Origin of the sequence: Streptacidiphilus jeojiensis (genome assembly GCF_042510965.1) — a bacterium.
Classification (GTDB): Bacteria; Actinomycetota; Actinomycetes; order Streptomycetales; family Streptomycetaceae; genus Streptacidiphilus; species Streptacidiphilus jeojiensis.
This window is the reverse complement of record NZ_JBEUKS010000001.1, coordinates 794296-1019346: the sequence shown is the minus strand read 5'-3', so window position 1 is coordinate 1019346 and position 225051 is coordinate 794296. Positions and strand designations below refer to the sequence as shown.

Here is a 225051-nt window from a genome sequence, read left to right as displayed (position 1 = left end):
GCCAGGCCGGTCCACTGCCCCACCCAGGCCGCGACCTCGGGCTCCTCCCCGAGCCAGCGTCCGAACTCGTCGATGAGCGGGTCCAGCGTGCGCAGCGGCCGCCCCTGGGCGAAGACGGCGAGGAAGGGCCCGATGACCGCCCGTGCCAGCAGCAGGGTCTCGGCCGGCGCGGTGAAGCCGGGCACCGGAGTGCCCTGGATCAGCAGGTACAGATGCGGCTGGGCCACCGCCCACTCGCGGAAGGCCGCCGCCAGCGCGTGCAGCGCCGCCCGTCCGCCCGCCGAGGTTTCGACGGCGTGGATCGCGTCGGCGGCCTCCTGGTAGGCGTCGACGACCAGCTCCGACAGCAGCTCGTCCCGGCCGGCGAAGTAGCGGTACAGGGCCGGACCCGACATACCGATGTCCTTGGCGATCCGCAGCAGTGCAACACTGCCCACGCCGCCCTCGGCGAGCTGGCGCACCGCGATCGCCTTGATCTCGGCCCGGGTCTGCTCGCGGTAGCGCTCGCGCGGGCTGCGGGTCTGGGCCGCCATGGGTGTACTCCTCCGCTGCGGGCGCCGGGGCGCCAGGGCATAGCAACAGCTTCACTCTATCGCGATTGCGATACCTGCTGTCGCCCCGTCGCCCGCCGGAGTCACCGCGGGCGGTAGCGGATCTCCAACATCACGCAGCCGGTGGTGGTGCGGTAGGGGCCGTGCGGCATGCCGGGAGGGCGGCAGGCGTAGTGGCCGGCGGTGAACACGGCGCCGAGCGTGAGGTCCTCCAACTCACCTTCCAGGATCAGGACTTCCTCGCAGTACTGGTGCCGGATCACCCCCGCGGGGGAGGTGTCGAGCCCGGGGGCCCAACGGGCCAGCCGGGTCAGTTCGTCGCCGTCGCCGGAGGGCGCCGCACTCAGCACGCGCTCCGACACTCCGGGGGAGCCCGGCGCGTCACTCCAGGGCAGGCTGTCGACGGCGAGGAACTCCAGGGCGCGCTTCAGGTCGAGGCCGTCGTTCACCGGCCCGCCTCCTTCCGGTGGTCAGCGGAATGCCGGGAGGCCGGTGAGGGCGTTGCCGATGACCAGGGAGTGGACCTCGCTGGTGCCCTCGTAGGTGAGGACCGACTCCAGGTTGTTGGCGTGGCGGATCACCGGGTACTCCAGGGTGATGCCGTTGGCGCCCAGCACGGTGCGGCACTGCCGGGCGATCTCCAAGGCCTCGCGGACGTTGTTGAGCTTGCCCAGGCTGATCCGCTCGGGGGTGGCCTGTCCGGCGTCCTTGAGGCGTCCCAGGTGCAGCGCGAGCAGCATGCCCTTGCCTAGTTCCAGGGCCATGTCGGCCAGCTTCTGCTGGGTGATCTGGAAACCGGCCAGCGGGCGGTCGAAGACCCTGCGGTCGGCGGCGTAGGCGATGGCGGTCTCCAGGCAGTCGCGTGCGGCGCCCAGCGCGCCGAAGACGATGCCGAAGCGGGCCTCGTTGAGGCAGCCGAGCGGCCCGGACAGGCCGCGGGCGCCAGGGAGCATCGCGTCGGCGGGCAGCCGGACGTCCTCCAGGACCAGCTCGCTGGTCACCGAGGCGCGCAGGGAGACCTTGCGCTTGATGTCGGAGGCGCTGAAGCCCGGCGTCCCGGCGGGGACCAGGAAGCCGCGGACGCCGTCCTCGGCGCGGGCCCAGACCACGGCGACGTCCGCGACCGAGCCGTTGGTGATCCACATCTTGGTGCCGTTGAGCACCCAGTCCGTGCCGTCCCGCTTGGCGTGGGTGCGCATGGCGCCCGGGTCGGAGCCGGCGTCCGGCTCGGTCAGGCCGAAGCAGCCGATGAACCGTCCGGCCGCCATGCCGGGCAGCCACTGCTGCTTCTGCTCCTCGGAGCCGTACTTCCAGATCGCGTACATCGCCAGCGAGCCCTGGACCGAGACCAGGCTGCGCAGGCCGGAGTCGACGGCCTCCAGTTCCAGGCAGGCCAGGCCGTAGGAGACGGCGCTGGTGCCGGCGCAGCCGTAGCCCTGCAGGTGCATCCCGAGGACGCCCAACTCGCCGAGCTTCAGCGCGAGTTCGCGGGCCGGCACCACCCCCTGGTCGAACCAGTCGGCGACCTGGGGCCGCAGTTCGCGGTCGCCCATGGCGCGGACGGTGTCGCGGATGTCGCGCTCCTCGTCGCTGAGCAGGGTGTCGATCCCGAACAGGTCGAAGGGGTGGACGGGCTGGGCTGCCATCGAGGTCTCCCGACTGCTGACAAGGGCGCGCGGCCGACGCTAGAGTGGATATCGGATGTTGGATCCAATGTGGATCGTAGCCCGATGCCCGGTACTTGCCAAGGTATGAGCCACGGTACGAGCCAAGGTACGAGAGGAAGCCCGTATGTCGCCTCGCAGCGCGCAGCCCGAAGGGGCCCTGGCCGGGATCGTGGTGGCCGACTTCGGCCGGGTGCTCGCCGCCCCGTACCTGACCATGCTGCTCGCCGACCTCGGCGCCGAGGTCGTCAAGATCGAGCGCCCCGGCAGCGGCGACGAAACCCGGGCCTGGGGCCCGCCGTTCGCGGACGGGGAGGCGACCTACTACCTCGGCGTCAACCGGAACAAGCGCTCCGTCGCCCTGGACCTGGCCGAGGAGCAGGACCGTCGGGCCGCCAGGGCGATCGCCGCCCGCGCGGACGTGCTGGTGGAGAACTTCCGCCCTGGCACCATGGAGCGCCTGGGTCTCGGCTACGAGGAGCTGCGGGCGCTCAACCCGGGGTTGGTGTACTGCTCGGTGACCGGGTTCGGGACCGCGGGCGGCGCCGCGCTGCCCGGCTACGACCTGCTGGTGCAGGCGATGGGCGGGCTGATGAGCGTGACCGGGGAGCCGCAGGGCCCGGGAACCAAGGCCGGCGTCGCCCTGGTGGACGTGATCACCGGTCTGCACGCGGGGATGGGCGTCCTCGCCGCCCTGCGCCATCGCGAGCGCACCGGGGAGGGGCAGCGGGTGGAGGTCTCGCTGCTCGCCTCACTGCTGTCGGCGCTGACCAACCAGGCGTCCGCCTATCTGGCCGGCGGTGTGGTGCCGCGGGCCATGGGCAATCGCCACCCCTCGATCGCACCGTACGAGGTCGTCGACGCCAAGGACCGCCCGCTGGCGCTCGCGGTCGGGAATGACCGTCAGTTCGCAGCGCTGGCAACCGAGTTGGGGCTGCCAGAGCTCGCTCGGGACCCCCGGTTCGCCGGCAACGCGGCGCGGGTGGCCCACCGCGAGGAACTGCTCGCGGCGCTCGACGGCCCGCTGCGTACCCGCTCGGCGGACGCCTGGTTCGAGGCCCTCACCGCCGTGGGCGTGCCCTGCGGCCCGATCAACGACCTGGAGGCGGCGTTCGCCCTGGCCGAGCGGCTGGGCCTGGAGGCCAGGGTCGCCATCGACGACCCGGGCCGTGACACACCGGTCGAGCAGGTCGCCAACCCGATCCGCCTCGGCGCCACCCCGGCCGCCTACCGCAGCGCACCGCCCCGGCTGGGCGAGCACACCCGCCAGGTACTGGCCGAGCTGGACCTGCCGTGTCCGTAGGACGTCGAGCGGCAACCCCTAGGATGAACGCGCCCGGCAAGATCCACCCCGGCACCGATGGAGAGGGAAGAGACCCGCGATGACCAGCCCCGTGCAGCGGCGGCGCCCGCCGACCGCTCAGCAGTTCGTGCTGGGGGAGCTGCGCCGGGCGATCACCAGCGGACAGCTGAAGCCGGGGGCGCCGATCCGTCAGGAGGCGCTGGCCGAGGAACTCGGCGTCAGCCGGGTCCCGCTGCGCGAGGCGCTGAAGACCCTGGAGGCCGAGGCCCTGGTGGTGCACGAGGTGCACCGCGGCTACTTCGTCGCCGAGCTGTCGCTGGCCGACCTGCGCGAGGTCTACCGGATCCGCGAGCTCCTGGAGGCGGAGGCCGTACGGCAGGCGGCGGGGAAGATGGACGAGCAGGCCCTCGCGGCGCTGGAAGCGGCCCAGGCCCAGGTGGAGGAGGCGGCCGGGGCGGCGGACGTGTCCGCGATGACGGCCGCCAACCGCCGCTTCCACTTCGCCCTGTACGAGGCGGCCGGGATGCCGCGGCTGGCCCGGCTCATCGCCACGCTGTGGGACGCCACCGACGCCTACCGCTCGCTGTACTACGTCGAGGCCGCCAACCGGGACCACGTGGTGCAGGAGCACCGTGCGGTCCTGGCCGCGCTGCGCGGCGGGGCGGCGGACGAGGCGGTGCGCCTGCTCGACCGGCACCGGGCACAGGCGGTCGCGGCGCTGGCGGAGATGCTCGAACAGGGCTGAGCGCTCGGAGCGTCACCAGAAGCGCGGCTGGCCGGGGATGGATTCCAGGTCGGTGAGGACCAGTTCGCGGTCCTCGTCCTCGGCGATGTCCTCGGCGGCGGCCAGGGCCTGTTCGGTCCAGGTCCGGGCCTGCTCCTTGTCGCCGGCCACCGCGTGGGCGCGGGCCAGGGACTCGTAGGCGTAGGCCAGGTCCCAGTCGCCGATGTCGTTGGCGCGGCAGATCTCCAGGCCGCGCGTCGCGTGGTGCAGGGCGGGCTCGGAGCGGCCCAGCACGGCGTAGACGCGTGAGCACTGCCACTCGCCGCGGCTGAGGTTGACCGGGGCTCCGATCTGGCCCCAGTGGTAGCGCGAGGCGTGCGCCATGTGCAGCATCCGGTCGTCCTCCTCGACGCTGCGGTCCTCCTGCTCCAGCAGTCGCCAGACCCCGTTGAAGAGGTCGACGGCGATGCGGCGTTCGTCGCCGGTGGTCTGCGGGGTCTGCTGCTGGGTGTCCTGGTCGGTCATGGGTGTGGTGACTCCGTCCTCGATGAGATGGTCGGTGCGGTGCAGGTCGCCGCGGACCCGGTCCAGGCGGGCCTGGAGCCGGCGCCGGTGCTGCAGCAGCACCTGCTGGACCACGGCCTGGTCGTGCGGTGCCGCCAGGCATGCGCGGACCTGCTCCAGCGGCACGTCGACCGAGCGCAGCAGTCCCACCAGCCGGGCGTCGGCGACCTGGTCGGGTCCGTAGAACCGGTAGCCGGTGTCGGGGTCGACCACGGCCGGCGCCAGCAGCCCCACCCGGTCGTAGTGCCGCAGGGCCTTCGCGGTCAGGCCGACGCGGCGCGCCAGCTGACCGACCGTGATCAGTTCGGGTCCGTCCGCCATGTCCCGAACCTATGACCTTGCCCCGGGGGAACCTCAAACGCAGCGCCGATCGGGTCGGTCGCGCGGAGGAACCCCGGGTCTCGATGCCTTGACTCCGTCGTGAGCATGACACTACGGTGAGTCCGCTCGAACGACTTGAATCGTTTTAACACCCCCACCGCATTCAAGGAGGCGAGTCCCGATGTCCTCACCCCGCGCCGGTGTCGTTGCCGGCTTCTCCCGTCTGCTCAGGTTCCTGTTGGTGGCCGCCGTGGTGGCGGTCGCGCTGGTCCCGGCCGCGGCGCCGGCCAGGGCCGCCACCACGGTGTGCGTGCTGGCCTGCGACACCCAGGACCCCTCGCTGGCCAAGCAGGAGAGCTTTCCGGTACCCGATCTGAACCTGAACGGCCGTCAGGTCGAGCTGCACGTCTCCGACGCCGACGACATGGCCTGGGCCAGCATCGACGGCGGCGTGACCGGTGACGCGGTGTGGATCGACCGGTCCTGGGACGGCGGCGCCAGCTGGGACGGACTGCTGGGCAAGGCCAGCATCCCGAGCACCTGGACCGGCACCAGGACGCTGATGTACAACATCACCGACCCCCGGGACCACAGGCGCGGCCTGGTCCGGGCCTGCGGCGACGCGGCCGCCGTCGGCTGCACCAACTGGGTCTACCCCACCGTCTGCGACACCCTCTGCGACGGCACCGACCCGGCCCAGGCGGCCGGCGACGTGCAACCGGTGGCCTCGACCACCCTGTACGGCCGCACCATCCGGCTGCACGTCGACCAGAAGAACGCCATGGCCTGGGCGAGCATCGACTCCGGCGGCGCCGGCGACGAGATCTGGCTGGACCGCTCCTGGGACGGCGGCGCGAGCTGGCCGGACGGCTCCTCGCTCGGCCGCACCAGCACCCCGTCCGGGGCCACCGGCACCCGCACCGCGATGTACGCCACCCGCGACCCGCGTGGTCTGCTCTACGGCGGCGCGGTACGCGCCTGCGGCCGGGAGGCCAGCCACCAGCAGGGCAGTTGCACCGCCTGGGTCCGCCCGGCACCGACCCCGGCCCGGGGCGCGGCGGACGCGCTGATGTCCGCCTACGATCCCTACAACGGCTGGTGGCCCAGCAGTTGGTGGAACTCGGCCGCCACCCTCACCGCCCTCATCGACTTCGCCAGGACCACCGGCACGCACGACTACGACTGGGTCGTCGCGCGCACCTTCGACCAGAACAAGGGGGTCTTCGCCGCCGGTGTGCGCAGCTCGGACGCGATCGAGGGCGACTTCATCAGCCGGGCCAACGACGACGCCGCCTGGTGGGCCATCGCCTGGCTGGACGCCTACGACTACACCGGCAACTCCCGCTACCTGAACGAGGCGGTCACCATCATGAACTACCTCCAGCAGTACTGGGACACCAGCACCTGCGGCGGCGGCATCTGGTGGGACCGCGAGCGCACCTACAAGAACGCGGTGATCAACGGTCAGTACCTGTGGCTGGCCACGGCGCTGCACCAGCGCATCCCCGGTGACACCGTGTGGCTCCAGCGGGCGACCACCGCCGCGGCCTGGTACCGGTCCAGTGGGATGATCGACTCGGCCGGGCTGGTGAATGACGGATTGACCTCGTCCTGCGCCAACAACGGCTCCACCGTGTGGAGTTACAACCAGGGGCTGGCCATCGGCGGCTTCACCGAGCTGTGGAAGGTGACCGGCGACAGCTCGCTGCTGGCCACCGCGCGCACCCTGGCCGACGCCGCCGTCAGCAGTAGCGCGCTGACCAGTGGCGGAGTGCTCACCGAGTCCTGCGACACCGGCTCGGCTACCTGCGACGACAACCAGGAGCAGTTCAAGGGCATCTTCATGCGGAACTTCGCCGACCTGGCCAGGGCCACAGGATCCAGCAGCTACCTGAACTACGTCCAGCAGCAGTCGACCACCCTGTGGGCGCAGGACCGCACCCCCCTCAACGTCCTCGGCGAACGCTGGGCCGGCACCAGCCCCGACCCGGCGGACTGGCGCACCCAGGCCAGCGCCCTGGGCGCGCTCACCGCGGCGGCGGGGTGACGCTCCGTCAGGGATTGAGGTAGGGGTCCTTCGCCATCCGGGCGTAGGCGGCGAGGGACGACGCGGACGAGTTGATCTGCCAGTGACGTTCCTTGTCGACGTCGAACCAGACCAGGGCCTTGATCAGCGGGAACTTGCTCTTGAGGGTCGGGACGATCGAGTCGATCCACTGGGCCTTGGAGCCGCCGACCTCGTCCGAGGCCATCTCGCCGATGATGATGGGCTTGCCCTTGGCGGCGAGCTTCTTGTAGATGTCGGCGAAGAGGTCGTTGAAGCCCTGCCACTCGAAGTCCGGGTCGGAGGTGCCCCAGTTGTAGCCGTCGACCCCGGTCCAGTCGACGTAGCTGTCGCCGGGGTAGTAGCTCATCGTGGTGGGGGCGTCGGGGCTGTCGGTGACGTTGGGGCACCAGGCCCAGACGACGTTGGTGGCGCCGCGGGCGACGAAGATGTCGTGGATGTGGCGGTAAGCGGCGATGTACTTCGCCGGGTCGTGGCCGCCCCAGCCCTCCTCCTCGTTCATCTCGGCCGCGAAGTCCAGGAAGAACTTCTTGCCCAGCGCCTTGGCGCCGTCGGCGCGGGCCCGGATCGTCGCGTCCAGCTTTCCGCTGACGATGTCGTCGAAGTCGACGTCGAACGGCTCCCAGTTGACCAGCGGGATGCGGCCGTCGGCGAAGTCGGCGCGGGTGGCGGAGGAGCTGGTCCAGTTGTCGGTCCAGCCGTAGTAGGTGAGGTGGACGGCCGGCTTGCGGCCGATGCGGGCGTCGGTCTGGGCGATGCTCCCCGCGCCGTAGTAGTGGCCGAGGAGCGCGCCCTTGGCGGGAACGAGGATGTCCCTCGACCTGCTCACCGTCAGATCGGCGCCCTGGGCATGGTCCAGCACCCGGTGGCCGATGGCCGGCCCGGAACCGGAGCATGCGGTGGTGAGCGCGGTGAGCGCCAGCAGCAGGGCGGATGTGCTGAGGAATGAGGTACCGGAGATCTTCACGGGCCCAGGATGGCGACCGGTTGATGAGGAGACGATGAGGTGCGTCAGGACGGGGTGTGCTCGGGGATCGCGAGGGTGAGCAGCGCTCCGCCTCCGGGGGCCTCGGTCGCGTCGGCCGTTCCGCCGTGGAGCTCGGCGACCCACCGCACGATGGCCAGGCCGATACCGGTGCCGCCGGGCCGCCCGGCGACCCGCTCCCCGAAGATCCGCTCGCGCTCGGCGGCGGCGATGCCCGGACCGTGGTCCCGGACCCGCACCGTGCCCGCCGCAACCTCGACCTGCACCGACGCCGCCCGGTCGGCTGCGGCGCCGTGGCGCAGTGCGTTCTCGATCAGGTTGCGCACCGCCTGCGCGAGCAGGTCGGGATCGCCGCGTACGACGGTCGGCTCGGTGCGCACGGTGACCTCGGCGCCGTCGTCGGGCAGCTCGTCGACCACCTGCTCGACCAGCTGGTCCAGCCGTAGCGGGGTGAGCTCCAGTTCGCGGCTGCCCGCCTCGATTCGGGCCCTGACCAGCAGCCCGGCCACCAGGCGGCCCATGTGGTCGACCAGCCGGACTGCCTCGGGCGTCGCCGGGGCCGAGCGGTCCGGTGCGGCGCTGCCGGCCTCCAGCACCAGGCGCAGGGTGGCCAGCGGGGTACGCAGTTCGTGGGCCGCCTCGGCCAGGAACTGTTCCTGCTGGTCCAGCGCCCGCAGTGCCGGACGCATGCTGCGCCCGGACAGCAGGTGACCGGTTCCGGCCGAGACGAGCACCAGCGCGGCGCAGCCGGCGGCGAGCCAGCGGAGCAGTTCCTGGTGGCTCTGTTCCCGGGGTCCGGGGTCGATCGCGGTGAGGACGACGGCGCCGATGTCGTCGGCGTCCCACACCGGTGCCGCGGCCCAGCGCAGCTTTCTGCCGTCGGCTGCCGCCACTGTGTCCAGGTATGTCGTCTGCGTCCGGACCGTGGCGGCCCACAGTGCGTCGAGCCCCGCCGGGGCGGGCAGCGCGGTGCCGGAGGAGGGGCGGACCCAGCGGACCCTGACCGGGCTGTTGCCGCTGCGCTGGATCACGGCGGTGACGGTGGAGGCACCGGCCAGCTCGTCCTCCGACAGTGGCTCCAGGTGCAGCACGCCCTGGTCCATCCAGACGGCACGGGACAGCGCCTCGGCGTGGCCGGCCACCTCGGAGTCGAGGCTGTGGGCCCGGGAGCGGGTGTCGATAGCGGCGGCTATGAACACCAGCGCGATCAGGCAGGCGGCGCTGCAGGCGGCGTACAGCAGCGTCATCGACCAACGCATCCGGTGCAGCCTGGCGACGGCCGGGCGGTCGGCGGTCACTCGGGGCTCACTCCGGATCGCCGATGCGGTAGCCGCTGCCCCGGACGGCCTCGATCAGGTCGGGCGGCCCCAGTTTGCGGCGCAGCTGGCGGATCACCACGTCGACCACGTTGGACATCGGGTCGCTCAGCTCGTCCCAGCAGCTCTCGATCAGCTCGCTGCGGGTCAGCACCTGCCCGGCCTTGAGCATCAGCGCCTCGAGTACGGCGAACTCCTTGGCGGTGAGGGTGAGCAGCACGCCGGCGCGGCGCACCCGGCGGCGCGGCAGGTCCATGGTCACGTCGCCGACGATGAGCTCGGGAAGGCGCGGCGGCTGGTCCCGGCGGCACAGCGCGCGTACCCGCGCGGTCAGCTCGGCCATTGCGAAGGGTTTGACGAGGTAGTCGTCGGCGCCGTGTTCGAAGCCGGTGACCCGGTCGTCGAGGGAGCCGAAGGCGGTCAGCATCAGCACCGGGAAGGTCCGGCCGGCGCCCCGCCACACCTTGAGCAGGTCCAGGGCGTCGCCGTCGGGCAGGCCGCGGTCGGCGACGACGCAGTCGTAGGCGTTGACCGACACCTTGAGGTCGGCCTCGTCGAGACGTTGCGCGAGGTCGGCCGCGAACCCCGCGGCGCGCAGCCCGGCCGCGATCGCGGGGCCGAGTCCGGGATCGTCTTCCACCACGAGCACGCGCATGACGGCCCACCCTACCTGCGGACCCGTTCGGCGCACGGAACCGACGCGTCCGCGGCCGACCCGTGTTCGAGTCGGCCGCGGACGCTGTCGGACGTCACCCTTGCGTCACTGGACGTAGCAGAGCTTGGCTGTGCCCGGGATCGGGTCGCCGAACTCGCTGTTGCCGCAGGCGGTGCCGCCGGTGAGGGACTGGTAGTAGTACTGTCCGTTGGCCCCGTAGGCGACCTCGTGGGTGCCGCTGAACGAGCAGGTGCCGCTCTCGGCGGCGCAGCTGGTCCAGGTGGTGAAGGAGGGCGGGGCGCCGGTCAGGTAGCAGGACTTGACGCTGCCGGAGGCAGGGTCGCCGAAGGTGGCGTTGGAGCAGGAGGCGCCGCCGGGCAGGGTGGCGTAGTTGTAGGAGCCGTTGGCTCCGTAGGCCACGGTCATCACGCCGGAGAAGGAGCAGGTGGCGTTCTCGGCAGCACACGACGTCCAGGTGTTGGAGGCCGGTGGCGGGGTCTCGGTGTAGCAGGCCTTCGCGGTGCCGGGGTCGGGGTCGCCGAAGACGCCGGTGGTGCAGGCGATGGAGCTGCCCAGGGTGGCGTAGTTGAACCTGCCGGCGGCGCCGAAGGCCACCGTCTTGTGGCCGTCGACCGCGCAGGTGCCGTTCTCGACCGCGCACTGGGTCCAACTGCCCGGCAGGGCCTGGTACTGGGTGGGCGAGATGGTGCCGGTGGCCGGGTAGCTGACGCTGTAGGAGCCCGGTGCGACGCCGCGCAGGTAGATGTAGTCGGCGTCCTGGTCGGCGCTGGTGATGCCGGTGGTGGCGGTGAAGGAGCTGCCGTTCCAGACCGTGGCGCCGTTGACGCTCACCACATGGTCCTGCCCGAACCGGGGGACGGCGATCACGCCGGTCGACCCGCTGTTGCTGGAGCTGTCGACCTGCATGGCGAAGCTGCCGTCGGTCGGGTGGTCGTAGCTGACGTGGATCGACTTTCCGGTCGCGACGGTCAGCGTGCCCTCGACGTGGGTGAGGTCGCCGGGGTGCGGGACCACCTGGTAGCCGACGCCGGCGGCGGCGGTCGGCGCGATGCCGAGCACGTCCGTGGTCAGGGCGCCGGTCGGCCCGGTGGACCAGCCGTGCGCCATGCTGGTGAACGAGCCCGGGTAGGCGGACAGGGTTCCGTCGGCGCCGTAGCCCTCCCAGAAGGTGCTGCCGGTGCCGATGGGCGAGTTGAGCATGTAGCCCCACTCGGAGCGGATCAGGTTCAGCGCGTTGGTGTCGTCGTCGGCGGTGAAGTGCGCGTACACCTCCATGGAGCCGGCGAACGGTGAGATGTTGCCGTTGAACTCCGGGGTCTTCGCGCCGATGCTGCTCCAGTTGCCGCGCAGGTAGCTGGCGATGCTGGTGGCCTGGGTCGCGGAGGGGACCACGCCGTACCAGACGGCCAGTGAGTTGCCGTCCTGCGGGTGCAGGGTGCTGCTGGGGTTGTCCCGGTAGGCCCCGGTGCCCGAGTCCCACAGCCGCGTGTTGATCTGGGTGCGCAGCGCGGCGGCCTGGCTGCTGTAGCTGCTCGCCAGCGAGCTGTTGCCCTCGACCTGCGCCAGCGAGGCGCCGGTGCTCAGCACGTGGTAGAGCATGGCGTTGGCCTCGATGTTCTCACCGCCCTGGTCGCCGCGGGCCCAGTCGTTGGTGCCGGTGACGTCGAGCAGTCCGTTGCCGTCGACCTTGGCGGTGATGAAGGCGACGCCGCGCTGGTACTGCGACCAGATGCTGTCGAGCCAGCCCTTGTCGGCCGTCTCCAGGTAGTAGCTGGACGTGCCGATCAGCGTCCACATGTGGTAGGTGTCGGAGCTGTAGAGGTTGAACCCCGGTCCGCCCCAAGGGAGTTCGCCGGACGACTTCTGGTCCGCGTAGAGCGCGTTCAGCGAGTTGCGGGTGCCGAGGGTGTCGCCGGTGCTGACGTAGGCGGTGGGGGTGGAGATGCCCAGGTCGCCGGACCAGATCGAGCGGTCCCGCTTGGCGCCGTCCACCAGCACCTCGCTGCCCGAGCCGACCGTGCCGTTGTTCTCCCAGCCCGAGGACACCGGCGGGTAGACCCGGCCCTGGGTGGGGTCGATGGTGTTCAGCTGCACGGTGTAGGCGCCCGCGTACCAGATCCGGTTGAGCAGGTCGTCGTTGGAGTAGAAGTAGTCGGGGTAGGCGGCCGGGTCGCTGACGCCCGGCGCCGCGGTGAAGTTGAGCGAGACGCCGTTGAGGTCCACCCAGCCGGACGAGTTGAGGAAGAGCGTCAGGTAGCGGAAGCCGCCGCGGAGCTTGTCGGTGGGCATGGTGTAGCTGCCCGAGCCCGAGACGGTGGCGTAGATGGCGCCGTCGGTGCCGCCCGCGGAGTTGTCGCTGCTGGTGCCGATGTACTGGGGCGACTCGGTGAAGGCCAGCCCGACGCTCTGGCTGCTGTTGCTGGAGCCGGCGAAGTGCAGGGTGACGATGCCGCCGACCTCCTTGCCGAAGTCCAGGGTGACTGCGGAGCCCTGTCCGGTCAGCCGGGTGGACTGGCCGGACAGCAGGTTGGACGGGCTGCTGACGGTCCCGGTGGTGCTGTGTACGGAGGCCGGGGACAGGGTCCGCGAGGTGGGTGAGAGGTTGTAGGCGCTGCCCGGATCGGTCGCCGACGCGGCGGTCGCCCGGTCGGGCGATCCGAGGGTGGGCGCGACGAGCAGGGCAGCGCAGGCGCCGACGGTCAGCGCGAGGCGGTACGCGCGATGCAGGGGGACACGGGACATCGTCCAGCCTTCCTCATGGGGGTGGTGGACGGAGCGGGGCTCCGTCCACCAGAGGGGTTCGACGGCGGCATGTAACGATTCATTGTCGGGGTGTTGCATGCCGCCGTCGGAATTGTGCGTGGGATGTGCTGCAGGGCTACTGCACGTAGCAGCTCTTGACCGTCCCCGGAATGGGGTCGCCGAATACCGAATTGCTGCACCCGGTCGCGTTGGTGACGGCCTGGTAGGAGTACTGGCCGTTGGCTCCGTAGGCGACCTCGTGGGTGCCGCTGAAGGAGCAGCTGCCGTTCTCGGCGGCGCAGCTGGTCCAGGTGGTGAAGGACGGCGGGGGTGCGATCACGTAGCAGGACTTGACGCTGCCCGAGGCGGGGTCGCCGAAGACGGAGTTGGAGCAGGTGGTGCCGCCGGGCAGGGTGGCGTAGTTGTAGGAGCCGTTGGCTCCGTAGGCCACGGTCATGACGCCCGCGAAGGAGCAGTTGCCGTTCTCGGCGGCGCAGGAGGTCCAGGTGTTGGAGGCCGGTGGGGGTGTCTCGGTGTAGCAGGCCTTGACCACGCCCGGGTCGGGGTCGCCGAAGACGCCGGTGGTGCAGGGGGTGGAGTTGCCCAGGGTGCCGTAGTTGAACTTGCCGGCGGCGCCGAAGGCCACCGTCTTGTGCCCGTCGACGGCGCAGGTGCCGTTCTCGGAGGCGCACTGGGTCCAGGTCCCGGCCAGTGCGCTGCCGGAGCCGGAACCGCCGCCGGTGCTGCTGCCCGAGGTGAACGGCTGGAAGGCGCGGGCGAAGTCGCCGGTGCTCTGGCTGATGCCGCTGCAGGTTCCCGAGGCCGTGGTCGTTCCGGGGCAGCCGCCGTTGTCGCGGTTCTCGTCCCAGTACGACAGCAGGGCGATGCCCTTGGACGCGTCGTAGCTCTCGACGCTGGCCGCGTCGGCGAGGGTGAAGATCTCACCGGCGCTGTCGTTCTGACCGATCATCGGGGTGTTGCCGAGCTTGGCGTACGCCGCGGCCGAGGAGATGCCGAAGGCGCTGGCGACCTGGCCGGCCGCGGCGTCCACGGCCGAGTTGGCGGCGTTGCCCATCTCGACGCCGGAGGCTCCGTAGTCCATCGTCATCAGGTTGACGACGTCGGGCGTGAAGCCGTCGGCGTGCGCGTTGTTGAGCAGGCTGACCCCGTCGCCGCTGAGGCCGCCGGAGGTGGCGGGCACGGTGAAGGAGATCGACAGTGAGCGGCCGTTGGAACTGGCCCAGGAGCGGACCTCGGCCAGGGCCTTGTCGCGGCGGTCGATGCCGGTGGAGTTGGTCAGCGAGGTCGCCTCGATGTCGAAGTCGAGGTGGGACAGGTTGAAGGTGGTGACCACCGACTCGATCTGGGCCGCCGCCGCCTCGGGGGAGGAGCAGGAGTCGCCCAGCTCGGTCAGGTTGTTGTCGGTGGTGTAGCCGCCGAAGGAGACCGAGACGTCGCCGCCGATCGCGCGCAGGCTGTCGATCTCGGACTGCACGGTGCTCTGCTCGCCGATCGACCACTGACAGCCGGTACCGTCGACGAAGGCGATGGTGAAGAACTTGGTGCCGTAGGAGTTCGCGGCGTCGGTGAGGGTCACATTGTTCGACCAGGTGTCCACGAACGGGGCGAACACATGGGCGGGCCAGGCGTTGGGGGACGAGGCCGCGACCGCCGGAGCGGCGGTGGTGAATCCGGAGACCGCGATGGCCCCGATCACCCCCAGGGTTGATAATACGGAGACGAACTTTCTGCGTGCGGACATCTTTCCTCTTTCTTCGATGCGGGCGGACGGCATCCGACCTCCGCTCTGAATCGATTCATGAGATGATCGCCATTGGTTTAGACCAAGTGGCGTGTGAGGTATTAGAGAAGCAGCCTGGACGAGTACAGTCAAGATGTCTGGAAAGGCGGGGAGCGCGGCACTGGACCCAAGTGCCCATCGACGCAGGTGAGGTGAGGAACGGTCAGATCGGGGGCCGGGGGTTGGACCTTCCGGCGGCCTCGAAGGTGCTGGTCACGGTCCGGTTCGGGCCGGTGGTGGGGTGTGTGCTGCCCGCGTGGGCGGCCGCGCCGAAACCCTTGACTTGTATTGCAGTGCGACTGCAATAGTGGGGGCCCATCACTCGGGGCACCGCCGTCGGCGGGACTCCCGTCTCTCCTCCGTGAGGCGCACACTCATGACTCCGATCAACCGGCGCGGCTTCGTCACGGCCGCCGCGGGCGCGGCCGCGGCCGCCGTCGCGCTCAACCCGCAGACCGCCCAGGCCCTGGCCCAGGCCGGACCGGGCACCGGCGGCCCCGCCGAGTCCGCCACCGACACCAGCGGCCTGCCCTACGGCGACACCAGCGACTTCGCCGACGCGGACCGGGGCTTCATCGCGGCCGTACCGGCCGGAAAGATCACCGACAGCACCGGCCGGACGGTCTGGGACCCGGGCGCCTACGCCTTCCTCACCGGGGCGGCTCCGGCCGGCGCCGACCCGAGCCTGTGGCGGCAGGCCAAGCTGCTCTCCCGGCAGGGTCTCTACCAGGTCACCGACCGGATCTACCAGGTCCGCGGCCTGGACCTGTCCAATATGACCATCGTCGAGGGCGACACCGGCATCATCGTCATCGACCCGCTGATCTCGGCCGAGACCGCGGCGGCGGCCCTGGCACTATACCGGGCGAACCGCGGCGACCGGCAGGTCACCGCGATGATCTACACCCACCCGCACATCGACCACTTCGGCGGCTGCCGCGGCGTGCTCCCGGACGGCGCGGGCAGCGTGCCGATCCTGGCCCCCGCCGGGTTCATGGACCATGCCGTCACCGAGAACATCTACGTCGGCACCGCCATGTCGCGCCGGGCCGCCTATATGTACGGCGCCCAACTGCCCACCGGCGCCGCCGCGCAGATCGGTTGCGGCCTGGGCCTGACCGTCTCGCTGGGCACGGTGGGACTGATCGCGCCGACCCAGTACATCTCGGCCACCGGGCAGGAGGTGACCCTGGACGGCGTACGGATCCAGTTCCAGATGACCCCGGGGACCGAGTGCCAGGAGGAGATGAACTTCCTCTTCCCCGACCTCAAGGCCGTGTGCATGGCCGAGAACGCCACCCACACCATGCACAACATCATCACCCTGCGCGGCGCCGAGGTCCGCGACGCCCACGCCTGGGCCGGCTACCTCACCGAGGCCATCGGCCTGTACACCGGCAAGGCCGACGTGGCCTTCGCCTCGCACCACTGGCCCACCTGGGGCAACGACAGCATCGTCGGACTGCTGACCCACCAGCGCGACCTGTACGCCTACATGCACGACCAGACGGTGCGGCTGATCAACCAGGGCTGGACCGGCACCGAGATCGCCGAGACGCTGCAACTGCCCCCGGCCCTGGACCGGATCTGGGCCAACCGCGGCTACTACGGCTCGCTGAACCACAACGTCAAGGGCATCTACCAGCGCTACATGGGCTGGTTCGACGGCAATCCGGCGCACCTGTGGGAGCACCCGCCGGTCGAGGACGCCAAGCGCTGGGTCGACTGCCTGGGCGGCAACGCCGCGGTGCGGCGCCGGGCGGCCGAGTACGCCAGGAAGGGAGACCTGCGCTTCGCGGTCACGCTGCTGAACAAGGCGGTCTTCGCCGATCCGAGCGACACTCGGGCCAAGACCCAACTCGCCGAGCTCTACACCCGATTGGGCCAGGCCACCGAGAACGCGGTCTGGCGCAACTTCTACCTGGCCGGCGCGCAGGAGCTGACCGCCGGGATCAGGACCGCCACCGGCTCCACCATCGGCCCCGACATGTACCTCTCGCTCACCGTCGGCCAGTTGGTCGACGGCATCGCGGTCCGGCTGAACGGCCCCAAGGCCTGGGACGTGGCGCTGGAGATCGACTGGCTGGTCGCCGGCGTCTTCTGGCACCTGCGCCTCGCCCACGGCGTGCTCACCTGGACCACCGACACCACCGCGAACCCGGACGCCGGGCTGACCATGACGATGACCAAGGTCCAGCTGCTGGCCCTGCTGGCCGGCAAGGGCAGCACCGGAATCACCATGACCGGCGACTCCACCCTGATCGCCCGGCTCTTCGCACTGCTGGACACCCCGAACCAGAACTTCGCCATCGTCACCCCGGACTGACCGGTCGATATCGACTTGCCCCCGGCGATAGCGGCCCTCGTCGGCCTGGTCGTGCTTCAGGGGTCGCTGCGCTGGTCGTGTGACCCAGGTCACCAAGAAATCGGGGCGGGGCATGTAACCGGGGCGGTGTCGGGCTGCGTAGAGGGCTTGGATCGTGCCTCGGTCCGGCAGGATGTTCGGACCGCGGCCCGGGGGAGCGAGGACGTGGTGGAAGCAGTGCGCAGCCGGTGTGGCTGCGCCCGGTAGTCGGTGTCCCGCGTACGGCGGGAAGGGCCGGATGCCGCCGGAGCAGGGAGCGGGAGCCGCTTGTCGCCTGACGAGTTCGACGAGTTCTACGCCGGCAGCTGGTCGCGGCTGGTCGGTCAGCTGTACGCGATGACCGGGAACCTGGCCGAGGCGCAGGACGTGGTCCAGGAGGCCTTCGTCCGGGCCTGGCGCGGGCGTGAGGAGCTGTCCGGGGCGCAGGCGCCGGAGGCCTGGGTGCGAACGGTGGCCTGGCGGCTGGCGGTGAGCAGATGGCGGCGGGCCCGCAGCTCGCTGCTGGCGGTGTTCCGGCACGGCGCCCTGCCGGACGCCCCGGGCCCGGGACCGGAGTACGCAGCGCTGGTGGCAGCGCTGCGCAAGATATCGGAGGAGCAGCGTCGAGTGGTTGTCCTGCACTACCTGTGCGATCTGCCGGTGGCCGAGGTCGCCCGGGAGACCGGGGCGCCGGAGGGCACCGTGAAGGTCCGGCTGTCACGGGCCAGGGCGGCTCTGGCCAAGCATCTGTCCGATGACCTGATGGAAATGTCAGCGTGATGAGCGAACGCAATGAGCGCCTCCGGGAGTCGCTGCGCGGCCTCGCGGCGACCGCCGCAGGTGAACCGCCGCTGAGTGGGGCCGAGTTGCGCCGCCGGGCGGAGCGGCGCCGGCGGCCCTGGGTGCTGGGCGCGCCGGCCCTGGCGCTGTCGGGGCTGCTGGTCGGCGGCACGGCTTTCGCGATCTCCGGAGCCCTCGGTTCCGGCCCGCAGCGGGTTCCTACGGTGTCCGCCGTGATCCCGACCACGTCGGCACCGGGGACGGCACCCGCCGCGCCGCGGACCACCGGGCCGGCCGAGCCGCGACCGTCGCCGACCCCGAGCAGCGCCCCGGATGTGGCCGCCTCCACCGCCGCCGCCCCGATCACGCCGAGCGGACCCTCGACCGCCGCCACCTCGGCGTCGTCGGACCCCGGCAAGGTGCTGGGCTGCGCGGTGGCCCGGACCGGGGAGACCCTGGAGCGGGTGCAGTCGCTCCAGCTGCCGGCCGGTCTCACCCCGGGCGTGGACGCACTGCTGTACGCGGTTCCGGTCGACTGCGTGCGCGGACAGCTGGTCCCGAGCGGGACGGTTCAGCTGCTCCAGGTGCTCCCGGACGCGGTGGTGACCACCACGGCCCCGCTGAGCACGGGCACCGGTTCGTCGGTGAACACGCTCACGGGCTTGGCGGCCGGTCTGGTGCTCCATCCCGAGCAGCTCTTCGGCGTCGGCCGGGACGCCCAGGGCCGGGTGGACCGGCTCGACCAGATCGCCACCGGGAGCTGACCCGTGATCGGTGCCGGAGCGGGTTACCGGAAATGTGTGAAGATGCCGTCACAATTCCGTGGGGAATAGTGGACGGTATTGCTGTCGGGTCCGGAAATGTTCACGGAATATCCGACAGGCCGACTGGACGAACCATCCTTTGTCATGATTGGATCAATCCATCGGCGGAAGTCGCAAGGACTGGCCCCCGATATTCGGGGTCCAGGCAACCGTTGAAGCGGCCGGCCTGGCGTCCTCCAGATCCGGCCGAAACAATTCGGCAGTACCCACAGCAGTGAAGGGAAACAAAAGCCATGCGTAAGGACTTCACGCCGCAGGTCGAGACCCGCGAGATCTCCGACAGCGACCTGGACAGCGTCTCCGGCGGCGTCGGCATCCTCGGGCTCGACGTCTCCGGCGTCACCTCGCCCGTCCTCGGTGCCACCGAGTCCCTGCTGCCGAGCGGCGTCGGCCAGACGCTCTCGCAGGTCACCAGCCTGGTCCCGGGTCAGGTCACCGGGCTCGCGGGCCTCTGACCGTCGGCAGCCAGTCTCCGACGTCGGGGGTCGCCCCGGACTTCACGGTCCGGAGCACATGAGCGGCGACGGGCCCCGGGATTCCTCGGGCCGGGGCCCGTCGCAGCTCGACAGAAGTGATGGACATCGTGTGGTGCGGTCGGGTGGCCAAATGCCCGACCGCTACCGGTGCATTCTAAGGAATGGTTTGTGCAATTCCGCCAGAAGGCGCTTTCGAAGCTGCAGTCGCCCGAGGAGCTCGACGTACCTGTGCATTTGGCGCGGCCGCAGGGCAGGCTGGTTCTGACGGTCACCGTACTGGTTATGGCGGTGGCCGGGTTCTGGGCCGTCACCGGCTCGGTCTCGTCCAAAATAGCTGCGCCCGGAATTCTGACGTTCGCGCAGGGGAGTTACACCCTGCAGAGCCCGTTCGCGGGACAGGTCACCGCCGTGTTCGCCGCCCAGGGGGACACGCTTGCCGCCGGGGCGCCGTTGCTGAGCCTGCGCACCGACGCGAAGGTCCAGACGGTGCGCACGGTGGCCGCGGGCCGGGTGACGGCCCTGGCGGCGGGCATCGGCGCCGTCGTCGCCGTCGGGGCGGACCTGGCCACCCTGGAGCGGATCAACAGCCCCGAGGACCCACTGGTGGCGGTGCTGTACGCGTCCAGCAGCGGGGCGTCGACGATCCCGGTGGGCGCCGCCGTCGAGCTGACGCTGCAGTCGGTGCCCCCGCAGCGCTACGGCACGCTGCGCGGACGCGTCCTGGCGGTCGGCCGGGTGCCGCAGACCCAGCAGCAGATCACCGCCTTCCTCGGCGACGGCCAACTCGGCGCGCAGTTCTCGGCCCAGGGCCAACCGGTGGCCGTCATGGTCCAGTTGGACCGCTCCACGGGGACGAAGTCCGGGTACGCCTGGTCCTCGGCGCAGGGCCCCCCGTACGCGGTCGAGTCCACCACCCTGGTCGGCGGCTCCATCCAGCTGGCCGCCCAGCATCCGATCGATTGGATCCTTCCGTGACCGCGCACCACGACCCGGCCGCGACGGAGCCGATGCCGCTCCGCGAGCGCGAGCGCGAGCGCGGGAGACACCGACCCGACCAGCACCAGCACCAGAACCGGGGCTCGGGCCGGGGCCGGCGCCAGCCCCGGGGCCGCAGGCCGAGGGCGGTGCGCAGCCCCACGGTCCTGCAGATGGAGGCCGTGGAGTGCGGCGCCGCCGCGCTGGCGATGGTGCTCGGCCACCACGGCCGGCATGTGCCGCTGGAGGAACTGCGGATCGCCTGCGGGGTGTCCCGCGACGGCTCCCGGGCCAGCAGCGTGCTCAAGGCGGCGCGTGGCTACGGCCTGGCGGCCAAGGGCATGCAGATGGAACCGGCCGCGCTGGCGCAGGTGCAGGCCCCGGCGGTGCTGTTCTGGGAGTTCAACCATTTCGTCGTCTACGACGGCACGGTGCGTCGCCTGGGCCGTCGCGGCGTTCGCATCAACGATCCGGCCCGGGGCCGTCGCTTCGTCACGCCGGAGGACTTCGACTCCAGCTTCACGGGTGTGGTGCTGACCTTCGAGCCCGGCGCGGGCTTCCGTCGGGCCGGTCGCCGACCCGGCCTGCTCCGCGCCCTGCCGGCCCGGCTGCGCGGCACCTCGGGCACCATGCTGGCCGCCCTGCTGGCCAGCTTCCTGCTGGTGGTCGTCGGCGCGGTGCTCCCGGCCCTGAGCCGCACCTATATCGACCTGTTCCTGATCGGTGATCAGACCTCGCTGCTGCCGGTGCTCTTCGCCGCGATGGCGGCCATGGTGGCGTTGACCGCCGGGCTGACGGCACTGCAGCAGGCCAACCTGCTGCGCGGGCGCATGATCTCGTCCACGCTGAGCAGCGCACGGTTCCTGCGGCACCTGCTCAGGCTGCCGGTCACCTTCTTCAGCCAGCGCAACCCGGCCGAGCTGGTCCAACGGCTGCAGTCCAACGACACCGTGGCCGAGACCCTGGCCAGGGACCTCGCCGCCACCGGGGTGGACGCGGTGGTCGTGGTCCTCTACGCGCTGCTGCTGTGGACCTACGACCCGCAGCTGACGGTGCTCGGGGTGCTGATCGCGCTGCTCAACGTGGTGGCGCTGCGGGTGGTGGTGCGCATCCGCGGCACCGGTGTGCAGAAGCTGCGCGCGGACGGCGCCCGGCTGACCAACACCTCCTACAGCGGCCTGCAGCTGATCGAGACGATGAAGGCCACCGGCGGCGAGAACGGCTACTTCCGCCGCTGGGCCGGCCAGCACGCGCTCACCCTGGACGGGCAGCAGCGGCTCGGCGTGCCGAGCGCGGCGCTGGCCGTGGTCGCCCCCGCGCTGGCGGCCCTCAACAGCGCGCTGATCCTGCTGATCGGCGGTCAGCGGGCGGCAGACGGCGGCATCTCGATCGGTCTGCTGGTGGCCTTCCAGGCGCTGGTGACCAGTTTCACCGGGCCGGTCACCCGGCTGAACGGCGTGGCCGGCCGGGTCCAGGACTTCGCGGCGGACATGGCCAGGCTCAGGGACGTGGAGAGCTTCCCGGTGGACCCGCTGTTCGCCCGGCCCGAACCTGCCGCGAGCACCCGCAGGCTCAGCGGGCACGTGGAACTGGACCGGGTCACCTTCGGCTACAGCCCGCTCGACAAGCCGCTGCTCACCGACTTCTCACTGTCGGTGGGCCCCGGCCGGCAGGTCGCCCTGGTCGGTGGGTCCGGCAGCGGCAAGTCGACCGTGTCCCGGCTGATCTCCGGCCTCTACCGGCCCTGGGAGGGCGAGATCCGGATCGACGGGCGGCGGTTGGCGGAGATCCCGCGCGGCTCGCTGTCCGCCTCGGTCTCCTTCGTCGACCAGGACGTGTTCCTCTTCGAGGGCACGGTCCGCGACAACGTGGCGCTGTGGGACCCGTCGGTGTCGGACCAGGCGGTCGTCGCCGCGCTCCGGGATGCGGCGGTCCACGACACCGTGTCCAGGCGACCGGGCGGCATCCACGGCCGGGTGGAGCAGGACGGCCGCAACTTCTCCGGCGGCCAGCGGCAGCGGCTGGAGATCGCCCGGGCCCTGGTGCGCGGGCCCAGCGTGCTGGTCCTGGACGAGGTGACCAGCGCCCTGGACGCGGAGACCGAGCGGGTGATCATCGACAACATCCGACGGCGCGGCTGCGCCTGCGTGGTGATCGCGCACCGGCTGAGCACGGTGCGCGACAGCGACGAGATCGTCGTCCTGGACCACGGGACCGTGGTGGAACGCGGGCGCCACGAGGAACTGGTCGCCGCCGCGGGGCGGTACGCCGAACTGGTGCGTGAGCATTGATCCCCGGAGAGCTGACCCTGCCCGGCGACCTGGTGGTCGGCGCCCTGGGCGGGCTCGGCGATCCGGTCGACTGCGCGAACCTGCGCAGCCTGTCGCTGGAGCGGCCCGACGTGCTCTGGCTGGTGGCGGCCGGAGGCATGGACCTGTTCGCCGTCGACGCCGCCCAGCAGGGCCGCTGGCACTTCCTCGGCCGGCTCGACACCGGGGCCCTGCTGCTGGGCCCGGTCGAGGGACCCCGGCACACGCTGGTCGGCAGGCCGCTGCAGGGCTGTGTGCTGCAGCGGATCCAGCTCCGTGAACTGCTGCGCCCGGACCACCACTACTACGTCGAACAGGTACTCAGCCCGCTGGAGGACGCGTTCGCCCGGGGTCTGGGGCGGAGCCTGCGCGCGGTGTTCGAGACGACCGTGGACGGGACGGCACCGGACGGCGCGGTGCCGGCGGGGCCTGACGAGTCCTCCGACGACGGCATCCTGTGGACGCCGGTGGACCCGGGCAGCGTGCAGTACGGCGCGGCCTACAGCGCGGAGATGGCCAGGGACCTGCTGGTCGACGGGGCGCTGTGGCAGCGGCTGGTCGACCAGCAGACCCGGCTGATGTCCGCGGTGGACCGCCGGATCGAACAGCTGGAGCGGGCGCATGAGGACCGGGCGGCGGCCGGGATGAAGGCCGGACGGACGGTCAGGGCGCAGGCCGACCGGGCGCTGCTGGACTCGATCGACACCTCCGACGCCTCGGGACGGGCCGCGGGACGACCGGCCGCAGGATCCGACGAGGCCGCACTCGCCGTCTGTCGCACCGTCGCGGCCGCTGCCGGAATCACGGTCACCCCGCCCCCGGCCCTGGCCCCGACGTCGCCCGGGCCCGGGCAGAGCGGCGCGTCGCCCGACCGGCTCGGTCCGGTCGAACGCATCGCGCTGAGTTCCCGGTTCCGCACCCGCACGGTCAGGCTCACCGGGCGCTGGTGGCGCGAGAACGCCGGTCCCCTGGTCGGCCACCGGGCCAGTACCGGGGCCCCGGTCGCGCTGCTGTGGCGGCGCGGCGGCTACCGGGTGGTGCATCCCGGGACCGGACGGGCGACCAGGGTCGGCGCCGCCAACGCGGCGGAGTTCGAGGACCGCGCGGTCATGTTCTACCGCCCGCTGCCGGAACAGCCGCTGCCCGCCTGGCGGCTGCTCCGCTTCAGCCTGCGCGGAACCCGGACCGACCTGCGGAACCTGGTCCTCGGCGGACTGGTGGCGGTGCTGCTCGGGGCGCTGGTGCCGATCGCGACCGGACAGGTCCTCGGCAGCTACGTCCCGAACGCCGAGAAGAGTCTCATCGTCCAGACCTCGCTGGCGATCGTGGCCACCACCGTGGTCTCCGCCGCCTTCATGCTGCTGGAGAACGTCTCCATCCTGCGGATGGAGGGACGCATCGAGGCCACACTGCAACCGGCCGTCTGGGACCGGCTGCTGCGGCTGCCGACCCGCTTCTTCGCGGAGCGCTCCACCGGGGAGCTGGCCACCGCGGCGATGGGCGTCAGCGCCATCCGCCGGGTGCTGTCGGGCATCAGCTCGGTGGCGGTGCAGGCCGGTACGGTCAGCGCGGTGAACCTGGCCCTGCTGCTGTACTACAGCGTGCCGCTGGCGCTGGCGGCGCTGGCCATGGTGGCCGTCATCGGCACCGTGTTCCTGGTCCTCGGGTTGTGGCAACTGCGGTGGCAGCGGCGGTTGGTGGCGGTCAACAACAAGCTCAACAACCAGGCCTTCCAGACCCTGCGCGGCCTGCCCAAACTGCGCGTTGCCGCAGCCGAGGAGTTCGCCTACGCCGCCTGGGCGGGCCGTTTCGCCCGCAGCCGCGAACTGCAGCGCCGGGTGGGCCGGATCAAGAACCTGATCACCGTCCTCAACGCGCTCTACCTGCCGCTGTGCACGCTGGTGATGTACATGCTGCTCGCGGGCCCGGCCCGGGGGAGCCTCTCGGCGAGCAGCTTCCTCACCTTCAGCACCGCCGTGACCATGGTGCTGACCTCGGTCACCCAGCTCACCGGCGCGCTGCTGTCCGCCGCCTCGGTGCTGCCGCTGTACGAGCAGATCAGGCCGGTGCTGGACGAGGTCCCCGAGGTGGGCGGCGGGAGCATCGCGCCCGGTGTGCTGTCCGGCGCGATCGAGGTCGCCCAGCTGTCGTTCCGCTACTCCGAGGACGGGCCGCTGGTGCTCGACGACATCTCCTTCCAGGTGCGGCCGGGTGAGTTCGTGGCGATCGTGGGGGCCAGCGGCTGCGGCAAGTCGACCCTGCTGCGGCTGCTCATCGGCTTCGACCGGCCGACCTCCGGCAGCGTGCGCTACGACGGCCAGGAACTGGCCGCCCTGGACCGCACCGCGGTGCGCCGTCAGTGCGGGGTGGTGCTGCAGAACGCCCAGCCGTTCACCGGCTCGATCCTGGACTGCATCTGCGGCGCCGAGACCTTCTCACTGGAGGCGGCCTGGGAGGCCGCCGAAATGGCCGGCCTGGCCGAGGACATCAAGCGGATGCCGATGGGCATGCACACCGTGCTCTCCGACGGCGGCGGCACCGTCTCCGGCGGGCAGCGACAGCGGCTGATGATCGCTCAGGCGCTGATCCGCCGCCCGCGCATCCTCTTCTTCGACGAGGCCACCAGCGCCCTGGACAACCGGACCCAGCGGGTGGTGACGGAGAGCACCCGCGCGCTGCGCGCCACCCGGGTGGTGATCGCCCACCGGCTGTCCACGGTGCTGGACGCCGACCGGGTGCTGGTGATGTCGGAGGGCCGGGTGGTCCAGCAGGGACCGCCGGCCGAGCTGCTCGCCGACGCCGGCAGCCCGTTCCACGAACTGGTCCGCCGTCAGATCCGCTGACTCGGGCGTGCTGGGCCTCGGTCCTGCTGGGGCTCAGTCGGGCTGGGACCTCAGTCGTGCTGGGCCTCAGTCCTTCTGGGCGGGCAGGCGCAGGGTGAACACCGAGCCCTTGCCCACGGTGCTGTCCACGGAGACCGTCCCGCCATGGGCCTGGACCAGCTGGCGCACGATCGCCAGCCCCAGGCCGCTGCCGCCGGTCTGCCGGCTGCGGGACTTCTCCGCGCGCCAGAAGCGCTCGAAGACGTGCGGCAGGTTCTCGGGGCTGATGCCGTCACCGGTGTCGCCGACCTCGATCAGCGCCTCCGGTCCGTCCCGCCGGGCGCCGACGGTCACGCTGCCGCCCGCGGGGGTGTGCCGGATGCCGTTGGACACCAGGTTGCCGACCGCCTGGCGCAGCCGCAACGGATCGGCCACCAGCCCGGGGTCGCCGTCGGTACGGGTCTCCAGGGTGACGCCGGCCGCCCGGGCGGCGTCCTGGTGCGCCGCCGCCACCTGTTGCAGCACCTCGCGCAGCCGGACCGGCTCGGGGTGCAGCCGGAAGGTGTCCGCGTCGGCGGCCGCCAGGTCGCGCAGGTCGTCGATGATGTGCTGCAGCAGCAGGGCCTCCTGCAGCAGAGCTGACACCAGCTCAGGATCGGGGACCGCCACGCCGTCCTGGACCGCCTCCAGCCAGCCGCGGATGTTGCTCAGCGGAGTGCGCAGCTCATGGGCCACATCGCTGACCATGGCCTCGCGCTGCTGCTCGATGCGTTCGCGGCGCTGCGAGAGGTCGTTCAGCGCGGCCGCCAGGTAGCCGATCTCGTTCCGGCCCCGGACCGGCACCCGGGCGTGCGGCTCGTTGGGCCGCTGCGCCGCCTCGGCCAGCGCCCGCAGCGGGCGCACCAGCCGGGTGGCCACCAGCACGGTGACCGCCACGGTCACCGCCAGGACCAGCGCGGTCACCTCCACGATCCGGATCGTGTTGGCCCGGGACAGGTCGAACACCGAACCGGGGGTCCGGGCCGGGCTGGTGACGAAGAGCAGCGCGGCCGGGGCGACGTAGGGGGCCAGCTGCTCCCGGCGTCCGGACTCGATGCAGGTCGCGATGGACTGGGCGGCCTTGGTGGAGCTGGCCGGGCGTCCGGTCCAGGAGAAGTTCAGGTCGACCTGGACCGGCGGAATCCCCTGCCGGGCCAGACAGGGGTTGACCAGGGCGTCGAGCTGGTCCAGCGCCGTCTGCTCGCTGCGGGTGGGGAAGAGCAGCGGCTTGGCGTTGCACTTGTCCATCATCATCAGCCCGGCGTAGCCGCTGTTGGTGACAACGCTGGGCCGGCCGGCGGGACTGGTGCTGATCTGGGCGGTCAGCCCCAGGTCCTCCAGGCAGCCGACCGTCTCGTCCGCTGCGTCGCGCAGCTCCGCCTGCTCCTTGCTGCTGAGTTGGAAGGGACCGGTGGCCTGGGGAGCGATCCGGCTGGCGCCGGAGCCGAGGGCCAGGGAGGGGTCCAGATTGAGCGGGTCAACGACCGCCGAGGCCTGGGCCGGGAGCGGGGCGGCAGCCGTGGGGGTGGCTGCCGGCGCGGGGCCGCCCGCGGGTTGGGAGTCGGCTATGGAGGCGCGCGCGGAGGTGGTCAGGGCGATCCGGCGGCCGGTGCTGCGGGCCAGAGCGCTGACGGTCGGCCCGACGCCGTCCCAGTTGTGGTGGGTGGCGGCGAAGTCAAGCAGGGTGCTGTAGATGCTGGCGTCCTGGGACAGGGCCTGGCTCTGCTGCTGCTCGATGGCGCGGGAGGTCGACTTCACCGCCAGCCAGGCGGTCGCCGCGATCGAGCAGACCGCGACCAGCACCGAGGTGGCCAGCAGCCGCACCACCAGACTCCGGCGCAGCGGGACGCTACGGGGCACGGCGCCGACCGCCCGTTCCGTCGGTGAGCTTGTAGCCCACGCCGAACACGGTGACCAGGCGGACCGGACGGCGCGGGTCGGCCTCGATCTTCTTGCGCAGGTTCATCACGTGCATGTCGATGGTGCGCTCGGTGGTGCCGAGGTCCAGGCCGTGGATCTCCTGCAGCAGTTGGGCGCGGCTGAAGACCCGGTCCGGCTGGGCCGCCATGGCGGCCAGGATCTCGAACTCCCCGCGGGTGCACTCCACCGGCGCCGCGCCGATCCACACCCGGCGGCCGCCCGGATCGACGCCGAGGTCGCCCACGTGCAGGGCCCCGTCGCCCCACGGGCTGCCGTCCCGGTTGCGGCGCAGCAGGGTGCGGACCCGGGCCATCAGCTCCCGGGGGCTGTAGGGCTTGGTCATGTAGTCGTCGGCGCCCAGGCCGAGCCCCAGCAGCAGGTCGTCCTCGCTGGTGCGGGCGGTGAGCATCAGCACCGGCACCTCGCTCTCCCGGCGCAGCGTCCGGCACAGCTCCAGGCCGTCCATGCCGGGCATCATCACATCGAGGATGATCAGATCCGGGTGCCTGCGGCGGGCCTGCTCCAGCGCGGCGAGCCCGTCGTGGGCGACGAGGGCGGTCAGGCCCTCGTGCTCCAGATAGCGCCGGACGAGTTCGGCCTGCATCTTGTCGTCCTCGGTCACCAGGACACATGTACCCATGGGCGTGATCCTAGGCAGCCCGATCCTGGAAATCACCGGGCGGGGGAGCCGGAACCGGAATCTGACAACTATCTGACAACCTCTTCATCCCCAGGTCAGGGCGCGCTGTCCGGGACCCCCGGGCTCGCGGCGTACGCCTGGATCGGGGTCATCCCGACGCCGTTGACCTGGACGGTGTACAGATCGCCGACCTGGGCACAGGAGTTGACCTGGTCGCCGGTCTGGGCGTGCGCACCGTCCAGAGCCGCGCCGGCGCCGGTGGGCCGGCTGGCGCGGGACGGGTTCGGCGCGGCTGGCTTGGCTGCCGCGGCCTTGGCCGCTGCTGCCTCGGTGGCCGTCGTGGTGGGGGCTGTCGAGGCCGTGGCACCGGCGGAGGCGGAGGGATCGGCGGAGGCCGAGGGGGTGGGGGTGGGCTTCGCCGCTGCTGCCGTCAGGGAACGGTCGTTGATGATCGCGTCGAACAGCTGCTGCGCCTTGGCGTCGACGACGACCCGGTTGGAGTCCTGCGGGTCGGCGTGGGTCTGCATGGTGGTGAGGGTGATCCGGTCCGCGGGTACCTTGCCCAGGTCCTCGCCCAGACCGATCAGCTTGGCGAGGCTGCCCAGACCGGTGTCGACGGTCAGGGCCTTGGTCGCGGAGTTCGCCAGTCGCCACAGCGCGGCCGGGTCGCTGAGCGTTCCCGCGGTCTTGACCTTGTCGACCATCTGCGTGATGAACACGTGCTGGGCGTAGGTGCGGCCGAGGTCGCTGCCGTCGTCGAAGCCGTGCCGGGTGCGCAGGAACTCCAGCGCCGCCGTCCCCTTCAGAGTGTGGGTGCCCTTGCTGAGCTTGAGGCCCGAGTACGGGTCGTAGACGTTGTTGTCGACGCAGACGTTCACCCCGCCCACGGCGTCGGACATACTCACGACGCCGCTGAAGTCGATCATCACGAAGTGGTCGATGGGTATCCCGGTCAGCTTGTGCACCGCCGCCACCGAGCAGGCCGGGCCGTACTGCAGGGCGCTGTTGATCTGGTCGTAGGAGCCGGAGGTGTGGTCCCCGGTGGTGGGGTCGGTACAGGCCGGCAGGTCCATCATGGTGTCGCGCGGGATACTCATCACCGTGGCGTTGCTGCGGTCCGCCGACAGGTGCACCAGCATCTCCACGTCGGCGTTGGCGCCGGGCCCGCAGTCGCCGCCGATCTGGCAGTCGGCGGCGCTGTCGCGGGTGTCCGAGCCGATGAGCAGGATGTTGAGCGGGGTGTGCCCGAAGGCGTCCGGCTTCTCGACGCCCAGCCCGCTGCTCCGGTGCCCGGCGTCGGCCTGGGTGCCGCCCGGCGTGTCGGTGTAGAGCGAGGCGGTCCTGATGTTCCCGTTCAGGTGCTCGTAGAGGTACCCGGCACCGGCGGCCCCCAGGACCAGGATGCCGGCAGCGGACAACGAAAGGATCTTCAGCGCCTTCCTACGACCGACGCGCCGGCCCCCGCCGCCCGCTTCGACAGACCCTGCGTCATCCATGCCCGCAGCTCCATGACTTGGTTCCAGCATGGTCCGGACGCTAACGAAGAGATGTCAGAAACCGATCAGCACAGCACAGGAGCATGCAGAAGTGCTCCCCCGCTGCCGCTGGAACGAACCCTGCCGTGGCTGTCGTTGGCCGGATTCAGCTGTACTCGTCGAGGACGACGCACACGAGGGTGTCGTTCTGGTCGTAGAGGGCGGTGGCGCGGCCGCACCCGGCGGCGACGCCCGAGTGGAAGGCGATGCACATCGCCCCGTCGCCCGAAGCGGTGGGAACCTCCACCACGTTGGGGAGGCGTCCGGCCTCGGCGCCCTCCGCCAGTTCGGCCCGTACCCGGGTGGCGAACTCGGCGCTCCAGGCGAGCGAGGAGGCGGCACCGTCCCAGATCGCGCCGTCCGGACCGAGCGGCTGGTAGTCCTCGTAGACGTTGCGCATGCGCTCGGCGGCGAGTGCTTCGGCGATGGTGTCCGGGCTCGCGAGGGGGATGACCGCCAGGTTCACCCACGATGCCGGCATGTTGTACACCGCGCCCTTCTCCGGGTCCGGTCGGACCACCTCCAGGTAGATCGGGTGCGGGCCTAGCGGTATGTCCGTATGCGGGGTCAGCTCACCGGGATGCGGCTTGGCGAAGGCGACCTGCCCGGTCACCACCAGGTCGCTGACCCGGTGGAACGCATGACTCCCGCCCAGGTAGGGCCAGTCGCCCGCCTTGTCGTCGGCGAAGGTGCGGGCTATCCGGTCGAGGACCTCTGTGATCTCCATGACTCGGGATGATGGCATGCAGCACCGACATCCACGGCACCGGCACCGGGAGCCGACGCCACCGAGCCAGGAGGTGGGCCGTGCCCTACCAGGTTGCTGTCTGCGGTCCCCAGGACTGCACCGAGCGGGAGGCGGCCGATGCCTTCCGGGTCGGACAACTGCTGGCTGAGCGCGGTGCGGTGGTGCTCTGTGGCGGTGGCACCGGCGTCATGGCCGCTGTGGCTCGGGGAGCCCGCTCCCGTGGCGGCATCGTCATCGGCATCCGACCGGACGACGACCGCGCCGGCGCATCCTCCGACCTGTCGGCCGTCGTCCTCACCAACCTGGGGGAGGCCCGCAACGCGGTACTCGTCTGGTCCGCCGACGCGGTGATCTCCATCGGCGGGTCCTGGGGAACGCTCAGCGAGATCGCACTGGCCAAGCGCCGCGGCGGCATCCCGGTCGTCTGCCTGGGCGGATGGCGGCTGATCGACGCCGAAGGCAATGCCGTCGAGGGAATCGACCACACCTCCACGGCCGAGGAGGCGGTCCGCCGGGCGATGGGTGTCGGCACCGACATGTAGCGTCCGGACATGGTCACTTCGAGCCAACCCACAAGTGGTGGAGGGTTCTTGATGAACAACCAGGAGCGCGGTGAGATCCGTGCGGCCGTCGCCGACGTCTGGCGGCGGATAGACACCTGGCTGGGTGAGCATGCCCCAGCGATGCTTTCCGGGCTCGGTGGCCCGGCGAGCCCTGAGGAGATCGCGGCTGCCGAGCGGGACCTCGGTCTCACCCTGCCGGTGGACTTCGCCGCCTCCTGCGCGATCCACCGCAGGGTGGCGCTCAACGGCGTTCTCTCCAACATCTGGCAGGGCGACGTCAGCGAGTTGGCGAAGTGGCGGGACGACTCGTTGGACGAGGGCCCGGGCAGTTCGAACGATCCGGACGACGAGATCCGTCGGGACCAGGAATGGCGTCGTGGCTGGGTCCTGCTGGACTACGAACCCGACGGCTCCAGCGTCATCCTCGACCTGGACCCGGGGCCGGACGGTGTCGTGGGCCAGATCATCTACATGGACCAGGCCTGCATCGACGAGGTCATCTCACGATGCTGGCTGGACGAACTGCGCGACTTCGCGGACGAGTTGGAGGCGGACCGCTACACCTACGACCCGTCCAAGTCCTCGTTGTGCTACCGGACCGGATCCCGGTCGCATTGATTCGGACGGCGCAGCGACGTGTCCCGCCTACCGCAGTCCGGTCCCAGGTTCGATGCGGAGACGGGCCCGCAGCCACAGGTGGTCGGTGATGGTGGCGACCTCCTCGACGACCTCGATCGACTCGATCGCGTGCGCTGCCTGCGGGCTGGTCAGGATCCGGTCGGGGCGGTTGACCAGTTCATGGCCGGGCCAGTGGCCGGTGGTCGGCTTTCGGCTGTCGAGGAGCTCGGCGACGTCGGAGAAGCCCGCGTCGGCCAGCCGCTGGATCGGGCGCAGGTCCGGGACGGTGCTGCCGGGAAGGGCCAGGCCGGCGCGGAGCCGGGGGGAGATGCCGGACAGGTCGGTGTCCGCGTCGGCGGTGTTGGCGTCCATGCCGAGCAGGACCAGGCCCTTGGCCGGGACGTGCTCGATCAGCTGCTCGGCCTCCAGCAGCCGGTGGGCCGGGCTGCGCGGGCTCAGGTGCGCGGAGACGACGGTCAGTTCGGTCTCCGAACCTCCGGGGCCGGGGAGGGTGAGGTCCACGCGCAGCGCACCGTGGTGCCAGAGCCCGCCACTCAGCGTCCTGCTGGCCGTGACGGCCAGCGGTGCCCTGACGAACACGGCCACGTGCAGCCCGGTGCTGACCCGACCGAGGACCCCGCGCATCCCCAGGGTCCGCTCGGCCCGGTAGAACAGCCGCCGGTCGTCGTCAGCGAACCACATGCACTCCTGGAAGCACACGACGTCGGCCTGCTGGCGCCCGGCCGCATGCATCAGGGCATCGAACCGGCCCTCGGCCCGCGAGCCGCCGAGCCCACCGGTCAGCAGGTTCGCCGAGACCAGCGTGACCACGTTCGCCATTACGCCTCGATCCTCAGGGCTGTCGGTCTGCCGACTGCCAGCTTGCCTCACGAAGGAGAAGACCTCGGTCAAGCAGGCCGACTGCGTGCAGAAGACCACCCCGATGCGCCGCGAGTGCGTTCCGGCTGTCGGGCACGACATGCAGATCGGGCGTCAGAAGATGGCGCGCATCCAACTGTCGACCGTGGCTGTGCCGGCGACCGGCCAGGTGATGGCGATGGCGAGTTGCAGGGCGGCGGCGGTGCCGAGGAGGAGGCAGAGGGTGCGGCTCGGGCGGGCCGGGATGGTGGCGGCGGGGAGGAGGGTGAGCAGCAGGAAGCTGGTCATGCGGGAGTAGCCGAAGCCGAGCCAGTCGCCGAAGAAGAGGATGATGACCGGGATGAAGAAGCCCAGGGTGATGGTCGCCCGGACGAACAGACGGTAGCCGGAGCCGATGGTGCCGGTCAGGATGAGGGCGGCGACCAGCAGGTAGAGCGGGGCGTGCGCGATGGAGGAGGCGGTGTCGCGCAGGGCGATGCCGAAGCTGCTTCGGACGTCCCGGTAGGCGCCGCCCCTGCTGTCGGTCAGCCAGTTGAACGAGTTGCCGGTGAGGCGCCACACCGTGAAGGTCCAGCCCAGTGCCGCCGCCGCGATCGGGAACCCCAGGACGAGCGCGGTGGCCGGGATGGCCGCGGGCTCGGCGCGGTAGCGGCGGACGGCCAGCAGGGGCGCGCCGATGATCAGCCAGAGGGCGTAGGGAAGGGCGATGGCCGCACAGCCGAAGGCCACCGCGAGGAACAGTCCGGCCTGGAAGCCGCCCTCGGTCTCGGCGAAGGCGGCGAAGCGCAGGAAGCCGCCGAGGGCGAGGGTGAGGAAGAGCAGCGAGGTGATGCCCGACAGGTCCTGGGCGCTGAGGTACCACAGCGAGCTGTCGCCGAGCAGGGCCGCGCACAGCAGCACGATCAGCGGCGCCGGGAGCCGGGCCACGACCAGGCGGGCGAGGTACACCGAGAGCAGCGTGCCGGCGGCGAACGCGCCGACGATGCTCTGTGCCGCCGGGCGCCAGCCGGTTGGGAGGAGCGCGAGCGGTCCGGTCAGCAGCGGCGGATAGGCCAGTTGGGCCGCCGAGAGGTCGTGCCATCCGGTGCGGACGGCGGCGGCGTGCTGCTCCAGCAGGGTGCGCGGGCTGCTGCTGTAGCCCAGGTGTGTGACCCAGAAGGCGAGCGCGGCGAACGGCAGCGCGAGCAGCAGTCGCAGGGCCCAGCGGCGACTGGCGGTTGACGGCCAGTCAGCTCCGGTCCAGGCCCACTGCCGGCTGCGGACCGGGGCCCAGGTCCGGGACCTGGCCCGGGTGGCGGACGGTGCTGAGGCCATGGGTGGTCTTCTCCCAGTAGTGCGGTCGGGTGATCAGTTGCCACAGTGCCTTGTACGCCGCGGCGCAGTGCAGCAGCCAGTACAGCGGGGTGAGCACGGCCCAGGGCACCAGCCGGTAGCGCCGGCGGCGGAAGGCACCCATCATCGAGACGTAGATCATCGCGGCGTTGCCGACGACCAGGTCGAACATCGAGACCGCGAGCAGCCAGGCCGGGAGCACCCCGGTGAGTCGGCTGACCGGTCCCAGCAGCGACACCAGGAACAGCAGTAGCAGTGGCGGGGCGGCCAGGAAGCCGGCCGGGGTGCCGCCGATCAGCAGCACGAAGGCCAGGGTCTGCCCCAGGCCGATGGTCCGGGTCAGCCGCACCGGGGCGCGCAGGTGCACCAGCAGCGTCTGCAGGTAGCCCTTGACCCAGCGGGAGCGCTGCCGGATCCAGTTGCCGTAGGCCCGGTTGGCCTCCTCGTAGGTGGTGGAGCCGACCACGCTGACCCGCCAGCCCTCGGCCGCCGCCCGGACGCCCAGGTCGGCGTCCTCGGTGACGTTGAACGGGTCCCAGCCGCCGAGCCGGCGCAGCGCGTCGGTGCGGAAGTGGTTGGAGGTGCCGCCCAGCGGGATGGGCAGCCGCAGGTCGTCCAGGCCGGGGAGCATGTAGTCGAACCAGAAGGAGTACTCCAGGGTGAACATCCTGGTGAGGGCGTTCTCCTCGGCGTTCCAGTAGTTGAGCGCGGCCTGGACGCAGACGGTGTCGCCGTCGGCGCGGGTGAAGGCCAGGTGCGCCTTCTTCAGCTGGTCCGGGTCGGGCTGGTCCTCTGCGTCGTAGATGACCAGGTAGTCGCCGCGGGCGAAGAACAGCCCGACGTTGCACGCCTTGGGCTTGGTCCTGGGCTCGCACTGCGGGACGACAACCAGCTTCATCCAGGCGGGTGGTTGGGCGGCCCGGGCAGCTGCGACCGTCTCGCTGTCGTCCTCCTCCAGCAGCACCAGCACTTCGAGCTTGGCTCGGGGCCAGTCCAACTCCCCTAGATTGTAAAGGAGTTGGCCGACGATTCCAGCCTCGCGGTAGACCGGGACCAGTACAGTGAAGCCCGGCAGCGAGCCCTCGTCCAGGGCGTCCAGGTCGGCGGCGCCGATCGGCTCCTCGCGCTCGCGTTCGGCGCCGCGCATGCAGACCACGAACTTGAACACCACACTGAAGAGGAACGCGACGTTGACCACCGTGAAGACGGCGGTCAGCGCGGACCGCCAGTCGGCCAGGAATCCGAGTGCGATCAGGACCACCAGCACTGCGGCGATCACCTGCTGAGCCCGAGTCAGCACCCGTTGTGCGGACTGGAGCGGAGAGCGAAGGGCCAGGCCGGAGACGGCCAGCTCCACCAACTCCTCGCGGTGGCACCGCAGCAGGGCCTCACGAAAGGCGTCCTGACTGACGACAGCCGGCTCCACCGGGGCGCCCACGGCCTGCGCCACCTGCTGCACACGCTCCCGGTCGGGCCGGCCGACGAAGCCGACCCGTACCGCGCCGCCGTCCGCGGACCGCCACAGCGGGATCCAGCCCTCCCGCCACAGCCGGGCCGCGGGCTGCGCATTCACCTGGACGGGGTCGGCCGCCGACTCCTGCAGAGCGACATACGGCACACCCCAGTGCCCGGCGAGCAGCCGGTCCAGCTGCTCCTGGCCCACCGCCCCCTCCGCCGCCAGCTGCTCCGCCAGCGGCACCCGGAGCCGGACGGCCTCGGCGTGCGCCCGCGCCAGTGCGTCGCTCGGCGGCAGCACGGCCAGGACGTCCTGGTCCGGTGGGGAGTACGGAAGGGTTTCCATGGACGCGATGATCCGGCCCGGCAGGTGCGCCACCGGGTACGCGGAGCGCTGCCGTGCTCAGGAACACCCTGTTGGCCGAACCCGTGCTCCTCGCCCTGACGGGCCGCGGTGTACGGGTCAGCCGCCGGGTCGCCAGCCGAGGGCCGGGCCGAGGCGGGTGGCGATGTCGGTGAGGATCTGGACGTAGTCCTCGTGCTCGAAGGTGAACGGCAGGGCGAAGGCGACCTCGTCGATCTCGCGGAAGGCGGCGTGGGCGTAGAGCTGTTCGGCGATCTGGGCGGAGGTGCCGACCAGATCCGGTGCGAACAGCAGTTGCCCAGGCCCCTGCGGGGTCGTGGTCCGCGGCATCCGCTTGTCGGCGAAGGCCCGGTACTTCGCGCGCTGCTCCGCCGAGGCGGAGTCGACGGGGATGACCACCAGGCCCTGCGAGACCCGGGCCCGCTCGCCGTCCGGGTGGTGCGCCCGGAAGGTGCGGATGAGGGACTGCTGGATCGCGGCGAAGTCCGGAGCCGCCCCCGCCTCCTGCGCCGTCCCCGCCTCCTGGGACTCCGCCTTGACCACGCTGCTGGTCAGGAAGTTCATCCCGTGCTCACCGGCCCACCGGGCGGACCGCGAGCTCGCGCCCCCGTACCACATCCGCCGGCCCAGGCCGGGGGAGTGCGGCTGGACCCGGTCGGAGAACACCTCAAAGCCCTCGACGCCGCTGAAACCGGTGACCGGCTCGCCGCGCACGCAGTCCAGCAGCCGCTGCATCCGGTCGTAGCCGAAGTCCTCGGCGTCGGCGGTGCCGGGGTAGAGCGCGTCCTGCACCTGGTCGAGGCGCCTGGGCGGGCCTACGCTGAGACCCGGGTTGAGGCGGCCTCCTGACAGGATGTCGACCGTCGCCAGGTCCTCGGCCAGCCGCAGCGGGTTCTCCCAGCCCAGCGGGATCACCGCGGTGCCGAGTTCGATGCGGCTGGTGCGCTGGGAGGCCGCCGCCAGCACGGCGACCGGCGAGGAGATGCCGTACTGCAGGTGACGGTGGCGCACCCAGGCGCTGTCGAAGCCCAGTTGCTCGCCCAGCCGGATGATCTCCAGGGTCGACTCGTGCCCGGGACCGGGGTCGTTCCCGTCGAACAGTCCGATGGTGAGGAAGCCCAGCTGGCGCAACGGCTCCGAGGTCAGTGGCACAGTGTTCTCCTGCGTATCAGTGCTGCGGTGGGCGGCCAGACCGTCAGGTTGCCTCCAGTGCCAGGACGAAGTCCACCCGGTCGTGCAGAGTCGCCAGGCTGTGGCCGGTCAGCTCCTCGATGCGCCGGATCCGGTAGCGCAGGCTGTTCACATGGATGTGCAGCTCCTCGGCGCAGCGCAGCCAGGAGCCGGAGGTGTCCAGGAAGACGGTGAGGGTGTGCAGCAGGTCGGTGCGGCGCCTGAGGTCGTAGTCCTCCAGCACACCGATCAGCTGCTCCCGGAACAGCTGCCGGACCTCGTCGGAGACCGAGGCGAGCAGCAGCAGGCGCGAGGACAGGTCCTCCGGGCCGGAGCTGCGGACCGGGCCGGTGCCGAGGCGGGCGATCCGGTGCGCGTGCTCGGCCACCTCGACGGAGCGGCGCAGCGCCGCCATGCCCACGGCCGGGCGACCGGTGCCGATCGCCGCGAAGCCCTGGGCGATCAACGGGTGCAGCCGGACCGCCGCCTCGGTGACCAGCCGGCGCGCGTCCGCGTCGTCCGCGGGCAGCAGCATCAGGTAGGCGCCGTCCTGGTGCAGGGGCGTGGAGCAGCCCGGTAGCCGGCCGGCCGCCTCTTCCAGCACGACGGCGGCCAGTTCCGCCCCGTAGCTGGTGCCGCGGGTGCTGACGACGGCAGCGACCAGCGGGCGGGTCGGGTCGATGCCCAGGCTGCGCAGCCGGCTGTGGGCGGCGTCGGGGTCCCCGGTGCGCAGCAGTTCCAGGGACTCCCGCAGGAAGCGCTCCTCGATCAGCCGACGCTCCTGTCCGGCGACCCGGTCCAGCGCGAGCAGCGCGCAGACCTGCACGGCCGCGTCGGCGACCCCGGGCGCCCAGTCGCGGTAGTCGCCACCGGCGGCCAGATAGGCCACCGGTGGCCGGTGCGCCACCGGTGCCTGGACCGGGAAGAAGCTGACGCTGCCGCCTGCGGGGGCGGGGCGCACGGTGGGGAAGGTCGCGGCGCCCAGCGCCGCCCGGTGCGCGGAGCGGAGCTGATGCGGTGACAGTTCCGGCAGGTGGCCGGCCACCTGCCGGCCGCCCGCCGAGAGCACCGCGCACCACACGCCCGAGGCCCGGGCGAAGACCTCGACCAGCCCGTCCGGTCCCTCGCCCGAGGCCATGCTGGCGACCAGGCCCCGGTGCAGGTCGGCGCCGGGCGCCCGCCGGGCCGGGCCGGCCAGTCCGGCCAGCACCGACTCGGTGACGGTGGCGAAGGACACCTCGTCGCCGACGGTCAGCAGCGCCAGTCCGTGCCGCAGGCACGCCTCGGCGAGCGGCTCGGGGAGGTCGCCGCGTCCCGCCGTCCCGGCGACCAGGGCCGCGCTGCCGGCCCCGGCCAGGGCCCGGACGAAGACCTCGGCGTCCTGCGGGGCGCGGTACCAGGTGGTGCTGGTGAGCACCAGTTCACCGCCGGCGAGGTAGCGCCCGGGATCAGGCAGGTCGGTGGTGTAGACGCCGCGTACCCGGCGCGCTGGTCCCGGCGCCGGGACCAGCGGGACCAGGCCGAGGCGGGGATTGCGGAGCAGGTCGTCCAGCAGCACCGGCTGTCCTCCTTGCCGCCGGACCTGGACACCTGGGGGCGGTGGCCGGGGAGGCGATTGTTACGGGCACGTACACCGGCGTACATGGGGTTCGGAGGATGCTACGAGATCAAGGTGTCGCCGGTGTTTCCAGCTCTGGAGACGCGTGCGATCCGCGACGGCGGCCCCGGCCGGTTCACTGATGCGCATCGCCGTCCGGCTTCCCCGAGGAGACCGCAATGCGCACCGACGCACCCATGCCGCCCAGCGGCGCCAGACCTGTGGACAGCGCCTTCCGGATCGAGGCCACCGGTACCGAACCGGTGCCCGCCGGCCTTCGGCACGGCCGTCCCTGGTCGGTGTTCACCCTGTGGTTCGGGGCCAATGTGCAGTTCGCGACCCTGACCGTGGGCGCGCTCTCCACCGCCGTGTTCGGACTGACCTTCGTCCAGGCCGCCCTCGCGGTGACGCTGGGCACGCTGCTCCCGTCCGTGCTGATCGGCCTGCTCTCCACCCGGGGCCCGGGTACCGGCGTGCTCCAACTGATCCAGGCCCGCGCCCCGTTCGGGCTGCTGGGCAACCTCCCCTCGGCACTGTTCACGGTGGTGAACGGGGTGGGCTGGTGCGCCGTGGACAGCACGCTCGGCGTGTTCATCCTGCGGCACCTGCTGCACCTCGCCTTCGCCCCGGCCCTGCTGGTGGTGATGGCCGCTCAGATCGCCGTGGCACTCCTCGGCTACCGCATGATCCACACCGTGGAGCGGGTGCTGGCCGTGCTGCTGGTGGCGGTCTTCGCGGTGGTGTCGGTGTACGGCTTCGCCCACCTCCACGCCGCCCCCGCGCAGGGGCCCGCCGCCGGGACGGCGGGCGCCTTCGTCCTCACTGTGACGGTCACCGCGGCGCGCTGCCTGGGCTGGGCCTCCTACGCCTCGGACTACAGCCGCTACCTGCCGCAGCACACGTCGCCGCGCCGGGTGTTCCTGGCGGCGGCCGGCGGGACCGCGCTGGCGGGCGTGTGGATCGGGGTGCTCGGAGCCGCCCTGGGCACGGTGGGCTTCATCAGCGACCCGAGCTCCATGGTGAGCGGGCTGCTGCCGGCGGCGCTGGGCACGGTCACCCTGGTCTCGCTGCTGCTGTCCACCCTGTCCTCCACCGTCATCGACCTCTACTCGGGCGCCATGGGCGCCCTGGTGGCCGGCTTCCAGGTGCGCCGATGGGTGTCGGTGCTGGTCGTCGGCGGCCTCGGCTCGGTACTGGCCTGGGTGGCGGGGCAGGGCGACTACGCCACGTCCTTCCAGAACTTCCTACTGTTGACCGGCTACTGGCTGGCGCCGTGGGCCGCGGTGATGGTGACCGCCTTCTGGATCAGCGGGCGCGGCTCCGCGGTGGACACCGCGGTGCTGTACGACCGCCGGCACCGTTTCGGCCGCGGACTGCCCGCCGCCCTGCTGGGCCTGGCGGCCACGGTGCCCTTCATCAGCCAGACCCTCTACACCGGACCCGTCGCCGCCGCCCATCCCGGCCTCGGCGACATCGGCCCCTTCGTCGGCTTCGCGGTGGCCGCCCTGGCCTACACCGCGCTCACGGCTCGACGGCCCGCGCCGGTCCGAACCGATCCGCACGACCCCACCACCTCGCCCTCCACCCCGGGAGTACCGCTGTGACCTCCGCCCCGTCCATCGAGGACCGGCAGTTCCTCACCCTCGCCATCGCCCTGGCCGACCTTTCCCGCAGGGCCGGCAACCACCCCTTCGGCGCCCTGCTGGTCCTCGGCGGCGAGGCCGTGCTCCAGGCCTGCAACAGCGTGGTCACCGAGAACGACGCCACCGGGCACGCCGAGACCAACCTGGTCCGGCTGGCATCGCGGTCCTACGGCCGTGCCGAGTTGGCCAAAGCCACCCTATACACCAGCAGCGAGCCCTGCGCGATGTGCTCCGGCGCCGTCTACTGGAGCGGCATCGGCCGCGTCGTCTACGCGCTGGGCGAGGACGAGCTGCTGGCCCTGACCGGGGCCAGCGAGGAGAACCCCACCATGGCGCTGCCCTGCCGCACGGTGTTCGCGGCGGGCCAGCGGCCGATCGAGGTGGCCGGACCCTACCTGCGCGAGCAGGCCGCCGCCGTGCACCACGGCTTCTGGAGCTGACACCCGCTCACGCCCCCTCACGCTCACACCGTCCCACCCCGACCCGCATCCCCGATCTGCACCGGAGCCGCACCATGCGTACCCCCCGCACCCTGATCCGCAACGGCATCGTCATCCCCTGCGAAGGCGGCAGGACGGTGTACGACCCGGGCTCGGTCCTGATCGAGGACGGCCGGATCATCGCCGTCGGCCCCGTCGAGCAGCTCGACGCCGCCGCTGCGGACGCCGTGGTCGTCGATGCCACCGGACACGCCGTCATCCCCGGCCTGCACAACTGCCATCTGCACTCCGGGCTGCTGCGCGGGACCGCCGAGTCCAAGTCCCTGTGGGACTGGCTGCGCGACTACGTCGACCCTGCCCACAAGGCGCTCACCCCCGAGATCGCCGAAGCCGCCTCGCTGCTGTGCTACACCGAGTCGCTGCGGGCCGGCACCACTTCGGTGATGGACATGTGGCGCTTCATGGAGGGCTCAGCGGAAGCCGCCGACCAGGTCGGCATCCGCGCCACCCTGGTGCCCTACGTCGCAGACCTGCCCGGCTACGACTACTTCGAGTCGATCGAGAGCAATCGCCGCCTGCTGGAGTCCTACCGCAGCCACGCCGGCGGCAGGGTGCGCTCCTGGGTGGGCCTGGAACACCTCTTCTACTGCAGCCCCGAAGCGTTCAAGGCCGCCGCCCACCTCGCCGACGAGTTCGACACCGGCCTGCACACCCACTCCTCGGAGACTATCTGGGAGGTGCAGGAGTCGCTGCGGCGCTTCGGCCGCCGCCCGGTCGAGGAGTTCTTCAACCGCGGCATCCTGGGCCCGCGCACCGTCGTCGCCCACTGCGTCTGGCTGGACGACCGGGAGATCGAACTGCTGGCGCAGACCGGGACGTCGGTGGCCCACTGCCCGTGCTCCAACATGAAGCTCTCCTCCGGCCCCGCCCGCGTCGTCGACATGCGCAGCAAGGGAATCGCCGTCGGGCTGGGCAGCGATGGCGAGAAGGAGAACAACAACCTGGACCTGCTGGAGGAGATGAAGTTCGCCTCCCTGCTCCAGAAGGTCACCACGCTCGATCCGACCACCGGCGACCCCTGGGACGTCCTCGCCATGGCCACCCTGGACGGCGCCCGCGCGCTGGGACTGGACTCGACCACCGGCTCCCTGGAACCGGGCAAGCAGGCCGACGTCGTCACCGTCGACCTGCGCCGACTGCACACCACCCCGCTGCTGCACGGGCCGGACTTCAACGCCACCGCGCACCTGGTGTTCTCCTCCGGAGCAGCCGACGTCGACCAGGTCTGGGTCGACGGCCGACTGCTGGTCGACGGCGGCGAAGTCCTCTCCGTGGACACCGGGCAGGTGCGCGAACGCGCCCAGGCCGCGGCCGAGGACCTCTTCCGGCGCCGGGCCGACCTGGCCGGTTAGGCGGTGAGGCCGGCCATCCAGGCCTCGACCTCCGCGGAGCTGCGGGGGAGCGCGGCCGACAGGTTCTCGCTGCCGGTATCGGTGACCAGGAGGTCGTCCTCGATGCGGACGCCGATGCCGCGGTACTCGGCCGGGACGGTGAGGTCGTCGGGCTGGAAGTACAGGCCGGGTTCGACGGTGAGCACCATCCCGGGCTCCAGCAGGCCGTCGACATAGGTGTCGGTGGCGGCCTGGGCGCAGTCGTGGACGTCCAGGCCGAGCATGTGGCCGGTGCCGGCCATGGTGAAGCGGCGCTGCAGGCCGAGCTGGTAGACACGTTCGGCCGCGCCCTCCAGCAGGCCCCACTCGACCAGCCGCTCGGCGAGCACGCGTTGGGCCGCCTCGTGGAAGTCGCGGTAGCGGGCGCCGGGGCGGACGGCGGCGATGCCGGCCTCCTGGGCCTGGTGGACGGCGTCGTAGATGCGGCGCTGCAGGGGCGTGAAGCTGCCGCTGATGGGGAGGGTGCGGGTGACGTCGGCGGTGTAGAGGGTGTGGGTCTCGACGCCGGCGTCGAGCAGCAGCAGCTCGCCGGGGCGCACCGGGCCGTCGTTGCGCACCCAGTGCATGATCGTGGCGTGCTCGCCGGCGGCGCAGATGGACCCGTAGCCGACCTGGTTGCCCTCCAGACGGGCGCGGCGGAAGAAGGTGCCCTCGATCCACCGCTCCGAGGTGGCCACCGCGGTGTCCAGCTCGCGCACCACGTCGGTGAAGCCGCGGACCGTGGAGTCGACCGCCCGGCGCAGCTCGGCGATCTCGAACGCGTCCTTGACCAGCCGGAGTTCGGCGAGGGCGGCCTTGAACTGACTGTCGCGTTCCTGGTCGGTGACCAGGGCCGCCTCGATGCCGGCGTCGTAGCCGCGGACGACCCGGGTGGGGGCGCTCGGTGCGGCCTTCAGCTCCTCGGCGGCGTTGCGGACGTCGCGGCAGGGCAGGCCGAGGACCTGCTGCGCCTCGGCGAGGCTGCGGCGGCGGCCGACCCACAGCTCGCCCTTGGCTGCGCCCTGCCAGAACTCGCCGGTGGAGCGGTCGGAGCGGGGCAGCAGGTAGGCGGTGGCGTCATGGCCGCCGTCCGGGCGCGGTTCCAGGACCAGGACGGCGTCCTCGGTCTGGTCCCCGGTCAGGTGGACGTACTCACTGGCGGCCCGGAACGGGTAGTGGCTGTCGTTGGCGCGGACCTTGAGGTTGCCGGCCGGGACCACCAGGCGCTCGCCGGGGAAGCGGGCCGACAGCTCGGCGCGGCGCTCGGCGGCGTAGCGGGCCTGCGGGTCGGGTCGGAGGTCGCGCTGCTCGGTGTCGGCCCAGCCGCCGGCCATCAGCGCGGCCAACTCCTTCGAGGGCGGCGGGTAGAGGCCGTTCTTGCGGGCGACGGCAGGGGTGGGGGCCGGGTCCTCGGTCATGGAACTGCCCTTCTCGGTGTGCACGGTGCTTGGCGTCGGTTAAAGTATGTGACATATTACTGATGTGAGCAATCCTCCGACCTTTGATGTCGTGGTCGTCGGCGCCGGAATGGTCGGCGCTGCCTGCGCCTACTACGCCACCCGCGCCGGGCTGCGCACGGTCCTGGTGGACCGGGGGCCGGTCGCCGGCGGCACCACCGGGGCCGGCGAGGGCAACCTGCTGGTCTCGGACAAGGCGCCGGGGCCGGAGCTGGACCTGGCACTGCTCTCGCTACGGCTGTGGCGCGGGCTCATCGCCGAACTGGGCGCCGAACTGGGCGCCGACGGTGCCTGCGAGTACGAGCCCAAGGGCGGCCTGGTGGTCGCCTCCGGAGCCGACGGGATGCGGGCGCTGGAGGGCTTCGCCGAACGGCAGCGCAGCTCCGGGGTGGACGCCGTCCCAGTCCCGGCCGACGCCCTGCACGACCTCGAACCGCAGCTCGCGCCGGGGCTGGCCGGCGGTGTCCACTACCCGCAGGACGCCCAGGTCCAGCCCGCGCTGGCCGCGGCCCGACTGGTGCGCGCGGCCCGGCGCCAGGGTGCGGAGCTGCGGCTCGGGACCGCCGTCACGGGCCTGCTGCGGGGCAGCGGCGGCGAGGTCCGCGGGGTGGTCACCGACCGGGGCGAACTGCACGCCCCCGCCGTGGTCAACGCCGCCGGCACCTGGGGCGGCGAGCTTGCCGCCCTGGCAGGGGTGCGGCTGCCGGTGCTGCCCCGGCGCGGCTTCGTGCTGGTCACCGAGCCGCTGCCGGCCCGGACGGTCCGTCACAAGGTCTACGCCGCCGACTACGTCGCCGACGTCGCCAGCGACTCCGCAGCCCTGCAGACCTCCGCGGTGGTCGAGGCCACGGCGGCGGGCCCGGTGCTGATCGGCGCCAGCCGGGAGCGGGTCGGCTTCGACCGCACCTTCTCACCGGCCGCCGCACGCCGGCTCGCCGCGCAGGCGGTGGCGCTCTTCCCCGGGCTGGCCCGGGTCGCCGTGATGCGCGGCTACCTGGGCTTCCGGCCCTACCTGCCGGACCACCTGCCCGCGATCGGCGCCGACCCGCGCGCCCCCGGTCTGCTGCACGCCTGCGGGCACGAGGGCGCGGGCATCGGCCTCGCTCCGGCGACCGGGTACCTGCTGGCCCAGGCCCTGACCGGGACGGCGACCGAGCTGGACCTGGCGCCCTTCCGGCCCGACCGCTTCCCCGAGGAGGCAGCGCCGTGAACCGCGCGCGCATCCGCATCCGTGACCGGGCCCGTGACCGGGCCGTCGCCCGCGCCCGCACCCCGCTCGGCCTGGTCCGGGCCGAGCCGGACCCCGGCTTCACCGTCGACTTCGACGGACGCGAACTCCCCGCGCTGCCGGGCCGGACCGTGGCGGCCGTGCTCTGGTCGGCGGGCATCGTCTCCTGGCGCCGGACCCGCGACGGCGGCGAGCCGCGCGGGGTCTTCTGCGGCATCGGAGCCTGCTTCGACTGCCTGGTGACCGTCAACGGGCAGCCCAACCAACGCGCCTGCCTGGTCGCCGCGGCGCCGGGCGATGTGATCCACAGTCAGGAGGGGACCGGCCATGGTGACTTCGAGCAGTGACACCCCGCTCGCGGTGATCGGCGCCGGGCCCGCCGGACTGGCCGCCGCGCTGGCCGCCGCCGACGCCGGGATCCGGGTGACCCTGGTGGACGCCGCACCGCAGGCCGGCGGCCAGTTCTACCGGCAGACCGCAGCGGGCCTGGGCGCCCGGCGACCGCAGGCACTGCACCACGCCTGGGGCACCTGGCGGCGACTGCGGGCCCGGCTGGACGCGCACATCGCGGCCGGACGGATCACCCAGCTGTCCGACCGTCAGGTCTGGCTGCTAGAACCCGGATTCACCGTCAACACACTGCACGGGACCGGCTCCCGAGCGGGCGGGACGCTGACCGCGGCGGCGGTGGTACTGGCCACCGGCGGCTACGAGAAGGTGCTGCCGTTCCCCGGCTGGACGCTACCGGGCGTCCTGACGGCCGGCGGCGCGCAGGCGATGCTCAAGGGCGGACTGGTGCTGCCCGGACGCACGGCCGTAGTGGCCGGGACCGGGCCGCTGCTGATGCCGGTCGCCGCCGGGCTGGCCGCCGCCGGGGCACGGGTGGCCGCGCTGGTGGAGTCGGCCGACCCGCGCGCCTTCGTCCGGCACACGGCGACCCTGGCCGCGCACCCCGCCAAGCTGGCCGAGGGCGCCGGCTACGCCGCCCGACTGGCCCGGCACCGGGTACCGGTGCGCTGGCGGCACGAGGTGGTCGCCGCGCACGGCACCGACCGGGTCGAGGCGGTGACCGTCGCCGGACCGGACGGCGCCGAACGGCGGATCGCCTGCGACACACTGGCCGTGGGCAACGGGATGGTGCCGCACACCGACCTGGCCGAGACCCTCGGCGCCCGCGTCGAGCACGACTCGGTGGCGGTGGATGCCGAACAGCGCACCTCGGTGCCCGGGTTGTGGGCGGCCGGTGAGGCGACCGGGATCGGCGGGGCCGAACTGGCTCTCGCCGAGGGCGAGATCGCCGGTCGGTCGGCGGCGGCCCGGCTGAGCGGAACCGAACCCGACCCGGGCACCTGGACGGCGGCCGCCCGGACCCGCAGGCGGCTGCGGGAGTTCTTCGCGGCGATCGACACCGTCTACACGCCCCCGCCCCGATGGCCGGAGCGGGTCAGCGGCGACACCCTGCTCTGCCGCTGCGAGGAGGTGCCGGCCTCGGCAGTCCGCGAGGCCGTCGAGGAGCTCGGCGCCGCCGACCTGCGGACCGTGAAGCTGCTGACCCGGGCCGGAATGGGCTGGTGCCAGGGGCGGATCTGCGCCCCCGGGGTCGCCGGGGTGGCCGGCTGCGCGGTCGGCACCGCACGCCGGCCGTTCGCCCAGCCGGTCCCGCTGGGTGTGCTGGCACAGGGCGACGAACCGCGCCCATGACTGACGAACCACGCCCATGAGCGACAAGCCGCGCCGATGACTGACGAACCAACTGGTAGGAGAGAGACAGCGATGACCGTCCCTGAGCAGAACCGCCCCTGGCACGGCGTCCTGGTCGCCACCGCCCTTCCGCTGCGCGACGACCTGTCCGTGGACTACGAGGCCTTCGCCGCGCACTGCGCCTGGTTGGTCGAGAACGGCTGCGACGGTGTGGTCCCCAACGGTTCCCTGGGCGAGTACCAGGTGCTCACCCCGGAGGAACGGGCCAGGGTCGTCGAGACCGCCGTCGAAGCCGTCGGCGGGCAGCGGGTGATCCCCGGGGTGGCCGCGTACGGCTCCGCCGAGGCGCGGCGCTGGGCCGAGCAGGCGCGCGAGGCGGGCTGCGCGGCCGTGATGCTGCTGCCGCCGAACGCCTACCGCGCCGACGAGCGCTCGGTACGGGCCCACTACGCCGCGGTGGCCGAGGTCGGCCTGCCGGTGGTGGCCTACAACAACCCGCACGACACCAAGGTCGACCTGACGCCGGAACTGCTGGCGCGGCTGCACGCGGACGGACACATCCAGGCGGTCAAGGAGTTCAGCGGCGACGTCCGGCGCGCCTACCGGATCGCCGAACTCGCGCCGGAGCTGGACCTGTTGATCGGCGCGGACGACGTCCTGCTGGAGCTGGCCACCGCCGGCGCCAAGGGCTGGGTGGCGGGCTACCCGAACGCCTTGCCCAGGGCGACGGTGGAGCTCTACCGCGCCGCCGTCGCCGGCGACCTGGCCACCGCCGTCCCGCTCTACCGGCAGCTGCACCCGCTGCTGCGCTGGGACTCCAGGACGGAGTTCGTCCAGGCCATCAAACTGTCCATGGACATCGTCGGCCGGCCCGGCGGCGCCTGCCGTCCCCCGCGCGTGCCGCTGCTGCCGGAGCAGGAGAAGGCGGTCCGCGCCGCCACCGAGCAGGCCGTCGCCGACGGCCTCGGCTGACGCACGCACGAGACCCACGAGAAGGAGGGCACCCGCACATGCGCAGCAGACTCGTCCTGCACGCCGTCGACTCCCACACCGAGGGCATGCCCACCCGGGTGGTCACCGGAGGCGTCGGCACCGTCCCCGGCGCGACCATGAACGAGCGCCGCATCCACCTGCGCGACCACCTCGACCACATCCGACCGTTCCTGATGAACGAGCCGCGCGGCCACTCGGCGATGAGCGGGGCGATCCTCCAGCCGCCGACCCGGCCCGACGCCGACTTCGGGGTGGTCTTCATCGAGGTCTCCGGCTACCTGCCGATGTGCGGGCACGGCACGATCGGCGTGGCGACCGTCCTGGTGGAGACCGGGATGGTGCCCGTGGTCGAGCCGGTGACCACCATCCGGCTGGACACCCCGGCCGGCCTGGTGGTCGCCGAGGTCGCGGTCCGGGACGGCGCGGCGACCGCGGTGACGCTGCGCAACGTGCCCTCCTTCTCGGTCGCCCTGGACCGCAAGGCGACCCTGGCCGACGGCCGTACGGTCACCTACGACCTCGCCTACGGCGGCAACTTCTACGCGATCCTGCCGCTGGAGCAGTTCGGCCTGCCCTTCGAGCGCTCGCGCAAGGACGAGATCCTGGCGGCCGGACTGGCGCTGATGGACGCCATCGAGGCGGCCGGTGCCCCGGTGCACCCGGAGGACCCCACCATCCACGGCTGCAAGCACGTTCAGCTGCTGGCGCCCGGCTCCACAGCCACCCGCTCCCGGCACGCGATGGCCATCCACCCCGGATGGTTCGACCGTTCCCCCTGCGGCACCGGCACCAGCGCCCGGATGGCGCAGCTGCACGCCAGGGGCGAACTGCCGCTGGAGCAGGACTTCGTCAACGAGTCCTTCATCGGGACGAGCTTCACCGGCCGGCTCACCGGTACCGCCGAGGTCGGCGGCCTGCCCGCGGTGCTGCCCACCATCACCGGCCGCGCCTGGATCACCGGCACCGCCCAGTACCTGCTGGACCCGACCGACCCGTTCCCGACCGGCTTCGTCCTCTGACCGGCCCGGCCGCCGCTGACGGCGGCGGCCCCTGACCTGGCATAGCATCGAGCCGCATCAAGGAAGGAGCATCGCATGGCCGACGAACCCGCTCTGCCGACCCTCGGTGGTGCGCGCCCCAGCTACCGCGAGCGCGTGGCCGACGCGCTGCGGGCCGCGCTGGTCGCGGGCGAGCTGCGGCCCGGTCAGGTCCACTCCGCTCCGACCCTGGCCGCCCGCTTCGGCGTCTCGGCCACCCCGGTCCGCGAGGCGCTGCTCGACCTCGTCAAGGAGGGCCTGCTCGAACCGGTGCCCAACAAGGGGTTCCGGGTCACCGAGGTCACCGGGCGCCAGCTGGACGAGTACACCCAGATCCGGGCCCTCATCGAGATCCCGACCACCGTCGGCCTGGCCGCCAGCGCCGACCCGGCGGCCCTGGAAGCACTGCGGCCCGTCGCCCTGGAGATCGTCACGGCCGCGGCCGCCGGAGACCTGATCGGTTACATCGAGGCCGACCGCCGCTTCCACCTCGGCCTGCTCGCCCTGGCCGGCAACCAGTACCTGGTCGAGGTCGTCGGCGACCTGCGCAAACGCTCCCGGCTGTACGGGCTGAACGCCCTGGTGGAACACGGGTTGCTGGACTCCTCGGCGGAGGAGCACCTGGAACTCCTGGACGCGCTGCTGCTGCGTGACGCCCAGTTGGTCCAGAGCATCATGACCCGCCACCTGGTGCATGTGCGCGGCATCTGGGCGGAGTGAGATGATCACGGCCAACGCCAACGAGCAAGCCGTGGAGGGTTTCTGATGTACAGGCAGGACCACGTTGAGGCCGAGCTGGGCGTGGCCGTCGCCGACGCCTGGCGGCGCATCGACGGCTATCTGGGCGAGCACTTCCCTGCTGTGCTCGCCGGGTTGGGCGGCCCGGCGAGTCCGGCGGAGATCGCGACCGCGGAGGCGGCCCTCAGGTTCGCGCTGCCCGCGGACTTCACCGCCTCTCTCGCCGTCCACCGCAGCGTCCAGGTGGACGGGGCGCTGAACTCCTACGTCCGCCACGGCGACATCGATGAACTGGTGAAGTGGCGCGACGAGATGGTGCAGGAGTACGCCAGCGGCTCGGACCATCCGGACGACGAGATCCGACGCGACCAGGAGTGGCGCCGCGGCTGGATCCCACTCGACACCGAGGGCGACGGCTCGACCGTCATCCTCGACCTGGACCCGGGGCCGGACGGTGCGTCGGGCCAGCTCATCTACGCCGACCAGGGCAGCGTGAACCGGGTCCTCCAGCGGAGCTGGCTGAGTGTCCTGCTCGACTTCGCAGAGCAGTTGGAGGCCGACCGCTACAGCTACGACCCGTCCGGGCCCTGGTTGGAGGAACGATCATCCAACTGCTAGTGTGCACTCGACCGTGACACCACCTCAGGAGGTGAGACCCATGAATGCTGTACCGAAGTGGGTGCTCCCCCTGCCGTCACGGCTCGGCGACTGACGTAGGCGTCGCCGGGAGCGCCTCGACCATCAGGCACTCCCGAAGGGCAACACCCCATGTACTCACTGAAGTTCACTTCCGAATCCACGTTCAACGGCATGGTCGAGCGCGACTTCACCGTGGGCGAGGTCCCCGGCGTCCTCTGGTCGCCTGCCTCCGGCGCGGCCGACCGTGCGCCGCTGGTCCTGATGGGACACGGCGGCGGCAACCACAAGAAGCATCCGGCGATGTCGGGCCGGGCACAGCTGCTGGTCAACGGCTGCGGCTTCCACGTCGCCGTCCTCGACGCGCCCGGCCACGGCGACCGGCCGCGTACGGCGCACGACGAGGCCGAGGTCGCCGACCTGTTCCGGGCCAGGGCGGCGGGCGAGCCGGAGGGCCCGATCGTGGTCCGCTACAACGCCCACCTGGCGGAGCTCGCCGTGCCCGAGTACCGAGCGACCCTGGACGCCCTCCAGGAGCTCCCGGAGATTGGCGCGGACGGGCCGGTCGGCTACTTCGGCATCAACATGGGGACGGCGATCGGCATCCCGTTCGTGGCTTCCGAGCCGCGCATCACCGCCGCGGTCTTCGGGCAGCACTGGCCCGACGTCCTGGCCGAGCACGCCGCCAGGATCACCGTCCCGGTCGAGTTCGCCATGCAGTGGGACGACGAGCACATCACCCGCGAGGAGGCGCTGGCGCTCTTCGACGCCTTCGCCTCCAAGGAGAAGTCCCTGCACGCCAACTCCGGCCGCCACAAGGAGCTTCCCCGCTTCGAGGCCGACAGCGCCGCCCGGTTCCTCGCCAGGCACCTGGGCGGCGCCGCGTCCTAGCGCAATGTCCTAGGGCAACGTCCTAGCGGCGCAGGCCGATGCGCCGGGCCACGGTGCGCACGGTGAAACCGAGGGCGACCAGGCCCGCGCCGAGGGGGAGCGCCGGCAGCGACGTGGATCCGGTGTCGGCCAGTGCGGGGCGCACCCGGACGCAGACCTCGGTCAGGTGGGTCCGGCTACTGGTGTCGACGTGGCTGTAGCGGTAGCAGTCGGTGCCGACGAAGCCCTCGTCGGGCTTGTAGACCAGGGTGTTCCCGCCCGTCACGCGCAGCCTGCCGTGGCGCGGCGGGTCCACCACGCGGATGTGGGGGTCCTTGCTGCGGCCGGGGCCGGGCGGGACGACCAGTTCCTCCTTGACGCCCGGTTCAGTGACCTCGATCAGGGGATCCGGGTCCGTGATCACCGGGCTGTCGTGGGCGACGGTCCACAGCTGGTAGATCGGGATGCCGGTCTGCACGCTGAAGACCAGGGTCAGCCTGGTGATCGGGACGGTCGGCTGGAACCAGCCGGACGCTCCGCTGGTGTCCCCGCCGCGGCCGACCAGGGTGGCCCTGCCCGAGTTCCAGACCGGCTTGTCCGTGAACGGGCCGGAGCCCGTGCAGGTGGAGGGCTTGGGCGTGTTGACGCAGTAGTTGAACGCACCCTTCCAGCCCAACTGCCCGGTGGTCAGTGCCTTGCCGTCGGCGCCCCGCGCGGAGACCTTGATGGTGTCGGCGTCCACGTCCCCGAGGACGAAGGCCCACTTGTTCGCCGGGGTGGGGTGATCGAACGTCAGGGTGGTGGTCGACGGCTTCCCGCCGGCGGCTGTGCGCAGGTTGACGTAGGGGTGGCCCTGGGAGCTCCCGTAGCGGGCGCCGACCGGGGTGCTGCTGCCCAGGAAGGCCGAGTTCCCGGACCGCACGGTGGCGGTGGTGCTGGTGGTGCGTGCCGAGCCGCGGGGAAGCCCTCCGCCGCGATGTGCATGGTGCCGGACTGCCCCTGCAGATCCCACGTACCCCAGTCGCCCCCGGACGCGGCCGATGCTGATGAGGCCGTCCAGGGCAGGACACCCACAACGACGGTCGCCACGAGCCCTGCCCGGGCCCGTGAGACATACGACGGCAGCGAACCGCGCACTCCGCTCTCCTGACGTGATCTTGATCCAATGGGGTCTCAGCGTCACCCCCGCATCCATGCCGACCTGCGCATTACTCCGCCGGTGGCGTGTCGCCCGGCGCCCCCAGCCCCCGGAGAGGCCCGGAGAATTGTCGCCGCCCCGTGCAACCTCCCGCTCCGCTGCGGAGTTAGTAGCGGTCGAACTCCAACCCCACGACCAGACAGGAGGCGCGATGACGGGACACGAGCCCGACGGCGACTTCATCGCGTACATCACAGGGCGGATGCTCTGGCTGCGCCGGGTCGCCTTCCTGCTCTGCCAGGACTGGCACCAGGCAGACGACCTCGCCCAGACCGCGATCACCAAGCTGTACGCGCGCTGGCCCAAGGTGCGTAGCACCGAGCGGCTGGACGGCTACCTGCGCACCATCCTGGTGAACACCTACCTGAGCGAGCGCCGGACGCCCTGGTGGCGCCGGGTGACGCTGCACCAGCAGCTGATCGACCACGCGGCGTTCGACACCGACATCGCCGCCAGCGTGGACCTGCGCGAGGCGCTGGCCTCGCTGCCGCCCCGGCAGCGCGCCGCGATCGTGCTGCGCTACTACTGCGACCTCAGCGTCGAGCAGACGGCGCACGAGCTGGACTGCTCACCCGGCACCGTCAAGAGCCAGACCTCGCGCGGCCTGGAATCCCTGCGCCAGGCCCTGGAAACCACGCCCGCCGGCTGACCCCCCAACCCCTCAACCCCTCACGAAGGGAACGAACACCATGTCCTCCCAGATCGACGACCTCACCGCGAAGCTCGACGCGCTGGCCCTGGAAGACCCCCCGGAAAGCCGCATCGACCTCGCCCGTGCCTGCCACGACGGCATCCGCAGCCGCCGCCGGCGGCGCAGCCTCGGCGTACTGGCAGGAGCCGCGGGGGTGGGCACCGCTGCGGCGCTGACCGCCGCGCTGCTGCCGGGGCTGTCCCACCCCGCGGCCCTCACGGATCCCGCGGCAGGCTCGGCCGGAGCCAATCCCGCGGCCTCCGCTGCCGCAGGCGCCCCTGCCACCTTCAGGTCGACCGTGCCCGCCGCCTTCGGCTGGCTGCCGGCCAACGCCAAGCAGGTCAACGCCGGCTACGACGGCAGCGGGGCGAACTACGCCGCGAGCACCAAGAGCGACGGCGGCGCCAGCATCTACCTCACCTTCTACGACGTCACCGCGCCTCCGCAGGCCGGCAAGGCGGTGAACCCGACGAGTGGACCGTCCAGCGACCGGTCCAAGGCGTCGGCCGCTGCCGGAGGAGCGGGCACCCCGACGCTTTACGAGGTCACCGCCCCGGACGTCAACGGGCACCGGGCCTACTGGCTCACCGCGACCAAGGGCGATCCGACCAACGGCGGCGACGCGACCCTGGTCTGGCAGGACGCCGGGGGCAAGTGGCTCAGTGTGGAGGGCTCCGGCCTGGGCGGCGACCCGGTCCAGGCCACCCTCGAACACATCGCCGGCACCGTCAGGGTCGGCACGACCGACCTCGCCCTGCCGGTCCGGATCAAGGGGATGCCCAACGGGACCGTGGTCCAGCAGGCGGCCTTGGGCACCTCCGCGCACGGTGCCGGCGCCCTGGTGAACCTGACTGTGGACCTGAGCGTCGGCACCCAGGGCAGCATCAACGTCTTCGTCGCGCCGCAGGGCACCGCGCTGGGCCCGTGGAGCTGGGGCAGCAGCGCCTGCAAGACCGCCAACGACCTGCGCGTCTGCGTCGTCACCACCGGTCCGATTGGCTCGCTCACCGCCCAGTCGGTGCTGGACGACACCACGTCACTCGGCACCAACCCGTCCGGCTGGAGCCCCGACCTCCTCGCCGGCTGAACAACGCGGAACCCCCCGGGCTCCCGGCCCGGGGGGTTCCGCACATCGTCGTGCCGATGGTCACAGCTGCCGGAGCCGGGCGTTGCTCCACAGGCACTTCGCCCAGGTCCCCAGGCCCACCACCACGGACACGACAGCAGTGGTGACCGGGGCCGTGGCCCCCAGCAGCGCGCACAGCGCCCAGACGACCCCTGCTGCTGCGACGATGCCCAGGGCGACCGCCAGGCTCCAGGGCGTGATCCTGCTGGCCAGCGGCAGGCGCACCCCTGTGGCCTGCGTGCGCATGCGTAGGACCAGGACCAGCACCAGGGTGGAGACGAGCGGGGGCAGCGGCATCCAGCGGGGGTGGGTGAGCGCGGTGCCGAGGACCGCGGTGTCGACCGCCAGCAGGACGGCGACGAGCGGGCCGTACCACACGGGGGTGGGCAGGCGCTGTGGTTCGGCGCTGTTGTCGATGTACGTGGCCATGGGGTGTGCGCAGCCTTCCGGTACCAGCCAGATGATCTCCATGCAGCTTGCCATACGCCCTCCCACCAGGAAAGGGCCGAGAAGGCGCAGCAGCGATGGTTGCAAGAGCGATGGTTGTAAGGTGGACCGTTATCCGGTCAGGCAGCGTGCTGGTGGGCGCCGGTGCCTGGTCCGACGTACGGACCGCATCGCGCACGCCTCCGGGGGAGAGGGGTGTCGGGAGATGCGGCAGGCGGGGGTCCTGGACGTGGGGTGCCACAGCGCCCTGTTGACCGTGGTGCAGCGGCGCAAGAGCGGGGCGATCGAGCCGGTGCTCTCGCACAAGGTGCGGCTGAGGCTGCATCAGGCCCTGGGCCCGGACGGGCGGTTGCGCGGCAGCGCGGTGCGGAGCGTGGAGCAGGCCGTGGGCGAGGCGGTGGACGCGGACCCGCGGGTGCTGCTGCCCGAGGTGTTCGCCTTCGCCACCTCGGTCATCCGTGACGCGCCCAACCGGGACGAGGTCATCGCCCGGGTCGCCCGGACCACCGGGGTACGGCTGCTGGTGCTGCCCGGCGAGGAGGAGGCCCGACTGGCCTATGTGGCCGCCCGGCACTGGGCGGGCCCCGAGGCCGGCCCGCTGCTGGTCCTGGACATCGGCGGCGGCACCGTAGAGCTGGCCTGGGGCGACGCGGACCGGCCCGGCGGCGTGCTGTCGCTGCCGCTGGGCGCGCGCCGGGTCACCCGCGAGCTGCTGCCCGGCAGCACCCCCGCCTCCGAACGGCGGCTGGACCGGGTGCGGCAGCAGCTGCGCCGGGCCCTGGCGGCGGCCCCCGGGCTGCCGCAGGCCGAACCGGGCGTCCGGGTGCTGGCCTCCTCCAAGACCTTCACCCAACTCGCCCGGCTCGCCGCCGTCAGGGGCGTGTCGCAGCGCCGGAAGCCGCGCAGCGCCGACGAGTTGACGCTGCGTGACCTCCGCGCGGTCATCCCGCTGCTGGCCGCCGTGAGCGGGCCGCTCCGCGGCGTACTGCCGGGCATCGCCCCGCACCGGGCCGAGCAGTCGCTGGCCGGAGCCCTGGTCGCCGAGACCCTGATGGAGGCATGCGGAGCCGACACCGTGACCATCTGCCCCTGGTCCACCCGTGAGGGACTGCTGCTGGAACACCTCGGGATGACGGCGGCCGGGGCATGAGTGGTCCGCTGCGAGCGCGGCAGCTCAGGTCCGCCGGCTGAAGTCCTGTTCCTGGTAGGGGATTTCCTCGCACACATGCCCCGCGCGGTCCCGGGCCACCAGGACGGCGGTGACCGGGCCGCGCTCGGGGAGCTGGTCGAGGTCGGCCCCCGCGACCAGGAACGTCCCGCCGGCGATGCGGGCCGCCAGGTCGGGCCTGCCGTCGCGGTGCAGCGTCACCGAGGCGACCTCGGCGTCGTCGACCAGGCCCAGGACGGCGACGGTGCCGCCGGCCCCGTCGACGAAGCCGTAGTACATCCGGGTGAAGGAGATGCTCCTGCCGACCACGGCGAAGTCCCGGACCGGGCCCGGTTGCGGGGTGAAGTCGAAGACGAAGGGATCCTCGGCGTCCTCCTCAGGTCCACCGGTCCGCTGCCAGGCCAGCAGCCTGCCGTAGCGGGCGAGCCGCAGCTGCTCGGTCGGCGTGAGGTCGGCCCGGACGCCGGGCCGCCACTGCTCCGGATCGACGATCGGGGGCGCATCGGCCGCGGCGAGGACCGCGGTCAGATCCGGGACGGAGTCAGCGCCGGCGGCCGGGACGGCCTCAAGGGCCGGTGCGGGCCGGTCCACGACGGCGGCCGAGAGCGGTGGCAGGGCCGTCAGCGGTACGACCTCGCCGCGCGCACTGCCGTTGGTCCGCAGGACCAGACCCGCCGGTCCGACCTGGAAGGCGTTGGGCGCGACGAAGACGCCGCCGGCCACCAGCGCCCAGCCCAGCGGGCGACGGTCCGCGACCGGTTCCACCATCAGACCGGTGACATCCGGTCCGACGACCCCCGCGAGCGTGCCGAAGGCACTGCGGAAGCAGACCGCCACCGCCCTGCCCGACGGTGCGTCAGCAAGCGGCAGGGACAGGGTGATTCGCTTGGGGGTGAGTTCGGTGAACAAGACCCCGGCCGGGGAGTCGAAGGCGATCACCTTGACGCCGTTGTGGTGCACGGTGAGCAGCGGCTGCCACCGCGCCGGTTCGGGGTGCGCCGGGGTCGCGGCCGCGGCGCAGCGGCGCAGGTCCGAGGCGTCGGCCCAGCCGGTCCGCAGCCGGAAGAAGTCCTCCACCGTGCGCATACCGCTGCGGGGCCGGTCGGCGGACGGTTCGGGGTGAGCGGCGAGATGCTCACGCAGACGCGGCCAGCTCGGGAAGCCGTAGAGCCGGGCGATCACCAACTGGGCGGCGTCGAGGGTGAATCCGGCCGGATCCTCGGCCCTTCCGGGCGCATGCCGGGCGACCAGCGCCAGTGCGGTGGGGGACTGGGCCCGAACCGCCCGCTGCAGGTCCTTCGCCCGTTTCTTGAGCTGCTGCGGACTGGGACGCTCGGGCAGGGGCAGGGTTCGCGGTGCCGTCGACACAGGGGGCCTCCTTCGGTGAACCGGTGGTCCGCCACGCCGGCCGAAGGACGGTAGGGCACGCTGGCACGCTCGCGTGAACCAGGTGGGCTCTGCCCTTCCCGCGGACCCGGAGGCGCCCTGAACGCCTGCCCGATCACTGTACGGCATCGAGCCCGGGCCTGTCGGCGACCCGTCGGCGACCCGCCGGCGGCGGGCTGGGGGATATCCCCCAGCCCAGGATGGACGCTGCCCGGCTGCCTGCGGCCAGGGCCCGTCCGTAGCGTTGTCGACGAGGCGGAAGACGCCCTCCGGAGCGGTCGGCAGTGGCCCGACCATCCGTCAAATCGCTTACTCACACGAGGAGTTCGACATGTTCAAGATGCGGGCCATGCCCACGATCATCGCCGCGGTTTCCGGCGGAGCCCTGCTGGTGGGGGGATGCGCGGCAGCGGCCGCGGCCCCGGCGACCCCGGCTGCCAAGGCGACCCCGGCCGCCCAGGCGGCCAGGACGACCCCGGCCCCGGCGGCGTCCCACGGCGGCGCGGTGCACCTGATCGACTACAGCGTCGACAGCGACGGCCCCAAGTCCTCGGTCCTGCTGACCGGGGCGATCGGCGACTACGGGCAGGCGGTGACCGTCCACCCGGACGGCACGGTCGACCCGGACCACACCAGCCAGATGCAACTGGGGCTCCGCCACGGCTCGTTCCGGCTGGACATCGCCCAGCTGGACAAGAAGATCATCAAGGCCTACGACCCCTGGCCGCACAACGCGGCCACCTGCTCGGGCAGCATCAGCTTCACCGTGCCGACCCCGGTGGTCCCGGGCTCCGGCACCGGTGTGTACCGGGGGATCAGTGGGACCTTCGACCTGACCGTCACCATCGACGAGGTCGACACCACCGTGCCGGCCTGCGACGGCACCAGCGGCTTCCTCTCCCAGATCATCCTGCTCACCGGCAACGGGCACGTCGCCCTGCACTGACCGGGGCGGAGCGACCGGGAAAGAGATGGACGAGGAGATCCCGCGCAGCGGGTGCGCCGCGCAGCCGGACCCCTACCCTGGGGAGGTGCTGCTGAGGGGGAACTCATGGGTGCGGCGCCATCCCTGGCGGGCCGACACCGCACTGGCGCTGCTGCTGTTCGCGCTGAGCCTCGACGAGGTGCCGCGCGGACCGGCCGGCACCGCCCTGGCGCTGATCTGCGTCAACGCCCTGATCGCCGCCACCGTGATCCCGCGCCGGCGGTTCCCGGTGGCGGCGTTCGCGACGGCGGCGGCGTTCGGGGCCCTGCAGATCACCCTGGGCCAGCAGCCCGGCAGTATCCCCCCGGTCCCGGCCCTGCAGCCCAGCATGACCGATCTGGCGATCCCGGTCCTGCTCTACACCCTGGCCGCGCACCGGCCGCGACGGATCTCGGTGGCCGGGCTGACGGTCTGTCTGATCGGTGCCGCGGTGGCGGTGTCCCAGTGGGCGCCGGCGCACCGGGCGTACCCGGGGATCCCGCTGCTGGCCGCAGCCGTCGCACTGGGCGGCTCGGCGCTGGTCGCCTGGGTGCTGGGGGACTCGGTGGCCTACCGGCACCGTCGGATCCAGTACGCCTCACTGCAGGAGCGCGCCGCTCGGTTGGAGGCCGAGCGCGACGCCCAGGCCCGGATCGCCGCCGCCGCCGAGCGGGCCCGGGAACTGCAGGAGAAGCGCGCCAGGGTGGTCGACGAGTCGGCGGCCCGGCTGCGCCGGATCGAGCGCGACCTGCACGACGGCGCCCAGGTCCGGCTCACCGCACTGGCCATGTCCCTCGGCGAGATCAAGGAGAACCTGGAGCAGGACCTGGACGGCGAGCACACCCTGGCGCTGCTCGGCGCGGCGCACCGCAACGCCAAGGAGACCCTGGCCGAGCTGCGCGACCTGGCCCGGGGCATCCACCCGGCGGTACTGGACCGGGGCCTGGCCGCGGCACTGTCGCTGCTGGCCGAGACCAGCCCGATCCCGGTCGACCTGACCGTCGGCGCCGGAGTCGGCCTCGGTGTCGGCGCCGGCGAGCGGCCCTCGCCGGCGATCGAGGCCATCGCCTACTTCTGCGCGGCCGAGCTGGTCGCCAACGCGGCCAAGCACAGCGGCGCGGCCCGGATCACCATCGATGTGCACGAGCAGGAGGGCAGGCTGCTGATGACGGTGACTGACGACGGGAACGGAGGCGCCCGGCCGGACCCCGCGCGCGGCAGCGGACTGGCCGGGCTGCGGGAGCGGGTGCAGAGCGTGGACGGCCGCCTCGACGTCACCAGCCCGCCCGGCGGCCCCACCGCCGTCGCCGTCGAACTGCCCAGGCACGCCTGATGGATGGCCGACTGCGGGTGGTGATAGCCGAGGACGCCGCGATCATGCGGGAGGGACTCACCCAGACCCTGACCCGCCGCGGACTGGACGTGGTCGCCGCGGTCGCGGACGCGCAGGCGCTGCGGCTGGCCGTCGAGGAGCACCGGCCCGACGTCGCCATCATCGACGTGCGGATGCCGCCGAGCCACACCGACGAGGGGATGCGGGCCGCCCGGGAGATCCACCGCGACCTGCCCGGGGTCGCGGTGCTGGTCTTCTCCCAGTACATCGAGACCCGTTCGGCCACCGAGCTGTTCGCGGAGCAGGCCGGCGGGGTCGGCTACCTGCTCAAGGACCGGGTCGCCGACGTCGGCGAGTTCGTCGAGGCCGTCTCCAGGGTGGCGCGCGGCGGCACCGTGCTGGACCCCGAGGTGGTCCGCCACCTGCTCGGGGCCGCCCGCCGCGCCGACGCCCTGTCCACCCTCACCCCGCGCGAGCGGGAGGTGCTGGCCCTGATCGCCCAGGGCCACTCCAACGCCGCCATCGCCGAGCTGCTCACCATCACCCCCGGAGTGGTGGAGAAGCACGTCGCCGCCATCTTCGCCAAGCTGGGCCTGGCCCCCTCCACCGGCGTCAACCGCCGGGTCGTCGCCGCCCTCAGATACCTGGGGTCGTGACCGGCTGGGAGTTGCCTGAAAGAACCCTGAGAAGTCTCACCTTCGGGGTGCAACCCGTGCGGGGTGGCCGACGTCCAATACGACGAACAGATGATCGGTACACGTGCCACTCTGGTAGCAGGAGGATTCCCATGAACACTGCCAAGTCGATCTTCATCCGCCGGGCCGGTTCGGCGGCGGTCGTCGCCGCCCTCGCCGCCGGTGGGCTGGCGGTCGGTGCGGGGTCCGCCTCGGCGAAGTCGGCCATCTCCGTCGGCGTCAGTGCCCGCACCGTCGCGGTCGGTCACATCGTCCGGGTCAGCGCCTCCGGCAGCAGCGACGACTTCGGCGCCACGCCGATACAGCTGTGCATCGACGAGAAGGTCGGCTCGGGCGCCTGGAAGCAGCTCGCCTGTACCAACAAGTACAACCTGGCTCTGAACATTCGCGCCCCGCACCGCGGCGAGCTGCAGTTCCGTTCCCAGCTGATCGCCGTCTTCAACGCCCACCACCGGGTGCTGGACCGCACCTCCGGCACGGACGTGGTCCAGGTGCGATGACCGGCCGGCCCGGTCAGGGCTTGCGCTGCCGGGTGCCGTTCCGGAACGGGGCGATGATCTTCCGGACGGCCTCGGCTGCGCCCCAGTGGTCGTCGTCGTGGGCGATGACGCTGAGCAGTTCGCGCAGGTGCAGCAGCGGCATCCGTTCCTCCCAGCCGTCCTGGAGCGGAGCGGCCTCCCGGTAGACGGCGAAGAAGCGCTCGGCGGCGTCCGGGCGCGGCGAGCACCACAGCATGCTGAGGTCGACCTCGGGCCAGGTGTAGGACACGGCGGGATCGATGAGCACGGGGGCGCCCGCGCCGGTGGCGACGATGTTCTCCGACCACAGGTCGCCGTGGGTCAGGCACGGCGGCTGGGCCGGAACCAGCTCGGGCAGGGCCGCGCAGAGCCGCTCCAGGGCTCGGCGCTCCTCGCGGTCGAAGGCGGCCTCGACCAGCGGTTCCGGGAGCCAGCGCAGGATGCGCCGTTCCGCGAAGAAGCTGTGGCCGTCGGTCGCCCAGGTGTTGTCCTGGCGCAGCCGGCCCAGCCAGCCGTCACGGTGCCAGCCGAACCGGTCGGAGACGGTGGCCAGGTGCAGTGCGGCGACCGTCCGGGCCAGTTGCTCCCAGAACTGCCCGTCATCCCGGCGCGGGCGCATCCGCTCCAGGACCAGCAGGCGCGAGGACGCGCACAGCACCTCCGGTGTGGTGGCGCCGCCGAGGTCGCGCAGTTCGGACAGGCCGACGGACTCGACCGGGAACACGTCCCGGTCGGGTCCGAGCAGGGTCTTGGCGAACAGTTCGGTCCCGTCCTGGAGGGTGACCAGGCCCGCGACCGCGACCACTCCGCCGACGGCCTTCTGCACCTCCCTCGGGGCGTAGCCCGCCTCACGAAGCCGGTCGGCAAGAATCTCCTCAGGTGACATTCGAAGATTCCTAACATGCTTTCACATGGCGCACCAGGGAGCGGTGACGGTCAGTCGGTGATGAGGGTGAACTGCTCCCAGAGGCCGATGGCGGTGCGGTTGGCGATCAGCGGGTTGGCGCCGGCGTTCTCGGCCGTCACGTACTCGTTGTCGGCCAGCGAGAGCAGGCTGACGGTGCCGCCGCTGTTGTGGATCAGCTGGAAGGTCTCGGAGGGGCCGACGGTGGTGCTGCTGGCGATCAGCTGCTGGGTCCCGCCGCTGCCGGTGGTGACGAAGCGGCCGTTGGCGTGGGCGCGGAGGGCGATGTGTCCGCTGCCGGCGTCGACCTCGTCGAACTCCTCCCAGGTGCCGATGGCGGTGCGGTTGGCGATCAGCGCGGAGGCCCCGGCGTTCTCGGCGGTCACGTACAGGTTGTTGACCTGCGAGCGGAAGCTGACCACGGCCAGGGTGGCGCCGCCGGTGCTGGTGGCGACGGGGGGTGTGGGGCGGGTGGCGGTGAGGGCGATCTGGCCCTTGAGCATCCGGCCGCCGTCGCCGGTCAGCCGCAGGTAGTAGTCGGCCGAGCAGGCGGTGCCGTCCTCGTCCAGGGAGAGCAGTCCGGAGCCGGTGGGGGTGGTGGCCTGGGTCTCGGCGGTCTTGGCGATCTGGTTGCCTTCGCCGTACTCGTCGAACATGGAGATGTAGATGCCCTGGGCGCCGACCCGGACCATGTTGTAGAACTGCCGCCACATGAAGTCGCCGTGGGCGCGCTGACGCCCCGACAGGTCGCCGGGCAGGACGCAGGGTTGGTAGTCGATGCCGTTGGCGTTGCAGTCGGCCTGGTCGGGGACGTTGATGTTCTGGTAGACCGAGTCGGAGTCGGCGGCGGTGCCGATGGCGCCGACCATCCAGGGCGAGATCATGTTGAAGGCGTGGTAGGTGCCCAGGTAGCCGGCGCGGGAGCCGCCGACCCCGGTGCGCCACTCGCGCGGTACCCCGCCGATGACGTAGCAGCCCTGGCTCTTGAACCAGTTGATGACGTCCAAGCAGGTGGCGGCGTCCCAGGGGTGGTTGCTGTCGTTGAAGCCGAAGCCCCAGATGCACACCACCGGTTTGCCGTTCTGCATGGCGTAGGCGGACGAGGCGGTGTGGGCCTTCATCTTGTTGGTCCAGTCGGCCTTCATCTCCGACTGCATGTTGGTCCAGCCGGTGGCGTCGTACATGATGTAGAACTTGCGGCCGTAGGTCTCCGCCGAGCTGCGCACCTTGGCCGCCATGGCGTCGCGGGTCGGGCCCTCGCTGCTGTTGGGGTTGAACCGCTGGAGTGCGGCGGTGTCGATGTTGTTCTGCTGCATCCACAGGAAGTGGGTGTCCACGGTCTGCTGGTCGTAGGACGAGAACAGCGTCGCCGGCTGCCCGTTACCGAAGTTGCTGTACGCGGTCTGGTAGGTCTTGGTGTACTCGCGCATGTCCGGCCACGCCTTGATGGCGTTGTTGGTCGGCGAGGGTGACTGGCCCCAGTTCTGGCTCCAGTGCCACCAGCCGTTGATCGGGGCGCCGTCCCCGATGCAGGCGAACCAGCCCTGGTAGCCGACGGTGATCTTCCCGACCACGTCCCCGGCCGGGCTGGCCGCTGGGACGACGGCCGCTTCAGCCGTACGGGACCACTGCGTTCCTACTGCGATGACGGCGCTTCCTGCCAGCGCGGACGCCATGAAGGTCCGACGAGAGACTGCCACAACAACTCCTGGTGGTCTGGGCGTCGCCGCAACCGGGAGACCCCGTGGCGACGGCAGTGCGGGGGAACCGAGGACCTGTCCGACCAGATGGTTCTGCGACCGCGGGGTGTGCGGTGTGGGGGCGTATTGCCGGCCGCCATCGTGGACATATACGTGAACCTGAGCCACGTCCGTGCGGGGTGCCAGTCACAGTAGGGCGGCCCCGCAGAGTTGCGCAAGCAGCCTTCTGTCAGAAAATTGCAGGCCGTTTAGGCAACTTAACGGTAACTCAGTCGATGGTTTGCTCTATCGGGGCCCCTGCTCCCACTTCTCATACAACTTCTTTACAAACGCCTCCGGCCTGGCGTTTGTCCTCGCCCTCGCCCCCGGCACCGGCTCCGGATTGGCCTAGGCCATTGACGTGGTCATGCGCTGTGAGCAAGCCTTTGGGCCGAGAACCGGAGTGCAGAGTTCCTTGCTGGAAGGGCACGACTGATGGTGCATCACCGCTCCACGCACACCTACGTCCCTCGGACCCGGCGCGCACAGGTGCTGGTCGGAGGGACGGCCGCGGTCGCCGCCGTCCTCGGACTGGTGCTGTCCGCACCCTCGCACCAGGCCGCAGCGGCCCTCGCCCCCACCGGGCAGGTCCAGGCCGCCGTAGTGAAGGCCGCCGCCTCCGGGGCCACCCTTCCCGGCATGGTCGAGTACGAGGCCGAAGGCGCGCAGGCGAGCACCAACGGCAAGCTGATCGGCCCGGACTACAGCCAGGGCGACCTGGCCACCGAGGCGTCCGGCCGACAGGCGGTCCAACTCACCGGCCAGGGCCAGTACGTGCAGTTCACCCTGACCGCCCCGGCCAACGCACTGGACCTGCACTACGCCGTTCCGCAGGGCGCCTCGGGCAAGCTCTCGGTCTACGTCAACGGGACCAAGCTCAGCACCGAGCTGTCGCTGACCTCCGCGTACAGCTACATCAGCACCGGCAGCATCGCCGGCAGCAAGACCCACAAGCTCTACGACGACGTCCGGCTGCGGCTGCCCGCCGCGGTGGCCGCCGGATCGACGGTGAAGTTCCAGGTGGACGCCGGCGACACCGCCCTGCCCTACACCGTCGACGTCGCCGACTTCTTCAACGTCGCCGCCCCGGCCACCCAGCCGGCCGGCTCCATCTCGGTGGTCAGCGACGGCGCGGACGCCAGCGGCAGCGGCGACTCCACCAACGCCTTCCGCACCGCCATCGCCGCCGCAGCGTCGGCGGGCGTGCCGGTGTGGATACCCCAGGGCACCTTCCGGATCACCTCGGCGCTGCAGGTCAACAAGGCCACCATCGTCGGCGCCGGCAGCTGGTACTCGCAGCTGGCCACCAACGAGTTCATCAACAACAGCTCGGCGGTCTCCGGCCCGGTCAACCTCAGCGGCTTCGCGATCCTCGGCTCCACGGTCGGCCGCCACGACGACAGCACCGCCAACGCCGTCAACGGCTCGCTGGGCACCGGCTCCGACGTCGACGGACTGTGGATCCAGGACACCAACGTGGGCTTCTGGCTCCAGTACGGCAACAGCGGGATCACCGTGCAGAACAGCGTCGTGCTCTCCACCGACGCCGACGGCCTGAACTTCAACGGCAACGCCGCCAACAACACCGTCAAGAACAACTTCCTGCGCAACACCGGCGACGACGGCCTGGCCCTGTGGTCCATGCCGGCCCCCGACACCGGAAACACGCTGAGCAACAACACCATCGTCCAGCCCACACTGGCCAACGGCATCGCGGTCTACGGCGGCTCCGGCAACACCGTCAGCGGCAACACCATCGCCGACACCAACGCGCTGGGCAGCGGCATCGCCATCTCCAACCAGGCGTTCCTGTCCCCGTTCACGCCGCTGTCAGGCACCACCACGATCTCGAACAACACCCTGGTCCGCACCGGCGCGCTCAACCCCAACTGGGGCCACGCGATGGGCGCGATCCGCTTCGACTCCTACAACTCGGCCTTCACCAACGCGACCGTCAACGTCAGCGGCAACGCGATCGACTACAGCCCCTACGAGGCCTTCGAGATGGTCTCCGGCGGCGGCTCCGGCTACGCGGTGACCGGGCTGAACCTCACCGGCAACACCGTCAACTGGACCGGAACCACCGTGTTCCAGGCCGAGACCACCGGCTCCGCCCAGGTCGGCGGGCTGGCCGCGACCAACGTCAAGGTCGCCGGCACCTACGACTACGGCTACCCCAACAACACCGCGGGCACCTTCGCCTTCAACCAGGGCAGCGGGAACTCGGGTTGGAGCACCTCCCCGGTGCTGACCACGATCCCGGCGCCGACCTCGCTGCCGCCGACCGGCCCGCCCCCGGGCACCGGCACCCCGCCCACCTCGGCGCCGCCGACCACCGCGCCGCCGACCACCGCGCCGCCGACCACCGCGCCGCCGTCCGGCACCGACCTGGCCCTGCACGCGGCGGTCTCCGACACCGGCCACACCCAGAACTACACCGCAGCCAACACGGTCGACGGCGACGCCAACACCTACTGGGAGAGCACCGACAACGCCTTCCCGCAGAGCCTGACCGTGGACCTCGGCGCGACCCGCGCGGTGGGCAGGGTGGTGCTCAAGCTGCCCCCGGCCACGGCCTGGTCCACCCGCACCCAGACCCTCTCGGTACTCGGCAGCACGAACAACTCCAGCTACACCACCCTGTCCGCCTCCGCGGGCCGCACCTTCGATCCGGCCACCGGCAATGCGGTGACCATCACCCTCCCGTCCGGCACCAGCACCCGCTACCTGCGGCTGACCGTCACCGCCAACACCGGCTGGCCCGCCGGCCAGCTCTCCGAGGTGGAGGCGTACGCCCCCTGATCCGTTGTCAGGGCTTGAGGACCAGCTTGCCGGTGGTGGCCCCGCTCTCCAGCAGACGGTGCGCCTCGGCGGCCCGGGCCAGCGGGAGCGGGTGCGGGACCGGTACCCGGACCTGCCCCGAGCCGACCCACTCGATCAGCTGCTGCAGCGCCGCGACCGCGGTCGGCAGGCGCAGCTCGAACCACGGGCCGAGATTGAAGCCCACCACGGACTGGTTGGGGGCCGGGTCGTAGAGCCAGGGCAGGACGGCGCTCTCGTCCAGGCGGCCGGGTGCGCCGCTGACCGACCCGAAGACGACCAGGCTGCCGAAGGGCGCGAGCACTCCCAGGGTCTGAGCCAGCCGGTCGCCGCCGGACATCTCCAGCGCCACGTCCACCCCGGTGCCGCCGGTGAGGTCCCTGACCGTCCTGGTCCAGTCGGGGTCGTTGTAGTCGACGGCGTGGTCGGCGCCGAAGCCCAGCGCGATGTTCCGCTTGGCCTCGGTGCTCGCGCCCGCGATGACCGTGCCGGCGCCCAGGAGCTTGGCGATCTGCACGGCGTAGCCGCCCACGCCGCCGGCCGCGGCCGGGACGAACACGCTCTGGCCCTTCTCGACGGCGGCGGTCCGGGTGAGGATCAGGGTCGCGGCGAGCCCCGCCACCACGATGCCGGCCGCGGCGTCGGGATCCAGCCCCGCCGGGACAGGGATCACGTTCGCCGCGAAGGCCAGGGCGAGTTCGGCGTACCCGCCGGAGGCGTCGGCGCCGACCATCGCGAACACCGGTGTACCGACGGCGGGCCCCTCGACGCCCTCGCCCAGCGCCGCGACGGTCCCGGACACCTCCGCGCCGGGGACGAACGGCGACGGCGTGGGCACGGGGTAGTCGTCCCCGCGTCGGCGCATGACATCGGAGAAGTTCACCGACGCGGCCTGCACCCGGATCAGGATCTGCCCCGGGCCGGGCTGCGGGTCGGGCAGGTCCACCAGGCGCAGAACCTCCGGGCCGCCCTGCTCGGTCATCTGGATGGCTTTCATCATGTCCTCCGAATGGCGCGTGTTTACCTGTTCAAGACAGCTAACTGGCCCGTGTCGGCATCCATTCCCGGGCAGGGGTGCAATTTCGCGCATGCTGTCGTGGACAGCTAGCGTGGATCCCTGTCCGGCACAGCTACCATGCGGGGATGACATCGGCACGGGAGGGCACAGGGCGCGTACCGTCGCCCACCGCAGCGGCCGGCGGGCCCGTCAGCAACACCCTGATCCGCGTCACGCGGCTGCACATCATGCGGGCCCGCCAGCTGTTCCGGGAGCTGGGCCTGCACCCCGGCCATGAGCTGCTGATGATGCAGCTGTGGGACGCCGGGCCGCAGCGGCAGTCCGACCTCGCGGCGGCCTTCGACACCGACTCGGCGTCGATGACCCGGACCGTCCAGCGCCTGGAGCGCGCCGGCTTCGTCCGCCGCCGCCCCGACCCGGCCGACGGCCGGGCCACCCTCGTCGAGACCACCCCGGCCGGCCTGGGCCTGCGCCGTCAGGTCGAACAGCTCTGGTCCGAACTGGAAGCGGCGACCACCGGCGACATGACCCCGGCTGAGCGCAGCGCGCTCCTCGCCGGCCTGGAGCGGGTCGAGGCCAACCTGGCACAGGGCAGGTAGTGGCCCCACCGGTCACCTTGCGACGTAACCCCTGATCAGCGCCGTCAGAATGTCGGTGAGCTTGGGGGCGACGTCGACCAGGGCGTGGGCCAGTTCGGGGGAGTCCTGGTAGAAGCGGCGTAGTTCGGTTCCCGGGGCGGCCATCTGCCACAGTGCGCCGGCCATGGAGACGGCGGTGGAGACGACGTTGCCGCCCTGTTCCTCCGTCAGGTCCAGGATGCGGCGCAGGGCTGTGCCGACCTCCCCGACCGCGGCGATGGCGATCAGCTTGAAGGATCGGACGGCGGCGAAGGACACGCCGCGCTCCAGGTTCAGCGGCGTGTGGGCGAGCAGGTCGCAGAAGAGCGGTCGCGCGACGAGTGAGTCGGCGAGGATGCCCGCTACGGCCATCGGCGTCCCGGGATCGGCCGGGTTTCCGCCTTCCAGTGCGCCCAGCCGGTTGCGCACGTCCTGCGACCACTGGACCCACTCGCTTGCCGCCAGTCGCAGGAAGATCTCCTCCCTGGTCTCGAAGTAGCGCAGCATCGCCGACTTGTGCATACCCACGGCCGCGGCGATGTCCGTGAGGGTCACCGTGCGGACGCCGTGCTCGCCGGCGAGGCGTGCGGCGGCCTCCAGGATCGACGTCTCGCGGGCCTGCTTGGCCTCGGCGCTCCGGGCGCGTGCGAACTGCGGTGTAGTCACCCGCACAGGCTACCGCAACCAAGTTGCAGTATTAGCGCAACGGTGTTGTACTAAATCCATGACTACGCGACCCAGCACCTGGTTCATCACCGGCTCCTCCCGCGGCTTTGGCCGTTCCCTGGCCGCCGCCGCCCTCGAAGCCGGCGACAACGTGGTGGCGACCGCCCGCAGGCCGGAACAGCTCGCCGATCTGGCCGACAAGTACGGCGACCGGGTGCTCCCGGTGGCCCTGGACGTCACCGACGCCGCGGCGGCCGAGGCGGCGCTCACCGCCGGAGTGGAGAAGTACGGGCGGATCGACGTGGTGGTCAACAACGCCGGCTACGCCAACCTCTCTGCCGTGGAGACCACCGACGAGGCCGACTTCCGCCGGCAGTTCGACACCAACTTCTGGGGTGTCTACAACGTCTCTCGGGCCGCGCTGCCGCTGCTGAAGAAGCAGGGCGCGGGCATCGTGATCCAGTTCTCCTCGGTGGGCGGACGCGTCGGCCACACCCCCGGGCTCGGCTCCTACCAGGCGGCCAAGTTCGCCGTCGACGGGTTCACCCGCGTCCTGGCCGCCGAGACCGCGCCGTTCGGCATCCGCTACCTCGTGGTCGAGCCGGGCGGATTCGCCACCGACTGGGCCGGCGCCTCCATGCAGATCGACGACGTGCCCCAGGAGTACCGCCAGACCGTCGGCGCCCTGAGCGAACGGCTGCGCGGCGGCGGCACCGCGCCGGGCGACCCGGACCGGGCCGCGGAGATCCTGGTGCGGATCGTGCACGCCGACAAGCTGCCCAGCCATCTGCTGCTGGGCGCCGGTGCGGTGGGCATGGCGCTGGACTACTCCCGCAGCCAGCTCGCCGAAGCCACGGCCTGGCAGGCCGTCTCCGCCTCCGCCGACACCGGCGCCGACTACCCGGTCGACCTGCCCGCCTGAGTCACCGGGCCAGCGGCGGGACGCCGACCAGTTTCACCAGGAAGCGGTCCATCTGCTCCTCCAGCGGGGGCCAGGGCAGTTCGGGCTGGTTGAGGCGCAGGGAGACGGCGCCGTGGACGGCGGTGCGCAGGTCGAGGGCGACGGTCTCGGGGTCGCCGGGGGCTGCCAGGCCGGCGTCCATGCAGCGGCGGATCGCCGCGGCCATGCGCTGGCCCATCTCGTCCCGGAAGGACATGTCCCGGCGCCGGATGAGGGTGCTCTCGTGCAGCACCTTGTACAGGCCGGGGTGCTCGCGGGACCACGCGCCCAGCAGCGTCGTCCGGGCCCGCAGCGCGGCCACCGGGTCGGTGGTGGCCGACTCCGCGTCGTCCACCGCGCGCAGCAGGTCGCTGTAGCAGCGCTCCAGCGCGGCCAGCACCAGCGCGTCGCGGTCGGCGAAGTGGATGTAGACGGAGGTGGCGGCGATGCCCACCTCGCGGGCGACCGCCCGCAGCGACAGGGCCTGGTCGTCGGCGAGTTCGTCCAGCATCCGCAGCGCGGCGTCGATGATCTCGGTGCGCAGCCGTTCGCCCTGGCCGCGCGGGTTGCGGCCGCGTGGCGCGGTGCCGGTGCCCGGCCGGGCCGGAGTGGTCGCATCCATGGAAACCCATTGTAGGGGTGCGGCTGTAGGGCTACAGTCGTAGCCCTACAGCTGTTAACTCAAGGGGAGTCACCATGTCGCTGCCGACCCGAACCACGCTCAAGGAGCTCGACCCGGTGTTCGCGGAGATGGCCGCCGCGAGCTTCGACCTCACCGCGACGGCACCGCAGTTGACGCCGCGTGAGCTCAGCCTGATCGCCCTGGTCGCCGACGTCTGCGGGCAGGTCTTCGGGGTGCCGTTCGAACTGCACGTCCGGGCCGCCCTGGCGAACGGCCTGGACGCCGACGACCTGCGCGAGCTGCTCCGTTTCATCTCCTACGACAGCGGCTACCCGGCCGCGCTGGCCGCCCTGGAACGGCTGACCGAGGTCGAGCAGCGGCACGGCCTGCCCGGGCCGACCGGCCAGGGCCACCAGCTGGACCTGGAGGGCACCGGCAGCCCCATGCCCGCGGCGATGCGAGCCGAGGTGCGGGCGCTGGACCCGGACTTCGCCGTCTACATGGACCTGCAGTCGCGGATGCGCGCCGACATGTCCCGGATCAGCGTCCGCGAGCGGGCGTTCGCCACCATGACCGTCGACGTCCTCTACCAGACCCTCCAGGAGAGCTTCCGCGCCCACGTCGGCCGCGCGCTGGGCGCCGGAGCGACCCCCGACGAGGCCCGCGCCGCCGTCCGCGCCACCGCCCCCTTCGGCATGACCCGGACCTGGCGCGCCCTGCACGTCCTGGAAACCCTGCTGGCCGACCGGGAGGAACCGAAGGAGGAACCGCCGAAAACGCGGCCGACCCGGGACGTCTGAACGTCTGTCACCTGCACCCCGCCTCGGCGTCAGGGCGCTGACGGAGGTTGGGCGCATGGCGACGTGGCGGGGAGGCGGCCCGCGCGGAAGGCGGCCGGCGGCACTCCCATAAGCCTGTGGAAGTCGGCCGTCATGTGGGACTGGTCGTAGTAGCCGGCTTCTGAGGCGACTTCCGCCCAATGTGCGGAGTCCGCCCCGGCCAGCACGGCGCGAACACGCTGGATGCGGGCGAAGTGCTTGGGCGGTAGGCCGACCCGGTCGGTGAACACGTCCCGCAGGTGGCGTTCGCTGACCGACAGCCGCGAGGCGAGCGTGGCGACTCGTTCGCTGGTGGTGGAGAGCGACTCGACGGCTTGGCGGAGCAGCAGGTCGTGTGAGTCCGCTCCGGCGTGCAGGCTTTCGAGCAGCGCGTCCTCGATGCCGTGCAGGATCCGGTCAGGTCCGGTCAGCTCGTTGAGCTGGTGTTCGAGACGGGTGGCGCGATCCCCCCACAGGTCGGTGAGTGGCGCAGCTCGGTCTCGCAGCTCGCTGACCGGGATCCCGAACACCGGCCTGGCCGCACCGGGACGCAGCCGGACCCTGATGCACATCGGCAGTTCCTTGCCGGGATAGTAAGAGGCGCGGCTACGCGGGCCGACCACACGCAGGTCGCCGTTGTGCGCGCCGGTCCTGCGATAGACCAGTGCGGTGGCGGCGTCGGGCAGGTGCACCAGTGGCAGAGCGCTGTCGGGCCGCATCAGCGTCACATTCGCGACCCAGGGCCGGAGAGCGCGCCTCAATGTCATCGAGTCCACGCCGCCACTTTACGAGCCTGCCGGTTTTTCCTATATCCACAGGGCAGTTGGGCAGCAGAGTGCTCGACATGATCCTTGTTACGGGTGCGACGGGCACCATCGGCACTGAAGTGGTCCGACTCCTGGCTGAGCGCGGCGAGCGGGTCAGGGCGATGACGCGGAACCCGCAGGGCGCGAGTCTTCCTGCGGAAGTCGTACGGGGGGACTTCGACGACCGTGACTCCCTCGACAGCGCGGTGACAGGGGTCGACGCCGTCTTCATGCTGGATGCGCCGGGCCCCTGGATCGAGCGGCACGACCTGGCGATGCTCGACGCCGTGCAGTCCCATGGCGTCGCAAGGGCGGTGAAGTTGTCAGCCATCGGCACCGGGGAGGACACCGGGCTGAGGGCCGGTGGATGGCACCTCCCTGGTGAGCGGGCGCTGCGCGCGGGCGATGCGGCCTGGACGATCCTGCGGCCCAGCAGTTTTGCCACCAACACCCTGCACTGGGCCTCCATGATCCAGGCGGGGCAGCCGGTCCCCAACCTGACAGGGAAGGGCGCCCAGGGCGTGATCGATCCACGCGACATCGCCGAGGTCGCAGTCGTAGCGCTGACCACGCCGGATCACGCGGGCAGGACCTACACGCTGACAGGTCCCGAGCTGCTGAGCACACCCGATCAGGTGGAGATCCTGCGGAGGGTACTTGGCCGGTCCATCAAGATCGTCGACGTCCCATTGGGGGTGGCGAGGGCACAGATGATCGCAGCCGGCCGGGATCCGGACTTCGCCGACGGAGCGATGCGCGGCCAGCGGTTCATCGCCGAAGGGGGAAACGCCCGGCTGACCGGTGACGTGGCAAGCGCGCTCGGCCGTACCGCGCGCACCTACGCGACCTGGGCCGACGACCACCGGGCCGCATTCGGGCAACCGAATGCGTAAGTCCTCGGACGGGGCGGGGCACCGGGTCAAGATTTGGTAATGATTTTCATCTCTACTCTATTGGAGCTGGTGGTGAAAATCGTTTCCATCTAGCCTGGTGCCTGTCCCGCTGATCTGTTCTGCCCAAGGAGTTGCGCGCCATGAAGGCCATACCGTCCCGCACCGTCAGCCGCCGAGCCCTGCGGCTCGTGCTCGGTGCCGCAGGCGTCGTGGCGCTCGCGGCCACCAGCGCGTGTTCCACCAGCTCGCCGGTGGCGTCCACGGCTCCCGCCTCCAGCGGCAACAGCGCGGCCGGCGGCGAGGTGATCAAGGTGGTCGCGGCGGAGAACTTCTGGGGCAGCATCGCGGCCCAGCTCGGCGGCAGTCACGTCCAGGTGGACAGCATCATCACCAACCCGGACACCGACCCGCACTCCTACGAGCCCACCGCCGCCGACGCCCGCACCGTGACCACCGCGCAGTTCAGCATCGTCAACGGCATCGGCTACGACGCCTGGGCCGACAAGCTGCTGGCCACCAATCCCGGCAGCGGCCGCACCGAGCTGAAGGTCGGGGACCTGGTCGGGATCAAGCCCGGCGGCAACCCGCACCGCTGGTACTCGCCGGACAACGTGCACCAGGTCATCGAGGCGATCACCGCCGACTACAAGAAGATCGACCCGGCCAACGCCGACTACTTCGACCAGCGGAAGACCGCCTTCGAGACCCAGACCCTGGCCCCGTACAACAAGCTGATCAGCGACATCAAGGCCAAGTACGCCGGCACCCCGATCGGTGCCTCCGAGTCGATCGTCACCCCTCTCGCCGAGGGGCTGGGACTGAAGATGCTCACCCCGGAGAGCTTCCTGGACGCCATGAGCGAGGGCACCGACCCGACCGCCGCCGACAAGGCCACCATCGACCAGCAGATCAGGACCAAGCAGATCAAGGTCTACGTCTACAACAGCCAGAACTCCACCCCGGACGTGGTCGCCCAGGTGAAGCTGGCCAAGTCCGAGGGCATCCCGGTGGCCACCGTCACCGAGACCCTCGCCCCGGCCGGCGACACCTTCCAGCAGTGGCAGGTCACCGAGCTGCAGGGCATCGAAGCCGCCCTCGCCGAAGCCGCCGGGAAGTAGGGAACCATGAACCCGATCACAGGTACCCCCGCCGGGGTCACAGCCACCCGGCCAGAATCGGCACGGCCCGAATCGGCACGCCCCGAGCCGGCCCGCGCTGCGACGACAGCGCAGCCGGTGCTGGAGCTGCGCGGCGCCGCGGCGCGCGTCGGCGGGCGGACCCTGTGGTCGGGGGTCGACCTCACGGTCCGTGCCGGGGAGTTCGTCGCCGTCCTGGGCCCCAACGGGGTCGGCAAGTCCACCATGGTCAAGGTGCTGCTCGGCGTCCTGCCCGCGGCGGCGGGCGAGGTCCGGGTGCTGGGTGGGCAGCCGGGCCAGAGCGCCGGGGCCCGGATCGGCTACCTGCCCCAGCGGCGCAGCTTCGACCCCAGCCTGCGCATCCGCGGCCTGGACGTGGTCCGGCTCGGCCTGGACGGCGACCGCTGGGGCGTGCCGCTGCCGTTCGGCGCCGCCCGCCAGCGCGACCGCGAACGCGTCGCCGAGGCCGTCGACCTGGTCGGCGCCGGCGCCTACGCGCACCGGCCGATCGGCCAGTGCTCGGGCGGGGAGCAGCAGCGGCTGCTGATCGCCCAGGCGCTGGTCCGCCGACCCGAAGTGCTGCTGCTGGACGAGCCGTTGGACAGCCTGGACCTGCCCAACCAGAGCGCCGTGGCGGCGCTCATCGGGCGGATCTGCCACCAGCAGGGGGTGGCCGTGGTGATGGTCGCCCACGATGTCAACCCGATCCTGCACCACCTGGACCGGGTGGTGTACCTGGCCGAGGGCGGCGCCGTGGCCGGCACCCCGGCCGAGGTGATCACCTCGGAGACGCTCACCCGGCTCTACCGCACCCCGGTCGAGGTGCTGCGCACCGCGGACGGGCGGCTGGTCGTGGTCGGCCAGCCCGAGGCCCCCTCCACCCACGGAGGCCACCATGCCGCAGTCTGACGGCCCGACCGCGTTCTCCTGGAACCTGCTGGCGGACTTCCAGCAGATGTGGTCCTACCCCTTCATGGTCAACGCCTTCCGGGCCGGCGCCGTGGTGGCCGTGGTCGCCGGGGCGGTGGGCTGGTTCATGGTGCTGCGCCGGCAGACCTTCGCCGGACACACCCTGTCCATGGTCGCCTTCCCCGGCGCGGCCTTCGCCACCCTGGTCGGGATGAGCCTGAGCCTGGGCTACTTCGGGTTCTGCGTGGCCGCCGCGCTGGCCATCGCCGGGCTGCGGCGCGACGGACAGCCCGGGGGCGCGGGGGAGTCCGCGGCCACCGGCGTGGTCCAGGCGTTCCTGCTGGCCTGCGGCTACCTGTTCATGGCGCTCTACAAAGGGCTGCTGGAGGGCCCGCAGGCGCTGCTGTTCGGCAGCTTCCTCGGGATCACCGGCGACCAGGTGCTGATCCTCGCCGCGGTGGCCGTGGCGGTCCTCGCGGTGCTGGCGGTGATCGGGCGTCAACTGCTGTTTGCTTCGGTGGACCCGCAGGTGGCCACCGGACGCGGGGTCCGGGTGCGGCTGCTGTCCACCCTGTTCCTGGTGCTGCTCGGCGCGGCCACCGCCGAGGCAGCGCAGATCACCGGCGCGCTGCTGGTGTTCGCCCTGATGGTGCTGCCCGCCGCCACCGCCCAGCAGCTCACCGCCCGCCCCGGCCGCAGCCTGCTGCTGAGCGTCGCCATCGGGCTGGCGGTGACCTGGCTGGGTCTGCTGGCCGCCTTCTACTGGCCCTACCCGCTGGGATTCTTCGTCAGCACCTTCGCCTTCGCCGCCTTCCTGGCCGCCCACGCCGCCCGCGCCCTGGCCGGTGTGCGCGCCCGCCAGGGGCGCCCGGCGCTGGTGGGAGGTGCGGCATGACCCAACTCGCCGTCTCGGCCTGGGGCCAGCCCTTCTTCCACAACGCCGTGCTCGCCGGGACGTTCATCGCCCTGGCGGCCGGTCTGGTCGGCTACTTCCTGGTGCTGCGCGCCCAGGTCTTCACCGGTGACGCCCTCAGCCACGTCGCCTTCACCGGCGCCATGGCGGCCCTGGCCGGCGGGTACGACCTGCGCCTGGGCCTGTTCGTCGGCTGCGTCGCCGCCGGGCTGCTGCTGGCCGGCATCGGCCGGTCCGGGCGCGCCGACGACGTGGTCATCGGCAGCGCCTTCGCCTGGATCCTCGGGCTGGGCTCCTTCTTCCTCACCCTCTACACCACCTCCCGCAGCGGCGCGATGGGCGGCGCGGGGACCACCGTCCTGTTCGGCTCGATCTTCGGGCTGAGCACCGGCCAGACCCTGGTCGCGGTGCTGGTCGCGGTCGCGATCAGCGCGGTGGTGCTGCTGATCGCCCGCCCGCTGCTGTTCGCCACGGTGGACGAGTCCGTCGCCGCGGCGCGGGGCGTCCCGGTCCGCGTGCTGGGTTTCGGCTTCCTGGCGCTGGTCGGCGCCTGTGCCGGGGAGGCGACCCAGGCGGTCGGCTCGCTGCTGCTGCTCGGCCTGCTGGCCGCCCCCGCCGGAGCGGCAATCCGGCTGACGGACCGTCCGTTCCGTGCGCTGGCCCTGTCCGGCGGACTGGCCGTCGCCGAGCTGTGGGCGGGCCTGGCCGCGAGCGCGCTGGTCCCCAGCCTCCCGCCGAGCTTCGCCATCATGGCCGCCGCAACGGCCGTCTACGGCGCCACCTTCCTGATCCGCCCGCAGCGAGCGCCCCTGGGGACGGCGAGTCCGGCAGCGGGGTGAGCGGGCTCAGTGGCCGGCGCTCTGGCCGCCGTCCACGTGCAGGATCTCGCCGGTGACGAAGGACGCCTGCTCGAGGTAGGTGATGGCCTGGACGACGTCGTCGACCTCCGCCATCCGCCCCAGCGGATGGCGGGCCTTGAGCTCGGGTGTCGCCTCCGGGTTCATCGGCGTCCGGACGACGCCGAGCGAGACGGTGTTCACGCGGATGCCGTGCCCCGCGAGCTCGATCGCCAACTCCCTGGTGACCGCGTTCAAGCCGCCCTTGGTCAGCGACGCCAGCGCGCACGGGACCTGCGCATCCGGCTGGTCGACCAGGGAGGTGGAGATGTTCACCAGGTGGCCGCCGCCTTCGCCGCGGGCGACCATCGCCCCGACAGCGCTGCGCGAGACGGTGAAGAATCCACGCAGGTTCACGCCGACGATCCGGTCGAAGTCCTCGTCCGTGTAGTCGGTGAACGGCTTGCCGATGTAGACGCCGGCGCAGTTGACCAGGGTGTCGATCCGACCGAACCGGTCCATCGCCGCCGCAACGATCCGTTCGCCCGCACCGGCCTCGGCCAGATCGGCGCTGAGGGCGAGCAGTTGGGGATCCGCGGATCGCGGCACGGCACGACTGGTGGCCACGACGGCGTAGCCGAGGCCGAGATAGGCGGTGACGAGGGCCGAGCCGATGCCTCCGCCGGCACCGGTGATGATCGCGACCTTCCGGACGGTGTCTGAACCCGCCGTCGTCACCTGAGGATCTCCAGCATCCGGTCGCCCAAGACCGCAGCCGAGGCCGGGTTCTGACCGGTGACCAGGTTGCGGTCCTCGACCATGTACGGCTTCCAGACGGGGCCGCGGCTGAAGTTGACCCCGACCTTCTCCTTCAGATCGGTCTCCAGCAGCCAGGGCGCCCTGGAGGCCAGCCCGACGCCTTCCTCCTCCTCGTCGGTGAAGCAGGTGACGTTGAAGCCCTTGAACGGGGACTCGCCGTGGATCCGGGTGGCCAGCATCGAGGCGGGTGCGTGGCAGACGATGAACAGCGGGTTGCCCGAGGCCAGTTGCTGGGTCAGCAGCCGTCCGGCATCGGCGTCCCAGGCCAGGTCGGACATCGGACCGTGACCGCCCGGCAGGTACACCGCGTCGTAGTCCTCGAGGCGGACGTCCGAGAGCTGCAGCGGTCGGCGCATCACCTCAGCGGAGCGGATGACGGCCTCCAACTCCAGGGCGCTGTCGTTTCCGCCGACCATCTCGGGGCGCAGGCTCATCATGTCGACGTTCGGGGTCACGCCGTTCGGCGTCGCGACGACGATCTCATGGCCGGCGTCCGTCAAGATCTTGTAGGGGTTGGCGAACTCCTCGGCCCAGTACCCGGTCGCGTACCTTGTTCCGTCCTTCAACACCCAGTAGGTGGCTCCGCTCACGATGAAAAGCACTTTGGCCATCGGAAGGATCTCCTTCGGGACGTGCGTCAGGTTCGGCGGGATGACCCATGAACCGACACGCCGCCGCGAATATCCCCCTTCGCCCACTCTATGCACCTATGTGACCAGGCGCACCTGGCGCAGGTGTTCGATGCGCGCCGGCTCCCGGATCCGGCTGATCCCGGTCCTCGTCGGGGGTGCGGATGACCACGTGACCGCTGTCCAGGTCGATCGGCCCGCGGTGCGGGGTGCCGTCGCCCTCCTCGTCGCGGGTCCATTCGAGCCTGTTCTTCTCCTCCTCGACGTGCCGTCGACCGGGGGCGAACAGGACTTCGAAGATGCTCATACCGTTCCAACGGGGGAGCGGCGTGGGGCGTTCCGTCCGGCCCCGGGGCGGCTTCCTTAAGGGAGCCTCAGGGCCGCCGCAAGTCCGGTTAGGGCTGCGGTGGGCGGATTGACGGGATCGGTTCAACCCGGCAGGATCGCCGACAAGCCAGTTAGGCAACCTTCCTAACTCGGTTGCGCCGTCCCGATGCTGACATCCCCTCATCGGGCCGCCGACCCGGCAGGTCGTACCCCCGCACGGCCCGCCGGGTCCCCGCGCCATCGCCGTGCCCCGCACCCTCGCTCCAGGAGAACGACCATGACGCAGTCCAACCACCGGCGCTCCGCGCGCCTGGGCCGACGCACCCTGCTCGCCGCCACCGCCCTGACCGCCGCCGGCGCGCTCAGCTTCGCCGGTGTCCAGGCGATGGCCTCGACCACGCCGAAGGCCACGGCTGCGAGCGGGGTGAACCTCACCGACGCGCACAAGAAGGAGATAGCGATGGAGCTCGTCTCCAGCGCCGAGAACTCCTCGCTCGACTGGAAGGCCCAGTACAAGTACATCGAGGACATCGGCGACGGCCGCGGCTACACCGCCGGCATCATCGGGTTCTGCTCGGGCACCGGGGACATGCTCGAACTCGTCCAGGCCTACACCGCCGCCGAGCCGGGCAACCCGCTCGCCAAGTACCTGCCCGCGCTGAAGAAGGTCAACGGCACCGACTCGCACGCCGGTCTGGGCACCGCCTTCGTCAACGCCTGGAAGACCGCCGCCAAGGACACCGTCTTCCAGACCGCCCAGGACAACGAGCGCGACCGGGTCTACTTCAACCCCGCCGTCCAGCAGGCCGAGGCGGACGGGCTGCACGCGCTGGGCCAGTTCATCTACTACGACGCCATCGTCATGCACGGCCCCGGGGACGACCCCACCAGCTTCGGCGGGATCCGCAAGGCCGCCATGAAGAATGCCAAGACCCCCGCCCAGGGCGGCAACGAGACCACCTACCTCAACGCCTTCCTGGACGCCCGCAAGGCCGCCATGCTCACCGAGGCCGCCCATGACGACACCAGTCGGGTCGACACCGAGCAGCGGGTCTTCCTCAAGGCCGGCAACCTGGACCTCAACCCGCCGCTGACCTGGAAGACCTACGGCGACAGTTACACCATCAAGAACTGACCGGGCCGCCCGCTGGTTGCTGTTCCGGCCGGGGCCAGACCCTTCCGCCGAGCCGCTCGATGCCGGCGTTGAAGCGACGCAGCTGGGCGGCGAAGGCGGCGATCTCGGCGTCGGTCCAGTCGGCCATGACCGCGTCCAGGGAGCGGATGTTCTGGACGCGGTCCCGCTCCAGCATCTCCTCCCCGAGCGGGGTGGTGCGGAACTTGCGGGCCATGCCGCCGGCCGGGTCGGCGATGCGTTCCACCAGGCCGGCGCGCATCGCCGCGCCGGTCTGCCGGTTGAGGGTGGAGGCGTCCAGGTCGAAGGCCTCGCTCAACTCGCCGATCGACATCGGCCCCTGCAGCCGGATCCGGCTCAGCAGGATATACGCGCTCTTGTCCAGGACCCGGCCGGCGAACCGCGCGCCGGGGGACTGAAGGCCGTGCCGGCTGAGCAGCATCTGCTCGAACTCGACCTCGTCGGTGGGTGTGGCCATGGCCTTGCCTCTCCGTGCCGGTGTGCCGCCTCGTCCCAGGCGTTCCGACACTGCCCGATCAGTGTGTGCCATGCATGAGGGATGGCTCATGCACTACATATGTATGATACATATTGAGCCAGCACAAGGTCGGCACTGTCGAGGAGTCCTCCCCCATGAGCGCATCACCATCGGCCCGCTCGGGTCCCATCGTCGCGACGCTCGCGTTCGCGGGCACCGTGGCGGCCATCATGCAGACACTGGTGACTCCGCTGATCGCGGACCTGCCGAGCATGCTGCACACCTCCACCGCCAACGCCACCTGGGTGATCACGGCGACCCTGCTGGCGTCGGCGGTCTGCACGCCGATCTCGGGCCGGCTCGGCGACATGTTCGGCAAGCAGCGGATGCTGCTGATCTGCCTGGTCCCGCTGTTCGTCGGCTCGGTGGTCTGCGCGCTGTCCTCCTCGGTGCTGCCGATGATCATCGGTCGCTGCCTCCAGGGCATGGGCATGGGCATGGTGCCGCTGGGCGTGGCGCTGCTGCGCGACGTCGTCCCGGCGGAGAAGCTCTCCTCCTCGATCGCGCTGGTCAGCGCCTCCATGGGCATCGGCGGCGGCCTGGGGCTGCCGATCGCCGCGGCCGTGGCGCAGTACGCCAACTGGCGGGTCCTGTTCTGGGGCTCGGCCGTGCTCGCGCTGGCCATCGGCGCCCTGGTCTGGTCGCTGATCCCGCACACCCCCGGCGGCGGCAAGCAGCAGCGCTTCGACCTGCTGGGCGGCCTGGGCCTCGGCGCGGGTCTGGTCTGCCTGCTGCTCCCGGTCTCCAAGGGCGCCGACTGGGGCTGGACCTCGGCCACCACCATCGGACTGTTCGCCGCAGCGGTGGTGCTGTTCCTCGCCTGGGGCGTCTGGGAACTGCGCAACACCGCGCCGCTGGTGGACCTGCGCACCACCGCCCGCCCCCGGGTCCTGGTCACCAACGCGGCGTCGATGTTCGTCGGCGTCGGCATGTACGCCAGCATGCTGATCATGCCTCAGCTGCTGCAGTTCCCGAAGGCCACCGGCTACGGCCTGGGGCAGTCGATGCTGGACGCCGGCCTGTGGATGGCCCCGGGCGGCATCATGATGATGATCGTCTCCCCGCTCGGCGGGAAGCTCACCAATGCCCGCGGCGCCAAGTTCACCCTGATCAGCGGCGTGCTGGTGATGGCGGCCGGCTACGGTCTGGCCCAGGCGCTGATGAGCCACGCCTGGGGGATCATGCTCGTCGCCATGGTCATCAACAGCGGGGTCGGCCTGGCCTACGGTGCGATGCCGGCACTGATCATGAGCTCGGTCCCGCTCTCCGAGACCGCGGCCGCCAACGCCTTCAACACCCTGATGCGCGCCCTGGGCACCTCGATCGGCGCCGCGGTCGTCGGCGTGGTGCTGGCGCAGATGACGACGACCGTCTCCGGCTACACCTTCACCTCGCAGGACGGCTTCCGGTCCGGCCTGCTGCTCGGCTGCGGCGTCGCCCTGGTGGGCGCCCTGATCGCGGCCTGCATCCCGGCGCTCAAGCGCGTCGGCGGCGACGACGAGCTGACCGTGGACGAGGACAACGCCAACTCCCCGGCCCCGGCCCAGGCCTGACCCGCACCTACGCCGCCGCGGTCCGCCCCTGCCCGGGGGTGGGCCGCGGCGCTGTCGTTTCCGAGGTGCGCGGCACATGGCAAAGGCAAGGAGAAGTCTCTCCTTGCCACTCTCAACTTATAGCGCACCGGGGGGCTTGCGGCAAGGCCCGGGTCCTGCCGCAGAATCGTGGCTCAAGGCCATAACCTGCAGAAACGAGGGCAGAACGTGCGGGTGTCGTTCGGAGGAAGCGCGATGACCGATCAGTACGTGCGGGATCTCCACGAGGTCGACGGGACGCAGCTCGCGATCGTCGGCGGCAAGGGCGCGAACCTGGGCGCGCTGTCGCGGATCGAGGGCATCCGGGTGCCGGCCGGCTTCTGCGTGACGACGGACGCCTTCCGGCGGGTGATGGCCGAGCTGCCGGCCGTCGACGCTCTGCTCGATCGGCTGTCGCGGGTCGACCCGGACGACCGGGAGGCGGTCCGCGCGCTCAGCGCGGAGATCCGCCGGAGCATCGAGGAGGCCGCGCTGCCGGAGGGTCTGGCGGCCGCGGTCACCGACGCGCTGGCCCGGCACGGCGCGCAGGCCGCCTACGCCGTCCGGTCCAGCGCGACCGCGGAGGACCTGCCGACCGCCTCCTTCGCCGGCCAGCAGGACACCTACCTGAACGTCACCGGGTCGGCCGCGGTCCTGCGGTACATCAGCGGGTGCTGGGCCTCGCTGTTCACCGACCGGGCGGTGACCTACCGCCGGCGCAACGGCATCGACCACCGCACGGTGCGGATGGCCGTGGTCGTGCAGCGGATGGTCCTCCCGGACGCGGCCGGCATCCTGTTCACGGCCGACCCGGTCAGCGGCAACCGGAGGACCGCCACCGTGGACGCCGGCTTCGGCCTCGGCGAGGCCCTGGTCTCCGGCCTGGTGAACCCGGACGTCTTCACGGTGCGCGACGGCGAGGTCGTCGCCAGGACGGTCGCCGTCAAGCAGCGTGCCCTGCGGGCGGTGCCGACCGGCGGTACCGAGGAGGTGCGGGTCGACCCGCAGCAGCAGCGGCAACCGGCGCTGACGGATGAGCAGGTGGTGCGCCTGGTGCGGCTCGGCCGGCGGATCGAGGCGCACTTCGGCAGCCCGCAGGACATCGAGTGGTGCCTGGTCGACGACGACTTCCGGATCGTCCAGAGCCGGCCGATCACCACCCTGTTCCCGGTCCCCGGGACCGCGAGCGGCGACGGGGGGAACCATGTCTACCTCTCGGTCGGCCACCAGCAGATGATGACCGACGCCATGAAGCCGCTGGGCCTGTCCATGTGGCAGCTGACTGCGATGGCGCCGATGCTGGAGGCGGGCGGACGGCTGTTCGTCGACGCCACCCGGAACCTGGCCTCGCCCGCGAGCCGCGCCGGCTTCCTGGAGATGGTGGGCAGGTCCGATCCGCTGACCAGGGACGCGCTGGAGACCCTGCTCGACCGCGGCGACTTCGTCCTGCCACTGCCGGAGGGGAGCCCCGGCGGGCGGCCGGCCCGCGGGGCTTCGGCCCGAGATGCGTCGGCGGTCCCGGCCGAGGCCGATCCGGCCATCGTCACCGAACTGGTCGAGCGCAGCGAGGCGTCGCTCGCCGCACTGCGGCGCGACATCCGGTCCAGGACCGGGCCGGCGCTGTTCGACTTCCTGCTGGAGGCCTTCGTCGAGCACAAGCGGGTCCTCGCCGATCCGCCGAACATGCAGGCGATCATGGCGGTGATGGAGGCCACCTGGTGGCTCAACGACCAGCTGCTGGAGTGGCTGGGCGAGAAGAACGCGGCCGACACGCTGACGCTGTCCGCCCCCGGCAACATCACCTCCGAGATGGGGCTGGCGCTGCTCGACGTCGCGGATGTGATCCGTCCGCATCCGGAGGTGGTGGCCTTCCTGCAGGGCGTCCAGGCCCAGGGCGTTCAGGACGGCGGTTTCCTGGACGAGCTGCCGAAGCTCCCAGGCGGTGCCGAAGCCCGGGACGCCATTGAGGCCTATCTGGACCGGTACGGCATGCGCTGCGCCGGCGAGATCGACATCACCAGGCCGCGCTGGAGCGAGCGGCCCGGCACGCTGGTGCCCGCGATCCTGGACAATGTCAGGAACTTCGAGCCGGGCGCCGCCGCGCGGCGCTTCCAGCACGGGCTGCTGGAGGCGCGGCGGAAGCAGGATGACGTGCTGTCACGCCTGCGCGCCCTGCCGGACGGGGAACAGAAGGCCGAGGACACCAGGCGCATGATCGACCAGGTGCGGGCCTTCGCCGGCTACCGGGAGTACCCGAAGTACAACATCGTCAGCCGCTACTTCGTCTACAAGCAGGCGCTGCTGGAGGAGGCCGGGCGGATGGTGCGGGGCGGCCTGCTGGGCGAGGAGGAGGACGTCTTCCACCTCACCTTCCAGGAGCTGCACGACCTGGCGCGCACCGGCCGGGTGGAGCGCGGGCTGGTCCAGCGGCGCAAGGAGGCGTTCCGGGTGAACCAGGCGCTCACGCCGCCGCGGGTGATCACCTCGGACGGGGAGGTGCTCTCCGGGGCCTACCGGCGCGACGACGTGCCGGCCGGCGCCCTGGTCGGGCTGCCGGTCTCGGCCGGGATCGTGGAGGGCAGGGCCCGGGTGGTGCTGGACATGGCGCAGGCGGATCTCGACGCGGGCGACATCCTGGTCACCACCTACACCGACCCCAGCTGGTCGCCGGTGTTCGTGGCGGTCGCGGGGCTGGTGACGGAGGTGGGCGGCCTGATGACCCATGGCGCGGTGATCGCCCGGGAGTACGGGCTGCCGGCGGTGGTGGGCGTGGAGCAGGCCACCCGGCTGATCCGGGACGGGCAGCGGATCCGGGTGCACGGAGCCGGCGGCTACGTCGAGATCCTGTCCTGACCGGTGCCCGGATCAGGAACGGCGGTGTGCGGGCCGGGCGTTGGGCCCGGCCCGCACACCGGAGCGGAGTCAGGGACTACCGGAAGTCCTCCAACTGGCTGCTGAAGAATCCCGGAGCCGGGGTCAGCCCCCGTACCGCGGTGCTCTGCGCGGTGGCAGCCGGACGGGCGCCCTGCTGCAGGCTGCCCGCGCCGCCGACCAGCGGCAGCGACACCGAGGAGTGGGCCAGGTCGACGGTGACGGTCGGGGTGGTGGAGGCCGGGTTGAGCAGCCCGTTGTCGGTTCCGGCCACGATCAGTGCCAGCCGGTGCCCGGCCGGGACCACGTGGTCGGTGCCGGCCAGGTTGAAGGTGATCGAGTAGGACTTGCCGGGGGTGATGGTGGAGGCGGTGTTCAGGCTCGCGTAGTGGCCCAGGTCGGCCCAGCCGCGGCTGAAGATGGTGTAGCCGACCTGCTCGGTGTCGGCCGCGGTGTCCAGGAAGCAGGCGCTGTCGCCGGCGGTGCTGTCACCCCAGCAGGAGCGTGTGGTCAGGGTGGTGATGCCCTCGCCCGCGCCCTCGTAGTTGCGGATGGTGGCCGTGCCCAGGTCGACCAGTACGGCGCTGAGGTGTGCGCTCTTGGTGGACGACTTCACGCTGAGGGTGATCGACCCCTGGCCCGACATCCGCAGGTCGCCGGTCAGCGTCCCGGTGCTGAACACGGTCTTCTCCGAGGTGGTGCTGCCCGCCTCGGCCGCCCAGGTGTCCTCGCCGACGCTGGGCTTGTCGGTGAAGGAGGCGGTGCCGCTGCCGGACGCGGTGGTCAGCGCACCGGGCTTCAGGTTCAGGGTGCTGCTCACGGTGCCCGGGGCGGGCCAGGTCGCGGAGGTGGTCCACTGGTCGGGTGCCCGCTCGATGTCGGCGACCGGGGCGTTCTGGATGCCGTTGTCGACGCCCAGCAGGTAGTGGTCGAACCAGCTGTGCAGGGTGTCCACCCAGGCGCCGCGCCGGTAGTCGAACGGGTCGACGTGGCCGGTCTGGGACAGCCAGATCTTGCGGTCCACGCCGGTCTGCGCCAGCGCGGTCCACCACTGGGAGAAGTTGATGTCGCGGACGTTGAGGTCCTCCATGCCGTGCACCACGAAGACGCTGGCGTGCACGTTGGCGGCCGAGGCGACGTAGTCGCGCTGTTGCCACAGGCTGGACCAGTTGCCGTTGGACGGTGATCCGGCGGCCAACTGCTTCTGCACCGCGCTGCAGTGCGACGCGGCGGTCGAGCTCTCCACGTAGGAGGCGAGGTCGGCCGGTGTGCCGTCGTAGAGCGGCGCTCCGTCGGAGCGGTAGTAGTCGTACCAGGAGCTGATCGAGGAGATCGGTACGATGGTCTTCAGGCCCTGGACGCCGGTGGCCGCGACGCCGTTGGCGATGGTGCCGTCCCAGGACTTGCCGATCATGCCGACGGAGCCGTTGGTCCAGGTCGGGATGACGGCGCTGCCGCCGGTGCGGGCGCTGTAGCCGGTGGCGCGGCCGTTCAGCCAGTCGACCACGGCCTTGGCCGAGGTGACGTCGGAGGGGCCGCCGACGTCGACGCAGCCGTCCGAGCGGTTGGTGCCGGCCAGGTCGACCAGCACCACCGCATAGCCGCGCGGGACGAAGTAGTTGTCGTAGAACAGCGGGAACTGGTTCGGCTTGCCCTGTGCGTCGTAGGTCTTGACCTGGCTCTCGTTGCCGCGCCCGCAGCAGGAGTAGTACGGGCTGGCGTCCATGATGACCGGTATCTTCAGTCCGGCCGCGGCGGGTTCGCTCGGGCGGATGATGTCGGCGGCGACCCGGTCGGTGTGGCCGTCGCCGTCGCCGTCCAGTCCGGTGTCGACCCAGACGGTCTCCCGGATGGCGTTGGCGTAGGAGTAGAGCGGCTGGCTGACACCGCTGCGGACCGTTCCCGGTTGGACGGCGGAGCTGGCCCGGGCGGTGGGGGAGCCGAGCAGCGCCATGGTGAGCGTGACCAGGATCGTGGTGACGACGGCGGTCGCGCGGTAGCTACGTATAGTCACAAGCGTCGAAGTTAGTTCGTGAGGCACCCCATCCAGAAGAGTTTTGACGAGACATCAACAAAAACGTTACAGCCGGCGCCCCACCGCCGACCTGACCGTCTCGTGCAGTTCGTCCGAGCTGAAGCCGAGGCCGCGCAGGATCTCCGCGGCCGGGCTCTGCTCGGTGCGGATCAGGCCCAGCAGGCTGTGCTCGGTGCCGACCCAGTCGTGGCCGAGGTCGGCCGCCGCGCGGACCGCCTGCTCGATGACCTCCTTGCTGTCCGGCCGGAACGGGATGTGGCCGCGCAGCGCCTTCTTGCCGGCCGGTGCCATCGCCTGCTCGACCGCAGCGCGGACCCGCTGCTCCGACTCGGCCTTGGCCACCAGCAACTCGTAGGCCAGGCCGCGGGGTTCGCCGAGCAGGCCGAGCAGGATGTGCTCGGTGCCGATGGCGTCGTGCTTGTGGGTCCGGGCGGCCTCCTGTGCCAGCACCACGCTGTGCCGGTTCAGGTCGGTGAAGCGTTCGAACACGTTGGGCGTGTGCCGCTGCTGGGCGGCCTGCTTGGACACCCCGATGGCGTCGCCGACCTCGCTCCAGGAGGCGCCGGCCTGCCTGGCCCGGCTGACGTAGTGGTCGACGAGCTGGTCGCCGAGGTCGGACAGGGTCTGGGCGCGCAGCCGCGCCTCGCTGATACGGGCCAGTTCGTCGGCGTCGTCGGGCAGCTCCTCGTTGAGGCGGGCGATCAGGTCGGCGAGGTTGATGTCGAGTGGACTCATGCGTCAAGCGTAAGTTGACGATTCCCGATCGTCAAGAAGAAATTGACGATCGGTGCGTCAGGAGCCCGCCTCGGCGGGGAGCCGTGCGGCCAGGCGGCCGCGGTAGTGGTCGACGACCACGGCCACCATGATCACCAGGCCGGTGATCATCTGGCGTTGGAAGTCGGAGACGCCCATCAGCAGCAGGCCGTTGGTGAGCACGCCGAGCAGGCAGGCCCCCAGCAGCGTGCCGATCATGGAGCCCTTGCCGCCCGACAGCGACGCGCCGCCGATGACCACGGCCGCGATCGCGTTGAGCTCGTCGCCGTCGCCGAGGATCGGGCTGGCGATGTTCAGCCTGGCCATGTAGGTGACGGCGGCGATGCCGACGGTCAGACCGCTGATGACGAAGACCGAGACCTTGACGACGGAGGTGCGGTGCCCCGACAGGCGCACCGCCTCCTCGTTGCTGCCGATCGCGAAGACCAGCCGTCCGAAGACGGTGCGGGTGAGCACGAAGTGGCCGGCGGCCACCATGGCCAGGGCGATCCAGAACAGGGTGGGCACGCCCAGCAGGGTTGAGGTGCCGAAGGTGGAGAAGCCCTGCGGGAAGTCGTAGATGGTCTTGGCGTCGGTGTACTGCAGCGCGGCGCCGCGGGCCACGTTCATCATGCCCAGGGTGATGATGAAGGACGGCACCCGCCAGCGCTCCGAGACCAGTCCGTTGATCAGCCCGCAGACCATGCCGACCAGCACCGACACCAGTACCGCCAGCAGCACCGCGACCGGGGTGGGGATGCCGTGGGCGGTGAGCAGCGGCCCGGAGACCACCGCGCACAGCGCCATCACCGAACCGACCGACAGGTCGATCCCGCCGACCAGGATGACGAAGGTCATCCCGACCGCGAGCATGGTGTTGAGGGTGATCTCGGTGGCGATGTTGGTGAGGTTGTCCGAGGTCAGGAACTTGGGCGCGGTGGCGGTGAAGATGGCCACCAGCGCCAGCAGGGCGATGCCGATGCCGCCCTCGCCCATCACCTGGCGGGCCAGGGCGGGGAGGGTGCGGGGCTTGCGCGGGAGCGTGGCTGAGGCTGTCATCGGGGGTGACCGTTCGTCAGGGCGGGGGCCGCGGTGGTGGTGAAGCCGGAGTAGGCCAGGGTGAGGATGCGGGCGCTGTCGAAGTCCGGCCGGGCGACCTCGCCGGCCAGCCGGCCGCGGGAGAACACCAGGATCCGGTCGCAGATGCCCATGAGTTCGGGCAGGTCCGAGGAGACGACCAGCAGGCCCTTGCCCGCCCCGGCGAGGTCCACCAGCTGCTGGTGGATCTCGTAGCGGGCCCCGACGTCGATGCCCCGGGTGGGCTCGTCGACGATCAGCACGTCGGTGTCGGCCAGCAGCCAGCGCCCCAGCACGACCTTCTGCTGGTTGCCGCCGGACAGGGTGCGCACCGCGGTGCGCACGCCCGGGGTGCGCACACCGAGGCTGTCGACGGCGTGCTGGGCCAGCCTGGCCTCCTCGGCGCGGCGCAGCAGCCCGCCCCGGGAGACCTTGCGGGTGGCGGTGAGGGTGATGTTGGCGGCCAGCGGCATGTCCAGGACCAGGCCCTGGCTCTTGCGGTCCTCGGTGAGCAGGCCGATGCCCAGCCGGACCGCGTCACGCGGCGTCCTGATCCGGGCGGTGCGGCCCTTGACCCTGACCCGGCCGCCGGTGGCGCGGTCGGCGCCGAACAGCGCCCGCACCGTCTCGGTGCGCCCCGATCCCACCAGTCCGGCCACGCCGACGACCTCGCCGGCGTGCAGGGTCAGGCTGACCGGGTGTCCGCCGGGCGGCACCAGCTCCTCGGCCCGCAGCAGCTCCGGGCCGGGGTCGCGGTCGACGTGCGGCGGGTACTCCTGCTCCAGGTCGCGGCCCACCATCAGCCGGATCACCTCGGCGGTGTCGGTGCCGGCCAGCTCGCGGGTGGCGACATGGCGGCCGTTGCGGAAGACCGTCATCCGGTCGCTGATCTCGAAGACCTCCTCCAGGTGGTGCGAGATGTACAGGACGGCGGTGCCCCGTTCGGTGATCCGGCGCAGCAGGGCGAGCAGCCGCTCGGTCTCACGGGGCGTCAGGGTGGCCGTGGGCTCGTCCATGACCAGGACGCGGCAGTCCTGCCACAGGGTCCGGGCGATCTCCAGCAGCTGCATCTGGGCGATGCCCAGGCGCTCCACCCTGGTCCGCGGGCTGACGTCGAGGCCGACCTCGGCGAGCAGCTCGGTGGCCCTGCGGTCGGTCTCCTTCCGGTCGACCAGGCCGAAGCGCCGGGGCAGGTTCTGGAACAGCAGGTTCTCGGCGACGGTGAGGTTGGGCAGCAGGTTCAGCTCCTGGTGCACCACCTGGACGCCGGCCCGCATGGCGTCGGCGGCGCCGGTGGGGCGGTAGGGCGTGCCGTCCAGGGTCATGCTGCCCTCGTCGGGCGGCTGGATCCCGGCGAGGATCTTGACCAGGGTGGACTTCCCTGCGCCGTTCTCGCCGAGCAGGGCGTGCACTTCGCCGGGCAGCAGCTGCAGCTGCACGCCGTCCAGGGCGCGCACGCCGGGAAACCTCTTGCTGATGCCGGTGGCTTCCAGCACCGGTGCGGGTGGTGTGGTCACGGTGTTCCGTTCAGCCGAGGTCGGACTTGGTGACGACCTTGATGTCGGTCTTGATCCAGCCGGTCTCGGTCTGGCCGGCGATCTCCTTCATGGCCACGTCGATGCCGTCGCCGGCCTGCTTGGCGGCGAACTGGTCGACGGTGGACACCACGGCGCCGTTGAGCAGGTAGGGGTGCAGCGCGTCGATGTTGTCGAAGGATGCGACCTTGATCTGGCCGGTCTTCTTGGCGGCCGCGATGGCCTTGACCGCGCCCAGCGACATGTCGTCGTTGGAGGAGAGGATGCCGGTGATGTCGGGGTGGGCGGTGATCAGGTTGGTGGTCACGGTGTAGGCCTGGTCGGTCTCCCAGTTCGCGGACTGCGAGGCGATCACGTCCAGCCCGCCGGCCTTGGCCGCGGCGACGAATCCGGCGGTGCGCTGCTCGGCGTTGGCCGCGCCGGAGATGCCCTCCAGGATGACGACCTTGCTGCCCCTGCCGATGGCCTTGGCGAGCACCGCGCCGGACTCCTGGGCGCCCAGGGTGTTGTCGGGGCCGACGAACGGGATGTCCAGGCCCGCGGACTTCAGCGCGGCCGGGTCGAGCTGGACGTCGATGTTGACCAGCTTGATCCCGGCCTTGGCGGCCCGGGCCAGCGGCGCCACCAGGGCGCGGGAGTCCGCCGGGGCGATGACCAGGCCGGCGACCTTGTCGGTGATGCACTTGTTGATGTCGGCGACCTGGCCGTCGATGTCGGTCTCGTTCTGGATGCCGCTGGCCTCCAGGGTGAGGTCGCCGCGCTCTCTTGCGTGGGCCTCGGCGCCCTTCTCCATGGTCTGGAAGTAGTCGTTGCCCAGGGACTTCATCACCAGGCAGATGGTCGGCTTGCCGCCGGCGGAGGCGGCGGCGCCGGTGGACCCGCTGCCGCCCTCCTGGCCGCAGGCGCTGAGCGCGGCGCTGAGGGCGAGGGCGGTGGCGGCGGTGAGGGCGAGCTTGAGCTTCATGGTGGGGACTGCCTTTCGGGTGGTTTGGTCCGGTATGCGGACGGTTTTGGGCAAGGCGGTGCTACGGAAGCGGGTTCGGGGAGGTGGAAGGTCGGGGCGGGGAGGGCCGGGGTGGGGGAGTCGGGGCAGGGAGGGTTAGAAGGGGACGCCCGCGCGCAGGACCGCGTTGGCGTACGGGGTGGCCTCGCCGGTCCTGACGACGATCCGGGCGCTACGGGTCAGCTGTTTGAGCTGCTCGTGCGGGACCTGTTCCACCGTCAGGCCGTGCCGGCGGGCGAGCCCGTCGATGCCCTGGACCAGGTCGGGGGCGGTGGCCTCGGCGGCGACGGTGAGGTGCTCGGTGGTCAGTTCGTCCAGGACGGCTGCCAGCACCGGCAGGAACGGCGGGTCCCCGCGCCGCCAGACCAGGTCCAGGCTCTCCACACCGGGGGGAACCGGCAGGCCCGGGTCGGCGACCACGAGCAGGTCGCCGTGGCCCAGCGCGGTGATCAGCTGGAGCAGCCGCGGGTGCCAGATGCCGTCAGTGCGCATGCTGGGCCTCCGTGCCGATCGGAGCTGCGGCCAGCAGGGCGTCGACCTCGGCCCGGGTGGGCAGGGAGGACTGCGCCCCGACCCGGGTCGCGGCCCGCGCCCCGGCGGCGCAGGCCCGGCGCAGCGCCTGGGGGAGCGCGACGCCGGCGCCCAGGGCGATGGAGAGCTGGGCGCAGAAGGCGTCGCCGGCGCCAACGGTGTCCACCGCGTGCACCGGGAAGCCCGGCTGGTGGTGGCGGTGCAGCGGGCCCGCGGCCAGTGCTCCCAGCGCGCCGAGGGTGATCACCACGGTGGCCGGGCCCAGCGCGCGCAGCTGCTCGGCCCGTTCGGCCCAGGTCTCCAGGCCGGTGTCGGCGCCGGGCCGGTGCTGGATCCCCAGCAGGCCGGTCGCCTCGGTCTCGTTGACCACCAGGACGTCCACCTCCCGCAGCAACTCGGCCAGCAGCGGCCCCGGTTCGGGGCGCGGGGCGGCGTTGAGCACGGTCAGCGCGCCCGCCGCGCGGGCGGTGCGGGCGGCGGCGAGCACCGTGGGCAGCGGTACCTCCAGTTGCAGCAGCACGGTGTCGGTGGGGGCGGCCAGCAGGCCGTCGGTCAGCGTGGCCAGGGTGGCGGTGTCCAGGTGGTGGTTGGCGCCGGGGGAGAGGGTGATGGTGTTCTCGCCGTCGTGCTGGACCACGATCAGGGCCAGTCCTGAGGCCGCGCCGGGCAGCTCGGCGACGGCCCGGTCGTCGACGCCCTCGGTGGCCAGGCAGCTGCGCAGTTCGCTGCCGAACGCGTCGTCACCGAGCAGTCCGACCATGCGCACCCGGGCGCCGAGCCGGGCGGCGGCGACGGCCTGGTTGGCGCCCTTGCCGCCGGCGCCGCGGATCACGTCGGCGCCCGACACCGTCTCCCCTGGTGCGGGGAGCCGGGGGACGGTGACCGACAGGTCCATGTTGAGGCTGCCGACCACGACGAGTCGTTCAGTCATTGGTGTGTGCTCCGTGGTTGTCGTCATCTGGGGCGGATCAGGGGGGTCGGGTCGGGGGCGGGTCGGGGGGCGGGTCAGGCGGGCGGCGGGTGTTCGCCGCCGTCCGGGTCGGGGCAGCCGCAGGATCCCCTGGCCAGCAGGGTCACCGGCAGCACGTCCCGGCTGGGCGGCAGGTCCGGGTCCTTCATCCGCTCCAGCAGCCGCTCGATGGCGGTGCGGCCCAGGTCCTCGACGGGCTGACGCATCGTCGACAGCGCCGGGGTGGTGTAGGCGCCGGCGGCGATCCCGTCGAAGGAGACCAGCGCCAGGTCGTCGGGGACCCGGATGCCCAGTTCGGTCGCCGCCCGCAGGACCCCGGCGGCCTGCTCGTCGGAGGTGACGAACAGGGCGTCCACCGCGCGGTCCTGGGACAGCAGCGCCCGCCCGGAGCGGTAGCCGTCCAGGCGCCCGAAGGAGCCGTGCAGCAGCGGCGCGGCCTGCGGGCAGGCCTCCCAGCCGGTGCGGCCGCCCGAGCCCGAGCCGGCCTTGAGACCGGCCTGCTCCAGCGCCCGCCGCCAGCCGACCACGCGGTCCACGGTGGGGTGGATGCCCAGCGGCCCGGCGATGCAGCCGACCCGGCGGCGGCCGTGGGCGAGCAGGTGCTCGGTGGCCTGCTGGGCGCCGCGGGCGTTGTCGACCAGCACCTGGGAGATGCCGACGCCCTCCAGCTCGCGGTCGAAGACCAGGCTGGGGATCCCGGAGCGGGCCAGCTCGGTCCGCCAGGGCTGGTCGCCCTGGGCCGGGATCAGGACCAGGGCGTCGACCTGACGGTCGATGAAGGTCCTGATGTATCCGGCCTCGCGGCCCGGGTCGTCCACGGTGTTGCCCACCAGCAGGGTGTAGCCGGCCGCCCAGGCGTGGTCCTCCAGGGCGCGGGCCAGTTCCGCGAAGAACGGGTTGGCCGCGTCCGGGACGACCAGTCCCAGGGTCATGGTGTGGCTCAGCCGCAGCGAGCGGGCGACGGCGTTGGGGCGGTAGCCGAGCTGCTGCACCGCCGCGAGCACCCGCTCCCGGGTCGCCGGGGCGACGGTGCGCGGGCCGTTGTTGAGCACGTAGCTGACCACCGAGGGCGAGGTGCCCGCCAGTGTGGCGACGTCCTGTCGTGTTGCCATGGTGTCCCCCGAAGGTCTTCGTTGATCGTCGGTCGGCCGCCCGGCAGGCGGCCGTGGGGCCCGCAACTCGTGGTGGCAATTCGAGTTGGCAATTCGTGTTGGCAACACGAGTTGCGGGCGGGTCACGGGATTATGAGGAGCAACCACCGCAACCGCAAGGGCCTGACCGTAGGTCAGAGGTCGGCCGCGGTGCGGAATCCGATCGTGGCCGAGCGGTCCAGACTCGGAGCCATCAGCAGGTACCGGTTGTGGCGGTCGAGCCGGTAGGCGTTCTCGTCGCTGGGCAGGTACCAGTCGGAGCCCTGCGGCCGGTAGTAGGAGCCGCCGCGGATCACGGCGGCGGCGGTGTGCGCGTCGGTGAACTCATTGGTCCACTGCCAGACGTTGCCCACCAGGTCCAGCACGCCGAACGGGCTGGCGCCGGAGGGATGCGCGGTCACGTCCGCCGGGCCGGGCAGGCCGTCGCGCCCGGACCAGATGGCCGGCACCCGGGCGGCGTCGAAGCTGCTGCCCCACGGGTACAGCCGGCCGTCGGTGCCCTGGGCGGCGTACTGCCACTCCCAGTCGTTGGGCAGCCGCCGGCCGGCCCAGGCGGCGTAGGCGCGGGCGTCCTCGGGCGACACCCAGGTGACCGGCTTGTCGGCCCAGCCCGCGCGGTAGCGCGGCTGCTGCCGGCGCGACCAGTCCCAGTCCTTGAGGAAGTTGTGGCTGTCCGCGGGCCGGTAGCCGGTGGCGTCCAGGAACCGCTGGTACTGCGCGTTGGTGACCGGGGTGCGGTCGATGAGGAACGGCTTGATGGTGACGACATGGCTGTGCTCACGGCCCGGCTGGGTCTCCCACGGGTACTGCACGTCCACGCCGACCATGTCACCGCCCTCGATCTCGGTGCCGCTGACCGTGAACAGGAAGTCGGTCCCGGGGACGGCGACCATGCCTGCGGGCGTGCGGTCCTGACGCGGGGTCGGGTGGATCGGGGTCATCGTCTGGGCCGCGAAGGTGTTGGCGCTGGAGTAGCTGCTCAGCGGTCGGGCCGCCGCGCGGTGCATCTCCCGCTGGAAGTCGGCGAAGCCCCTGGGCAGCGCCGCGGTGGTGCTGGCCAGCACCGCGCCGAAGCCCTTGGCCTCGATCGGGAAGGCGAGGGTGGCGCTGCCGCCGGTCACCCGGGGCTTCAACTCGACGCCGTTCCACAGGTCGTAGTAGTGCAGTCCGGCCTGGTGCGCAACGACGAGCTGGTCCCCGGCCACCGCCGAGGTGCTGCGGTTGACCACGGTCCACAGCGTCTGCGAGCCGCTGCCGGGCCACTTGCTGGCGAAGACCGCACCGTCCTGGACGGTCGGCGTGTGCGGCTCCCAGCCCTGGCTGACCAGCAGCTCGGGGAAGGTGCGCTCGATGGCGGTGACCCGGCGCACCGCCTCGTTGTCCCGGTCGGTCATCTGGTTCCAGATGCCCCAGACGTTCTCCCAGCTCTCCAGGCCGGTGCCGTTGAAGAACGCGGCCTGCAGCATGTCGATCTTGCTGGTGGACCAGCGGGAGTTGACGTGAACGGTGTGCCGCGGCTCCATCCACTTGGTCATGCTGACCGGCGGGACGAACCCGGTGACGTACCAGTAGCCCCAGGTCTGGGTGTTCCACTCGATCGGCGACAGGTCGTCCAGCCGCCGCAGTCCCAGCTCGGGCTCCAGGGCCAGCGCGTCGCCGTCGGCCACCGAGTTGGTGAAGTAGTCCTCGGTGACCGCCAGCATGGTGTCGCCGTTGAGGCCGTCGGCGCCGATCTCGGCCATCAGCTCGGGCAGCACGGCCGACCAGGGCCTGCCGGGGTCGCGGGTGCCGTTGTCCCACGGGTGGATCGGGAACATCACCTTGACCCCGGCGCGGTGGAAGTCGGCGACCATCCGCCGCAGCCCGGCGACGCCACCGGGCATGTCCCGGATCATCTGCTCGGTGTTGCGGTCGTCCACGCCGATGTTGGGGTAGGTGGGCCAGACCAGCACCGAGTCGATGCCGCCGTAGCGGCGCTTCAGGGTGCCCAGGTACTTCTCCACGGTGTACCGGCCGCCGGCCCGGTCGTAGAAGTCCAGGTCATGCACCATCATCTGGGTCTGGATCGGGTTGCGCTGGGTCCAGGCCAGCTCCGGGCGCCGGTAGTTGTGGTCGTCGTAGTCGATCAGGGCGCGCTGCTCGGCCCGCCACTGCAGCATCGCCGCCCGCCAGGCGTCGGTGTCGGCGGGCGTGGTCGGACCGAAGATCAGGACCGGGTCGAACTCCAGCGGGTAGCCCGCAGCGGTGGTGTCCGCCACGGCGACGGCGTCGACCCCGGAGGAGGGGGTCCCCGAGCGGTCGGCGCCGCGACCGGTGATCAACGGCGCCGCGGCGACGGCGGCTGCTCCCCACGCGGCGCGGTGGAGGACGGTTCTGCGGGACGGTGCGGACTGGGGGTGGTCAGTCATGTGCGAATGCCCTTCGCCATTGAGGGGGTTGATCCGATGTCGGCTCGTCGCAGGCAAGAGGAGTTGGCAATACGAGTTGGCAACCCGTGTTGGCAACCCGTGTTGCCTGCGGTGCCGGGATTATGGGAAGCAACCTCCGCAACATCAAGGGGTGTGTCGCAGAAACCTGTCCACGGGTATCCATGCAGGTCAGTGCCGTTCAACCCGGACCGAGCGAAGGTCAAACGGATTGAAAGTATCCGGTTGGTGGCGGCGGTGGCAAGAGCTCAGCCGCCGCTCTTTGACTCCAGTCGAGCGAGGCGTGCCGCGGCCGGGGCCGCCTCGGCGGAGCCGATGCGCCGGTAGAGCGCTGCGGCCAGTCGCAGATCGGCGAGGGCGGCGTCGTGCTCGCCGCGCCGCTCCAGGCAGGCGGCGGAGCCGTCCAGCGCTCGGGCCTCGTCGACGGGGCTGTGGATCACGCGGGCGATCTCCAGGGCCTGCCGGTACCGGGCCAGTGCCTCCTCCGGGCCCGCTGTCTCCGCCGCGAGGGCGCCGGTGCTGGTGAGCACCTCGGCCTCGCCCTGCCGGTCGCCGAGCTCCCGGAACAGGGTGAGGGCCCGTGCCAGCAGGTCGGCGGCGGCTTCCTGATCCCCGGTCAACTGCCTTGTGCGGGCCAGGTCGTGGACGGCGTTGGCCTCGCCCTGCCGGTCGCCCAGGGCCTCGAAGCGGGCCAGGGCGCGCAGCAGTAGACCGGCGGCCGTGCCGGGTTCACCGGTCGCGCAGCGCACCCGGCCCAGCTCGTGCAGGGCGTACGCCTCGCCGAGTCTGCTGCCGAACTCGCGGAACAGTTCCAGGGCGCGGAGCTGCAGGGCGTTCGCGGCCGGGTAGTCCCCGGTCGAGTACTGCACCCGGCCCAGTTCGTAGTAGGAGTTGGCCTCGCCGAACCGGCTGCCGAGTTCCCCGTAGGTGGTCAGCGCCTGCCGCAGTAGCACGGCGGCGGCCGGGTACTCGCCGGTGGCGTTGCGCAGCCGGCCCAACTCCCACTGGACGTAGGCCTCGCCGAACCGGCTGCCGAGGTCCTGATGGATCGTCAGCGCCTGCTCCAGGAGTGCCGCGGCGGCCGGGAAGTCTCCCTCGATCAGCCGCACCCGGCCGAGTTCGTGCAGGGCGTTGGCCTCGCCGAGCGGTTCGCCGAGCTTGCGGTAGAGCGCCAGCGCCTGTTCCTGCAGCGCGGTCGCCGCGGCCGGTGAGTCGCTGGTCAGGTGGCGCAGCCGGCCCAGTTCGTGCAGGGCATTGGCCTCGCCCAGCAGGTCGCCGAGGTCCTGGTAGATCGTCAGGGCGCGTTGCTGGAAGTCGTCCGCGGCCGGGTAGTCGCCGAGCAGGTAGCGGACGCGGCCTTGGTCGGACAGGGCGTTGGCCTCGCCGAGGGCGGCGTGGTGCCGGTGCGCCGCTTCGGCAGCGGCGTGGTGCAACTCGACGGCCTGCTGCCAGGGTCCTTCCTGCTGGAGGAAGGCGGCCAGCGATGCGGTCAGCTCGACCAGGTAGGCGGGCTGGTCGGTGGTGGCGGCATGGGCGGCGCAGGCCAGCAGGTTGGCGCGTTCGGCCCGCATCCAGGCCAGCGCGGCGGTGCGATCGGGCAGGTCCCGGGTGGCGGCCGGGTGGGGTGGGGCGGTGCCGGGGCGGGTGTGCCGGGCCAGGTGCCGGTCGGCGGCTGCGGCGGTCTGCTGATAGTGGTTCAGCAGCCGGGTGAGTGCCGCGTCGCGATCCGCGGCCGGATCGTCCGCGCACCGGGTGCGCGCGAACAGGCGGAGCAGGTCGTGCAGGCGGTAGCGGTCGGCCGAGCGCTGGATCAGCAGGCTGTGGTCCAGCAGGGACTCCAGCAGGCGGGCCGCGGTGTGCCGGTCGGTGTCGGTTAGGGCGGCCGCGGCCCGGGCGTCGAAGTCGGGGCCGGGGACGAGGGCGAGGCGGCGGAACATGTGCTGTTCGGCGGCCGGCAGGGCCGTGTAGGAGAGGTCGAAGACGGCGGAGAGGCTGCGGTCGTCGTCCTGGAGGACGTCCAACCGGGCGTTCTCGTCGCGCAGTTGGCCGACGACGTCCTGGACGTGCAGGGCCCGGTGGTGCCGCAGCCGCGAGGCGGTGATCCGGACGGCCAGCGGCAGGTAGCCGCAGAGCGCGGTCAGTTCGTCGACCGCGGGATGGCCGTCGGCGATGCGGCCGGGGCCGGCTGCCTTGAGCAGCAGGGCGTGCGCGTCGGGTTCGGGCAGGACGTCCAGGGTGAGGGAGTGGGCGTCGTCCAGTCCGGTCAGGTGCCGGCGGCTGGTGACCATGACCAGGCAGCCGGGGGTCCCCGGAACCAGGGGGCGGACCTGGGCGGTGCCGGCGGCGTTGTCGAGGATGATCAGGGTTCTGGTGCCGGCCAGTCGGTCGCGGTAGAAGGCCGCGCGTTCGCCGAGTTCCTGCGGGATCAGCTGCGGGGGGACGCCGAGGGAGCGCAGCAGCCCGTCCAGTGCCTGGCCGGCGTCCAGGGGGGCCAGGCCGTCGGTGTGTCCGTGCAGGTCGATGAAGAGCTGGCCGTCGGGGAAGTGCGGGTGGAGCCGGTGGGCGGCGTGGATGGCCAGGGCGGACTTGCCGATGCCGGCCGCCCCGTCGATCGCGGTGACCACGACGGTCGCGGCGGCGGACTCCGCGAGTGTCAGCAGCCGGTCGAGTTCCCGGGTGCGGCCGGTGAACAGGCGGGTGTCGGCGGGGAGTTGGCGGAGATGGTGGCCGCCGGGGGGCGGGGTGCCGGCGGAGGTGGTGGCGTCGAGGGCGGGACCGGGACCGGGATCGGGGTCGGGGTCGGGGCTGGGGTCGGTGCTGAGGATTCGTCGCTGCAGCTCCTGGAGCGGCGCCGACGGTTCCACGCCGAGTTCGTCGACGAGCGTGCGCCGCAGGGCCTGGAAGACGCCGAGAGCCTCGGCGCGGCGGTCCGCCCGGTACAGGGCGAGCATCAGCTGCCGGTGGAAGGCCTCGTGCAGCGGCTGTTCCACCGTCAGGGCCCGGAGTTCGCCGATGATCTCGTGGTGGCGGCCCTGCTGCAGGTCGGCCTCGACGCGTCCTTCCAGGGCCTGCTGCCGCAGCTCCAGCAGTTGTTGCAGTCGGGGCTGCCAGCGGTCCAGGCCGGGCACGTCGGCCAGGGGGGAGCCGCGCCACAGGTCGAGCGCTGCGGTCAGGGCGGAGGACGACCGCGCCCACTGCCCGTCCGCGGCGAGCCGACGGCCGTCGGCGCACAGCGCGGAGAACACGTCGGTGTCCAGCTCCCCGGGTTCCACCCGGATCAGGTATCCGGGGGTGACGGCTCGGATCCGGTCGCCGAGCTGCGGTTCGAGGATGCGCCGCAGCCGCATCACATGGTTGTAGAGCGATGCCGCCGCGCTGGCCGGAGGCCGTCCCTGCCACATGGCCTCGACCAGGCGGTCGATGGGGACGGTGCTGTTGGCGTCCAGGAGCAGTGCCGCGAGCAGGGCCCGGGACTTGCCGGCGCCGATCGGGACGCCCGCGGCCGTCGGGCCGATCCTCAGCGGCCCCAAGAGCCGGAATTCCATCCGCGCACCCCCCGGATACGACCTACACGTGCATTCTTGCAGGCACAGCAAGTGTTTTTTGCGCGATGTGAGATGGATGTTAGCCGGTGGTGAGCGCCGCCGGACAGGATCGTCCTCGACCGCAGGCCGGTACCGGGCGTGCGGCCTCCGAGGAAGGGAACACCTGTGCGCAACCGCATCATCAGCTCGCTGGCCATGGCGGCCCTGGTCGTCTCGATCGGCGTCGGCACCGCGACCAACGCCTCCGCCGCGAACCAGTGCACCCGGGTCGGCGGCATCGGCAACTACTGCGGCTACTACACCGGCAATGCCGAGACCGAGGAGTGGAGCACCAACACCGCCGCGGTCAAGGAGATCCAGGACCTGATCAACACCGACACCAACTATGTCGAGGCGGGCGGAACCGCGCTGGCCGTGGACGGCAGCTTCGGCCCCGCGACCAAGGCGGCGGTGCGGTGGTTCCAGAACTGGGCCCAGATCCACGTGGACGGCAATGTCGGTCCGCAGACCTGGGGCGCCCTGCGCGGCAACGGCTGAGTCGTCGACCGAACCGGCCCCGGCGGGTCAATGACGCCGGGGCCGAGGGCACAGCGCCGACGCTACGGCGAGGGGACTGTCGCGCTGGGGCTTGCGGTGGTGGGGCTGGGGGTGGCGGAACCGCAGGTGGTGGCGGAGGCGCTGGGCGTCGGGGAGGGTGTGGTGCCGGCGGCGGGGGTGGCCGGTGGCGAGGTGGAGGCGGCGGCCGACGGCGTCGGAGCAGGCGTACCGCCGGTCGGCTGGGTGGTGTCGGAGGGACATGCTGTCGGGGAACCGGACGTGGCCGACGGCGAGGGTGTCGGTGTCGCCGAGGTCGGCGACGACGGGCTGGCGCTGGGGTCCGGGGTCGGCGACGGCTTCCCGCTGCCGGCCGAGGTGCTGGGGCTGGGCGCGGCGGTGGTGGGCGAGGACGAGGCCCGGGCTGTGGTCGGCGCAGTGGTGGGTGCGCCGGTTGTCGCGGACGGCTTGGCTGCTGCGGTCGTCGGCGCGGTCGTCGCGGTGGTGCCGGTGGGGGTGACCGGGGCGGCAGCGGTGACGCCGTTGTGCTGGTAGTAGCTGATCCAGGCCAGCACGGTGGCCAGATAGGTGTCGGAGTGGTTGTAGCTGAGGATGGCCTGGCTGAGGTCGCCCGGCTGGTTCAGGTCGCGCGATCCTGCGCAGAGGTAGTGCCCGGCCGCCAGCGCGGCGTCGAAGATGTTGTTCGGGTCGGCGCGGCCGTCGCCGTTGCCGTCCGTGCCCCAGGCGGCCCAGGTGGAGGGCAGGAACTGCATGGGTCCTTCGGCGCGGACCCAGTTCCCGGCCGCGTCGCGGATCGCGGCGCTGCCGTTGCTGCCGTCCAGGAGCGGTCCGAGGATCGGCTGCAGGGTGGTCCCGTCCGCGCTCACGTCGCCATTGTCGGCCTGTCCGGACTCGACCTGTCCGATGGCGGAGAGGAGGGTCCAACTCAGGTGGCAGCCGGGGGTGGTGACGGCGATGGCCGACTCGGCGCGGCGGTACGCCGTCAGCACCACTGCGGGGATGGCGACCGAACCCGCCTGCGTCGTAGGCAGGGTGGAGGCGGAGGACCCCGGCGCGGTGGTACCGGTGGTCGCGGTGGTGCCGGCCGCGGTGGGCTGTCCGGACTCGGCCAGGGGTGGGGGCGGCGCGAGGTCCAGCGGGGCGCCGTCACCGGTGGCGGTCGACGGCGGTGCCTGCTGCGGGGTCGGCGGGGCGGCGACGGGCACCGCGAACCCGACGGCCTGCGAGCCGCCCAGGAACACCAGGGCCAGCAGCGCGCCGACGCCGATGGGCGTGGTCCGCCTGCGCGGCTTCGGCCTTGTCGCCAGGCGTCGGTGGACGGGGGCTCGACGGGGTGCGGGTGGGGTGGAAGGCGGCTCAGGATGCATGTGAACGATAGGCCTCTGCTGAGTGAAGGGCGGAGTGACGCCGGATCAGTGAACTGCTCCCCGTGCCTCCCTCCTTGATGTCCGTCCCTTGGCCCGGTACAGACACGCACTCTAGTAACCCCGATGACTTCGTGTCCGACCCAGGGACGAAATTCATCCGACTCCTCCCCGAAAGACCCTTTCGCGGGACGGGAGGTCCCCCGTTGGCGGGGGACCTCCCGAGCGCTGGTGCAACCGTCAGCCGGTTCGACGGATCCCTGCGGATCCGAGGGTCACGGGAAGCTGACGACGGTCGACGGTGTGGTGTTGGTCGGGGTCGCGGCTCCCGTCTGGTTGATCACGTGCTGGATCACACCGACATTGCCCAGTGAGACGGTGAGCAGGTCGTGGAGGTTGACCCCCGCCACGGACGGGGCCTCGAAGGCGTGATCTGCCACCACCGCCGGATTGACGTTGAAGTAGCAGTAGCTGCCCAGCCCGTAGGCCTGGTGCGAGGTGACGTTCGGGGACACCACGTAGGCGGCGTATCCGTTGGTCGAGCCGTTCATCCAGGCGGCCTGGTTCGGCGGGTCGTAGGGCATCTCGTTCTGCAGGAAGATGGTCTCGCCGCCCTGGCCGTTCCACACCACCTCGTTCTTCTGGTAGTGCTCGATGAACAGCCCGGTCGCCAGCACGTTGTTGCCGTTGACGATCAGTCCGGTGTCGGCGGTGTTGACGGTCCAGCCGACCGTGCCGGCGTTGCCGTGGTCCGCGCGCCAGGCCCAGATGTCGTTCAGCAGCGTGTTGTTGGAGTTGACCACCAGGCTGTCGGTGGCCTTGCCGGCGATGTCACCGCCGATCCGGAAGAACACGTCCTGGACCGAGGTCGGGTTGGCGGCGTGGTTGGCCGAGGAGCCCTGGGCGCCGACGGTCAGCAGCGCCGAGGAGTTGGTGGTGCCGGCGTCGAACAGCACGCCGCTGATCCGCACCCCGTCGACATCGGCGACCTGCATGGTGTTGACGCCGCCGGTCGGCACGAGGGTCGGGAACCCGGTGCCCAGGACGACGGTGTTGGGGTTGTTGACGTTGAGCGTCTGGTCGATGCTGTAGACGCCGGGGGTGAGGAACAGGCTGCAGCCCTGCGCCAGCGCCGCGTTCATCTGGGCGGCGGTGTTGGACGGGGTCGCCACGAAGAACTGACTGATCGGCAGGGAGGTGCCGGGGGTGGCCCCGTTGGCCCAACTGGCTCCGGACGCGTTCGTGCGCAGCGAGGGCAGGAACACCCGGTAGGCGCCGGAGGAGTCCACGTACAGGTACGGCACGTCACGCGAGGTGGGCGTGGTGGCCAGGGTGGTCATCGGAGGAGTGGGGAAGCTCTGCGCGGGTGCTCCGGTCACGCCGGAGAACACCATGTTCCACACCGAGCCGCTCCAGCTGCCGAAGTTGCTGTCCTGCGAGTACCACTGCTGCTGGGACACGCTGGAGGCCTGCCCGGAGACCTTGGAGTCGGCGATGTAGCCGCCGCTGGCGTAGCCGTAGCTGGCCGGGTAGAGCTGCAGCCCGCCGTGGATGTCCATCCTGCGGAACGGACCGGCCTGGGCGACGGCCCAACGGGTGTTGCCCGCCGAGGGGTTGACGGCCATGTTCTCCGCCGAGCGCCAGAAGTTCTGGGTGGCGTTGCCGGTGCCGTCGAAGGAGTCGACGGTGACGTCGCCGTTGATGGTGACGTCGTCCGGGTTCTGCCCCAGGCCCTGGATCGAGGTGTAGTAGCCGATGTTGGCGGTGTTGCTGTAGGTGCCCGGCTTGAACAGCAGCGAGTACCGGTCGGTGCCGAACTGGTTGAGCTTCTGGGTGTTGAAGACCGAGTCCAGCGTGGACTGGATGGTGGCGCTGGACATGCTGGGGTCGAAGATCTTCATGTTGGGGCCGAAGTCCGGCGAGCTTGGCTGGGTGCAGCCGGCGGCGCCGCTGGTCACGGTCCAGGTGAAGGGGGCTGATCCGGCGGCGTTGGTGGAGTCGGTGGCGGTCACCGTGGCGTTGAAGGTGCCGGCCGTGCTGGGGGTGCCGGAGATCAGGCCGGTCGACGCGTTGATCGACAGTCCGGTCGGCAGTCCGGTGGCGCTGTAGGTCAGCGTCTGGCCGGCTGCGGAGTCGGTGGCGTGGATCTGCAGGCTGGTGGCGGTGCCCACGGTTGCGGACTGGGCGCCGGGAGCGGTGACCGTGACGGTGTTGCCGCCGGTGGAGGTGCCGGTGAAGACCTGGAACTCCCACAGCGAGTAGCCGTAGCCGGTGGCCCGGGCGGTGCCGTACATCCGGATGTACCGGCCGCTGCCCGAGACGTTCAGGGTCTGCACCCCGCCGGTGCCGGTGGTGGTGGTGTAGATCGGCGTCCAGGTGGCGTTGTCGTTGGAGGTCTGGATCTGGAACGCGGTGCCGTAGGCGGTCTCCCAGTTGAGCACGACCTGGCAGATCGACTGGCTGCTGCCCAGGTCGACCTCCAGCCACTGCGGGTCGGAGAAGGCGCTGGACCAGCGGGTGCCGGTGTTGCCGTCGGTGGCGTCGGCGGCCGGGGTGCCGGCGTTCTCGGCGGAGGACGCGGTGGTGGTCTTGCCGAGCGCGGCGTTGGTGGTTCCGCAGCTGCTGCCGGAGCCGATGGTCCCGTAGACCTGGAACTCCCAGAGCGAGTAGCCGTAGGCGGTGTTGCGGGCCGTTCCGTACATGCGCACGTAGCGGCCGGTGCCGGTGACGGCCAGGGTCTCGGTGCCGCCGGGGCCGGTGGTGGTGGTGTAGATCGGCGTCCAGGTGGTTCCGTCGCTGGAGGTCTGGATCTGGTAGGCCTTGCCGGAAGCGGTCTCCCAGTTCAGCACCACCTTGTCGATGGAGGCGGTGGCCCCGAGGTCGACCTCCAGCCACTGCGGGTCGGAGAAGGCGCTGGACCAGCGGGTGCCGGTGTCGCCGTCGGTGGCGTCGGCGGCCGGGGTCCCGGCGTTCTCGGTGGAGGACGCCGTGGTGGGCTTGCCCTGCGAGAGCAGGGTGTCGGCGGCATGGGCGGCGGGTGCGGCGATCGTGCAGATCGCCAGGCTCAGGGCGACGAGGAAGAGCAGTGCGGCGTGCGCCGGGCGGAACAGGGCGCTCCGATGGATCGTGCCACCGGAGGAGTGGGCCTGCATGACAACTCCAGCAAGGTCGGGGGGAAGAGCGGCGAAGCGGCGGTGCGGGTGCGACCTCGGCGCGCTCGTCCTGCGCGGGGGTCGGCACGGGCATCGCGACCACGAACGTCAGCGGTCGGCCGGGCCTGCCGCGGGGGGCCGCGCGTGGCAGGGCATGGTCGTACCATGACATCACCTTTCGACGGGAAGGGCGTGAAATCTCCACTCAGAGAGCGCTCTCCCCCTGAGGTATAGGGGGCCCGTGGCGCTGGTGTCAACGAATCGGCGATCCGGAACCGGACCGGTCCTCGTCACGCCCTGCGGCTGCAGCCACCCGTGGTTGATGCCCCGTCAGGCCGACCACGACGGTGCCGGGGGCATCCGTCGTGGTCGTTGTCGTGGTCGCCGCTGCGATTGCCGGCCCGTCGCCGGCTGACCGTCGACTGGTTCAGTCGCGCGGCAGCAGCAGGCGGGAGAGGACGGCGGTGGCCAGCAGTAGGGCCGCGACGGCGAGCAGGCCGAGGCGCATGCCCGGGAGCGAGAAGCCACCGTCGGTGCCGGAGAGCAGGCCGCCGAAGAGGGCGACCGCCAGCGCTCCGCCGGTCTGGCGGAAGGAGTTGAGCAGCCCCGACGCTGTTCCCACCCGCTCCCCGGGGACGGCGTCCATCAGCAGCGCGGTCACCGCGGGTACCGCCAGCGCCCCGCCGACGCTCAGCGGCAGCAGCAGGACCAGAACCAGCCACACCGGGGTGTGCGCGGCCAGCGGCAGCATGGCCAGCATCGCCACGGTGAAGACCAGTTGCCCGGCGACGATCACCGGTCGCCGCCCGATCCGCTCCGCCAGCCGCGGCGAGACCAGGTTGGTCGCCGTCACCACCGCCGACATCGGCACGAACATCAGCCCGGCCGAGATCCCCGACATTCCGCGCAGTCGCTGGTAGTACAGCCCGAGCAGGAAGATCCCGCCGTAGAAGGCGACGTTGACGGCGAAGCCGACCGCGAGCGGGACGGTAACCCGACGGTCCCTCAGCATCCCCAGTGGGAGCAGGGGTTGGGGGTAGCTGGCCTCCACCGCGAGGAAGGCCGCACCGGCCGCCACCGCGATCGCGGCGGAGACCAGCACCGGGCCGCTGGTCCAGCCCAGGTGGCCGCCCTCGATCGCGGCGAAGGCCAGTCCGGCCAGCGCGAGCACGGCGGTGAGCTGGCCGCCGCCGTCCAGCGCGGCGGGCCGGCGCGGAGAGCGCTCCACCCGGATCAGCAGGCCCAGGACCAGCGCGCCCACCGGGAGGTTGAGCAGGAAGACCGCCCGCCAGCCCACCGTGTCGGTGAGCAGCCCGCCGAGCACCGGTCCCGCGGCCATCGCCACCGAGCCGCCGACGGTCCACAGCGCGATGGCGCGGGCCCGGGCCCGGGCGTCCTCGTAGGACTGGCGGATCAGCGCCAGTGAGGCCGGCATCACCACTGCGGCGGCGGCGCCCTGCGCCACCCGGGTGGCCACCAGCACGCCGATGTCCGGCGCCAGCGCGCAGCCGAGGGAGGCCAGGGTGAACAGGCTGATGCCCCAGGCGTAGGCCCGGCGGGCACCGGCCCGGTCGGACAGGGCCCCGGCGGAGAGCATCAGGGCCGCGAACATCAGGGTGTAGGCGTCCACCACCCACTGCAGTCCGGCCATCCCGCCGCTGAGGGTGTCCCCGATCGCGGGCAGGGCGATGTTCACCGCCGAGACGTCGATGGTGATCACGGTGAACCCGAGCAGCGAGGCGACCAGCGCCGCGCCGGTGCGCCGCCGGGCGCGGTGCGTGCGTTGGGCGTCGGACGCTGCGCCCGGTTCCGCCCGGTCCGAGTGCCGGAGCCGGGGCGTCCGCGTGGTCTGCATGGTGACTTCCTCTCAGGGGCGTTCGGCGGGCGGCCGCGGTGCGCCGGGGCCGCGGTCCGGTGTCGTGCACCCCCTGGGCCCCGGCGGCCGGGCCGCCCGTTCGGGACCAACTCTGGCCGCGCGCCGAACCGCGCGGCAGACCGCGCCCTGCCCGGGGTGCCGCGTTCCAGGCCCTGACACGGCCCCCCACGCACCGGACCGGCCTGCGACAATGGCCGGATGGCAACAGCAACGGATGCGCGGGGCACCGAACTCGGCCGGTACCTGAAGGCCCGCAGGGCGCAGGTGCGCCCCGAGGACGTGGGCCTGCCAGCCGGCGCGGGCCTGCGCCGCACCCCCGGACTGCGCCGGGAGGAGCTGGCGGTACTGGCCGGGGTGAGCGTCGACTACTACATCCGCCTGGAGCGGGGCCGTGAGACCAATCCCTCGCCGGCTGTCGTGGACGCCCTCGGCCGTGCGCTGCGGCTGCGCGGCGACGGCTACGAGCGCCTGCACGAGCTCGCCGAGCTGGCCGCCGGACGGATCTCCGAGCTGCCGGCCTGCTCGGACCACACCGTCCGCGAGTCGGTGCTGCGGATGCTGGAGTCGGTGCGTCCGCTGCCCGCCTACGTGGTGAGCCGCCACAACCGGGTGCTGGCCGCCAACCCGCCCGGCCGGCGGCTGCTGCCCGGGCTCTGGGACTGGCCCGAGGACCGGCGCAATCTGACCCGGTACCTGTTCCTGCACCCGCTCGGCCGCACGCTCTACGACCCCTGGCAGGAGACGGTCGCGCTCTCGGTGGCGCATCTGCGGGCCGTCGCCGGGGTCGACCCGGACGACCCCGAACTGACCGCGCTGGTCGGCGAACTGGTGCTGAAGTCGCCGGAGTTCGCGCGGCTGTGGGAACGCTACGACGTCTGCGAGCGCGGTGGCGGCCAGAAGACCTTCCGGCATCCCAAGGTCGGGTCGATGACCCTGACCTACGAGGTGATGCAGCTGGCCCGGACCGGCGGCCAGCGGATGGTGGTCTACCAGGCGGCCCCGGGTACCGCGGACGAGCAGGCCATGCTCCGCCTGGAGTCCGCGGACGCCGGAGCGGAGCCGACGCCCACCTGCGCCCCGGCCTCCGCCCCGTCCCCGTCCCCGTCCCCGGCCTACGCCTCGGCCTCGGTCGGCTGAGGCCGAGGCGAGCCGGCGGGGGTGGTGGTCGGCGTCAGGTTCCGGCGGCGGCCACCTGGTTGGCCAGTTCGGTGGCCAGCCGGTGCATGACCGTGCGGTTGGCGCGCCGCATCACGGCCCGCACCACGGGGGCCAGCAGGCGGTCGGTGAGCGGGGCGTGCGACCAGGCGTAGCTGAAGGACACCTGGCTCCCGCCGGTCTGCAGCGGCTCGATGGTGTAGGTGCCGTGGGCCAGGCGCCGGCCGGCCGCGCTGACGTTCCGTTCGACGATGCAATGCGGCGGGTCGGCCTCGATGACCTCGATGGCGACTTCGGTCCGGTTGCCGCCCAGCGTTGCGGTGACCGTGGCGCAGGATCCGACACCGGCTTCGGGGCCGCTGAAGTGCCAGTCGGTCAGGTAGTGGTCGGTGAACCGCTGGTGATGCGCGGTGACGTCGAGGAAGTCGTAGACCTGCTCGGGCGACTGCGGGACATCGATCGACACGGTGACAGGCTTCATGTACCACACGGTACACACGGCATGTACCGATTGGTACACTCCTGACGTGGCGAATACCGACCCACCGCAGCCCGAGGACGAGGGCCGGCGCGCCCAACTGGTGCACGCCGCCGTCGACTACGTCGAGGCGCACGGCATCGCAGACCTGAGCCTGCGCGGTCTGGGCGCCGCCATCGGCACCAGTCACCGCATGCTGATCCACTACTTCGGCTCCAAGGAGCAACTGCTGGTCGAGATCGTCCGGGCGTCGGAACAGCGCCAACGCGATCTGCTCACCCAGCTCCGGGTGGAACCCGGCCTCTCACCCGCCGACGCCTCGCGGCTGCTCTGGCAGCAGCTGACGGACCCTCGGCTGGACGGTCAGGAACGGCTCTTCTTCGAGATCTGCGGGAACGCGCTGCGCGGTCGTCCCGAGGCCGTCCCGGTCCTGGAAGGCCTGGTGAACGACTGGCTGGACCTGCTCGCGGCCCCCGAGGCGGCAGCCGGGACCGACCCGGCCGTGGCCCGGAGCCGGGCCAGGCTGGGGCTGGCCACCGTGCGCGGCCTGCTGCTCGACCTGCTCGCCACCGGTGACCGCGCGGGGGTCGACGCGGCGATGGAGGAGTTCCTACGGCTGTACTTCGGCCCGACCTGACGGGCCCCGGCTCACCCCATGTGCGCCGCGGTCCGGTCGAACGTCGTGGCGGCCAGGGCGAGCAGGGCCTCGTCGTGTCCGGGGCCGGCGATCAGGCACAGGCCGCCGGGGCCGTGCGGAACGGTGACCGCGGGGAGGCCGGCCAGGCTGGCCAGGCAGGTGAGGGCGAGTGTGGCGGTTCGGGGCGGTGCGCCGCGCAGTTCCGGCGGTGCGAAGGCGGGTGCGGCGCCGGGGGCGGCGGGGAGGGCGAGTACGGTGCCGTCGGCGAGGAGCCGGTGCAGCCGGTCGCGGTGGGTCGCGAGCGCGGCGTGTGCGTGCGCCTGCGCTTCGGCGGTGATCTGCGCGGCTGCGGCGAGGCGGGCGCCGACCCCGGGTCCGAACGTGGGCCGGTGGGCCCGGATCCACGGGCCGTGGACGGCCCAGGCCTCGGCGCCCTGGACGGTGCTGAACGCCTCGCGTGCGCCCTCGAAGCCTGACAGGTCGTCATGGTCTGTACTGCGGACCAGCGGTGCCAGGTTCTGCCGGATCCCCTCCTCGGCCTGCGTCCACAGGTTGGCCGGGGCCAGTATCCGTCCCAGGGGGCGGGTCGCCGGGGGAGTGTCGGCGAGCAGGGCCCGTGCGCCCCAGGCGAGGGTTTCGGCGTCGCGGGTGAGCAGTCCGGGTACGTCGAAGGAGGGGGCCAGCGGTGCGATTCCGGTGCGGCTCACCCGGGCGTGGGTGGGGCGCAGGCTCCACAGTCCGCAGTAGGCGGCGGGGACGCGGATGGAGCCGGCCGTGTCCGTGCCCAGGCCGAGGTCGGCCCGGCCGGCGGCGACGGCCGCGGCGGATCCGCTGGAGGAGCCGCCGGTCAGCCGGCCCGGCGCGGCCGGGTTGGCGACGGCTCCGTAGTGGGCGTTGGTCCCGCCCAGGCTGTAGGCGAGTTCGTCGGTGTGGGTCTTTCCCACGACGAAGGCGCCCGCCTCACGCAGGAGTTGTACGCACTCGGCGTCGCGGGCGGCGGGTCGGGCGGTGGCCAGCTTGTCCGGGTGGCCGCAGCCAGTGGGCAGCCCGGCGACGTCGATGACGTCCTTGACCGCCAGGCGCGGCACGCCCTGCGGTGCGCTGCGCTGCGGCAGCCAGTCGACGAAGGGGCCGATCACCGGGTCGCCACCGTCAGCAGCAGGGGCGTCAGATCGGCGCGGGGGAGCGTGACATGGACGCCCTTGACCCGGTCGACCACCTGGGAGATGCGCAGGTCCACGGCGGCGCTGAGGTAGGCCAGGGCGACCGCGGCCGGGATGCCGCAGCGCTCGTCCAGGTAGGCCAGGGCGGCCCGGGTGGCCTTGCGGACGGCTTCGTCGAGGTCCTCGTCCAGGCCGGTGACCAGCAGGTGCTCGGCGGTCTCGGCGTAGGGTCCGGCGAGCCGGGCGGCGAGCCTGCGGGCTGCCGGGTCGCTGTGAAGGGTCAGGCGCAGGGTGGCGCGCAGCGGGGCCTCGAAGGCGGTCAGGGCCACTTCGCCGTCCCCCTGTGAGAAGTGCGGATCGCCCGCGTAGAAGAGCGCCTCCGGCACCTGGACCGGCAGGAACAGCCGGGCGCCGGTGCCCAGCATCCGGATGTCGAGGTTGCCGCCGTGCGCGCCCGGCGGGACCGAGTGCACCGGCCGGTCGGTGGCCGGGGCGACGCCCATGATGCCGAGGAAGGGCGCCAGCGGGAAGCGCAGCTGCCGTCCGTCGCCGACCGGCAGCAGGCCGGTGCCGCCCTCGGCCCGGGCGACCAGGCTGACCGGCGGCACCGGCTCGCCCACCGGGTGGCCGGGCGGGGCCGCCGGGTACTCCCCGGCCAGTGCGCCGCGGCCGTGCCGGTTACTGATGACGCCGTAGTCGGTGCGCCGGTCCAGCCGCAGCACCTCGACCTCCAGCACGTCGCCCGGGCGGGCGCCGGCCACCGCCACCGGCCCGGTGACCACGTGCGGGCCGTGCAGGGAGGGGTCCAGGACCAGGTCGGAGGCGGCCAGGTCCACGGCGTCGCGGAGCAGTTGGTCCGCCGGTATGCCGGCTCGTCCGAAGAAGGCCGCCGGATCGCGGCCCTGGTCGGGCAGGATGCCCTCGTGGCTGAGGGTGTCCAGGCAGACGCTGCTGCCCGAGGCCACGGTGAGCAGTGGGCGGGTGGCGGCGTTCGGCAGCAGGCCCCAGGAGGTGTTCTTCTCGGTGGCGTCGAGGTAGTGGCTGCCGCTGACGGGTCCGGTGCCCGGCTGAAGTACGCTCATGGGGCAGCAAGATTGCATACAACCGTTACGGCTGCGTAAACCGGTGGCCGTGAGCGCGAGGGGAGGCCGGGCCGTGGTGAACGAGCGTGGTGCGGGGCGGCGGCGGGACACCACCCAGACGGTGTGCGCGGCGATCAGGGAGGACGTGGTCAGCCGGGTGTTCGCGCCCGGGGAGCGGCTGACCGAGGAGTCGCTGGCGGCTCGGTACCGGGTGTCCCGGGTGCCGGTGCGCGAGGCGCTGCGGACGCTGGAGGCGGAGGGCTTCGTGCACTCGCGGCCCTATGCGGGCACGTTCGTGGCGGAGATCTCGGAGACCGAGGCGGAGGACCTGCTGGGGCTGCGCGCCCTGATCGAGCCGTTCGGCGCCGAGCGGGCGGCCGCGCGGCGCAGCCAGCTGCACCTGGCCCGGCTGGAGCTGGTCCTGGCCGAGGCCGGGGAACTGCTGCGGGACGGCCGGCACGCCGGGCTGGCGCGGCTGAACACCAGCTTCCACCAGCTGCTCGCGGAGGCGTCCGGCAGCCCGGACACCGCGGCGCTGGTGGCGCAGCTGGGCAACAAGATCGCCTGGGTGTATTCAGTCGAGCTGCCGCGCCGGGCCAACGACTCCTGGCGGGAGCACGCCGAGATCCTGCAGGCCCTGCGCGACCAGGATCCCGAACGCGCCCGTGAGCTGGTGGCGGACCACATCAGGCGGGCTCAGCAGGCCTACCGGCTGCGCGGCGGCAAGGGTGTGAGAACTCCGCAACACGGCTGACACGGAAGCGAGCGCTTCCGTGAAATCCCGACTTTGTATACAACTCCCATCGCCGTTTCGGGCCAGCGTCCGGAACCCGCCGAGCGAAGGGAGCAGCGCCCGTGCACGACCTCGTGCTCCGCCGAGCCAGGATCACCGACGGTCCGTCAGGACCCGGTCAGGACAGCGGCCTGGTTGACATCGCCGTCAGCGGCGGGCTGATCGCCGCCATCGAACCGACCGGGGACCCCGGTACGGCCGCAGCCGCCCGGGAGGAGATCGACTGCGCCGGACTGGTGGTCATCCCCGGACTGATTGAGTCCCATCTGCATTTGGACAAGGCCCTGTTGGACCGGGAGCGCCCGAACCTGGCGGGCACCCTGGCCGGGGCCATCACGGTCACCGGCGAGCTCAAGCGCGGCTTCACCCACGACAGCGTGCGCCGACGCTCCGTCAGAGTCCTGGAGCAGGCCGTCGCCAACGGCACCACCCTGATCCGGGCCCACCCCGACGTCGACCCGATCGCCGGGCTCACCGGACTCGAGGTGATGCTCGAACTGCGGGAGCAGTACGCCGAACTGGTCGAACTGCAGGTCGTCGCCTTCCCGCAGGAGGGCATCGAGCGCGCCCCCGGCACCCTCGACCTGCTCCGCGAGGCGCTGCGTCGAGGGGCGGACGTCATCGGCGGCTGCACCTACAACGAGGCCGACCCGGACGCCTGCCGCCGCCACATCGACACCGTCTTCGCCCTGGCCACCGAGTTCGGCGTGCCGGTCGACCTGCACGCCGACTTCGCCGACGACGCCGACGACCCGCGGTTCGCCCTGGCCGAGTACATCGCCGACGCCACTGAGCAGCACGGCCTGCAGGGCCGGGTCGCCATCGGCCACGCCACCTCGCTGAGCGGCCGTCACCGTGCCGACCGGGCCCGGGTGCTGGCCCGGCTGGCCGAGACCGGGGTCGCCGTGGTCCCGCTGCCCGCCACCGACCTGCACCTGGGCGGGCGCAACGACGACACCGCGGTGCGGCGCGGCATCGCGCCGGTACGCGAACTGTGGGAGGCCGGGGTGACCACCGCCTACTCCAGCAACAACGTCCGCAACGCCTTCACCCCCTTCGGCAACGCCGACCTGCTGGACATCGGCCTGCTGCTGGCGCAGACCTGCCACCTGGGCAGCCCCGCCGACCAGCAGCGGATCCTGGCCATGGCCACCACCGGGGCCGCCCGCGTCGTCGGCATCGCCGACCGCTACGGGCTGCGCCCGGGAGCCCAGGCGGACCTGGTCGTGCTGGGCACCGAACGCCTCGCCGACGTCCTGCTGGACCGGCCCGACCGCCGCTGGGTGCTCAAACGCGGCCGCGTCGTGGCCCGCACCACCCGCAGCACCGAACTGCTCGTCCCCCAGCCGGCCTGAACGCACAGCCGGCCTGAACGCACAGCCGGCCTGAACGCCCGGTTCGCCTGAACCCCGGCCTGCCCGAACCCCCTTGCTTACCAACGACCGAGGAGCCTCCCCATGCGCGAACGCATCCCGCACGAGATCGCCGCATCCGTCATGGCCGCCACCACCGCCTTCGTCGGCGGCACCACCCTCAACCTGCCGCCATGGGCGATCTTCATCTCCTGGGCCGGCCTGCACCTGATGGGCAGCCCCAGCCTGGCCAACGCCAAGCGGCTGTGGGTCGCCATGCCGGTCGGCTCGACCTTCGCCGCCGCCATCGTCCTGGCCGACCAGCACCTGGGCCCGCACGCCGGCAGCAGCCGGATCGCCCAGGACGCGCTGCTGGCGGTGATCATCCTGGTGCTCAACTCCGCGCTGATGTACACCGGCAGACTCAGACTCACCTCCCTGGTCCCGGGGATGTTCCTCGGCTTCGCCTCCTTCTTCGCGACCTTCTTCGGCGGTTTCGGCTACCACGCCGGCAGTGTCTGGGCGGCCTGGGTGTCGGTGGTGGCCATGAACGCGCTCGGCCCGGTCTACGCCTACCTGGCGAACCGGCTCACCTTCGCCGTGCCCGACCCGGCGCCGGTCCCCGCACCCGCCGAGCCCGTCACGGCGGGCTGAGCATGCCGCAGCCACCCCGGACCTCCGGAGCGGACCACGCCGCCTGCGGGCAGGTGAACCTGCCGGAGGTCCGCGCCGAACTCCTGGACCTCGCCGACCGCTATGAGCACGCCCTGACCGGCAATCAGATCCAGGTCCTGGACGAGCTGTTCTGGGACAGTCCGGAGGCCGTCCGGCTCGGCGCGACCGAGGAGCTGTTCGGCACGGACGAGATCGCCGCCTTCCGCCGCGCCCGTCCGACCGCCGGGCTGGCCCGGACCCGGACCCGCACCGAGGTCACCGTCTTCGGCGCGGACTGCGCCGTCACCACCACCCTCTTCACCCGGGAAGGCGTGCCGGGCACCGGCCGCCAGCAGCAGACCTGGGTCCGCTTCCCGGACTGCGGCTGGCGGATCGTCGCCGCCCATGTCTCCCAACGCCCGTGAGTGGAACGGTCAGGCGACGAGCAGCCGCAGGCCGAGTTCGGCCGCGTCCAGGGCGACCAGGTCGCGGTTGCGCTCGGCCCAGCGGCCCGAGGCGAGGTCGTCGCGGAGTCCGGCCACCGCCCGCTGTTCGGCCTCGGGTCCGACCCTGGTCCACACCGAGACCGCGCGGCGCACCTGTTCGTCCAGGTAGGCCTCGGGCCGGCGCCAGTAGGCCTCGAAGAAGCCGTCGGCGCAGTCCCACGGGACGAGCACCGGCTCGGCGCGGCCGCCGATCGCCCGGGTCAGGTCGGCCAGTGACGGCCAGTCGGTGAGCAGTCCGGCGAACTCCGGCAGGTAGTCGCGGGTGAGCCAGAACCGCTGGAGCCAGCCGGGGTCGCTGGCGTCGTAGGTGAACACCACCACCCGGCGGGCCACCCGCCGCAGCTCACGCAGTCCGGCGACCGGGTCGCGCCAGTGGTGGACGGTGCTGAAGGCCATCGCGGCGTCGAAGGACCGGTCCGCGAACGGCAGGTGCTCCGCGGCGGCGGCCACGCACGGCGCCGCGCCTGCGGGACGCAGTGCGCGCATCACCGCCGAGGGTTCCACCGCGGTGACCTCGCGGTCGGTGGGCTCGTAGGAGCCGGTGCCGGCCCCGACGTTCAGTACCGTGCGGGCGTCCCCGAGTGCTTCCCAGACCCTCGCGGCTATCCGCGGTTCGGTGCGCCGCGTCGCCGGGTAGTCGGCCCCGATGCTGTCGTACAACTGCGGTCCGAACGCTTTGAGTTGTTCCTCCGGTGTCGCCCTGATCCCCATCGCCCGTGCCTCCAGTTCCCTGTCGATTGCCGTCACCGTGGCCGCGGCGCGGTCGCGCTGGTGCAGCAGCAGGCCGCGCAGCCGGCGCAGGTGCGCGACCGCGTCGGTGGCCGGGTCGTCGACCAGGTCGGCGATCTCGCGCAGCCCGAAGCCCAGCCGCCGGTAGGCGAGTACCTCCCGCAGCCGCTCCACGTCGCCCGCCGCGTAGGCCCGGTAGCCGGCGGGGGTCCGGGCGGACGGCCGGACCAGGCCGATCCGGTCGTAGTGGTGCAGGGTGCGGACGCTCACGCCGGCCAGTTCGGCGACGCGTCCCACGGTCAGGTGATCTTCCACACCCCGACTATGCGGCATGACGCCACGTCAGGGTCAACTGCCGCTTCAGGATGTGGGCTTGGCCCGGAACTTCGTCGAGACGACGAAGGCCACCACCGAGGAGACGATCAGCAGCGGGGTGGCGTTGGCGGCGTTGTCGCCGATCAGCAGCATCGCCAGCAGGGTGGCGGTGACCGGCAGGCCGGTGATGGCGGTGCCGGAGGCGGCCAGGCCGATGGACAGGCCGGCGGCGGTGCCCAGCCCCGGCAGGCCCGAGCAGGCCACCCCGACGACGGCGCCGAGCAGCACCGCCGGGAAGATCGGCCCACCGCGCAGCGAGCCCAGGCTGACGCCCCAGGCCAGTCCCTTGCAGAGGACCAGCAGTACCAGCGCGCCCACGCCCCAGGCGTGCGGATGCGCCGCCAGCTGGGCCAGCGTGGCCTGGCCCGACAGCGCCGCCTCCTCCGGCGAGCGGCCGCTCAAGGCGGCGTAGGCCCAGATGCAGACGCCGACGGCCACCGCGCACAGCACGGTCCGGACCGCGGTCTGCTGCCGGGTGAAGGCAACGGTGCGCCAGCCGAGCCACTGCGCGCCGACCACGACCAGCGCCACCAGGGCGGCGATGGGCACGGCCCACAGGAAGTCGCCGGCGTCGGGAGTGCTGCTGGTGGGCGCGGAGGGCAGCGCCAGGGCGCCGATGCCCAGGCCGGTCCAGTGGCCGAAGCCGGTGAAGACCAGCGCCCCCAGGCCGCTGGCCAGCAGGCAGGGCACGATCAGCAGCAGCAGTTGCGGTCCGCCCAGCCCGGCGGCCTCCAGCATCATCACGGCGCCGACCAGCGGGTTGCCGAAGATGGTGGCAATGGCGGCGGAGGAGCCGGCGGTGCCCAGCAGCAGGCCCAGCCTGGGGTCCTCCTGCTGCTTGGCCCGGCTGACGGTGAGCAGGGCGAGGCCGCCGCCCAGCGCCATCAGCGGTGCCTCGGGGCCGAGCGCGGTGCCCAGCGGCAGCGCGATCAGCGCCGCCAGCACGATCGACGGCAGCGCCGTTGGCGGCTGCGGCGGCCCGCCGAGCCCCTGGACCGGCAGGTGGCCGCCGTGCCCGGGCATCCTGACGATCACGGGGGCGATCAGCAGCCCCGCCAGGGCCAGCGTCGGCAGCGGCCACCACGAGGGGGCGACTCCGTAACCCAGCGCCTTGGGCAGCGACTCCCAGACCCAGTGCTGCAGTTCGTGCTCCAGGCTGACGAACCCGAAGGCCACCAGCGAGATCGGGATGCCGACCAGCGCGGCGAGCAGCAGCAGCTTCAGATAGCCGGGGCTCAGCAGCGTCGCCTTCAGCTGGGCCGCGCCGGTCGCCTCGGCCGGGGTCGCGGGGGCGGGCTGTCGGTTCGGGACTGACTGCTGGGAGGCCATGTCTCAGCTTCACCGCCGCGCCGCGCCGCAGCCCGCCGGACATGCCGGACGGCGCGGCGAGGTAACTCGTTCGGCTGGGTGCGGCCGTCCGGCCGGGCGGGACGCCGCGCTACGGCCGGGCGGAGGGGCGCAGGGAGTCGAGGACCAGGTCGAGCAGGCGTGCGACCTGGGCGCGGTCGCGGTCGGGCCCGGTAGAGAGGAACACCCCGAGCAGCAGGGCGGTGACGTCGTCGGGCTCGGTGTCCGCGCGGAAGACCCCGGAGGCCGCGCCGGCGGTGAGGATCGTGGCGATCGCGCTGGTGACGCGCTCGCGGGTGGTGGAGGTGGCGATGCGGCCCGAGGCCCAGCCCGCGCGCAGGGTGTCGACCAGGCCCCGCTTCAGCTCGACGAACCGGGCGTAGCGGTTCATCCAGGCGCGCAGGGCCGCGTCCGGGGGCAACTGCTCCAGCAGCGCCGCGGCGCTCCTGGTGATCTCGTCGAGCTCGGTCGCGTAGACCGCCTCGACCAGGGCCTCGCGGGTGGGGAAGTGGCGGTAGAGGGTGCCGATGCCGACGCCGGCCCGGCGGGCGATGTCCTCCAGCGGCACGGTGTCGTCGGCGGCGGCGAACGCGGCGGTCGCCTCGGCCACCAGCCGGTCGCGGTTGCGCCGTGCGTCGGCACGCAGCGGGCGTTCTGGAGCAGCCAAAGCGGAGGGACCTCCGGTAGTGTTATGGTCAGTAGCGGAGGAACCTCCGCTTCTCCCATACTCTCACAGGACAGGGGCACAGCCATGCCTGTCAGCACCACAGCCCACGGCCACCCGCGCCCGGGCGGCCCCGGCCGACTCGCCGGCCGCACCGTCTCCCGCGTCGGCTTCGGCGCCATGCAGCTCGAACGCCTCCATGACGACCGCCCCGCCGCGCTCGCCCTGCTGCGCCGCGCGGTCGAACTCGGCGTCGACCACGTCGACACCGCCCAGTTCTACGGCAACGGCTTCGTCAACGGCGTCATCCGCGACGCACTGCGACCCGAGGACGACGTCCTGGTGGTCAGCAAGGTCGGCGCCGACCCCGACCCCGGCGGCCGCATCCCGCTGCGCCCGGCCCAGCGCCCCGAACAGCTGCGGGCCAGCGTGGAGTCCAACCTCACCGCACTGGGCCTCGAACAGGTCCCGGTGGTGAACCTGCGCCGCCTGGACAACGGCCCGGGCCTGCGCGCCGAGGGCGACCAGGTGGTCGACGTCGACGACCAGCTCGCGGTGATGACCGCGCTGCGCGACGAGGGCAAGATCGGCGCGATCGGGCTGAGCAGCGTCACCGCCGACGTGCTGCGCCGCGCGCTGCCGGCCGGCATCGTCTGCGTGCAGAACGCCTACAGCCTGCTCTCCCGCGAGGACGAGGAGATGCTGGCGCTCTGCGTCGCCGAGGACATCGCCTGGGTGCCCTACTTCCCGCTGGGCAGCGGCTTCCCGGGCCTGCCCAAGGTCACCGACGAACCGGCCGTCCTCGACGCGGCCAAGGCCCTGGACACCACCCCGGCCCAGGTCGGCCTGGCCTGGCTGCTGCAGCACGCCCCGAACGTGCTGCTCATCCCCGGCACCGCCGACCCCGACCACCTCGCCGCCAACACCGAGGCCGGCTCCCTCGCCCTGGACCCGGCCACCGTCGCCGCCCTGGACGCAGTCCCCTCCCGCTCCCCGCGGATGACGCTCGACTGAGTGACCCGCCGGTGTCTGCAAGCCGACCGCTCAATGGCTGAGCGCGGCCCGCCGCCCGGCCCAGGTCCGGACGGCGGGCAGGTACGGCACTCCGTCGAGCCTGGTGCAGGCCACCGCGTCGCGGCCGACGGTGGTCAACCGAACTGCGCTCAGGCGTTGAGGGTGTACCGGACTTCGGTGCGGGCGACGGAGAAACCCACCCGCTCGTACAGACCGTTCGATCCGGTCGGGCTGTCGGCGTCCACTTCGACGCTCGCCCGGTCGAAGCCGGCGTCTCGAGCCGAACGAACCGCATGGCTGATCAGCGCGCTGGCCACGCCGCGGTTGCGGTATGCGCGACGGGTTCCGAACCGGATGAGCTGCGCGTCGCGGACGCCGGTCGCCGCGGTGTCCGCGTCCCAGGAGAAGGTCAGCAGCATGCCGGCGGCCGTGCCGCTGTCCGCGTCGCGCAGCAGGAAGCTGAGGTCCGGGCGAAAGGCAGGCCAGCCGAGAAACGCACGCCACTGCTCCGGCGGCATCGGGGCCCCTCCCCAGCGGTCGAGCACTGCCTCGTTGCTGACGGCGAAGAACTCGGCGTCGTTGTCGATCGAGTAGCCTTCCACAACGAGGCCGTCCGGCGTCGGCACGTCGACCACTGCGGCTCCGAGCGGGTGCCGCATGTGCGAGTACCAGCGGACGGGGGTCATGCCGGCGGCTTGGTAGCAGACGCGTGCGCTGTCGTTGAGCGCGTTGTTCTGGGCGTCGACGGCAAGCGGCAAGCCAGGGTGATGGATCGCGTGCAGGGCCTTCGCACTCGCAATCCCAGCGGCCATCAGCTCAGCGCCGAGTCCCCGGCGCCGATACTCCGGACGCACACCGCCGCTGAGCGTCACCCGATGCACATCCTCGACGAGCAACTTGTGTGCCGCGGAGGAGTAACCGACCATGCGGTCGCCATCGAAGATGCCGACCGTACCGCGCTCGAGGTCGAGCAGAGGCGCGTTGATCTGGTCGGCGGCGTCCTCCTCGGAGTAGTACTCGCCGAAGACGTCGGCGACCTCGATCGCGTTGAGCAACTCGGCCAGGACGGCTGCGTCCTCCGGAACGATCGGACGGCGGATCAGATGTGCGAGCCCAACGGTCATGGGCCGACCCTAGCCATCTCCTGATCATGGTGTCATCCGGGTTTCTGTCGCGCCTGCTGCGCACCGCTTCGACGCCGGACTGACCGCTCCGACCGCTCAATGGCTGAGCACGGCGCGCCGTCCGGCCCAGGCCCGGACGGTGGGCAGGTGTTCGGGGCGGGCGACGGCGACGATGTTGAGCAGGCGGTCGCGGTACCGGGGGTCGAGCAGTGCCGAGGGGGCGCAGGTGGTCACCCGCGCCCGGGTCTCCTCGATGATGTGGATCTCGTCGTAGGCCTCGGCGAGCAGGGCGGCGAACTCCTCGGCGGTGAAGCCGCACCGGGCCAGCTGCGGCACGCAGAACTCGATGAACAGCGCGGGGCGGTCCTCGGTCAGGATCCGGCGCGCCCCGCGCAGGACGTGCCCGTCGTAGCCCTCGACGTCGATCTTGAGGATGTCCACCCGGGCGAGGTGCGGCCGCTCCGTCAGGAGCGCTGCCAGGTGGCTGTCCAGCTCGATCTGAGGGACCGTCAACGTTCCGTCGCCGTCCACCGCGACCCGGTGTTGACCGATGTCGTCGGCCAGGTGCAGGGTCGCGGTGCCGGGTCCTGCGCCCACGGCCAGCGGCTCCACCGCGACCTCGACCGGCGCCGGCCCGTCCTGGCCGGGCACCGCGTTGCGATGCAGGTTGGCCCGTAGCAGGCGCAGGTTCCCGGGCACCGGCTCGAAGCACACCAGCATCGCTTCCGGGGGCAGCCGGCTGGCCGCCAGGCAGCTGTAGATGCCCAGGTTGGCGCCGACGTCCACGACGACGGCGCTGTCCGCGCACAGCTGCTCGAACAGGTCCAGCTCCAGCCGTTCGTAGAAGCCGCCGAGCAGCCCGGCTGCGATGGTTCCGCTGCCGGCGGGCACGGTCAACTCCAGGTCGCGGAACCCGGTGGTGGTCTCCTGCGTGCCGTGGCTGAACCGGAGCAGGCCGCTGACGACCGGGCCCAGCGGAAGCGCCCGGACCAGCCGGGTGTCCTTGAACCAGCGGCGGCCGGCCGTGATGGTCGCCAATACGGCGCGCTGCCTGAGGTCCACCGGTCGCTCCTGAACTCTCGCCGTCCCGTCGGCTCCACGGTGGGACCCGATCCGGACGGGGCGACGGCGACACGCTGAGGGCGCAGACGGCAGGACCCGGTCGGCCCTCCGGGGCACGGTGTTCCCGCCAATGGGTGACGGTGCGTAACCGAACGCATGATCAGTTAGCGGGTCGGTGAATGACTGACGGTCGTTGGTCCGGACTCCAGGTCCGGACCTGGATGACTGCATTCAGGAAGAGCAGGTCCTCTGATGACTCGTCATGCCCGTTCCGGAGCGCGGCGGTGGTGCGCCGCGACATTGGTGGCCACGGCCGCCGTTCTTGGTGCCGCTGCGCCGGCCATGGCCGCCGACACCGCTCGTGTCCCGTCCGCCGGAAGCGGTGACTATCCTCTGCACACCGGGAGCCTGGAGGCCGAGTCCGGCACCGACGGGCTGCGTCCCGGTTCCCCCGTGAGCTTCAGCGGCGGCGGCTTCGCTCCCGGCGCCGAGGTCAAGCTGTCGGTCCGGTCCAACGAGATCGCGCTGGGCACCGTGGCCGCCGATGCCTCGGGGTCCATCGAGACCACGGTCACCCTGCCGGGCGGGCTGGCCGACGGCTGGCACACCCTGTACGCGGTGGGCGCCGACGCCCAGGGCGGAACGCTGGTGGAGACCCTGCAGATCCGGGTGGGCCGGGGCGGCAGGCTGCTGGCACGCACCGGCGCCGACTCCGTCCCGGCCGCGGCCACCGGTTCCGACACCCCGGAACTGGCGGCCACCGGTCTGGGCGTGGCGGTGCTGGCCGGCGCGGCGGTGCTCGGCGGTCGCACGCTGCGCAGGAAGAACGGCTGAGCCGCGATCCGATGAGCCGTACTCAGGCGCGGACGGTCCGCGTGTCCGATGGCGAACCCGCCGCCCGGGAGGCGCTCAGCGCCGATCGGGCGGCGGGCCCGGGGGCTGCGCGGTACGCGCTGCTCGCCCTGGCCGGGCTTGCCACGCTGCTGGTACAGGTCCTGGCGAGCCGGGGGCTGGGCCCCGGGGACTACGGCGCGCTGGCGGCGCTGCTGGGTCTGATCGCCGCGCTGGGGGTCCCGCTGGCCGCGCTGCAGACGATGCTGGGGGCCCTGGTGGTCCGTCGGACCGAACGCGGCACCCCGGTCGACCTCGGCCCGCTGCTCATGCGCTTCGTCGGGTCGGCCTGCCTGCTGGCCCTGGTGGCGAGCCCGGCCGCCTGGCCCGCGGCGGCAGCGCTGCACCTGTCCGGGCCCCTGCCGCTGCTGCTGGTGCTGCTGTTCCTGGTGCCCAGCGCGGCCTGCACGGTGCTGTGGGCCGGGCGCTACGGGACCCGGGGCCTGGCGGGGGTGGCCGCCCCGGTGGCGACCGGCAGCGGTGTACGGCTGGCGGTTACGGCGCTCGCGCTGGCCGCGGGCGGCGGCGTCTGCACGGTCCTGGCGGCGACGGTCCTGGGGGAGAGCACCACCGCGGTGGCCCTGTGGCTGGCACTGCGCCGCAGCACCGACCCGGTCCGGGGCGAGCGCCTGGCGCTGCCGGTACGCCGTGCCGTCGGTGCGGTGCTGACGATCGCCGGCCTGTGGTCGCTGACCGGCATCGACCTGGTCTGCGCCCGCCGCTGGCTGCCGCCGGCCGAGGCGGGCCGCTACAGCGCCGCCGCCTTCCTGGCCAAGTCCGCCCTGTTCGCCGCCCAGGCCGCCGTGGTCGTGCTGCTGGGCCGGCTGGCCTCCGCCGACCGGCGCACGGCCGAGCAGGCGCTGCGCGCCGGCCTGGCCGCGGCCTCGCTCGCCGGGGCCGGCGTCACCGCGGGGCTGGTCCTGGGCGGACGCCGGATCATTCCGATGCTGCTGGGGCCCGGATACCTGGTCCAGCCGTGGCTGGGACTGTGGCTGGGGCTGGCCGCGACCTCGCTGCTGCTGCTGGCGCTGCTGCTGCACTACCGGGTCGCCTGCGGGAGCTGGACCGGCGGCGTGTGGATCGGTGTGGTCGCCTTCCCGGTGCTGGTCCAGCCGATGCCCGACACCGCCTGCGGGATCGCCGCGGCGCTCGCGCTGGCATCGGCGCTCGCGGTGGCCGCGGCCTGGCGCGGGCTGCCGGAGCCCGGACTGCCCGACACCACCGGCACCGGGACGGACCGCGTCCGGGCCGGCGGATCGCGGACCCCGGCGCAGCCGACGCCGCCCGGCCTGCAGCAGCCAGCCGAACTGGAGATCAGCATGGTCGTGCCCTACTACAACCCGGGCCCGGCCTTCCTGGCCCACATCCGCGAACTGCTCGGCGTCCTGGACGCCTACGGCTGCTCCTACGAGGTGCTGGCGGTGGCCGACGGCTGCACCGACCGCAGCGACCGGGCCCTGGCCGAACTGGTCCACCCACGGCTGCGGCAGATCGGCTACCGCGACAACGCCGGCAAGGGAGCAGCGCTGCGCACCGGCTTCCAGCAGGCCCGCGGACACTGGATCGGGTTCATCGACGCTGACGGCGACATCCCCGCCGCCCTGGTCCCGGACGTTCTGGACGCGGTGCGGGCCGGCCGGATGGACGCCGCGCTGGGGGCCAAGTGGCTTCAGCCCGGCACCTTCCCGCCCCGGCACGGCCTGCCGCGCCGGCTCTGCTCCTACCTGTACCGCACGGTGACCCGGGTGCTGTTCGGGCTGCCGCTCAAGGACACCCAGACCGGACTGAAGGTGTTCCGGCGCGAGGCCCTGGCCCGGGTGCTGCCGCTGTGCCGGGAGAACCGCTTCGTCTTCGACCTGGAACTGCTGGCCCTGCTGCACCGGCACGGCCACCGCCGCGTGGTTCAGGTCCCGGTGAGCTTCCGGCCGCGCACCACCAGCACCGTGGGCCCGGCGGCGGTGGCGCTGATACTGCGGGACACGCTGCGCCTGCGCGCCCGACTGCTGCGACCCGCACGGCACTCCGCCGTCACCGACGGCTTCACCCCGAACCCGCGTCCCGCGCCGGGCGGCATCACCACGCACGAACTGCGGCCCGTCCCCGACTCCGTGAGCTGACGACACCATGCGCATCTGCCTGTTCAACTGGAAGGACTGCTCCCACCCGGAGGCGGGCGGAGCCGAGGTGTACACCAGGGAGGTGCTCACCCGCTGGGCCGCGGCCGGTCACCGGGTGACCTGGTTCGCCGCCGCGGCCCCAGGCGCGCCCGCCGAGGAACGCGCCGACGGAGTGGATCTGGTGCGGCGCGGCGGGACCCTCGGGGTCTACCGGCAGGCCCGGGCCTGGTACGCCGCCCAGCCGCGCGGGCGCTTCGACCTGCTGGTCGACGAGGTCAACACCCGGCCCTTCGGCTGCGGCCGCTGGCCCGGCGGCACCCCGGCGGTGGCGCTGGTGCACCAGGTGGCCAGGGAGGTCTGGTCGGCACGCTTCCCGGCCCCGCTCTCCTGGGCCGGACGCCACCTGGCCGAACCGCACTGGCTGCGCTCCCTGAACGGCACCCCGGTACTGACCGTCTCCCGCTCCAGCCGCGACTCGCTGCAGGAGTACGGGGTCCGCGACATCCGGCTGGTCCCCGAGGGCCTGGCCCGCTCGCCGCGCCCCGAGGTGCCGCGCGAGCCGCACCCCACCGTCGTGGTGCTGGGCAGACTGGCCCCGGTCAAACAGATCGACCACGCCGTCGAGGCGTTCCGGCTGCTGCGCCGCACCATGCCCGAGGCCCGGCTGTGGATCGTCGGGGATGGTCCCGAACGCCGCCGGCTGGAGCGGTCCGCGCCCGACGCGGTCACCTTCCACGGCCGGGTCGACCAGGCCCGCCGCAACGAACTCCTGGCCCGGGCCCACGTCCTGGTTGCCACCTCGGTCCGCGAGGGCTGGGCACTGGTGGTCGACGAGGCGGCCGCCATGGGCACCCCCGCGATCGCCTACGACCGCCCCGGCCTGTGCGACTCGGTTCCGGCCGCGCGGGGCGTCCTGGTCCGGCCCGAACCGGCCGCGCTCGCCGACGCGCTGCGGATCCACCTGCCCGCCCTGGTCCGGCGACCGGCCCCGGCCGGCTGGCGCGGCGGGGCACTGGACTGGGACGAGGTGGCGCAGGAGGTCCTGCGCGTCGCGCTGGAAGCCACCGGGACCACCGGGAGAACGCGGACCACGGCGCGGCCGGCCCGTGCGGTGGGGGCCCGCCGGTGATCGCGGCGCTGCGGGACGCCGGACAGCGGCGGATCCTGGCACCGGCCTGGGCCCGCAGGGACGGACTGCTGCGGTACGCGCTGCCGGCGTTCCTCGCCGCGGTGATGCCGCTGACCTGGTACCGGCCCGGCCGCTACTTCGCCACCGGGGATGTGGGCCCGTTCGTCCGCGACGGGCTGGCCGCCGAGCTCGGCAGCGTGTGGGGCCACCAGGTCTCCGGCGCAGGCGGGCCCTCCTACGAGGTCGCCAGGCTGCCCGACCTGGTCCTGATCAAGCTCTGCGGCGTCGTCGGCCTGGGCGGCCCGGCAGCCCAACTCCTGCTCTACAGCCTGATCCTGGGCGCGGCGGCGGCCGGCACCTCCTATCTGGCCTCGGTCTGGCTGCGCCGGCCCGGCGCGGCCGCCTTCGCCGGACTGCTGTCGGTGGCCAACGCCTACGTACTGGTGTCACTGCTGAACCCGCTGCCGGCCCTCGCGGGAGCCGCCGCTGCGCTGCTGGGCGGGCAGTTGTGCCGCGCCGCCCAGGGGCACCGGGTGCGGGCGACCACGTTCGCGCTGTCCACGCTGCCGCTGTGCTACCTGGCCGCGAACCCGCCGCTGCTGGCGATCGTGGCACTCGCCACGGCCGGATTCGCCCTGGCCTCGCCGTGGTTGACCGGCGGCAGGCTGCGGCCGGTGCTGGTGCTGGCGGCCCGCGCCCTGCCCCTGGTGCTGTGCCTGCAACTGTGGTGGCTGGTACCCCAGCTGATCACGCTTCAGAGCGGGGGCGGCGCCTCCGCGTTCAACGCCCAGACCAACGTCCAGGCCTGGGCCTGGACCCAGACCCGCAACACCCTGGGCAACATCCTGGCGCTCAACGCCAACTGGGGGTGGAAGTACCCCGAGTACTACCCGTTCGCCACCGCCATGGACCGCACCCCCTGGGCCCTGCTGCGCTGGGCACCGCCGCTGCTGGCGATCGCCGGGGCGCTGGCGCCGCCGGGGCCGCCGCCGGTTCGCCGCGCACTGCGCCGGCTTGCCGCCGCCGGGGCGGTGCTGGTGCTGCTGTGCAAGGGCCTGCATCCGCCGTTGGCCGGCCTCAACGCCTGGCTCTACGCCCAGGTGCCCGGCATGTGGCTGTTCCGCGAACCCATGAGCAAGTTCGGTGTCCTGCTGGTGCTGGTCACCAGCGTGCTGGCCGGCGCGGCACTGGAACGCACGCTGGAGGCCCGCCGTCGGAGTCGGCACGCCGCCGGGGCCGTTAGCGCCCTGCGGGCGCTGCCCTGCGCCCTGGCCCTGGCGGCCCTGGTCTACCCCTGGCCGCTGTGGACCGGCGCGGTGGTCGACCAGGCCCGGATGTCACTGCCCTCCGCCTCGGTCGAGATCCCGCACGCGTGGCAGCGGATCGCCGACCAGGTGAACCGCTCACCGGCGACCGGGAAGATCCTGGAACTGCCGCTCCAGGGCTACTACCAGGTCCGCACCGACTGGGGATACCACGGCGCGGACACCATCCCCCGGCAGCTGCTGCGCCGCCCCGTGCTGCAACGCCTTCCCGGCGGCTACTTCGACGCCTCACCGCAGCTCGCCTCGCTGATGGCCCTGGCGGAGAGCAGCCTGGTCGACGGCGACCGCGACACCGCCCAGGGCGCCCTGCGCGCCCTGGGCGTGGACCAGGTGATCGTCCGTCAGGACCTGGTCAGCAGCCCCGGCGACCAGCCGACCGCCGACCCGGCACGGCTGCGGGCCGGGCTGGCCCGGATCCCCGGCTCACGGCTGGTCTCCGCCGGCCCGGTCGCCAGGGTGTTCCAACTGCCGGACGGCCCGGCCCAGCCGGCCTCACTCACCCTCGACGACCCAGCCGACGCGACCACCGCGGCCGGAGCCGCGGCCCGGGGCGCCGCCACCGTCACCGATCCCCGCATCCCGGTGGCCGACGCCCGCATCGTCCTGGCCGGACCGGGCAGCCACCCCTTCACCCTGCAGGACCCGGGCAGCTACACGGTCCAGCCGGACCGCTCGACCGGAGTCGGGTACCGGATGACCGAGGACCCCGCCGGGCAAACAGGGCAGGCCGGGCATGCCGGTTCAGGCTCGGCGGCGGTGCGCCTGACTCCGGTGCCGCGGCTCTTCCTGGACGGAGCACCCGTCGACGCCCTTGCGTCCCTGCCGATCCCGCCGGCCCCGGACCCGGGCCCGCCGGCTGCTCTGCTGGTCGACGACGCGGTTCTGCCCTGGCAGGCCGGTGCCCCGGTCACGCTGCGCCCCGGCGACCGGGTCGCCTCCGCCACCGCGCTCGGCGGCGATCTGATGGCCGACCCCGCAGAGCAGTCCACCGGCGGCTGCGGCTCGGCCGCGGGCGGCGATCGGGTCCGGCGGCTGGCAGGCACCAGCTGGAACGTCGCCGCGCAGCATGGAACCGCCTGTGTGCGCCTGCCGCTGCGCGCGACCGCCGCCGACGGACTCCTCTCGCTGTCGCTGCGCTACCGGACCCTGTCCGGCAGTGGCCCCCGAGTCTGCCTGTGGCAGCCGGATCCCGGCCACTGCCTGGTCACCCGCCAACTACCTGCTGCCCCCCAGTGGCAGACCTGGACCGCGGTGGTGCGGGTCCCCGCTGCGACGGCCCCGCCGGCCCTGTACGGCTACACGGACGCCGCCCCCACCGGGGCCGGGTCCGCGGTGGAGTTCGCCGACCCGCACGCCCTCGGCCTGAGCCCCGGCGCAACGGTCACGGTCCCCGAGGCGGCTCCGCCGACCGCCCCCTGGCAGGCCACAGCCGGCGCTCACCGGCTCGAGGACCGCCAGCCCGCAGCCCCAGCGACCGCACCGGAATTCGGCCCGCTGCAGGACTGCGCCCGCCGCGACGGCCGGGACTTCCGCGCTGCCGGCCTGCTCGCCCGCCCCCTCGGCCACGACGGCATGCACCTGGAGGCCCGCGCCCACGCCGCCTGCGTCCAGACACCCGCCGGACCGACCGCCCCCGCGGCAGGCGGCCGCTTGCAGACCTACCGGTTGCACCTGCGCTACCGCACCACTGAGGGCAGCCCCGCCCGGATCTGCCTGTGGCAGCAGGGCCCCGGAAGCTGCGCCCTGCTGGCCCCGCTGGCCGACAGCCGGCAGTGGACCACGCTGGACACCCAGGTCACCGTGGACCCCGGCACCACCGAGGTCGCGCTCTACCTCTACGCCGACGGCCAGGACGCCGGCACCACCCGCGTCGACTACGACCAGGTCGGCATCGCCCCGGTGGCCCCGGCGCTCACCGTACGCATCGCCCCGGCCCAGCCCGCGGCGGCCCATCCGGCCGACCTGCCCCGGCAGCCGACGGCAGGCAGTTCGCGGTTCGCGGTTCGAGCCGTCCCCGGACACGCGCTGCTCGCGCTCGCGGACTCCTTCGACACCCGCTGGCGCCTGGCCGGGCTGCCCGCCGGATGGACCGCCCGACCGGTGGAGATCGACGGATTCCGGCAGGCCTGGCTGGTCACCGGCCACGGCGACGCCGACCTGGACGCGCAGTTCGCCCCCGAGGGCTGGTGGCACGCGGCACTGCTGCTGTCCCTGCTCGCCTCGCTGGCGGCGTTCCTGCCGCTGCGCCGGTTGCGGTCGCTGCCCGCCCCGTTGGGCCTGCTGACCCTGCAACGAAAGACATCCATTGCCCCCCGTCCCGCCACCGTGGTGCCACAGCAGGCCGAACCATCCTTCACCCTCCCCGGAGAACCCGTTGCACCAGATGCAGCCCTTGCCCCAGACCCTGACGACCAGCGCGCCGCACCCCAGGCCGCCGCTGATCTCAGTCGTCGTACCCACCCGTGACAGCCCCGAGCAGGTCGACCGACTGCTGACCTCACTGGCCGCCCAGGACTGTGCCGGCGTTGAAGTCCTGGTCAACGACGACCGGCGGTCCCGCCGGCCGCTGGACGAGGTGGTCGACCGCCACCGGCGGCAGGGACTGGACGTGCGGCTGATCCGCGACAACCCAACCCGCGCCGCAGGCAGGCGCCGAGGCACCGCCCACACCAGCGCGCCACTCGTGCTGCACCTGGACAGCGACATGACCGCAGAACCCGGACTGCTGCGCGAATGCCGACAATTGATCGAGCATCAGGGCTACGACGCCCTGGTGATCCCCGAGGTCTCCGTCGGCGAGGGCTTCTGGGCCCGATGCAAGGTCCTGGAGAAGCGCTGCCACGACGGCGACGCCCGGGTCGAGTCGCTGCGTTGCCTGCGCCGCGACCTCTACCAGCGCATCGGCGGCCACGACGAGGAACTCGTCTGGGCCGAGGACCGCGACCTCGACCTCAGGGCCCGGGCCGCCCGTGCACGCGTCGGACTCTGCACCCAGGTGCTGCTCCACCACGAAGGGACGATCACGCTGCGCGACACCATGCGCAAGAAGGCCCACTACGCTCGCACCGCCGACCGCTTCGCGGCCAAGCATCCGCAGGACTTCGCCGCCCAGGCCAGCCCCCGCAGATTGCTGACGCTCGGCCGGCGCGGCTGGCGGGAGAGCCGGAACCCGGTACTGGTCGCCGGTCTGGTGTTCCTCAAAGCCTGCGAGTACGCCGCGGCCGGAAGCACGCTGCTGGCCCTGCGCATCAGCCGAACGGTCACCCGGTGAACACCGGGACGCGGCTGCTGTGGACCGCCGTGGCAGGCACCACGGTCGCCCTGTGCGTGGCACTCACGGCAGCCGGCACCGGCCAGGACGCGGACCCGGCTCCCGCGCCCGTGCAGTCGGTGCCCTCCAGCGCCCCGACGACGGCCGCCCCCCGGCAGACCACCCCGCCGACCCCGACCGCAGGACAGCTGATCGGCACCGTGACCATTCCGCGCCTACAGGCACTGGGCTACCCCTACCGGTTCCCGCTGAAGCAGGGCGTCGACCACGACACCGTGCTGAACAGCGGCGCGGTCGGCCACTACGCCGACACCCAACTGCCCGGCGTGCAGGGGAACGTGGGCCTGGCCGCGCACCGCAACACCCATGGGGAGCCGTTCCGCCACCTGGACCGGCTCAGCGTCGGCGACACCGTCATGCTGGACACCCCGTCGGCCACCTACCGCTACACCCTGGACCGGGAACTTCCGCAGACCGGCGACGACGACTACGCCGTCCTCGACCCCATCCCGGCCCAGGCCGGATACACCGCACCGGGCCAGTACCTGACCCTGACCACCTGCACCCCCGAGTTCACGTCGCTGTACCGCCTGATCTGGTGGGGCCACCTCATCGCCCGCACCCCGCACCCGTCCGCCGGCGGCCACTGACAGCCCGGCCTGCCGGCCCTGGGCGTCGAGCCGGGCGTAGGCGCGTTCTGCGGTGGTGGCGATGGCTCCGTGCGCGCCGCCGGTGCGTACATAGCGGGCCAGGGTCATTGAACGGCCGTCGCGGTGCTGCGCCGATTGAATACACCACGCACGGCTGCGCGCATATGCCCGCGATCCGGTGGACGACGGCACCGGGTGAGGTCAGCGAGCCTGCTCGCGCTACGGCGGCATGGGTGTGAGAACTCCGAAACGCGGCTGACACGGATACGAGCACGTCCATGCAATCCCGGCTTTGTATACAACTCCCATGCTGTTTCGGATCACCGACCACCCGGCCGGTGGACCAACGCCCCTGGACGGAGTTCTCCTGTGACGCAGTCTCTGGTCGCCGCGCCCAGTCCCACCGACACGCCGGGCCCGCACGGCGAGTTCGAGGACCGCCCGGTCCCGCTCGGACACCGCAGATCGCTGCTGTCCGTCTCGGCCGTCTGGTTCGGCTTCCCGATGATCCTGACCAACACCGTCTTCGGCGGGGTCATCGTGCACGGCCTGGGTCTGGTCGAGGGCCTGGGCGCGATGGCCGTCGGGAACCTGCTGCTGCTCCTCTACGTCGGGGCCCTCAGCCACCTGGCCGGACGCACCGGCGAGAACTTCGCGCTCACTGCCGCCCGCACCTTCGGCGCCCGCGGCAAGGCCGTCGCCGGCGGCTTCCTGGCCACCGTGGTGGTCGGCTGGTTCGCCTTCCAGATCGGCCTGACCGGCGCAACCCTCCACAGCGCCCTCGGCTGGAACACCCTCGCGGTGACGATCGGCGCCGGCGCGCTCTACACCGCCGTCACCGCGCTGGGCATCCGCGCCCTGTCCGTCCTCGGACTGGTCGCGGCCCCGCTGTTCCTGGCCATGGCCGCCGTCGCCCTCGGGCTCGCCTTCCACGCCAGCCACTCCGGCAGCGTCCTCGGCTTCTCCGGCACCGGCGGGCTGGGCTTCGGCGCCGCCGTCACCATGGTCTTCGCCGGCTGGGCCGACTCCGGCACGATGACCGGCGACTTCACCCGCTGGGCCGGCGACGGGCGCTCCGCGGTCGCGGCCGCCTTCAGCGCCTTCCCCGTGGCCAACGCCGTCTCCCTGGTCGTCGGCGGACTGGTGGTCGCGCTCGGTGCGGCCGCCCACCCCGACACCGACGGCGGCGACTTCCTGCCCCTGCTGACCACCCACGGCGGTCTGCTCACGGCAGTGGCCGTGGTCTTCGTCTTCGTCAACCTCGGCTCCGTCGCCTCCCACTGCCTCTACAACGCGGCCATCGGCTGGTCCGCGCTGCTGCGCAGCCGGATGCAACTGCTCACCGTCGCCCTCGGCGTCGTCGGCACGGCCGCCGCCGCAGCCGGTGTCTGGACGCACTTCTCCACCTGGCTCTCACTGCTCGGAGTCTTCGTCCCGCCGATCGGCGCGGTGCTGATCACCGACCAGGTCCTGCTGCGGCGCGAAACCACCAGCCGCGACTGGCAGTTGCCCGCGCTCGCCTCCTGGGCGATCGGCGCCGCGGCGGCCTGGACCGTGCACGAGCAGCTCCCGGCCCTGCCCGACGCGGTGGCCGGCCTGGCCGTCGGCATGCTCGCCCAGGCGGCCTTCGTCCTGGCCGGGCGCCGGTGAGACAGGAGGAGTACGCCGGCCTGACAGCCACTCAGCTCGCCGCCCTGGTGGCCAAGGGCGAGGTGACACCCGTCGAGGTGACCTGCGCGGCACTGGAGCGGACCGCCCTGCTGGACGGGGACCTGCGGGCCTTCTGCACCCTGGACGCGCAGGGCGCCCGGGCAGCGGCGCGAGCGGCGACGGCGGCGACCGCCGGGGGACCGCTGTACGGCGTCCCCTTCGCGGTCAAGGACCTCATCGCCACGGCCGGACTGCGCACCGCGTTCGGCTCACCCGCCTACGCCGACTTCGTCCCCGACCAGGACGACGTCGCGGTCGAGCGGCTGCGCGGCGCCGGCGGCATCCTGCTGGGCAAGACCAACACCAGCGAGTTCGGCTACAGCGCCACCGGACTGAACCCGCTGTTCCCGCCGACCCGCAACCCCTGGCAGCCCGACCTGTCCCCGGGGGGCTCCAGCGCCGGATCCGCAGCCGCCGTGGCGGCCGGGCTCACCCCCATCGCCCTGGGCAGCGACGGCGGCGGATCCGTGCGCCTGCCCGCCGCGTTCTGCGGACTGGTCGGATTCAAGCCCTCGATGGGACGCGTGCCCGCGTACCCGGGCTGCCGGGACGAGCGCCACCCGGGCGTGTCCAGCTGGGAGACCCTGGAACACATCGGCCCGCTGACCCGCACCGTGCAGGACGCGGCCCTGGCCATGTCGGTGCTGGCAGGACCGGACCCCAGGGACAGGCACTCGATCCCCGGCGGCGACGTGGACTGGCCGGCCGCCGCCGAACCCGGCAGCCTTCGCGGCCTGCGGATCGGCTACAGCCCCACCCTCGGCTACCTGCGCGTGGACCCCGGGGTCCGCGCAGTCGTCGACGCGGCCGTCGCACGCCTGGAACGCGACCTCGGCTGCACGGTCGAGCAGGCCGACCCGGGCTGGTCCGACCCGGCCGAGGGCTTCTGGGCCTGCGTCGCCGCCGACACCGACCTGCGCGGGCTGCGCCGGCTGGCCGCGGCGCACCGCGACCGGATGTCCGACTACGTCCTGGACCTCCTGGACACCCCCTGGACCGCCGAGCAACTGACCGACGGACAGTCAACCCGCAGGGCCGTCGCCAACCGGGCGGCCCGGTACCTGAGCGACCACGACGTCCTGGTCACGCCCACCTGCCCGGTCGCAGCACACCCGCTGGACCGTGGTGGCCCGCAGGGACTGACCCCGGGTCAGTGGCTCGGCTTCCTGTGGCCCGCCAACCTCGCCGGACTGCCGGCGATCAGCGTCCCCGCAGGCCGGCTGGCCGACGGCCGCTGGGTGGGCCTGCAGATCGTGGGCCGCCACCTGGCCGACGCCACGGTGATGCGCCTCGCGGCGGCCTTCGAGCAGTTGCCGCGCTCATCGGGATCACCGGCTTCAATGTGAAGTCGGGGCCGGTCTGTCTCCTGGACAATGGACAGCGCCCCGGGGGCGGGTTGCACCCGGGGCGGTCGACGGCGCGGCCTGCCTACGCCCACGCGAGGAACCCGGATACTGCCGGAAATTCTCGATTGTTCTCCGGCACAGCTTCAGTGATCATGGTGGGCATGGAGACGGAGAGCATGGACCAGGGCCTCGACGATGCAGGCGGGCAGCAGTGGCGTGTGCAGTTCGACGCGGATGTGGCTTTCGCCAACGGCGGTGGCCTGCAGGCCCAGGGGTTCCGGCTGGACGTGCCCGGGCCGGACCTGGGCGACGACGACATCGCCGAACTCTTCGTGCGCCACCTCGGTCTGTTGATGGTCGACACGGTGCGGATCAACGGCAGGAGTGTGTTGCGCGAGCCGCACAAGGGCGGCCGCGGTGTCGGCGGGGCCGCCCGGCAGGCGGCAGGGCGGCGGATCGTCGAGCTCAGCCACCGGATCCGGCACGGCATGGTCACCTATCCGGGCCTGCCCACGCCCGAGATCAGCGACCACCTCTCGCGGGAGGGGTCCCGCGGCCACTATGCGCCCGGTACCGAGTTCCAGATCGGCCGGATCTCGATGGTCGCGAACACCGGCACTTACCTCGACAGCCCCTTCCACCGCTTCGGCGACGGGCCGGACCTGGCGGGACTACCGCTCGCGGGGCTGGTTGACCTGGACGGGCTGGTGGTGCGGGTCCTCGGCGCGCAGGACCGCGCTGTCGACCGGAGCACGCTGCTGCCGTACCAGGTCACTGGCCGGGCGGTGCTGATCCACACCGGTTGGGACCGGCACTGGGGCACCGACCGCTACGGATCGGGCGGCCACCCCTTCCTCACCGCGCAGGGCGCCAAGTGGCTCGCCGACCAGCGGCCCGCACTCGTGGGCATCGACTCGCTGAACATCGACGACACCGAGGACCCGACCCGTCCCGCGCACACCACCCTGCTGGCCGCGGGCATTCCCGTCGTGGAGCATCTGCGCGGCCTGGAGCAGTTGCCCGTGGACGGCTTCCGCTTCCACGCCGCGCCGCCCGCCATCGAAGGCATGGGCACCTTCCCGGTCCGCGCCTACGCGGTGCTGCCCGCCGAGGAGCGGTAGCTGCATCTGGACCGGGCCGCAGATTCGGATGCCAGGTCGGCGCGTATGAGTCGGATCGCGGCGACGGGGTCGGCGGCCTGGGTGATCGCGCGGCCGACGACAAGGTGTGACGCACCGGCTTCGACGGCAGCGCGGGGGGTTCCTGGTCGGGCGTGGTCGTTGGGGGACTCCCCGGGAAGGGTGATGCCTGGTGTGACGATGAGTACGTCTGGGCCCAGCGCTCCTCGTAGCATCCCGGTCTCCTGCGGCGATGCGACGACGCCGTGGCAGCCGACTCGGTGCGCCAGTCGGGCCAGCCGCAGCACCTGTTCCCGAGGCGGGGCGTTCACCCCGACCTCGGAGAGGTCGGTACTGGTCATGCTGGTGACGACGGTCAGGGCCAGGACGCGCAGGCGGGGATGGTCGCGGGCCGCGGTGACAGCGGCGGCCATGATGGCGGAGCCTCCCGTGCTGTGCACCGTCACCAGGGAGGCACCCAGGGCGCCGGCGGCGCGGACAGCGGCGGCGACGGAGGTCGGGATCTCGAAGAGCTTCAGGTCCAGGAACACGTCCTTGCCCATGGCCACCAAGCGCTGGACCAGCTCGGGCCCGACCGACGTGAGCAGCTCCAGCCCGACCTTGTAGAAGCGGCACTCCTCACCCAGTCGATCGACGAGTTCGTCGGCATCGCGGCGGTTGTCGAAGTCCAGGGCAACGATGATCCGACTGGTGGCGTCCACGCACCCATTGTCACTGACCGCGGCTGCGGCGGCGCCGTGGGATGCGTCCCTGGGGGAGACCGGTCGTGTTCGGCTGCGGGTTGGGCCGAGGCTGTCCGCTACGCGATATGAGGAGTCTTCATACGCCATTCCTGTCAGGTGTGTTGGCGCTCTAGCGTGATCAGTGCTGCATCCCCCGTGCACGGGTGCTCTCTCCGCAGCTGACATCCCCACCTGACTCCAGGGAGTTCCCATGTCCTCGACTGCGACGACTGCACGCGGCTCTACGCCGGTCGACAGCGCAGCACCGCGCCGACCCGGGCTGGTGCTGTTCATGGTCTGCGTCGCGATCTTCATGCTGATGCTCGACGCGATGGTCGTCTCCGCCGCGCTCGCCGGCATCCGCCGTGACTTCAACGCCTCCATCGACGGGTTGCAGTGGGTCGTCGACGCCTACTCGATCCCACTGGCCGGCACCATGCTGACCTTCGCGACCCTCGGCGACCGGTTCGGGCGCAGGCGCATGTACATCGCCGGGATGCTCGTGTTCACCGCCGCGTCGCTGGCGATGACGCTGGCGGGCGGCATCGTGCAACTCGACGTCCTGCGGACGGTGCAGGGCATCGGCGCCGCCATGCTCTTCGCCACCGCGCTGCCGCTGCTGGCGGCCGCGTTCCCCGGGGCCGGGGAACGGGCGAAGGCGATCGGCGTCTACGGGGCCGTGATGGCGGGCGCGACCGTCCTGGGCCCGGTCATCGGCGGAGCACTGGTCACCCAGTTCGGCTGGCGCTCGATCTTCCTCATCAACGTCCCGATCGGCATCGCCGTCACCGTGCTGGCCGCGCTGAAGATGCCCCGGACGGCCAGCACTCCGGGCCACCGGGCCGACTGGCCGGGCTCGCTGCTGCTCACCTCGGGCCTGGTGGCCGGCGTGTTCGCCCTGACCCGCAGTCACGCCCTCGGCTGGACATCTGGAACGGTCATCTCACTGACCGTCACCGCGGTCGTCCTGCTGCTCGCGTTCCTGGCCTGGTAGACACGGGCCGAGCACCCGCTCTTCGACCTCTCCATGGCAAGGAGGCCCGGATTCACCGGCACGGCCATCGTGTCCGTCGCGCACATGGCCACGCTGATGGCCGCAGCCACCTACCTGGCGCTGTTCCTGATGGGTGCACTCGGCTTCACACCCTTGCAGATGGGTCTTCGTCTGCTGCCGATCAGCGTCTGCGCGATGATCGCCGCGCCGGTGACCTCGATCTTCGCCAAGCGGGTGCCGATCGGGGTCGGGCTGACAGCCACCATGACGATGGTGACCGCAGGCATGTACCTGCTGGGCGGTTTCGGCCGCGACGACGGCTGGACCCACTTCCTGCCGGGCATGGTCGTCGGCGGGCTGGGCATCGGCGCGCTGACCGCACTCAACCAGGCCGCGTCGCTGACCTTCGCCTCGCAGGAGAACGCGGGCATGGCCAGCGCCACCTTCGGCACCCTGCGGCAGGTCGGCCTGGCCATGGGCATCGCCGGGCTCGGCGCGATGTACAGCCAGGTCGCCCAGGACCGCGCGGACTCCGCTCTCGCCTCGGTACCCGGGGCCGGCCTCCTGCCCCAGGGCCTGAAGGAGCAGTTCGTCCACCAGGTGGGGTCCGGGGCCGGACATCAGGCGGTCGCGATGGTGCCGGCGCAGTTCCACGATGCCGTGCCCGCGCTGGCCCAGGTCGCTGACGGCGCGTCAGTCGACGCACTCAACGCCATGGCAACCCTGGGCACGATCATCGGTGCGGTCTCCGTGCTGATCGCGGCGATCGCCTTCACGATCGACCGCGGCCGCCGCCGGGGCAGCCGGCAACGCCAGGCGTCGGAACGGGAGTCGGGGTCGGCGACTGTGTGATCGCGGATGTGGGACCGCTCCCGTTGAAGTATGCGGCGGGAGTGGTCCCCACTTCCCGGCGGAACGCGGTGATGAACGCGCTCGCGGTCTGGTAGCCGACCGCGCGGGCGACCCGGGAGATCGGCTGCCCCATGCCCAGCAGCGGCAGCGCCGCGTTGAGCCGTTCACTGGTCCGCCAACTGCTGAAGCTCACCCCGGTCTCGGCGCGGAACCGGCGCGACAGGGTGCGCGCCGACACACCGACCTCCCGGCCCCAGGCCTCCAGGTCCCGAGGGTCGGCGGGATCCTGCCTGATGGCGAGCGCCACGCGCAGGGCCTCGGGATCAGCGGGGAGGACGCTCGGAATCGTGGCCACCGACATGGGCTTCAACAGGTCCCACAGCACGGTCGCAACCCGGGTCCGATGCTCTGCAGCACCTGCCCCGAGCCCCACGAGGTGCAACAGCAGCGGCCCGACCAGCCCGGTGGCGTCGACGACAGTCGGGGCCTTCCAGCGCAGCGGGCACTCGTCCGGTTCGAAGTACAGCGACAGCATCTCGGAGGAGGAGGCGGGAACCACCGCATGGTCCACGCCGCCGGGTATCCACAGCGCGCGTGAGCGCTGCACCACCCAGCGCAAGTCGTCGACCACCACGGTGAGCGGCCCCTCCGGCGCCCAAGTCAGCTGGTGCTGGGGATGGTTGTGGGCGGGGATGTCGGCACCCGGCTGCAGTGCGACGACCATGCTCGCCACGGCGAAAGCCGGAACGTCCAGGGTGAAGTGCGACTCACCGATCACAGGCCCGAACTCTACCTCCGGGCGACCCGCGTCAGACCGGCCGTACCGGTGTAAGAGTCGGGCGCGAGGTCGCTCTCTACTGCGAGATCCGATCCAGCAGAGGGAGCCCTGAGCATGACCACGTCGTTCCCGCCGCACCCCGCCGAGGGCAAACGCGTCCGCAGCCGCTCGACCGGCCGCGTCGGACTTCTGTCCGGCCAACTCTCCAAACACAGCCCGCTGCCGGGCTACGGCCCCGTCACCGAGGTCTACGTCCGCCCCCTCGGCGGTGGCCTCGAGTGGGTCACCAGCCCCGACGACATCGAGGTGCTGAGCGAGGGCCCGAGCGACTACACAGGTTGCAGGTGACAGCGTTCCGCACAGGTGGGCGAAAGGGCCTGGGTCAGGAAGTGGGTGTCGCTGTCGGTGCGGTATTCGTGCTGCCGGTGGGAAGCAGCGGCTTGCAGACCTTGAGTGCGGCGATGGTCTTCTGGTCGGTGCTGGTGGTGATCGAGCGGACCTGCTGGGTGGTCACGGTCACGCCGTTGTCCTTCATACAGCTGATGAAGGCCGCGGCTTGGGTGTTGCCGGAGGCGCCGTTGCTGCCGCGGCCGCCGAATCCGCCCTGGCCGGTTGGGCGCAGTGAGGCGCATGCCTGCATGGCTGCCGCCTCGGACGGGTTGGCGGAGGCACCGCCGCCGAATCCACCGTTCGGGGCTCCGCTCGGCCGTCCGGTGAACCCGCCAGTGGGACGTCCGCTCGGCCGTCCGCTGGAGCCGCCGCTGGGCAGGGTCACCCCGTGGGACTTCAGGCAGGCGGTGTACTGGGCGATCGCCGCCGAACCGCTGGCGTTCCCGGATGGCGTTGCCGCTCCAGGGGAGCTGCTGGAGGAGCAGCCCGCGAGCATCAGCGCTCCGGACGCGAGGACGCCGGTAGCTGCGAGAGCCCTGGGGGCGGTCGTCCGGCGGACACGTGTGATCATGACGGGTGGGTTCCTCCGTGAGATGCCTGCGGTCGGCCGGAACAGGCGACTGCCCGAGTCTCGTCGTCAGTTGGCGCCGGTCACCTTGAAGGTCGAATCCTCGAAGACGTGATGCATGGTGGTGCCGATGTCGTGGACCTCGTAGCCGCCGTCGGAGAGCTGGACGACCCGGTCGATCAGGGTCGGGTCGGGTCCGGCTCGCTCGCCGGCTGATCACCACTCGCGGGCCCGCCGTGCGCAGCGCCGCTGTCCTCGAAGCCACTCATGATCAGAGAATCCCCTCTGCGACGACCCGTACAGAGAGTCTGTATGTCCAGCATGTGCCAGGCCTGGGGCGGAAATGGGAGTTCCCTGAACCAGCAGCCAGGGCAGCCTTGAGCGTTGAGAGGCTGTCGATGGCCTCGGCGAGCCGGCCGCAGTCGCTGACGAGTCCCTGCGCGAGAGCCGGGTGGTGCTGCGGCGGGTGCGTTCGAGAGGGCGGCGTGTGCGAAGCGTCATGTCTGCTTCGTCTCACTGGCGAACGCCTCCGAATCCGGTCGTTACCTGCTGCGGGCGGCGTCCCCGTGGGGGTCGGTGAGGCCGGGCAGCAGGCGTTCGGCCAGCGAGGCCAGGGTCTCGATCTCCTGGCCGCTCAACGAGGAGAACCATGCGGCCACTGCCGCGTGGTCCGCGGCATCGCGGGTGCGCCAGTACCGGTCGTTGGTCTCGGTGGCGATCAGCCGCCGACGTCGGCCGTCGGCGGGGTCGGGCTCGACGCGCAGGAGCTCCTTGCGGACCAGGGCAGCGACCACCTGGGCCGCGTTCTGGTGGGTGGTGCCCATGGCCTCGGCGGCCTCGCGGAGCGAGGGCTGGCCCAGGGCGGTCACTGCTGTGAGCAGCGCGGCCTGTTGGGTCGTCAGCCCGTCGGCGCGAAGCCGGTCGTCCATGAGGTAGCGCAATCGCTGCCCTGCGAGCAGCAGGGCGCGGAAGGCTCGCACCGCCGGATCGAGTGATGAATCAGGGCCGATGCCGAACACGGACTTCCCTGCTGGAGTCATGAGCAATATATTACCTAATCAGGTTGTGCAATATATTGCCTAAATTGAGGGGTGTGGCCGTGATCTGCATGTTGGTCCATTGCGCGTACCTGTCGGAGACCAGTCGCATGATCGAGTTGACCCGGGCACTACGCGCCCGTGGGGCCTCGGTCCGGGTGGCGACCCACGGTGGTGTCCACGAGGGGCTGCTGCGCGCCGCGGGCATCGACTACGACGTGATCGGGACGCCGATGAACCGGGAACGGGGCACCGAGTTCGTCCGCTCCGCCGTCGGCCTGGGCCCGGTGGACCAGAGCATGTACACCGACGACGAGATGCGTTCCTACGTCCGGGCGGAGGCGGAGTACTTCCGGACCCACGGCGTCACCGTCGCGGTCACCGGTTTCACCCTGACCGCCCTGCTGTCGACCAGGCTGACCGGCACCCGGCTGGTCACCGAGCACGCGGGCAGCTGGGTGCCGCCGGTGTTTGAGCGCGGTCTGCTGCCCGCGCCGAGCCAGGTGCAGGGCGCGCTGCGCGTTGTTCCCAGGTCAGTGCTGCGCCGGATCATCAACCGTCGGCTCCCACGACTGCGCTACTACTGCTCCGGGTTCCAGCGGATCGCAGCGGAGTTGGGCGTCGAGGGCGTGCCCAGCCTGCCCGCGCTGCTGATGGGAGACGTGACGCTGGTTCCGGAGATCCCTGAGGTTGTCGGAATCCCTGCACAGGAACTCGAGGCATGGAGCCCGCGGGGCAAGGCCGCCTACCGGCAGGGCGCCTCCCTGCGGTACACCGGCCCGCTCTATGCCCACTTGGACCTGCCGCTGCCGGCCCGGGTCGAGCAATTCCTCGACGGGCCGGGCCCGGTGGTCTACGTCGCGCTCACTTTCACCGGACCTGATCTGATCCGTCGCACGGTGGCCGGACTGCGCGGGCTCGGCGTCCGCATCCTGGTGGCGGGGACCGTCCACGACCTCGACGACCTCGACGACCTCAACAGCGGCGACGGCGTCGGCCAGGTCATGGTCGACTCGGTCCTGCCCAGCCATCTGGTGATGCCCCGGGTGGACCTGGCGGTCGTCACCGGCGGGCAGGGCAGCGTGCAGACGGCGATGGCCTCGGGAACGCCCGTCCTCGGCATCCCTCTGCAGCTCGAGCAGGACCTCAATGTCGCTCTGCTCGAACGCCTCGGCGCCGCTCGCCGCATCGCCCCGCGCGACTGCGCGGGCCCCAAGCTCGCGGCACTGGCCCGGCAACTCCTCGGCCACGACAGCTATCGGCAGGCCGCTGCCCGGATCAAACGCCTCTACGACGCCGTTGACGGCCCTGGCCGGGCAGCCGACGCCATCATCGAGACGGCCGCGCTCGGACCGGTCGAGCCGGCTGCGGGTAGGGCCGTGAAGCTGAGCACATGATGCGCGATGGCGAAGAGGTGGTGCAGGCGGCCGGTGGGGGTGAGCTTCTCGCCTTCGAGGTCGGTGGGGAAGAAGATCATGCCGACGCGCATGGCGGGAACAAGGTAGAGGAAGACGAGACTGCTGCTGGCTTGTCCGGTGGTCCTCTTCCCCAAGGAGAGACTACGGCGCGGGATGAGACGCGGGCGGGTTCAGGACGAAGTCTCAAGCCGCCTCTCTGCTTCAGCACGGTGGACCCGGGGCGGCTGCTACGGCTGGAGGACCGTGATCTCCAGCTCGGGATCGAATCCGGAGTCCGGGGCGACCCTGCGGGCGAACTCGCGGACACCCGCCAGTTGGCGTTCGCCGAAGGAGAAGTCCAGGGCCTCGGTGTAGTAGCGGCGCAACGCCTGCTCGTCGAACGCCTCCCACCGGGCGGCCTGCTCGCAGACCTTGTCGACCTCGGCCATCGAGAGGTCCCGGGACTCCAGGAAGGCCTGGTGCACCTCGCGCACCAGCCGGGGGTTCCGCTCCAGGTAGTCCTTGCGGACCGCCCAGGCCGCGAACACGAACGGCAGGCCGGTCCACGCCTTCCACATCTCGCCCAGGTCGTACACCAGCAGTCCCAGCTCCTCGGCCTGGTGCAGGTAGGCGCGCAGCGCCACGTCGCCGATCACGACCGCGGCATCCGCGTCCTGCATCATCACCGGCAGATCCGGCGGGCAGGTGAAGTACTGCGGGCGGACCCCTTCGCGCTCCTCCAGCAGGAGTCGGGCCAGGCGTACCGAGGAGCGCGAGGTGGAGCCCAGGGCGACCCGGCGCCCGTCCAGCTCGTGCAGCGGGACCTGGCTGACGATCAGGCAGGAGGTCACCGCACCGTCGCTGCCCACTGCGATGTCCGGGAGCAGCACCAACTCGTCGGCGTGCTTGAGGTACTCCATGCACGCGATCGGCCCGATGTCCAGGGCCCCGTCGACCAGCAGACGGCTCAGCCGGTCCGGAGTGTCCTTGGTCAACTCCAGGTCCAGCAGGGTGCCGGTGCGGGCCAGCCCCCAGTAGATCGGCAGGCAGTTGAGGAACTGGATGTGCCCCACCCGGGGGCGCTTCTCCGGCTCCTGCGGGCCGCGGGCTGCGTGTGCATCGTTCACGTCCACAGGCTAGCCCTCCGAGCCGGCACCGAACCGCACTGCGGACGCTTGCCCTGATCACGTCTGCTCGGGGGTCCGCGGGGAGAGCGGGCGCTCGAAGAAGGTCTCAAGGACCACGGTGGCCTGCGTCCCGCTGACCCCTTCGATGGCGTAGATCCGGCGCAGCACATCCTGCAGTTGCTCGGTGGATGCGGTTCTGACCTTCACCAGCACCGAGGCGCTGCCGGCGATGATGTGCGCCTCCAGGATCTCCGGGAGCGCGGCGAAGTCCTGGGCGGTATCACCCATCCAGCTGGACGAGTCGACCATCACATAGGCCAGGACGGCGCCGCCCAGCGCGGCCGGGTCCGTGTCGACGGTGGTGCGCCGGATGACGCCGCTCTCCCGCAGCTTGCGCACGCGTTCGTGGGCGGCGCCGGCCGAGAGGCCGGCGGCCTGGCCCAGCGCGGCATAGGACTGGGTGGCGTCCTGCTGGAGCTGCGCCAGCAGGACGCGGTCGATGTGATCCACGACTCTCCGTTCGGAATTCTCTTGCAATGACCATATCTCATCCTGCAATCATCGTCTCGAACCAAAGCACATTCAGTATGTGACGTCCGCAGGAGAGGAAAGCCTCATGACCGGCGAGGGCCCCGGGCTGTACGAGATGTTCGACGAGCGGTTCCGCACCGGGAAGTGCATGAACGGCGACAAGGCGCTGGAGGTCCTGTACACCGGCTGCCGGTGGGCCGAGGGGCCGATCTACCTACCTGCCTGGCGGCAGGTAGTCTGGAGCGACATCCCCAACGACCGGATGCTGCGCTGGGACGAGGAGACCGGTGCCGTCAGTGTCTTCCGCCGCTCCGCCGGGCACACCAACGGCAACACTCTGGACCGTCAGGGCCGGCTGATCACCTGCGAGCAGGGCAACCGTCGAGTGACCCGGACCGAACACGACGGCACGGTCACCGTCCTGGCGGACCGTTGGAAGGGCAAGCGGCTGAACAGCCCGAACGATGCGGCGGTCAAGGCCGACGGCTCGATCTGGTTCTCCGACCCGGACTTCGGCATCAACAGCGACTACGAGGGCTACCGTGCGCTGAGCGAGATCGGCTCCAACAACGTCTACCGCATCGATCCGGTCACCGGCGAAGTGCGGCTGGTCGCCGATGGTTTCGGCGCCCCGAACGGCCTGGTCTTCTCGCACGACGAGCAGCAGCTGTTCGTCTCCGACACTCGAGCGGGCGTCATCCGGGTCTTCGACGTGCACGAGGACGGGACGCTGTCCGAGGGGAAGGTCTTCGCTGAAGCGGCGGCCCGCGAGGGCGCCCGCTTCGACAATCTCCGCTTCGACGAGAGCGGTCGGCTCTGGGCTGCCGCGATGGGCGACGGTGTGCACTGCTACGACCCCGACGGCACGCTGATCGGGCGCCTCAACATCCCCGAGGCAGTCGCCAACATCTCCTGGGGCGGCGCCAAGCGCAACCGTCTCTTCATTGCCGCAGAGACCAGCCTCTACTCGGTGGTCATGGCGGTCACCGGCACGCACCCGACCGGACCGGGCCGCCGCCCCTGGCTCTGACCGGTCGGTTCCGGAAGTCGGTCACATCACGGGTCAGGTTCTGCTCGGTCGGGTGAATGTCCTGCAATCGCAGGACATTCACCGCGTGATGTGTACGAGGCTTGGTTCGATAGAGCCGCGCCGCCCGAGAGCCGGCGGTTCGCCTCCGCCGCCAGTCGCGCTGATGGGAGAGGAACATGGCACTGCGGATCCAATCGATGGGCGGATGCGTCATCGTCGCCTTTCCCCCGGAGGTCGACGGCGTACGTGCCGCCGAGGTCGACGCGACCTTGGGCGAGCGGGTCTGGGACCGGTCACCTCCGACCGGGCTCGTGCTGGATCTCTCGCCGGTACAGTTCATCGATTCCCCCGGACTGGCCGTCATCGCCCGCGCATGCGGGCGTGGCCAGGACCGCGGCGTCGATGTGCGCATCGTGGCCCCGACTCCTACCCAGCGCCGTCTACTGGACCGGATGGGCGTGGCGCACACTGCGGTGTACGACACGGTGCCCCTGGCCGTGCTCGACAGCCTCGGCGGTCGCGCACCGATGGAGGGGGGTTGCGGCGGTGCGAGGGATTCCGGCGGAGGTGGGGTCCAGACGAGTGGACCGGGGGCCGGAGAACAGGGACGGACCGTGCCCGCCCCGCCTGGGGCGCCGACGTGATCCTGTGGGCCGGGGTCGCCGAGGGTGGGCCCGGTCCCCGTCCCCGGCGGGGAGTTCGGACCGCGTCGAGGAGGAGAACACGTCGCTAGCCTTCGGCGGTGCGGGTGGTGAGGTCCTCGTCCGTGATGGGGCGGAGCACCCGGCAGGGAGTTCCCACCGCGACGGTCATGGCCGGGATGTCGCGGCTGACCACGCTGCCGGCGCCGATGACCGACCCGTAACCGATCCGCACACCCGGCAGGACGACCACGTTGCTGCCGATCCAGACCTTGTCCTCGATCACGATCGGTTCCGAGAACCGCCCGAAGTCCACGCGCCGTGAGGGATGCACCGGGTGACCGGTCGTGGTCAGTGTCACGCTGGGCGCGATCATGACGTCGTTGCCTATGCGGATGTCCACATCGTCGACGAAGGTGAGGTTCACGTTGCCGAAGAAGTCGTCACCGATGTGGACGTTACTTCCGAACCCGGCGTGGAACGGCGGCAGCAGCACCGTGCGTTCTCCGACTGATCCGAGGATCGCCATGAGCAGCGATCGACGCCGGTCCGCTTCGCCCGGTGGTGTGTGGTTGTACTCGAAGATCTGCTCCGTGCGGCGCAGAGGGGCCTGGAAGGCCGCCTCCGACTCGGTGTAGACGAGCCCCTTTCCGATCCGGGCCAGGACTTCTTCCTCATGAGCTTGCGACACAGCTGAACGCCCTCCGTTCGGCAAACCGTTCGAGCACAGGCGCGATGCGCTCCCCACCGGCCGCGTGCATCAAGAGCCTACGTGCGCCGCGACGACACCACGGGCCCTTTCCGATCTCATGTGCCTGGGTAGGGTCGAGGTCCATGGAGCCATGGGGCGCAAGGTTGTACGGGGATCCGTGTGAGCACTGCGGCTTTGCGTGGTCGCTGACCCCGCCAGCGGCGATTCAGGCCGTGGAGGAGCTTCCGACGCGCTTCCGCCTACTTCTTGCAGGGCACTCGGGGCACGAGCGGCACCCGGATCTGGCCTGGACGCCCGCGGCCTACATCAGCCACGTCACCGACAACCTCCGGAACTGGGCTGAACGGCTGGCTGGGGCCCGGCTGTCCGGGGCGGTCGATGTGCCGGGCTACGATCCGGACCTGATCGCTCGGGCCCGTCACTACAACGAGATCGCCCCGGCCGCCGCCCTGTGGTCGCTGGAACACGCGGTCACTGCATGGGTGGCATCGGTCACTGACGCCCTCGAAGGCGGGATTGTCCTGCGGCATGCCACCCGCGGAGTGCAGCGTGCCGAGGATGTCGCGCGCAACAACGCCCATGATGGGCACCACCACGCCTGGGACATTGAGCGCATCCTGCAGTACACCGGAGCCGGGTGACAGCTGGAAACGAGGTCCGGCTCTCCCAGGGCCTGGTACGTCGTCTGCTGGCTGCACAATCCTCTTGATTCCTCGGGCCCATGGGCGGGGTGCGCTTAAGCGCTGGCCCCTACCGGTTCGTCGTCGTTACGGTGCCTTCAACATGATCGACGAGGGAAGGCAGCCCCGTGGATGTCCCAGGGCCGGCGGTGTTGGCGGCATTCGGGTTGATGGGCGACGCGGTCCGCCTGAGCGGTGGTCAAGGAGGAAGCCTCCGCGTCGGGGAGGCCGTCCTCAAACCCGCCGAACCCGATCTGCGCGTGACGCAGTGGACGGCGGAAACCCTGGCGAGCATCGAAGAGGCCGGCTTTCGGGTACCCCGCCCCCTGCGCACCACCGAGGGCTCCTGGACCAACGGGGGCTGGACGGCCTCGCAGTTCGTTCCAGGCGCGGAACCCGACCACGGCTCAACTCCCCGCTGGCTCGACGTCATCGAGGCCGGCCGCGCCTTCCACAAGGCGCTCGCGGGCCGTCCGCGCCCGGGCTTCCTGGACGACCGCTGCACCTGGTGGGACATCGGCGACCAGGTGGCCCTGGGGTGAACGCGACGCCGACTTGACCCCACCGCTCGACGGACTCCACCAGCGCTTGAGGTCCCTGGCAGGACCACCGCCGCCCGAGGAACCCCAGTTGGTCCACGGCGACTTGACGGGCAATGTGCTGTTCGCCCCGGGTCTGCCCCCGGCCGTGATCGACTTGTCGCCCTACTGGCGTCCGACCGCCTTCGCAGAGGCCGTCGTGGTGGGCGACGCGATCATCTGGCACGGAGCCGGACTGCCCCTGCTGCGCGCGGCAGCGGCCATCAGCGGGCCCTACTTTGCCCAACACGTCGCCCGTGCCGTCATCTACCGGCTGGCGACCACCAACGAGCGGCTGCGCTGCGGTCCCGCGGACGCTTCCCGCGGCCTCGCCGACGAACGTGACCGCTACGACCGGGCCACCCGCATCCTCGGAGCCTTCGCCCGCCAGAGCGACTGAGCGAGCCCGGCCAAGGGGACCGAGGGTGGGCGTTCGGGATCGGCTCTGGCCAGGATGTGGTCCTCGTCTTCCGGCCTCGAGTGGGGCGACCTGCCCTCCTGCACTCTGTTGGGTGGGTCGTGTCGGCGTTCGATGGTGGCTTTGCCGGGTTCCCGACTGTCAGCCGGCGGCGAGTTGGGCTGCCCACTTCGCGCGCCAGGCCAGTGCGTCGCGGACACCGTCGTTGATGGTGTGCTGCGCGGTCCAGCCGAGGAGTCGGTGGGCGTTGTCGCTGGCGGTGTAGCAGCCGATGACGTCGCCGGGGCGAGGTTCGGCCTCGCGGACAGCGAGGTTCTGTCCCACGGCGTCCTCGAAGGCGGACACCAGTTCGCGGACGGTGGTGCCCTGACCGGTGCCGATGTTGATGACCCGGTAGCGGTCGTCAGCATCGGGCCTGACTACCTCGTCGAAGCGGGTGAGGGCGGCGATGTGGGCCCGGGCGAGGTCCCAGATGTGAATGTAGTCGCGGATCCCGCTGCCGTCGCGCGTGGCCCAGTCCACTCCGGTGATCGTGAACGGGGTGCCTTGGGTGTGCGCCTCGATGAGTTTACCGAGGGCGTGCGTCGGGTTCAGGTCCTGCAGTCCGGTCCGCAGCTTCGGGTCGGCTCCGATGGGGTTGAAGTACCGCAGCGCGATGACCCGCACCGGGGATGCGGTGCTCCAGTCGTGCAGGACCTGTTCCATCATCTGCTTGGTGCGCGCGTAGGGGCTCGCGGCGGCCACCGGTGACGACTCGTCGACACGGGCGTCGAGCGTCGGTGCGTAGATGGAGGCGGAGCTGCTGAAGACCACGCGCCGGCAGCCGTTGCGCTCAAGGCCGTCCAGGAGGTCGACGGTCTTGGCGACGTTCTCGCGGTAGTAGCGCAGCGGCTGCGCGACGGACTCGGGAACGACGATCTTCGCCGCGCAGTGCAGGGCGGCGTCGATGTCGGGGTGCTCGGTGAAGACCCGGTCGATCAGTGCCTGGTCGGCGATGTCCCCTTCGTAGAACACGCGGTCCACGACGAACTCGCGGCGTCCCTTGGAGAAGTCGTCGAGGATGACCGGGGTGATCCCCTGATCGGTGAGGGCAGAGGCGACTGTACTGCCGATGAAACCGGCACCGCCGGTGATCAAGATCTTGTTCATGCCCAGGATTCTCTCCCACCCGCTGATGCACGACCCATCGCCGCCACTTCAGTGCACCGAACCGCTCATTCCCACCGCGGCTGCGGGTGGGGGCCCGTAGGGCCCGCCGCCTGGGCTGGGCGGACTCCACCAGTTTGACGCCTATGGCCAGTGATGCGGCCGGGCTGCTGGCTCCGCGAACGGCGGCGAGCCCGTTATGCCTGCCCGGTCTCGAAGCGGCTCACCTTGCCGCCGTCGACCGTGAACCTCCAGGCAGTGCGCATCTCACCCCAGGTTTCATTGCGGAAGTTCGCGATCAGCGCGCGCCCTCCGTCGCTCTCGGTCTGCACCTCCATGTGGCCGCGGGAGGAGAAGATCTCCTTGTCGATCCACTGGTCGAGGTCGCGGTCTGATCCGTCGTCGGACATGGTCGCGCCCTCCGCGAGCAGCGCGAGGAAGGCTGCGCGGTCGTTGTCGTTGATCGCGGTCACCAGGGCGCGGACCGTGGGGTCGGAGAGCCGGTTGGTAGCGATGGTCACGGCGAGGCTCCTGGGGAGTGGGGGTCGACTGCCAGTGGATGGTTACGCAGGGAAACGGCAACTAGCTGTAAGTAACCACGCGGATATGGTGCCACGGTCCGCATCCACGGGCGGCACCAACACGTCTACGAAACCCCTGGAAGGCGGGCGTACCCGGCCAGCCGCAACCGTTCGGCCGTCGGCCGATGCGGGCGGAGCGGTGGGCTGACCGGGCGGCAGGGTCAGAAGCCCGGGAACACCTGCAGCAGTTCGGGGACCACCTCGTGGCCGGGGAGTTCCGCGGAGGTCTGCTCCTGGTCCAGTCGCCCGTAGACGAGCCGCAGCAGTTCCTCGGCGGGCAGGACCAGGTCCACCGGCCCGCCGTCCGGGACGGCGGCGAGTTCGACGTCGGGCCCGGTGGTGAGGGTGAACTGGCGCTGCGGGTCGGCCGTCTCGACCGCGAGGACCCGGGGTTCGGCAGCGGCCCGGCCGGCCCGCGCCGCGGTGCCGGGCAGGACGTCGATCAGCAGGTGGACCGCGTCAGGGGACACCACGGCCGAGGGGTCCAGGACAACGGCGATGTCCCAGGTGTGCAGCGCGTGCTCGCCCAGGCGCATGGCCAGCAGGGCGGCCAGGTCGATGTCCCGGCCGAACAGGGACACCCGGAACCTGGCCCGGTCGTCACCGGACAGGCCCTCGATCCGGGAGACGAGGGCCTCGTTGGCCTTCACGCTGTCGGCCACCTGGGCCTCCGGGGACCTGTTGTTCCAGGCGTCCCACAGCGGCTGGAACTGCTCCATGCCCGGGGCCGGGGTGCCGTTCAGGCCCGCGTCCAGGGCCAGGTCGAAGATCTCGGACTGGCTGCCCAGGTGCGAGGCGACCTGGGCGATGGACCAGTCGTCGGCGTAGGACGGGTGCTGCACCTTCGCGGCGTCGAGCGGTGCCAGCAGGGCGGCGAAGCGGTTCTGCGAGCTGCGTACTGCCGAGATCCAGGTATCCAGGTCAGGCATGGGGTTCCGATCAGTTGCCGGCTCGGTCCGAGCCGGATGAGGTGCGTACCGGCCTACCGCGTGGGTACTGGATCCACTGTAATGAAGGACGCGCTGCCGCACCGTCAGCCCTGCCCGGGGCAATCGGCACGACTGGCTCGGGCCGGCCTCCGGCTTCTGCATCCGGACCGGACCGCAGGTATCGGCTTGCGCCGACGCCACGTAGTGCGCGCGTGCTGTCTACCGCGGGTGGGTGGTGCCCGTGGTCCCGTGAATGTAGTGCTCCAGTTGGTCGATGGTGAACAGCTGGTCGGCGATCTGCTGCTTGAGCAGGTCGCCGATGGAGATGATGCCGATCAGCCGTCCGTCGTCCAGGACCGGTAGGTGGCGCATCCGGTGCTCCGTCATCAAGGCCATGCACTGGTCCGCGCTGTGGGACGGCTCGACGTAGCGCACCTTCGCGGTCATGATCTCCTCAACGCGCGTCTGCCTGGCTGAGCGTCCGTAGAGTTCCACTTTGCGGGCGTAGTCCCGCTCGGTGACGATCCCGGCGATCTGCTCGTCGGCCGTGACCACCAGGGCGCCGATCCCCTGATCGGCCATCAGCTTGAGTGCTTCGACCACCGTGCTGTCCTGGCTGATGGTGTGAACAGTACGGCCGCCGTCGGCCTTGGCCGCAAGGATCTGAGCTACGGTCAGACTCATGTCCCATCACTCCTTTGTGGCGGGTTGACGTGTCTTTGCCTGCTCCTTCCCCCATCCCGTCCCTGAAGAACGTCCCTATCTGACGGGATTGGACCGGTTATGCCGAGGTGCCGCGCTGAGCCCACAGGACGCCGGTGCGGCTGTGGAACCGCTTGCCTTCGATGAGCTGCCGCCTGGTCCATTGCCTAGTTCTCAAGGGTGACTCCCGGGCCCGCGATCTACCTCAGCGATGTCTGCCGGGTCGATCCCGGAGCCGATGTGCCGCCTCCCCGGTGGCGCATAGCTTCGGTTCCCGGCGCCGGTCGGCGTCCTGGTTGTTCGAGGGAGCCCGTGTGAATACCCCTGATACCCCTGGTACCCGTGATGTCCCGGTGATCCGTTTCGATCGGGTCGGCAAGCGCTACGGCGAAGGGCCGCCCGCGCTTGAAGGAGTGTCGTTGACGGTGCGGGCGGGGGAGTCGGTGGCCGTGCTCGGCCCCTCCGGCAGCGGCAAGTCCACCCTGCTGAACCTGATCGCCGGACTGGACCGGCCGAGCGAGGGCCGGGTGACCGTGGACGGGGTGCGGGTGGACACCCTCGACGAGGCCGGGGCGGCGAAGTACCGCCGGTCCCGGATCGGCATGGTCTTCCAGTTCTTCAACCTGCTGGACGACCTGACGGTGCTGGACAACGTGCTGCTGCCGGCCCAACTGTCCGGAATGCCGCTGGGAGCGGCCAGGAAGCGGGCCGGGCAGCTGCTCGAATCGCTCGGGGTGCAGGATCACGCGGGCGCGTACCCGGGCCGGATCTCCGGCGGTCAGCGGCAGCGGGTCGCCGTCGCCAGGGCCCTGATGAACCGGCCGCCGCTGCTTCTCGCCGACGAGCCCACCGGCGCACTGGACTCGGCCTCCGCGAAGGACGTCGAGGGTCTGCTGCGGGAGTTGAGCGCGGACGGCCAGACCATCGTGCTGGTCACCCACGACGAGCGGCTGGCGCAGGCCTGCGCCACGCGGGCGATCCAGCTGCTCGACGGCCGGGTCGCCTCCGACGGCGCGCTGGTGGTGGGACGGTGAGGATCGGGAACGCCGCACTGCGGACGGTGGCCGGGGCCGGGGCCCGGCGCCGGCGGCTCCAGTCGCTGATCCTGGCCCTGGTGACCCTGGGATCGGTGGCGGCGGCGCTGCTGGCCGGCCAGTTGCTCGTCGGCACGAGCGCGCCGTTCGACCGCGGCTTCGCCCGGCAGAACGGAGCACATCTGACGGTTCAGATCGACCGTGCCAAGGCCGACGCACAGCAGGTGGCCGCAACCGGGCGCGCGCCCGGAGTGACCGCGGCTTCGGGGCCGTACCCGGTGGTGCTCGCCCAGGACGTGCTGCCTGGCCCCGGCTTCGCGCTGCCGTCCGACGTCGGCCTGACGCCGATGACGGTGGCGGGCCGGGTCTCGCCGGGCGGCCCGGTCGACGACGTCTCGCTGGTCTCCGGGCGCTGGGCAGCCTCGCCCGGGGAGATCGTCCTGTCCTCCTCGGTGCTGGCGAGCGCGAGGCCGGGCGGAGTGCTGACCTTCGCGGGCGCGCCCGGCCGCCCGCGACTGACCGTGGTGGGAATCGCCGAGTCGGTGAGCCGGACCGCCGACGCCTGGGTGGTGCCGAGCGAGGTCGCGAGGCTGAGCCCGGCAGGCACCGCGTCGAGCGAGGAGATGCTCTACCGGTTCGCCGACACCGCCACGACAGCGCAGCTGACGGCGGATCAGGCGATGGTCACCGCAGCACTGCCCGGCGGCGCGACGCTGTCCGCCCAGTCCTACCTGACGGTCAGGGCCGCCGATGAACAGGGGGCGACCAGGGTCGTGCCGCCCGCGCTGGCCGCCTACGGGATCCTCGGCGTGGCGATGTCGGTGATCATCCTGGCAGGGGTGGTGGGCGCCACCGTGGGCTCGTCCACCCGGCGGATCGGCATCCTCAAGGCCCTGGGATTCACTCCGGGCCAGGTGGTGCGGAGCTACTGCCTGCAGTCGCTGATCCCCTGCGCGGTCGGTATCGGGCTCGGCACGGTGATCGGCACGGTCGCCGCCGTCGAGGCACTCAAGAAGTCCGGCGCGGCGCTCGGCGCCGGAGACCAGCCGCTCACCCTCTGGGTGGAGTTGGCGGTGCCACTGGGGGCCGCCGTACTGGTCGGGCTCACCGCCCTGTTGGTCGCCCTGCGCGCCGGCCGGCTGAGGACGGTGGAAGCCCTCACCGGGCGCAGCCCGAAGGCGGAGCGGGGCAGGCGGGCCCAGCGGGTGCTGGCCAGGACGCGGCTGCCGCGCCACATCAGCCTGGGTCTCGGCGGGCCGTTCGCCCGCCCCGCCCGCTCCCTCGCGCTCACGGCGTCGATCGCCTTCGGCGTCCTCGCGGTGACCCTGGCGATCGGCATCTCCAGCTCACTGGATCGGGCCAGCACCGATCTCAGCAGCGGCAGCGGCACCAGCGACGTGCAGGTCGCGACCAACGGTTCGAATCCGGCGCCTGCCCGGCAGCAGCAGAGCGACCGGGTCGCGGCCGCCATCGCCGCGACGCCGGGAACCGGGTCGAGCTACGGCACCGCCAGTCTGCACCTGCCCGTGTCGGTGGCCTCCGGGAACACCGACGTCATCGTCTACCAGGGCGACTCGTCCCAGGGGCACTACCCGCTGGTCTCGGGGCACTGGTTCAGTGGCAGCGGGCAGGCCGTGGTGCCGACGCAGTTCCTCGCCGCCACCGGCACCCGTCTGGGCGGCACCGTGGTGCTGACCTACCAGGGCCGGAGGGTGCCGCTGACCCTGGTCGGCGAGGTCTTCGACACCCAGCAGCAGGGGCTGACCGTGATGACCGACGTGCGGTCCCTCCGCTCCGCGATCCCGATGAACTTCTTCCAGGTCGAGGTGGAGACGGGCACCGACGTCACCTCCTACGTCCGGCACCTGGGGAGCGCGACCGGGGCCTTCGGTGCGACCGTTCAGGTCTCCCGGAGCGGCACGCTGTCGGTGGTGCTGGTCCTGGACACCCTGTCGACGCTGATGACCCTGGTGCTGGTGGTCGTGGCCGGGCTCGGCGTACTGGGAGCAGTCGTCCTCGACACCCGCGAACGCGTCCACGACCTGGGCGTCTACAAGGCGGTCGGGATGACGCCGCGGCAGACCGCAGCCATGGTGCTGACCTCGGTGGGCTGGCTGGGTCTGATCGCCGGGGCGATCGGTGTGCCGTCCGGTCTCGCGCTGCACACCCAGGTCATGCAGCTGATGGGCGACGCGATCGGTGCCACGATGCCGTCCGACGTGCTGTCGGTCTACAGCTCAGCGGAACTGGTGCTGCTGGCCTGCGGCGGCATCGTGATCGCGATGCTCGGGGCGCTCGGGCCGGCCGGATGGGCGGGCCGGCTGCCCACCGCGACCGCCCTGCGCACGGAGTAGCCGTGGGCATCCTGGAAGCGCGGCTGGACGCGATACGGACCGGGTACGGCACCGTGGCCCGCGATGCCGTACTTGCCCTGGTGCCGGCCGTCTGGGCCCTCGTGCACCTGTCGGCCGGCGGGCTGACGCCGGCCGCACTGCAGTGGCTCCCGCCCCTGCTGGGCCCGCTGGTCTGGCGCCGCACGGCACCGGTCGCCGTGTTCGCCGTGCTGGTGTCCCTGTGCACGGCGGTGGCCCTGCGGCTGTCCGTGGGCCTGGATCCGGCGCCGTATCGGCTGATGCCGGTGGCGGCGCTGGTGCTGCTGATCGCCCTGGCCACCGTGGCCGCGCACCGGCCGCCGGTCCTGGGTCTGGCCTGCGCGGCAGCCCTTGGCGCCTGGGGCTGCGAGTTCCTGGCCCCCCGGCAGACCGGTGGGCTGAGCCCGACCGGCAACGGCCTGTGGCTGTGTGCGGTGGCGTCCGCGGCGCTGTGTGGGATGTACGTGCAGACCCGTCGCGCCTACACCGGCTCGCTGCGGGAACGGGCCGCGCGCTTGGAGTTCGAGCGCGACCAGCAGGCCCGGATCGCCGCCGTCGAGGAACGCGCCCGGATCGCCCGTGAGTTGCACGACGTCGTCTCGCACAGCCTGGCTGTCATCGTCGCCCTCGCCGACGGGGCTGCCGCGACCGCGCCGGATCCCGGTGCCGGGCTGATGCGGCAGGTGGCCGGCACCGGCCGGCAGGCCATCGGCGAGATGGGCCTGATCCTGGGCCTGCTCCGGGATCAGGACCCGGTCTACTGGAACCCCCAGCCGGGGCTCGCTCAGCTCGGCGACCTGATTGCGGAGACCTGCGCGAACGGCCTGCCCGCCCGGCTGGTCGTCGAGGGTACGCCGCGCGACCTGGGGCCGGGCCTGGAACTGACGGTGTATCGGATCGTGCAGGAGGCGCTGACCAATACGCGCAAGCACGCGCACGGGGCCACGCACGCGGACGTCCGCCTCGGCTACCGCGACCAGGAGGTCGAGGTCGAGATCGTGGACGACGGACACCCGGCGGGACCGCGAACGTCTCCCGGCCACGGGCTCACCGGGATGGGCGAGCGGGCCGCCGCGTTCGCGGGATCCCTGGAGGCCGGACCGGCCCCGCAGGGCGGCTGGCGGGTCAGAGTGCTTCTGGCGGCACCGAGCGCGGACCCAGGGGACCGGGGGGAGCGAGGGCGATGACCGAGGAGACCGAGGGCGTCAGAATCCTGCTCGTGGACGACCACCAGCTGGTGCGGCTGGGCTTCCGACTGCTGCTCGACGCCCAGCCGGGCCTGCGGGTGGTCGGCGAGGCCGGAGACGGTGCCGAGGCGCTGCGCCTGATCGGGCGCACCGCCCCGGACGTGGTGCTGATGGACGTACGCATGCCGCAGTTGGACGGGGTGGAGGCGACCCAGCGGATCACCGCCGAGTTCCCGCACACCCGGGTTCTGGTGCTCACCACGTTCGACCACGACGAGTACGCCTTCGCCGCGCTGCGTGCGGGGGCTGCGGGCTTCATCGTCAAGAGCATCGAGGCGCATGCCCTGATCGACGCCGTCCGCACGATCGCGGCCGGCGACGCGGTGGTCTCACCGAGGATCACCCGACGACTGCTGGAGACCTTCGCCGGACAGTTGCCCGCCGACGGCAGGCCCGCACCCGAGCGCGAGGACCCGCGCCTGGCCCGGCTGAGCACACGGGAACGCGAGGTGGTCATCGAGGTGGGCCGGGGCCGGCCGAACGCGGAGATCGCCCGCTGCCTGTCGCTGTCCGAGACGACGGTCAAGTCCCACCTGCGGCGGATCATGGCCAAGCTGGACCTGCACGAACGGGCCCAGGTCGTCGCCTTCGCCTACGACGCCCGACTGGTCTGGCCATCCTGACGACGCCACCGTCTGCCCGGCGAACCGACCCGGTCGCCCAGTACGGTGCCCACCGTGCTGGTGTTGCAAGGTGCTGGGGGTGATGCCGGTGGGGGTGATGCCTGCTGCCCCGCGCCGAGGGTACTGCGGCGTCAGGGATTGCGGAGGCTGCGTCCGAGCGCCGCGGTGAGCCGGCCGTCAGCGGTGTCCCCGTCCATCGACCAGACCATCGCGCCGCGCAGGCCCTGCTGCCAGACGTACCGGCCCTTCAGTGCCACGGAGGCGGGGCTGTCGTAGCTGTAGAAGGTCTGTGACGCCGCGTCGTACTTGTACGGCTCGCCGGTCGCCGGGTCGAAGTAGGTCGTGCCCGGTTCGCCGGTCTCCTGGTTGTAGTTCATGGTCGTGCCGCCGCCGGTCGCCGTCTGGAACAGGCCGTCCCCGTTCGGGCCGGGTGCGACGCCGGTCCAGTAGTGCGCGTAGTACGGGACGGAGATGGCGATCTTGCCGGGTGCGACGCCCTGCGACTCGTAGAAGGTCACCGTGTTGGCGATGTCGAACTGGTAGACCGGCGGGTACGGGTCGCGCGGGTCCGGGTACAGGCCCGAGGAGAAGTCGGTGGGGCCGTTCGGTTCCAGGCTTCCGTAGACGTCGAAGGTCATCACATTGAGCCAGTCGACGTACTGGGCCAGTTGTGCCAGCTGGAGCTGGCCGGCGAGCTGCGGAAACGGCGCTGTGTCGGCGGTCAGCAGGTAGTGCCGGTCCGTGCCGGCGGACGCGGCGTCGAGCTGGGTGCGGAACTCCTGCAGCAGTGCGGTGTAGTCGGGGATGTCCTGCGCGCTGTAGGGGTTGCCGGCGCCGGGCTGGTCCGGATACTCCCAGTCGACCGACAGGCCGTCGAAGATCCCGGCGGCAGCGTGCGGACGCAGGCCGGGGATGTCGCCCTTGATGTACTGGTCGATGCACGAGGCGACGAATGCGCGGCGTCCCGCGGCGGTCTGGGCCAGGGCGGAGAACCGGCCGGACCCGGTCCAGCCACCGATCGCCATCACGATCTTCAGCTTCGGGTACTTGGCCTTGAGCTCGCGCAGCTGGTTGAGGTTCCCGGCCAGGGCCTGTCCGGGGCGGTCGGCACGACCGTCCACGGATTGTGCGGCGGTGAAGGGCAGTTGGTAGTCGGCCGACGGGTCGGTGCTGGTGCAGGTGCCGTCCGGGGCGACGCCGCCGAAGGCGTAGTCGAGCTCGGTGAGGTTCCCGATCTCCCCGCTGGTGATCAGGTTCTTCTCGTAGAACCCGGAGGTGATGCCCCACTGGGTGAAGTAGCCCACGAACTGCTTGCCGCCGTCGCTGCCCTGCTGTGCGACTGGTCGGGGAGTCCCGGCCTCCGCGGCTGCCGGTGCCGTGGCGAGCAGCGCCGCCGAGGCGGCGGCCGCGACGAGCAGTCGGCGGTGCCTGCGGCGCGGTGCGGGAGAGGCGGCGTCGTGGGCTGCGACGGCTGAGCCGGATGTGCGCATGGATGGCCCTCCACGGGCTGTTGGTCGGCGAGTTGACGAACTGACGAGCTTTCGGTGCCCGGTCGGGTTCACCGTAGGTCGCCGTTCCGACGTGCCGACGACGTCGCCGTGGCGCCGGACGTCATCGCCCCTGGCTACTACCATGGGTCTAGACCAGCAGGGTCGACGGTGGGGGCTCGGCGACGTGAGATTCGGCATTCTCGGACGGTTGCAGGTCCACGACGACCGCGGACGCGAGCTCCCGGTCCCGGCCGCCCGCCAACGCGTCCTGCTCGCGGCCCTGCTGCTGCGCCCCAACCAGGTCGTTCCGGTGGAGCAGTTGGCCGAGGCCCTGTGGGACGGTGCCGAGCCGCCCGGCTCGCATGCCACCGTCCGCTCCTACACGCAACGACTGCGCACAGCACTGGGCACCGACGGCAGGGCCCGGATCATCACCCGCGCCCCCGGCTACCTGATCAGGACCCACGAGGGCGAACTGGACCACCAGTGCGCGCAGACCCTGGCCGCACGGTGCGAAGCCGCCCTCGGCCGGGCGCAGTGGGAGCAGGCCCGCACCGACGCGGTCAGAGCCCTTGACCTGTGGCGCGACACCGCGCTGGTCGACATCGGCAGCCGCCTGCTCCAGGACGCCTGGCACTGTCGCCTGGAGGAACTGCGCCTGCGGATCACGGAGCGCCGCATCGAGGCCGAACTCCAGCTGGGTCTCGCCGAATCGCTGCTCCCGGAACTGGCCGACATCGTTCAGCGGCACCCGCTGCGTGAGCAGCCGCTCGGCCTGCTCATGTCGGCACTGGCACGCGCCGGACGGCGCGCCGAGGCACTGTCCGCCTACCTCGACGCCCGCGCCACCCTGGTCGCCACCAACGGCATCGAGCCGGGCCCCGCACTGCGGAGGCTGCACCAGCAGATCCTGTCCGACGAGTACCCGACGGCCCTCCCGGCGCCGACGGCGACCCCAACGGAGCCGACCGGGCCGTCACGGATGACGCACAGTCAACTACCGGCAGAGACACGACATTTCACCGGCCGCGCAGCAGAGGTCCGCACCTTGGTCGAGGTCGCGGGCGCACCGTCGTCCGGGACCGGCGGAGCAGCGGTCGCAGCGGTCGCGTTGATCGGCGGAATGGGCGGCATCGGCAAGACCGCGCTCGCGCTCCACGCCGCGCACCGGCTGAGACCGTCCTATCCGGACCGGCAGTTGTTCCTGGACCTGCACGGACACGATCCCGAAACCGAGCCGCTGACCGCACCGGACGCGCTGGCCCGCCTGCTGCGCCTGTTGGACGTGGCGCCGACCCGGATTTCGGGCGACCCCGGGGAGCGCGCCGCGCTCTACCGCGCCCTGCTCGCCGGGACCCGGACCCTGATCGTCCTGGACAACGCGGTGAGCGCCGCTCAGGTACGTCCGCTGCTGCCGGGCACCTCCGGTTGCCTGGTCCTGGCCACCAGCCGGCGACGGCTGACCGGGCTGGACGAGGCCCACTGGGTCTCGCTCGACACCCTGTCCGAGGCAGAGGCGCTGGACCTGCTGGACAAGGTGGCCGGTCCCGGTCGGATCGACACCCGCGATCCGGACGCGGTGGAACTGATGGCCCTGTGCGGCTTCCTGCCCCTGGCGGTGCGGATCGTCGCGGCACGGCTGCGCTACCACCGTGCCCTGCGGATCGCGGACTTGGTCGCGCAACTTCGCGACGAAGGCACCCGACTGGGCCGGCTCCGCGACGAGGACCGCGACCTGGCCGCCGTGTTCGCCTCCTCCTACGCCGCCCTGCCCGAGCCCGAACAGCGCCTGTTCCGGCTGCTGGGGCTCGTCCCCGGTGCGGACTTCGACGTCCACGCCGCAGCCGCCCTGTCCGGCACCGACCGGGATACCGCCGATCGGCTGCTCGAATCCCTGCTGGACCACAATCTGCTGCTCCAGCACGAGTCCGGCCGCTACCGGTTCCATGACCTCGTGCGCATCCATGCCCGGACGCTCAGCGACGGCGACGGACGGTCCGTCAAGGAGTACGCAACCGCCCTCGACCGGCTGACCGACCACTACCTGCGCACCTCCGTGGCCGCCGACCGGTTCTTCGTCCGCCATACCCGGCCGGCGGCAGCATCGGCCGGCGACCGGCCGCTGTCTGACGTCGCCTCAGATGGCGGTCCGCAGCTGGGGGACCGGGCCGCGGCCCAGTCCTGGCTGCGGGCCGAACGGGCCAACCTGATCGCCGCAGCGCGCGCCTGGCCCGCGCAGACGGTCCCGATCGGCTGCGCGCTCTCCGCGTTCCTCCAGGAAGAAGGGCCCTGGGACGAGGTGGTCGCGCTGCACCAGGACGCGGTACGGACCGCGGTCGAGCGCGGCGACCACCTCGGTGCGGCGTCCATGCGTTGGGAACTGGGCCGGGTCCACAATCTGACCAGCGATCACCGGGCCGCAGCCGTCCAGCTGGAGCAGTCCCTCACCGCCCACCGCGCGGCCGGCGACCGGCACGGGGAGGCGAACGCCCTGTGGGAGCTGGCCCGTTCACGGTCCCTGGCCTGGGACCTGGCGTCCGCGACCGACCTGGACAGCCGGGCCCTGCGCATCTTCCAGGACCTCGGCGACCGCCTCGGCGAGGCGAACGTGCGATGGGCGCTGGGAAACCTGGCCTGGTCGCGCTGGGACCTGCCGACGGCGGCGTCCCACTTCGCCGAGGCACTCGGCGGCTTTCGTGAACTGGAGCACCGGCTCAACGAATTCGACGCACTCACCGCCCTCGGCGTGGTCAAGTGGGCCACCGGGGACGTCCACACCGCGGCCGACCTTCAGCGCCGTGCGCTGAACCTGGCCCGGTCACTGGGACACCGGGTCAACGAGGCAGCGGCCCTGACCGAACTCGGCAGGGTCCACCTGGCCACCGCGGACCTGCGCGCCGCGACCGCAACGCTGAACGACGCGCTCACCCTGTACCGGGACCTCGGCCTGTCCAGCGGGGTCGCCGCCGCGCTGGGCCAGCTCGGCCAACTCCACCTCGCCGCCGGGGACATCGTCTCCGCGACCCGGACCCTGACCGAGTCGGCGGCGCTGCACAACAGCCTGGGAGCCCAGTTCCACGAAGCCCACGTCCAGATCTTCCTGGGACAGGCCCTCGCCGCCTCGGGTGACCTGCCCTCAGCCCGACGCGCCCTGGAGCAGTCCGTGGCATGGGGCCTGCACCGGGTCCCGCCGCTGGAAACCCGGGCCAAGGCGGAACTGGCGCGGATCCTCCACGCCGCCGGTGACACATCCGCCGCCGCAACGATGCTGCGGGAGGCCGCCGCGGCCTACCGGGCGACGGGCGACCAGGGGGGCCTGGGTCTCGTCCACCGGTACCAGGGCGACCTGGCCGCCGACACCGGTGCCGTGCACGACGCCGTCGCCGACTACCGCGATGCCCTGACCTGTGCCCGCGCCGCGGACGACCTGCTCGGCCAGGCGCACGCGTCGGAGGGCCTCGCGCACGGCCTGGAGCGGACCGGGGACCGCGCATCCGCACGGGCCCTGCTTCACGAAGCCGTCGCTCTCCACCAGCGCATCGGCTCAGCCCGGTTGGAAGCGGCGGCCCAGGCGCAGTTGGACGCCTGGGCACCACCAGGTCCACGGGTGCCCTGAGAGGGGAGGGGAGGGAAGGTAGGTGGGCAGTACACCGGGCGGGCTGATCGCCGATGCGGCGCGGTAGGCGGTCTCCTAGTCACTTCGTCGGGGCCCCGTACCGCTGCGAGAGGGCCTGGACAGCAGGCCCAGTGGTTATGCTGGCCGCGTGATCAGGTCGGGGGTTCCGTTCTATGCGTTCTTCGGGTTGGGCTGGCTGCTCGCCGGAGCGGGCCACTTCGGAGGCACGGTCACGGGGGTGGCGGGCACGCTGGGACTGCTGCTCGCGCTGACCCTGGTGCTGCTGGCACGCAGAGGGGCGCGGGCAGGTGGGGTGAGGCAGCCGCTGCCGCCGCTGAAGCGACGGCAGTTCGGGCAGGTCAATGCCGTGCAGTGGGTGCTCGTTGCCGCCACTGCCACAGGCTGCGTGGCTGTCGGGGCGCAGGGGCTGATCATGCCGCTGGTCGCGGTCGTGGTCGGGCTTCACTTCCTTCCCCTGGCACACGTCTTCGGCGACCTCCGGCTTGTCGTTCCGGGGACGATCCTGACCGTCATCGGATTCGCCGGCCTCGTGACGCGAGCGGCGGATGCCTCGCCCGGCACCGTCTTCACCCTCGTCGGAGTCGGCTGTGCACTGACCTTGTGGTCCACGGCCGCCTGGTCCCTCTCGGGGGCGATCCGGACCGCCCGGACCTAGCCTTGCCCTTCTGCGAGCGGGCCGGTCCGACTTCTTGTCAAACAATCGGAGAACGCCCTGACCTGCAGCGCTATCCTGCTGCCGAGGCGGGCATCCTGGACGGACTGCGTGCCACCACCACGCCCCCGGCCCCGCACCGCTCGCCGAGCCGTCGCCGAGATCGCCGGACTGCTGGGTTGATTCAGGCCGAGGCTTCGTCGAGGTAGGCGAGCGCGTCAGACGGGGTGAGGACCACGGGAGCCCCCAGCGCAGCGAGCCGCTCGCGCCTGCCGGTCTTGTAGAAGCCCTTGTCCGTGGTCACGAACACGTCCGCCCTGGCCATGATGTGGGTGTGCAGGACCAGGACGTCCAACTGCCGGTTGCGCCACTTGCGTTCCGCTCGAAGGCGCTCGTCCTCGGCAAGCCCTTCGGGAACCGCTTCGGGGTGGTCGTACGGCATCGTCGGGAAGAGAACGTCGTGCAGCTGGCGTGCCTCAGCCTCGGCCTCGTCGTGCGCGAAGACACACCAGTCGAGGTAGGTGAGGTCACACACCGCGACCGGCGCGAGGATCTCCAGATCCTCCAAGTTCAGGCCGCGCAGGCGCTCCTGGAAACGGGCGAAGTTGTCCAGCACGGTGCCGTCGCGCTGGTTCTCGGCGGCCGTGGTCGCCACCAGGCGGACCACGGCGGTTCCGGTGCGCTGGCGGGCCACCAGTTCCAGCACCGCTTCGGTGGCCGGACGGGGTTCCTCTACGGCGATGATGCAGTTGGTGTCGAGCGTGAAGCTGAGCACGGTGCCTCCTGGTTCCGGCAGCCACGCTAGCCCCCGCAGCAGCAGGTACGCCTGCGGTCTCCGGGGCAGGGAGCGCCAGTTCAGTCGACCAGAGTGCTTCGGTGCTCGACCAGCACGGCGTCGCGCCAGTGGCCGTGGTGGCGGCCGATGCTCTCGCTGGTACCGATGACCCGAAGGTCGGCGCGCGGGTGCAGGGCGCCCCCGGTGGCGTGCGCGGCTCAAGCTGGGCGCTGGGGATTTTCATGGCCTTGTTGACGATCTCCAAGCGATTGCCGTCGGTGTCGACAACGTTCGCGGCGTAGTAGCCGGGGCCGAAGTGCGGGCGGGGCCCGGCTCCACCGTCATCCTGGCCGCCGGCGGCCAGCGCGGCGGCGTGGGTTGCGTCCACCTCGTCCGGGTTGTCCGCGGCCAGGCCGAGGTAGAGGCCGCTCTCGCCGGGCTGCCTTTCACGCAGCCAGATGCTGGCGCCGACGGCCCTGCCCGAGCCGTAGACCCGGTCGCAGATGCCGAAAAGGCGGGGGACGCCAGGCGTGTCCGATTCGTAGAAGCCGAGTTCTCTCCACCCCAGCGGCTTGAGCGCCGCGACGTAGAAGGCACTCGCCCGACCAAGATCACTCACTGTGACGTAGACGTGATCGATCAACGCAGATCTCCTTCTTCTCCTTCGAAGCTTCAGGGAGGGCGGACGGCGGTCTTCGGCCGGGGGAAAATCTGGCTCGCTCCGCGCGCCACGCAGCCAGCTTGATGATCCCTCACCCGTCCACGGGGACAAGGGGAAGCAGGGCCGTGTCGATCCACGAACCGTACCGCGGCCGATTTCAGTGCCTGTGCGTCTGGTCGTGGCCCGGTCGTGCGGTTCGAATACTGACCTCGGACAGCTGGCCGGGGCCGTATGGGCCGGGGGCAGTCGGCCTCGACGCCGGAACATATCGGCGCAACCAGCCCAGCCGGGGGTGAGGCGGTCCGCAGGTCCTGACAACTGCTCATGCCGCAACCGGCACATCCACATCCACGGCCACGGTCACTGCCACCGTCGCGGGGCGCCGGAGCACCGCTCGGATGCCGAGGGCCAGCGCGACCGCGAGGCTGGCCCAGACCGCGACTCCGGCCTGTACCTCCAGCGGGGTCCAGCGTGTGGCACGGGCGAAGTCCCAGTACCAGTGGCTGCTCCAGCGGGCGTAGAGCTCGGCGAGGAACGCTCCCGCCAGGAGGTTGTAGGCCAGCCCGCTCCAGAACTCGGCCACCAGCACCCCGGCGGCCGCCCAGGCCAGGTACTGGGCCGCGCTCGCGGTGCTGAACAGCAGCATCGCGGCCAGGGACAGGCCCACAGCTGCTCCGGCCTCCTGCGGCCTGCGCCAGGCGATCCAGGCGCCGGTGGCTGCGGCGAGCAGGACCACGGAGAAGCGTCCTGGACCGACCCAGAGATGGATCCAGTGCAACGGCACGCCCATCAGAGCGGCGAGGTGCGGCAGGCCCCAGGGCCGGTACGAGATCCCCGCATAGCTGAGGACGTCGGCGTGGACCTGCTCCGGGTAACGCAGCATGGGCCCGGCCCACAGGGCGGCGAGGGTCGCGGCCAGGGCGACGGCGAAACGGTAGCCGTGGCCGCGGCCCAGGCGGAAGGCGGCGATCAGCAGGGCCGGGACCGCCACCACCGGGACGATCTTGATGCTCAGCGCCAGCCCGAGGGCGATCCCGGCCTGGAGCGGGAGCCGGCGCCGGGTCAGCAGCCAGGCGGAGAGCAGGGTGAGGGCCGCGAAGACCGGGTCGGTGTTCCCGTGGAATCCGGAGACGGCGACCAGTACTGGGCTGAGCGCGACCGCAGTCCCGCACCAGCGGGCCCGCCGGACGCCCATCCTGGTGCGGGTGAGTTCAAACACCAGCAGGCAGGTCAGCAGGTCGGCGAGGATCGCGGGGAGGCGAATGAGCAGCGGCATCGGAGCGCCGTAGACGGCCAGCCGTGACATGGCGGCGAGCAGGATTCCGGTGAGCGGACCGTGGTTGTAGTACGTGAGTCCTGGGACGCCGTAGACACCGACCGGGCCGGTGTGGGCGATGACCCGCGCGAATCGGATGAAGGTTCGCACGTCATCGGTTCCGTGCGTGGTCGCCGCGATGGCTGCCTTTGCTGCCGCTGCAGCCAGCCCGACCAGGAGGACTGTCGTGCGGGCGCGCTGCGGCGAGGTCGCCGGTCCAGAGGTGGCCATGCCCGGAAACCCTAGTTGCGTCCCACGCGTTCCTTGCCTCGACGCGGGCGGCCCAGCAGGCATTTCAGTCGTTGGAGTGATGCGGCGGGACGACGGGACCACCTGTGCACCATCAACGCCGGTGCACTGACGCCACGTGCAGAGATCGGCCGCAGTGCTGGGGTGGCCTGCGCCCCGGCGCCGGCCACCGTGTCACACTGCTACTCCCGCCAGGAATTGAGTGCCCGAGTCCCCCTGAGGACCTCGGCGAGGATCACGCAGCCGCGCCTCACCTGACGAGAATGCTGAGTAGGGCGTCCGAGTCCAGCCTGACCAGGGAGCGGGATGCGGGTGGCCTCCGGGTCCGGCGGCAGGTTCTCGTGGTGCTCTTCAGCACCCTGCTGTGTTCGCCGCGGTTCTCGCTCTGAGTGGCATCGCCGTCTCGCCCACACTCGGGCTGATCACTTCGCAACTCGCGCAGGTGACCCATCGGGCGATCAGGCCGAGTGCCTTTGCCTGGCTGCAGAGCAGTTCGTGGATCGGCGCCTCGGCGGCGACGACGGCAGCCGGGCTGTTGGCCACCACCCGGCTGGACGGTGTGCTGGTCCTCGCCGGGGTTCTGGCGCTGGCCGTCCTGGCAGCACTGTCCCTATCCGGTCGTGGCGGAACGTCAGAGATTCAGTGAGAAACGGATCATCCGACCGGGCCGCAGCAATCGCGAGTTCCTGACGGTGACCACGTGCGCCTGGATCCTGCCATCCACCGGCTCCGGACCGTAGCGTCGCGCGATGGCCTCGGTACGCGCCGCAGTTGCTTCGGCAAGGTCCGTACCGGGACGCTGTTCGATCTCGCTGCGCAACGGCGTCGCGGGCGCCTCCCTGCCGAGGAGATCCGTTCGGCAGGGAGGCCGGTCGCGTCGCGGATCAGGCCCTACACGGTGGTGATCTTGCCGTCCCACTCGCCGCCGGCCGGGACGGAGGCGTGCTGGTGGATCAGTTCCCAGCCGTTCTCGTGCCGTTCGAAGCAGTCGGTCTGCCGGGCCATGACGTGCTTGGTGGAGCCGTTCTTGAGCGCGATGTTCGTGCTCTGCACCGTACAGACGATGCCCATGTCCCCGTTGACCTTCGCGTCCAGTTCGAGGATCTCGACGTTGCAGGACTCGAAGTTGGCGAAGGTGTCGTCGAACAGCTTGCGCGCCGGGGCGACGCCCCTGGACGCGAACGGGGGGATGTCGAACCACAGCACGTCGGACGCCCAGTGCCGGGTGCTCTGTGCACCGGTCATCGACGCCGCCATCTCGCGGACGATGGCGATGATGGCTTCCTTGTCCTGCTCGGTCGTCGTCATGACGTTGCTCCCTTCGTCTCGCGGCCGTGATCGGCCGCTACGGACAACCCTGCGGCGTGCCGTCAGGGGAGGTGCAAGACCCGCCCCCGCGGGGGGATCTCCCCTGAGGGGAGATCCCCTGCCCAGTGCACGCCGTGAGCGCTGCACATCGGGGGTTTCCTCCGTGAGGCCGGCCGCTCAGAGGGCCGCCAGGGTGCGGATGCGGTCGGCGTAGGCCCGTCGGGCGGCTCCGGACCGGGGGGCGAGGCGGTCCCATCCGTGCGGGACCCCGGGATGGACGTGCAGCTCGACGGGGACGCCCGCAGCGGCCAGGCGCACTGCGTAGCCGATGTCCTCGTCGCGGAAGATGTCGAGGTCACCGGTGTCGATGTAGGCGGGGGCCAGTCCGGTGAAGTCGGTCAGGCGGGCCGGTGCGGCGATCGGGGAGACGTCCGCGGTGTCGAACGTGTCGCCGAGAACCGCCTTCCAGGCGGTGTAGTTGTCGTCGTAGGTCCAGGTCAGGAAGGGTTCGCGGGCTGGGTCGGGGGTCTGGTTGCGGTCGTCGAGCATGGGATAGACCAGGATCTGACGGGCCAGGGGGATGTGCCGGTCGCGGGCCAGGACGGCGGTGGCCGCGGCGGGTGCGCCGCCGCCGCTGTCGCCCATCACCGCGATGCGTGCGGTGTCCACGGCCAGTTCGTGCGCGTGGTCGGTGAGCCAGGTCAGGCCGGCGAAGACGTCCTCGGCGAGCATGGTGCCGGTCGCCTCGGGGGCCAGGCGGTAGCCGACGGACAGGAACGGCACCCGGCTGTGCGCGACGTACCAGGCGAGCAGGGTGTCGTAGGCGTCCAGGTCGCCCAGGATCATGCCGCCGCCGTGGGCGTAGAGCACGGCCGGGCCGGGCGCTGTGGTCTCGCCGGTGGTGTACCAGCGCAGTTCGATCCGGGCGCCGTCGGGCGCCGTGGCGAAGTAGGTCGCGGTCCTGATCCCGGTGACCGGGGGGACCAGGGCCGCCATCGCGGCCTGGCCGAGGCTGCCGACCTCGCGAATCGACCTCCAGTCCCCGCGCTCGCGGGCGGGTACGCCGGCGGCCTGCCCGGCGCGGGCGGCCAGCAGGGGGACGAGTTCGGGGTCGAGGGTGTAGTTCATGGGAAGTGGTTCCCGCTTTCCACAGGTGGACGGATGGGGGGGCACCGAAGTGGCGCCCGCGGTCCGGCGGGCCGGTCCGCGTGCGCCGCGGGCCTCGGGCGGGCCGGACACGGCGGTGTCTGTCAGTACGGGGAGGGCTGGTTGCGGATCACGGCGAGGCTGACGATCTTGCCGTCGCGCACGCTGAAGTAGTCCGACATCACCAGCTCGGCCGGCAGGTCGGTCTTGTCGTAGGTCCCGTCGTAGCGCGAGCGCACGATGGTCTGGCCGTAGTGCGCGACGACCTCGATCGGCTCCATCGTGACGTGGTCGCCGATCATCTCCTTCTCGGCCCAGGCCCGGATGGCTGCGATACCGCTGATCTCACGGCGCGCGTCGTTGACGTAGGCGTCCTCGGCGAAGGCGGCGACCATCCGGTCCAGGTCGAAGGCGTTGACCGCCGCCAGGTACTCGGCGACGACGGGCGGCAGGGCGGTGCTCGTGGGCGTGTTCATCGTTTCGGCTCCCTTCGGCCGGCGGCCCGGTCGACCGCCTGCACCCAGGCTCGCGCGTGCTCCCACGAGAGGTGCAAGCCCCGCGCGCGCCCGTGCATCTCCCCCTGGGGGAGGTGGCACAGTGGCAGGCATGGACGCGACACTGCCGATCGGGGACTTCGCCAGGTCCACGCACCTGAGCGTGAAGACGCTGCGCTACTACCACCAGGTGGGCCTGCTGGAACCGGACGAGGTGGACCGGCACACCGGCCACCGCTACTACACCACCGCGCAGATCCCGACCGCGCAGATCATCCGCCGCTTCCGCGCCCTGGACATGCCGGTCGAGCAGATCGCCAAGGTGCTGGCCGCCCCCGACCTGGACACCCGCAACGCGCTGCTGGCCGCGCACCTGAACCAGATGGAGCAGCAGTTGGCGCGCAGCCAGTCCGCGGTCGCCTCGCTGCGCGACCTGCTCACCGGCCCGCCGGGCGGCACCCGGGCCGAGATCGGGCGCCGCAGCGTTCCGGCCACGCCGGCGGCTGCGGTCACCGAGACGGTGGACGTCGCCGAGGCGTTGACCTGGTACCAGGGTGCGCTCGGTGAGATCTACGCGACGCTCGACGCCCAGGCACTGGCCGCTGACGCACCGTCTGGCGGGATCTTCAGCACCGACCTGTTCACCCACGGGCACGGACCGGCGACGATCTTCGTACCCTGCGCCGGACCGCTGCGCCCCATCGGCCGGGTCGACGCGCTGGTCATCCCGGCGGTCGAGTTGGCGACGATCGTGCACCGCGGCCCGCATACGAATATCGACCTGGCTTACGGAGCCCTCGGCACGTATGTCGCTGAACATGCCTCGCCGTGGACGGCCCGATCCGCGAGTACTACCCCGTCGGGCGCCACGAGAGCGCAGAGGCGGCCGAGTGGCGCACCGAGATCTGCTGGCCGATCTTCCACACCGGACCGTCGCCCGACGAACCCGCAGCACGCACGAACGAAGGCGGCGATTGAGAGCCGTCCGGCCGATCACGTGACTGTCTCCTCATCGAGTCGAGGAACGCTTGCCTCTACAGGCGGGCTACGATCTCTTCGTCTATCAGGGCTGTGATAGAGGTTCGCTGGGAGCCGCCCCCTTCCACGTGGGCGGTTACGGTTACCACCGCTTCCTTGTCCGGGGAGATGATGCAGAGCTGGCCGTAGAGGCCTGCCATTTTGTACGTCTTCTCCCCAGAGGTGCACCAGACGCCGAGGCCGTAGCTGTCCGAGAGGCGGAAGCCTTCGTCTGTGGGGTCCTGCATGGTCGGGACGGTCTCTGTCGCGATTCGTGCGCAGTATTCGGCGGGGACCAGCTGGCGGCCCTCGTGGCGGCCCTCGTCGAGCAGGAGGCGGCCGAAGCGGGCCAGTTCGGACGTCCTCAGGTGGAGGGCGGTCTCCGCCACCGGGTGGCCGAGGGGGCAGGTGTGCCACTGGGGGTTGTGGATGCCCAGCGGGGTGAAGAGGCGGGGCAGCAGGTAGTCGCGGACGTTGGCGCCGGTCGCGGCGCGCAGGGCGCGGGCCGCTATGTACGGGCCGATGCCGGTGTAGCTGAAATACGTGCCGGGCTTGTGCGCGAGCGGGGTCGCGAAGAAGTCAGCGGCCAGGTCGGGGACCACGACGGGGTCGTAGGCGGACCAGAAGTACGGGCTGCCGGACGTCATCATGAGCAAGTGCCGGAGCGTGACCTGCTCCAGGCCGGGCGCGGCGGAGCCGGCCAGCTCGGGGTAGTAGGTGAGGGCGGGGTCGTCCAGGGCGAGGCGACCCTCGGCTTCGGCGATGCCGAGCGCCACGGAGGTAAAGGTCTTCGAGACGGACCGCACGTCGACCCGGTCGTCCGAGCGGAGCCTGCGTTCGACCGGCTCGGCACCGCGGCGGTAGATGTGCACTCCGTAGAGTTGCATGCCCTCTCGCTCGGCGGACCGGACCAGAGCGTCAATGAGTTCTCGCATGGCGGGAAGCCTAATAGCGGGGTCTGACATTCCCGGCTGTCTGCGCCGCGTCACCATGGCCCCGCCCGGATGGACCGGTGTGTCTGGCATCTGCTCAGTTGAGTTCAGGGCCGCCGCCGGAAGGGGGCGAGCGTGGCGCGCACGAGACTGGCGCGCACGCATCCCGACCCCTGCATTGCCCCGGGAGGGGGTGGCCGCTGTTGACGAGGTGCGCGGGTGCCTCGCCGCGTGGGGCAGCGGGGGCACCCGCGTCGGTCACGACGGCAGGGCAGATTTCACCGCTCTGCGCGGTCGTGGTGGGCGGCGACCTGGCGGACGGCTTCGGCGACGGTGGGGGCGTCCTTCTTCAGGATCGTGTCGTGGTTGCTGGCGACCTTGGCGCTGATCTCGATGTTCGGGTTGCCGGCGACCACCCCGTCGAGGCTGGCGCGGATCCGTTCCTGTTCGTCGCCCTTGCTTCCCAGGGACGTTCCCGAGGCGACCACGTATCGCGTCGGGACGGTGATGGTGTCCAGTACGGGCCCCAACTCGCGTCTGCGGGCGAGCCTGCCGAGTTCGATGTTGCAGTCCGCCATCTGTGCGGCGGTCATCCGCGGCGTCAGGCCGGTCGGGCGCAGTAGCGGCATGAACAGGTTCAGCCGGCGGAAGGTCCTGCGGATCCGCTGCTCCATGGCCTGGTCCAGCCAGTCGTGCGGTTGGGCGCCCTCCACCAGGACCGCGCCCAGGGCGCGGTCGGGGTTGCGGCCGGTCCAGTGCGCCGCGACGAACGCTCCGTAGGACCAGCCCACCACCAGCACCCGGTCCACCTCCCTGGCCGCGAGCACGGCGTCGACGTCACGGACGACGGCCTCGAAGGAGTAGTCGGCCGAGCGCTTCGACTTCCTGCCGCGGGCCCGCTCGTCGTAGGTGATGTGCCGCCACCCGGTGCCCAATTCGGCGATGACGTGCCGCCAGTACCCCTGGGTGGCGAACTGGCCGTTGAGGTAGACCACGGGGATGCCGGGGCCACCGGTGTCGGTGACGGCCAGGGCCGTGTCGTCGACCGGGACCATGCCGGTCCACGCCGGGACGGTCGGGGAGGTTGTGTTCGTCGCCATGTGTCTCTCCAGGTCAGGTGTTGCGTGGGTGTCGGGTCAGGGTGCGGACAGGTCGAGTTGGAACTCGCAGGTGCGTCGGTAGGAGCGGAAGCCCAGCTTGTGGTTGACCGCGAGCATGTGGACGTTGTCCTCGGCGTTGTCGGTCTCGACCTCGACGACATGGGGGTGCTCGGCCCGCAGCCGGTGCACCATCGCTGCCTTGAGCCACAGCCCCAGGCCGTGGCCGCGGTGCGCGGGTACGACCGCGGTGTCGTACTGCTGGGCCCGTGGCGGCGCGCCGTGGGGGAGCAGGATCTCGGTGTAGCCGGCCATCGTGCCGTCAGCGTGGACGGCGGCGAGGGTCAGCAGCGTGTCGCCGCGATGGGCGACCACCTGGGCCATGGTCCGTACGCGGTCGGCGTCCCAGTCCAGGCTGCCGTAGTCCAGGTCGCCGACGGGCATGTCGTTCATCGCGTTCTTGGCCGTCGCGAAGGCGTCCGCGAGCTCGTCGGGCACCGTTCCGGTCCAGCCGGTCAGTCGGTAGCCGAGGTGCCCGGCAGGGGTGACCTCGGAGATCGTGGCCTCGTCCAGCGCGGCCGGCGCGGCCGGCGCGTCCAGACGCAGGATCAGGTGATCGAGTGTCAGGGCCCGTCGGAAGCCCCACCGCTCGCAGAAGGCCTCACCCGGGCTGTCACCCGGGACTTCGACCACCAGGCTGCGCCGCTTCTCGGTGCGGCAGGCCGCCACGACGGTCGACAGCAGGCGTGAGCCGGTTCCCCGGCGCCGGTGCGCCGGGTCGACGTGGAGTTCCAGTTCGGCCAGGTGGTCCCGCCCTGGTGAGGTGAACAGCCGCAGGCCCGCGACGGCGACCGGGAGGCCACCGGGCCCGGTCGCCGTCCAGGCCAGCCGATGACTGTCCAGGGCCGGCTTGGTGAGCTGTGCATGGACCTTCCCGGGCCCGGGAGGCGGGACTCCGGGCAGGTCGTGGGCCATGGAGGCGGCGAGGACCTGGTGCCATCCGGCGGCGTGGACGGCCGAGACGTGATGGAGCGGCGTGAGGTGGACGGAGTCGGACACGGCGGTACTCCCGGAGTCGAGCGGGGTGGTGAAGTGCTCTGAAGCTAGGGGAGCGTGACGACCGGGCGCATCGGTCGCCATGACGTAACGCGACCCCCGGCAGGGCGGGAGCGTTGGGTAGGGTGACCGCATGCTGTACGGGCGGGGGGCCGAGCAGGAGCGGATACGCCGGCTGCTCGAGGGTGCCCGCGAGGGCGCGAGCAGCGCGCTGGTGATCCACGGTGAGGCCGGGATCGGCAAGACGGCGCTGCTCGGGTACGCCGCCGACCTCGCGGCGCCGGGGCGGGTGCTGCGGACCGTGGGCATCGAATCGGAGATGGAACTGGCCTTCGGGGGCCTGCACGGGCTGCTGACACCGGTTGCCGACCATGTGGACCGACTGCCCCGACCGCAGGCCGCCGCTCTGAGGGCGGCGTTCGGGCTGTCCGGTGAGGTGGTGGGCGACCGGCTCGCCCTGGCAGTGGCGGTGCTGACCTGCCTGTCCCAGGCCGCGCGCGGCAGCTCCCTGCTGTGCCTGATCGACGACGCCCAGTGGCTGGACCAGGCGTCACTGGACGCCCTGACGTTCGCTGCCCGCCGGCTCCACAGCCAGGGCGTGGTGATGCTGTTCGCCCTGCGTGACAGCGTTCCGGGTGGTCAGATCACCGGCCTGGCGCGGCTGCGGCTGCCCGGCATCGACTCCGCGGCCGCCGAGGCTCTGCTGACCGACCGCGTCGCGGATCTGTCGCCGAACGCGCGGGGCCAGATCGTTGAGCAGGCGCAGGGCAATCCGCTGGCGCTGCTGGAGCTTCCCACGGCGCTCACCGCCGAACAGCGGGCCGGCCGGCTGAATCCGGTCACCCTCCCCGCCGGGCCGGGGTCGCCCACCAGTCGGATCCAGGAGACCTTCCAGGAGCAGCTTCGGCGGCTGCCCGACGCCACCCGGGCCATGCTGCTGGTGGCCGCTGCTGACGACTCCGGCGGCCTGGACCTGGTTCTGCGGGCATCGACCCGGTTCGGTGCCACGGTGGAGGACCTGGAACCGGCCGAACGCGCCACGCTCATCGTGCTGACCGAGGACACCCTCTCCTTCCGCCATCCCCTCATCAGATCGGTCACCTACCAGGACACCCCGCTTGCCCGGCGGCTGGCGGCCCACCGGGCGTTGGCCGACGCGTTGGGCGACACCATGCCCGGCGACCAGCAGGCCGACCGCCGGGCCTGGCACCTGGCCGCCGCGACCACCGGAACCGACGATCACGTCGCCGACGCCATGGTGAGCGTCGCGCGAAGGGCCGGAGGCCGGCAGGGGACGGCCTCGGCCTCGGCCGCCTACGAACGCGCGGCGCAACTGACCACGGTGCCGGCCCGACGCGCCCGACTGCTTGCCTCGGCAGCCTTCACCTCGGCCGAGGCCGGGCAGTTCCACCGCACCGCGGCCCTCACCGACCGGATCAACGCGCTCGCCCTGGACCCGGCGATGCTCGCCGACTTCGCCCGGGTCCGGGCCATCGTGGAGCTGGACCGCGGGACGCCGCACCAGGCCACGCGGATCCTCCTGGAATGCATGGACCGGCTCGCCTCTTCCGCCGACCTGGCACCGGTACTGGCCGAGGCCGTATCGACGGCGCAGTCGTCGGGTGACCGCTCGTTGATGAGCGAAGTCGGGTCGCGGATCCCCGCCTTGTCGCGCCACTCGATCGCCAGGGTGATGGCGGATCCCTGCGGCACCGGTTCCGGATACCCGAGGAGGCCGGCACCGGCCCGGGACGCCGGATTCGCCGAGCGGATCCTGGCCGGGACCTACGGCCAGCTGGTCGCCGATCACCACACCGCCCTGGAGCTCGCCGCCGCCTGCGTACGTGACTGCCGGGACCACGACGTGGTCGGCTGGCTCCCCACCTCGTTGCACCTTCTCGCCGAGGCCCAACTCTCCCTGGGGCTGCACGAAGAGGCCCATGCAACCGCCACCGAGGGGCTCGCCGTCGCCGAGCAGTTCGGCCGCAACCACCGGGCCGCCTATCTGCGTGGAACCCTGGCGACACTGGCCGCGCTCCGGGGGAACCAGGAGCACTGCACCGGCCTGGGCGACCGGGCCCTGCGCTACGCCGACGCCCACGGGATCGAGCTGGCCGCCGCACACGCGCATCGGGCACTCGGCCTGCTCGGCCTTGGCCTGGGCCAGGTGGAGGACGCGCTCAGCCACCTGGAGGCCGCCGGCGCCCGGGTGGAGCACCCGCTCCTGTCGGCCCGGCTCCTGCCCGATCTCGTGGAGGCCGCCATCCGCGCGGGACAGCCCGACCGTGCGACGCAGCCGGCGCTGGCGCTGGCCGCATGGGCAAAGGCTGCGGGCCACCCTGCTGCTGTCGCGCTCTCCGAACGCTGCCAGGCCATCAGCGGCCCGGACGATCAGACCGAACAGCACTTCACCACCGCCCTGCACCTGCACGGTGAAGGCTCGGCCCAACCGTTCGAGCGGGCCCGCACCGAGCTGCTGTACGGGGAATGGCTGCGCCGTGAGAGGCGTCGAACCCACGCTCGCCACCAGCTTCACGCCGCACTGGAGACGTTCGAGGGACTCGGCGCCCAGCCGTGGGCGTCCAGGGCCCGCACCGAACTCCAGGCCAGCGGTGGGGCCGCCGACTCCGGCGGTTCCGCGAACACGGCGATCAGCCGGCTCAGCCCGCAGGAGCGGGAAGTCGTGCGACTTGCGGCCACCGGAGCCACCAACCGTGAGATCGCCGCCCAGCTCTTCCTGAGCCCCAGGACGGTCGGTCACCATCTCTACCGCGCCTTCCCCAAACTCGGCATCAACTCCCGCACCGAACTCGCTCAGGCCCTCGACGGGCCCTGGAGCGGATGACGGCATCCGCATCCGTCGTCCGGTTCGACGGTGCAGGTCAGGGGCGAGGACTCCGGCGGGGGCTGTGTGCCCACCGTCGATGGTGCTCACGTGATCGGTGCGGCAACGGCTTCTCAGAGGTGGTCGAGTACCTGCTTCAGTTCACTGATCAGCGCGGTCGCCCCCGCTGCGGCCAGTCGGTCCGCCGGCATCAGGGCGGTGTAGCCGAGGACGTCCATCCCGGCCGCGCGAGCGGCGAGGACGCCGTTGGGACTGTCCTCGACGACCAGGCAGTCACGCGGGGCCACGCCCATCCTCCGCGCGGCGTACAGGAAGAGGTCCGGGGCCGGCTTGCCGACGCCGGCGACGTCCTCGGCGCTGAACACCACCGGGGCCGGCAGGTGCTCGCGCAGGCCGGAGCGTTCCAGGGTCAGGTCTATCCACGCGTGGTCCGACGAGGAGGCCAGGCAGTAGGGCAGCTCCCGGCGAGCAAGTTCCACGAGCAGTTCGGCAGCACCGGGCGCGGCGTCGACGCCGGTCTGGAACGCGGCGAACACCCGGTCGTGGCAACGGTCGGTGAAGTCCTCGGGAAGGGTGCCGCCGAAGCGGTCGGCGACCACCGCGTGGACGTTGCGACCGGCGTTGCCGAGGAAGTACTGGAACGACTCGGCGAGCGTCGTCGGGTATCCGAGCTCCGTAAGGTAGCCGGAGAGCACACCGTGAGCTGTGGTCTCGCTGTCGACGAGCGTCCCGTCGTTGTCAAAGATCACCATCTTGTAGGTCATCCCGGCAGGCTATAAGAGGTCCGCACGGCACCTCACCAGCGCAGCTCCCCGACGACGACGGTGACCGCACGCCCGGTCAGAACGCCCCGATGCCCGACCGACAGCCTCGCTCCCGACCCGCGCCGACGAACCCGTCAGCGCGTGACATCAAGCTCGGTACTGCACCCGGAGGGGTTCATTGCCTAGGATCGACCACCCTGGGAGCAGATGGTCCAGCTGGGGGCGTCGGTCGACCCGGCCTGACGGGCGGTCAGTGCGCCGGCGCCGGCGCACACCACGATCCCTTCGACTACGGTGTCAGCACGATCCTGCCGAAGACCTCACCCGCATCCATCTTCCGGTGCGCCAGCACGGCTGCGTCCAGTGGCAGCACCTCGTGCACCACTGTTTCGATCTCACCCCGGCCTGCTGCGGCGAACTGCTCGCTCCGTACGGCACGGCGGTCGGCCCCGGGGACGGTGGCGGCGCTGAAAGCGGCGAAGGACATCGACTTCTGGAACGCCGCCATGATCTTCATGCCGAAGTCCGCCGGTGGCTGGCCTGCGACAGCGCCCACGGCCACCATGCGGCCGTTCGGGTTGAGCCGGTCGAAGAACGACGGCAGGCCCTTGCCGGCCACCACGTCGATGATGACGTCGTACCCTCCAGGAGCCGGGCCTCCTCCGTCGCCGGAGCGGTCCAGCACCCGGGTCGCGCCGAGACCTCGCAGCCGCTCGCCGCGCTCGGCCGAGGAAGTGGTAACCGCCACCGCGGCTGCGCCGCCGCGAGCGGCGAGTTGCACGACCATGATCCCGATGCTGCCGGCCGCACCACGCACCAGGACCGTCTCCCCGGGAGCGAAGTGGGCGTGGCGCAGCCCGAAGTGGGCCACCACGCCGGCACTGCCCAGGGTCACCGCATCGACTGCGGACAGGTTCACCGGCAGCGGAACGATCTCCTCGACCGGTGCCAGCGCCTGCTCCACATAGCCTCCGCCGGTGCCCGTGAAGGCCCACACCAGCCTGCCGATCCACGAGGCGTCGACGCCGTCACCGACCGCGGTCACCGTGCCTGCCACCTCGCTGCCCGGAATGTGGCCCACCGTGAAGCCGTAGGCGGCCAGGGCCCCGCTGCGGATCACAGTGTCGACGCCACCGACGCCCACGGCCTCGGTGGCGACCACCACCTGCCCGGCAGCAGGTGCGGGAGCCGGCAGGTCGACAACAGCCAGACCGTCAGGGCCTCCGTACGTCTGGATCGCGATGGCCTTCACTGTCGTCTCCCGATCTCGATGAGCTGCTACGTCGCGGACGCTAACGGACGCCCCCGTCCGCTTGGCTAAAGTGAGAGCATGATCGACCGTTTGCCTCACACCCTGCGCTCCGATGCGCTGGACAACCGCGAACGCATCCTCGACGCGGCCCGAGCTCTGTTCTCCGCTGACGGCCTGGGCGTGCCGATGCGGGAGATCGCACGGTGTGCGGGGGTCGGCCCTGCCACCTTGTACCGTCACTTTCCGACCAAGCAGGTGCTGGCCACCGAAGCCTTCGCGGACCAGTTGCGCGCATGCCGCACCATCGTCGACCAGGGGTGCGCCGATCCCGATCCGTGGCGTGGCCTCTGCCTGGTGATCGAGAAGATCTGTGAGCTGCACGCGCGGGATCGGGGTTTGGGCGAAGCCTTTCTGACGGCCTTTCCAGGGGCGCCGGATGTCGCGGGCCGCGAGTACACGGTGAAGACGGTCGCCGGACTGGCCCAGCGGGCCAAGGACGCACGGCACCTGCGGTCCGACTTCGTCCTGGACGACCTCATTCTCATCCTCATGGCCAACAAGGGGATCCACACCAGATCGACCGACACCCAGGTGACGGCCTCCCGACGCTTCGCAGGGCTGGCCATCCAGGCGTTGAAAGCCTCACCTCAGCACGCACCGCTGCCACCAGCGGCACGACTGGTCTCGACGCCCAGTTGACGGCCGATGGGCGGGAGAGGGGGCAGCTGAGGCCAGGGCGGCAGTTTCAGCGCCGCGTGCGCCGAGGTCGCCGCGCACGCGGCGCGCCCTGCGCGCGTGGCAGCGCGGCGATGAACGCCACGAGTCCGTCGCGCTGATCGGGGGCCACGGCCCGCAGCGGAAGGGCAGCGAACCCGGACGAACCCAGGCGCAGGTACCACAGCGCTCCGCTCTTACCCGCGACACACGCCTCGTCCGGTCGGCACTCATGCGTGACGCCCGACTGGAACTCGATGCGGACGACCGTCGGGTTCGCGGTGAAGGTCATCGGCTTCAGCCCGGGATAGTCGGATCCGCGTTTTATCCGAGCCACCGAGAAGCCGACGTATGCGGGGGGAAGGAGACAGTAGACGGTCAAACCGAGGTAGATGAGGGCGGGCACGGTGCTGCGCGCGGTGTGGCTGAAATACAGCGCAGCCGAAACCACCAGGCCGAAGGCCGCCGCTCGAGGCATCACCCAGATGTAGAGCCGCGGCGCTGCGAGCCAGGCGATCCGTCGGCACTCGCCGAGAGTGAGCGTGAAATGTGCCGTGACGTCGAGCCCTGGTGCGTCGCCGACCTTCATGTGTCCCCCCGAGCTCCCCCAGCCCCAGCCCACGACTCCGAGGGTAGGGCTTCGGGTCCGGGAAGAACAGCGCGTCGTGGCGTTCGACGAGGGCGGGCATCACGCGCTGCCGTGGGTGAGTGCTGCACGCACGGCGTCGCGGAGAGTGGTGGCCGCGCGACCGATCAGACGCGGGAGGTCGTCACTGTCGGTGTACAGCTCGCCTCGCGCCAAGCCGGCGTCGGCATCGGCCAGAATCTTCGCCAGCTCGGCCGGCAGTCCGGCCCCGATGAGCGCCTCAGCGTAGGCGTCGACCGGCAGATCCTGGTAGGCGATCTGCGTACCGAGCTCCTCGCTGATTATGGCGGCCAGGTCGGACAGAGTGAACGGCTCGCCACCGAGTTCGTAGGTGGATCCCTCGTGGCCGTCCTGGGTCAGCACGACCGCTGCTGCGTCTGCCAGGTCACGGCGGCTCGTGCCGCTGACGGCGCCGTCGCGCGCACTGCCCAGCAGCACCCCGTGCCGGCGGATCAGCGGGAGTTGGCCGGTGTAGTTCTCCAAGTACCACCCGTTGCGCAGGATGACGAACGGAACTTCGCTCTCGCGCAGGTACTCCTCGGTTCGACGGTGCTCCTCGGCGAGCCGCATCCGCGCCGTGTCAGCGTTCAGCGTGCTGGTGTAGACGAGTCGCTTGACGCCGCTGGCGCGTGCCGCATCGATGGCACGGCGATGGTTGTCGAACCGCTCGCCCGCGGTGGTGGTGGACACGAGCAGGAGCCGGTCGGCACCCGCGAGGACGGCCTCCAACTGCGCCGGGTCGGCGAAGTCCAGGCGGTGCGTGGTGACGCCGCGTGCGGCGACCGGCTCCAGCTTCGCGACATCCCGACCGGTCGCGATGATGTCGCCGGCGGGTGTACCGGTGTCGAGCAGGCGTTCCACGACGAGACGTCCGAGGTGTCCGGTGGCTCCGGTGATCACAACCGACATGTCTGCTGTCCTTTTCTCGTTGGCTTGGCCGCTCTGAACGGCTCGGCTGCTGCCGTGCGATTCCCATGTCCTGGGCTCGCGAACTACGCTAGAACCTGACATTGATGTGAGAGGCAAGTCGTATGGCGCAGGTCATACGGGCTGGACGGCGGAGCAGCGAGGAGTGGCGGAGATGCGTATCGGTGAGCTCGCGCGACGCAGCAGCGTCAGCGTCAGATCCCTGCGGTACTACGAGGAGCAGGGCCTGATCACGAGCGAGCGCAGCCCCCGCGGGCAGCGGCACTTCCAGGAGGAGGACGTCGAGCGAGTCCTGTTCCTGCAGCGTCTGTACGCCGCGGGACTCTCCAGCCGCACCATTCTGGAGCTGCTGCCCTGCGTGGACTCGCCCAGCGTCGACAACTCCCGGGCCGCGCTCGACCGGATGGCCCAGGAACGCGAGAAGCTCTCGTCCCACATCACCGACATGATCAACGCCCGCGACGCGCTGGACGCGGCGATGGCCCGAGCCCGCCGGGCCCAGCCGGTACAAGGACAACGGCGGACCCGAGTGTCCGCTGCCTAGTCGGCGGAACTCACACAGACCCCCGACGGCCCCCGCGGGGTCTGGCGAGATTTTCGTGCGCGTCCTGGGCAACCCGATCGAGCCCCACTTCGGGCCGCTGCGGCAGTTCACACACGGCGCACCAATGCGGTCAGAGCGCTAATTGTGACCGCCGGACTACGTCGAGAGTTCAGCCTGGCGCGACCACCAGGCCTCGGCGGCGGTCATTGCGTTCTCGGCCTCATGGAGGCTCTTGCCCACGAGCCCCGTGGTGGCAGCCCAGTGCAGGGGTACAAGGGCTAGAGCGCCGGGGAGCCATCGGCGCTCGTCGCGGGTGAGCGGTTCCGCTGCCGTGCTCTCGTAGGCGTCGAGCAGCCGTCGCGGCTTGAGCAGTTCGTCGTCCTGGGCGACGTGGTGGTGCAGGCTGACCGCGATGTCGTACAACCGCTCTCTGACCCGCGCGAAATCCAGGTCGAAGGTGACCCATGAGCCGTCTGCCAGTTCTCCCGCGTTACCCAATTTGTAGTCCCCGTGAATCGGAGCGCAGGGTAGTTCGACCTCCTTTCGGAGCTTGGAGAGCTCGCCGGTCAGGTGGCGCATCCGATGCACGACCGGCTCGCTGCGGGGTCCGAGCGTGCGGCGTGTGAAGCCGACCGAGTAGCGCAGTTGGCGGAAGGTTCTGTGGTCGTCGAGGGGTGCGGGCGCACTGGGCTCCCAGACTGCTTGGAGCGCGGTGTGAAGGCGTCCGAGCTCCTCGAAGAGGCGGAGGTAGGAGTCCTCGTCCGCCTGTGGCTGCACGTGTTCGATGAATTCCTCAGTCTCGGCCCAACGATCTGCGACCCTCAGGAGGTCGCGGTCGAAACTCGGAATCGGCCGAGGGACGCGGACTTGTGTCCGCTGGAGTCGCTCGCGCAGGCGCCGCAGTCCCGCGACCCGCCCGCGGCGGACCCAGGGTCTGTGAATTCGAAGGACTACCGGCGGCTCAGCGTCTATCCGCAGGTTGAGGTTGAACTCACCGCCGATGTCCGCCCATCGGGCCCCGTGCGCGACGCGGGCGATCAGGGCCGAGACGGCCGGGACATCCGGGCTGGCTCTGGGTCCGAACCAGCGCGGCAGAGGAGGCGGAGACGCCCAGGGTTCGATTCCGGTCATGGCAATGGCCCTCCAGCGCACCCGACGAAGGAACCTCCGGCGAACCCATGCTCCTCGACACGGGGTTGATCGTGCCACGCATTTGCCGGCGTCGCCCAGGTGCAGGCCGACGCCCCCGACGAGCCGGTCCAACCATTTCGCCGAGCTATGGCTCAGCGTGGCGGCCCCGCCGATGACGGTCGGGGACGCCCTCCCTGTGGCAGTCCAGCTTGGCTGGAGTTGCAGAGGCTCAGGGCGTTTCAGCAAGCTGGCAGACATGAGCACCGAGCAGGAGAAGAAGGACAGGCTGGCAGCGGTCGGGCCACGGCTGCGGGAGCTGCGGCAGCGTCACGGGCTGACACTGGCCCACCTTGCCGAGCAGACCGGAATCAACGAAAGCACGCTTTCGCGCCTCGAAGGCGGCACCCGCAAGCCGACCCTGGAGATGCTGCTCCCACTTGCCGAGGTCTTCACCATGCCCTTGGACGAGCTCGTCGGCGCACCCCGCACCGGAGATCCGCGCATCCACCTCAGGCCCGTCAACCGCAACGGCATGACCTTCGTGCCGCTCAGCCGTCCCGGCGGCGTCCAGGCCCACAAACTCCTCATCCCGCCCCGGCCCGACACCGAACCACAGCTCAGCACGCACGAGGGGTTCGAATGGGTCTATGTCCTCGCTGGCCGGCTACGCCTGCTGCTGGGCGAGGAAACCGTGGTTCTCAAGCCCGGCGAGGCCGCTGAGTTCGACACCCACGTGCCGCACTGGCTCGGCTCGGACGACAGGCGAACCGTGGAACTCCTCATCCTGTTCGGCCCCCAGGGTGAACGGGCCCACCTCAAGGCCCGCACTACCTAACCCCTATCGGCAACCAGGAGCAAAACCGCCGCGGGTGCTCAATCGCCCTCAACGAGACCCTCCAGGCCGTGCACACGCGACCCCAGCACCCGCCTCGACACCTCAGCCTCCATAGCCCCGCTGAACACGTCGACCTCGGAGACTGCGGCACGGGAGGCCGCGGCACCGCGGGCATCAGCCGTGAGCAGATCCATGTTGATCGCCGCAGCCGCAGTCACCCCGGCGGCCGCGGCCTGCGGAACGCCGGCCACCATGTCGCTGACGTTGCCCGCCGCCCAGACACCCGCGGCCCCGGTGAACCCGGAGGCGTCCACCGCGACGTGCTCACCGAAGCCCGTCGGGTGCTCCCGCACGGTCAGGCCCAGTCCGTCAAGGAAGCCGGCGCGCGCCACGAACCTCGGCGACACCACCAGTGCTTGCACCGGCACCACCTTGCCCGACAGCAGACGCACCCCCGCCAGCCGGTCCTGATCATCGACATCCAGGCCACCGACCTCGCCGTCCACCACAGCAATACCCAGACCGGCGAGCTGCTCCCACTGCTCCTCGCTCAGCTCCGCACCGGTGTGCCGGAACAGTGTGATGTCCTTGGACAGCTGCCTGAACATCAGCGCCTGATGGAAGTTGCCCAGTACACCGATCACCTGGTCGCGGACCTCCCAGCCGTGGCAGTAGACGCAGTGCATCACGTCGCGTCCCCACCGCTCAGCCAGCCCCGGTACCGCTGGCAGCTCGTCCACCAGCCCCGTCGTCACCAGCACACGCCGGGCCCGACATCGTTGCCCGTCCTGGGTGAGGACCGTGAAGCCCTCGCCGTCGGGGAGAACCTGCGCCACACGGGAGGAGGCCACCCTGCCGCCGTATGCGGCGATCTCCTCCCGACCAAGGCGCAGCAGCTCCAAAGGCGCGATGCCCTCCCGTCCCAGAACGCCGTGGGCGCCGGCGGATGGTGCGTTGCGCGGTTCACCCGCGTCGATCACCAGCACCGACCGCCGCACCCTGCTGAGCGTCAGCGCGGCCGAGAGGCCGGCAACCCCACCGCCGACCACCACCACGTCCCAGGCCGTTCCATCCACACACGTCATCTCTCGCTCATCCATGCCCCTCATCCTGCGACCCGAAAGGACGCAACAGCAAAGAGGCATGCCATTTCGGCAAGAGGATTCGATCGTGCCCGGGAGCGAGGCGGCAGGAGAGTATTGAAGCGAATGCCTGCGCGTCAGCAATACCAATGGCAGAACCGGCGTCGGGCTGCGACACGGACGCCGTGATCCCCACCGACTGCGCGTTGGCGACTCGCTCGACTTCTGGCGCGCGGAGCAGATCGAACCAGGCAGGCTTCTGGGCCTCGTCGCCAAGACTGCACTGTCTGGCAGAAATCTGAGCGGCCGGGCAGCCGGAGGGATCCGGGTAGGGAACCGTCCGACTGCCACTGCCCCAGCTGCCGAGTTCACATGGGGAAGGCGATGTCGCAGACCTCGTCGTCGGGACCGGCGGCCATGAAGTCGGTGAAGTACACCTCACGCGGTGCGCCGGCCGACGGCAGGTTCTGGTCGTGCAGCCAGCCCGCGACCGCCTCGAAGGCGGACAGGATCTGCGGGAACGCCACCTGGGCCTTGGCGATGCGCACGTACGCCTCGCGGTGTGCCGGCTCTTCGCGCATCGCTGCATCGATGCTGTCGGCGGTCTTCGGGTCGACCGGGAGGCAGACCTCGACGGGGCCGTCGCTGTCGTGGTTGACCTCGCCGTGGTAGACGACGAACGCCGGCGCCACCGCACCCCCTACCGCATCCGCGGCACCGTACAGGCGGGTCATGGCCGCGCCGATCCAGGTGGGCAGTTCCTCGGGAGTGACGTGACGCTGCTCGGTCAGCACCATCTGTGCCGGGACCTCGCGGGTGAGCACGGTGTGGGACATGGCATAGCCTCCTTGACGACCGCCGGACACCAGATCACGCACATGCCCCGCCAGGTGCCGTTGCGCGGCGAACCTGGCCTCGACCGCTTCCCAGTAGGCCGCCAGCAGTTCGGCGCGCTGGACGATCGGGGCCCGCAGCACCGCCGCGACCTCGCCCAGCGGCATGTCCAGCCGGCGCAGCCACACGATCAGTCGGGCGTCGTTCAGCCGGTCGGCTCGATAGCGGCGGTACCGGTTGGCCGTGTCGACCTCGTCGGGGAGCAGCAGCCCCTGCTGCTCGTACAGGCGCAGCGCCTTGGGCGACAGCCGCGAGCGGCGGGAGAACTCGCCGCTGGACAGCAGTTCGTCATCAGGCATGGCAGTTCGGTGTCCTGTTCGGTATGGGTACGGGCCGCACGCTTGCCGTGCGGCCTTGGTCCCCACCATGGGCTTCGCCCCAAGGGCGAGGTCAAGCGGCGGCGCCGACCAGTATCCGCCGACAGGGCGACGCCAAGGCGATCGTCGAGGTCAGGACACGTCGCGGCGCATGCTGGTGGTGAGGGCGAGGGCGGCGAATGCCAGGGTGTAGAGCGCCAGGACGAGCCCGCCGTCCCAGCGGGGCAGCAGGTGACTGGTCGTCATCGACTCGGTGCCGGCGCCCAGGGCCTGGCCGGCGTTGAACGGCAGCCAGCGGGCGAGTCCGCCGATCAACTGCCCGACGATGCCCTCGACCAGGGCGACCCAGGCGAGCGAGACGGCGATCGCGCCGACCAGGCTGCGGACGAGCGCGCCGACGCCGACGCCGATCGCGGCGAACGCCGCGTTCCAGACGATCCCGCCGCCGATGGTGGTCCACATCGCCGTGTCGCCCCAGGCGAAGGAGACGCCCTTGTCGGACCACCAGGCCGCCGCCACCCCGAGGCCCACCAGGCTGCTCACCATCCCGGACAGCATGCCGAAGGCCGCGTAGACCAGGAGCTTGGCGCTGATGACCCGTCCTCGCGAGGGCGTGGTCAGGTAGGTGTCGGTGATGGTCCGGTGCCGGTACTCCCCGGCGACGGCCAGGATCCCGAAGACCATCGTGAACAGCGACGTCAGGCCGACATGGGCGAGCGCCCCGCTCTGCGCGGCCGCGTCGAGGGGCTTGTTGCCCGAGAGCACCATGCCGCTGATGCCTGCGGTGACCAGCAGCGGGGCGGCGAGCAGCAGCAGCCACGGGCTGCGGATGGTGCGGAGTTTCAGGACCTCGGTCCTGATCAGGCTGTTCATCTCTTTTCGTTCCTCGCGTTCAGTGGTGGGCGGAGGACGCGGTGGCGTCGGTCGCACTGTCAGGGCCGGTGCCCGAGTCGCTGGCGGGGTCGGACGTCAGCCGGAGGAACGCGGCTTCGAGCGTCTCCCCATGGGCGCCGGTCAGTTCGGTCAGCGGGCCCGCGTAGCGCAGCCTGCCTGCGGCGACGATGACGACCTTGTCCACGGTCTGGGCCACCTCGCTGAGCATGTGACTGGACATCAGTACGGTGCGGCCCTCTGCGGCCAGCCCGCGGAGCAGATCCCGCAGGTCGACCATGCCGACCGGATCCAACCCGTTCGCGGGCTCGTCCAGGACGAGCACGCGTGGGTCGCCGAGCAGCGCGCCGGCCAGGCCCAGCCGTTGGCGCATACCGAGTGAGTAGCCGCCGACCCGCCGGTCGGCGGCATCGGTCAGACCGACGCGGTCCAGCACCTCCTCGATCCGAGGACGCGGAAGGCCTGCGGCGTCGGCGATGATGCGCAGGTGGTCGCGCCCGCGGCGCCCCGGGTGGAAGCCGGTCGCCTCCAGCACCGCGCCGACGACGCGTCGAGGCTGGTCCAGGTCGCCGTAGCGGCGGCCGTCGATCAGGGCCCGGCCCCCGGTCGGTGTCACCAGCCCGAGGACCATGCGGAGCGTGGTGGTCTTACCCGCCCCGTTCGGACCGAGGAACCCGGTCACCACCCCGGGCTCGACCTCGAAGGTCAACCCGTCGACAGCGGTCACCGGCCCGTAACGCTTCGTCAGGTCGTCCACCGTGATCCCGGCACTCATGACGGCCTCCTGCGCGAACCCAGCGGAACGATCGGATACATCGGAGTCCTCCCCTTCACCGGCATTGACGGCTCGGCCGTCACGCCCGGTGCCTCACCCGGGCGTCGCCACCACCGTCCCGGACCGGCCACCGCACTGTCGTCGCCCCGGCACGGCAACCGCTGCTACCACGCATGCGTCAGACGACCCGACGGCTACCGCGTCGGTGGTAGCCGCGGCACCCACGCGCGGCCGAGGGCACAGCGGGGCCGCGCGCCTATCGTGTGAGCATGGACAGCATCCGCCACCTACGTCTGGCCGCCCGCCGGCATGCGCACCTGGCGGATGCGGCGGTCGCGCTGGGGGTCTTCGGCGCCACCGCCGTGACGACCTTCGCCGGACACTCCGCCGCTACGGTCGGCAACGGCACCACGGCGCTGGTCTCCGCCGTGATCGCCTGCGGTGTGCTGGCCGCGCGCCGCCGGCGCCCGGTGGTCGCTCTGGCTGTGAGTGCGCTGGCCGCGGAGGTGTTCCTGCATCAGACCGGCGGTACCCGTGGCGAGTTGATCCTGCTGGCCCCCTCGATCGCCCTCTACACCGTCGCCGACCTCGTCGAGCGCCGGCGCGGCCTGCTCCTGGGAGGTCTGGCACTGGTCGCGCTCGCCGCCTGGCACATGCTGACGCACCCGGCGTTCGCCGTGCTCGGTCCCGAGAACCTTGCCTTCACCGCCCTCGGGGGCCTGGCCATCGCCGCCGGCGACTCCTCCCGCAACCGCCGTGCCTACCTCGCCGAGGTGGAACAACGCGCCCGGCGAGCGGAGGTCGAGCGCGAACGCGACGCCCGGCGACGGGTCACCGAGGACCGGCTGCGGATCGCCCGCGACCTGCACGACGCCGTGGGCCACCAACTCGCCCTCATCAGCGTGCAGTCCAACGTCGCCGGGCAGGCGATCGACTCTGACGCCGCTACGGCACGCGAAGCCATCGCCCACGTGAAGGCCGCCAGCCGCCAGGCCCTGGGCGAACTGCGCGACACCATCAGCCTGCTGCGGCAACCCGGGGACCCTGTCGCCCCCACCGCCACTCCGGCCCCCGGCCTGGACGCGCTCACGGATCTGCTCGCCTCGCTGCGCGCCTCCGGACTGGACATCGACTGCCGCATGCAGGGCCACGTCCTCGCGCTGGCGCCCTCGTCCGACCTCACCGCCTACCGCGTGATCCAGGAAGCGCTCACCAACGTCTACAAGCACTCGCGTAGGCGTCAGGCACGGCTGACCTTGGCCTACGACCCGAAGGAGCTCCGCATCACCGTCGAGGACCCCGGGGAAGGCGGCACGAGCGCCGGACCCGACGCCGCCTGCGACCCGCCCACCGCCGCACGGCACGGCATCGTGGGAATGCGCGAACGGATCTGCGCCCTGGGCGGTCAGTTCACCGCCGGGCCGCGCCCGGACGGCGGCTTCCAGGTGACCGCGACTCTGCCGTGCCGTCCCCTCGACCTCGCCCAGGAGACCGCCCCGTGACCATCCGCATCGTCATCGCCGACGACCAACCCCTGGTCCGCACCGGCTTCAAAGCGCTGATCGCCCCCGCGCCGGACCTGGAGGTGGTCGGCGTGGCCGGTGACGGCCACGAGGCGGTGCGACTGGCCAGGACCACCCAGGCGGACCTGGTGCTCATGGACATCCGCATGCCGGTCCTCGACGGCCTTGCGGCGACCCGCCTGATCACCGGCGACGACGACCTCGCCGGGGTGAAGGTCCTGATCCTGACCACCTTCGAGATCGACGAGTACGTCTTCGAGGCACTGCGCGCCGGCGCCAGCGGCTTCCTGGGAAAGAGCGCCGACGCGGAGGAACTGCTGCAGGCGATCCGCACGGTCAGCCGAGGCGACGCTCTGCTCTCCCCGGCTGCGACCAGAACCCTCATCAGCCGATTCCTCGCCACCCCTGCCCCGTCGCGGCCCCAGGACGAAGCGGTCCGCCGTGCACTGGAGGCCCTCACCGACCGCGAACGCCAGATCACCGCGTTCGTGGCGACCGGGTTGTCCAACGACGAGATCGCCAGGACCCTGGTGCTCAGCCCCGCCACCGTCAAAACCCACGTCAACCGCGCCATGGTCAAGGTCGGCGCCCGCGACCGGGCCCAACTGGTCGTCTTCGCCCACCGCAGCGGCCTCACCGATGCCGGCACGCCGTCATCTCTCCCGGACCTGGACAGCCCACTGTGACCGACCTCCCGCACTCGGGGTGGTGCAGTTGTATGTAGTGTGCGGAAATGACAAGAAGCGAGCGAATCGCGGACCAGCTGGACCGCCACTGGCACAGGAACCTGCGACCGCGGCTGCAGGGTCTTGCCGATGAGGAGTACTTCTGGGAGCCGGTGCGCGGTTGCTGGAGTATCCGCCCGTACGGCACGTCGGCCGCACCGATGTCGGCAGGTTCGGGGGAGTGGACCATGGACTGTGCGTCCACTGACCCGGTGCTGGCGCCGGTGACCACGATTGCCTGGCGACTGGCGCACATCATCGTCTCCTGCCTGGGATATCGGGTCGGATGGCACTTCGCCGGCCCGGACATCGACTTCCAGACATTCGCTTACGCGGGGACCGCTGATGAGGCGCTGAAGCAGCTCGATGAGGTGTACGGGCGATGGGACGCGGGGGTCCGCGAGCTCTCGGACGTCGACCTGGCGAATCCGCCCACGGCGGGTCCCGAGCGGTTTCCCATGGAGGGCATCGTCCTGCACGTCAACAGGGAGCTGATCCACCACGGCGCCGAGATCTCCCTGCTGCGCGACCTCTACCGCTGGCAGGACGGAACCGTACCGCGCCGAGTATGACTGGTCGCCTTGGGCTTTGAGGAGCTCGGGCGGTCCCGGGATGCGGACTCGCCTGAGCGGGGGACAGGGGCTTGCGTACGGGCTAACCGGGGCGTGTCCGGACAGCGGCCGACCCATCGGTGCATTGCCCTGCGGACCTGGTTCTTGTCCGTGCCGGGCCGACCCGCTCAGAGCGTCGGGTGGAGAGCGGAGCTGTGGTCGTATGCGCTGCGCGCGTCGGCGATCTCGGAGCGGTGGCGTTCCGCCCAGGAGGCGAGCGACACCAGCGACTCGTAGAGCTCCAGCGCCATCGGCGTGGCCATGTACTCCACCTTGGGCGGCACGGTCGGGTACACCGTCCTGGTCAGCAGGCCGTCCCGCTCCAGGTTGCGCAGCGTGAGCGTCAGCATGCGTCGGCTGATCCCCTTCACCGCCCGCTCCAGCTCGGTGAAGCGCCGCGGCCCGTGCGCGCACTCCAGCAGGATCCCGATGGCCCACTTGCCGCTGACCCGGTCCAGAACCTGCAGCACGGTGCACGCCACCGGATCGTGTTCGCCGCTCGGCGCCGCCTGGACCTCGACGGTCACAGCACTGTTCCTCTGGGACACAAAAGTGCCTCCTTCCATGCGACTTCATAGTCACAAAAGATGAGGCCTGTAACAAGTCGTTCCCCAAGGGAAAGAGGGCTGTCCATGGCTGTCGATACCGCCGCCCCGGCCGACCGCAGGAGCTGGCTGGCGCTGTACACACTCTGCGCCGGGACGCTGATGATCGTCCTGGACGGCAGCGTCGTCACCGTGGCACTGCCCACGATCGGCAGGGATCTGGACTTCTCGCAGTCGAACCTCGCCTGGCTCGTCAATGCCTACATGATCGCGTTCGGCGGCCTGCTGCTGATCTCGGGCCGGCTCGGCGACCTGTTGGGTCGCAAGCGACTCTTCCTGAGCGGCATCGCCCTGTTCACCGCCGCCTCTCTGCTGTGCGCTCTCGCCACGACCCAGGGAGTACTGATCGCCGCCCGGTTCATCCAGGGCGTCGGCGGAGCCATGGCCAGTGCGGTGACCCTGGGCATGATCGTCACGATGTTCCCTCGACCCCGTGAGACCGCCAAGGCGATCGGCATCTTCAGCTTCGTCGCCGCGGCCGGCGGATCCATCGGCGTCATCGCCGGCGGCGTCCTCACCGAGGCGGCCGGCTGGAACTCCATCTTCTTCATCAACGTGCCGATCGGCGTGGTCATCCTCATCGCCGCCCTCCGGATCTTCGCCCCGGACCGGGGACTCGGCATCGGGGCCGGCGCGGACATGGTCGGCGCGCTCCTGGTGACCTCGGGCCTGATGCTGTTCGTGTACTCGATCAACAAGATCGAGAGCGACGGCATCAGCTCCGCCCGGACGCTCGGCTTCGGCGGCCTCGCGATCGCACTGCTCATCGGGTTCGTCTGGCGCCAGTCCCGGGCGCGCACCCCGCTGCTGCCACTGCGGATCTTCCGCTCGCGCTACACCTCCGGCTCCAACGCGGTCATGGTCCTCTTCGTGGCAGGCCTCTTCGGCTTCCAGTTCCTGCTCGCCCTGTACCTGCAGTCCGTAGCCGGCTACAGCTCCGCCAAGACCGGCCTGGCCTATCTGCCAGGACCCATCGTGATCGCCGTGATCTCGCTCGGCTGCTCGGCCAAGCTGATCACCCGCTTCGGGCCCCGCGCCGTGCTGGTGGCAGGCATGGTCGCCACGACCATCGCCCTCGCGCTCCTCGGCCGGCTCCCGGTGGACGCCTCCTACGGGGTGGACGTCCTGCCCTCGGTGATCCTGCTCGGGGTGGGCGCCGGCCTCGCACTGCCCGCTGTCATCGGGCTCGCCATGTCCGGTGCCACGCCCGCCGACTCGGGCCTGGCCTCCGGCCTTGTCAACACCACGCAGCAGGTCGGCGGCGCGCTCGGCGTCGCGGTCCTCGCCGCCCTCGCGGGCTCGCGCAGCGACTCCCTGATCCGCGACGGCAAGAGCGCCGCCGAGGCGGTGACCGACGGCTACCGGCTGGCGTACCTCGTCGCCGCCGCGCTCATGGTGCTCGGCATCGTGCTCGCTGCAGCAGTCCTGCGCACCCCCGAGGCCGCCGCCCAGCCCGGACCCGCCGGCGCCGGCGCCCCGGACGCGGAGGAGGCCGGGATCCCGGCCCCGCAGACCAATGCGTAGCTGCGGACCTCCAGACCACCTGCGTCAGCGGACTGTCGTGTCGGGGTGGGTCCCGGGAAGAGGCCTGGCAGAGTCGGCTGTTGACGTCGGTGCAGGTGTCGTCACGTGGTGAGTTGATGGAAGGGTGGGTTCTGGTGTCGTCTTTGAAGCCGGTCGCGTCGGTCACGGGTGTGCAGCTTCCGATCTGCAGTACGTGCGGCGTGCAGTACGGGGCGCCGCGCGCTGATTGCCCGATCTGCCTGGACGAGCGGCAGTACGTCGGTTGGGACGGCCAACAGTGGACGACGCTGGCCGAGTTGCGCGCCGGCGGCCGCCGCGGTCGGCTCGATGAGGAGGGACCCGGTGTGATCGGGGTGGGCGCGGTGCCGTCGGTGGCCGTCGGCCAGCGCGCGCTGCTGATCCGCTCACCGTCCGGCAACGTGCTGTGGGACTGCGTGGGCTACCTCGACGACGACCTCGCCGCCGAGATCCAGGACCTGGGCGGGATCAGCGCGATCGCCGTCAGCCATCCGCACTTCTACGGCGCGATGACCGAGTGGGGCCGGGCCTTCGACGCTCCCGTGTACATCCATGCTGCGGACCGTGACTGGGTCGCACGGCCCGATCCGGTGATCGAGTACTGGACGGGCGACACCCACCGGATCGCGCCCGGATTGACGCTGATCAACGCGGGCACGCACTTCGCCGGCGGCACCGTGCTGCACTGGGCTGACGATCCGGAAGGTGGCGGCGCGCTGTTCAGCGGCGACATCTTCATGGTGGTGATGGACCGGCGCTGGGTCAGCTTCATGTACAGCATCCCCAACTTCATTCCGGAGCGGCCGAGCACCATCCGCCGCGCGCTCACGCTGGTCGAACCTTTCGCCTTCGAGCGCATCTACGGTGCGTTCTGGGGGCGCGTGGTCAGCACCGACGGGGCGGCCTCAGTGCAACGCTCCGCGGAACGCTACCTGCGCTTCGTGGAGGAAAGCGGCTCGTAGCGCAGCCGGGCCGGACGGGCGTGCAGTCAAAGGGGCGGCGCCGATCGCCCTTGCCTCTCGGGGCCACGCGAGGAATTGACTCGAATATTCCTGCACGCTCATCAGCTCGCGGTCAAAAGAAGTCGACCCCTATTCAGTCCGTAGGTGCGGCGGAGACCGACTTCGGCCGCCACCTCACCCAGGACTTCCGCCCGTACCGGGACGAACTGGTGATCTCGACCAAGGCCGGGCACCCCATGTGGCCGGGCCCGTACGGCGAGCGGGGCTCGCGCAAGTACATGCTGGCCAGCCTGGACCAGTCGTTGATCCGGATGGGTCTGGACTACGTCGACATCTACTACTCGCACTACCCGGACCCGGACACCCCGCTGGAGGAGACCATGGGTGCGCTGGCGGCTGCGGTGCGGCAGGGCAAGGCGCTGTACGTCGGCATCTCCTCCTACAGCGCCTCGCAGACCCGGGATGCGACGCGGCTGCTGCACGAGATGGGCGTACCGCTGCTGATCCACCAGCCCTCCTACTCGATGGTGAACCGCTGGATCGAGGAGGACGGGTTGCTGGACACCCTGGAGGCGGCGGGCGCCGGCTGCATCGGCTTCACCCCGCTGGCCCAGGGGCTGCTGACCGACCGATACCTGAACGGCCTTCCGGCCGACTCGCGGGCGGCGGCAGGCAAGTCGCTGAAGCCGGGCTTGCTCACCGAGGACAACTTGGCCCGGCTGCGTGCGCTCAACGAGATCGCCCGCCGCCGTGGACAGTCGCTGGCCCAGCTCGCGCTGACCTGGGTGCTGCGCGACCCGAGACTGACTTCCGCGCTGATCGGCGCCTCCTCGGTGGCGCAGCTCGAGGACAACCTGGCGGCGGTGCACGGCGCTCCGCTGTCGGCGGAGGAACTGGCCGAGATCGACAAGTACACGGTGGCCGAAGGCAGCGCCGACATCTGGGGCTGAACCGGGACCTGGGTGATCACTGCGGGCCCGCCGCGCAGCGGAGGCAGGGTGAGCGGGTCAGGAAGGTACTGGTGCGCTCAGGGAAACGACGGCGAACGCAGCGCCCTGCGGGTCCTGGAGGACCGCCATCCGGCCGACCTTCTCCATGTCGAAAGCCGGAGCCATCACCGAACCTCCGGCCCGCACCAGCGCGTCGACCGTGCTGTCGGTGTCGTCGACGGCGAAGTTCACGAGCCAGTGCGGCGGGACTCCGGCCGGGAGGTTCTCCATGCCCTGTACGCCGCCGATGACACGGCCCTTGACCATGAGCCCGGTGAACTCCGGCATCTCCGGCATCGGGCCGGCCACCAGGCCCAGCGCCGCCTGGTAGAAGGTTCCAGCGGCCTTGGGGTCGGTGGTGCTGAGCTGGTTCCAGACCAGTGCGCCGGGCTCGTTGACGATCTGGGCTCCGGGGAACTCCAGCGGCTGCCACACGCCGAACACGGCGCCCTGCGGGTCCGCGGCGATCAGCATCCGGCCGATCGTGCCCACGTCCATCACCGGGGAGATGACCGTGCCGCCGTTCGCGGAGATCGCGGCCTGGGTGGCGTCGGCGTCCGCGCTGGAGAAGTAAGTGGTCCAGGCGGTGGGGGGCGGGGGCTGGTCGCCCATGGGCATCGACTTCATGACGCCTGCGACCGACTTGCCCTTGAGCGTGCACACCGAGTAGCCGCCGAACTCCTCGGAGCCGATCTCGCCCTGCCAGCCGAACAGGTCCCGGTAGAAGTCCAGCGCGGCCTGCTGGTCCGGGGCCATCAGGTCGATCCAGCACGGTGTGCCCGGTTCATACGGACCGGTGACTTCAGACATGTGACGTCTCCCAGCGGTGATCTGTCCCGGGCGCGGTGCCGGGGCGCGTTCGCGTCCTCCCGAATCACTCTCCTCGTGCTACGCCGAGGACGCCATCCGGATCACCGGAGACTGGCCCGACAGTGGCTGGGGGACGGGCCGCCGCTATCCGGCCAGCGGTCAAGGGTGCCTGTTCCGACAGGGCCGGGCAGCAGGCGGGCTTGGGCCGTTCGGCCCCCATCGTGGGGTGCCGGCGCTGCCTGGATGGGAGAAAGGAACCGGAAATCGCTCATGGCGACCCCGGTTCGCCCCGCCTGTCCGGCTGGGAGACCCTGTGCCTGGCGCAGCACAACAGCGGCTACTCCGTCGACGGCGGCTACGCCCAGTACGCGCTGGCCCACGGTGACTACGTGGTCAAAGTGCCCGAGGGGCTGCACCCGCTCGACGCCGCCCCGCTCACCTGCGCGGGCGTCACCACGTACAAGGCCGTGAAGGTCTCCGGGGCGCGTCCGGGGACCCGGGTCCTGATCTCGGGCATCGGCGGACTGGGCCACCTCGCGCTGCAGTACGCCCGAATCGCCGGGGCGGAGACCATCGCGGTCGACGTCACCGACGAGAAGCTGGCACTCGCCCGCGATCTGGGCGCCGACCACGTGATCGACGCCCGGCAGCAGGACGTGGCCGCGGAGGCGGCCAAACTCGGGGGCGCCCACGCCGCGGTCTCCCTGGCCGTCAGCAACGACTCGTTCCGGGCCGCCTACGCCGCGCTGCGCCGCGGGGGCACCCTGGTCCTGGTAGCCCTTCCAGCCGGCGGGACGCTGGAACTGCCGGTCTTCGACACCGTCCTCAACGGTACTTCTGTGGTGGGTTCCATCGTCGGCACCCGTCAGGACCTGGCCGAGGTGTTCGCGCTGCATGCGCTGGGCCGCACCCGGGTGATCCGTGAGAGCCGCCGCCTGGAGGACGTGAACGCCTGCTTCGAGGAGGTCCTGGCGGGCAAGGTGTCCGCACGGCTGGTCTTCGACCTGCGCTGACCGGCAGGGGGCTGGAAGCACGGGGCAGGACCACCCCCACCTGCCCCGGATCGCTGACCTGCCGATCGCAAACGGTCGGTCCCGGTCAGGTTGGCGACAAACCGCGGAGGTGTGGTCCGGTTCGTGCTGGGATGTCCTGCACGCAGCGTCGGTCGACCACAAGGCGGCAGCACCATGACGACCACCACCGAGGAGCCGTTCCGAGCCCTGCTGGAAGCGGCCCCCGACGCCATGGTGATCGTGGACGACAGCGGCGTGATACGGCTGGTCAATGCCCAGACAGAGGCCCTGTTCGGCTATCCGCGGCAGGAACTGCTCGGTCGGCCGATCGAGATCCTGGTGCCGCAGCGTTTCCGCGCCCAGCACCCCGCCCACCGGTTCGGCTACTCGGTGAACCAGCAGGTCCGTCCGATGGGCGCGGGCCTGGAGCTGTACGGGCTGCGCAAGGACGGCGCCGAGTTCCCGGTCGAGATCAGCCTCAGTCCGCTGGAGACCCCCGACGGGCTGCTGATCTCGGCCGCGGTCCGTGACGTCAGCGAGCGCAAGTCCGCCGAGGAGCGCTTCCGCGGACTCCTGGAGGCCGCCCCCGACGCCATGGTGATCGTGGACGACGCCGGCACCATCCAGCTCGTCAACGCCCAGACCGAGACGCTGTTCGGCTACGGGCGCGAGGAACTGCTCGGACGGCAGGTGGAGGTGCTGGTGCCCGAGCGGTTCCACCGGCACCATCCCGGCCACCGGCACGGCTACGTCGACAACCGCCGGGTCCGTCCGATGGGTGCGGGCCTGGAGCTGTACGGGCTGCGCAAGGACGGCGCCGAGTTCCCCGTCGAGATCAGCCTCAGCCCCCTCGAGACCCCTGACGGGACCCTGGTATCCGCCGCCATCCGGGACGTCAGCACGCGCAAACTGGTCGAGACGAAGCTGGCCGAGCTCTACGAGCAGCAGCGGCACGTGGCACTGACCCTGCAGCGCAGTCTGATGGGCTCACCGGCCCCGCTGCCCGGGATGGACACCTCCAGCCGCTACTTTCCCGCTCGCCAGGGCGCTGGCGTCGGCGGGGACTGGTTCGACCTGATCGCCCTGGGCGGCGGCCGGGTCGGGATCCTGATCGGCGACGTGATGGGCCGCGGTCTGGAGGCCGCCGCCGTGATGGGCCAGCTGCGTTCGGCCTCGCACGCGCTGGCCAAGACGGGCATGCCGCCCTGGCAGCTGATGCGCGCCCTGGACGCGGTGGTCAGCGAACTGCCCGACCAGCTGGTGACCTGCTGCTACCTGGTCCTGGACCCCGACCAGGGCCGGCTGACCGTGTGCTCGGCCGGCCACCTGCCACTGCTGCTGGTCGACCCGGACGGCCGTGCGCGCGAGCTGCCGGTGCCGGTCAGCGTCCCGCTGGGGGTCGGCGAGGTGCCGCACCAGGAAACCGTGCTGCCGGTGCTCCCCGGGTCGGTTCTGGCCCTGTACACCGACGGCCTGGTGGAGACACCCGTCAGTGACATCGAGCTTCAGGTCAAGGCCCTGGGTATCGCGCTGGAGAAGGCGGTGGCGGACACTCCGGGGCTGGAGGCGGCTGCGGACTCGGTGCTCGCGGCCCTGCTGCCCGACCCGAAGGACTACGCCGACGATGTGACACTGCTGCTGGTCCGTATCCCCTGCGCCCCGGTCACCGCGGTCTCCGCGACGCTGGCGGTGGAACCGCAGAGCGTCGGCGCCGGGCGTCGCTTCCTGCGCCGCACCCTGGAGGAGTGGGACTGCCAGGAACTCGCGGACACCGCCTGCCTGCTGGCCTCGGAACTGCTGTCCAACGCGGTCCGGCACGCCTGCGGCCCGCTGCGGCTGCGGCTGCGCCAGGCCGGGGCGGAACTCAGCGTCGAGGTCTGCGACGGCAGCCCGGTGCTGCCGCACGCCAGGTCGGCCGGACCCGAGGAGGAGTCGGGCCGCGGACTGGCCCTGGTGGACTCGCTCGCCTCGGACTGGGGCACGCTGCCCACCGGTGAGGGCAAGGCGGTCTGGTTCTCGCTGCCGCTCCCCTCACCAGTGGGCTGACGCGGGTTCAGAGCGGTGGGAGCCGGGTCATCGAGGTGCGGTGCCTGCTGTTCGCACGTTGTCACAGCGGACTGCACCGCTACGGATCCCCGGCTACTACGTCCAGGCCACTGCCACGACGACTGCGGCAGCTGTGGACGTGCCGACGCCGTAGAAGGGCCAGGCCTTCCGGTTGCGCATGCCCACCAGCGCGATCGCCGCCACCAGGGCGTCCAGGGCCAGCTTCACCCACATCTTCGCGTCGATCACCGGCAGGTCCAACGACATGCGGACCCATATCAGCCCGGCACCGGTGACCAGTTGGACGCCCGCGCTGGTGACCATGTAGCTGCCGGTCACCGGGTCCTTGCCCCGCAACTGGTAGAACAGCCCGCCCAGGATCGCGGCGAAGCCGAAGAGGTGGAAGACGAGGAACACATACCGAAGGGTCTCCATGCCAGTGAACTCTCTGTCGTGAGCGGACGAAGGGGAAGATCCTTGATCAGGGCTTCCGCATAGAGGACAAGGCAGCGACCAGCCGCGTGACATCCCCGGGCCGGGCAAACGGGAGACCTGCGTCACAACCAGCTGCTCGGCCGTCGTGGATCCGGGGCTCCTGGGCCCGGCGGGAGTCCCTTGTGCGGTTCCCTCCACGGTCAGGGCCGCCGACTCGCGGAGCCGCTCTGCCTCCAGGCAGTGCGCATCTCACCCCAGGTCTCATTGCGGAAGTTCGCGATCAGCGCGCGCCCTCCGTCGCTCTCGGCCTGCACCTCCATGCGGCTCCTTCCCCGGATCCGCACTCTGGAGGCGGGCGATGCACAGCAGCCAAGCGTGCCTTTGAATGACTGTCAAGACCCGTATCCTGGCTGGGCTTCGTAGCTTCAGCGCCAGCTTTTCCATGATCTTCAAAAGGGCTACGTCATCTTCATTGACAGCGGAAAAGAACCACCTTAGGTTTCCGGCCATGCCCTCGGCCTCTGCTCGTGAGGCGGCTCTGGCGACCACGCCGGCCGCTTCCCTGGTCTTCACCACCGTGCTCTCCCACGGTCCGCTCACCCGGGCCGAGATAGCGCGGCGGACCAGGCTGTCCGCGGCCGCAGTCACCAAGGCAGTGCGCCCCCTGATGGAGTTGGGCTATGTGATCGAGGACCCGGACCAGGGCACACGGTCCGCTCTCGGGCGTCCGGCCATTCCCGTGCGGGTGGACGGCGGCAAGGCGTTCTTCGTCGGAGTCAAAGTCACCGGCGACGAGATCATCGCCGTCCTGGCCGATCTGTGCTGCCGCATCCGGGTCGTCCGCCACCTCGCACTGGCGGACCGTCAGCCGGGGGCAGTGCTCGCCTCGATCGCCGAGCTGGTGCTGGAACTCCTCACGGAGGCGGAGGGATTCGGTGCACCGGTGCGGGGTCTGGGCATCGCCGTCTCGGGCGATGTCGACCGGGAGGACGGCGTCGTGCGCTACTCGCCCTTCCTGCAGTGGCGGGACGTGCGGCTCGCCGAGATCATCGGCGCTGCCACCGGATTGCCGGTCACGGTCGACAACGACGTACGGGCGCTCACCGTCGCCGAGCAGTGGTTCGGAGCCGGAGTGGGCCTGTCCAGCTTCGCCCTGGTGACCGTGGGCGCCGGCATCGGCTGTGGCCTGGTGGTGCACGATCGGGTGGTGTCGGGAGCGCACGGGGTGACCGGCGAGATCGGACATGTGTCCATCGACCCGCTCGGTCCGCGCTGTTACTGCGGCAACAACGGATGCGTCGAGGCCATCGCGGCGGATCCGGCGATCCTGCGCGGAGTTCGTGAGGCCACCGGCAAGCCCGTGGCCACCGCAGCCGAAGCGCTGGAACTGGCCCGCAGCGGCGACCGGGGGGCACGCGAGGTGTACGCGCGGGCCGGCCAGGCCATCGGCAGGGCCATCGGCTCGGTGGTGAACCTCTTCGGTCCGCAGCGAGTGATCATCTCGGGCGAAGGACTCGCTGCCTACGACCTGTTCGCCGAAGGCATCCGCGACGCTTTCGCCGCGTCCGCCTTCGGCAGCGCCGCACAGAGCGACGTGATGACGCGTCCGCTGCCGTTCGAGGAGTGGGCGCGCGGGGCCGCGGCCACCGCCATCCAGTCCTTCATCGGATCAGACACCTACGAGGAGTAGCAATGACGCCCCAGAGCTGCACCGGTCGAACCCACTTAGGCCCGGCCCTCGGCGCCGAACGGTGCTTCGGCGCTGTTCGGTGTCGGAGGCGCTGCCCGGCGGGACACCGGAGCACATCCCCGACCCGGACCTCATCGCGGTCGGCGCCCCCGTGACCCGATCCCCACGCTGCTGATCCGGTCCACGCTCCGGCGTCAGTTCACCAGCAGCCCCACCATCGGTTCGGGCAAGGGCTGAGCCGCCTGCCCGAACGGCCCTGACGGTCGCCCCCGGCGACCGGAACGCACCTGCCCCTGCCCGATTCCCCCCGCATGCCCCCACCACCACTGGAGGTTCGACCCATGCGGTCATCCTCGCACTCACCCCTGTCCAGAATCCCGGCCGGCGCCTGGCGCCGCACCACCAGAGCCACCCTGGCCCTCGCCGTCACGGTCGGCTTCGCCACCGCTGTCAGCGGCGCCGCCCATGCGAACGCAGAGCCCTCCGCTGCCACAGCGCCCGCCGCCCCCTCCATCGCCCCCGCGGCCCCGGCGAGCGCCACCTCCGGCGTCGCCGACACGCCGTACATGGGCTGGTCCAGCTGGAGTATGCAGTCCTCCAGCTACCCCGGACTGAACCCGGACGGCAACTACAGCTACCTCACCGAGGCGAACGTCCTCAAGCAGACGGACGCGCTGGCCACCACGCTGAAGAGCGCCGGTTACGACTACGTCAACATCGACGCCGGCTGGTGGATGGACAACAGCTGGACGCCCGAGTACGACCAGTACGGACGGCAGACACCCGACCCGACGCGCTTCCCCGACGGCATGAAGGCGGTAGCCGACCACATCCACTCCAAGGGCCTCAAGGCCGGCATCTACCTGCCGGTGGGCCTGGAGAAGGGCGCGTACGGCGGCGGCACGGTGCCGATCTACAACGCGCCCGGCTGCACCACCGCCGACATCGTCTACCCGGACCTGCGCACCACCAACGGCTGGGACAGCGCGTACAAGCTGGACTTCGACAACCCGTGCGCGCAGAAGTTCGTCGACTCGCAGGCGCAGGAACTCGCCGACTGGGGATACGACTTCCTCAAGCTGGACGGCGTGGGACCGGGCTCGGGCAAGTCCGGTGACAACTACGACAACGTCGCCGACGTCGCCGCCTGGCACAAAGCCATCGCCGCAACCGGGCGCCCGATCCATCTGGAGATCTCCTGGTCGCTCAGCATCGCCAACGCCGCCGACTGGAAGCAGTACTCCAACGGCTGGCGCATCGACACCGATGTCGAGTGTTACTGCGGCACACTGGTCACCTGGGAGAACTCGGTCAACGACCGGTGGACCGACGCCCCCGCATGGAGCAACAAGGCGGGCCCCGGCGGCTGGAACGACCTCGACTCGCTCGATGTCGGCAACGGTCAGATGGACGGCCTCAGCAACGCCGAGCGGCAGAGCTACATGACCCTGTGGGCCATCAACAAGTCGCCGCTGTTCACCGGTGACGACCTCACCAAACTGGACAGCTACGGGTTCTCGCTGCTGACCAACAAGGAAGTCATCGCCGTCGACCAGAACACCTCACCCGTCGCGCGTCCGATCACCCCGACGGGCGACCAGCAGGTCTGGGGCACCAAGAATGCCGACGGGAGCTACACCGTCGCCCTGTTCAACCTGGGCACCTCGCCGGCATCGGTCACCGCCGACTGGGCCGCCCTCGGATTCACCGGCAACGCCTCCGTGCGCGACCTGTGGAACAAGTCGAACCTGGGAACGTACAAGAGCAAGATCACCGAGGCGCTGCCCGCACACGGCTCGCGCCTGTTCACCATCAAGCCCGCCGGCGCCCCGCTGACGACCACCAGCTACGAGGCCGAGGCCGCCGACAACACCCTGGCGGGCAACGCCTCGGTGGCCGGGTGCGACGCCTGCTCCGGCGGCAAGAAGGTCGGCAACCTCTACCTCGGCGGCAAACTGACCTTCAACGACATCACGGTGAAGAAGGCCGGGATCTACGACATCGACGTCGCCTACGTCAGCGGCGACCCGCGCGCGATGACCATCTACTCCAACAGCGGCAACGGCACCAGCGTGCCCTTCCCCTCCACGGGCGACTGGGGCACACCTCAGACGATCAGCGTCCAGCTGGCCCTGAAGGCGGGGACCAACACCATCACCTTCGACAGCGGCACCGGATACGGACCGGACATCGACAAGATCGCCGTTCCGCAGTCCTCCTGACGTCCAGTGACCCCCGCGGGGCCCGGCCCGCACCACCCGGGCCCCGCGGGAACCGGCCCCCACCCACACCGCCCGCAGCCGTCGTCTTGGCATCCGCCGTTTCCCCGGACAGGGAGTCAGCACCGTGAACATCCAACGCACCGAAGCCCCCGACAACCGCCCCGGACAACAGCCGGCAGAGATCCACCGCCCCAACCGCAGGGGCTTCCTGGCGCTCGCCGCCGGCACCGGCGCCGCCGTCGCGCTCGGTGGCCTGCCCGCCTTCACCGCCTCGGCCGCCCCGCAGCGCCCCACCGCATCGCCCCTGCTGTCCACGGCCGACGCCGCGAAGAACCAGCTGTGGTGGCAGGCCCCCGGCTCCGCCAACTCGATGATCAACCAGGGCCTGCCGGTCGGCAACGGCCGCCTCTCCGCGCTCGCGAGCAACGACCCCTCCAGCGAACTCCTGATGATCACAGACGCCTCGCTGTGGACCGGCGGCCTCAACGACACGCTCACCGACGACGGGCAGTTCCCCTACGGCCGGGACGACTTCGGCTCACTCACCCTGCTGGCCCAGCTCACCGTCGCCATCCCCGACCACGACCTGGGCAACGTCAACAACTACCGCCGCACCCTCGACCTGGCCCAGGGCCTGGTCGGTGCCACGTACGACGTCTCCGGCGTCACCTACCAACGGCAGATCTTCGCCAGCCGCCCCGACGACTCCATCGTCCTGTACTTCTCCCAGCACGGCGGCGGCACCTACACCGGCACCATCACCCTCGCCGGCACCCACAGCGAGACCACCACCGCCGACAGCGCCGGACGCTACGCCTCGTTCGGCGCCACGCTCGGCAACGGCCTGAAGTACGGCGCCGCCACGACCGCCTACAGCAGCACCGGCAAGGTCCTCGTCAACGGAACGACGATCACCTTCAGCGGCTGCAAGGACCTCACCGTCGTATTCAGCGGCGGCACCGACTACGCGCCCGACTCGGCCGCCGGATACCGCAACCCGTCCGTGGACCCGCAGGCCCTCGCCAGGACCAAGGTCCTGGCCGCGGCCCGCCACTCAGCGAACACCCTGCTGCACACCCACGTCGCCGATTTCCTCCCGCTGTCCGGTCAACTGGACATCGACCTCGGCGCCTCCTCGGCCGCGCAACGCGAACTGGACACCTGGGACCGGTTGCAGGCGCGCTGGCGCGACAACGTACCCGACCCGGAGCTCGAAGCCGCCTACCTGCAGTTCAGCCGCTATCTCATGATCTCCGGATCGCGGGCCGGCAGCCTGCCGATGGGCCTCCAGGGCGGATGGCTGGACGGCAACGACCCGGACTGGATGGGCGACTACCACACCGACATCAACATCCAGATGAACTACTGGGCCACCGACCGGGTCGGCCTGTCCGACCAGTTCGACGCCCTCACCGACTACTGCCTCGCGCAGCTGCCCGACTGGTCGGACCTCACCCAGCGACTGTTCAACACCCCGACCAACCGGTACCGCAACTCCAGCGGCAAGATCGCCGGCTGGACGGTGGCCATCTCCACCAACCCCTACGGAGGCGGCGGCTGGTGGTGGCACCCGGCCGGCAACGCCTGGCTGTGCCTGAGCCTGTTCGAGCACTACGAGTTCACTCAGGACCGCGCGTACCTGGAGAAGATCTACCCGCTCCTCAAGGGCGCCGTGCAGTTCTGGGAGGCCCGCCTCATCACCACGACCGTCACCGACGCCTCCGGCGCCTCCCGCGAGGTCCTGATCAACGACAGCGACTGGTCGCCCGAACAGGGCCCACTCGACGCCAAGGGCATCACCTATGCCCAGGAACTGGTGTGGAACCTCTTCGGCAACTACCACACCGCCACCACGGAGCTCGGCAGGGACGCCGCCTACCGCGCCACCATCGACGGTCTGCGGGCCCGCCTGTACCTGCCCGTGGTCAGCCCCACCAGCGGCTGGCTGGAGGAGTGGATGTCGCCCGACAACCTCGGCGAGACCACGCACCGCCACCTCTCCCCGCTCATCGGCCTGTTCCCCGGCGACCGGATCCGCCCGGACGACTCCACACCCAAGGACATCCTCGCCGGCGCGACCGCGCTGCTCACCGCACGCGGCATGACCAGCTTCGGCTGGGCCCAGGCCTGGCGCAGCCTGTGCTGGTCGCGGCTGAAAGACTCGGAGAAGGCGTACCAGGAGGTCGTCAACAACCTCAAGCCGTCGGTGAACGGGGGCAACGGCAGCGCGCAGAACCTCTTCGACATCTACGAGGTCTCGCAGGGCGACGGCATCTTCCAGATCGAGTCGAACTTCGGCACGGCCGCCGCGATCATCGAGATGCTGCTCTACTCGCGGCCGGGACACGTCGAGCTGCTGCCCGCGCTGCCCGCGGCCTGGGCGGCCGCCGGCTCGATATCCGGTGTGGGCGTCCGCGGCGGCTTCGTCGCCGACCTGAGCTGGAAGAACGGCAAGGTCATCCAGGTCACCCTGAAGAGCGTCGGCGGCAGTTCCACGACGCTCGTCTGCAACGGGAGTTCGCGACAGATCAGCGTCAGGACCGGTCAGTCCGTCACGCTGCGCAACCTCTGAAGAGGCTGGGGAAACACAGGAACCAGCCCCCGCCAGGGTGCCCGCAAGCCCGGACGGGCTTGCGGGCAGAACGGAGCGGCAGGCCAGTCTCCGCGCACAGCGGACGCAGCACCGGCAGCAATCCGTACCGACTCTCCCTGCGTTGCGGGTTGCCCGTCGGCGCGGGCCGAGCGCCTGATGATCAGGGTCGGGGGGTGGGCGCCACTGATTCATGCCGGCAGGCGTGTGGTCAGGGCATTGGCGAATCGGTGGTACTCAGCGACGACCGGCATGCTCGTGCTCTGCCCGTAGTGGGCGAGTCCTTGTGCGAGGCCTGCGCGGGTCTCGTCCGTGGCCCCGCGCAGAAAGTGAAGGGCTGGGATGAGAAGCCTGGCTCGGTCGGGATTGGGCACGTTTCCGCCTGCCCGAAGGGCGGTCAGCAGTGCGTCTGTGTTGGCGTGTTGCCGGGCGAACGGCAGGCCGTAGGTCTCAACGAGGTCGTGCAGCTCGTCCGCGACCTGTCCCGCGTCATCCGGTTCGGTGACCTGTAGTTGCAGAAAGCTGTTGCCGGGGGTGAGGTAGCCGACCGATTGAGCGATCGTGGCCGCCGTCTGGGACCTGGCCCCAGTGATGTCGGCGAGGAGTCGTTCGAGGGGGTCGTAGCGCAGGCCGACCACTGGGTTGATCTTCAGCGGGTACTGCTTCGAGGCGCGGTTGAGTCCGACCCAGGCGTGGAAACCGTCGCCGAGGTCGTGGGTGTAGATGTCGCCGGTGCGCTTGCGCCACTCGGCACCGGTCATCCGGTCCCGCGTGGCGGTGCTGAACGCGGCGATCAGGTCGCGCATCATCAGCCCAGCCTAGTGATCCCTCTCGTGGTTCGCGGGTGGACTGGGTCCGCTGGGAACTATGCGCTGTCGGCGAGTCGGTGCCGGTAGTGGCTGCGTCGGGCCCGGGCCTGGTGTCGGCGCCGCCAGGTCGACCAGTGCAGTAGGTGGTCCTATAAGTCCAGTGCCTCACCTGGTAGTGATCCAGGCCGACCTGCCCTTTTCTGGAGCATCTCCCAGGTCGAGTTTGTTGGATCCGGCCCTGACTGATCAGGTCGGTCACGGGGCTGTGTCAGTGACGGCCGGATCCATCGTTCAAGGATCGATGCCAGCGCTTTGCGAAGGCCTGAGGGACCGCGGTAGTGCACAGCGGTCATGCAGGACCGAAGAGCTGCAGCTTTGTTCCGTCGGCGGCGTCGAAGCCGGTGGCGTCGAGGCATGTGCCGAAGGCTGTCACCCGGCAGTATGAGGCCGTGCCGAAGAACCCGCCGGAATCGATGCAGCAGCACCTGCGCCAGCGCCTGAACCGTCACGCCCGCGAGCGCTGGCCGTACGTGGACGCCATCACGGTCCGATTCCGCGCCGGATTCGCCTACGTGGAAGCCGAGTTGCCCGGCGAGCGGGCCGTCCCGCTGTGCCGCCTGCGGTTCACCGGGGTGCTGCACACCTGGGGCTTCGCTCTCTACCTGGCGAGCACTGACAGCTACCGCGACAGCATCCTGCCCAACGGACTCCCCGCCGGATCCCCCGAAGAAGCCCTCGACTGCGCCGGTTACCTCTACCTCAAGGCTTTCGCACCGGGCATCGACGGGATGATCCGAGTGCCAGCAGGCCTGGTCGTCCTCGTCGGACCGCCGGCTTCGGGCAAGACCAGCTTCGTTCGGGCACTGATCGCAGGTCGGCAGATCGACGAGGACGCCGTGGTGTCCAGCGACGAGATCCGCGCGGAACTCTTCGACACCTCACCCGCAGAAGCGGATCCTGAAGCGGCGGACGCCCTGATCTTTGAGGAGCGTGACCGCAGAATCGCCGCCAGGCTCGCTACCGGAAACAGTGCAGTCGCCGAGTCCACGAACGTCACCCCCCAGGCGCGGGCACGACTCATCGCCATCGCCCGGCGCTTCGACGCCCCGGTGACCATGTTGCGATTCGACCCGGACGTCACCGATCTCCTTCAGCAGCACGCGGAGCGAGGCCGTACTGACGTCACCGCCGCGGACGTCCGCGCCTACGCCGCGATCATGGCCCGACATGCCGCCGCAGACCAACTCCGCTCCGAGGGCGCAACCGCCGTCCACGACGTCCCCGGACGCCGCCAGGGAACCACGCCCGCCGAAGCGGCCGCGCGCTTCTGCTTCGTCTGACAGATCCGACACCGCCGGACCCGCCCCCGCCCTGCCTTGTGGGGGAGCGGGCCCACCCCTTCCTCAGCCCTGGTGGGGGTGCTTGGGCGCTTTGGCCAGCCTGGCTTCGGCTGCGGCGATCGCCTGGTGCTTCTGGCGCTCCGCCAAGTCGGCCTTGGCCTGCTTCTTGGCTTGCTGGACTGCCTCCAGCTTGGGGATGTCGAGCACCACGTGCTTGTGGTCGGCGTCGTAGCGGACCGGCACGATCACCCCCGGCATGAGGTCTCCGACCCTGGAGGTGTCCAGACCCTTCGAGTGGAAGTTGCCCTCGGTGCCGTCGGGGAACCGGAGCCGGCCCTCGACGCCGATGTAGAAACCCATGGCGCCGGTCTGACCCTTGGAGCCCTCGACCTTCTGCTCGGTGACCACCCCTTCGCCCTCCAGGCCCTCCCGCAGCAGCTTGTGGTGCAGCACCTTGTCGAACATCCGCGATCCCCCTCGTCAACCACGAGCAGCGGCCACCGGTGACCGCGGGGCTCACAGTACCGCCGCTGCCCCGGACGCGTCGGGGCTTGCTCGGGCGTTGCCGGACCGCTACCCGCCGGGCTCTGGCAGCGGGCGGGAATCACGACACCGCACAACTGTTGAACCACAGGTGAGCCCAGTCGCCGGCAGGATCCCGTTCTCCGTGCTCGACCGCTCCCGCACCCGGCAGGGGCAGGACGCGGCGCAGTCGCTGCGCGACACCGTGCGCTTCGGTCAGCAGATCGAGGAACTCGGCTACCACCGCTTCTGGGTGTCCGAGCACCACAGCGTGCCCGGCATCGCAGGATCCGCCCCGACCGTGCTCGCCGCCGCCGTCGCGGCTGCGACCTCCACCATCCGGGTCGGGACGGGCGGGGTGATGCTGCCCAACCACCGGCCGCTGGTGGTCGCGGAGCAGTTCGGGGTGCTGGAGTCGCTCTTCCCGGGCCGTATCGACATGGGCCTGGGCCGGTCGGTGGGGTTCACCGACGGCATCCGCAGCGCTCTGGGCCGCGACAAGAGCGACGCCGCCGACTTTCCGGCCCAGCTCGCCGAGCTGCTCGGCTACTTCACCGGCACCCAGACCGTGCATCCCCAGGTGCATGCCCATCCGGCCGAGGGCCTGCGGGTGCCGGCGTTCGTGCTGGCCACGGGGCGGGGTGCGCAGGTCGCGGCCGAGGCCGGGCTGCCGCTGGTGATCGCGCCGGTGCGGGGCGAGGACGCGATGCTGCGGGCGGTCGAGTCGTACCGCGACGGCTTCCGGCCGTCCGCCTGGGGTGAGCGGCCCTACGTCGTGCTGTCCGGCACGGTGGCGGTCGCGGCCGGCACCGACCAGGCCCGCGGGCTGCTGCTGCCCGAGGCCCGGGCCACGGCGTACTCCCGCACCCACGGAGTGTTCCCGCCACTGGCGCCGCTGGACGCGGTCCTGGCCGACGTGGCGGCGATGACCGCGCGCGAGCGCTCCCTCTTCGAGGAGGCCCAGCGTGGGCAGCTGTACGGCACCGAGGACCAGGTGGCGGCCGGCCTGGACCGGCTGCTGGCGCGCAGCGGTGCGGACGAGTACCTGGTCACCACCAGCGGCTACGACCGCGAGGCCCTGCTCGACTCCTACCGAAGGCTGGCCCGGCTGCTGGGGCTGTGACCACCGTGGGGCAGAGTAGGCGGTATGTCTGCGTACGAAACGATGCCGTTCCACCTGGAGACCGAGAGGCTGATCCTGCGGCCGTGGGCCGAGTCGGACGCCGCCGACTTCTGCACCCTGCTCGCCGAACGCGGAAAGGGGACGCCGACGGTCGAGCACATCCGGACCGCCATCGCCGAGCTGCTCACCGCGACGGAGAGCACCGGGATCGCCCTGCTGCCCATCCAGCGCCGTGACCAGGGCGACTTCATCGGCTACTGCGGGCTGATCATCGGCCGCTCCTCCCTGGAGGAACCCGAGATCGCGTACGAGCTGTTGCAGCGCGCCCATGGGCGCGGCTACGCCACCGAGGCGGCCGGTGAGGTGCTCGGTGCCGCCGCGGCGACCGGCCGGAAGCGGCTGTGGGCGACCGTCGGCGCATGGAACACCCCGTCGTTCCGCGTCCTGGACAAGCTCGGGTTCGAGCGGGACCACGTCTCGACGGAGGACAGCGGTGAGGTGGTGTGGCTCACCCGCTCGTTGCCGTGACGCTGTCGGCCGGGGCCGGGGCCAGCGCCTCGGTCTGGGGCAGGGTGGCGATCTTGGCTCTGACCCGGGCTTCGTTGGGGTGGCCCGAGCGGTGCAGGAAGGCGGCGGCCGACTCCCAGGCCTGCCGGGCCTGCTGGGACTGTCCGTCGGCGGCGAGGGCGTCGCCCAGGTTCTCCTGGCTGACCGCCTCACCGGTCGCATCTCCGATCTGCGCCCGGATCGCGATCGCGGCCCGGATGGAGGAGACGGCTGCCGCGGTGTCGCCCAGGTCCAGCGAGGCGGTGCCCAGGCCGTCCAGTACCGCGGCCTCCAGGTAGCGCAGGCCCGCCTCGCGGCAGATCTCCAGCGCCTCCCGGTAGCAGGCCGCCGCCCGGTCGGAGTCCTTGTTGGCCTGGTGGACGAAGCCCAGGTTGTTGAGGGTGGCGGCGGCCCCGCTCAGGTCGCCGGTGCGCCGGCGCAGCGGTAGCGCCCGCTCGAACCAGACGACGGCCTCCGGTGTCCGTCCCAGCAGGTGCAGGACGCTGGCGAGGGCGCTCAGATGGGTGGCCTCGCCCTGCAGGTCGCCCGACCTCCGGCAGACCTCCACCGCCTCCTGGCACTCCGTCAGGGCCAGGTCGTACTGCTCCAGGGTCCGATGAGCCATGCTGAGCCCGCCCAGCATCCAGGCCTCCCCGGACGCGGAGCCCGCCCGGCGGGCATGGCGCAGGCCCACGGTGTAGGACTCCAGCCATTCCTGCAGGTGGCCGCGCATGTTGAAGAAGTGCAGCAGCGTCGCCGGCAGCAGCCAGGCCTCGGCGTCCAGGCCGGCGTCCCCGGCCAGGCGGACCACCGCCACCAGGTTCGCCCGCTCGCTCTCGCACCACTCCAGGGCCCGGTCGGCGTCCTCGAACGCGAGGCCGGCGATGCCCACGGCGCCCTCGACGCCCGAGTCGGCCGCCTCGGACCGGAACCTGCGCCGGTGCGGGTAGACCAGGTCCATGGCCTGCTCCGCCGTGCGCAGGTACCAGGCCGTCAGGCGCCGCACCGCCGCACGGTGCCAGGAGTCGCTCTCGTCCCGGGCGGCGCACTCCTGGGCGTAGGCGCGCAGCAGATCGTGCATCCGGTAGCGGCCCGGCGCCGGGGACTCCAGCAGGCTGACGTCGACCAGCTGCTCCAGCAGTCGCTCGGCCTCCCTGGACGTCTCGCCGAGCAGGGCGGCCGCGGCCGCCACACCGATCTCGGACAGGGGAGCCAAACCCAGCCCGCGGAAGGCGCGGCCCGCGTCCGAGGCGCCCTGCTGCTCGGCCAGCACCAGTTGGGCATAGCTCATTCGAAAGGTGGCACGCACCGCCGCATCCGCGGTGTCCAGGGTGAGCGTGTCCAGGCGTTCCCGCTCGTCGCTCAGACGGGCCGCCAGGTGGGCGACGGTCCACCCGGGGCGGCTGGCCAGCCGGCTCGCGGCGATGCGCAGGGCCAGCGGCAGCCCGGCGCAGTAGCCGAGGACCGCCCGGACCGCCTCGGGTTCGGCGGCGACCCGGCGCTGCCCGACGACGGCGGTGAACAGCTCGGCCGCCTCGGCCTCGTCCAGCACGTCCAGGTACTCGGTCGCGGCGCCGGCCAGTCCCACCAGCCGGCTGCGGCAGGTGACCAGCACACCGCTGCCGCCGACACCCGGGAGCAGCGGCCGGACCTGGGCGGCGTCCAGCGCGTTGTCCAGCAGGAGCAGCATCCGGCGGCCCGCCAGCAGGGTCCGGAACAGCGCGGAGCGGGCTTCGTCGCCGCGCGGGACCTCGCCCTCGGACACCCCGAGGGCGCGCAGGGCGTCACCGAGGACTTCGGCCGGGCTCAACGGCGACTCGCTCATTCCGCGCAGGTCGACGTAGAGCTGCCCGTCCGGGAACGACCCGGCCACGGCGTGGGCGACGTGGACCGCGAGGGTGGTCTTTCCGATCCCGCCGGTCCCGGTGATGGTGGACACCACGACGACGCGGTTCGCGGCTTGGCCCGCAGGGGGCAGGAGCAGTTCACGCAGTCGGCTGACCTGGTCCCGGCGGCCGGTGAAGTCGGGCAGGTCGGCCGGGAGTTGGGCCGGGACGGGAGCTGGCGGGGCCGGTGCCGGGGTCGGTGGGGCCACTGTCACGGTCGGCTCCGTGCCCGCGCCCGCGGGCCCGTCCGGGCTGAGGACTGCGCTCGGGTCGCGTTCCCGGTCAAGTTCCGGGTCAAGTTCCGGGTCCAGGGCCAGGATGCGCCGGTGCAGTTGCTGCAGCGACGGGCCCGGGTCGGTTCCCAGCTCCTCGGCGAGCAGGGTGCGGGCGCGTTCGTAGGCGGTCAGGGCGTCGGCCTGGCGGTCGCTGCGGTACAGAGCGAGCATCAGCTGGCCGTGGAACACCTCGACCAGGGGGTGCTGGACTGTCAGCGCCCGCAGTTCGGCCAGCACGTCGGCGTGCCGCCCGAGCCGCAGGTCGGCCTCGATCCGCCAGCCCAGGGACTGCATCCGGAGCTCGCGCAACCCCTCCAGGTCCGCATGGTCCGCGGCGCCGGGGGACAGGTCGGTCAGGACCTCCCCGCGCCACAGCCGCAGCGCCCCGGTCAGCAGGTCGGCGCACCCGGCCCAGTCCCCGGCGGCCCTGGCCCTGCGTCCGCGCGCGGCGAGGTCGGCGAACACCTGGAGGTCGAGCTCACCCTCGCGGACCTCGATCAGATAGCCGGTCCCCAGCGCTTTGATGCGGCTGCCGTCCCGGGGCCCGAGGATCCTGCGCAGCCGCATGACGTAGCTGCGCAGGGTGGTGGCCGCCGCCTCGGTGGGCCGGCTCTGCCAGACGGCCTCGGCCAGTTCGTCCAGCCCCACCACCTGGTTGGACCGGAACAGCAGAGCGGCCAGCAACGCCCGCTGCCGACGCGCCGGGACGGCGACGGGCACTCCGTCCTGCCGGACCTCGAGTGTCCCCAGCAGGCCGAACCACAGTGCTGGTTCCCCCATTGCTTGTGTTGCCCCCTGTCGCGCGCGTACGGGCGACAATAGGCGTTATGGGGGGTTTCAAACGCTCCCGGCCGCTGTTCTCAGAAACTGCTTACCGTCCTTACCTGTCTGCCGTCGGGGAGAGCCAGCTGGGTACGCAGCCCTGTGCCGCGGTCTGGGCGGTGCGGATCCGGGCGTAGAGGTCCAGGACCGTCGGTGGGTGCGAACCCACCAGGGTCGCCCAGGACTGCGCCGCTGCGGGTGCGGCGGGTGCGGCGGTCGCAGCGGCCGTCACCGGCGGTGTGGCGGGGGAGTCGTCCGACAGGCAGTGCTGCTCGGAGCGCAGCCAGCTCAGCAGCGCGGTGTCCGAGCCGGAGCCCGCCGACGCAGGATGCGCGAGGACCTGGGCCACCGCCCGGTCCGACCACCGCTGCGCCCGGGCGAGCACGGGGTCGCCGGCGGGGAAGCAGGCCTTCGCGTCGTGGACTGCGAACATGGACCACAGCGGGTCGGAGGTCTGCTGACTCTTGGCCTGCCCCAGGCCGGCGAGCCAGGATCCGAGCACGGTACGGGACTTGGCGTCGCACCCGCCGAGCACGTCAGAGGCGGCGGCCAGCAGCGTCAGATCCTGTGCCGACGACGGGGTCAGCCGTGATTCGAATGCCCGGACCAGGGCCGGGGTGATCCGGTCGGGGGCGTCGGCCAGCGCGGCGACCAGTTCGGTGCGCGGGTCGCCGGCCAGACCGCCGAGGTCGACCAGGGCGAGTTCCTGGTCCACGAGTTGACGGTCCGTTGCGGACAGCGGGGCCGAACGCAGTGCGGCGATGCCGAAGCCCGCGCTCACCGGCGAGGGCGCCACCGATTCCGGCAGCGAACCGTCCCAGCGCAGGGCGCGCTGGGTGCAGTCGGTCAGAGCGGCGGGCACCGGCGCCGCCGCGTGCCCGGCCGCCGCATCGACGCCGACCGCCTGGTAGAGGGCGCTGACCGGGCAGGTCAGGCTGGGGGTGGTGGCCAACTCCTGCTCGAGGGAGGAGAAGTAGCCGTTGGCCGCACCGCTGAAGGAGGTGCCGGGGGCGAGCGTCGGGTCGACCCCTTGCTGGACCAGCTCCGCCATCACCGCTAGATCCGGGGCGTCGGCGATCCGGGTACCGCGCAGCTGACGGTCGTAGCGGGCCCGCACGTCGGCGGCCGGGTAGCAGTGCTGCGCGGGGTCCGCGGCGGCGATGTCGACCAGGAGCCCGAGCAGGGCCGGGTCGGTGCTGGTCTCGCCGGTTCTCAGTACCGCGCAGGAGGTGGTGAGGGAGGTGTCCAGGAAGGCGGCGAGCGCCCGGGTCACGGCTGCGTTCGCGGGGACCGACCGCGACTGGCGCAGGTCGCGGGCGGTGCCCTCCAGGGTGTTGAGCAGGAGGTTCAGGCTGCTGCCGGACAGGTCGGCGCCGGTCAGGTAACGGCCCAGGGCGCTCTGCCGCGCTGCGGGGAGCAGGCCGTAGTGTCCGCTCTGGTCGAGGTGGACGATGCCGAGGACGTCGAGCAGCGGCTGACCTGAGGCGCCCTTGCGGGGCAGCGAGTCCAGCACCCCTGCCAGTGAGGCCAGTACGGTGCTGCTGGGGCGTGCGGCGGGGGAGGCGAACTGGGAGATCTGCACGGCGTCGACCAGCTCGGTCGTGTCGGTGCCGGAGCCGGGATCGACGAAGACCGGCAGCGGGCCGGCGGGCTGCATCAGGTCGATCAGTGCGTCCGCGGCGGTGGCGCCGGCCGCGGTGGCGGGGTTCACCGAGGGGGTGGTCGCACCGCCGCCGCGTGCTGCGAGTGCCGCGCACAGGACCGCGCCGCAGACGATCACCGAGACCAGGGCGAGGAGCGGGCGCGCCGCCCGGCGAAACCGCCGGACGGCGCGCCCCACGAGGGAGAGCTCCACGTCACAGGTACTTCGTTCCGGAGGCGGACGGCGTGCAGGAAGTCCCCGGGAACTGCAGGTCCACCGAGGTCGTCTGGGCGAACGAGGTGGCGAACCCGCCGAACTGCACCTCGTACTCACCGTGGTGGTACGAGTGGACCTTGCTGGCCGAGACCGTGTACTGGATCTTGTCACCGGAGATCGACTTGAAGCCGCTGCCCGGGCCGTTCCAGCTGGTACCGATGCCGGAGATGGTGTAGGTGTCGGTGAGCGTCAGGGTGGTGGCGTTCGCCGGGTTCTTGCCCAGCCAGTAGCCCCAGGAGTCGCCGTAGACCTGACCGCTGGTGGCCCCGTAGGAGATGACGCCGTCGTTGAACTTGGCCTCGGCGCCGCCGGCGACACCGAGGCAGTTGAGCTTGCTGTCCTCGGCCAGCGACACCGTGGTGTCCGGGTGGACCAGGGCCGGACGCGCCGCCCCCGCGCTCTGCGCGCTGACCGCGGCCAGCCGTGCGGCGGCGGCCTGCGCGACCGGGTCCGCCGAGGCGACCTTGGCGCTGCCGGCCGCCCCGGAGGACTGGGCGAAGGCCGGTGCTGCGCTCAGCGCCGCGAGCCCGGGGCCGAGCAGCGCGAGCGTGCCGATGACCGCAACGGCCCTGCGCTTACCTGCTTGTACCATGCTGCTGCTCCTCAGTGCGTACTGCGTGGATGCCGTCCTGCTGCGAGGTGCGGAGCTCCGAAGAAACTTGATGCGTCCTCGTCAGCGGGGCGGGATCAGCCTCTCGGTCCGCTGTGGCAGAGCTGTGGCTTCCGTGTGGCACCGGCCCCCCGGTGGGGCCGCTCCCTGAGCGACGGACGGGCCTGGGAGACTTCCGGGGTGACCTCCTCGAACGCGACCGACCGCAACTCCCTGCTCCGCCGTGGCCTCACTCTGGAATACGTCACGCTCGGCTGGAACGTGGTGGGCATCGTCGTGCTGGGCGCTGCGGCGATCGCGGCCCGTTCGGTGGCGCTGGCGGGGTTCGGGCTGGACTCGCTGATCGAGATCGGCGCCTCGACCGTGGTGGTGTGGGAGCTGTCGGGCACCGGCGAGGACCGTCAGCGCCGGGCGCTGCGGCTGATCGGCGCGGCCTTCGTGCTGCTGGCCGGGTACCTCGCGGTGCAGTCCACGGTGGTCCTGGCCGCAGGTTTCCGGCCGCACCACTCGGCGCTGGGCATCGCCTGGACCGCGGTCACCGCTGCGGTGATGTTCGCCCTGGCGGCGGGCAAGGCCCGGACCGGGGCGGCCCTGGACAACCCGGTGCTGAGGACCGAGGGCCGGGTCACCTTCGTCGACGGGGTCCTGGCCGCCGCCGTCCTGCTCGGCCTGGTGCTCAACGCCCTGGCCGGCTGGTGGTGGGCCGACCCGCTGGCCGGGTACGTGCTGGTCTACTACGCGGTGCGCGAGGCACGGGAGATCTTCTCCGGCCACCACTGACGCCCGAACCGCTGACGGCCAGGTCGGCGGGGTGCGGCTAGGCGGTGTCGGGCGACAGCGTCTTCATGGTGACGTAGCTGGTCACGGCCGCTATGCCGGGGAGGTTGGCCAGCCTGTTGGCGTGGAAGTCCTCGTAGGCGGGCAGATCGGCTACCTCGACCTGGAGCATGTAGTCGTAGTTGCCGGTGACGTGGTGGGTGTTCACGACCTCGGGCAGTCGGACGATCGCACGCTCGAACGCGGCCACGTCCGCGTGCGTGTGCCGGACCAGCCTGACGCCGGCCAGGACCCGTAGTCCGCGGCCGATCGCGGCGGGGTCGATCAGCGCGCGGTAGCCACGGATCACCCCGCTCTCCTCCAGTCGGCGGACGCGCCGCAGGCAGGGCGAGGGCGACAGGCCGACCTTGGCGGCGAGCTCGGCGTTGCTGATGCGACCGTACCGGTCGAGCACCGCCAGGATCTCCCGGTCCACCTTGTCCATGGTGGCAGATTATTGCGCAGTCACCGCTGCTACAACATCTGGCACGCATGCCGGGGCGCAATTTGCTGCCGAAGTTGCCGGGATCGGCCTCCGTCCGCGTCCCGGTACCGTCCCGGTCGGCCAGGCTTGGGTCCAGGCGACACCTACTTCGCGGAGGACCTGATGAGGACACTGCTCACCGGCGGCACAGTGGTCAGCATGGACCCGGCGGTCGGCGACCTCGGCCGGGGCGACGTGCTGATCGAGGACGGCGTGATCGCCGAGGTGGCCGGGCGCATCGACGCGCCGGACGCCGAGGTGATCGACGCGACCGACCGCATCGTGATGCCGGGCTTCGTCGACAACCACCGCCACACCTGGCAGACCCAGTTCCGCGGCGCCGGCGCCGACTGGACCTTCCCGCAGTGGGCGGTGGCGATGCACGGCACGGTGAAGCCGCAGTACCGGCCCGAGGACGTCTACCTGGGCACCCTGCTCGGCCGGCTGGAGGCCCTGCACTCCGGCGTGACCACGATGCTGGACTGGTTCCACTGCGCGCTCAGCCCCGAGCACGCCGACGCCGCCGTGGCGGCCCTGCGGGACACCGCCGGACGGTCCATCTTCTGCTACGGCGCGGGATGGGGCGGCACCGACCCGGTCGACGCCGAGATCCGCCGCGTCCGCGCCGCCGTGCCCGGCGACGGCCCGGTCACCCTGGCGCTGGGGCTGCGCGGCCACGAGGACACCGGCATGCAGACCCTCGCCCGGGAGCTCGCCTTGGCGGCCGAACTCGGCCTGCGCACCAGCGTGCACACCGGCTCCGACGGAACCGCCCGCCCGATCGCCGACCTGCACCGGCACGGCCTGCTGCGGGACACCACGACCTTCGTCCACGGCAACGGCATCGGCGACGACGAACTGCGGATGCTCGCTGACGCGGGGTGCTCGGTGTCGGTCAGCCCGGATGTCGAGCTCAAGATGGGCTTCGGCTGGCCACTGACCGGCCGGATGCTCGCCGCGGGGCTGCGCCCCACCCTGTCCGTCGACGACACGCCCTCGGCCGGCGGCGACATGTTCTCCACCATGCGCACCGCCTACGCCGTCCAGCGCGGCCTGGACGGGACCCTGCGCTCCCGGGACCTGCTGTCGTTCACCACCCTGGACGCCGCCGCCTCCTGTGGGCTGGCGGCCCGCACCGGCAGCATCACCCCCGGCAAGGACGCCGACCTCATCCTGCTGCGCACCGACGACCTGACTGTGTTTCCGGTAACCGACCCGGCCGGGACCATCGTCTCCGCGGGCCACCCCGGGCTGGTGGACACCGTGCTGGTGGCCGGCCGTGTGGTCAAGCGTGACGGCGTCCTGGTGGACGTTGACCTGGCGAAGCTGCGGACCCGGCTGCTGGAGTCCCGGGACCGGATCGCCGCGGCAGCCGGCATCGCGCTCGACGGCAGCTGGCAGCCCCGAGCGGAATCCGAGTGATCCGGCCGGTGCGGATGGTCAGTTGACGCCGAGGTTCCGGGCCTGGCGGGTGGCGGCTCGGATGCCGTCGGCGAAGGGGTCGCCGTGGCCGGGCAGCAGTAGGGCCGGCTTCGGCTCGGCCAGCTCGGCCAACTCGTCGAGGCGGTCCAGGGCGGCGAGTGCGGCCCGGCTGTCGTGGGTGAAGCAGCGGCTGACGATCGTGGGTCCGGTGCGGCCGGAGAACGCGTCGGCGGTGACCAGGGCGTCGCCGGTGAACAGCAGTCCGCGGTCGGCGAAGAGATAGGCGGCGCTGCCGGGAGTGTGGCCGGGCAGCGCGACGGCCTGCGGGGCGCCGGGCACGTCGGTCAGCACCTGGTCGGCGTCGAAGGCCCGCGCGCCCTGGACCGCGTGCGCGGTGAAGGCACCGGAGCGGGCCAGCTGGAGCGGGAGGGCGAGCGTGGAGGGCCTGCGCAGCAGGTAGGGGAGCATCGAACGCTCGGGCTTGGCGTAGCGGGTCACGCTGCGCGGGCCGTCGCGCAGGATGCCGGCGTCCTGCTGCTGGATCCAGACGACCGCTCCGGCCTGCTGCAAGGTGTGGGCCAGGCCGGTGTGGTCGAGGTGACCGTGGGTCAGCAGTACGGCGCGGACGTCGGCCAGGGAGTGGCCGAGGCCGGTCAGCAGCCCCTGCAGCTGTTCCAGATGGGCGGGCGTCCCCGCGTCGACCAGGATGGGACCGTCCTGGTCCTCGATCAGGTAGAAGTTGACACCGTGATCGCCGAGGCGGTGGACGCCAGGGGCCACCTGGGTGGGTGCGGGACGGGACATGCGGACCTCCGGCAACCGGGCAGTAATTCAATACAGTCGACTGTATCAAATAAGGAGGGTGCGCCGATGCCAGCCGAGACGCCACGCCGGCCCTACAACTCCGGGCGCCGGCGCGAGGCCGCGCTCCGCAACCGCGCCGCGGTGCTGGAGGCCTGCCGCGAGCTGCTGTTCCAGGACGGCTACCACGCCACGACCGTGCGCGCGGTGGCCGAGCGGGCGGGTGTCTCCGTCGAGACCGTCTACAAGACGTTCGGCGGCAAGCCGGGCCTGGTGAAGGCCCTGTGGGACAGCACGCTGGCCGGCGACGACGAACCGGTGGCCATGGCGGACCGCCCCCAGATGCAGGAGGTCCTGCGGACCGGCGAGCCCGCGGCCAAGCTCCGGCTCTACGCCGGGTTCGTACGCGGCATCCATGAGCGGATCACCCCGCTGTTCACGCTGCTGACCCAGGCCGGCCCGGAGGTCGGGGAGGTCCTGGAGGCCGGCGAGCGGGAGCGGCTGATCGGGGTCACCGCGTTCGTCGCGCACCTCGACGAGACCGGCGCGCTGCGGCCGGAGGCGGACCGTGCCCACCTGGCGGACGCCCTCTGGGCCCTGGCCGGCCCGCAGTTGTACACCCAGCTCACGGTGGGGCGGGGCTGGTCGGCCGACGCCTACGAGGAATGGCTGGCCACCACCCTCGCCGCGACGCTCTGAGGGTGTGCGCAGGCGCGGGTTCGGGCCATGCGGCCCAACGCAGGCAGGTGGTGGTAGGGCTCGCCGTAGCGTTCAGTTTCATCCATTGCAATGATCGAGGGCACTTCCGTTGCGTTAGATCCAAGGTCGATGCAACAGTTTTCTGGCATCTAACTGCGATGATATGGATCTGTCGCAACGAGAATGTTGTCGGATTATGGAAAGCAACGTAGCGTTTCTCTTGTTGGAAACAGCGAACGACTACGGGAGAGCATGATGCAGAAGTTCGACACCCCCGCCCCGGTCTCCGCCGTCCTGGAGATCCCCGCCGGCCGGGTCCAGTTCATCGCCGCGGACCGTACGGACACCACCGTCGAGGTCCGGCCCGCCGACCCGGCCAAGGGCCGCGACAGCAGGACCGCCGAGCAGACCACCGTCGAGTACGCCGACGGCGTCCTGCGGATCACCGCCGCGGCCACCGGCAGCCGGCTCCTCGGCTCCGGCTCCGTGGAGGTCACCGTCCAACTGCCGGCCGGCTCCCATGTCCAGGCCAAGGCCGCCGGCACCGAGCTGCGCGGCGTCGGACGCCTGGGCGACGTCGTCTTCGACGGCGCCTACCGCACCATCAAGATCGACGAGGCCGCCAGCCTGCGGCTGACCGCGGTCGACGGCGACGTCGAGGTCGGTCGCCTCGGCGGCTCCGCCACGATCAGCACCGCCCGCGGCGACATCCGGATCGCCGAAGCCGCGGCCGGCACCGTCGAACTGCTCACCCAGTCCGGCAACATCTCCGTCGCCGCGGCCCCCGGCGTCTCCGCCGCCCTGGACGCCGGCACCGGCCACGGCCGCGTCCACAACTCCCTGAAGAACGACGGCACCACCGCACTGACCATCCAGGCCACCACCTCCCACGGCGACATCACCGCCCACAGCCTCTGAAGCGGCACCCACACTGCCATCCGGCTGGGCACGCACGAATGGACCGCCCAGTGCCGGCCCCCTGCCCAGCACGACAGGGAGCCGGCACTGCGGTGTTCTTCACCCCTTGCTGCGGTCCAGGGCGGTGACCTCACGTACGGCGTCGGCGACGGCGCGGAAGTCCTTGCGCAGGATCGCACCGTGGTTGCTGGGGGCCTTCGCACTGATCTGGATGTTCGGGTTGCGTTCGGTCACCGCAGGGAGGCTGGTGCGTATCTGTTCGTGGCCACCCTGGCTGCCGAAGGACTCTCCCGAAGCGCCGTAGCCGCGGGCCCGCTCGGCCCTTGGCCGTGGAGCGCCGGCTCCAGGACCTGATTGCCTGTTCAGGTTCCGTCTCGGGCCTCGGACTCGGATCGAGTGACTGTCCGTGAATGCGCGTCACTCGCGTCGTCCTGGGAGAGCGATGGGTGCTACTTCTCGGCCTTGCCGGGTTCCGCGTTGATGGACTCCTGATAGATGTCCGCATGCGTGCGTGAGTCCTTGACCAGGTCGTCGCAGAAAGCGGCAACGTCGCTGCCGATGAGTTCCAAGACTCCCTTGCCCCCGGCGACGCCCTCCTCGAAGAAGTCGACGATCCCGGGGAGCAGGGGCCCGTCAGGCAGGTCGACCGGTCCGACCTTGAACAGGTACCTCTGCATCTCCTTGTAGACGATCTGGTAGTCCGGCGGGAGCGCCTTGACCCGAGCCATGTGCGTCCGCCACTGCTTCTTGCCCTCGATGATGTCCTGGATGCTCACGTCAGCCTCCCAGCCGGCTCAACTTCTTTGCTACGTTCCTGTTCAGCTGCTCGCGCCACCGGTCGCGATAGGTTCGAGCCCCTTCACCGCCGGCCAGCGCCGTGCAGAACCCGCGGATGTCGTCGCCGAGCACCTCGTCGACGCTCTGCCCGTCCGCCGCTGTCTCTTCGAGCAGCCCCAGGGCGGCGTCGAGGATCGGCATCAGGTTGCGGCCGGTGAACCCCGCATAGGGGAAGAGGTGGCCCTTGATCTGTTCCCAAGCCGCCCGGTGGTCGTCCGGCAGGGCTTCGGCCCGGGCTTCGAACTCCTTCCACTGCCTGGTGAGATCGCTGCCCGTGATGGAATCCCAGAGGTTCATCTCCCGCCCTCCTTGAGCCTGTTGATGCGTGATGAGAGGTACTGCCATTTCGCCCAGAACTTCGCGAGTTCCTCGCGTCCGGCGTCGTTGAGCGCGTAGAACTTGCGCGGCGGACCGACTCCGGATGGTCGTTTCGCCACCTGGACGAGTCCGTTCCGCTCCAGTCGCAGCAGGATGGTGTACACCGTCCCCTCGACGACATCGGCGAAGCCGAGCTCGTTCAACTGACGGGTGATGGCGTACCCGTAGGTTTCCTCACCGCCGATGATTTCGAGCACACACCCTTCGAGCGTGCCCTTCAGCATCTCCGTCAGGTCATCCATTGCGGCCCTCCTCGGTTCCATCGGTACTGCGTGCTACCGAGTACCAGTACACGGTACCACCGAGTAGTGGGGCATGTCAGCGATCGGCGACCACGGACCTTTGGGGGCGTGGCGCATCGGCCGCCGTCAGACGGCCAGCGGGGCAGGCGCGGTGAGCCGTTCGCTGAGCTTGAGCAGCCGCTCGACCGAGCGCTTGTCGTTGACCTGCGGGCCGGGAACGCCGAGCGCCAGGCCGTCGTAGTAGCCGCCGTTGACGACCTCGGTGTCCGGGCGGCAGAGCTCGGCCACGGTTTCGGCGATCTCGTTGGCGGGCCGACCCAGCGTGCCGTACAGCGGCCGAATCGGCGTCTCGGCCACGCCCGGGTGCACGGTGATCGCGGTGTGCCCGGCCGGGAGCCACTTCGCCAGGGTGCTGACGAAGGTCGTCAGCGCGAGCTTGGACTGCCCATAGGCGACGACCCGGGAGTAGCGCTTGGAGCGGGTCAGGTCGGTCCAGTCGATGTTGGCGGTGCGGTGCAGGCTGGAGCCCAGGGCGACGATGCGGCTGTCGGCGCTGCGGGCCAGCGGCCGCTCCAGTAGCCGGGTCAGCAGATAGGGCGCCAGGTAGTTGACCTGGAAGGTGACCTCGTTGCCCTGGTCGGTGAGAGTGCGCCGCTCGGGGGCCATCATGCCGGCGTTGTTCACCAGCAGGTCCAGCCGCTCGTGACGCTCCGCCAGTTCGGAGCCGAGGTGGGCGACCTGGTCGAGCTGGGCGAAGTCGGCGACGGCCTGTTCGAGCTGTTCCTCGGGGATGCCGACGGCGGTGAGCTGCGCGGCGGCCAGAGCAGTGCTCTCGGCGGTCGGTCCGTGCAGGATCACCCGGGCGCCGCCGATGGCCAGCAGCAGGGCGGTCTCCAGACCGATGCCCGCTGTGGCGCCGGTGACCAGGACGGTGCGGTCGGTGAAGGCGAGGCCGTGGGAGGAGGCAGAAGACACAGTGATCCGTTCATGGGGGGACCGCACCGCCTTCGGGCGGGGCCGGTCCAGGGGGGATGTCGAAGGTCACCGCTCCCGGCGACATGTGTGCGGGGGAGCGGGCAGGGGCGCACGGGGGCGCCTGCGGCCGGAGCCGGGAATGCGGTTCAGCGGTACCGGTCAGCCAGCGGTATGCGGCGGTCGGTCGTCGTGCAGACGACCCGGATGCGCGGCTGCGGCGGCGTGCTGGGGCCGGGCAGGACCGCACGGCGCCGTGACGACGCTGCCGGTGCGGTGGATGCGAGGGCCCATGGGGCACGATCCAAGCGGCTGCCGGGGCCGCGGGGCAAGCCGTACACGGAGTTCCTGACACGGCTTTGACGAGGGCGGCGGAAGTTCCGCAGAGCGATGCCAGGTCGGCATCAAGGCAGCGTTCATACGTATATGGGAACCATTAAGGAGCTTTGCAAGGTCGGGCCCGGCGATGTTGCATGAATTGCGAGGGATTCAACCGGATCTCCCTGGGAAGCAAAGAGCAACGGTCGCGGTAGGCCGGACAGAGGGAAGCGAAGCACCATGGCTGAGAACGTTCGGGTCGTCGTCGGCGTCAGCGGATCGCTGAGCAGCCTGGCGGCGCTGCACCGCGCCGTGGCGGAGGCCCGCAGGCTGGACGCGGTGCTGGTTCCGGTCCTGGCCTGGCACCCGGTGGGCGGGGAGCTCGCCTACCGCTCGCACCCCTGCCCGCCGCTGCTGACCGTGTGGGAGCAGGCGGCGCGCAAGCGCCTGCACACGGCGTTCGAGCAGTGCTTCGGGGGTTACCCGGCCGGCCTGCGGATCCAGCCGGTCCTGGTGCGCGACGAGAAGCCCGGACACGCTCTGGTGCAGGTCGCGGACCGTCCCGACGACGTACTGGTGGTCAGCACCGGACGGCAGGGCCGGCTGGCGCGGCTGTTCCACGGCTCGGTCAGCCGCTACTGCCTGGCCCACGCGCGCTGCGCGGTGACGGCCGTCCCGCCGTCGGAACTGCTGGACGCCCTGGAGGCGGCGGCCCGTGACGGTGAGCCGATGACGCTCCCCAGTCGCTGGACCGACGCGGCACACGCCGCCTGACGACCGGGCCCGCCGGCGGACGAACTGCGCAAGGGCCCGCGACCCCGCTTGCCGAGGTCGCGGGCCCTTTTGCGTGATCAGGCCGCGCCGACGACCAGGACCACCGCGGTGAGGAACAGCGCCACGCCCGCTGCGGCGAAGGTGTAGTCCACTGCGCGGCGCTCGCGGCCGAGCACCAGGAGCTTGCGGGGGTCGGCGCGGTCGTAGACGATACGCACCGTACGGCCGTCCACCAGCGGCAGCGAGCGTGCCGAAGGGACCGGCGAGAAGACTTCCATCACCGGTCCCTCTTCATCCGTGTCGAACTGCAGCAGCGGGGCGGAGTCACTGCCGGGCCGCTGTTTGACCAGTGCGTCCGCCGGCACGCCCTCCCGGAGCAGTCGGCGGGTCTCCGCCAGCGAACCGACGCCGACGAGGTAGGCGACCAGTCCGCCGAAACCCAGCAGCACCGCACTGACCACGAGCGCCGACGTGTCCATTGCTTCCCCCGGTCCGGATTCAGTTGAGGTAGCCGACACCGGCGTGGCAGTGCATCGTGCCGTCCGGCACGGTCTGCGGCGCGAGCGTGGCTGCGGCCGTCGCTGTTGCCTCCAGGGCGTGGTTGGCCGGGACGATGACGACCTCGCACTCGGCGCGGGCCCAGCAGTAGCGGGCCACCGGGCCGTGCAGCACCCCGCCGCTGCGGGTGCCGCTGTGCCGGCCGCCGCCGACCACCAGCAGGTCCTGCGGTCCGGTGGCCAGTGCCACAAGGGCCCGTCCGGCCTCGGAGCGCACCGTGCGCGGCTGCACCCGGACCCCCTGCGCGGCTCCGTCCAGGGCCAGCTCCACGATGCTGTCCAGCCGCAGCCGGGCCGCGTACTCCAGCTCCGACAGCGGGCGCAGGCTGTCGCCGTCGCAGGCCATCCAGGCGGTCACCGGCACCAGGAGCGCGTCCCGACTGCGCGCCTCCGCCAGACCGCGCTGCAGCGCGGCGAGGCTGCTCAGCGAACCGTCGACCCCGACGATGACCCGCGCGCCCTGATTCATGGTGACCATGGCAATCCGTTCCTTCCCAACCACTGAATGCTGTGTCTCCATGAGATCCCCGGTTCGGCCGGTGCCGGGCCTGCCTTGACGCAGGATCTACGCCTGCTGAGCCCTCCTTGACGGTCCCTTGATCAAGGGCCGGACCCAGGCCGGGCTCAGGCCCGGAACTCGGCCAGCCGGGGGCGCACGCCGACCAGGCAGAGCAGCAGCACCAGCACCGCCGCACCGCCGAGCAGCGGGATCCGGAAGGACAGCTGGCCGTGGCCGCCGTGCGCGGCGGCGCCGAAGGCGTCGGCGTTGACGGCGATGACCTGCTGCAGGGCGGCGTCCTGGGCCTCGAAGGCGGCGTTGGAGCCGCCAGGGGACAGGCTGGTGCCGTAGGCGATGGCGTCGTCCAGCCTGCCCTCGGCGACCAGGGCACGGATCTTGCGGTCGTCCAGCTCGTAGGCCTGGTAGGTCGTCAGTGCCCGCTCCGCGGCGGCCCGTTCCCCAGTGAAGGTGATGTTGCGGAACTCGGTGCCGTAGAAGCCGCCGAAGCCGACGTCGGTGCGGTCGGCCCGGTACGCGGTGACGGCGGCGGCCAGAGCGGTGTCGTAGCCGGTGATGTCGGCGCTGGGGAGGGCGGCGATCTGCTGCGAGGCGGCCTCGAAGGCGTCCTGGTACTGCGGGGCCCGTTCGCGGTCCAGCAGGTAGCGGCTCTCGTCGGCGTTGGCGTCGGAGACCACCGCCCGGGCCCGGCTCAGCGCGACCACGGAGTCGAAGGCGTCGTGGCGGGCGACCCGCAGGGTCTCGCGCTGGTCCGGCAGCAGCGTGCCGGCCAGCGCCAGGAAGGCCACCACCAGCACGGTCGCCGCGGCCAGCGCGGGGTTGACGATGCGTCGGAAGGTCCGGGTCAGCCAGACCTGGAGCGCCAGCAGTCCGGCCAGCAGCGCCGCGCCCAGCCCCAGGGTCCAGCCCTCGGCGCTGGACAGCGCGGACCGCTGCTGGTCGTAGCTGGCGGTGAAGGCGGCGTTGTTGGCCTGCACCAGCCGGTCGGCGGCCGGCAGCAGGGTGGTCCGCATCAGGTCGGTGGCCTGGCGGTACTCGGCCAGCGCGGTCGGATCCGGGTGGCCGGCGGCGGCCTTGGCCTGGTCGTTCAGCTCCATGGCCCGGCCGGCCAGGTCCTGGTAGCGGCCCATGCCGTCCAGCACCCCGGCCAGCGCCGACTGCACCCGGGCGTCGCCGGCGGCGCTGACGGTGGCCTGCTGCAGGTCGTGGTCGGCGGTGGTGCGGTCCTGGGAGTACTGGGTGAGTGCGGTGGCGCGCTGACCCGCCAGTTTCGGGTCGGCGCCGAAGACCATGATGTTGGCGGTCTGCGCGTCCAGGTCGGTCAGCGACTGGTACAGCCCGGTGGCGTCCAGTACCTGCGGCGCCTGTCGACCGGTCACCGCGGACCAGGTGCTCTGCGCGCCCATGGCCGCGGTGAGCACCACGGTTGCCAGCACCACCGTCAGCAGCAGGCAGCCGGCGGTGAACCAGCGCAGCCGCGAGGGCACGTTGGCGGCCCGGGGCAGCCGTGCCTGCAGGCGTGGCGGCCGTGGGGCACCCTGCCCTTGTCCGGGTGCCCCACGCCGCCGCCCACTGCGTGGGCGCAGTGCGTCCGAACCCCCACCCGGAGTCGGACGCTCTGTTTCCACCTCGGGATCGCGTTCGCTGACCGTCACCATCTCTGTTGCACCGCCCCCTAGAAAGCCCGACCCCTCAACGGGTCGGCCATACGCCCGGCCCCCCACGAGCCGACGGCGCGAACGGAGCAGTGCCATGCCGACGGGTGTGCGACTGTGCGAGGTCGGGCGGCAACCCCGCCGACCCCCCACCGCGCCTCCCCGGGGGTCGCAACGACCCCCGCCCGCAACTGTGCCGAGGCTTCGCCCGGCCCGTGAGCGGTCCTGACGCCGCCCTGACGCGCTGCTCGGTGATCTTTACGCGTTCCTGTCGCGGGGCGCTGCTCGAGGGTGACGGGCTCATCTCCTCCTGGTGGCAAGCCTGTTGATTGCGGGAAGGCTGTGGTGGGCGTCGAGCCGCTGCCTTAGGATATTGAGGGCGGGGCGACATGCAGATCGTGCTGGGGGGCGGATGTGCAGCAATTCGACCAAGCCATTTTCTCGGTGCTGGGGGCCAGCAAGTCGGGCAAATCCAGCTATCTCATGGCGTTGTACTCCACGATGGACGGCATTGACGGCGGATTCAATCTGAACAGTGGGGGCGACGACCAACAGGACATCGCTTTCGCGTCGGCGTGGGACGCCTTCGTCGAGACCCTTCAGGTACCGCCCACCGACGGCGAACCCGTGGAATACACGCTGGTCTTCGGCCGCGGCCTGGAACGGAAGGTCGACATAAAGTGGACCGACTTCCGGGCGCATGCGCTCATGGACCTGTCCCCTGAGGGCTACGGCGTCGAGCTGGTCGAGCAGGTGAATCGGGCCCACACGATTTTCGTGGTCCTGGACGGTGAGAAGCTGCGCCGCCCGATTGCGCCCGCGGATCTCGCCCGGGTCAAAAGCGAGATGCAGATACCGCGGATGACGAAGATCCTCACGGACGTCTTCCAGGAGCGGAAGCGCCACGGCATGTCGCAGCCTTCCGTCATCGTTCTGGTCACCAAGGCCGACACGATTTCCTGGCAGAGCGGCGACGCCGCCAACGGGAATGTCCGTTCGATGCAGGACGTCGTCGAGGACGTCTCGAAGCGGCTGCTTCCCTACGCTTTCCTGCCGGAGATCAGTTCGGCGATCTGTCCGGTGAGCATCGGCTCGCTCGGTCTTAACGGCGATCACCTGACCGGCAAGGTCGAGCCGAAGCGGGTCGGCGCTCCGCTGCTGATCGCGCTCGTCTACTTCTACGAGACCAGGCTGGCGGAGTGCAACGAGGAGGCTCAACAGCTGGGCCGGCGTGAAGCGGACATCCAGCGACAGCTCCTCAAGCCCGTCGTCGAGCGACCGCCCTGGGGGCACAACCGGGCCCAGGCCCGGTTGCGGACCGAGCTTGACGGGATCGCGGAGCAGCGGGAGAGGCTGGAGCAGCGGCAGATCCTGTACGCGGACGAGATCACCAAGATTCGCTCCGAGATCCTGCATCAGCAGCAGTCGCCCGACGGCGTCATCCCGGCTCCGTGGATGTCCGGGAATGTCTGACCACGAGGGCGTCTGGACGCCGGTCGTCTACGGTCGCAACTCCCGCGCGGACGTCTGGTGGCAGGTCCGCCCGCCCGCCGCCGATCCCGCCTGGTTACAGGAGACGGTGGTGGGGTGCGCCGTCGCGCACGGCAAGGACCTGCGGGAGGGCCCCCGACTGCTGCTGGCCCAGCGGTCCGGACTGCGCCTGGTCGGGGTGGCCTGCAGCGCCCGGTTGCTGAGCGGCACGATGTACTCCGACGGCAGCCGCGACCTGCACTGCTTCGTCGGCTGGCTGACCACGGACCTGTCCGCGGGACCGGACTGGGAGACCTTCCTCGGCGCGTACCAGCAGAGCGCCGCGGAGGTCTACGAACGCCATATGAGCCGGGTCTGGGACAAGGCGTACTGGGCGCTCGGCGAGCCCGATCCCGGCACCGCCGTTCCTGCTCCGTGGCCGGCCTCCGCCGAGGAAGTCGGACGGCCGCCCGGCCTGCCCAGGCGGGGATATGTCGAGCCTGGCGGCTGGGCCGAGGTCTGGAACGGTGCGCTCGCCACCGGGAAGCCGCTGACGGTCGTGCTCGGCTGGGCCTCCCGGCAGGCCGCCGGCACCGGGAACGGCGCTGACTACATCGGCATCGGTGCCATCCGCGCGACGCCGGCCGCACCGCCGGCCGTACCGGTACCAGTACCCGTGCAACTGCCGTCGCCGCCCACGACCTCGGCGGTACCACTGCCCCAGTCGGCGACGGAAGACGTAGCCGCTGACCCGGACCGGGACACAGGCCCGGCCGGAACCGGCGGCGCGGTCGGTGCGAGGGGCGGGCTCCGGGCGGCCGCCGCCGTGTCGGTGGTCTGCCTGCTGCTCGGGCTGCTGGTCGGATACCTGGTCTGGGGCCGGAACAGTTCCCAGACCGTCGGCAGTGCGCAGCCGCCCGCCGTCACCACGCAGTCCCCGACGCCGACGCCCGATCCAACGCCGACGCCAACGCCGACCCCCAGCCCGTCCCCGTCCCCGATCGTGGTGCACGCGACCCTGCAGGGCGGGA

At 71.4% G+C, this 225051-nt stretch carries 200 protein-coding genes and 4 pseudogenes (2 of these 204 cut by a window edge); 103 read left to right on the top strand and 101 right to left on the bottom strand.

What is annotated here, in order from left to right:
• From ABUW04_RS04600 to ABUW04_RS04590, 3 genes are all read right to left on the bottom strand, one after another.
• Positions 1–533, bottom strand: the 5' portion of a protein-coding gene (locus ABUW04_RS04600; protein ID WP_380562940.1) for a TetR/AcrR family transcriptional regulator. Its footprint begins 175 nt before the window's first position; only the first 533 of its 708 coding nucleotides appear in the window; the start codon lies at positions 531–533; the stop codon falls past the left edge of the window.
• Positions 534–634: 101 nt separating this feature from the next.
• On the bottom strand, positions 635–1000 hold the full coding sequence (locus tag ABUW04_RS04595) for a cupin domain-containing protein (RefSeq protein ID WP_380562938.1): 366 nt from the start codon (positions 998–1000) through the stop codon (positions 635–637).
• A 21-nt stretch (positions 1001–1021) separates the two neighbouring features.
• Positions 1022–2197 carry an acyl-CoA dehydrogenase family protein gene (locus ABUW04_RS04590; protein WP_030252987.1) on the bottom strand — a complete coding sequence of 392 codons (1176 nt, stop codon included), beginning with the start codon at positions 2195–2197 and terminating at the stop codon, positions 1022–1024.
• 145 nt (positions 2198–2342) lie between these two features.
• Here ABUW04_RS04590 and ABUW04_RS04585 point away from each other — a divergent pair, with 145 nt between their 5' ends.
• Both ABUW04_RS04585 and ABUW04_RS04580 read left to right on the top strand, forming a co-directional pair.
• Entirely contained in the window at positions 2343–3518 is a 1176-nt protein-coding gene (locus tag ABUW04_RS04585; protein WP_380562936.1) for a CaiB/BaiF CoA transferase family protein, read from the top strand.
• A 79-nt stretch (positions 3519–3597) separates the two neighbouring features.
• Complete coding sequence (locus ABUW04_RS04580) at positions 3598–4263, top strand: GntR family transcriptional regulator (RefSeq protein WP_380562934.1); 666 nt, start codon at positions 3598–3600, stop codon at positions 4261–4263.
• A gap of 12 nt (positions 4264–4275) precedes the next feature.
• On the opposite strand, the gene ABUW04_RS04575 is transcribed toward ABUW04_RS04580, so the two are convergent.
• Positions 4276–5127: a MerR family transcriptional regulator gene (locus ABUW04_RS04575; RefSeq protein ID WP_380562932.1), complete on the bottom strand. Its 852-nt coding sequence runs from the start codon at positions 5125–5127 to the stop codon at positions 4276–4278.
• Between the two features lie 181 nt (positions 5128–5308).
• Between ABUW04_RS04575 and ABUW04_RS04570 the strand changes: the two genes are divergently transcribed.
• Entirely contained in the window at positions 5309–7174 is a 1866-nt protein-coding gene (locus ABUW04_RS04570; protein ID WP_380562930.1) for a glycoside hydrolase family 76 protein, read from the top strand.
• A gap of 7 nt (positions 7175–7181) precedes the next feature.
• Here the strand turns inward: ABUW04_RS04570 and ABUW04_RS04565 are convergent, their stop codons facing one another.
• From ABUW04_RS04565 to ABUW04_RS04545, 5 genes are all read right to left on the bottom strand, one after another.
• Positions 7182–8159, bottom strand: a complete 978-nt coding sequence (locus ABUW04_RS04565) for a glycoside hydrolase family 26 protein (protein WP_380562928.1) — start codon at positions 8157–8159, stop codon at positions 7182–7184.
• 44 nt (positions 8160–8203) lie between these two features.
• Entirely contained in the window at positions 8204–9475 is a 1272-nt protein-coding gene (locus ABUW04_RS04560) for a sensor histidine kinase (protein WP_380562926.1), read from the bottom strand.
• Between the two features lie 7 nt (positions 9476–9482).
• The gene (locus ABUW04_RS04555) at positions 9483–10148 is read right to left on the bottom strand and encodes a winged helix-turn-helix domain-containing protein (protein WP_380562924.1); all 666 of its coding nucleotides are present in this window, start codon (positions 10146–10148) and stop codon (positions 9483–9485) included.
• A 105-nt stretch (positions 10149–10253) separates the two neighbouring features.
• Positions 10254–12911, bottom strand: a complete 2658-nt coding sequence (locus tag ABUW04_RS04550; protein WP_380562922.1) for an alpha-L-rhamnosidase-related protein — start codon at positions 12909–12911, stop codon at positions 10254–10256.
• A 136-nt stretch (positions 12912–13047) separates the two neighbouring features.
• Complete coding sequence (locus tag ABUW04_RS04545; protein ID WP_380562920.1) at positions 13048–14673, bottom strand: chitinase; 1626 nt, start codon at positions 14671–14673, stop codon at positions 13048–13050.
• Positions 14674–15088: 415 nt separating this feature from the next.
• Between ABUW04_RS04545 and ABUW04_RS04540 the strand changes: the two genes are divergently transcribed.
• The 7 genes from ABUW04_RS04540 to ABUW04_RS04510 all read left to right on the top strand — a co-directional run bounded on the left by ABUW04_RS04540 (position 15089) and on the right by ABUW04_RS04510 (position 25263).
• Positions 15089–17038, top strand: coding sequence for an alkyl/aryl-sulfatase (locus ABUW04_RS04540; RefSeq protein WP_380562918.1), 1950 nt, complete (start codon positions 15089–15091; stop codon positions 17036–17038).
• A 306-nt stretch (positions 17039–17344) separates the two neighbouring features.
• Positions 17345–17836, top strand: coding sequence for a SigE family RNA polymerase sigma factor (locus ABUW04_RS04535; RefSeq protein ID WP_030252963.1), 492 nt, complete (start codon positions 17345–17347; stop codon positions 17834–17836).
• Positions 17836–18600: a hypothetical protein gene (locus ABUW04_RS04530; protein ID WP_380562916.1), complete on the top strand. Its 765-nt coding sequence runs from the start codon at positions 17836–17838 to the stop codon at positions 18598–18600. The genes ABUW04_RS04535 and ABUW04_RS04530 overlap by 1 nt, the downstream gene beginning before the upstream one ends.
• A gap of 293 nt (positions 18601–18893) precedes the next feature.
• Complete coding sequence (locus ABUW04_RS04525) at positions 18894–19115, top strand: hypothetical protein (RefSeq protein WP_030252960.1); 222 nt, start codon at positions 18894–18896, stop codon at positions 19113–19115.
• A gap of 189 nt (positions 19116–19304) precedes the next feature.
• On the top strand, positions 19305–20111 hold the full coding sequence (locus ABUW04_RS04520; RefSeq protein ID WP_380562914.1) for an HlyD family efflux transporter periplasmic adaptor subunit: 807 nt from the start codon (positions 19305–19307) through the stop codon (positions 20109–20111).
• Positions 20112–20143: 32 nt separating this feature from the next.
• Complete coding sequence (locus ABUW04_RS04515; RefSeq protein WP_380563451.1) at positions 20144–22402, top strand: NHLP family bacteriocin export ABC transporter peptidase/permease/ATPase subunit; 2259 nt, start codon at positions 20144–20146, stop codon at positions 22400–22402.
• Positions 22399–25263: an NHLP bacteriocin export ABC transporter permease/ATPase subunit gene (locus ABUW04_RS04510; protein ID WP_380562912.1), complete on the top strand. Its 2865-nt coding sequence runs from the start codon at positions 22399–22401 to the stop codon at positions 25261–25263. The genes ABUW04_RS04515 and ABUW04_RS04510 overlap by 4 nt, the downstream gene beginning before the upstream one ends.
• 66 nt (positions 25264–25329) lie before the next feature.
• Here the strand turns inward: ABUW04_RS04510 and ABUW04_RS04505 are convergent, their stop codons facing one another.
• From ABUW04_RS04505 to ABUW04_RS04490, 4 genes are all read right to left on the bottom strand, one after another.
• Positions 25330–27141 (bottom strand): sensor histidine kinase, encoded by a 1812-nt coding sequence (locus ABUW04_RS04505; RefSeq protein WP_380562910.1) that lies wholly within the window; start codon positions 27139–27141, stop codon positions 25330–25332.
• Complete coding sequence (locus ABUW04_RS04500) at positions 27131–27841, bottom strand: response regulator transcription factor (RefSeq protein ID WP_380562908.1); 711 nt, start codon at positions 27839–27841, stop codon at positions 27131–27133. Before ABUW04_RS04500 ends, ABUW04_RS04505 begins: the two co-directional genes overlap by 11 nt.
• 95 nt (positions 27842–27936) lie before the next feature.
• Complete coding sequence (locus ABUW04_RS04495; protein ID WP_380562906.1) at positions 27937–29259, bottom strand: LCP family protein; 1323 nt, start codon at positions 29257–29259, stop codon at positions 27937–27939.
• 223 nt (positions 29260–29482) lie between these two features.
• Positions 29483–30103: a hypothetical protein gene (locus tag ABUW04_RS04490; protein WP_380562904.1), complete on the bottom strand. Its 621-nt coding sequence runs from the start codon at positions 30101–30103 to the stop codon at positions 29483–29485.
• Between the two features lie 80 nt (positions 30104–30183).
• Between ABUW04_RS04490 and ABUW04_RS04485 the strand changes: the two genes are divergently transcribed.
• The gene (locus ABUW04_RS04485; protein WP_380562902.1) at positions 30184–30666 is read left to right on the top strand and encodes a TIGR00725 family protein; all 483 of its coding nucleotides are present in this window, start codon (positions 30184–30186) and stop codon (positions 30664–30666) included.
• A 51-nt stretch (positions 30667–30717) separates the two neighbouring features.
• On the top strand, positions 30718–31305 hold the full coding sequence (locus ABUW04_RS04480; protein WP_380562900.1) for an SMI1/KNR4 family protein: 588 nt from the start codon (positions 30718–30720) through the stop codon (positions 31303–31305).
• A gap of 27 nt (positions 31306–31332) precedes the next feature.
• Here the strand turns inward: ABUW04_RS04480 and ABUW04_RS04475 are convergent, their stop codons facing one another.
• The 5 genes from ABUW04_RS04475 to ABUW04_RS04455 form a co-directional block, all read right to left on the bottom strand.
• Positions 31333–32145, bottom strand: a complete 813-nt coding sequence (locus ABUW04_RS04475; protein ID WP_380562898.1) for an endonuclease/exonuclease/phosphatase family protein — start codon at positions 32143–32145, stop codon at positions 31333–31335.
• A 153-nt stretch (positions 32146–32298) separates the two neighbouring features.
• A complete protein-coding gene (locus ABUW04_RS04470) occupies positions 32299–33498 on the bottom strand; it encodes a hypothetical protein (protein ID WP_380562896.1) in 1200 nt (399 codons plus the stop codon).
• Positions 33413–35317, bottom strand: a complete 1905-nt coding sequence (locus ABUW04_RS04465) for a glycosyltransferase (RefSeq protein ID WP_380562894.1) — start codon at positions 35315–35317, stop codon at positions 33413–33415. Before ABUW04_RS04465 ends, ABUW04_RS04470 begins: the two co-directional genes overlap by 86 nt.
• A gap of 117 nt (positions 35318–35434) precedes the next feature.
• Positions 35435–36487 (bottom strand): LLM class flavin-dependent oxidoreductase, encoded by a 1053-nt coding sequence (locus ABUW04_RS04460; RefSeq protein WP_380562892.1) that lies wholly within the window; start codon positions 36485–36487, stop codon positions 35435–35437.
• A gap of 43 nt (positions 36488–36530) precedes the next feature.
• Entirely contained in the window at positions 36531–38063 is a 1533-nt protein-coding gene (locus tag ABUW04_RS04455; protein ID WP_380562890.1) for a helix-turn-helix domain-containing protein, read from the bottom strand.
• A gap of 218 nt (positions 38064–38281) precedes the next feature.
• On the opposite strand from ABUW04_RS04455, the gene ABUW04_RS04450 reads away from it, so the two are divergent.
• The 3 genes from ABUW04_RS04450 to ABUW04_RS04440 all read left to right on the top strand — a co-directional run bounded on the left by ABUW04_RS04450 (position 38282) and on the right by ABUW04_RS04440 (position 41597).
• On the top strand, positions 38282–39706 hold the full coding sequence (locus tag ABUW04_RS04450) for a purine-cytosine permease family protein (protein ID WP_380562888.1): 1425 nt from the start codon (positions 38282–38284) through the stop codon (positions 39704–39706).
• On the top strand, positions 39703–40185 hold the full coding sequence (locus ABUW04_RS04445; protein ID WP_380562886.1) for a nucleoside deaminase: 483 nt from the start codon (positions 39703–39705) through the stop codon (positions 40183–40185). Before ABUW04_RS04450 ends, ABUW04_RS04445 begins: the two co-directional genes overlap by 4 nt.
• A 74-nt stretch (positions 40186–40259) precedes the next feature.
• Positions 40260–41597, top strand: a complete 1338-nt coding sequence (locus ABUW04_RS04440) for an amidohydrolase family protein (RefSeq protein ID WP_380562883.1) — start codon at positions 40260–40262, stop codon at positions 41595–41597.
• On the opposite strand, the gene ABUW04_RS04435 is transcribed toward ABUW04_RS04440, so the two are convergent.
• Entirely contained in the window at positions 41594–43033 is a 1440-nt protein-coding gene (locus ABUW04_RS04435) for an aminopeptidase P family protein (protein ID WP_380562880.1), read from the bottom strand. The genes ABUW04_RS04440 and ABUW04_RS04435 overlap by 4 nt on opposite strands.
• A gap of 64 nt (positions 43034–43097) precedes the next feature.
• Here ABUW04_RS04435 and ABUW04_RS04430 point away from each other — a divergent pair, with 64 nt between their 5' ends.
• From ABUW04_RS04430 to ABUW04_RS04395, 8 genes are all read left to right on the top strand, one after another.
• The gene (locus ABUW04_RS04430; protein ID WP_380562878.1) at positions 43098–44282 is read left to right on the top strand and encodes an NAD(P)/FAD-dependent oxidoreductase; all 1185 of its coding nucleotides are present in this window, start codon (positions 43098–43100) and stop codon (positions 44280–44282) included.
• 17 nt (positions 44283–44299) lie between these two features.
• Positions 44300–44647 (top strand): (2Fe-2S)-binding protein, encoded by a 348-nt coding sequence (locus tag ABUW04_RS04425; RefSeq protein ID WP_380563449.1) that lies wholly within the window; start codon positions 44300–44302, stop codon positions 44645–44647.
• The gene (locus ABUW04_RS04420; protein ID WP_380562876.1) at positions 44628–46001 is read left to right on the top strand and encodes an FAD-dependent oxidoreductase; all 1374 of its coding nucleotides are present in this window, start codon (positions 44628–44630) and stop codon (positions 45999–46001) included. Before ABUW04_RS04425 ends, ABUW04_RS04420 begins: the two co-directional genes overlap by 20 nt.
• Before the next feature lie 72 nt (positions 46002–46073).
• Positions 46074–46973 carry a dihydrodipicolinate synthase family protein gene (locus tag ABUW04_RS04415; protein ID WP_380562874.1) on the top strand — a complete coding sequence of 300 codons (900 nt, stop codon included), beginning with the start codon at positions 46074–46076 and terminating at the stop codon, positions 46971–46973.
• A 38-nt stretch (positions 46974–47011) separates the two neighbouring features.
• Positions 47012–48013, top strand: a complete 1002-nt coding sequence (locus ABUW04_RS04410) for a proline racemase family protein (protein ID WP_380562872.1) — start codon at positions 47012–47014, stop codon at positions 48011–48013.
• A gap of 75 nt (positions 48014–48088) precedes the next feature.
• Positions 48089–48751 carry a GntR family transcriptional regulator gene (locus tag ABUW04_RS04405; RefSeq protein WP_380562870.1) on the top strand — a complete coding sequence of 221 codons (663 nt, stop codon included), beginning with the start codon at positions 48089–48091 and terminating at the stop codon, positions 48749–48751.
• 45 nt (positions 48752–48796) lie between these two features.
• The gene (locus ABUW04_RS04400; protein ID WP_380562868.1) at positions 48797–49387 is read left to right on the top strand and encodes an SMI1/KNR4 family protein; all 591 of its coding nucleotides are present in this window, start codon (positions 48797–48799) and stop codon (positions 49385–49387) included.
• A 150-nt stretch (positions 49388–49537) separates the two neighbouring features.
• Positions 49538–50296 (top strand): alpha/beta hydrolase, encoded by a 759-nt coding sequence (locus ABUW04_RS04395; protein ID WP_380562866.1) that lies wholly within the window; start codon positions 49538–49540, stop codon positions 50294–50296.
• A 22-nt stretch (positions 50297–50318) separates the two neighbouring features.
• Here the strand turns inward: ABUW04_RS04395 and ABUW04_RS04390 are convergent, their stop codons facing one another.
• Positions 50319–51197 (bottom strand): hypothetical protein, encoded by an 879-nt coding sequence (locus tag ABUW04_RS04390; RefSeq protein WP_380562864.1) that lies wholly within the window; start codon positions 51195–51197, stop codon positions 50319–50321.
• A gap of 427 nt (positions 51198–51624) precedes the next feature.
• On the opposite strand from ABUW04_RS04390, the gene ABUW04_RS04385 reads away from it, so the two are divergent.
• Together ABUW04_RS04385 and ABUW04_RS04380 are read left to right on the top strand one after the other, a co-directional pair.
• Positions 51625–52122: a SigE family RNA polymerase sigma factor gene (locus ABUW04_RS04385; RefSeq protein WP_380562862.1), complete on the top strand. Its 498-nt coding sequence runs from the start codon at positions 51625–51627 to the stop codon at positions 52120–52122.
• Between the two features lie 40 nt (positions 52123–52162).
• The gene (locus tag ABUW04_RS04380) at positions 52163–53251 is read left to right on the top strand and encodes a hypothetical protein (RefSeq protein WP_380562860.1); all 1089 of its coding nucleotides are present in this window, start codon (positions 52163–52165) and stop codon (positions 53249–53251) included.
• 60 nt (positions 53252–53311) lie between these two features.
• Here the strand turns inward: ABUW04_RS04380 and ABUW04_RS04375 are convergent, their stop codons facing one another.
• Positions 53312–53719: a hypothetical protein gene (locus tag ABUW04_RS04375; protein WP_380562858.1), complete on the bottom strand. Its 408-nt coding sequence runs from the start codon at positions 53717–53719 to the stop codon at positions 53312–53314.
• Between the two features lie 223 nt (positions 53720–53942).
• Between ABUW04_RS04375 and ABUW04_RS04370 the strand changes: the two genes are divergently transcribed.
• On the top strand, positions 53943–54887 hold the full coding sequence (locus ABUW04_RS04370; protein ID WP_380562856.1) for a Ppx/GppA phosphatase family protein: 945 nt from the start codon (positions 53943–53945) through the stop codon (positions 54885–54887).
• Positions 54888–54911: 24 nt separating this feature from the next.
• On the opposite strand, the gene ABUW04_RS04365 is transcribed toward ABUW04_RS04370, so the two are convergent.
• Positions 54912–56273 (bottom strand): hypothetical protein, encoded by a 1362-nt coding sequence (locus ABUW04_RS04365; RefSeq protein WP_380562854.1) that lies wholly within the window; start codon positions 56271–56273, stop codon positions 54912–54914.
• Positions 56274–56622: 349 nt separating this feature from the next.
• Here ABUW04_RS04365 and ABUW04_RS04360 point away from each other — a divergent pair, with 349 nt between their 5' ends.
• From ABUW04_RS04360 to ABUW04_RS04345, 4 genes are all read left to right on the top strand, one after another.
• Positions 56623–57237, top strand: a complete 615-nt coding sequence (locus ABUW04_RS04360) for a hypothetical protein (RefSeq protein WP_380562852.1) — start codon at positions 56623–56625, stop codon at positions 57235–57237.
• 25 nt (positions 57238–57262) lie between these two features.
• Entirely contained in the window at positions 57263–58588 is a 1326-nt protein-coding gene (locus tag ABUW04_RS04355; protein ID WP_380562850.1) for a sensor histidine kinase, read from the top strand.
• Positions 58588–59244 (top strand): response regulator transcription factor, encoded by a 657-nt coding sequence (locus tag ABUW04_RS04350; protein ID WP_198037398.1) that lies wholly within the window; start codon positions 58588–58590, stop codon positions 59242–59244. Before ABUW04_RS04355 ends, ABUW04_RS04350 begins: the two co-directional genes overlap by 1 nt.
• Positions 59245–59375: 131 nt before the next feature.
• Positions 59376–59783, top strand: coding sequence for a hypothetical protein (locus tag ABUW04_RS04345; protein ID WP_030252912.1), 408 nt, complete (start codon positions 59376–59378; stop codon positions 59781–59783).
• Between the two features lie 13 nt (positions 59784–59796).
• Here ABUW04_RS04345 and ABUW04_RS04340 read toward each other — a convergent pair whose 3' ends face one another.
• Both ABUW04_RS04340 and ABUW04_RS04335 read right to left on the bottom strand, forming a co-directional pair.
• A complete protein-coding gene (locus ABUW04_RS04340; RefSeq protein WP_380562848.1) occupies positions 59797–60687 on the bottom strand; it encodes a fructosamine kinase family protein in 891 nt (296 codons plus the stop codon).
• A 50-nt stretch (positions 60688–60737) separates the two neighbouring features.
• Positions 60738–62405 (bottom strand): xylosidase, encoded by a 1668-nt coding sequence (locus tag ABUW04_RS04335; protein ID WP_380562846.1) that lies wholly within the window; start codon positions 62403–62405, stop codon positions 60738–60740.
• 474 nt (positions 62406–62879) lie between these two features.
• Here ABUW04_RS04335 and ABUW04_RS04330 point away from each other — a divergent pair, with 474 nt between their 5' ends.
• Positions 62880–65246, top strand: coding sequence for a discoidin domain-containing protein (locus tag ABUW04_RS04330; protein ID WP_380562845.1), 2367 nt, complete (start codon positions 62880–62882; stop codon positions 65244–65246).
• A gap of 7 nt (positions 65247–65253) precedes the next feature.
• On the opposite strand, the gene ABUW04_RS04325 is transcribed toward ABUW04_RS04330, so the two are convergent.
• Entirely contained in the window at positions 65254–66264 is a 1011-nt protein-coding gene (locus ABUW04_RS04325; RefSeq protein ID WP_380562843.1) for a quinone oxidoreductase family protein, read from the bottom strand.
• Between the two features lie 143 nt (positions 66265–66407).
• Here ABUW04_RS04325 and ABUW04_RS04320 point away from each other — a divergent pair, with 143 nt between their 5' ends.
• On the top strand, positions 66408–66881 hold the full coding sequence (locus ABUW04_RS04320) for a MarR family winged helix-turn-helix transcriptional regulator (protein ID WP_380562840.1): 474 nt from the start codon (positions 66408–66410) through the stop codon (positions 66879–66881).
• 12 nt (positions 66882–66893) lie between these two features.
• Here ABUW04_RS04320 and ABUW04_RS04315 read toward each other — a convergent pair whose 3' ends face one another.
• Positions 66894–67565 carry a TetR/AcrR family transcriptional regulator gene (locus ABUW04_RS04315; RefSeq protein WP_030264636.1) on the bottom strand — a complete coding sequence of 224 codons (672 nt, stop codon included), beginning with the start codon at positions 67563–67565 and terminating at the stop codon, positions 66894–66896.
• Between the two features lie 58 nt (positions 67566–67623).
• Between ABUW04_RS04315 and ABUW04_RS04310 the strand changes: the two genes are divergently transcribed.
• Positions 67624–68487, top strand: a complete 864-nt coding sequence (locus tag ABUW04_RS04310; RefSeq protein WP_030264634.1) for an SDR family NAD(P)-dependent oxidoreductase — start codon at positions 67624–67626, stop codon at positions 68485–68487.
• Position 68488: 1 nt separating this feature from the next.
• Here the strand turns inward: ABUW04_RS04310 and ABUW04_RS04305 are convergent, their stop codons facing one another.
• Positions 68489–69127: a TetR/AcrR family transcriptional regulator gene (locus ABUW04_RS04305; protein ID WP_030264632.1), complete on the bottom strand. Its 639-nt coding sequence runs from the start codon at positions 69125–69127 to the stop codon at positions 68489–68491.
• 74 nt (positions 69128–69201) lie between these two features.
• On the opposite strand from ABUW04_RS04305, the gene ABUW04_RS04300 reads away from it, so the two are divergent.
• On the top strand, positions 69202–69927 hold the full coding sequence (locus ABUW04_RS04300; RefSeq protein WP_380562838.1) for a carboxymuconolactone decarboxylase family protein: 726 nt from the start codon (positions 69202–69204) through the stop codon (positions 69925–69927).
• Between the two features lie 29 nt (positions 69928–69956).
• Here ABUW04_RS04300 and ABUW04_RS04295 read toward each other — a convergent pair whose 3' ends face one another.
• On the bottom strand, positions 69957–70712 hold the full coding sequence (locus tag ABUW04_RS04295) for a helix-turn-helix domain-containing protein (protein WP_380563447.1): 756 nt from the start codon (positions 70710–70712) through the stop codon (positions 69957–69959).
• A gap of 77 nt (positions 70713–70789) precedes the next feature.
• Between ABUW04_RS04295 and ABUW04_RS04290 the strand changes: the two genes are divergently transcribed.
• The 5 genes from ABUW04_RS04290 to ABUW04_RS04270 all read left to right on the top strand — a co-directional run bounded on the left by ABUW04_RS04290 (position 70790) and on the right by ABUW04_RS04270 (position 75441).
• Positions 70790–71644: an NAD(P)H-binding protein gene (locus ABUW04_RS04290; protein ID WP_380562836.1), complete on the top strand. Its 855-nt coding sequence runs from the start codon at positions 70790–70792 to the stop codon at positions 71642–71644.
• Between the two features lie 140 nt (positions 71645–71784).
• The gene (locus tag ABUW04_RS04285) at positions 71785–72762 is read left to right on the top strand and encodes a metal ABC transporter solute-binding protein, Zn/Mn family (RefSeq protein ID WP_030264622.1); all 978 of its coding nucleotides are present in this window, start codon (positions 71785–71787) and stop codon (positions 72760–72762) included.
• A gap of 6 nt (positions 72763–72768) precedes the next feature.
• A complete protein-coding gene (locus tag ABUW04_RS04280; RefSeq protein WP_380562834.1) occupies positions 72769–73689 on the top strand; it encodes a metal ABC transporter ATP-binding protein in 921 nt (306 codons plus the stop codon).
• Positions 73676–74584 carry a metal ABC transporter permease gene (locus ABUW04_RS04275; RefSeq protein WP_380562832.1) on the top strand — a complete coding sequence of 303 codons (909 nt, stop codon included), beginning with the start codon at positions 73676–73678 and terminating at the stop codon, positions 74582–74584. Before ABUW04_RS04280 ends, ABUW04_RS04275 begins: the two co-directional genes overlap by 14 nt.
• Positions 74581–75441: a metal ABC transporter permease gene (locus ABUW04_RS04270; RefSeq protein ID WP_380562829.1), complete on the top strand. Its 861-nt coding sequence runs from the start codon at positions 74581–74583 to the stop codon at positions 75439–75441. The genes ABUW04_RS04275 and ABUW04_RS04270 overlap by 4 nt, the downstream gene beginning before the upstream one ends.
• A 6-nt stretch (positions 75442–75447) precedes the next feature.
• On the opposite strand, the gene ABUW04_RS04265 is transcribed toward ABUW04_RS04270, so the two are convergent.
• The 3 genes from ABUW04_RS04265 to ABUW04_RS04255 all read right to left on the bottom strand — a co-directional run bounded on the left by ABUW04_RS04265 (position 75448) and on the right by ABUW04_RS04255 (position 77193).
• Positions 75448–76176 (bottom strand): SDR family NAD(P)-dependent oxidoreductase, encoded by a 729-nt coding sequence (locus ABUW04_RS04265; protein WP_030264609.1) that lies wholly within the window; start codon positions 76174–76176, stop codon positions 75448–75450.
• Entirely contained in the window at positions 76173–76868 is a 696-nt protein-coding gene (locus ABUW04_RS04260; RefSeq protein WP_380562827.1) for a type 1 glutamine amidotransferase domain-containing protein, read from the bottom strand. The genes ABUW04_RS04265 and ABUW04_RS04260 overlap by 4 nt, the downstream gene beginning before the upstream one ends.
• 88 nt (positions 76869–76956) lie before the next feature.
• A complete protein-coding gene (locus tag ABUW04_RS04255; RefSeq protein WP_084715424.1) occupies positions 76957–77193 on the bottom strand; it encodes a DUF6191 domain-containing protein in 237 nt (78 codons plus the stop codon).
• A 297-nt stretch (positions 77194–77490) separates the two neighbouring features.
• Between ABUW04_RS04255 and ABUW04_RS04250 the strand changes: the two genes are divergently transcribed.
• Positions 77491–78348, top strand: coding sequence for a chitosanase (locus ABUW04_RS04250; RefSeq protein WP_380562825.1), 858 nt, complete (start codon positions 77491–77493; stop codon positions 78346–78348).
• Here ABUW04_RS04250 and ABUW04_RS04245 read toward each other — a convergent pair.
• Positions 78338–78823 carry a MarR family winged helix-turn-helix transcriptional regulator gene (locus ABUW04_RS04245; RefSeq protein WP_380562823.1) on the bottom strand — a complete coding sequence of 162 codons (486 nt, stop codon included), beginning with the start codon at positions 78821–78823 and terminating at the stop codon, positions 78338–78340. The two genes, ABUW04_RS04250 and ABUW04_RS04245, sit on opposite strands and share 11 nt — an antisense overlap.
• Before the next feature lie 155 nt (positions 78824–78978).
• Here ABUW04_RS04245 and ABUW04_RS04240 point away from each other — a divergent pair, with 155 nt between their 5' ends.
• Positions 78979–80436 carry an MFS transporter gene (locus ABUW04_RS04240; RefSeq protein ID WP_380562821.1) on the top strand — a complete coding sequence of 486 codons (1458 nt, stop codon included), beginning with the start codon at positions 78979–78981 and terminating at the stop codon, positions 80434–80436.
• A gap of 234 nt (positions 80437–80670) precedes the next feature.
• Complete coding sequence (gene rph / locus ABUW04_RS04235; RefSeq protein ID WP_380562819.1) at positions 80671–83307, top strand: rifamycin-inactivating phosphotransferase; 2637 nt, start codon at positions 80671–80673, stop codon at positions 83305–83307.
• A gap of 76 nt (positions 83308–83383) precedes the next feature.
• On the opposite strand, the gene ABUW04_RS04230 is transcribed toward rph, so the two are convergent.
• The 10 genes from ABUW04_RS04230 to ABUW04_RS04185 all read right to left on the bottom strand — a co-directional run bounded on the left by ABUW04_RS04230 (position 83384) and on the right by ABUW04_RS04185 (position 98351).
• On the bottom strand, positions 83384–85339 hold the full coding sequence (locus ABUW04_RS04230; protein ID WP_380562817.1) for a Xaa-Pro dipeptidyl-peptidase: 1956 nt from the start codon (positions 85337–85339) through the stop codon (positions 83384–83386).
• 66 nt (positions 85340–85405) lie between these two features.
• A complete protein-coding gene (locus ABUW04_RS04225; RefSeq protein WP_380562815.1) occupies positions 85406–86095 on the bottom strand; it encodes a Clp protease N-terminal domain-containing protein in 690 nt (229 codons plus the stop codon).
• A gap of 57 nt (positions 86096–86152) precedes the next feature.
• A complete protein-coding gene (locus ABUW04_RS04220; RefSeq protein ID WP_380562813.1) occupies positions 86153–87172 on the bottom strand; it encodes an ABC transporter permease in 1020 nt (339 codons plus the stop codon).
• Positions 87169–88707 (bottom strand): sugar ABC transporter ATP-binding protein, encoded by a 1539-nt coding sequence (locus tag ABUW04_RS04215; protein WP_380562810.1) that lies wholly within the window; start codon positions 88705–88707, stop codon positions 87169–87171. Before ABUW04_RS04215 ends, ABUW04_RS04220 begins: the two co-directional genes overlap by 4 nt.
• Positions 88708–88717: 10 nt before the next feature.
• Entirely contained in the window at positions 88718–89689 is a 972-nt protein-coding gene (locus ABUW04_RS04210; RefSeq protein WP_380562808.1) for a substrate-binding domain-containing protein, read from the bottom strand.
• A 135-nt stretch (positions 89690–89824) separates the two neighbouring features.
• A complete protein-coding gene (gene rbsD / locus ABUW04_RS04205; protein WP_380562806.1) occupies positions 89825–90220 on the bottom strand; it encodes a D-ribose pyranase in 396 nt (131 codons plus the stop codon).
• Positions 90210–91190 carry a ribokinase gene (locus ABUW04_RS04200; protein WP_037597923.1) on the bottom strand — a complete coding sequence of 327 codons (981 nt, stop codon included), beginning with the start codon at positions 91188–91190 and terminating at the stop codon, positions 90210–90212. Before ABUW04_RS04200 ends, rbsD begins: the two co-directional genes overlap by 11 nt.
• 74 nt (positions 91191–91264) lie before the next feature.
• A complete protein-coding gene (locus tag ABUW04_RS04195) occupies positions 91265–92341 on the bottom strand; it encodes a LacI family DNA-binding transcriptional regulator (RefSeq protein ID WP_030264552.1) in 1077 nt (358 codons plus the stop codon).
• Between the two features lie 173 nt (positions 92342–92514).
• Positions 92515–94788, bottom strand: a complete 2274-nt coding sequence (locus ABUW04_RS04190; protein ID WP_380562804.1) for a formylglycine-generating enzyme family protein — start codon at positions 94786–94788, stop codon at positions 92515–92517.
• Positions 94789–95054: 266 nt separating this feature from the next.
• Complete coding sequence (locus ABUW04_RS04185) at positions 95055–98351, bottom strand: AfsR/SARP family transcriptional regulator (RefSeq protein WP_380562802.1); 3297 nt, start codon at positions 98349–98351, stop codon at positions 95055–95057.
• A gap of 165 nt (positions 98352–98516) precedes the next feature.
• Here ABUW04_RS04185 and ABUW04_RS04180 point away from each other — a divergent pair, with 165 nt between their 5' ends.
• Entirely contained in the window at positions 98517–98888 is a 372-nt protein-coding gene (locus tag ABUW04_RS04180) for a peptidoglycan-binding domain-containing protein (protein WP_030264544.1), read from the top strand.
• 62 nt (positions 98889–98950) lie between these two features.
• On the opposite strand, the gene ABUW04_RS04175 is transcribed toward ABUW04_RS04180, so the two are convergent.
• The 3 genes from ABUW04_RS04175 to ABUW04_RS04165 all read right to left on the bottom strand — a co-directional run bounded on the left by ABUW04_RS04175 (position 98951) and on the right by ABUW04_RS04165 (position 105277).
• Positions 98951–100273, bottom strand: coding sequence for a lytic murein transglycosylase (locus tag ABUW04_RS04175; RefSeq protein WP_380562800.1), 1323 nt, complete (start codon positions 100271–100273; stop codon positions 98951–98953).
• Between the two features lie 272 nt (positions 100274–100545).
• Positions 100546–103422: a discoidin domain-containing protein gene (locus ABUW04_RS04170; RefSeq protein WP_380562798.1), complete on the bottom strand. Its 2877-nt coding sequence runs from the start codon at positions 103420–103422 to the stop codon at positions 100546–100548.
• 427 nt (positions 103423–103849) lie between these two features.
• A complete protein-coding gene (locus tag ABUW04_RS04165) occupies positions 103850–105277 on the bottom strand; it encodes an MFS transporter (protein WP_380562796.1) in 1428 nt (475 codons plus the stop codon).
• Positions 105278–105496: 219 nt separating this feature from the next.
• Here ABUW04_RS04165 and ABUW04_RS04160 point away from each other — a divergent pair, with 219 nt between their 5' ends.
• On the top strand, positions 105497–106435 hold the full coding sequence (locus ABUW04_RS04160) for a helix-turn-helix domain-containing protein (RefSeq protein WP_380562794.1): 939 nt from the start codon (positions 105497–105499) through the stop codon (positions 106433–106435).
• A 34-nt stretch (positions 106436–106469) separates the two neighbouring features.
• Here ABUW04_RS04160 and ABUW04_RS04155 read toward each other — a convergent pair whose 3' ends face one another.
• A complete protein-coding gene (locus ABUW04_RS04155; RefSeq protein WP_380562792.1) occupies positions 106470–106934 on the bottom strand; it encodes an SRPBCC family protein in 465 nt (154 codons plus the stop codon).
• Between the two features lie 46 nt (positions 106935–106980).
• Here ABUW04_RS04155 and ABUW04_RS04150 point away from each other — a divergent pair, with 46 nt between their 5' ends.
• Positions 106981–107568, top strand: coding sequence for a TetR family transcriptional regulator (locus tag ABUW04_RS04150; RefSeq protein WP_380562790.1), 588 nt, complete (start codon positions 106981–106983; stop codon positions 107566–107568).
• Positions 107569–107579: 11 nt separating this feature from the next.
• Here ABUW04_RS04150 and ABUW04_RS04145 read toward each other — a convergent pair whose 3' ends face one another.
• Together ABUW04_RS04145 and ABUW04_RS04140 are read right to left on the bottom strand one after the other, a co-directional pair.
• Positions 107580–108707, bottom strand: a complete 1128-nt coding sequence (locus ABUW04_RS04145) for an amidase family protein (protein ID WP_380562788.1) — start codon at positions 108705–108707, stop codon at positions 107580–107582.
• Complete coding sequence (locus ABUW04_RS04140; RefSeq protein ID WP_380562786.1) at positions 108704–109813, bottom strand: acetamidase/formamidase family protein; 1110 nt, start codon at positions 109811–109813, stop codon at positions 108704–108706. Before ABUW04_RS04140 ends, ABUW04_RS04145 begins: the two co-directional genes overlap by 4 nt.
• Before the next feature lie 121 nt (positions 109814–109934).
• Here ABUW04_RS04140 and ABUW04_RS04135 point away from each other — a divergent pair, with 121 nt between their 5' ends.
• The 4 genes from ABUW04_RS04135 to hpxZ all read left to right on the top strand — a co-directional run bounded on the left by ABUW04_RS04135 (position 109935) and on the right by hpxZ (position 113037).
• Positions 109935–110567, top strand: coding sequence for a GntR family transcriptional regulator (locus ABUW04_RS04135; RefSeq protein WP_380563445.1), 633 nt, complete (start codon positions 109935–109937; stop codon positions 110565–110567).
• A gap of 101 nt (positions 110568–110668) precedes the next feature.
• On the top strand, positions 110669–111961 hold the full coding sequence (locus tag ABUW04_RS04130) for an amidohydrolase family protein (RefSeq protein ID WP_380562784.1): 1293 nt from the start codon (positions 110669–110671) through the stop codon (positions 111959–111961).
• A 102-nt stretch (positions 111962–112063) separates the two neighbouring features.
• Positions 112064–112612, top strand: a complete 549-nt coding sequence (locus ABUW04_RS04125; RefSeq protein ID WP_380562782.1) for a DUF1097 domain-containing protein — start codon at positions 112064–112066, stop codon at positions 112610–112612.
• A gap of 2 nt (positions 112613–112614) precedes the next feature.
• The gene (hpxZ, locus tag ABUW04_RS04120; protein WP_380562780.1) at positions 112615–113037 is read left to right on the top strand and encodes an oxalurate catabolism protein HpxZ; all 423 of its coding nucleotides are present in this window, start codon (positions 112615–112617) and stop codon (positions 113035–113037) included.
• A gap of 9 nt (positions 113038–113046) precedes the next feature.
• Here the strand turns inward: hpxZ and ABUW04_RS04115 are convergent, their stop codons facing one another.
• The 3 genes from ABUW04_RS04115 to ABUW04_RS04105 form a co-directional block, all read right to left on the bottom strand.
• Positions 113047–114180 carry a MerR family transcriptional regulator gene (locus tag ABUW04_RS04115; protein ID WP_380562778.1) on the bottom strand — a complete coding sequence of 378 codons (1134 nt, stop codon included), beginning with the start codon at positions 114178–114180 and terminating at the stop codon, positions 113047–113049.
• A gap of 27 nt (positions 114181–114207) precedes the next feature.
• Complete coding sequence (locus tag ABUW04_RS04110; protein WP_380562776.1) at positions 114208–115551, bottom strand: chloride channel protein; 1344 nt, start codon at positions 115549–115551, stop codon at positions 114208–114210.
• Between the two features lie 109 nt (positions 115552–115660).
• Complete coding sequence (locus ABUW04_RS04105; RefSeq protein WP_380562774.1) at positions 115661–116236, bottom strand: TetR/AcrR family transcriptional regulator; 576 nt, start codon at positions 116234–116236, stop codon at positions 115661–115663.
• Positions 116237–116320: 84 nt separating this feature from the next.
• On the opposite strand from ABUW04_RS04105, the gene ABUW04_RS04100 reads away from it, so the two are divergent.
• A complete protein-coding gene (locus tag ABUW04_RS04100; RefSeq protein ID WP_380562772.1) occupies positions 116321–117247 on the top strand; it encodes an aldo/keto reductase in 927 nt (308 codons plus the stop codon).
• Between the two features lie 149 nt (positions 117248–117396).
• On the opposite strand, the gene ABUW04_RS04095 is transcribed toward ABUW04_RS04100, so the two are convergent.
• Both ABUW04_RS04095 and ABUW04_RS04090 read right to left on the bottom strand, forming a co-directional pair.
• Positions 117397–118371 (bottom strand): GNAT family N-acetyltransferase, encoded by a 975-nt coding sequence (locus tag ABUW04_RS04095; RefSeq protein ID WP_380562770.1) that lies wholly within the window; start codon positions 118369–118371, stop codon positions 117397–117399.
• Positions 118372–118467: 96 nt separating this feature from the next.
• Entirely contained in the window at positions 118468–119433 is a 966-nt protein-coding gene (locus ABUW04_RS04090) for an FkbM family methyltransferase (protein ID WP_380562768.1), read from the bottom strand.
• Between the two features lie 252 nt (positions 119434–119685).
• Here ABUW04_RS04090 and ABUW04_RS04085 point away from each other — a divergent pair, with 252 nt between their 5' ends.
• The 9 genes from ABUW04_RS04085 (at position 119686) to ABUW04_RS04045 (ending at position 132993) form a co-directional block, all read left to right on the top strand.
• Positions 119686–120267, top strand: coding sequence for a hypothetical protein (locus ABUW04_RS04085; RefSeq protein ID WP_380562766.1), 582 nt, complete (start codon positions 119686–119688; stop codon positions 120265–120267).
• A 41-nt stretch (positions 120268–120308) separates the two neighbouring features.
• Positions 120309–122441 (top strand): glycosyltransferase, encoded by a 2133-nt coding sequence (locus ABUW04_RS04080; RefSeq protein WP_380562764.1) that lies wholly within the window; start codon positions 120309–120311, stop codon positions 122439–122441.
• A 7-nt stretch (positions 122442–122448) separates the two neighbouring features.
• A complete protein-coding gene (locus ABUW04_RS04075; protein WP_380562762.1) occupies positions 122449–123570 on the top strand; it encodes a glycosyltransferase family 4 protein in 1122 nt (373 codons plus the stop codon).
• Positions 123567–127361 (top strand): hypothetical protein, encoded by a 3795-nt coding sequence (locus tag ABUW04_RS04070; protein ID WP_380562760.1) that lies wholly within the window; start codon positions 123567–123569, stop codon positions 127359–127361. Before ABUW04_RS04075 ends, ABUW04_RS04070 begins: the two co-directional genes overlap by 4 nt.
• Positions 127288–128166, top strand: a complete 879-nt coding sequence (locus tag ABUW04_RS04065) for a glycosyltransferase (protein WP_380562758.1) — start codon at positions 127288–127290, stop codon at positions 128164–128166. Before ABUW04_RS04070 ends, ABUW04_RS04065 begins: the two co-directional genes overlap by 74 nt.
• On the top strand, positions 128163–128816 hold the full coding sequence (locus ABUW04_RS04060) for a class E sortase (protein WP_380562756.1): 654 nt from the start codon (positions 128163–128165) through the stop codon (positions 128814–128816). The genes ABUW04_RS04065 and ABUW04_RS04060 overlap by 4 nt, the downstream gene beginning before the upstream one ends.
• A gap of 369 nt (positions 128817–129185) precedes the next feature.
• A complete protein-coding gene (locus ABUW04_RS04055; protein WP_380562754.1) occupies positions 129186–130466 on the top strand; it encodes a cytosine permease in 1281 nt (426 codons plus the stop codon).
• Positions 130463–131872, top strand: coding sequence for an amidase (locus ABUW04_RS04050; protein ID WP_380562752.1), 1410 nt, complete (start codon positions 130463–130465; stop codon positions 131870–131872). The genes ABUW04_RS04055 and ABUW04_RS04050 overlap by 4 nt, the downstream gene beginning before the upstream one ends.
• 161 nt (positions 131873–132033) lie before the next feature.
• Positions 132034–132993 carry a cyclase family protein gene (locus tag ABUW04_RS04045; protein WP_380562750.1) on the top strand — a complete coding sequence of 320 codons (960 nt, stop codon included), beginning with the start codon at positions 132034–132036 and terminating at the stop codon, positions 132991–132993.
• Here ABUW04_RS04045 and pyrF read toward each other — a convergent pair.
• Positions 132963–133712 (bottom strand): orotidine-5'-phosphate decarboxylase, encoded by a 750-nt coding sequence (gene pyrF, locus ABUW04_RS04040; protein WP_380562748.1) that lies wholly within the window; start codon positions 133710–133712, stop codon positions 132963–132965. The genes ABUW04_RS04045 and pyrF overlap by 31 nt on opposite strands.
• Before the next feature lie 232 nt (positions 133713–133944).
• Between pyrF and ABUW04_RS04035 the strand changes: the two genes are divergently transcribed.
• Together ABUW04_RS04035 and ABUW04_RS04030 are read left to right on the top strand one after the other, a co-directional pair.
• Entirely contained in the window at positions 133945–134727 is a 783-nt protein-coding gene (locus ABUW04_RS04035) for an MFS transporter (protein WP_380562746.1), read from the top strand.
• A 33-nt stretch (positions 134728–134760) separates the two neighbouring features.
• Positions 134761–135579 (top strand): hypothetical protein, encoded by an 819-nt coding sequence (locus tag ABUW04_RS04030; RefSeq protein ID WP_380562744.1) that lies wholly within the window; start codon positions 134761–134763, stop codon positions 135577–135579.
• On the opposite strand, the gene ABUW04_RS04025 is transcribed toward ABUW04_RS04030, so the two are convergent.
• Positions 135500–136357, bottom strand: coding sequence for a helix-turn-helix transcriptional regulator (locus tag ABUW04_RS04025; protein WP_380562742.1), 858 nt, complete (start codon positions 136355–136357; stop codon positions 135500–135502). The genes ABUW04_RS04030 and ABUW04_RS04025 overlap by 80 nt on opposite strands.
• 114 nt (positions 136358–136471) lie before the next feature.
• Between ABUW04_RS04025 and ABUW04_RS04020 the strand changes: the two genes are divergently transcribed.
• Complete coding sequence (locus ABUW04_RS04020) at positions 136472–136705, top strand: hypothetical protein (protein ID WP_380562740.1); 234 nt, start codon at positions 136472–136474, stop codon at positions 136703–136705.
• Between the two features lie 34 nt (positions 136706–136739).
• On the opposite strand, the gene ABUW04_RS04015 is transcribed toward ABUW04_RS04020, so the two are convergent.
• Complete coding sequence (locus tag ABUW04_RS04015; RefSeq protein ID WP_380562738.1) at positions 136740–137318, bottom strand: hypothetical protein; 579 nt, start codon at positions 137316–137318, stop codon at positions 136740–136742.
• Positions 137319–137857: 539 nt separating this feature from the next.
• On the bottom strand, positions 137858–138355 hold the full coding sequence (locus tag ABUW04_RS04010; RefSeq protein ID WP_380562736.1) for a MarR family winged helix-turn-helix transcriptional regulator: 498 nt from the start codon (positions 138353–138355) through the stop codon (positions 137858–137860).
• Between the two features lie 107 nt (positions 138356–138462).
• Here ABUW04_RS04010 and ABUW04_RS04005 point away from each other — a divergent pair, with 107 nt between their 5' ends.
• Positions 138463–139749 carry a glycosyltransferase gene (locus ABUW04_RS04005; protein WP_380562734.1) on the top strand — a complete coding sequence of 429 codons (1287 nt, stop codon included), beginning with the start codon at positions 138463–138465 and terminating at the stop codon, positions 139747–139749.
• Between the two features lie 248 nt (positions 139750–139997).
• Here the strand turns inward: ABUW04_RS04005 and ABUW04_RS04000 are convergent, their stop codons facing one another.
• On the bottom strand, positions 139998–140876 hold the full coding sequence (locus tag ABUW04_RS04000; RefSeq protein ID WP_380562732.1) for a menaquinone biosynthetic enzyme MqnA/MqnD family protein: 879 nt from the start codon (positions 140874–140876) through the stop codon (positions 139998–140000).
• 57 nt (positions 140877–140933) lie between these two features.
• Entirely contained in the window at positions 140934–141386 is a 453-nt protein-coding gene (locus ABUW04_RS03995; protein WP_380562729.1) for an Lrp/AsnC family transcriptional regulator, read from the bottom strand.
• Between the two features lie 106 nt (positions 141387–141492).
• On the opposite strand from ABUW04_RS03995, the gene ABUW04_RS03990 reads away from it, so the two are divergent.
• Together ABUW04_RS03990 and ABUW04_RS03985 are read left to right on the top strand one after the other, a co-directional pair.
• Entirely contained in the window at positions 141493–142437 is a 945-nt protein-coding gene (locus tag ABUW04_RS03990) for an SMP-30/gluconolactonase/LRE family protein (RefSeq protein WP_380562727.1), read from the top strand.
• Between the two features lie 176 nt (positions 142438–142613).
• Positions 142614–143081 (top strand): STAS domain-containing protein, encoded by a 468-nt coding sequence (locus ABUW04_RS03985; protein ID WP_380562725.1) that lies wholly within the window; start codon positions 142614–142616, stop codon positions 143079–143081.
• A gap of 85 nt (positions 143082–143166) precedes the next feature.
• Here the strand turns inward: ABUW04_RS03985 and ABUW04_RS03980 are convergent, their stop codons facing one another.
• Positions 143167–143769, bottom strand: coding sequence for a sugar O-acetyltransferase (locus tag ABUW04_RS03980; RefSeq protein ID WP_380563443.1), 603 nt, complete (start codon positions 143767–143769; stop codon positions 143167–143169).
• A gap of 233 nt (positions 143770–144002) precedes the next feature.
• Here ABUW04_RS03980 and ABUW04_RS03975 point away from each other — a divergent pair, with 233 nt between their 5' ends.
• The 3 genes from ABUW04_RS03975 to ABUW04_RS03965 all read left to right on the top strand — a co-directional run bounded on the left by ABUW04_RS03975 (position 144003) and on the right by ABUW04_RS03965 (position 145448).
• Positions 144003–144431: a hypothetical protein gene (locus tag ABUW04_RS03975; protein ID WP_380562723.1), complete on the top strand. Its 429-nt coding sequence runs from the start codon at positions 144003–144005 to the stop codon at positions 144429–144431.
• A 299-nt stretch (positions 144432–144730) separates the two neighbouring features.
• Positions 144731–145012: a hypothetical protein gene (locus ABUW04_RS03970; protein WP_380562721.1), complete on the top strand. Its 282-nt coding sequence runs from the start codon at positions 144731–144733 to the stop codon at positions 145010–145012.
• 88 nt (positions 145013–145100) lie between these two features.
• Complete coding sequence (locus ABUW04_RS03965; RefSeq protein WP_380562719.1) at positions 145101–145448, top strand: hypothetical protein; 348 nt, start codon at positions 145101–145103, stop codon at positions 145446–145448.
• 159 nt (positions 145449–145607) lie between these two features.
• Here the strand turns inward: ABUW04_RS03965 and galE are convergent, their stop codons facing one another.
• From galE to ABUW04_RS03945, 4 genes are all read right to left on the bottom strand, one after another.
• A complete protein-coding gene (gene galE, locus ABUW04_RS03960) occupies positions 145608–146615 on the bottom strand; it encodes a UDP-glucose 4-epimerase GalE (protein WP_380562717.1) in 1008 nt (335 codons plus the stop codon).
• Between the two features lie 194 nt (positions 146616–146809).
• Entirely contained in the window at positions 146810–147133 is a 324-nt protein-coding gene (locus tag ABUW04_RS03955) for a nuclear transport factor 2 family protein (protein ID WP_380562715.1), read from the bottom strand.
• 221 nt (positions 147134–147354) lie between these two features.
• Complete coding sequence (locus ABUW04_RS03950; RefSeq protein WP_380562713.1) at positions 147355–148122, bottom strand: maleylpyruvate isomerase family mycothiol-dependent enzyme; 768 nt, start codon at positions 148120–148122, stop codon at positions 147355–147357.
• 219 nt (positions 148123–148341) lie between these two features.
• Positions 148342–148806: a CBS domain-containing protein gene (locus ABUW04_RS03945; RefSeq protein ID WP_380562711.1), complete on the bottom strand. Its 465-nt coding sequence runs from the start codon at positions 148804–148806 to the stop codon at positions 148342–148344.
• Positions 148807–149177: 371 nt separating this feature from the next.
• Here ABUW04_RS03945 and ABUW04_RS03940 point away from each other — a divergent pair, with 371 nt between their 5' ends.
• From ABUW04_RS03940 to ABUW04_RS03925, 4 genes are read left to right on the top strand one after another with little or no spacing between them, the layout of a single operon-like run.
• Entirely contained in the window at positions 149178–149858 is a 681-nt protein-coding gene (locus tag ABUW04_RS03940; protein ID WP_380562709.1) for an ABC transporter ATP-binding protein, read from the top strand.
• Complete coding sequence (locus ABUW04_RS03935; RefSeq protein WP_380562707.1) at positions 149855–152212, top strand: ABC transporter permease; 2358 nt, start codon at positions 149855–149857, stop codon at positions 152210–152212. Before ABUW04_RS03940 ends, ABUW04_RS03935 begins: the two co-directional genes overlap by 4 nt.
• Positions 152213–152214: 2 nt before the next feature.
• A complete protein-coding gene (locus tag ABUW04_RS03930) occupies positions 152215–153417 on the top strand; it encodes a sensor histidine kinase (protein ID WP_380562705.1) in 1203 nt (400 codons plus the stop codon).
• Entirely contained in the window at positions 153414–154100 is a 687-nt protein-coding gene (locus tag ABUW04_RS03925) for a response regulator transcription factor (protein WP_380562703.1), read from the top strand. Before ABUW04_RS03930 ends, ABUW04_RS03925 begins: the two co-directional genes overlap by 4 nt.
• A 131-nt stretch (positions 154101–154231) precedes the next feature.
• Here ABUW04_RS03925 and ABUW04_RS03920 read toward each other — a convergent pair whose 3' ends face one another.
• Entirely contained in the window at positions 154232–155590 is a 1359-nt protein-coding gene (locus ABUW04_RS03920; protein WP_380562701.1) for a glycoside hydrolase family 18 protein, read from the bottom strand.
• Between the two features lie 184 nt (positions 155591–155774).
• Here ABUW04_RS03920 and ABUW04_RS03915 point away from each other — a divergent pair, with 184 nt between their 5' ends.
• Both ABUW04_RS03915 and ABUW04_RS03910 read left to right on the top strand, forming a co-directional pair.
• Positions 155775–159206, top strand: coding sequence for an AfsR/SARP family transcriptional regulator (locus ABUW04_RS03915; RefSeq protein ID WP_380562699.1), 3432 nt, complete (start codon positions 155775–155777; stop codon positions 159204–159206).
• Between the two features lie 148 nt (positions 159207–159354).
• Entirely contained in the window at positions 159355–159882 is a 528-nt protein-coding gene (locus tag ABUW04_RS03910) for a hypothetical protein (RefSeq protein ID WP_380562696.1), read from the top strand.
• A 181-nt stretch (positions 159883–160063) separates the two neighbouring features.
• Here the strand turns inward: ABUW04_RS03910 and ABUW04_RS03905 are convergent, their stop codons facing one another.
• Positions 160064–160654, bottom strand: coding sequence for a hypothetical protein (locus ABUW04_RS03905; RefSeq protein WP_380563465.1), 591 nt, complete (start codon positions 160652–160654; stop codon positions 160064–160066).
• A gap of 101 nt (positions 160655–160755) precedes the next feature.
• Between ABUW04_RS03905 and ABUW04_RS03900 the strand changes: the two genes are divergently transcribed.
• Complete coding sequence (locus ABUW04_RS03900; RefSeq protein WP_380563464.1) at positions 160756–160956, top strand: hypothetical protein; 201 nt, start codon at positions 160756–160758, stop codon at positions 160954–160956.
• A 14-nt stretch (positions 160957–160970) separates the two neighbouring features.
• Here ABUW04_RS03900 and ABUW04_RS03895 read toward each other — a convergent pair.
• Both ABUW04_RS03895 and ABUW04_RS03890 read right to left on the bottom strand, forming a co-directional pair.
• Positions 160971–161582: pseudogene (locus ABUW04_RS03895) on the bottom strand (hypothetical protein); the annotation flags it as partial.
• 55 nt (positions 161583–161637) lie between these two features.
• Complete coding sequence (locus tag ABUW04_RS03890; RefSeq protein WP_380562694.1) at positions 161638–162861, bottom strand: ArnT family glycosyltransferase; 1224 nt, start codon at positions 162859–162861, stop codon at positions 161638–161640.
• A 382-nt stretch (positions 162862–163243) separates the two neighbouring features.
• Between ABUW04_RS03890 and ABUW04_RS03885 the strand changes: the two genes are divergently transcribed.
• A complete protein-coding gene (locus tag ABUW04_RS03885) occupies positions 163244–163525 on the top strand; it encodes a hypothetical protein (protein ID WP_380562692.1) in 282 nt (93 codons plus the stop codon).
• Positions 163526–163770: 245 nt separating this feature from the next.
• Here ABUW04_RS03885 and ABUW04_RS03880 read toward each other — a convergent pair whose 3' ends face one another.
• The 3 genes from ABUW04_RS03880 to ABUW04_RS03870 form a co-directional block, all read right to left on the bottom strand.
• The gene (locus ABUW04_RS03880) at positions 163771–164187 is read right to left on the bottom strand and encodes a YybH family protein (RefSeq protein ID WP_380562690.1); all 417 of its coding nucleotides are present in this window, start codon (positions 164185–164187) and stop codon (positions 163771–163773) included.
• A 177-nt stretch (positions 164188–164364) separates the two neighbouring features.
• Positions 164365–165315 carry an alpha/beta hydrolase gene (locus ABUW04_RS03875; RefSeq protein WP_380562688.1) on the bottom strand — a complete coding sequence of 317 codons (951 nt, stop codon included), beginning with the start codon at positions 165313–165315 and terminating at the stop codon, positions 164365–164367.
• A 122-nt stretch (positions 165316–165437) separates the two neighbouring features.
• Positions 165438–165809 carry a nuclear transport factor 2 family protein gene (locus ABUW04_RS03870; RefSeq protein ID WP_030262922.1) on the bottom strand — a complete coding sequence of 124 codons (372 nt, stop codon included), beginning with the start codon at positions 165807–165809 and terminating at the stop codon, positions 165438–165440.
• 130 nt (positions 165810–165939) lie between these two features.
• Between ABUW04_RS03870 and ABUW04_RS03865 the strand changes: the two genes are divergently transcribed.
• Entirely contained in the window at positions 165940–166902 is a 963-nt protein-coding gene (locus ABUW04_RS03865; RefSeq protein ID WP_380562686.1) for a MerR family transcriptional regulator, read from the top strand.
• Here the strand turns inward: ABUW04_RS03865 and ABUW04_RS03860 are convergent.
• The 3 genes from ABUW04_RS03860 to ABUW04_RS03850 all read right to left on the bottom strand — a co-directional run bounded on the left by ABUW04_RS03860 (position 166862) and on the right by ABUW04_RS03850 (position 169932).
• Entirely contained in the window at positions 166862–167779 is a 918-nt protein-coding gene (locus tag ABUW04_RS03860) for a serine hydrolase domain-containing protein (protein ID WP_380562684.1), read from the bottom strand. The genes ABUW04_RS03865 and ABUW04_RS03860 overlap by 41 nt on opposite strands.
• A 275-nt stretch (positions 167780–168054) precedes the next feature.
• Positions 168055–168876, bottom strand: coding sequence for an alpha/beta fold hydrolase (locus ABUW04_RS03855; protein ID WP_380562682.1), 822 nt, complete (start codon positions 168874–168876; stop codon positions 168055–168057).
• Positions 168877–168912: 36 nt separating this feature from the next.
• Entirely contained in the window at positions 168913–169932 is a 1020-nt protein-coding gene (locus tag ABUW04_RS03850) for a GNAT family N-acetyltransferase (RefSeq protein WP_380562680.1), read from the bottom strand.
• A 130-nt stretch (positions 169933–170062) separates the two neighbouring features.
• Between ABUW04_RS03850 and ABUW04_RS03845 the strand changes: the two genes are divergently transcribed.
• The gene (locus ABUW04_RS03845; RefSeq protein WP_380562678.1) at positions 170063–172774 is read left to right on the top strand and encodes an ATP-binding protein; all 2712 of its coding nucleotides are present in this window, start codon (positions 170063–170065) and stop codon (positions 172772–172774) included.
• Positions 172775–172887: 113 nt separating this feature from the next.
• Here the strand turns inward: ABUW04_RS03845 and ABUW04_RS03840 are convergent, their stop codons facing one another.
• Positions 172888–173538, bottom strand: coding sequence for an HAD family hydrolase (locus ABUW04_RS03840; RefSeq protein ID WP_380562676.1), 651 nt, complete (start codon positions 173536–173538; stop codon positions 172888–172890).
• A 289-nt stretch (positions 173539–173827) separates the two neighbouring features.
• On the bottom strand, positions 173828–174790 hold the full coding sequence (locus tag ABUW04_RS03835; RefSeq protein WP_380562674.1) for a zinc-binding dehydrogenase: 963 nt from the start codon (positions 174788–174790) through the stop codon (positions 173828–173830).
• Positions 174791–174868: 78 nt separating this feature from the next.
• On the opposite strand from ABUW04_RS03835, the gene ABUW04_RS03830 reads away from it, so the two are divergent.
• Positions 174869–175489 (top strand): TetR/AcrR family transcriptional regulator, encoded by a 621-nt coding sequence (locus tag ABUW04_RS03830; RefSeq protein ID WP_380562672.1) that lies wholly within the window; start codon positions 174869–174871, stop codon positions 175487–175489.
• 46 nt (positions 175490–175535) lie between these two features.
• Here the strand turns inward: ABUW04_RS03830 and ABUW04_RS03825 are convergent, their stop codons facing one another.
• Both ABUW04_RS03825 and ABUW04_RS03820 read right to left on the bottom strand, forming a co-directional pair.
• Positions 175536–176093, bottom strand: a complete 558-nt coding sequence (locus ABUW04_RS03825) for a hypothetical protein (protein WP_380562670.1) — start codon at positions 176091–176093, stop codon at positions 175536–175538.
• Positions 176094–176192: 99 nt separating this feature from the next.
• Positions 176193–177059 (bottom strand): SDR family oxidoreductase, encoded by an 867-nt coding sequence (locus tag ABUW04_RS03820; RefSeq protein WP_380562668.1) that lies wholly within the window; start codon positions 177057–177059, stop codon positions 176193–176195.
• 172 nt (positions 177060–177231) lie between these two features.
• Here ABUW04_RS03820 and ABUW04_RS03815 point away from each other — a divergent pair, with 172 nt between their 5' ends.
• Complete coding sequence (locus ABUW04_RS03815; protein ID WP_380562666.1) at positions 177232–177621, top strand: MerR family transcriptional regulator; 390 nt, start codon at positions 177232–177234, stop codon at positions 177619–177621.
• 156 nt (positions 177622–177777) lie between these two features.
• Here ABUW04_RS03815 and ABUW04_RS03810 read toward each other — a convergent pair whose 3' ends face one another.
• Positions 177778–178752: a phosphotransferase enzyme family protein gene (locus ABUW04_RS03810; protein WP_380562664.1), complete on the bottom strand. Its 975-nt coding sequence runs from the start codon at positions 178750–178752 to the stop codon at positions 177778–177780.
• Between the two features lie 256 nt (positions 178753–179008).
• On the opposite strand from ABUW04_RS03810, the gene ABUW04_RS03805 reads away from it, so the two are divergent.
• Positions 179009–179587, top strand: a complete 579-nt coding sequence (locus ABUW04_RS03805) for a helix-turn-helix domain-containing protein (RefSeq protein WP_030262954.1) — start codon at positions 179009–179011, stop codon at positions 179585–179587.
• Between the two features lie 38 nt (positions 179588–179625).
• Here the strand turns inward: ABUW04_RS03805 and ABUW04_RS03800 are convergent, their stop codons facing one another.
• Positions 179626–180687: an NAD(P)/FAD-dependent oxidoreductase gene (locus tag ABUW04_RS03800; protein WP_380562662.1), complete on the bottom strand. Its 1062-nt coding sequence runs from the start codon at positions 180685–180687 to the stop codon at positions 179626–179628.
• A gap of 142 nt (positions 180688–180829) precedes the next feature.
• On the opposite strand from ABUW04_RS03800, the pseudogene ABUW04_RS03795 reads away from it, so the two are divergent.
• Positions 180830–180961, top strand: a pseudogene (locus tag ABUW04_RS03795) (DUF2867 domain-containing protein); the annotation flags it as partial.
• A 76-nt stretch (positions 180962–181037) separates the two neighbouring features.
• Here the strand turns inward: ABUW04_RS03795 and ABUW04_RS03790 are convergent.
• The 3 genes from ABUW04_RS03790 to ABUW04_RS03780 all read right to left on the bottom strand — a co-directional run bounded on the left by ABUW04_RS03790 (position 181038) and on the right by ABUW04_RS03780 (position 183546).
• Positions 181038–181862, bottom strand: coding sequence for a MerR family transcriptional regulator (locus ABUW04_RS03790; RefSeq protein ID WP_380562660.1), 825 nt, complete (start codon positions 181860–181862; stop codon positions 181038–181040).
• Between the two features lie 150 nt (positions 181863–182012).
• Positions 182013–182753, bottom strand: a complete 741-nt coding sequence (locus ABUW04_RS03785) for an ABC transporter permease (RefSeq protein ID WP_380562658.1) — start codon at positions 182751–182753, stop codon at positions 182013–182015.
• Between the two features lie 19 nt (positions 182754–182772).
• Entirely contained in the window at positions 182773–183546 is a 774-nt protein-coding gene (locus tag ABUW04_RS03780) for an ABC transporter ATP-binding protein (RefSeq protein WP_380562656.1), read from the bottom strand.
• A 269-nt stretch (positions 183547–183815) separates the two neighbouring features.
• Between ABUW04_RS03780 and ABUW04_RS03775 the strand changes: the two genes are divergently transcribed.
• Genes ABUW04_RS03775 through ABUW04_RS03765 form a run of 3 tightly spaced genes read left to right on the top strand, consistent with a single transcriptional unit; the run spans position 183816 to position 186366 of the window.
• Positions 183816–185048 (top strand): sensor histidine kinase, encoded by a 1233-nt coding sequence (locus ABUW04_RS03775; protein WP_380562654.1) that lies wholly within the window; start codon positions 183816–183818, stop codon positions 185046–185048.
• A complete protein-coding gene (locus ABUW04_RS03770; RefSeq protein ID WP_380562652.1) occupies positions 185045–185755 on the top strand; it encodes a response regulator transcription factor in 711 nt (236 codons plus the stop codon). The genes ABUW04_RS03775 and ABUW04_RS03770 overlap by 4 nt, the downstream gene beginning before the upstream one ends.
• A 47-nt stretch (positions 185756–185802) precedes the next feature.
• The gene (locus ABUW04_RS03765) at positions 185803–186366 is read left to right on the top strand and encodes a DinB family protein (protein ID WP_380562650.1); all 564 of its coding nucleotides are present in this window, start codon (positions 185803–185805) and stop codon (positions 186364–186366) included.
• A gap of 167 nt (positions 186367–186533) precedes the next feature.
• Here ABUW04_RS03765 and ABUW04_RS03760 read toward each other — a convergent pair whose 3' ends face one another.
• Positions 186534–186953: a winged helix-turn-helix transcriptional regulator gene (locus ABUW04_RS03760; RefSeq protein ID WP_380562648.1), complete on the bottom strand. Its 420-nt coding sequence runs from the start codon at positions 186951–186953 to the stop codon at positions 186534–186536.
• 84 nt (positions 186954–187037) lie between these two features.
• Between ABUW04_RS03760 and ABUW04_RS03755 the strand changes: the two genes are divergently transcribed.
• The 3 genes and pseudogenes from ABUW04_RS03755 to ABUW04_RS03745 form a co-directional block, all read left to right on the top strand.
• Positions 187038–188534 carry an MFS transporter gene (locus tag ABUW04_RS03755; RefSeq protein WP_380562646.1) on the top strand — a complete coding sequence of 499 codons (1497 nt, stop codon included), beginning with the start codon at positions 187038–187040 and terminating at the stop codon, positions 188532–188534.
• 89 nt (positions 188535–188623) lie between these two features.
• Positions 188624–189514: an MBL fold metallo-hydrolase gene (locus ABUW04_RS03750; RefSeq protein ID WP_380563441.1), complete on the top strand. Its 891-nt coding sequence runs from the start codon at positions 188624–188626 to the stop codon at positions 189512–189514.
• Between the two features lie 143 nt (positions 189515–189657).
• Positions 189658–190464: pseudogene (locus ABUW04_RS03745) on the top strand (aldo/keto reductase); the annotation flags it as partial.
• Between the two features lie 57 nt (positions 190465–190521).
• Here ABUW04_RS03745 and ABUW04_RS03740 read toward each other — a convergent pair.
• Positions 190522–191313 (bottom strand): VOC family protein, encoded by a 792-nt coding sequence (locus ABUW04_RS03740; RefSeq protein WP_380562644.1) that lies wholly within the window; start codon positions 191311–191313, stop codon positions 190522–190524.
• Between the two features lie 293 nt (positions 191314–191606).
• Here ABUW04_RS03740 and ABUW04_RS03735 point away from each other — a divergent pair.
• Both ABUW04_RS03735 and ABUW04_RS03730 read left to right on the top strand, forming a co-directional pair.
• Positions 191607–192326: pseudogene (locus ABUW04_RS03735) on the top strand (zinc-binding dehydrogenase); the annotation flags it as partial.
• A gap of 174 nt (positions 192327–192500) precedes the next feature.
• Positions 192501–194372, top strand: coding sequence for a PAS domain S-box protein (locus ABUW04_RS03730; RefSeq protein ID WP_380562642.1), 1872 nt, complete (start codon positions 192501–192503; stop codon positions 194370–194372).
• Between the two features lie 96 nt (positions 194373–194468).
• Here ABUW04_RS03730 and ABUW04_RS03725 read toward each other — a convergent pair whose 3' ends face one another.
• Positions 194469–194807, bottom strand: coding sequence for a hypothetical protein (locus ABUW04_RS03725; protein WP_380562640.1), 339 nt, complete (start codon positions 194805–194807; stop codon positions 194469–194471).
• A 508-nt stretch (positions 194808–195315) separates the two neighbouring features.
• Here ABUW04_RS03725 and ABUW04_RS03720 point away from each other — a divergent pair.
• From ABUW04_RS03720 to ABUW04_RS03710, 3 genes are all read left to right on the top strand, one after another.
• On the top strand, positions 195316–196497 hold the full coding sequence (locus ABUW04_RS03720) for an ROK family protein (protein ID WP_380562638.1): 1182 nt from the start codon (positions 195316–195318) through the stop codon (positions 196495–196497).
• Between the two features lie 341 nt (positions 196498–196838).
• The gene (locus tag ABUW04_RS03715; RefSeq protein WP_380562636.1) at positions 196839–198719 is read left to right on the top strand and encodes an alpha-galactosidase D; all 1881 of its coding nucleotides are present in this window, start codon (positions 196839–196841) and stop codon (positions 198717–198719) included.
• A gap of 130 nt (positions 198720–198849) precedes the next feature.
• Positions 198850–201291 (top strand): glycosyl hydrolase family 95 catalytic domain-containing protein, encoded by a 2442-nt coding sequence (locus ABUW04_RS03710; RefSeq protein WP_380563439.1) that lies wholly within the window; start codon positions 198850–198852, stop codon positions 201289–201291.
• 209 nt (positions 201292–201500) lie between these two features.
• Here the strand turns inward: ABUW04_RS03710 and ABUW04_RS03705 are convergent, their stop codons facing one another.
• Complete coding sequence (locus ABUW04_RS03705; RefSeq protein ID WP_380562634.1) at positions 201501–202118, bottom strand: hypothetical protein; 618 nt, start codon at positions 202116–202118, stop codon at positions 201501–201503.
• 338 nt (positions 202119–202456) lie between these two features.
• Here ABUW04_RS03705 and ABUW04_RS03700 point away from each other — a divergent pair, with 338 nt between their 5' ends.
• Positions 202457–203458: an AAA family ATPase gene (locus ABUW04_RS03700; RefSeq protein WP_380562632.1), complete on the top strand. Its 1002-nt coding sequence runs from the start codon at positions 202457–202459 to the stop codon at positions 203456–203458.
• 63 nt (positions 203459–203521) lie between these two features.
• Here the strand turns inward: ABUW04_RS03700 and ABUW04_RS03695 are convergent, their stop codons facing one another.
• Positions 203522–203923: a hypothetical protein gene (locus ABUW04_RS03695; protein ID WP_380562630.1), complete on the bottom strand. Its 402-nt coding sequence runs from the start codon at positions 203921–203923 to the stop codon at positions 203522–203524.
• A 169-nt stretch (positions 203924–204092) separates the two neighbouring features.
• Between ABUW04_RS03695 and ABUW04_RS03690 the strand changes: the two genes are divergently transcribed.
• Positions 204093–205103, top strand: a complete 1011-nt coding sequence (locus ABUW04_RS03690) for an MsnO8 family LLM class oxidoreductase (RefSeq protein WP_380562628.1) — start codon at positions 204093–204095, stop codon at positions 205101–205103.
• A 24-nt stretch (positions 205104–205127) separates the two neighbouring features.
• Positions 205128–205631, top strand: coding sequence for a GNAT family N-acetyltransferase (locus ABUW04_RS03685; RefSeq protein ID WP_380562626.1), 504 nt, complete (start codon positions 205128–205130; stop codon positions 205629–205631).
• Here the strand turns inward: ABUW04_RS03685 and ABUW04_RS03680 are convergent.
• From ABUW04_RS03680 to ABUW04_RS03670, 3 genes are all read right to left on the bottom strand, one after another.
• A complete protein-coding gene (locus tag ABUW04_RS03680) occupies positions 205612–208590 on the bottom strand; it encodes an AfsR/SARP family transcriptional regulator (RefSeq protein WP_380562625.1) in 2979 nt (992 codons plus the stop codon). The genes ABUW04_RS03685 and ABUW04_RS03680 overlap by 20 nt on opposite strands.
• Positions 208591–208690: 100 nt before the next feature.
• Complete coding sequence (locus ABUW04_RS03675) at positions 208691–210487, bottom strand: hypothetical protein (RefSeq protein ID WP_380562623.1); 1797 nt, start codon at positions 210485–210487, stop codon at positions 208691–208693.
• A 1-nt stretch (position 210488) separates the two neighbouring features.
• Complete coding sequence (locus ABUW04_RS03670; protein WP_380562621.1) at positions 210489–211142, bottom strand: hypothetical protein; 654 nt, start codon at positions 211140–211142, stop codon at positions 210489–210491.
• A 198-nt stretch (positions 211143–211340) separates the two neighbouring features.
• Here ABUW04_RS03670 and ABUW04_RS03665 point away from each other — a divergent pair, with 198 nt between their 5' ends.
• Positions 211341–211940, top strand: a complete 600-nt coding sequence (locus ABUW04_RS03665; RefSeq protein ID WP_380562619.1) for a cation transporter — start codon at positions 211341–211343, stop codon at positions 211938–211940.
• A gap of 37 nt (positions 211941–211977) precedes the next feature.
• On the opposite strand, the gene ABUW04_RS03660 is transcribed toward ABUW04_RS03665, so the two are convergent.
• Positions 211978–212421, bottom strand: coding sequence for an Lrp/AsnC family transcriptional regulator (locus ABUW04_RS03660; protein WP_380562617.1), 444 nt, complete (start codon positions 212419–212421; stop codon positions 211978–211980).
• Between the two features lie 162 nt (positions 212422–212583).
• Between ABUW04_RS03660 and ABUW04_RS03655 the strand changes: the two genes are divergently transcribed.
• Positions 212584–213882 (top strand): amidohydrolase family protein, encoded by a 1299-nt coding sequence (locus tag ABUW04_RS03655; protein ID WP_380562615.1) that lies wholly within the window; start codon positions 212584–212586, stop codon positions 213880–213882.
• Positions 213883–213900: 18 nt separating this feature from the next.
• Here the strand turns inward: ABUW04_RS03655 and ABUW04_RS03650 are convergent, their stop codons facing one another.
• Complete coding sequence (locus tag ABUW04_RS03650; RefSeq protein WP_380562613.1) at positions 213901–214686, bottom strand: MBL fold metallo-hydrolase; 786 nt, start codon at positions 214684–214686, stop codon at positions 213901–213903.
• A gap of 66 nt (positions 214687–214752) precedes the next feature.
• On the opposite strand from ABUW04_RS03650, the gene ABUW04_RS03645 reads away from it, so the two are divergent.
• Both ABUW04_RS03645 and ABUW04_RS03640 read left to right on the top strand, forming a co-directional pair.
• The gene (locus ABUW04_RS03645) at positions 214753–215382 is read left to right on the top strand and encodes a TetR/AcrR family transcriptional regulator (RefSeq protein ID WP_380562611.1); all 630 of its coding nucleotides are present in this window, start codon (positions 214753–214755) and stop codon (positions 215380–215382) included.
• Between the two features lie 255 nt (positions 215383–215637).
• Entirely contained in the window at positions 215638–216300 is a 663-nt protein-coding gene (locus tag ABUW04_RS03640) for a DUF4097 family beta strand repeat-containing protein (RefSeq protein WP_380563436.1), read from the top strand.
• 99 nt (positions 216301–216399) lie between these two features.
• Here the strand turns inward: ABUW04_RS03640 and ABUW04_RS03635 are convergent, their stop codons facing one another.
• From ABUW04_RS03635 to ABUW04_RS03615, 5 genes are all read right to left on the bottom strand, one after another.
• Entirely contained in the window at positions 216400–216534 is a 135-nt protein-coding gene (locus tag ABUW04_RS03635; RefSeq protein WP_380562609.1) for a hypothetical protein, read from the bottom strand.
• Positions 216535–216749: 215 nt separating this feature from the next.
• Positions 216750–217076, bottom strand: a complete 327-nt coding sequence (locus tag ABUW04_RS03630) for a DUF1048 domain-containing protein (RefSeq protein ID WP_380562607.1) — start codon at positions 217074–217076, stop codon at positions 216750–216752.
• A gap of 1 nt (position 217077) precedes the next feature.
• Complete coding sequence (locus ABUW04_RS03625) at positions 217078–217434, bottom strand: DUF1048 domain-containing protein (RefSeq protein ID WP_380562605.1); 357 nt, start codon at positions 217432–217434, stop codon at positions 217078–217080.
• Positions 217431–217757, bottom strand: a complete 327-nt coding sequence (locus tag ABUW04_RS03620; protein ID WP_380562603.1) for a PadR family transcriptional regulator — start codon at positions 217755–217757, stop codon at positions 217431–217433. Before ABUW04_RS03620 ends, ABUW04_RS03625 begins: the two co-directional genes overlap by 4 nt.
• Before the next feature lie 126 nt (positions 217758–217883).
• A complete protein-coding gene (locus tag ABUW04_RS03615) occupies positions 217884–218732 on the bottom strand; it encodes an SDR family NAD(P)-dependent oxidoreductase (RefSeq protein ID WP_380562601.1) in 849 nt (282 codons plus the stop codon).
• A 555-nt stretch (positions 218733–219287) separates the two neighbouring features.
• Between ABUW04_RS03615 and ABUW04_RS03610 the strand changes: the two genes are divergently transcribed.
• Positions 219288–219821, top strand: coding sequence for a universal stress protein (locus ABUW04_RS03610; RefSeq protein ID WP_380562599.1), 534 nt, complete (start codon positions 219288–219290; stop codon positions 219819–219821).
• 77 nt (positions 219822–219898) lie between these two features.
• Here the strand turns inward: ABUW04_RS03610 and ABUW04_RS03605 are convergent, their stop codons facing one another.
• The 3 genes from ABUW04_RS03605 to ABUW04_RS03595 form a co-directional block, all read right to left on the bottom strand.
• On the bottom strand, positions 219899–220300 hold the full coding sequence (locus ABUW04_RS03605) for a DUF3592 domain-containing protein (RefSeq protein ID WP_380562597.1): 402 nt from the start codon (positions 220298–220300) through the stop codon (positions 219899–219901).
• Between the two features lie 19 nt (positions 220301–220319).
• Positions 220320–220856: a universal stress protein gene (locus ABUW04_RS03600; protein WP_380562595.1), complete on the bottom strand. Its 537-nt coding sequence runs from the start codon at positions 220854–220856 to the stop codon at positions 220320–220322.
• Between the two features lie 146 nt (positions 220857–221002).
• Positions 221003–222382: a hypothetical protein gene (locus ABUW04_RS03595; RefSeq protein ID WP_380562593.1), complete on the bottom strand. Its 1380-nt coding sequence runs from the start codon at positions 222380–222382 to the stop codon at positions 221003–221005.
• A gap of 582 nt (positions 222383–222964) precedes the next feature.
• Here ABUW04_RS03595 and ABUW04_RS03590 point away from each other — a divergent pair.
• Positions 222965–224023 carry a hypothetical protein gene (locus ABUW04_RS03590; RefSeq protein WP_380562591.1) on the top strand — a complete coding sequence of 353 codons (1059 nt, stop codon included), beginning with the start codon at positions 222965–222967 and terminating at the stop codon, positions 224021–224023.
• Positions 224016–225051 carry the 5' portion of a hypothetical protein gene (locus ABUW04_RS03585; RefSeq protein WP_380562589.1) on the top strand. The gene runs 293 nt beyond the window's last position, so 1036 of the gene's 1329 nt are visible here — the first part of the coding sequence; it begins with the start codon at positions 224016–224018; its stop codon lies off the right edge, out of view. Before ABUW04_RS03590 ends, ABUW04_RS03585 begins: the two co-directional genes overlap by 8 nt.

Excerpts from the sequence above, each read along its gene's own strand:
- ABUW04_RS03805 (WP_030262954.1), top strand. The coding sequence starts at position 179,009 with ATGAGCACCGAGCAGGAGAAGAAGGACAGGCTGGCAGCGGTCGGGCCA.
- ABUW04_RS03655 (WP_380562615.1), top strand. The coding sequence starts at position 212,584 with ATGAGGACACTGCTCACCGGCGGCACAGTGGTCAGCATGGACCCGGCG.
- ABUW04_RS04385 (WP_380562862.1), top strand. The coding sequence starts at position 51,625 with ATGACGGGACACGAGCCCGACGGCGACTTCATCGCGTACATCACAGGG.
- ABUW04_RS03815 (WP_380562666.1), top strand. The coding sequence starts at position 177,232 with ATGCGTATCGGTGAGCTCGCGCGACGCAGCAGCGTCAGCGTCAGATCC.
- ABUW04_RS04450 (WP_380562888.1), top strand. The coding sequence starts at position 38,282 with ATGCGCACCGACGCACCCATGCCGCCCAGCGGCGCCAGACCTGTGGAC.
- ABUW04_RS04325 (WP_380562843.1), bottom strand. The coding sequence starts at position 66,264 with ATGATGAAAGCCATCCAGATGACCGAGCAGGGCGGCCCGGAGGTTCTG.
- ABUW04_RS03730 (WP_380562642.1), top strand. The coding sequence starts at position 192,501 with ATGACGACCACCACCGAGGAGCCGTTCCGAGCCCTGCTGGAAGCGGCC.
- ABUW04_RS04295 (WP_380563447.1), bottom strand. The coding sequence starts at position 70,712 with ATGACATTGAGGCGCGCTCTCCGGCCCTGGGTCGCGAATGTGACGCTG.
- ABUW04_RS04435 (WP_380562880.1), bottom strand. The coding sequence starts at position 43,033 with ATGACCGAGGACCCGGCCCCCACCCCTGCCGTCGCCCGCAAGAACGGC.
- ABUW04_RS04255 (WP_084715424.1), bottom strand. The coding sequence starts at position 77,193 with ATGAGCATCTTCGAAGTCCTGTTCGCCCCCGGTCGACGGCACGTCGAG.
- ABUW04_RS03845 (WP_380562678.1), top strand. The coding sequence starts at position 170,063 with ATGCTGTACGGGCGGGGGGCCGAGCAGGAGCGGATACGCCGGCTGCTC.
- ABUW04_RS04350 (WP_198037398.1), top strand. The coding sequence starts at position 58,588 with ATGGATGGCCGACTGCGGGTGGTGATAGCCGAGGACGCCGCGATCATG.
- ABUW04_RS03625 (WP_380562605.1), bottom strand. The coding sequence starts at position 217,434 with ATGAACCTCTGGGATTCCATCACGGGCAGCGATCTCACCAGGCAGTGG.
- ABUW04_RS04210 (WP_380562808.1), bottom strand. The coding sequence starts at position 89,689 with ATGAAGCTCAAGCTCGCCCTCACCGCCGCCACCGCCCTCGCCCTCAGC.
- ABUW04_RS04195 (WP_030264552.1), bottom strand. The coding sequence starts at position 92,341 with ATGGCAACACGACAGGACGTCGCCACACTGGCGGGCACCTCGCCCTCG.
- ABUW04_RS04530 (WP_380562916.1), top strand. The coding sequence starts at position 17,836 with ATGAGCGAACGCAATGAGCGCCTCCGGGAGTCGCTGCGCGGCCTCGCG.
- ABUW04_RS04395 (WP_380562866.1), top strand. The coding sequence starts at position 49,538 with ATGTACTCACTGAAGTTCACTTCCGAATCCACGTTCAACGGCATGGTC.
- ABUW04_RS04405 (WP_380562870.1), top strand. The coding sequence starts at position 48,089 with ATGGCCGACGAACCCGCTCTGCCGACCCTCGGTGGTGCGCGCCCCAGC.
- ABUW04_RS04095 (WP_380562770.1), bottom strand. The coding sequence starts at position 118,371 with ATGACCGTTGGGCTCGCACATCTGATCCGCCGTCCGATCGTTCCGGAG.
- ABUW04_RS04400 (WP_380562868.1), top strand. The coding sequence starts at position 48,797 with ATGTACAGGCAGGACCACGTTGAGGCCGAGCTGGGCGTGGCCGTCGCC.
- ABUW04_RS03605 (WP_380562597.1), bottom strand. The coding sequence starts at position 220,300 with ATGGACACGTCGGCGCTCGTGGTCAGTGCGGTGCTGCTGGGTTTCGGC.
- ABUW04_RS03985 (WP_380562725.1), top strand. The coding sequence starts at position 142,614 with ATGGCACTGCGGATCCAATCGATGGGCGGATGCGTCATCGTCGCCTTT.
- ABUW04_RS04490 (WP_380562904.1), bottom strand. The coding sequence starts at position 30,103 with ATGGAGATCACAGAGGTCCTCGACCGGATAGCCCGCACCTTCGCCGAC.
- ABUW04_RS03875 (WP_380562688.1), bottom strand. The coding sequence starts at position 165,315 with ATGAACTACACCCTCGACCCCGAACTCGTCCCCCTGCTGGCCGCCCGC.
- ABUW04_RS03685 (WP_380562626.1), top strand. The coding sequence starts at position 205,128 with ATGTCTGCGTACGAAACGATGCCGTTCCACCTGGAGACCGAGAGGCTG.
- ABUW04_RS04015 (WP_380562738.1), bottom strand. The coding sequence starts at position 137,318 with ATGATCACACGTGTCCGCCGGACGACCGCCCCCAGGGCTCTCGCAGCT.
- ABUW04_RS04570 (WP_380562930.1), top strand. The coding sequence starts at position 5,309 with ATGTCCTCACCCCGCGCCGGTGTCGTTGCCGGCTTCTCCCGTCTGCTC.
- ABUW04_RS03715 (WP_380562636.1), top strand. The coding sequence starts at position 196,839 with ATGCGGTCATCCTCGCACTCACCCCTGTCCAGAATCCCGGCCGGCGCC.
- ABUW04_RS04360 (WP_380562852.1), top strand. The coding sequence starts at position 56,623 with ATGTTCAAGATGCGGGCCATGCCCACGATCATCGCCGCGGTTTCCGGC.
- ABUW04_RS04500 (WP_380562908.1), bottom strand. The coding sequence starts at position 27,841 with ATGGGTACATGTGTCCTGGTGACCGAGGACGACAAGATGCAGGCCGAA.
- ABUW04_RS03865 (WP_380562686.1), top strand. The coding sequence starts at position 165,940 with ATGGACGCGACACTGCCGATCGGGGACTTCGCCAGGTCCACGCACCTG.
- ABUW04_RS04540 (WP_380562918.1), top strand. The coding sequence starts at position 15,089 with ATGACTCCGATCAACCGGCGCGGCTTCGTCACGGCCGCCGCGGGCGCG.
- ABUW04_RS03870 (WP_030262922.1), bottom strand. The coding sequence starts at position 165,809 with ATGAACACGCCCACGAGCACCGCCCTGCCGCCCGTCGTCGCCGAGTAC.
- ABUW04_RS04310 (WP_030264634.1), top strand. The coding sequence starts at position 67,624 with ATGACTACGCGACCCAGCACCTGGTTCATCACCGGCTCCTCCCGCGGC.
- ABUW04_RS04160 (WP_380562794.1), top strand. The coding sequence starts at position 105,497 with ATGGCAACAGCAACGGATGCGCGGGGCACCGAACTCGGCCGGTACCTG.
- ABUW04_RS04110 (WP_380562776.1), bottom strand. The coding sequence starts at position 115,551 with ATGGCCTCCCAGCAGTCAGTCCCGAACCGACAGCCCGCCCCCGCGACC.
- ABUW04_RS04290 (WP_380562836.1), top strand. The coding sequence starts at position 70,790 with ATGATCCTTGTTACGGGTGCGACGGGCACCATCGGCACTGAAGTGGTC.
- ABUW04_RS03680 (WP_380562625.1), bottom strand. The coding sequence starts at position 208,590 with ATGGGGGAACCAGCACTGTGGTTCGGCCTGCTGGGGACACTCGAGGTC.
- ABUW04_RS04415 (WP_380562874.1), top strand. The coding sequence starts at position 46,074 with ATGACCGTCCCTGAGCAGAACCGCCCCTGGCACGGCGTCCTGGTCGCC.
- ABUW04_RS03855 (WP_380562682.1), bottom strand. The coding sequence starts at position 168,876 with ATGGCGACGAACACAACCTCCCCGACCGTCCCGGCGTGGACCGGCATG.
- hpxZ (WP_380562780.1), top strand. The coding sequence starts at position 112,615 with ATGCCGCAGCCACCCCGGACCTCCGGAGCGGACCACGCCGCCTGCGGG.
- ABUW04_RS04175 (WP_380562800.1), bottom strand. The coding sequence starts at position 100,273 with ATGCATCCTGAGCCGCCTTCCACCCCACCCGCACCCCGTCGAGCCCCC.
- ABUW04_RS03650 (WP_380562613.1), bottom strand. The coding sequence starts at position 214,686 with ATGTCCCGTCCCGCACCCACCCAGGTGGCCCCTGGCGTCCACCGCCTC.
- ABUW04_RS04250 (WP_380562825.1), top strand. The coding sequence starts at position 77,491 with ATGACGCAGTCCAACCACCGGCGCTCCGCGCGCCTGGGCCGACGCACC.
- ABUW04_RS04550 (WP_380562922.1), bottom strand. The coding sequence starts at position 12,911 with ATGTCCCGTGTCCCCCTGCATCGCGCGTACCGCCTCGCGCTGACCGTC.
- ABUW04_RS04470 (WP_380562896.1), bottom strand. The coding sequence starts at position 33,498 with ATGGCCTCAGCACCGTCCGCCACCCGGGCCAGGTCCCGGACCTGGGCC.
- rph (WP_380562819.1), top strand. The coding sequence starts at position 80,671 with ATGACCGATCAGTACGTGCGGGATCTCCACGAGGTCGACGGGACGCAG.
- ABUW04_RS03660 (WP_380562617.1), bottom strand. The coding sequence starts at position 212,421 with ATGGACAAGGTGGACCGGGAGATCCTGGCGGTGCTCGACCGGTACGGT.
- ABUW04_RS03880 (WP_380562690.1), bottom strand. The coding sequence starts at position 164,187 with ATGACGACGACCGAGCAGGACAAGGAAGCCATCATCGCCATCGTCCGC.
- ABUW04_RS04030 (WP_380562744.1), top strand. The coding sequence starts at position 134,761 with ATGGCAAGGAGGCCCGGATTCACCGGCACGGCCATCGTGTCCGTCGCG.
- ABUW04_RS04115 (WP_380562778.1), bottom strand. The coding sequence starts at position 114,180 with ATGCCGCATAGTCGGGGTGTGGAAGATCACCTGACCGTGGGACGCGTC.
- ABUW04_RS04100 (WP_380562772.1), top strand. The coding sequence starts at position 116,321 with ATGCCTGTCAGCACCACAGCCCACGGCCACCCGCGCCCGGGCGGCCCC.
- ABUW04_RS04545 (WP_380562920.1), bottom strand. The coding sequence starts at position 14,673 with ATGTCCGCACGCAGAAAGTTCGTCTCCGTATTATCAACCCTGGGGGTG.
- ABUW04_RS03860 (WP_380562684.1), bottom strand. The coding sequence starts at position 167,779 with ATGCGAGAACTCATTGACGCTCTGGTCCGGTCCGCCGAGCGAGAGGGC.
- ABUW04_RS03950 (WP_380562713.1), bottom strand. The coding sequence starts at position 148,122 with ATGCCTGACCTGGATACCTGGATCTCGGCAGTACGCAGCTCGCAGAAC.
- ABUW04_RS03670 (WP_380562621.1), bottom strand. The coding sequence starts at position 211,142 with ATGGTACAAGCAGGTAAGCGCAGGGCCGTTGCGGTCATCGGCACGCTC.
- ABUW04_RS04555 (WP_380562924.1), bottom strand. The coding sequence starts at position 10,148 with ATGCGCGTGCTCGTGGTGGAAGACGATCCCGGACTCGGCCCCGCGATC.
- ABUW04_RS03790 (WP_380562660.1), bottom strand. The coding sequence starts at position 181,862 with ATGCCTGATGACGAACTGCTGTCCAGCGGCGAGTTCTCCCGCCGCTCG.
- ABUW04_RS04320 (WP_380562840.1), top strand. The coding sequence starts at position 66,408 with ATGACATCGGCACGGGAGGGCACAGGGCGCGTACCGTCGCCCACCGCA.
- ABUW04_RS04020 (WP_380562740.1), top strand. The coding sequence starts at position 136,472 with ATGACCACGTCGTTCCCGCCGCACCCCGCCGAGGGCAAACGCGTCCGC.
- ABUW04_RS04140 (WP_380562786.1), bottom strand. The coding sequence starts at position 109,813 with ATGAGCGTACTTCAGCCGGGCACCGGACCCGTCAGCGGCAGCCACTAC.
- ABUW04_RS04340 (WP_380562848.1), bottom strand. The coding sequence starts at position 60,687 with ATGTCACCTGAGGAGATTCTTGCCGACCGGCTTCGTGAGGCGGGCTAC.
- ABUW04_RS03600 (WP_380562595.1), bottom strand. The coding sequence starts at position 220,856 with ATGGTCACCATGAATCAGGGCGCGCGGGTCATCGTCGGGGTCGACGGT.
- rbsD (WP_380562806.1), bottom strand. The coding sequence starts at position 90,220 with ATGCGCACTGACGGCATCTGGCACCCGCGGCTGCTCCAGCTGATCACC.
- ABUW04_RS03705 (WP_380562634.1), bottom strand. The coding sequence starts at position 202,118 with ATGATGCGCGACCTGATCGCCGCGTTCAGCACCGCCACGCGGGACCGG.
- ABUW04_RS04190 (WP_380562804.1), bottom strand. The coding sequence starts at position 94,788 with ATGACTGACCACCCCCAGTCCGCACCGTCCCGCAGAACCGTCCTCCAC.
- ABUW04_RS04170 (WP_380562798.1), bottom strand. The coding sequence starts at position 103,422 with ATGCAGGCCCACTCCTCCGGTGGCACGATCCATCGGAGCGCCCTGTTC.
- ABUW04_RS04260 (WP_380562827.1), bottom strand. The coding sequence starts at position 76,868 with ATGGCCAAAGTGCTTTTCATCGTGAGCGGAGCCACCTACTGGGTGTTG.
- ABUW04_RS03645 (WP_380562611.1), top strand. The coding sequence starts at position 214,753 with ATGCCAGCCGAGACGCCACGCCGGCCCTACAACTCCGGGCGCCGGCGC.
- ABUW04_RS03765 (WP_380562650.1), top strand. The coding sequence starts at position 185,803 with ATGACAAGAAGCGAGCGAATCGCGGACCAGCTGGACCGCCACTGGCAC.
- ABUW04_RS04285 (WP_030264622.1), top strand. The coding sequence starts at position 71,785 with ATGAAGGCCATACCGTCCCGCACCGTCAGCCGCCGAGCCCTGCGGCTC.
- ABUW04_RS04525 (WP_030252960.1), top strand. The coding sequence starts at position 18,894 with ATGCGTAAGGACTTCACGCCGCAGGTCGAGACCCGCGAGATCTCCGAC.
- ABUW04_RS04475 (WP_380562898.1), bottom strand. The coding sequence starts at position 32,145 with ATGGCGAACGTGGTCACGCTGGTCTCGGCGAACCTGCTGACCGGTGGG.
- ABUW04_RS04585 (WP_380562936.1), top strand. The coding sequence starts at position 2,343 with ATGTCGCCTCGCAGCGCGCAGCCCGAAGGGGCCCTGGCCGGGATCGTG.
- ABUW04_RS03640 (WP_380563436.1), top strand. The coding sequence starts at position 215,638 with ATGCAGAAGTTCGACACCCCCGCCCCGGTCTCCGCCGTCCTGGAGATC.
- ABUW04_RS04005 (WP_380562734.1), top strand. The coding sequence starts at position 138,463 with ATGATCGAGTTGACCCGGGCACTACGCGCCCGTGGGGCCTCGGTCCGG.
- ABUW04_RS04010 (WP_380562736.1), bottom strand. The coding sequence starts at position 138,355 with ATGACTCCAGCAGGGAAGTCCGTGTTCGGCATCGGCCCTGATTCATCA.
- ABUW04_RS03780 (WP_380562656.1), bottom strand. The coding sequence starts at position 183,546 with ATGAGTGCCGGGATCACGGTGGACGACCTGACGAAGCGTTACGGGCCG.
- ABUW04_RS03925 (WP_380562703.1), top strand. The coding sequence starts at position 153,414 with ATGACCGAGGAGACCGAGGGCGTCAGAATCCTGCTCGTGGACGACCAC.
- ABUW04_RS03755 (WP_380562646.1), top strand. The coding sequence starts at position 187,038 with ATGGCTGTCGATACCGCCGCCCCGGCCGACCGCAGGAGCTGGCTGGCG.
- ABUW04_RS03620 (WP_380562603.1), bottom strand. The coding sequence starts at position 217,757 with ATGGATGACCTGACGGAGATGCTGAAGGGCACGCTCGAAGGGTGTGTG.
- ABUW04_RS04185 (WP_380562802.1), bottom strand. The coding sequence starts at position 98,351 with ATGGAATTCCGGCTCTTGGGGCCGCTGAGGATCGGCCCGACGGCCGCG.
- ABUW04_RS04270 (WP_380562829.1), top strand. The coding sequence starts at position 74,581 with ATGACCCAACTCGCCGTCTCGGCCTGGGGCCAGCCCTTCTTCCACAAC.
- ABUW04_RS04165 (WP_380562796.1), bottom strand. The coding sequence starts at position 105,277 with ATGCAGACCACGCGGACGCCCCGGCTCCGGCACTCGGACCGGGCGGAA.
- ABUW04_RS03610 (WP_380562599.1), top strand. The coding sequence starts at position 219,288 with ATGGCTGAGAACGTTCGGGTCGTCGTCGGCGTCAGCGGATCGCTGAGC.
- ABUW04_RS04085 (WP_380562766.1), top strand. The coding sequence starts at position 119,686 with ATGACTCGTCATGCCCGTTCCGGAGCGCGGCGGTGGTGCGCCGCGACA.
- ABUW04_RS04375 (WP_380562858.1), bottom strand. The coding sequence starts at position 53,719 with ATGGCCACGTACATCGACAACAGCGCCGAACCACAGCGCCTGCCCACC.
- ABUW04_RS03890 (WP_380562694.1), bottom strand. The coding sequence starts at position 162,861 with ATGGCCACCTCTGGACCGGCGACCTCGCCGCAGCGCGCCCGCACGACA.
- ABUW04_RS04575 (WP_380562932.1), bottom strand. The coding sequence starts at position 5,127 with ATGGCGGACGGACCCGAACTGATCACGGTCGGTCAGCTGGCGCGCCGC.
- ABUW04_RS04045 (WP_380562750.1), top strand. The coding sequence starts at position 132,034 with ATGGAGACGGAGAGCATGGACCAGGGCCTCGACGATGCAGGCGGGCAG.
- ABUW04_RS04420 (WP_380562876.1), top strand. The coding sequence starts at position 44,628 with ATGGTGACTTCGAGCAGTGACACCCCGCTCGCGGTGATCGGCGCCGGG.
- ABUW04_RS04305 (WP_030264632.1), bottom strand. The coding sequence starts at position 69,127 with ATGGATGCGACCACTCCGGCCCGGCCGGGCACCGGCACCGCGCCACGC.
- ABUW04_RS04240 (WP_380562821.1), top strand. The coding sequence starts at position 78,979 with ATGAGCGCATCACCATCGGCCCGCTCGGGTCCCATCGTCGCGACGCTC.
- ABUW04_RS03990 (WP_380562727.1), top strand. The coding sequence starts at position 141,493 with ATGACCGGCGAGGGCCCCGGGCTGTACGAGATGTTCGACGAGCGGTTC.
- ABUW04_RS04275 (WP_380562832.1), top strand. The coding sequence starts at position 73,676 with ATGCCGCAGTCTGACGGCCCGACCGCGTTCTCCTGGAACCTGCTGGCG.
- ABUW04_RS04125 (WP_380562782.1), top strand. The coding sequence starts at position 112,064 with ATGCGCGAACGCATCCCGCACGAGATCGCCGCATCCGTCATGGCCGCC.
- ABUW04_RS04370 (WP_380562856.1), top strand. The coding sequence starts at position 53,943 with ATGCGGCAGGCGGGGGTCCTGGACGTGGGGTGCCACAGCGCCCTGTTG.
- ABUW04_RS03840 (WP_380562676.1), bottom strand. The coding sequence starts at position 173,538 with ATGACCTACAAGATGGTGATCTTTGACAACGACGGGACGCTCGTCGAC.
- ABUW04_RS03740 (WP_380562644.1), bottom strand. The coding sequence starts at position 191,313 with ATGTCTGAAGTCACCGGTCCGTATGAACCGGGCACACCGTGCTGGATC.
- ABUW04_RS04300 (WP_380562838.1), top strand. The coding sequence starts at position 69,202 with ATGTCGCTGCCGACCCGAACCACGCTCAAGGAGCTCGACCCGGTGTTC.
- ABUW04_RS03825 (WP_380562670.1), bottom strand. The coding sequence starts at position 176,093 with ATGAAGGTCGGCGACGCACCAGGGCTCGACGTCACGGCACATTTCACG.
- ABUW04_RS04330 (WP_380562845.1), top strand. The coding sequence starts at position 62,880 with ATGGTGCATCACCGCTCCACGCACACCTACGTCCCTCGGACCCGGCGC.
- ABUW04_RS03800 (WP_380562662.1), bottom strand. The coding sequence starts at position 180,687 with ATGGATGAGCGAGAGATGACGTGTGTGGATGGAACGGCCTGGGACGTG.
- ABUW04_RS03945 (WP_380562711.1), bottom strand. The coding sequence starts at position 148,806 with ATGAGTCTGACCGTAGCTCAGATCCTTGCGGCCAAGGCCGACGGCGGC.
- ABUW04_RS03695 (WP_380562630.1), bottom strand. The coding sequence starts at position 203,923 with ATGTTCGACAAGGTGCTGCACCACAAGCTGCTGCGGGAGGGCCTGGAG.
- ABUW04_RS03830 (WP_380562672.1), top strand. The coding sequence starts at position 174,869 with ATGATCGACCGTTTGCCTCACACCCTGCGCTCCGATGCGCTGGACAAC.
- galE (WP_380562717.1), bottom strand. The coding sequence starts at position 146,615 with ATGAACAAGATCTTGATCACCGGCGGTGCCGGTTTCATCGGCAGTACA.
- ABUW04_RS04220 (WP_380562813.1), bottom strand. The coding sequence starts at position 87,172 with ATGACAGCCTCAGCCACGCTCCCGCGCAAGCCCCGCACCCTCCCCGCC.
- ABUW04_RS04075 (WP_380562762.1), top strand. The coding sequence starts at position 122,449 with ATGCGCATCTGCCTGTTCAACTGGAAGGACTGCTCCCACCCGGAGGCG.
- ABUW04_RS04355 (WP_380562850.1), top strand. The coding sequence starts at position 57,263 with ATGGACGAGGAGATCCCGCGCAGCGGGTGCGCCGCGCAGCCGGACCCC.
- ABUW04_RS04245 (WP_380562823.1), bottom strand. The coding sequence starts at position 78,823 with ATGGCCACACCCACCGACGAGGTCGAGTTCGAGCAGATGCTGCTCAGC.
- ABUW04_RS04345 (WP_030252912.1), top strand. The coding sequence starts at position 59,376 with ATGAACACTGCCAAGTCGATCTTCATCCGCCGGGCCGGTTCGGCGGCG.
- ABUW04_RS04410 (WP_380562872.1), top strand. The coding sequence starts at position 47,012 with ATGCGCAGCAGACTCGTCCTGCACGCCGTCGACTCCCACACCGAGGGC.
- ABUW04_RS04035 (WP_380562746.1), top strand. The coding sequence starts at position 133,945 with ATGTCCTCGACTGCGACGACTGCACGCGGCTCTACGCCGGTCGACAGC.
- ABUW04_RS04380 (WP_380562860.1), top strand. The coding sequence starts at position 52,163 with ATGTCCTCCCAGATCGACGACCTCACCGCGAAGCTCGACGCGCTGGCC.
- ABUW04_RS04515 (WP_380563451.1), top strand. The coding sequence starts at position 20,144 with ATGCCGCTCCGCGAGCGCGAGCGCGAGCGCGGGAGACACCGACCCGAC.
- ABUW04_RS03810 (WP_380562664.1), bottom strand. The coding sequence starts at position 178,752 with ATGACCGGAATCGAACCCTGGGCGTCTCCGCCTCCTCTGCCGCGCTGG.
- ABUW04_RS03725 (WP_380562640.1), bottom strand. The coding sequence starts at position 194,807 with ATGGAGACCCTTCGGTATGTGTTCCTCGTCTTCCACCTCTTCGGCTTC.
- ABUW04_RS04480 (WP_380562900.1), top strand. The coding sequence starts at position 30,718 with ATGAACAACCAGGAGCGCGGTGAGATCCGTGCGGCCGTCGCCGACGTC.
- ABUW04_RS04155 (WP_380562792.1), bottom strand. The coding sequence starts at position 106,934 with ATGAAGCCTGTCACCGTGTCGATCGATGTCCCGCAGTCGCCCGAGCAG.
- ABUW04_RS03775 (WP_380562654.1), top strand. The coding sequence starts at position 183,816 with ATGGACAGCATCCGCCACCTACGTCTGGCCGCCCGCCGGCATGCGCAC.
- ABUW04_RS04465 (WP_380562894.1), bottom strand. The coding sequence starts at position 35,317 with ATGGAAACCCTTCCGTACTCCCCACCGGACCAGGACGTCCTGGCCGTG.
- ABUW04_RS03720 (WP_380562638.1), top strand. The coding sequence starts at position 195,316 with ATGCCCTCGGCCTCTGCTCGTGAGGCGGCTCTGGCGACCACGCCGGCC.
- ABUW04_RS04440 (WP_380562883.1), top strand. The coding sequence starts at position 40,260 with ATGCGTACCCCCCGCACCCTGATCCGCAACGGCATCGTCATCCCCTGC.
- ABUW04_RS03920 (WP_380562701.1), bottom strand. The coding sequence starts at position 155,590 with ATGCGCACATCCGGCTCAGCCGTCGCAGCCCACGACGCCGCCTCTCCC.
- ABUW04_RS04580 (WP_380562934.1), top strand. The coding sequence starts at position 3,598 with ATGACCAGCCCCGTGCAGCGGCGGCGCCCGCCGACCGCTCAGCAGTTC.
- ABUW04_RS04590 (WP_030252987.1), bottom strand. The coding sequence starts at position 2,197 with ATGGCAGCCCAGCCCGTCCACCCCTTCGACCTGTTCGGGATCGACACC.
- ABUW04_RS03785 (WP_380562658.1), bottom strand. The coding sequence starts at position 182,753 with ATGAACAGCCTGATCAGGACCGAGGTCCTGAAACTCCGCACCATCCGC.
- ABUW04_RS04225 (WP_380562815.1), bottom strand. The coding sequence starts at position 86,095 with ATGAGTCCACTCGACATCAACCTCGCCGACCTGATCGCCCGCCTCAAC.
- ABUW04_RS04200 (WP_037597923.1), bottom strand. The coding sequence starts at position 91,190 with ATGACTGAACGACTCGTCGTGGTCGGCAGCCTCAACATGGACCTGTCG.
- ABUW04_RS03820 (WP_380562668.1), bottom strand. The coding sequence starts at position 177,059 with ATGTCGGTTGTGATCACCGGAGCCACCGGACACCTCGGACGTCTCGTC.
- ABUW04_RS04280 (WP_380562834.1), top strand. The coding sequence starts at position 72,769 with ATGAACCCGATCACAGGTACCCCCGCCGGGGTCACAGCCACCCGGCCA.